This window comes from Bacillus sp. PAMC28748 (genome assembly GCF_014250415.1).
In the GTDB taxonomy this organism is placed as follows: Bacteria; Bacillota; Bacilli; order Bacillales; family Bacillaceae; genus Bacillus; species Bacillus licheniformis.
In genome coordinates this window covers 978,184-1,208,869 of sequence record NZ_CP060192.1, presented here as the reverse complement: position 1 = coordinate 1,208,869, position 230,686 = coordinate 978,184, and the positions used below count along the sequence as shown (strand labels likewise).

Below are 230,686 nucleotides of genomic sequence, written 5' to 3'. Positions count from 1 at the left end.
AATGAAAAATGAATTTTCATCTAGTTTGTATGATTGAAAAGCAAGTTTTGTCAGCTTGTCTTTTATTGTAATCATCCTTATAATTGTTGCAGGTTTAACATTTACGACTACACACGGATGTTCATTATAGAGGAGATGAAACAATGGCTTTAACAGCTGGGATTGTTGGTTTGCCTAACGTTGGGAAATCAACCTTATTTAATGCAATTACTCAGGCCGGGGCAGAATCGGCCAACTACCCGTTTTGTACGATTGATCCAAACGTCGGGATCGTAGAGGTGCCTGATGAGCGTCTGCAAAAGCTGACAGAACTCGTCAATCCGAAGAAAACCGTTCCTACCGCATTTGAATTCACCGATATCGCAGGCATTGTAAAAGGAGCATCAAAAGGAGAAGGGCTCGGAAACAAGTTCCTGTCCCACATCCGCCAAGTAGATGCGATCTGCCATGTTGTCCGCTGTTTTGCCGATGACAATATCACACACGTGTCCGGGAAAGTAGATCCGATTTCGGATATCGAGACGATTAACCTTGAGCTGATACTGGCTGACCTTGAAACCGTGGAAAAGCGGATCGGGCGGGTCGGAAAGATGGCCAAGCAAAAAGATAAAGAAGCCGTGTTTGAATTTGAGATTTTGACAAAGTTAAAAGAGGCGTTTGAACAGGAAAAGCCGGCCCGCTCTGTCGAGTTCTCCGAAGAGCAGCAAAAGGTGTTGAAGCAGCTTCATCTGCTGACGACAAAACCTGTCTTATATGTAGCTAATGTCAGCGAAGATGAAGTGGCTGATCCTTCAGGTAACGAGTACGTTCAGAAGGTCCGGGAATTTGCAGCTGCTGAAAATGCGGAAGTCATCGTCGTCTGCGCAAAGATTGAGTCCGAAATTGCAGAGCTTGAAGGCGAAGAGAAGGCGATGTTCCTTGAAGAACTCGGCATTGAAGAATCCGGTCTCGATCAGCTGATTAAAGCGTCCTACTCCCTCCTCGGACTTGCTACTTATTTTACAGCGGGAGAACAGGAAGTCAGAGCTTGGACATTTAAAAAAGGAATGAAAGCCCCTGAATGTGCGGGCATCATCCATACGGACTTTGAACGCGGATTTATCCGTGCGGAAACGGTCGCCTACGACGATCTGCTTGAAGCGGGAAGCATGACCGCAGCAAAAGAGGCCGGAAAAGTCCGCCTTGAAGGGAAAGAATACATTGTTAAAGACGGCGATGTCATTCATTTCCGTTTCAATGTATAACGCAGTTGAAATAGGACAAGAGCTTTGATATAATATAAAATTGTGAGTAATAGAATTATTGCTCCTTGCCCAATATAATGGGCCGCTTAGTCCAAAAGGAGGTGCAAATACAAATGAGAAAGTACGAAATCATGTACATCATCCGCCCAGACGTTGATGAAGAGTCTAAAAAGGCTGTTGTTGAGCGTTTTAACAACATTTTAACAACTAACGGTGCGGAGATCACTGAAACAAAAGATTGGGGAAAACGCCGTCTTGCATACGAAATCAACGATTTCCGCGACGGATTCTACCAAATCTTAAACGTTCAAGCTGGAGCTGAAGCAGTTCAAGAATTTGACCGTTTAGCTAAAATCAGTGACGACATCATTCGCCACATCGTGGTTAAAGAAGAAGAATAAACAGAATTGAATTATATACTCTAAAGCAAAAGGATGGTCTCTCAATATGCTTAACCGAGTTGTTTTAGTCGGCAGACTGACAAAGGACCCAGAGCTTCGTTATACTCCTAGCGGTGCAGCTGTTGCCACCTTTACGCTTGCTGTCAATCGTACGTTTACGAATCAGCAGGGTGAACGTGAAGCTGATTTCATCAACTGTGTTGTCTGGAGAAGACAAGCCGAAAACGTTGCAAATTTCCTTAAAAAAGGAAGTCTTGCGGGTGTAGATGGACGTTTGCAAACGCGCAGCTATGAAAATCAGCAGGGACAGCGTGTATACGTCACGGAAGTTCAAGCTGAAAGTGTTCAATTTCTGGAGCCTAAAGGCGGCGGTTCTGGTTCCGGCGGTTACAGCGGAGGCCAGGGAGGCCAACACTTTGGCGGCGGACAAAATGAACCGGCTCCATTCGGCGGCAGTCAAAACAATCAGAATCGCAATCAAGGCAACAGCTTCAATGACGATCCATTCGCAAATGATGGAAAGCCGATTGACATCTCTGATGACGACTTGCCATTTTAATGGATGACGGACGAATAAAATAAAACCAGAACAGAAAGGAGGGAAATAACGATGGCAGGAGGACGCAGAGGCGGTCGTGCGAAACGCCGTAAAGTGTGTTATTTCACTTCCAACGGCATTACGCACATCGACTACAAAGATGTAGATCTTCTTAGAAAATTTATCTCTGAGCGCGGTAAAATCTTACCACGCCGTGTAACAGGAACAAGCGCGAAATACCAACGTAAATTGACTGTTGCAATCAAACGCGCTCGTCAAATGGCTTTACTTCCATACGTAGCAGGCGAGTAAGCCGATAAAAGGAACAAGACCCAATGCGGTCTTGTTCTTTTTTTATTTATCAAAAGCCGGGTCGTTTCCTTCAGCATTCAGGTTTTCTGCTTGCCAATACGAATTCGCTTTATATCGCCGAGGACTGCGAGGTAGAACACGAGCCCGAGCAGTAATACAAATCCGGCTACTAAAAAGCTGAGCGTAAATGAACCGGTCACATCGACCAGATAGCCCGTTAATGAAACCGCGATAATCCCTCCGAATAAGTTATTTGCCAAATTGACCATTGAACTGAGCAGAGAGATGGAACCAACCGGTGCAATATCGGCTGATATCGACCAGCCGATAGGCGCGGTCGCAGATATTCCGGCTAAGCCGACGGAAATGCAAATGATCGCAATCGTGATGTTGTGCGTGAAAACAGCTCCCAGAAAGGCAAATCCAAGGCTCATGCCGATTACGATAATGGTCTGGTATACCTTTGTATTCGAATGCCCCTTTTGAATTAAAAAATCGACGAGCCATCCGCCCACAACGATTCCGGAAACCGTCGATATCAGCCAGGGAACCGCTGTAAACAGCCCTGAGGACATAATGTCCATTCCGTATGTTTCTTTAAAGAAGGTCGGCAGCCAGGTTAAGAGCAGGTTGAATGTATAGCCGTAACCCGTAAATCCGATCATCAGCCCCCATACTTTACGGTTTGTCAGCATCGCTTTTAAAGCAATAAGCGTCCGTTCCGAGATATCTTCCTCTGATACGGCATTATGCTTTTGAATATAATGGAGCTCTTCCTTTGAGATTCGTTTGTGCCGATCGGGCTGTTCATAATACAACCAGAAAAATACGGTGAACAGTACATTAATGATTCCGATCGTTAAAAAAGCGGCTCGCCAGTCGAATGTCGTAACTAAAAAGGCTACGAGAGGCGCGCCGATGACATTCGCGAACTTGGCTGCCGAGTCAAACAAGGAATTGGCAAGGCCGCGCTCATTAGGCGGAAACCATAAGGCCGTTGCTTTGGATGCGGCAGGAAAAGCTGAAGCACTCGTCAGCCCGATTAAAAATCTGACAATATAAAGAAGCAGTTTTCCCTGTAAAAAAGCCAATATAATGGTTAGAAAACTCCACAAGGTCATTCCGACCCTTGTCACCCAGGCAACGCCGTACTTATCCAAGAGACTCCCCACCGGAATCTGCATCAGCGTGTATGAGTAGGTATAGATGGAAAAGACGATGCCTAATTGGGTTGCCGTCAATTGAAAGGAATCCTGTATCGCAGGAGCTGCGACTGAAATGGCAACACGGTCAAAGTAATTTAAAATGATCATGCTGCTTAATAAAGAAGAAATATACCATCTTGTATGCCCCGGCCGTTTTTCCAGCTCTTGCGCCATGTTGAAACCCCCTCTAATCCTTAGATTGGACTCTTTTCAAAATTACATTCTTAATTTCTTCGTGTTTATTTCCACGGGAGTGCGGGGAGTAAACGGCCGCGGCAAAAAAAACCATATAGACATTTTGATACAGGTTTGCTAAAGTGAAACATGTTAAAAACAGATGGCTTCTATGAGAGTTAGAAGCAAATGATCACGAACGAGGTGTTGAATCTTTGAATGTTAAACAATTAAATAGCGAATGGTTTTCTAATGTACGGGGGGATATCCTTTCGGGTATCGTCGTAGCGCTTGCTCTCATTCCTGAAGCCATAGCGTTCTCCATCATTGCGGGTGTAGACCCGATGGTAGGTTTGTACGCATCTTTTTGTATCGCCGTTGTCATTTCCTTTACGGGCGGCCGTCCGGCGATGATATCAGCCGCGACCGGGGCGATGGCTCTTTTGATGGGAACTTTGGTCAGAGATCACGGGCTTGATTATTTATTTGCTGCTACGATTTTAACGGGAATCATCCAATTAATATTTGGGGTGCTGAAGATTGCGCGCTTTATGAAATTTATTCCGCGGTCGGTTATGGTAGGTTTCGTAAATGCGCTGGCCATTTTAATCTTTATGGCGCAGGTTCCTCATTTTGTTGGAGTTTCGAATATGACGTATGTTGTGGCCGGTATTACGTTGTTGATTATCTATGTTCTTCCCCGCTTTACAAAAGCCGTTCCATCTGCACTTGTTGCCATTATTGCGATGACTGTATTTGCCATTTTCGGTCATTTTGATCTGCGCACTGTCGGTGATTTGGGAGAAATGAAGCAATCATTGCCTGCCTTTATGATTCCCAATATTCCTTTCAATTTTGAGACATTGGCCATTATTTTTCCAACAGCCTTTGCGCTTTCCATCGTTGGCTTGCTTGAGTCATTATTAACCTCTTCTATTGTTGATGATATGACGGATACGGAAAGCGACAAAAACAGGGAAAGCCGCGGACAGGGCATCGCCAACATTGTCGCCGGTTTTTTCGGAGGCATGGCGGGATGCGCGATGATCGGCCAGTCTGTGATCAATGTAAAATCAGGAGGAAGAGGCCGCTTGTCCACCTTTGTTGCCGGTGTCTTCTTAATGTTTTTAATCATGGTGCTGGGCGACTGGGTCGTACAAATTCCGATGGCAGCTTTGGCTGGCGTGATGATTATGGTATCGATCGGGACGTTTGACTGGTCTTCGTTTAGCATGTTAAGAAAGGTGCCGCTGACGGATTCCATTGTCATGATTGTAACCGTCGTTACCGTTGTGGCCACCCACGATTTATCAAAAGGGGTTTTCGCCGGCGTGATTTTAAGCGCAATCTTCTTCGTAGCGAAAATCTCCAAACTAAAAATTGAAGAAAAGTCAGAAGAAAACGCGGTCAAGTACATCATCAAAGGACAAGTTTTCTTTGCATCGGTTCAAGATTTCGTAAACTCCTTTAAAACGGGAGAGCAAACGAAAAAGGTCATTCTTGATTTTTCTGAGGCCCATATATGGGATGATTCCGCTGTGGCGGCTATCGATAAAGTCGTTTTGAAAATGAAAGAGCAAGGAATAGATGTTGACTTGATTGGATTAAATGAATCCAGCTGGAAGCTGGTCGAAAAATTAGCAACCTATGATCAACCTCATCGTTCAGTGTCAAATCACTAAGAAACGGGTGATGAAGGGTGTATAGACATATACTGCTGGCTGCTGACGGTTCCAAGCATTCTGAAAGAGCTGCCGATCATGCGATTCATCTGGCTTCCATGTCAAACGAAGCGGTCGTCGACATGATTTATGTATTGGATTATGCGAGAGCAAAACATGAAGTCCTGCATAGCGAAAACCGTACAGAACTCGAACGCGAACGGCGCAGCAGGCTGCTGTCGATAGAAAATAAATTAAAACAGGCGGCCGTTCCCTATCAAATGACGATGCAGCACGGGGATCCGGGCCCGGCCATTGTATCGTACGCCAACCATCATGATGTTGATATCGTGATTATCGGAAGCAGGGGGCTGAACACTTTGCAGGAAATGGTGCTCGGAAGTGTCAGCCATAAAGTGGCGAAAAGAGTGAAGTGTCCGGTTTTAATCGTAAAATAGCAAAAAACAGAGCCAGTGAGGATTCTATCCTCGCTGGCTTTTTTATCTCATCGATATCGCTTTTTGCGCATGCATGGCGTCGCCTTTTAGCAGGTCGACGAGGTTATAGGCGGGATATAAGCCTCTTTGGTACATAAAATAAAAAACTTGTTCATGCAACTTAATGGCCGCATTGATTTGTTTAACAAGCACTCTCCTGAGCTCGGGCGTCGCCGTTTCCGTGATCGCAATCGCATAGTTTCGAACGGTCGTTTTCGCCAGCACCAACAGATCACCCGCATCAAAATACAAGTCAGCCCGTTCATCCTCCCGCTGAAATGCCGGAGCTTTTGGCAAAAAGGGAAGAAGCTCTCTTAAATTTTGCTCCAATGCTTTTGCTTTTGCTGACACGCTGTAAAGCTGTCTTAACTGAGGGTCGCTGATTTTCTTCATGCTTTTCTTGATCTTCACCAATCCGACAGACTGTGCCGCGATTAGTTCATGCAACTCCAACGTTTCATGCCAAGCCAATGTTTTTGTTGTCATTCATATTCTCCTTTATTGCTTTTTCTTAGTCAGCATATGCCCATTACCGTCTAAAGGTTAAGAAGAATCTGAGGGACGTTTTAGACCGTTTTGGAAAGGGGAAGTCAAATAATACGGGATTTTTGCATCTAAGTGACAACAGTGAGAGGTGATCAATGTGTTGGATATGTTGAAGGACTTTTTTCTATTTTTGAGCGGAGGGCTTCGCGTGACGCTTCTGGTCGCAGTTTTGATTATATTGTTGCTGATCAGAAAGGCGAGAAAGAAAAATAAAGAAAAATCGGGGTTTCTCGACTGACACTGTTTCACATGGAACATTCACTCGCTTTCTCAAGCCTTATGATCGTTTTACTTGCGATTTGACCTTATGTTAGAATAAAGAAACAATGAGAGAAGGCCGAGACCTGCTCATCTCATCGTCTTTATTTGAAAATGAAATTGCGACGTTAGAAAAGAGCAGTCGTCTATGCTGCTCTTTTTGATTCATGACATTTCAACATACGAGGTGAACAAGTGAAACAAACAAGAGCTTTAGTAGAAGGCGCTATCATGGTCAGTATTTTTGCCGTTTTGCTGATGATCAGCCTCTATATTCCTTTCATCGGAACCATTCTTTTATTGACGCTGCCGCTGCCTGCAATGGTTCAAACGATCAGGCACGGTCTAAAGCCGGGGATTTCGGTGGGGTTGGTCAGTTTACCCGTTTCATTGATTGCCGGTTCCTTAGGCGGACTGATGTTTGCTATTCCAGTAAGTGCCGCGGGCGTGATCATGGGCTTTTACTACAGAAGAAAAGAGCCGGCCCAAGCGATTGCTGCAGCAGCCGTTACATATATGGTTTCGTTCGTCCTGCTGCTTATCATCAGCATTCAGTTTCTTGGATTAAACTTAATAGAGACGGCCAATCAAGCATATAATGAAACATTCAAAACCTTTGAATCGAGTATCAAACAGTTTGGAAATGATAAAGAAGTGGCTAAGCAGATTGAATTGTTAAATGAGCAATTCAAACAGGCGCAATATTTATATCCGACGGCCATTGTGATATTTTCCGGAATCACTGCGTTTTTGAATCATCTGCTCGCAAAGCCGGTGCTTCGGCGCATCATACAAATACCGTCTCTGAAACCGTTCAGGGATATGAGACTTCCGCAAAGCATTATTTGGATCTATTTGTTGACGATTCTTCTGTCGCTGGCTCCCGTTGAAGAGGGCAGTGTATATTACTCTGTTCTGTTAAATGCGAGTCTCATCATGGGCTTTGTCTTGGTCATCCAAGGGTTTTCATTTGTGTTTTACTTTTGCCATGCCAAGAAACTGCCAACTGTCCTGCCGGTTCTTTTTTTAATTATCGGGTTGTTTTCGCCCCTGCTGTACCTTGTTCGCATCTTAGGTATAATTGATATAGGCTTTAACTTGAGAGAAAGAGTGAAAAAATCGTAGCCGCGATGTTCTCCAATGGTGAGGAGTTGATTTGAGTGCCAAGTTTTTATGAAAAACCGTTATTTCGATATCCCATATATTCTTTAATCGTCGTCACAATCATTTCTGTCCTCATCAACATTTATTTTAATTGGGTGGCAGGGGCGGCCGGCGTTCTGATTCTGGGTGTCATTTTGTACTTTTTGAAGCGGGCCGACTCCCAAATCAGAAAAGAGCTGGACGATTATATATCGACGCTGTCTTATCGTCTGAAAAAAGTCGGAGAAGAGGCGCTGCTTGAAATGCCGATCGGGATCATGCTGTTTAACGATCAGTACTATATCGAATGGGCCAATCCTTTTATGGCGTCATGCTTTAATGAAAATACGCTCGTCGGCCGGTCGCTTTATGATACTTGTGAATCTGTCGTCCCTTTGATTAAGCAGGAAGTGGACACAGAAACGATTACGCTGAATGAGCGGAAATTTAATGTGGTCATCAAACGGGAAGAAAAGCTGCTTTATTTCTTTGATGTCACAGAGCAGACGCAGATTGAAAAACAATACGAAAATGAAAGAACGGTTCTTGCCTACATCTTTCTCGATAATTACGACGATGTGACGCAAGGGCTTGATGACCAGACCAGAAGCTCGATAAACAGTGAAGTAACATCGCTTTTGAACCAGTGGGCCCAAGAGTACGGCATTTTCTTAAAACGGGTTTCCTCTGAGCGGTTCATCGGCGTATTAAACGAACATATTTTAAGCGAGCTAGAAGCATCAAAGTTTTCGATTCTTGATGAAGTTCGGGAGAAGACATCCGTTCATACCATTTCCTTGACGTTAAGCATCGGAATCGGTGCATCTGTTGCCTCGTTGAAAGAGCTCGGCGATTTGGCGCAATCCAGCCTTGACTTGGCGCTGGGACGCGGAGGAGATCAGGTGGCAATCAAGCAGCCGAACGGGAAAGTGAAGTTTTACGGCGGTAAGACGAATCCTATGGAAAAACGGACGCGCGTCAGAGCCCGGGTCATTTCACACGCGCTCAAGGAGATTGTCTCTGAAAGCAGCAATGTGATAATCATGGGTCATAAGTTTCCCGATATGGATTCGATCGGATCAGCCATCGGGATTTTGAAGGTCGCACAGGCAAACGGCAAAGACGGCTTTGTCGTGATCGACTCCAATCAGATCGGTTCAAGTGTTCAAAGACTGATCGGGGAGATTAAAAAATACGAAGAACTGTGGTCCAGGTTTATTACGCCGGAAGAGGCGCTTGAGATCGCAAAAGACGACACGCTGCTCGTGATCGTTGATACGCATAAGCCTTCTTTTGTCATTGAAGAAAGGCTGGTCAATAAAATTGAAAATATCGTCGTTATCGATCATCATAGAAGAGGGGAAGAGTTTATTAAAGACCCGCTGCTTGTCTATATGGAGCCGTACGCTTCATCTACAGCGGAGCTTGTGACAGAGCTGCTCGAATACCAGCCGAAGCGCTTAAAAATCAACATGATCGAAGCAACAGCTCTTTTGGCCGGGATTATTGTCGATACGAAGAGCTTCTCGCTGCGCACCGGCTCCCGTACGTTCGATGCGGCGTCTTATCTGCGCGCAAAAGGCGCTGACACTGTATTGGTGCAAAAGTTTTTAAAAGAAACGGCCGATCATTATATTAAAAGGGCGAAGCTTATCCAGCATACCGTTTTTTATCAAAACGGCATCGCCATTGCATCGCTGCCGGACGATGAGGCGGACGAATACTTTGACCAGGTTATCATTGCACAAGCCGCGGATTCTCTTCTGTCTATGAGCGATGTCGAAGCGTCATTTGCTGTGGCGAGAAGAGACGAGAACACGGTATGTATCAGCGCAAGATCGCTCGGCGAAGTAAATGTTCAAATCATTATGGAAGCGCTCGAGGGCGGCGGTCATTTAACCAATGCTGCGACACAGCTGACCGATATCACGGTTGAAGAAACGCTCCGCCGACTGAAAGAAGCGATTGACGAGTATTTCGAAGGAGGCATTCAGAAATGAAGGTAATTTTCTTACAGGATGTTAAAGGCAAAGGGAAAAAAGGCGAAGTGAAAAATGTAGCGGATGGATACGCGCACAACTTTTTGATCAAAAAAGGGCTGGCTGTTGAAGCGACATCCGCCAATATCAGCGCGCTTGAAGGTCAGAAGAAAAAAGAGAAGAAAGAAGCGGCTGAAGAACTAAAATCTGCGAAAGAGCTGAAAAAACAGCTTGAGGAGATTACGGTGGAGCTTTCAGCCAAGTCCGGAGAAGGCGGCCGTTTATTCGGCTCCGTGACAAGCAAACAAATTGCAGATGCGCTGCAAAAAGGCCATCAGTTAAAAGTCGACAAACGCAAAATCGAATTAAACGATGCGATTCGCTCATTGGGATATACGAATGTTCCCGTGAAGCTCCATCCGGAAGTACAAGCAACACTGAAAGTTCACGTGAAAGAGCAATCATAAAGTAACAAAGCCCCTTCCTCAGAAGGGGCTTATCTTTTATTCCGTACGTTTTCTCATTTCATTCGCCAAGAATTCGACGTCTGTACCGATGATCACCTGCACCTCGTGCTGATTGAGCTTGACGAATCCCTTCGCTCCCATGGATTTCATCGCGCTTTCATCCAGCTTGGAAGCATCGCGGACCTTGAGGCGGAGGCGGGTCACGCAGTTGTTCAGCGTCTCGATGTTTTCTTTTCCGCCAAGCGCTTCGATGTATTTGTCCGCAAGGGTTTCGTATTTAGACGATCCTGTGTCAGGGCTGACAGCGGTGTTTTCCTGCTCATCGTCATCTTCTCGTCCAGGCGTTTTCAAATTGAGCTTCGTTATCAAGAAATAAAAGATGATGAAATAAATAATGCCGTAAACAAGACCAAGCGGCAGCAAGAGCAGCGGCTTTGTGGCGATTCCAAAGTTTAAGAGATAGTCGATCGTCCCGGCTGAAAAGGTAAAGCCGTGATGGATGCCGAGCATATTGGTCACGGTCATGGCGCTTGCGGTTAACAAGGCATGAATACCGAAGAGAAGCGGCGACAGGAACATGAATGTGAACTCAATCGGCTCTGTGATTCCGGTTAAAAATGATGTGAACGCCAATCCGATCAGCAACCCGGCCGTTGCTTTGCGGCGATGCTTTTTCGCAGCGGCAATCATCGCCAGACACGCCGCAGGAAGACCGAACATCATGATCGGGAAGAACCCTGTCATAAAGGCGCCGGCGCTTGGATCTCCGGCAAAGAACCGGTTCATGTCACCCGTTTTGCCTGCAAATTCTCCAAAGACCATCCAGACCATGTTGTTTAAGATGTGATGAAGGCCGAGCGGCAAAAGCAGCCTGTTTAAAAGACCGAATATCCCGACCCCTAATGCCCCCGCATGAATGATCCATCCTCCAATGGCGTCAATTGCCTGCTGTGCATAAATCCAGACGAAGCCGAAAATGCCTGCAAGAATGATGGAACAGAAGGCTGTCATAATCGGAACACTGCGTTTTCCGCCGAAGAAACCGAGCCAGTCAGGCAGCTTTGCATCTTTAAAGCGGTTATACATGACGGCGGCGACAACGCCTGCAATAATCCCGCCGAGAACTCCCATGTTCAGGTCCTTATTGATGGCTGCTAAGCCGCCTGTCAGGACAAAATAACCGATGGCTCCGGACAGAGCGGCGGCCCCGTGGCCATCCTTTGACAATCCGATCGCAACGCCTATCGCAAAGATGATCGGAAGTTGGTCAAGAATTGATTGTCCTGAAGCAGCGATAAACGGAATGTTTAACAGGTCTTCCCGTCCCAGTGCGAGCAGGAGGCCCGCAGCAGGAAGAACGGCAATCGGCAGCATGAGCGCGCGGCCGATATTTTGAAGAAATCCCAACATAGTTAAAACCCCTTTCGATGATATTGAATCGCTTTTTTCAAATGTCCATTTTCATGGGATAAACAGCGGCGGGCATCTTCAAGCGTTCCGTTTGTCAACGTCATAAAGATCGCTGCCTTGATGTCATTGCCGCTTTCTTTTAAAGCTTGCAGAGCCTCATCCTCCGATAACCCGGTGGTATTCATCAGAATGGTGACAGCGCGCCCGGCTAATTTTTGATTGAGCAGCCTCATATTCACCATCTCGTTTTGATAGACGCGGCCAAGCCTCACCATTGCCGCTGTTGACAGCATGTTCAAGATCATTTTCTGAGCGGTTCCTGCTTTCAGCCGCGTTGAACCGCGGATAATTTCCGGTCCTGTTTGAACCTCAATCGCGATATCGCTTAATTTGCCCGCTTCTGTATCCGCGTTGCAGCTGATCGAAACAGAAGCGGCTCCGATCTGTTTGGCATAGGATAAAGCGCCGAGGACATAAGGGGTCGAACCGCTCGCAGTGACTCCGATTAAGACGTCATCTTTCGAGAATGATTGCGCTTTCAGGTCAGCGACGATTTTTTCACGGTCATCTTCATTTTCTTCAAGAGGCATCCACATTGCGTCATATCCGCCGGCGATCAGGCCGGTCCAACGGCTCTCGTCAATAGAGAAGGTCGGCGGCAGTTCCGCGGCATCAAGAACTGCGATTCTGCCGCTTGTGCCGGCGCCTGCGGTAAACACTCTTCCGCCTTGCTCAAAACGGCTGACAATCGTCTCCGCCGCTTCAGCGATCAGGGGAAGGCAGGGCGTAATGGCGCGAGGGACTGTGTGATCCTCCTCATTCATCAAGGTGACGATATCTAAAGCATTCATTTCATCAAGTGCTGTGCTTTTGTCGTTCGTATCCTCTGTCTTCCTCATTGGTCTTTCCTCTTCATATCAATGACGAATTTATAGCGGTCGCCTCTGTAAACGGATTTGACCACTTCAAACGGTCTGCCGTCGTCCAAATAGCTCAAGCGTTCAATGAGCAGGACTGGTGCGCCTTCCTCTATGTCGAGAGGCTCGCTCTCTGCCTGAGAGGCAATCGCCGGTTCTAGTGTTTGCGCGGCCCGGTCGATCGTAAGGGAGAGCGTATTTTCGACATAGTCGTACAAAGATGCGCTCATAATGTCTTCGGTCAGGCCGTTAATGAAGTCGGCGGGCAAATAGGAGATTTCATAAGCCATCGGGATGTCATCGGCGAGGCGGATCCGTTTGACTTCATAGACGGAAGCCCCTTCACGTATCTCCAGTTTGCGCGCTGTGCTCTGGTCGCACGGGATGACGCCGAAGCCGAGCATTTTCGTGCCGGGCCTCATGCCCCTTGATTTCATGTCCTCGGAAAAGCTTGTCAATCCTTTGAGAGGCTGCTCAATTTTTGGCTCGGCAATAAATGTCCCTTTTCCCCGCTGCCGGACGAGAATGCCTTCATTGACGAGATTGTTAACCGCCTGTCGAACGGTCATCCTGCTCACCTCATATTTTTCTGCGAACTCTCTTTCAGAAGGAATGAGGTCGCCGGGTTTCAAATCTTTTGTTTCGGCAAGCTTTTTAATTTCGGTCTCAATCTGATAGTAAATCGGAATGTGGGAATCTTTTTTGATCAAAAGGCCATACCCCTTTCTTTCACGATTGATAAAGCATCGCTGTCCGCTATGATGACGACGTCTTGGTGCGTTTTTAAGACGGAAGCGGGGGTGTCTTCATTTGGTTCTTCAGTGAGCAGCTTCGCCAAGATGCCGGCTTTTTTCTCTCCTGAAACGAGCAGCAGGATCTGCTTGCTTTTCATGATCGTGGAAATGCCCATCGTTATTGCTTGCGACGGGACGGCGTCATAGGAATCAAAATAGCGGGCATTGGCTTCTTTCGTTGATTGTGTCAGTTCAACCGTATGCGTTTTCGATGAAAATGGGGTGCCCGGCTCGTTAAATCCGATATGGCCGTTCAAACCGAGGCCGAGCACTTGAAGATCAATGCCTCCAAGCCGCTCGATCAGCGCTTCATAGCGGCTGCATTCGGCATCCAGGTCACAAGCCATCCCGTTCGGAAGATGGGTGTGGCTGAGCGGGATGTCAATGTGATCGAAAAGCTGTTTTTTCATATAGAATGTATAGCTGTTTTCATGATCCGGGGAAACGCCGACATACTCGTCTAAGTTAACAGTATAGACGTGCTTGTAAGTCGTTTTATTACGCGCATGATCTTCCCTTAAAACCTGATATGTGCCGAGAGGCGTTCCTCCGGTTGCAAGGCCGAGAACAGGTGCAGATAAGCGATTCACTTGCTCGATGATGAATCGGGCGGCTGTTTGGCTCATGTCCTGATAATCTTTAGCTTCAATGATCTTCATGGTGAAACCTCCCTTTTGCTGAAAGCAATCACGCCTTTGCAAAGCGTCATCACAACTTCATTTTTTTCATTTAAAATGATCAAATCGGCATCTTTCCCGCTCCGTATGCTGCCTTTCCGGTCATAAATATGAAGCTGTCTGGCAGGATTGACTGCTGTCATGTAGACGATATCTTCGAGTGAACATCCCGTAAAATCCATCATGTTCAGTGCAGCCTGGTTCATCTTCAAGATGCTGCCGGCAAGCGTACCATCCCGTAATACGGCTTTTTCGCCTTTTACGAACACCTCCTGTCCGCCTAATGTATAGGTTCCATTTTTCAAGCATTTTGCGCGCATGGCATCCGTAATTAAAATGATGCCTTCTTTCTGTTTTTGCTGAAATGCCAGCTTGATGACGGCAGGGTGAACATGGATGCCGTCGGCAATGACTTCAGCCTTCAGTTCATCATGCAGAAGAGCGCTACCGGCAGTCCCCGGCTCGCGGTGGTGCAGCCCCCGCATGCCGTTGAACAAATGGGTGACATGGGAGAGGCCGGCCTTAATCGCGGCTTCCATCTCTTTGAGTCCGGCGTCGGAATGGCCTGCGGATGCGATGACCCCTGTTTCCTTCAAAAAGGAAATTAGTTCCAAAGACCCTTCCAGCTCTGGCGCAAGTGTGACTAATTTAATGTTATTCCCTGAGATGCGCTGCCATTCTTTAAATAACGAAAGATCCGGCGCTATAATGTCATCCGGCGGCTGGGCGCCGCACCGCTTTTCTGAAATAAAAGGGCCCTCTAAGTGAACGCCTAATACTTCGGCTGTTCCGGGCCGTCCGCCGGCTTCCCTATACCGGTGAACGTTTGCCAGCGCATGCTCGATCGTGGCTTTATCTTGGGTCATCGTCGTCGCAAGGAAGCTTGTCGTTCCTTCTTTCGGCAGGGCTTCAGCCATTGTTTGCAAAGCCTCGGCTGTTCCGTCCATGACATCTGCGCCGTTTGCCCCGTGAATGTGGACATCGATCATGCCCGGCAGCACTTTGAAGTTCTCCGGAAATGTCAGCTGTTCTGCCGTTTGTGCGGAAGCTGGAATATCAGCCATTGGTCCGTAAGCCTCGATTTTTTCTCCATTCGTCAGAAGAAAACCGTCTTCTATCATTCCATTTTCACTGTAAATATGAAGATGTTTAAAAATATAGCGTTGAGATGGTTTGGTTTTCACAGTCAAAAGTCCTTTCTTGAAAACGTTATCATCAGTATAGAACATTACAACTCTAGTTGTCTAGACCAATAAGTGAATTATTTTTGTCAAATCTGATCATACGGCATCACGGTTTATTTGGCCGCTGGTTTGTCAGGTTATATTCAAAAAAAGCCGGCTTATCTGCCGGCTTCGTTATGCTGCTTTAGCATAGATATATTGATTTCTTCCCGCACCGAGTCCTGCACCGATCAAAGCGACCAGCGCGCCGATGAACAGTAAAATCGGTCCGTTCCATGAGTGCATGTGATCGTAAAGAAAACCGACAAAGCTTGGACCAATCGCTGCCAGCAAATATCCGGCGGATTGCGACATCCCTGATAATGCCGCGGCTTGATCGGCATTTTCGCTTCTCAGCCCGATTAAAGTCAAGGCTAAACTGATGCTGGACCCTTGTCCAATTCCGATTAAAATGACCCATAGCGTCAGCATCGCTGTACTGCCTCCGTACAATAGCCCTGACATCCCCGCCAAGTATAGGATGCCGAGGGCGAGCACGATGCTTTTCTGGTTTTGAAACCGCCCGGCGAGAACCGGAGTCAAAAATGTCGACGGGAGGCTGGCAAACTGCATCAGCGACAGCATCCAGCCGGCAAGCGACATGCTCATCCCGTGCGAGCGGAGAATTTCAGGCAGCCAGGCGATCGTGCAGTAAAACAAAAACGACTGTATGCCCATAAAGAATGTGACCTGCCAGGCAATTTTCGAGCGCCAGACCGTTTGGCCGTCTGCCTTTAAGCTGACCGTGCGGTTTCCCGTATCATGATAGCGGAGCTGGGGAACCCAGATCAAAATCGCAACAAACGCGAGGCCCGCCCAAACCATGAGCGACGCGCTCCATCCCCACGCTAAGCCGTGCGACAACGGAATGCTGATCCCTGATGCGAGCGCCGCAAAAATCGACATGGCTGTTGTATAGAAACTTGTCATAATTCCCGCTTTGTCAGGAAATTTATGTTTGATCAGGCTGGGCAGCAGCACATTGCAGATTGCGATGCCGACTCCGATCAATGCGGTTCCTGCAAATAATGTAATAGATTCTCCGTAAGAGCGCAGCAAAATTCCGATCAATAAGATGACCAATCCGACCCAGAGGGTTCTCTCATTGCCAAGCTTCTGTCCGAGCTTAGGGGCGACCGGGGACAGGACGGCGAACGATAACAGCGGCAGCGTCGTCAAGAAGCCGGCCATGCCGTTCGTCAAATCCATATCCGAGCGGATCGAACTGATCAATGGCCCGACAGCTGTAATAGCCGGTCTTAAATTAAAAGCGATAAATATGATTCCTGCAATCAAAAAGATATTGTTCAAACGGGCGCGTCGAGCGTCAATGTAATGCATGCTGTATTCTCCTTTGCTTCCAGGTGGAAAAGTGACATGAAAAAGAAACCCGGACCATCATCCAAGGTTACTATTGATCTTTCTTCTGAATTTCGGCAATTTTCGCAAGCAGGATATGCTGCGGCAAATGCATGATTTGTTCAAGAGGAAGATTTAAGGTTTCCGAAAGTTTTTGCGCCGTTTCGGCAGAAATTTGTAAAGGTTTCATAAAGTCCTCCATTTTATATTGTACCCCAGCGCGCAGAGTACGCAACAGTGAATATTGACTCCAATATATATTGTAACATCATATGACAAGTGAGTTGGAAGAAAAAGAAAAAAGCGATATAAATAAAGCGGAGGTGATCGTCTTGAAATCGACGATATCGGAGCTGAAAAAGAAATTGTATGAACAGCAGATCAGAGCAAAAGGGCTTTACACATTTGAAGAGTACAAAGATATGCGCAATGTGCTGCAAACGCTGCGGATGAAATTTGCGGCCTATGAAGAATGGGATTTGTACCAACATGCGACCGATTTGATGGTCAGCATTCTCTTGAAAAACAGTTGGAACAGCCGGGTGGATTAATTGTGGAATCTTTAAAAAAACACCTCGGCCGAGGTGTTTAATAAGACCGTTCGTCTTCTTTGTTGTCCTGCCGGTCATAGATGACAAGCTTCGCAGGACGGTTCTCTTTCGCCATCTCTTCTCCTTTTTCCACGGCCTCTGTCCTTGTATCATAAAGCTCAACAGGCGCCGTATCTTCCAGTTTCAAAAACCACCCGTCTGTCTCGGCATTTGGTGATACCGTATAAACCTTCATGAAAAACAACCTCCCGAAACTTGTTTACTGATTTGTTTCCCGTATAGATCAGGGAAGCAAACATTCCGACAGCTGTTCTCCCTTTCTATGAAAATATTTCTACAACATGCGATTCTGCAAGAGTCTATTTTTTTTCTGTAAAAATGGTAAAATAGACGTTGGGTTATTTTTAAATGGGAGGACGGTGCTTAACATGACAGATCTTCTGAATGACAGGCTGCCGCCGCAAAATATCGAAGCCGAACAGGCCGTGTTAGGTGCTGTTTTTTTAGAACCATCAGCTTTAACTTTGGCGTCAGAAGTCTTGATTCCAGATGATTTTTACAGAATGTCGCACCAAAAAATATTTAACGCCATGCTTGTTCTTGGAGACCGCGGCGAGCCTGTAGACCTGGTGACGGTGACATCAGAGCTTGCGAACACGGACCTTTTGGAAGAGGTTGGCGGCATTTCTTATTTGACGGATATTGCAAATTCTGTGCCGACTGCGGCTAATATAGAGTATTATGCAAAAATCGTGGAAGAAAAATCGATTCTCCGCCGCTTGATCCGTACGGCAACGACGATTGCCCAAGACGGATATACAAGGGAGGATGAAGTCGAAGACCTCTTAAGCGAAGCAGAAAAAACGATTATGGAAGTCGCCCAGCGCAAAAACTCCGGGGCCTTTCAAAATATTAAAGATGTTCTCGTTCAAACCTACGATAATATTGAACAGCTCCACAACAGAAAAGGGGACATCACCGGGATTCCGACAGGTTTTACCGAGCTTGACAGGATGACGGCGGGCTTTCAAAGAAACGATTTGATCATCGTAGCCGCCCGTCCGTCAGTCGGCAAAACCGCTTTTGCCTTAAACATCGCCCAAAACGTGGCGACGAAAACCGATGAAAGCGTCGCGATCTTCAGCCTTGAGATGGGCGCCGAGCAGCTGGTCATGCGGATGCTCTGTGCGGAAGGCAACATCAACGCCCAGAATCTCCGGACCGGAAACCTGACGGAAGAGGATTGGGGCAAGCTGACAATGGCGATGGGAAGCTTATCAAACAGCGGAATTTTCATAGATGACACACCGGGAATCCGCGTCAGCGAAATCCGTTCCAAGTGCAGACGTTTAAAGCAGGAGAACGGCCTCGGCATGATTTTGATCGACTACCTGCAGCTGATCCAAGGAAGCGGCAGATCAAGTGACAACCGCCAGCAGGAAGTATCGGAAATATCCCGTGCGCTGAAAGCGCTGGCGAGGGAGCTTGAAGTTCCGGTCATCGCCCTTTCACAGCTTTCCCGGGGCGTCGAACAGCGCCAGGATAAGCGTCCGATGATGTCGGACATCCGGGAATCGGGAAGTATCGAGCAGGACGCCGATATCGTTGCGTTCCTGTACCGTGATGATTACTATGACAAAGAATCTGAGAATAAAAACATCATTGAAATCATTATTGCAAAACAAAGGAACGGCCCGGTCGGGACCGTCTCACTCGCTTTTGTAAAAGAATATAATAAGTTCGTCAACCTGGAACGCCGGTTTGATGACGCGGGTGTTGCGCCTGGTGCATAAATCCCTGAGACATGTTCTCAGGGATTTTTCTTTTTTCTTGCATTGCGGTTTTTACCGATTTCAAATAAACCCGTCGCTGTTAATCCGGCCAGTCCTCCTGACCATAAACGGAGCACCAGTTCAAGGTCTGTAAAAGGATATGCTGCGGCACCGATCAGCAAACCTATCAAGAGTGAAGGAGCGGAATCAAATTTTTCGGCATTTTGACCGTCTTCTTCACCAATTCGACCAAAGCCAAAATGATCGGCGATAAAACTGATGCAAAAATTAATACCGTCTCCATCGGCATCTCCCTCCTTACTTATTGAATATTTGCGTTGTCGGTTTTTTATGTATCTTTGTCCAAGAAAAACGGTTTTTTTAAGATTTGACTTACAGACTGTCTATTAAAAAGAAAATATATGAAATTCGCTTTATAATAACGAACAAAAATGTTCAACGTTAAAATTAATGTTCGGATTTACAATTGACTTTACGGGATGACACTGATAAACTGAATGTGTTTGATATTGATATCGTTTGAAAAGGTTAACGGAGGTGCACGGATATGTCTTCAGTAGTTGTTGTAGGTACGCAGTGGGGTGACGAAGGAAAAGGCAAAATCACCGATTTCCTTTCCGAAAATGCAGAGGTAATCGCACGGTACCAAGGCGGAAATAACGCAGGACATACGATTAAATTCAACGGGGTAACGTACAAACTGCATTTGATTCCATCCGGTATTTTTTATAAGGATAAAACGTGTGTGATCGGCAACGGAATGGTTGTTGATCCGAAAGCATTGGTAACGGAGCTGGCTTATCTTCATGAGCGGAACGTCAGCACGGACAACTTGAGAATCTCCAACAGGGCCCATGTCATTCTGCCGTATCACTTAAAGCTTGATGCGGTCGAAGAAGAGCGGAAAGGGGCCAATAAAATCGGCACGACGAAAAAAGGAATCGGCCCGGCTTATATGGATAAAGCCGCTCGCGTCGGAATCCGGATCGCCGATCTGTTGGACAGGGACGTTTTCGAAGAAAAGCTCGCCCGCAATTTGGAAGAAAAAAACCGTCTGCTAGAAAAAATGTATGATGCGGAAGGATTTAAAATAGAAGACATTTTAGACGAATACTATGAGTACGGCCAGCAGATCAAACAATATGTCTGCGATACGTCCGTCGTCTTAAACGACGCACTTGATGACGGCCGCCGCGTCTTATTCGAAGGGGCGCAAGGAGTTATGCTTGATATCGACCAAGGGACATATCCGTTTGTCACGTCTTCAAACCCTGTCGCCGGCGGCGTGACGATCGGCTCAGGTGTAGGACCGACAAAAATCCAGCACGTCGTTGGTGTGTCGAAAGCTTACACAACGCGTGTCGGAGACGGTCCGTTCCCAACAGAGCTGAACAATGAGATCGGAGACCAAATCCGTGAGGTCGGCCGCGAATACGGAACAACTACAGGTCGGCCGCGCCGCGTCGGCTGGTTTGACAGCGTGGTTGTCCGCCATGCCCGCCGCGTCAGCGGAATTACCGACCTTTCATTAAATTCAATTGACGTATTGACCGGTATTGAAACATTGAAAATCTGTGTCGCTTACAAATACCGCGGCGAGATCCTGGAAGAGTTCCCGGCAAGCTTAAAAGCGCTCGCTGAATGTGAGCCTGTCTATGAAGAAATGCCGGGTTGGACCGAAGATATCACGGGCGCGAAAAGCTTGAGCGACCTGCCTGAAAATGCCCGCCATTACCTTGAGCGAGTTTCTCAGCTGACAGGCATTCCGCTTTCCATTTTCTCAGTCGGTCCTGACCGCTCTCAAACAAATGTGGTGAGAAGCGTTTATCGTCCGAACTAAATTCTAGAAGAGCCTCTGCAGTCCGCAGGGGCTTTGTTTTTCAATGACAAGGAGGGCAAACGGATGGAACGTGTCGATGTTGTATATTCATTCGCGGAAGAGAACAACATTCTGATGGTGAAAAACAAGAAAAATCAATCATGGACATTGCCGGGCGGCAAGGTGGAAGCTGGAGAATCGCTGACGGAAGCCGCGGCGAGAGAAATGGAGGAAGAAACTGGCTATGGAATTCAGCCTCTTGATATTTTAGCCGTAAATGAAGCGGTGATCAGCAGCGAGCATGTATATTTCATCGTCTTTAGAGCACGGATCACCGACCGTCCGGATGCCATCACGTTTGACGAGAACATTGTTGAAGCCAAGTGGGTGCCGCTTCATGAAGCTGACCGGCTGTTGTCTGTATTCCATCCGAATGGAATCATGCACTGGCTGAACCGCGAAGGGGCGGAGTATCATCACGAAGGGAAAAAATAATAGAAAAAAATAAAAAAATATATTGCCACTTCTGTTCGTTCTATGATAATATAAATCTCGTTGTTGCAAAACAACGAGACGAGCCATTAGCTCAGTTGGTAGAGCACGTCCGAATACGCTTCGGAGAATTCGCTTCAGCGTACACATCGAGAGACATCCCGAAAAAGCTTCCTGAGATGTGGACGTCGTTATTTTAAGGGTGTCATTTAATCTTGAGCCATTAGCTCAGTTGGTAGAGCATCTGACTTTTAATCAGAGGGTTGAAGGTTCGAGTCCTTCATGGCTCACCATTTCCCTGGCCCGTTGGTCAAGTGGTTAAGACACCGCCCTTTCACGGCGGTAACACGGGTTCGAATCCCGTACGGGTCATTGATTTACTTTAGCGTTATTGCTAAATCCCCGCTTGCTTCGGAGGAGACCACGATTCTTCTCCGAAGCAGGTACTGTAATCATGCAAGGTCCGGTAGTTCAGTTGGTTAGAATGCCTGCCTGTCACGCAGGAGGTCGCGGGTTCGAGTCCCGTCCGGACCGCCATTTTATAAAAAGTTACATACATACCCGGCTCGGTAGCTCAGTTGGTAGAGCAACGGACTGAAAATCCGTGTGTCGGCGGTTCGATTCCGTCCCGAGCCACTCTAAAAAGCGCGTCTGTTTTTAAGCAGATGCGTTTTCTTTTAGCTGAAATCAATGAAATAAAAATGCTGAAGGAATGAAAAGGAGAAAAAAAGGGAGGCCGGTAACCCGGCCGAAGAAGAAGACGTTACTATATAGACGGCTTTGAAGCATAAAATGTTTCATTTTTCAGTAAAAAAAGTCACAAAAATTTAATTGTTGTGATAAAAGCGGAAAAATAAAGCGTGGATTTAATTTCCAAACGTTTTCCTTTGAACTATTTTTTTAACTTTTGCTTCATAAACGTTATAATGTATAAGAAATCTATTTCGATTTCTAGAAAGTGTTTTTTTAATGATGACATGCAGTGTACTTTGATATAAAACATAGACAGCCATCCGCTGGCTGTATCCAAACTCTGAACCAGGAGGAATGAATAATGGAAAAAAAGATACTAGTTGTAGATGATGAAAAGCCGATTGCTGATATTTTAGAGTTTAATCTGAAAAAAGAGGGCTATGAAGTCCATTGCGCATACGACGGCAATGAAGCGCTTCAGATGGTTGAGGATCTCAACCCTGATATGATTCTGCTCGACATCATGCTTCCGAATAAAGACGGTGTGGAAGTGTGCCGTGAAGTCCGCAAAAAATATGATATGCCCATCATTATGCTGACAGCAAAGGATTCGGAAATCGATAAAGTCATCGGCCTTGAACTGGGCGCTGACGATTATGTGACAAAACCGTTCAGCACCCGCGAACTGCTGGCGCGTGTCAAAGCGAACCTGAGAAGACAGAACACAGCGGCTCCTGCCGAAGAAGAATCGTCTTCAAACGAAATTCAAATCGGATCGCTCGTCATTTTTCCGGATGCCTATGTCGTTTCAAAACGCGACGAGACAATCGAGCTGACACATCGGGAATTCGAACTGCTGCATTACCTTGCAAAACATATCGGGCAAGTCATGACGCGTGAACATCTTCTGCAAACCGTGTGGGGATACGACTACTTTGGGGATGTCCGGACAGTTGACGTTACGGTTAGACGCCTTCGCGAAAAAATCGAGGATAATCCGAGTCACCCAAGCTGGATCGTTACAAGGCGCGGTGTCGGCTACTATTTGAGAAATCCGGAACAGGACTAATACACAAATGAATAAAGTAAGTTTTTTTCGCTCGATTCATTTTAAGTTTACCTTAATATACGTTCTGCTGATTATCGTCGCCATGCAGATTATCGGCGTCTACTTTGTCAATGAGATGGAGAAGTCACTTCTTAAATCATATAATGACTCTCTTGATCAGCGGGTGAACAACCTATCGTATTATCTGGAACAGGAAATGACGAAGGATAGAAGCACATCTTCCTCGTCTACCTTGAAGGAAGATGCAGAGCGGATTCTAAATGATTTCAGCAAAGAAGGCGAAATTCTCGAAGTCAGTCTGATTGATAAAAGCTATGAAGTCATCGCGACCTCCAATCCTTATAACCGGGAGGTGGCGGGGAAAAAGACAACAGAGGGCATTATCAAAAGGACGCTGCTTGTCGGCATTCCATACGAAAATAAATTTTTCGACCCGGAGCGGGACAGCAAAGTGCGGATTTCGGTCACACCGATTAAAAAATCGAATCAAGAGACAATCGGGGCCATTTACGTCGTGGCATCGATGGATAATGTCTACAATCAAATCCGGACGATCAACACCATTTTAGCGTCTGGAACTTTTATTGCGCTTGGAATCACTGCTTTTCTCGGGATTTTTGTCGCGCGAACGATTACACATCCGCTGTCAGATATGAGAAAACAGGCCATTGAACTGGCGAAAGGAAATTTCTCAAGAAAAGTCAGGAAGTACGGAAACGACGAAATCGGCCAGCTGGCCACAACGTTTAATTATTTAACAAGAGAGCTGAAAGAAGCTCAGTCCATGACAGAAGGCGAACGAAAAAAACTATCTTCTGTTATTGCGTATATGACAGACGGAGTTATCGCGACTAACCGAAATGGCGCGATTATTTTGCTTAATACGCCGGCGCTGGAGCTTCTAAATGTTTCACGTGAAACGGCTCTTGAAATGCCGATCACTTCGCTGCTCGGCCTTGAAGACGAATACACGTTTGAAGATTTGGTTGAACAGCAGGATTCCCTGCTTCTTGAAATTGAACAGGAAGAACGGACGTCTGTGCTCCGCGTCAATTTCTCGGTCATCCAAAAAGAACACGGAAAGATCGACGGATTGATTGCGGTCATTTACGATGTCACAGAACAAGAGCAGATCGATCAAGAGCGGAGAGAGTTTGTTGCAAATGTCTCCCACGAGCTCAGAACGCCGCTCACAACGATGCGAAGCTACCTAGAAGCGCTTGCGGAAGGGGCATGGCAGGATCCAAACATTGCGCCGCGCTTCTTGAATGTGACACAGAATGAAACAGAGCGCATGATCAGGCTTGTCAACGACCTGCTGCAGCTTTCAAAGTTTGATAGCAAAGATTATCAATTCAATAAAGAATGGATTCATTTTATCCGTTTCTTCTCATTGATTATTGAACGCTTTGAAATGACGAAAGAGCAGCATGTTGAGTTTATCAGCAATCTGCCGGATAGAGAATTGTATGTTGAAATCGATCCGGACAAGATTACGCAAGTGCTGGATAATATCATTTCAAATGCATTGAAATATTCCCCTGAAGGAGGCCATATCACGTTCTCTGTTGATGTAAATGAAGAAGAAGAGCTTCTTTATGTCAGTGTCAAAGACGAAGGTGTCGGCATTCCGAGAAAAGACGTGGAGAAGATCTTCGAGCGGTTCTACCGTGTAGATAAAGCCAGAACAAGAAGACTCGGCGGTACGGGACTCGGTCTTGCGATCGCAAAAGAAATGGTACAAGCCCATGGCGGCGACATCTGGGCCGACAGCATCGAAGGAAAAGGAACAACGATCACATTTACCCTGCCGTATAAAGAAGAACAAGAGGATGATTGGGATGAAGCGTGAAACAATTAAAACGATAATACTGTCCCTTTTGGTTTTGATCAGTCTTCTTTTTACTTTTAATATTTGGGGATTTCAGGGGAATTACGAAAAAGTTGAAGACTCACAGGCTCAGGTCAGCGACAAACAGCCGATTACAAACCAGACAAAGTTGTTAAATGAAGCCGTCAAACCGCAGCAAATGTTCATTCATGAGAATGGACAGCATTATTTGCTGAATGACACGACGCTCTATTCTCAGCTCTGGGATGACATGGGACGATGGGAAGTCAAATCGTTAAAGGATATCTCGGACAAATTTGACAGGCAGCAGTTCAAAAACTGGCTATACGCTAAAAATAAAGACTCCAAATTGGATCTCGTCTTCAGCGACAACATTCCGATCGATGTGCTGCAGCCGCTTTTCAAATGGTCCGCCAATTCTTATGAATACAACTCTTTTGACAGAATCGTTCTTCCTTTCAATGAAGGACGGGGCATGAAGAAGATCTATTTTGTATCCTTCAGCAAAGAGACGGTTGTTGAAGCGGTGATTGAATCGGCAAATTACCGCAACATCCTTTCAGACATTGAAAAAGAAAAGTCGCAGATGCCTCTTTATGAGGATTTTGCAATCAATTCGCGCAGAGATGTCTTGCTTCCGGTTAATCGGCTGAAGCTGTCTGAAAAAGAGTATTTTACAGAAACGATCAGCCCGACGCGTTTTAAAAAAGCTTTATTTGATGATCCGCAAACCGTGCGGCAGGAAACCAACTTAAACAGACCGGTATATACGGATGGAACAAGCCTTTTGGAGATCTACTCGAACAACAGACAGATTAAGTTCCAGCACCGCAACCTGGAACCGAGTACTTCTTATCAAAATGGAGAGCTGATCAATAAAAGCTTCAAATATTTAAACGACACGGGAAGCTGGACGGATGATTATCAATTTTTCGGTTTGAATGAAAATCAGCAGATCAACTTTAATCTGTTTATGGATCAGCTGCCGGTCGTTAACAGCCAAAACCAGCCTTTCGGAACGACATCGATTGAACTTCGCTGGGCAAACAACGACATATTGGACTATAAACACCCGACATATGTCTTGGGCGCAAACGCAAATCCGGTCAGCAAAAAGGATAAAGAAATCATGAGCGGAGAAGAATTGATTCAGTTCCTGCAAGACAATGAAGAGTATGACTTTGATAAGATTGAGCAAATTTTCCCCGCCTATGAAATGGTCTCAGTATCAGAGGAACAAGACCCTCTTGTCAAACTTGTGCCGACATGGTGCATTAAAATAAACGGTACGGTAAAGCCGGTATCAAAGAAGGATTCAGCGGTGAAGGAGGGCATAGAAAATGGAGTGGAATAGAACAAAAACAATCTTCATTATCGTCTTCCTCATCCTTGATATCTTTTTGGCCTTTCAATACTTTGATAAGCGCAGCAACAATCAGTTTCCGATTTTAGAAAAATCAACGCTGCAGGAGGATATGAAAGCAGACCATATTTCATACGGCAATTTGTCTAAAGAGACGTCAAAAGGCTCCTCAATCTCTGCACAAAAGCGAGTCTTTAAGCAAAGCGAGATTAAATCGTTAAAAGGGCAAAAGCCGAAGGCGTTAATGAATACCGCAAAAGAGAACGCTTTGACAGAAATAGAAATGGAGTTTGAAACACCCATTGCGCTTCCGAAAACGGATATGAAGACAAAAGCAAGGGAAATCGTGAATGAAGAGATTATCGACGGCAATAAGTACAAGCTTTGGAAGGTCGATAAGTCCGGAAAACAGATCGTTTTCTTCCAAACCTATAATGGGAATTACATTTTTCAGGACCGGCAAAATGATGATAACAACGAGATGGGCGAAGTCGTTCTGTACCTGAATAATAAAAACGAAGTCGTGTCTTATAAGCAGTCAATGCTGCAGGATATTAAAGAAGTCAAAACGGAAAATCTGATCTCTGCAGTCGGCGCGGTTGAAGCTTTATACTACCCGGATTATTTGAAGAAGTACAGCAAAATTAAATCAGCCGAGCTTGGCTATTTCACGCAGTATCCGCTGGCAAGCGCTCAAATTTTCGTGCCCGTTTGGCGGATCGAAGTGGAGCGCAAAACGGACGATAAAACCATTCACGAAGAATTTATCGTGGATGCACGGGACGGAGCGCTTCTTCAATCACAAGAGAAAAAGGAAAAATCATAATGGAGTGAGAAACCATGAGCCTGCAATTTAGCGTACTTGCGAGCGGGAGTACCGGTAATGCTTTATATTTGGAAACCGATGACCACGCTTTTTTAGTTGACGCAGGACTTAGCGGGAAGGCGATGGAAGGGCTGATGGCGCAAATTGATCGAAAGCTTGATCAGCTCGACGGCATCTTTGTTACACATGAGCACAGTGACCATATAAAAGGGCTTGGCGTGCTGGCAAGAAAATATGAGCTGCCCGTTTACGCCAATGAAAAAACGTGGAAGGCGATGGAAGGGCATATCGGCAAAATGGATAACGGCCAAAAGTTCGTTTTTCCAATGGAAACCGTCAAGTCATTCGGCTCCCTTGATGTCGAATCGTTCGGGGTATCCCATGATGCCGCAGAGCCGATGTTTTACGTTTTTCATTACAATGGCCGAAAGCTCGCTTTGATTACGGATACGGGCTATGTCAGCGACAGAATGAAAGGCATCATCCGCTCGGCAAACGCTTTTGTTTTTGAAAGCAATCATGATGTCGGCATGCTGCAAATGGGCCGCTATCCGTGGAACATCAAGCGCCGGATTCTAAGCGACGTCGGACACGTATCCAATGAGGACGCGGCACTCGCAATGACCGATGTAATCGGCGATGAGACATCGAGAATTTATTTGGCTCATTTAAGCCAGGACAACAACATGAAAGAGCTGGCGAGAATGTCTGTGCAGCAAACGCTGGCTGCCAAAGGATTTGCGGCAGGAGAAACGTTTGACTTATATGATACCGATCCTAAGAAACCGACGCCTCTCGTAGCGGTGTAAATTTTCCTGATTGAATGATTAATCTGCAGGCAGATGATCCACACTATATACATATATCGTTCCTTGAAAGGATTTGAATATAGTGGAGTTTAATCATGATGAGGAAAAATTCGTTCGGGAAAAGCCGGTGAGAAGTTGGAGAAGCTTTTTGTTTTCAAGCCTGGTCGGCGCCGTCATCGGCGCTCTTTTAACAGTGTTTGCCTTGCCGTATCTCTCGCAGCAGGGATGGCTGCCGTATAATCTGCAAGTCATCGAAGCGCGCGGCGGCCAAGGAGCACAGCAGGGCGGGACGGTCCGCAATGTATCCGTCAACGTGAATAATGAAGTCACGCAAGTGGTCTCTAAGGTTTCTGATTCTGTTGTCGGCGTTATCAACATCCAAAAGACAGGTGTATGGGATGGTGACAGCGAAGCGGGAACAGGCTCGGGCGTTATTTATAAAAAGGACGGCAACACATCCCACATTGTGACAAACCACCATGTCATTGAAGGGGCGTCCCAAATAGAAATCAGCCTGAATGACGGAACACGGATTCCGGCAAAACTGATCGGCAGCGATAAGCTGATGGATCTGGCCGTCCTGCAAGTCAACAGCAACAAAATAAAAGCAGCTGCCGAATTTGGAGATTCTGATAAAGTGAAGACAGGCGAGCCTGTCATCGCGATTGGAAACCCGCTCGGCCTGCAGTTTTCAGGATCTGTTACACAAGGAATCATCTCAGGAACCGAACGCGCTGTTCCGGTCGATTCCAACGGAGACGGACAGCCGGACTGGAACGCCGAAGTACTGCAGACGGATGCTGCCATTAACCCGGGTAACAGCGGAGGCGGGCTGTTTAATATTGATGGAAAAGTCATCGGCATTAATTCGATGAAAATCGCTGAATCAGCCGTCGAAGGCATCGGTCTGAGCATTCCGGCCAACCTTGCCATTCCGGTTATCGAAGATTTGGAAACGTACGGTGAAGTGAGACGGCCGTATCTCGGAATTGAGATGAAATCACTTGGCGATATCGCAAGCTATCACTGGCAGGAAACGCTTAAACTGCCGAAAAACGTAACATCAGGCGTAGTTGTGATGGGTGTTCAGCCGGTATCTCCTGCAGGCAGAGCCGGTCTGAAAGAGCTCGATGTCATCGTCGAATTTAACGGTGACCGTGTTTACGATATCGTTGATCTGCGTAAAAAGCTTTACACCAAAAACGTCGGCGACAAGGTAAAAATCAAATACCTGCGGGGCGGAAAAGAAAAGACAACAGAAGTAAAGCTGACCCGATCCCAATTAGGAAGCTGATAAAGACAGTCTGGCCGGTACGGCCGGGCTGTTTTTTTATTATGAAGCGCCCAACGAATGATCGTCAAAAGGAAAAAATGTGATTTTTGGAGAGTGAAATGAGATTTTTTCTGAGTGAATAATCGAATTTTTGGGTGTGAATTCCAAGTTTTTGCCCTGCAAAAATTATAGTTTGTAAAAAATGGACAAAGCATCATATTGCGTTTCAATTTTGCGTACGATATGATGACTTTAATATTCTGACAAATGGCCGATTTAATGCAGGATTTAAAGATCAGGGCGGAAAGGGAGATAGGATGAGTCAGCATGCACTTGTATTACAATCTGATTTTGGCCTTGATGACGGGGCGGTAAATGCGATGTACGGTGTGGCTTATTCGGTTGACAGTTCAATTCGGATTTTTGATTTGACGCACAACATTCCCGTTTTTCACATTTGGGAAGCTTCCTATCGGCTGCTGCAGTCCGTTTCTTATTGGCCTGAAGGCACTGTCTTCGTGTCGGTCGTCGATCCAGGGGTCGGCTCAGAACGCCGCAGCGTCGCAGTCAGAACCTCTTCCAATCAATATATCATCACACCAGACAACGGAACACTCACCCACATCAGCCGGCAAAATGGAATTGCCGAGGCGCGCTATCTTGATGAAGCGCAAAACAGGCTTCCAAAATCAGGCGAATCACATACATTCCATGGACGCGACATTTACGCCTACACCGGGGCAATACTGGCAGCCGGCGCTCTCAGCTTCGACAGGATCGGTCCGGAAGTTTCTATAGATTCCATCGTCAAACTGCCGGTCATGGAAGCGTACATCGAAAATGATTGGATAACCGGAACGATCGATATTTTAGATGTCCGGTTTGGAAACCTTTGGACGAATATCAGCCGGACGCTCTTCAAGTCACTTGATGTTCAATACGGAGATCCAGTAGAAGTCGTCATCAAGCATGAAGACACAAAAGTCTATCAGCAAACGTTGGCATTTGGCCGGTCGTTTGCCGATATGCCTGTAGGCAAGCCGGTTGTTTATATCAATTCATTAGACCGCTTGGGCATTGCCCTCAACCAAGGATCATTTGCTAAAACATACCATATTGGCACAGGCATCAACTGGCGGATTTCTCTTCGAAAAAGTATATAGCGTTAGACAAAAGAGCCTGATTTTCCAGTCAGGCTCTTGCTTTTGTGTCATTCTTATGACATAAAAACGGTTGTCACACATTTTTCAGCTAATCGTGAAGACAGCAACCTCTTCAAAAATGGTTCTTTTGTCACATTGGTACCTAAGTCATATTGTCTAAAACAAGAGAAAAGAATATATTGAGGGGGTGTGCCGCTGCTATGAAAAAATTCATTCAATTCATTTGTTTGGAAAACGAGTGTCCGGAGGAATGATATGAACGACAATGTGCAGGCTGCGTTGAAAACGCTGTCTAATGTAAAGAGCAGAAGTATCTTGTCCGTTTTTGTGCTATGTCTGATCACACTGGGGGTTTACATACCATACTGGTTTCTATCCAGGAAAAAAAGCTTCGATTTGCTGCCTTATCATGATATTCCCTACACCACGTTAAAAGCTATCATATTTTATCATTTATTTTCTATTCCAATTAGAATATCAGCAAAAATCGCTTTTCCTGACATGCATTACAGCCTTTATATGCTGCTCGACCGCGTGATTTTGATTCTGTCCGCAGGTGTTTTGATATACTGCGCACTGGTGGTGACTGCTTCATTAAACAAGCTTTCAGGCAAAGAACCTGCGAATGGATCGATTTTTGCCTTCCTTTTGAATATCATTTACATTCAGCACAGAATCAATAAACTTTCCGAGCCGAAAAGCGAATGGCTGAGCAAAGCATCATGATCTATAAACAAGGAAGTGAAGTACAATTTGATGTTGAAATCGAAAATTAAAATTGACTTGAACAAACCGAGAAAAAAGCCGGAAATCCGTTTGACGCCAATGACGGAAGAGGACTTTAAGATATACCAGACCTATTCCATCCAGCATTACGCCATGGAGAAAGTAAAAGCGGGCACATGGACAGTGGCGGAAGCGATGGAGAAAGCAGAAGAGCAGTTTGCGGCCCTTTTGCCAAACGGCATTGAAACGATCAACCATTATCTATGGTCAATCATGAACGACAGCGGGAACGCCGCAGGCTGGGTTTGGATCTACGCTGATCCGCACCACCCTCAAAAGGAAGCGTTTATTTACGATTTCGGGCTTTATGAAGCGTACCGCGGCCAGGGAATCGGCCAGCAGGCTTTAGCCGTCTTAGAAGAGGAGGCAAAGCAATTAGGAGTCAAAAAGCTGTCCCTGCATGTATTCGCCCATAATAAAAAAGCGAAGCGACTATATGAAAAAATGAATTTCGAGACGACAGATTTGCATATGAGCAAGAGACTGTAAGATCAAAGCTGTGAAAGCTTTGATCTTTTTTCATATCCAATGTTCCACATGGAACATAGCGTGTCATTATTCCTAGTTGAGAGATACGAAAAATAACGAAAAAAAGACAAAATGATTCGATAGAACCCCTTTATGTTGCGTAATGACAGATTGCATATTACAAAGGTAAAAATATGACGAATAATGTCCTATTGATTGTCGAATTTCTGCAGATGAACACGAAATAAGGAACGGGCAAAAGGATATAGTTTTTTTATTCTAGTCAAAAAAAAGAATCCATATACCTAAGAAAATCCCAATTTAACACTTCAATGGATTTTGATTTATTGGATTCAATATAGTACATTTTGATATGGAAAGTGGAAAAGTATAGATGACAAGGATAAAAAGACCTGGAAGAACAGTTTTAAGGAAAGAAGAGTGTTTCAGCATGAGTAAGGAATTAGAGGAATTTCCGAAAATAAAACCCTTATATGCGGTGTTATTAACGATCATAACGTCCGGCATATACATCCCGTATTGGTTTCTCTCAAGAAGAAAGAATTTAGAACGATGCCAAATTAAGCTCCCGTATGTCGCCATTAAAGTGACGCTGCTGTTAAGCGTCTTTTCAATTTTGGAGCCTTTTTGGACTTTTTATTCAATCACATTTCAAAGTGAAGACCTGCTGCCATACAGCAACAGCATTTTGCTTCTCCCGCTGCGCCCCGGACACAGCTTTCTCCCGCAGCTCTCATTCCTCCTTTTTTGGACGGTAAATTTATATAGTGCATTTAAGGTTAGAAAAGCGTTTATTGGGCTGTCGGAAAAGCAGGTTAACGGGTTTTGGACTTTCATTCTTAACGTTTCATATTTGCAGTATATTACAAATCAGCATTCTTTAGTTGTTCAGGAAAAAAGAGAAGCAGTATAAAAACAAGATTAAAGCATCAGCGAGATTGGCTGGTGTTTTTTATTTGGAGAGAACAGAGTTATCCAGAGGAATATAAAAGCTTGTGGATAACCGCGTGAAGTCATGCTAAAACCTACTAACATGTGCATAAATAGGGTATATTGAATAAGGAGCTTTTTTATAAAAGAGCCCAATGATACAGATATTGGAGGGACTTTTATGAAGTCTTGCGAAGAGCATATTGAAACGGTCATTGACATGTATGTGGATGAGGAAGAATTGGCCCCGGAAATCAGAAAAATCGAACATACACACAGTTTATCCACAACCTGTGAATTGTGTGATAAGCCTGCAGTATATATAGTGGGGAACGAATGATCGGACACTAAATACACAACCTTTATCCACAATTGTGGATAATGCATCTGAATAACTTGTTCTTAAAGTGGGGATGACCTGTGAATATATCAATCGTAGCAATCGGAAAACTAAAAGAAAAATATTTAAAACAAGGAATCGATGAATACATAAAACGGCTTTCGGCATACGCAAAAGTCGACATCATCGAACTTCCGGACGAAAAAGCACCGGAAAACCTAAGCGACCAGGACATGAAAATCGTCAAAGACAAAGAAGGCGAACGAATTCTCTCCAAAATCAGCCCAGACGCCCACGTCATCGCCCTGGCGATCGAAGGAAAAATGAAAAGTTCGGAAGAATTAGCCGATAATATGGATAGACTCGCCACATATGGAAAGAGCAAGGTAACCTTCGTCATCGGCGGCTCGCTCGGCTTAAGCGACGCCGTCCTGAAGCGCGCAGATGAGAAGCTGTCGTTTTCACGGATGACATTTCCGCATCAGCTGATGAGGCTGATTTTGCTCGAGCAGGTTTATCGGGCTTTTAGGATTAATCGAGGGGAGCCTTATCATAAATGATGGAAAATTTTAATTTGAACTTATCCATATTACCTTAAGAATAGGAGAAACACACAATTACTCAGGAGACAAGCAATTAGGCTTGTCTTTTTTTACACCTCTCAAATGCAAATAGAAAATCCCCAACAATTTGCTACATTAAGAATACATTAAAACAGTCTACAATTTTCTGAATCGGTTAAGCATTTAAAGGAAGATGGGAATTTAAGTTTTCATTTTTATATAACAAAAAGGGAAAATAATCTAAATATCCATTCTGATACCCTCTAAGAGTTTTATACATTAGCAAATCTAATACATTTTGACCAAAATTTTTAAAAAATCAGGAAACCTCTTGAATCAGTTTTGTTTTACAATTATTATAAAATTAGTTAATTTGAGTTAAAGAGAGTTGGTGTTAGGGTCCCCGGACCCAAATAAAAACTGCTTTTGTCATATGGATTCTTCGTTTATTTGCTCTCATTTAGGTATCTTGTTTGATTTGTTTCTTTGGCAGGATGTTTTCAGGACTATAGTGTTTGGCATCCGCAGTAGTTGTTTGGCGTTTCACCTGTTTTGTCTCTATATTATCCAGGACACTGTCCCAAATCATCCGGAAGCTTCTGCTGTTATTCTTTTCTAGGCCAAATCATATGCCTTCAACACCGACTTGTGAATTATAGGCTTTTTGAGACAGGATATGGGACGCTAATCATCAGTAAAATTGATTTGATCTTTGTAGCGTTGGCTATTTTTCTTCAGGTGTGCGTTCTTCCAGTTCTTGTAATGCCGCGTTGGCTTTTGCAAGCCGATTTCTACGATATTGAATTTTGCGGCGGATCGTCTTCGGGAAAAGAGAGAGCAGTCCTTCATCTTTGACATCCGCTTCTTTGACTTCTTCCACCATCTGCTTGACCTCTTTTTCGAAACGCTGAGATTACCATTTTATCTGCTTACATAACGATTTATCTGTTTTGCGTGAACAATTTTGGAACACATCCAGATTGCTTTTCCGAAAATCGCTGATAGTGCGAAAACCACGACGCTCCCCTTTTACAACCAGTGAACAGATTTAAGGATAGCCGTCTGAATTTTCCGGAAGCTGAAACACCCGTGATATATATAACCATAAATTAAACAGCATAGGCGGATTGTACGAGTTCCTCCACATTCGGAGTATTTCTGAATGATAGAGCCACACGGTCCACGTTCTCACTGGCTAACCGGATCAAATGATCTTCAGGAGTCAGCATAATACATCCAGTTCAGGTAGATAAGATTTGAATTTGGTGACTTGCTTTTGTTCTTCTTCTTTCATTTTCTGACTAATCCAAACTGGAAAAAGCAGGTCTTTTAACAGATTAGGAGGTTTCTGACATGCACCATTCGGTCACTAACCGAATGCAGTAAAGGACACTGTGGTGCTTGCCAGCCATTAGGGTATTGAGGAGGTGATCAAAATGCTAGGTGACAGTATTTCGTCGAAGTGGACAAGTCGTGACCAAATGACCTCGGATCGAGGGTTGGTCATGGAGGAAAAAATTGATGTCTGGTGACAAAGAGGAGTCATGATCATGGCACCGCCAACGAGGGAAAAAACTCTTCCCGCATCGACACGGTATGTGGGCGGTGACAAACTAACTTATAGAGTAAATTTATTAGTCGAATGAAAGAGGAGGAATGAAATAATGAAAAATCATTTGTATGAGAAAAAAAAGAGGAAACCTTTGACTCGGACAATTAAAGCGACGCTCGCCGTGTTGACAATGTCCATCGCTTTGGTGGGAGGCGCTACGGTGCCTTCATTTGCATGGGTGAATCCGGGTTATCACTACCAGTACCCATCGGAAGGTGGTACATGGAGGTATGGATTCGTAAACGCCGGGCTCCGTTCAGAGTACAACCACCCGACAAAGGTCCACGGCTCGACAGTGCAAAAGCTCATCGATGGAAAAGTGGATAAAACGAATAGAAGTATTGATACGGCTGCGGGCCGCTACTCTAATGCCTATGTCGGAGCCATAAACTCACCTGGTCTTAAGGGTCGTTACTACTATCGCACCAACTAATCAAAGGGAAAACGGTTGCTGTCAACGGGGCTAGCATGGCAAGACCCAGAAAAGTTCTGGGAGATCCCGCTTTGCATAAGCGTATTATAGTGGATGACGCGGGCTTTGTTGTTTACACTTCTTGCACCTGCTGACGGCAATCATCCCTATCTATGAAATCGAGATTTCAGCAGGCCGTTATTTTCGAGAGAGTTAAATCTATATTCATTGTTTTTATTTTGGTAAGGACATACCGGATTTTAGGTTTGGATTACCGGTCGAGTTAGCTTGTCTTTTCGCCCACTACCGTGTCGATGCGGGAGCAATTTACCAGAAGCACTTACCGATTGATAGTTTTTTATTCCGGTGATTGCAAAGTTTCATAAACTCTGAGAATTCAATAGGGGTAATACCCCGCTTTGAGGGGCGCGGCATTTTATGCGCCCCGAGTATTTATTCTTAAAATTTTTAAATTAATGTATCTATATAAAAAGGAGATGCTTTCGGTGTACTGCCAAAGCATCTCCACAAAAGATAGTGCATATCTGCAGGAAAAAACATAAAATGCAACTAACATTTTTTGGAAAGCAATAGGTTTATTTAATTTTGTAGTTTTATCTTGGTAGCCTTAGCAGTAAGTTATTTTATGCGGTGCAATCCTCTACTTTTCCAGGTTTAGTGTTGATGCCGGCCGTTATTCAGCAAATTTGACAAGAAACAAATTCTTTGTGCCCCGGCAGTCAATAGGTTACTTATGGTACAACAAGTGAAATTTGCTAGTTGTAAAAGGAATTAATGTTTGTGACGAAGAAGAGATAGTATGTCACGACACTGTCTACAAGAGAGAAAAAAACGTTCCCCTATTAATGTGGTAGGTGGGTGATGATTAATCGGCTTGAAGAGTAAAAATAGTTAAGTAAATGAGGAGGAATGGAATAAATGAGTGCCGCTTTTTATAGCGTAGAATTTGATGGGAGGTACAGATGTTGATTGAAGCACAGGGCATTTCAGTAGCAATTGGTGGGCGGACCGTGCTTGATGGTGAGACCGTTCAGTGCCCGCCAGGGGTCATGACAGCCCTCGTTGGTCCAAGCGGATGTGGAAAGACTACACTTTTGCACTGCCTCGGGCTATTGCTCCCGGTTAATCAGGGACGCATCTTGATAGACGGACACGATGTCACAAGCTACGGTACTGCGGCGCGGCGGCGGTTTTGGCGTGATCATGCGGCGTTCATTCTTCAGGATTACGGCATTATGGATGAGGAGTCGGTGGCATTCAATGTCACCATGCAGGCGAGCATCCTTGGGCGGCGTGTCACGGGAAACCAAGAGCGGTTGGCGCAGGTGCTCGAGCAGACGGGTCTCCAGGGTCGAGAAGGCGAGTTGGCTAGCCACCTTAGTGGGGGCGAGAAGCAGCGACTCGCACTGGCTCGTGCCATCTACAAGGACGCTGCATTCTTGTTTGTCGATGAGCCGACCGCCTCGCTTGACTCAACCAATCGGCGAAAGGTTATCGATCTGTTTGCGGACTTCGCTGCGCGTGGCCGCACGGTTATTGTGTCTACGCACGACTCTGAGATGATCAACGCGTGTGGTGCTCGGCATAAGGTCGGTTCCAGCAGTTCGTCAAAACCATTGTCGACCAACGATCCCGGCAACTTAGGAGGTAACTCATGAAATCAACCACGAAGATCATTATCGGTGTCGTCATAGGATTATTGCTTGCAGTTGGAACAATTGCATTCCTAAACGGATGGATCACAGTGTCAAGAGACACTCATCCGCCGTGCGATCAGCTGCCGAACGTAACAGAGGCCAATGCAGCGCTTTCCAGACATCAAGACCTCGTCGAGGAGATTAAAGCTTTGGGTGATGACATTACGGTCGAAGTAGGAAAGCCGTGTCCTGATGACGAGAACCGAGGGCTGGTCATGGTTAGCTATGGTTCAAGATCCGAGCATGACGCAATCTCCGACCTGCTCAGCCGCCGTGACGGGTTTGGGGTCCCAGTGCACCTGGTGAAGCGCTAACTCAACTTCTACACAATTCACTCGGTGTAATCGTTTCCTGCTGTTTACGGCAAGACTGGCTCCCCGTTTTTGTCAAGCAGTATGAACCTGATGCAGACCAACTACGCCAAGCAAGAGGCGCTGGCTAGGCTTTACATATGAGCCCTTGGAGGATTGATTGGAGGCAGAGACAAACGAGTTGAGGAGCAGAAATATTGACAAAAATAGTTGAATAAATGAGGAGGAATGAAATGAAGGGGGAACATTATCTGTTAATCCAGGCAATTACGCCAGTCCCCGGCGATACCGGTTGTGTTCGCCGGGGCTTAGCATGGCAATTTTCAAATAGTTCTTGGAGGTCCAGCTTGTGTATAAACGTATTATAGTGGCTGTCGCGGGCGCGTTGTTTGCTCTGCTTGCGCTACTGGCGGCGATTATCACCGACCTATATGATCGAGACTTTCCTCAGGCGATTGGTGCCGAGAGCAGGTTAAACCTTGATTTCAGCGAATCGGGGCTTTCTATTACTGAAGCGTTTGCGAAGCTGGAGAAGCTCGATGCACGCTGGAATCTTGGGCTGGTCAAGGTTGCGCCAGACCTTGCAAGCGACGGCGATGGCCAGGTCTACGTAGCACTTAACGATAGAGATCTGCCCGACGAATTTACTTGGTTTGGCGGCGATGGTGCAGGCAAGATTGTCGGTAAGGACCGGCTTGAAACCTCCTACCCCGATGGGTTCTATCTCGTGACCGGTGAAAAGGCTCACTTGAGCGAGTTTGAGGACACGCTGAAAAGTGAAGGCGTGAAGGTCGGTCGCGGGGATGCGTCCATTTTTAAAAGCCTTGAATTCGTTGTGCGAGAAAGAGGATTTGCTGCCGCTGTTCTTGCAGCATTTGCGCTGATTGCGGCGCTTGCGTTGTTCTGGTTGTCGTTAAGAGCGCGTGGGCGTGCTCTTCGGGTTCTGGGCGGGTGCCCGACCTCGCGGATTCAGGTTCAGGACCTGGCCGGGTTCGGGGGGGCGCTGCTGGTTTCGGCGGTGGCTGTAGCACTGGTTGCGTCTTGCTACGTAGGTTTGTTTCATGGCTGGATATATGTCGGTACCTTCCTCAAGGCGCTGTTCAGTCTGCAGGTCGCTGTTATTACCGTATCCCTGTTGGCTACGCTGATCATGTCAGCTTCCGCATGGCCTAGCGCTACCATGATCGCCACCAGACAACCTGCTGTTAAAAGCTTGCGTTCAGCTGCCATCGTGATCCAGGCGTTAACGTTCCTCCTGGTGGTAGCTGCGGCTGGACCTGCTTGGTCCGCATACAAACATTCCTCAGCTATAGCTGCTGAAATGGCTCAGTGGAAGAAACTCGCAGATCAAGTTGCGATTGTGTTTGCGACAGACGTTGACGAGATGAACCACATGGAGCCGCAGATTGGTAAACTGGTAAAGGATGCGGAATCGCTTGATAAGGTAGCTTTTTCCTACACATATACTCAAGAAATGCCAATGCCAGCCGATTTTGGAGAGTACTCGGCCATCTCTTACGTGAACCAGCGTTGGCTTGATATGGTGACCATGGATGCACCACAGCCTGCTGTTACAAAGGTGCCTTATCATAGCATTCCAAAAGGGCTTGTCAAAATGATTCGAGAAGAGGCCGAGCTTTTGTCGAGGAAAGAGCTTTCCGATGAGCAGTTCGGTAAGTTCAAGTTCTTGCGGCCGATCGACGGATTCCGGTTGCCGGTAGCCCAAGGAGGAGGAGGGGAAAGACTTCACTTTGCGGACGATGTCCTAGTTGTTGTCGTGCCCTCGCTCTACGATACTTATAACGATTCTGCTTTGACTTCCATGGTCTCAGGTAGCAACATCGTATTCACTGGTGTAACTGCTACGCAGGAATTGTTAGGGAAACACGGCCTTGACGTGAAGGCACTGCGTGATCGAGATATCAACGGTGAACTGAAAGTTGTCTATGTTGCCGAAGAGGGGATTCTCCGCGCGCAGTTCGCAGCGTACGTTGTATGGTTGTTGAATCTTGCGCTGATTGCATTAGTTATTGCTTTCACTGTCGCTGCTGCGATTAGTGCATTGATAACCGCGCTGCTGCAGGCGAAGCGTGACTTTCCGCTGCGGGTGGCAGGCCAGTCATGGGTACGGATTCTCCGGAGCCGTGTAGCCAAAGAAATGCTTGTTGGGGTCGGCCTTGTGGGCGTTGTTGTTTTGCTCCAAAGGCCTGATGAGATAGGGGCTGTACTAGTGGCCGCGGTGTATGGGTTGCTTGTTGTGCCGCTGAGTCATCTGTTTGCTGTACGTTGGTGTTTTGATAGAGCCAGCAAACGGCGAATTTGACCGGAGGTAAGATGTCGGATGAAGCCCAGGGCGTTTCAGTACAATTGGCGGTCGGTCCGTGCTTGACGTCACGGACCGTTCGTCTTTCGCCCGGGATCATGACGGCACCCTGGTTGGTCCGAGCGAAATAATTTTCGATTAGTTATACGGTGATTATTACAGATAGGAAAGAGAAATTTCTGAATAGTATTTTTAATCAAAAGCTTATAAATGAAGAAGCTGAATATTGTCAATCGTTTCAAGAAGGACTAATAAAAATAGTTGAAGAAAATGGTTGTATTGATTTCGAAAAGGAGAGGAGAAGACAGAGCTTAATCATATTAAGAGTATGTATAAAGATAAGCCGTTGATATGTCAACACAGGTACGAGATTTTAGTAAGGTAGTTTCTAAATGGATTGAATGGGATACCGAGTATGCATATGAGTATTGGACTCCAATCAAACAAGGTATATCACTGAGTGATACAGAGAAAAGAGCGACATTGAACAACCAAAAGAATATTCTGGTGAATTAATCGACTAAGGAAATACCTCTTAAAACAGGAGTGTGAATGTTAAAAGGAGTTAGTTGATAAGCTATAAAGGCCAATGTCAAAGCTCCTAAAATACCATTGTACCATGATGGCTGCTTATCTCAAGACCCCACTCAAATCCATCCTTTCCCCTCCGCAATCCTTGCCGCTTCCATCCGGTTTTTCGCATCCAGCTTCTGCATAATCTCAGAAATATAATTCCGGACGGTCCCTGACGACAAGAAAAGCTCCTCAGAAATTTCTTTTGTCGTCTTTCCGATATATGCCAGTCGCAAGATGTCCTGTTCGCGTTCGGTGAGCGGGTTTGTTTCGCGGACAGCGTTGAAGGTAAGTTCCGGACTAAAGGTTCTTTTGCCTTCCGTGCATTTTCGGATGGCGTCTGCGAGATCGTCGATTTCCCCGTCCTTGAGCAGGTAGCCGTGGACATTGCTTTTGACGGCGCGTTCGAAGTAGCCGGGACGCGCAAACGTCGTTAGGATGATGATTTTCGTTTTTGCGCCTTGCTTTGCGAGCTCTTCGGCCACTTCCAGTCCGCTTTTGACCGGCATTTCGATATCCATGAGGCAGACGTCCGGTTCTAGCTTCAGAATGGCGGTGAGCGCTTCTTCGCCGTTTGTCGCCTGGCCGATCACTTCCATGTCTTCTTCAAGATCAAGCAAGGATCCCAGCGCGCTTAACAGCATTCTTTGGTCTTCGGCAATAAATAAACGAATCATTGGATTGCTTCCTTTCCTTCAGCTTTCTTTACATTTGGAACGGCGATGCTTAAAACTGTGCCGTCATGGGTTGAAACGTCGAGAGCGCCGTCGATTAATGCAAGTCTTTCCTTCATTCCGCGCAAGCCGTTACCAAATGGTGTTTTTTGCTGATCCATCCCCATTCCGTCGTCTTTGATGGTAATGCTTATTTTATCATCTGTTTGAGAGATGGAAATGGTGCAATGGGTGGCGCGGCTGTGTTTGACGATATTTGTGGCGGCTTCGCGTATACACATGCTGACAATGTTTTGTGTGACAGGAGGGATATTTGAAAAATCGGAACCTCCCATGTATTCGAATGTGATGTCTGCAGCCCGCAGGATTTGCTGGATGTGGATGAGCTCTTCTGCAATAGTTGCCGTTTTCATATCAGACACGAGTTCCCGGACTTGTTTTAAGGCTGCTCTTGATGTGGTTTCCATTTCTCTTGCTTCTTTTCGCGCCCGTTCGGGGGCGCTGGCGATGATGCGCTGGACAAGCTGGCTTTTTAATGTGAGCAGTGAAAGAGTATGGCCAAGTGTATCGTGCAGATCGCGGGCAATTCGTACACGCTCCTCGCGCTTGACCAGTTCCTTAATATGCTGATTTGCTTCATCAAGCTTTTGTTCCAGTTCCATGCGGCGGTTCATGGAGCGGATGCCGTATGGTGAAATGAGCATAATCACAAGAAAGGGCAGAAAATAAAAGAGCCGATTAAGCAGGGATGGATCTTTCAGCAGATGATAGATAAAAGGGGCGACCAATACAACAACCAGGCTGGCAAGGCCGCACCGGAACGTCTTTTTTTCCCGGTAATAGCCGATAAAGTTCGCTGAAAAAAAGCCTAAAAATACTAAGTTGATATCATAAAATACAGTGTAGATTAAAATGATTGAAAGCTGGATGGCCAGCCAATAAGTAAATAATTTTTTTTGCGGCGGAATAAAAAAAAGCTGGCGGTACGTCACCAAGAAAAGCAGCACGAGTCCAAAACCGATCAGCTGTTTGATTCCCGAGGTCTGATTTGTCAAATAAGAAATGGGCAGCAGTAAATAGATTAAAAAGATATAAGGAAAAAAGCCGTACCGTTTCGGAAACATGCTGAAGTTTTTTTTCATTCTTGTTCACACCGCTTCTTGTTTTCTTCTTATATATTTAGATAGTAGCATAATAACGATTGAATAGGCTAATAGGAAGAGAATATTTTTCCAGTTTGGCATTTGACCTCGAGCGATTTCCCAGGCGCCGCTGCCATAATGATAGGACGGCAGCCAATGGCCGATATTCTGCATCATTTTTGGCATAATTTCAAGCGGCATCCACATCCCTCCGCATACGGCGAGCCCCATATACAGCACATTGCTGATTCCGGCTGCTGTATCCACTTTTTTCATCATCCCGATCAATGTCCCGATCGCCAGAAACGGGAGCGAGCCAAGCAGGGCCCACAATCCGCACAGGAACCATTCCAATGGGGATAAAGAAACGCCGTTGATCAAGGCGCCGGCTAAGAAGATTACTGTGATCGAAAGAATATGAATGACGCTTTGCCCCGACATTTGAGCGATAAAATAAATGTGGTCGGGAAGAGGCGTTACGCGTATGAACGTCGACCAGCCTTGGGTGCGTTCTTGAACCATGCGGATGCCGAGTGATCGAAGAGCCCATGACGCTGAATGTTGTCATCGACATTAAATAATGCGCATTCCATGCCGCAGGGTCTGGAGCATTCGTATTGACGACATTTGTAAAAATATAATAAAAAGCAATCGGCATGGCCAATGACCAAAAGACAAAATAGCGGTTTCGAAGCATTCTTTTGATTTCCATTCTGCACTGCATCTGAAATACATTCATTTTACTCGTCTCCTTTGCTTGTCAGCTGGCGAAATGCCTCTTCGAGATTTCCGCGCTCAATTTGAATATCATAAGCGCCGATCTTTTCTGAGAAAATGAGTTCCAGTATTTTGTCCGTATTGGCCGTGTCGATGTAAACCCGGTTGTTTTTACGAAAAATCTGTTCGGTTTCTGGGTGCTGATACAGCTTCTCGAGTGACTGTTCCGGATCAACTATAAATGAAACCGAATGCTTCGATATTCTTGATTTTATTTGGAGCGGCGTTCCATCAGCTACTATCTTGCCGTCTTTAAACAGCAAGATTCGTTGCGCGGCATCATCTGCTTCCTGTAAGTAGTGTGTAGAAAAAATGATCGTTTTTCCTTGCTCTGCGAGCGATTGAACCGTTTGCCAAAAGCGGTTTCTTGAAGTGATATCCATGCCGACCGTGGGTTCGTCAAAGATCATCAGTTCTGGATCGCCGGCAAGCGCCAAGGCAAAGCCTAGACGCCGCTTTTGCCCGCCGGACAACTTTTCTGCCTGTGTTTTTAAATCCTTGTCTGTCAAACCTGTCAACGTTCTAAGCTTTTGAAAGGATAGAGGCTTTGGATAGTAGCTCCGGATGAGTTCGATGATTTCACCTGCACGCAAACCAGGCATGACGCTGACTTCCTGGAGCATCGTGCCGATTTTTTCACGCACCCGTTTTTCATGCGGCATGGAATCGAATAATGTGATGTTGCCTGCCGTCGGTTTTAACAGCCCCAATATCATTGAAATCGTTGTTGTTTTCCCGGCTCCGTTTGGCCCTAGAATGGCTACAATTTCTCCTTTTTTAATTGAAAAATCTATCTGATCAACCGCCGTTTTTTGGCGGAATGTCTTTGTCACATTCGTCAAGCTTACAACATTGCTCATGGCTACAGGCCACCTCCTGATTTACTCATTTCATTGTATAAGTTGAGGGAGGCGGATTTTAGTAAGTGATGTCATGAAAATCGGATGACACATGTCATTTCTTTAAAAATAACAGGAAGCTAGCGAACGCTGTAGAAAGAATCGAAGGGTGTAAAGCAAATGAAGGAGGGGGATTACGGGAAGATAACCGAGCAGAGCGCCATAATAATCAACGCATCATGGAGATAGAGAGAGCGGTCTTCAATTGTGAAAGAAGCTCTCTCTACTTAAAAGGAGAGTCTCAACCATTATGATGAACCGGATACTTCCTCCCATTCTTCACAATCTTCTCTTCCACAATCTCTTTCACATCCAGTCCAAGATCGTTGCACAGCATGAATGAGTAGATCAAAACATCTGCGATTTCTTCACGGATGTTTTCTTTATTGGCTTTGAGTGCTTCTTCACTGCTGATCCATTGGAAGTCTTCGAGCAGCTCGGCTGCTTCGATGGAGATTGAGATGGCGAGGTCTTTTGGGTTATGGTATTGCCTCCAGTTTCGTTCATCTCTGAATTCGTTGATTGCGTTGATCAGGCTTTGGATATCGTTCATGACCATTTTCCCCTTTCTAACTCGAGTAGTCTCTTTTTTAATTTAGGATCTGTCGCATAAATATAGAGGCCTTGTATGCCCCGCTTCATCAGGACATTTATTGAATTTAGGATGATTTGTTCTTTAATTTGTTCATTCTGTTCTGGAGACAAATCTGTACGTAACACGAATGCCCCTGTATCTTTGTATTTGGAAGTATCAATTACCAGTTCGTCTTTTTCTTCATCATAGCTTACGGAAGGGCCGAGAACGACGCCGACGTAATTTAAATCAAACCCTTGAACGGTATAAATGGAGCCGACTTCTTTAATAGAATTCGGATTTTCCGCCCATGTCACTTTATCTTGGGTGCTGTTCCAGGGCATGTTAATCCCTTCTTCATCAACGATGTAAGTCTTTTTATCTTTTTTATGTAAATAATCAAAGGTCGAGACAATCCGGGAGAGACCGTCTTCACTGTTTTTGCGTTCAATAGCTGTTTTAAACGCAGCAGCATCTTCAAATATTTTAAGCTCGAAGGAGGAGTCTTCAGTCGGAAAGGGAAGAACTTTCTTTTCAACAAAGCTGTCAATCCACTTGATTGTTTCTGGATTGGCGTTCATTCTCATTTGGTCTGTCAGTTTTACGGTTTTCGCATCATACTGATTAATGATTTCCTCGAGCAATCTTTCGTTCCAATAACTTTTAATCTTTAAGACTTGTTTTGGGTCAAAGATCACCACAGTGATTTTACTTCGCTTAATGATTTCATCCAGCTGGTTTTGGTAGCGGAAATGGTTATAGGAATCTTCCTTTGTCAGAAGCAGGTGAGCTTCATCTACTAATACGATATCCGCTGTTGCTCCCGTCTTGGTCTTCTCATTAATAAATGGTGTCGGCTTCATGAAACTCTTTTTCTTTAAATTCGGTAAGCTGTTGGCGATGCTCTTATAAGTCTTCAGCATTTCGCTGTGATTTACCAGCAAGTAATTATCTGTTTCTTTCAAAAAAGAGTCTTCACTCTTAGCCAAATCTTGAATCGTATTAAACAGAGAGCTTAACAGGACACTTTTACCTGTGCCGGCATCTCCTTCAATAACAATGACATGATTTCCTTCTTTTTGTATACGTTCTTTACAGAAATCAAGGATCTTATTTTTAATATCAAGCTGCTGAGGCGAGAGCTCTTTATAAGGAGATAACTTATAAATGTCTTTATTCCTAAGGTTTTCAAGAGAATCGTTCACAATTTTCTCTTTTCTCAGCTTCTCCCAAATGACTTGAAAGATATTTTCATTATAAAAGGGTTTCTGATAGTAATTGTGCATTTCCCTAGACCTGGTCTGGCTTACGTTTTGCAGCTGGTAGCGGTTATCGGCGATAAAATAGTTAATTAAATTTGATTCAATATTGTATGTCGCAGACTTATGAAATTTCTCATGGCCGATTAAAATAAAGCGATTCAAACTCTTTCGCTTTTCATCATCTATATGATTTTTCAAACGCCGTGCAGCTTGAACCGTTTGTCCAATATATGCAGTCGGTTTCTTTTTCTCGTTATAAAGGATATAAACAATCGGATAGTTATTTATATGCATTGCTTTTACAACATTCACATGGTCTTGAGTAAATTCTCTCTTTTCAAACACAAGTTCATTCATTGTTTCAGCCTCTGAATCTCTTTTTTAAAATAATAGTACCATATTTATGATAAATTAATCTAAATTTTAACAAACAGGAAGCTTTCTGAGGGCATATTGCATAGAAAGGAGGGGGACATCAATCTTATATTGACGCAATATTCCTTCAAGGATATAATATGGAAATCATTTAAGGGGGGATGGCATGGTGTTTAAAAAACCAAAAGTTTTCATAGCAGCGGTTATCTTAGCTCTCAGCAGCTTTGCGGGGACGGCTGCATATGCGCAATCAGGCTACTTTAATACGTATACCGATTATGTTTCCATGTCTAAGTCGGGGTATTTCACGGCGATGCAGGGGATGTGCGTCGACCGCAATAACAATGTGATCTACGCTGCAAAATTGAATAACACGAATCACACGACGCAGTTATTCTCTGTGAAAATGAGCGGTACGGCAAGCAATAGAACCGTTGCACTTCTTAAAAATTCGGATACCAATACTACGAGCTATGATTTAGGGCACGCCAATGACTTGGCTGTCAAAGCATCTGCGGGCGATAAAAGCGTCAGCGTTTATGTGGCGCCGATGTCTGACGGCACTAAGTATGCCAATAAAATCGTGAAGCTCAGCGTCGATACAACGAAAAATACTTATAAAGTGGCTAAAACATATGTGCTGAATTATCAAGGTTCGAATTTGTCGATTGGCGGTATCACATACTCGGTTGGGACGGATAAATTTATCGTAAGATCGGGAAAAAGGTTCTTTATTGGGACATTCAATGATACAACCGGAAAATTCGACTATGAAGCAACGTTTAAATTAAACTATTCGAAAGCTGTTGTGAATCATCAGACAATGGATGTTTCGCATTTCATTCAGCAAGGAATTTCCTTTTACCAGGGGACATTGTATGTGCCGCTTACAAAACCGGACAGCAATGGCAATGCTTCAAATGTGAGCATTATATTGACGTACCCTTTAAATATCAATGAAATGATTAAAGAGCAAAAAACAAACCCGATTCAGGACTTTTCGAAGGAATTGTTTACTCGCAGCGATTTATCTTTCAGAATTACCAGCAGTGCATACACGCTTTTTGAAATAGAGGCTGTCGATTTTGATGACGGGACGCTTTACTTTAATACGAATCGCGGAAAAAGCGGAACGCAAAACGATATGATCGCGACATTTAATGATTATAATTATTATAAGTAAATGACGTGTTGTTAGGTGCAAGGGGGCGGTCTCTTGCGCCGTTTTTGTTACGCGAAGGGAGGTCAATATGTATTTTTCGGCAAAGAAAAAAATAAGAGGCTGGAAAAGACTGAAACGAAGAATAGAATGGTGGAAATCAGACAATATTCAATTGAATATGGAATATTTAAGAGATCATCATAGAGATTACGTTAAATTATGGATATCCCCTTTTTACGGGCTTCAAACAGTGACTCCTCCATTATGGTATAAACGCTTGCTTTTGGAGGCGATGATCGATGTCTATCATGAATGGCATAAGCAATTGAAAGCTGAAAATGAAGATTTCTACTTGAAAATTTGGTTGTATGAGCCTGATTTTATCCGTTCACAAATTGTGGCTGCTTATAAAGAAGCGATTGATTTTTACAGTGGTTCTTTCGACAAGCAAGAAGAAAAAGAAGCGTTCTCTTTGAAAATATACGAACCTTTAGAACATGAGCTGAATGCATTTGAATGGGAACCTCATATTCATACCGTGTATTACCGGCTATCTGATCTGGAGGAGGACCTCGAACTAGGATTGAGAAGCAGCGGCGATGTGCTGCGCATAAAAGAAATGTCCTATTCAAAAGATAATGACGGAAAAGATGAGTGGTATAAAGTGAGCGCAGGAACTGTATGGGTTGGTTCATTAAAAGAGGGGCCGCAGAAATAAGGCCGGTTGTATTGACGCCGGCCTTTCGCTTATCAAAACTGAGGCTGTTCATCAATTGAAAGAATGCTCGAATGTAATGTTTGGGCGATTAAGTCTCCAATTCAAAGTACTTCGCTTCTTCCACGTTCAACTGCATGAAGGAAAAACCTGATAAGCTGAGATGGCTGATATAAGTTGATATGACATCGTGGACTAATGTCTTCTTATACGTATACTTCTCAGTAATATAGATCTAAAGTTCATGTCACTTCGTTAAAAGAAAAAGTATCCCGCCTAACATACAAATGATGATAAAGAAAGCAGTTGAGTTCATAAAAGACTGTTCTTTTCTCATTTCAAGTAACCTCTATTCATGATGACTAATATTAAAACTACTATATTTATAGTACCAAATTAAAGAAGATGAGAAAATGAATTCTATTATAAGGGGTTATGACTACAAAGAGGGCGCCTCCGTGCCGAGGTGCGCTGCTTGAGGGATGCTTCCATTGCCAAAATCGAATGAGCCGTGGTTGCGGGAATACAGAAAAACGCTATGCTGAAAACTTCAGCATAGCGTTTTTTATAGATTAATTCCGAATCAGGTAGTCAAACGCGCCTAAAGCAGCGTTTGCTCCGGATCCCATGGAAATGATGATTTGGTTGTACGGGCTGTCTGTGCAGTCGCCGGCAGCGAACAATCCAGGGATGGTTGTTTCGCCGCGTTTGTCGACTGCGATTTCGCCGATGCGGTTGCGTTCGACGGTTTCAGGCAGCCATTCCGTGTTCGGCACAAGACCGATTTGGACGAAGACGCCTTGGAGCTCGACGTGTTTTTCTTCTCCTGTTTCACGGTCTACGTAAGTAATGCCGTTTACGTTTTCATCGCCCGTGATTTCTTTTGTTTGGGCGTTTTTCACGACAGTCACGTTGGGGAGGCTGTAGAGACGTTTTTGCAGAACTTTGTCTGCTTTCAGCTCCGGCGCAAACTCAAGAACAGTCACATGGTTGACGATGCCTGCAAGGTCAATCGCCGCTTCGATGCCGGAGTTGCCGCCGCCGATGACGGCGACGTCTTTGCCTTCAAACAATGGTCCGTCACAGTGAGGGCAGTATGCGACACCTTTGTTTTTGAACTCTTGTTCGCCGGGTACGCCGATATTGCGCCAGCGTGCGCCAGTTGAAAGAATGACGGTTTTGCTCTTCAGAACAGCGCCGTTTTCGAGTTCTAGATGGAAAAGGTCTTTTTTCTCGAGGCCTTTTGCTCGTTGCAGGTTCATGACGTCGATATCATAATCCTTCACGTGTTCTTCAAGGCTTGCCGCAAGCTTAGGCCCTTCGGTGCGCTTCACGCTGATGAAGTTCTCGATGCTCATCGTGTCAAGGACTTGGCCGCCGAAGCGTTCGGCAACGATTCCCGTACGGATGCCTTTGCGCGCCGCATAGATTGCTGCGCTGGCGCCGGCAGGCCCGCCTCCGACAACGAGTACATCGAACGGTTCTTTATCAGAAAGCTCAGACGCATCTGTGCCGCTGCCCATCTTCGCAAGAATTTCTTCAAGCGTCATTCGGCCGCTTCCAAAGGATTCGCCGTTCAAGTATACGGTCGGCACAGCCATAATGTTTTTGCTTTCGACTTCTGACTTGTATGCCGCACCGTCGATCATTGTGTGAGAGATGTTCGGGTTGAGCACGCTCATCATGTTCAATGCCTGCACAACATCCGGGCAGTTGTGGCATGTGAGGCTGATATAAGATTCGAAGCGGTACTCGCCGCTGATGTTCTTGATTTGATCGATGATTTTTTGATCGACTTTCGGCGGTCTGCCGCTTACTTGCAAGAGTGCCAGCACCAAAGATGTGAATTCGTGACCGAGCGGAACCCCGGCGAATGTCACGCCTGTATCTTCTTCGGCACGATTGACGCTGAAGCTTGGCGTTCTGTCGAGCTGCGCCTTTTCAACAGTGATTTTTGATGACATGGAAGCCAGCTCTTCTACAAGAGCCAGCATATCCTTAGAGACACTGTCATCGCCTGCACTGACTTTAAGGACGATGTCATTTTCAATCATCTGCATGTATTGGTTTAATTGTGCTTTGATATTTGCTTCAAGTACCAATTGAATGCACTCCTTAGATTTTGCCTACTAGGTCAAGGCTTGGTGTCAGTGTTTCAGAACCTTCTTCCCATTTAGCCGGGCAAACTTCGCCTGGGTTTTGGCGTACGTATTGAGCCGCTTTTACTTTGTTGATCAGGATGCTCGCATCACGGCCGATACCGCCTGCGTTGATTTCAACAGCTTGGATGACGCCGTCCGGATCGATGATGAATGTTCCGCGGTCAGCAAGACCTTCTTCTTCGTTCAGCACTTCAAAATTGCGGGAGATCGTTTGAGATGGGTCGCCGATCATCGCGTAAGTGATTTTGCCGATTTTCTCAGAGCTGTCATGCCATCCTTTATGTACGAAGTGAGTATCTGTAGAAACAGAGTATACTTCGACACCTAGTTCTTTTAGAGCTTCGTAGTGGTTTTGAAGGTCTTCAAGCTCAGTCGGGCAAACAAATGAGAAATCCGCTGGATAGAAGCAGAAAATGCTCCATTGGCCTTTCAGATCTTCGTGTGTAACATCGATAAACTCACCGTTTTTGTAAGCTTTTGCTGCGAATGGTTGTACTTCTTTTCCGATTAGAGACATAATATCGTCCTCCTGAATGTAGTTTAAGAGAAATAAAATTGTAAACTTTATTTCTCTATAATTATTATAATTATATACAAATTATCAAATAATAAATATTTTTTGTCAAGGGGAAAGACCTTTATTTTTTTGTTAAGTATTTCAGCTAAAGAAAAGAGTTGGAGTTTCATTTTCATATAGTATGATTGGCACAAATGATAGAGAAGTGAGAATAAAGAGGCCTAATTGAAAATAAAGAAAAGCCGTCGGAATGACGGCTTCAGCGTGTCGACAAATCCTCGCATTCGTTGTCAGGCCTGCGCGTCGGTGCTCACGAATTCCAACATTCGCTGCGCTCCGATGCTCGGCCTTCCTAGACTGCAAGGGTTTTCAATCACGCTGAAAGGATGACAAAATCCCAAAACTAAAAGTCGTTTTGGGATTTTGTCAACAAACTAAAGCCGTCGGAATGACGGCTTTTTTGGCTAAACTCCTTTATACGCGGAACGGTAAATCTCAGCCAGCTCTGAAACGAGCGGCAGCTTAGGATTGGCTGTCGTGCACTGATCTTCAAAGGCGCGCTCGGCCATGAGATCTACTTTGCTTTCGAATGCGGCGGCATCCACGCCGTTTTGTTTAATGCTCATCGGAATTTTAAGCTCTTTGGCAAGCGAGATGATCTCCTGGATGAGGCTTTCAACGCCTTCTGCAGTTGTTTTTGCAGGCAGGCCGAGCGTTCTGGCAATCTCCGCGTAGCGCTGGTCGGCTATGAAGTGGCTGTATTTAGGAAATGCCGTGAACTTTTTCGGCTTCGCTGCATTATAGCGGATCACGTGCGGCAGAAGGATGGCGTTTGCCCGTCCATGAGCGATCTGAAACTCGGCGCCAAGCTTATGGGCTAAGCTGTGGTTGATGCCGAGGAAGGCATTGGAAAATGCCATTCCGGCAATCGTTGATGCATTATGCACTTTTTCGCGGGCCAGCTCGTCGCTGCCGTTTTTGTATGCTCTTGGCAGATATTCGAAGATCAGCTGGATGGCCTTCATGGCCAAGCCGTCAGTATAGTCGTTGGCCATGCACGATACGTATGATTCAATTGCGTGTGTCAATACGTCCATTCCTGTGTCGGCCGTGATATGTTTCGGCACGGTCATGACAAATTGCGGGTCAATGATCGCGACATCCGGTGTTAATTCATAATCGGCCAGCGGGTACTTTGTATTCGTTTCTTTGTCTGTAATGACAGAGAATGAAGTGACTTCAGAACCTGTGCCTGATGTCGTCGGGATTGCGACGAATTTTGCTTTTCCTCCCAGTTTCGGGTATTTGACGATGCGCTTGCGGATGTCCAGAAATTTTTGCTTTAAGCCAAAGAATTCAGCATCAGGGTGCTCGTAGAACATCCACATTCCTTTTGCGGCATCCATTGCCGAACCTCCGCCGAGGGCGATGATGACATCCGGCTGGAATTTGGCCATCATGTCGACGCCGTTCATCACCGTTTCGATTGAAGGATCAGGCTCGACATCAGAAAAAATTTCGCAATGAACGTAATCCGGGCGCCTTCTTAAGTAGTGAAGGGCGCGGTCTACATATCCGAGTTTCACCATTCCCGGATCGGTCACAATAAACGCTTTTGAGATGTCAGGCATTTTCGCTAAATATTGGGTTGCGTGTTTTTCAAAATAGATTTTTGGAGGCACTTTAAACCACTGCATATTGACATTCCTTTTCGCCACTTTTTTCGTGTTGATTAAATGAACGGCCCCTACGTTTGACGAGACGGAGTTCCCGCCATATGTGCCGCAGCCGAGCGTTAAAGAAGGCATATAGGCGTTGTAAATGTCGCCGATCGCTCCTTGTGACGACGGTGCATTGACAATGATCCGGCCGGCCTTCATCCTTAAGCCGAATTCTTTAACGGCTTCTTGATCGTTCGTATGAATCACCGCCGAGTGGCCGGTTCCCCCGAACGCCAGCATCTCTTCGGCGCGTTTTAATCCTTCTTCAAGCCCGCTGACTTTGTAGCACGCTAAAACAGGGCTCAGTTTTTCTCTGGACAGCGGGTCATCCGGACCTACACCTTCTAATTCGGCGATGAGGATTTTTGTATCTTGCGGCACTTTGATACCGGCCATTTCAGCAATTTTGAATGCCGGCATGCCGACGATATCAGCGTTTACCGCGCAAGTATTTTCATTGATGACCAATTTTTCGACCTTTGATTTTTCGGTTTTATTTAAGAAATAGCAGTTGTTTCTTGTCATTTCGGCTTTGACGTCTGAGTAGATGCCTTTGTCTATGATGACGGCCTGCTCTGATGCGCAAATCATGCCGTTGTCAAATGTTTTGGATAAGATCAGATCATTGACGGCTTGCTTCAGGTTGGCAGACTTCTCGATGTAGCACGGAACGTTTCCAGGTCCGACGCCAAGGGCCGGTTTTCCGGAGCTGTAAGCGGATTTCACCATGCCTGCGCCTCCTGTTGCGAGGATCAGGGAAACGTTCGGGTGGGTCATTAGGGCTTGCGTTGCATCCAGAGAAGGCGTCTCGATCCATTGGATGCAGTTGTCGGGTGCTCCTGCTTTGACGGCTGCGTCCCGAAGGATTCTCGCCGCTTCGCGGCTGCATTTTTGGGCGGATGGATGGAAAGCAAACACGATTGGATTTCTTGTTTTAATTGATATCAGGGACTTGAACATGGTGGTGGAAGTAGGGTTGGTCACCGGCGTCACGCCGGCGATGACACCGACAGGCTCCGCGATTTCAATGACTCCGTCGTGTTCGTTTTCATTGATGATGCCCACTGTTTTATCGTATTTGATATGATGGTAGACATACTCTGTGGCAAACATGTTTTTAATGATTTTATCTTCATAAACGCCGCGCTTCGTTTCTTCGACGGCAAGTTTGGCGAGAGGCATGTGCTGATCAAGGCCGGCAAGCGCCATCTGTTTGACGATCTCATCAATCTGCTCCTGATCAAAGCTGCGGAATTCTTCCAATGCCTTTAGGCCTTTTTCGACTAGCTGATCAATCATGTTTGAGGCATTTTGCTTTTGTTTCATGTTCTTTTCTTCGATTGCCATTGTAAACCCTCCAGTGAATGAATAGGAATTTGATTACAACAGGATGTCCAGGGATGAATGAAGTCGGTAAAGTTTGTGAAACATTTCACAAGTTAGGTTAAAAATTTTTATCCCTGAAGCGGATATCTGGTTTATTTTGGCATCAATCCTCCTTTTCTGTTGTTGAATTTATCATAGCACGAATTTGAAATATAAGTTTGTGAAATGTTGAACAAAGTATGAAAATCCATTTGAGTGAAATAAGAATGCACCCCGAGATCCGGGGTGCAGTTTTTAATACCAGTCCGTATGAAACACGCCTTCCATATCCGTCCGCTCATACGTGTGAGCGCCGAAATAATCGCGCTGGGCCTGCAGGAGGTTTGCGTTTGAGCGGCCTGTGCGGTAGCCGTCGTAATAGGAAAGGGCAGTGCTTAGGCACGGGAATGAGATGCCTGAGCTGATGCCTTCGCAGACGACCTTCCGCAAGCCGGACTGGTATTCTTTTAGTTTTTCAGCGAAGTCAGGTGCGACCAGCAGGTTGGACAGGTCCGGCTGTTTGTCGAACGCCTCGCTGATGAGATTTAAAAATTGTGCGCGGATGATGCAGCCGCCGCGGAAGATGAGGGCGATGTCCTTTAACGGCAGGTTCCATCCGTTCAGGTCAGATGTCATTTTGTATTGAGCGAAGCCTTGTGCATAGGCGCAGATTTTGCCCATATATAATGCCTGTCTGACGCGGTCGATCCACACGTTTTGATCCAGGCGCCGTTCTTCTGTTGCAGGTCCGGCCAATACTTTTTCCGCAGCTGTCCGTTCGTCTTTTAATGATGACAGGTAACGGGCAAACAGGGATTCCGTGATAATCGATGATGGAATGCCGTTGTCGACGGCCTGCAGGCTCGTCCATTTGCCCGTGCCTTTTTGGCCGGTTTTGTCGAGGATGACGTCAATGAGTGGAGCGCCCGTCTTCTCATCCTTTTTCCGCAGGATCTCCGCCGTGATTTCGATTAAATAGCTGTTCAGCTCTCCTTGATTCCACGTGTCGAAAATGTCAGCGATTTCATCTATCGGCAAAAGAAGCTTTTCTCTTAAAAACGTATATGCTTCGGCGATGAGCTGCATGTCTGCGTATTCGATGCCGTTGTGCACCATTTTGACAAAATGACCCGCGCCTTTCGGACCGATGTAGACACAGCATGGATCTCCATCCACTTGGGCGGCGATTTTTGTGAGAATCGGAGCGGCTTTTTCGTAGACGTCCCGGTCTCCGCCTGGCATAATGGATGGGCCTTTTAAAGCGCCGATTTCGCCGCCGGAAATGCCGATTCCCAAGTAGCCGATTCCTTTCGCTTTCAAACTGTCATATCGTCGTTCTGTATCTTCATAGTGGGAGTTGCCGCCGTCCATGATGACGTCCCCTTCTTCAAGCAGAGGGACGAGCGAGTCGATGACAGAATCGACCGGTTTGCCTGCTGTGACCATAAGAAAGATTTTTCGCGGCTTTTCTAAAGACTGTACGAAATCTTCAAGCTCATAGTATGGCTTGACTGTTTGGCCTCCCGTTTTTTGGACGAGTTGATCGGTTAAATCCCTTGTGTAGTTATAGACGGCGACTTGTTCGCCTTTGCTTGCCATGTTCAGGGCGATATTGCTCCCCATGACCCCCAAACCTATGACACCGATTGTATTGCACATGTAGTACCTGCTCCTTCACTAAAACTTTTTTATACAAATAGACTTAACAATAAAGTAAATCCTAATCCGGCCACCGCGATAATTGTTTCAAGCAGTGTCCAGGTGGCGAATGTTTCTTTCATGCTCAGGCCGAAATACTCTTTGAACATCCAGAAGCCCGCGTCGTTGACATGGGAAGCGATTACACTTCCTGCCCCTGTTGCAAGCACAACCAGTGCAAGATTGACATCGCTTTGTCCGAGCATCGGAAGAACGAGTCCGGTCGTGCTTAATGCAGCAACTGTCGCGGAACCTAAAGAGATTCGCAGAATCGCGGCGATGACCCAGGCGAGCAAGATCGGCGACATGGCCGTTCCTTTGAATAATTCAGCTACATAGTCGCCTACTCCGCCGTTGATCAAGACTTGTTTGAATGCGCCGCCGCCCCCGATGATCAAGAGCATCATTCCGATTTGAGTAATGGCGGTTGAACAGGAATCCATCACTTGTTTGATCGGGATCTTTCTGGCGATACCCATCGTATAAATCGCGAACAACAGGGAGATGACCATCGAAGTCGAGGCATTCCCGATTAAACGAATCGCTGCCAGGAAGCTGTTGTCTGCAAGTCCCATTGTTTCTTGAATGAGAGTAATAATAGTCGAAATCGACATGATAATGACTGGAAGCATAGCTGTGAAGACGCTGATGCCAAAGGCTGGCGTCTCTTCAAGCTTGAACGTTTTCTGTTCACCGAGTGAAGCGATGCTGCCCATTTTCTCAAATGATTGCGGTACGATTTTTTTCGCCAGTTTCGTAAATAAAGGTCCGGCCAAAAGAACGGTTGGAATTGCAACAATGATACCGTAGAGCAGCACTTCCCCGATATTGGCGCCGAGTTCTCCCGCGATAGCCGTCGGTCCCGGATGCGGAGGCAGGAAGCCGTGTGTGACGGATAAGGCCGCCGTCATCGGAATTCCGAGGTATAAAATAGAAATCTTCAATTCTCTTGAAATTGCGAATACAATTGGAATCAATAAAACCAATCCGACTTCGAAGAATAAAGCAACCCCGATGATAAAGGAGGCGATGACGACCGCCCATTGGATGTTTTTCTCCCCGAATTTGTTGACGAGGGTCATCGCAATGCGCTGAGCGCCCCCTGAATCCGCGATCAGCTTGCCCAGCATGGCGCCGAGCCCGAAGATCAATGCGATATGGCCGAGCGTTCCGCCAAGGCCTTGTTCAATCGTTTTGACGATGTCGTCAAACGGCATTCCAAGTGCCAATGCAACACCGAACGATACGATAATCAAGGAAACAAACGTATTCAGTTTTAACCCCATAATCAAAAGCAATAATGCGACAATCCCGATTGCTACGATTAATAATGGCATGATAACGCCTCCAATTCTTCCCCTATTTTTTGCTGGTTAAGCTTCTTTGATAATTTGCAATTTGTGTATACTCGTTTTCCAGTGCTCGAGATAAGTTGATAAAGATCGGCATTAATTTTCTGTATTCTTTGGCCGATTCTTCTTTCGGCGCGTGTCTGTGCGTGCTTCCGACCATGTCGGAGACGACATCGAACGAATCGATTTTTCCCGTCGCGTACAGTCCCAAAATGCAGGCTCCGAGACAAGAGCTTTCATAGCTTTCCGGCACGACGACTTCCGATTCGAAAATATCGGCCATCATTTGCCTCCACACATCAGACCTTGCGAAGCCTCCGGTCGCCTGAATTCGGGCAACTGGACCGTCCATGCATTCTGTCAACGCCAGGAAGACGGTGTACAGATTGTAAATAACCCCTTCCAATGCCGCGCGGATCATGTGTTCTTTTTTATGGGACATGGTGAGGCCGAAGAATGAACCGCGCACATCCGGATTCCAGAGCGGCGCCCGTTCGCCAGCGAGGTATGGATGGAACAGCAGTCCGTCGGCACCCGGTCTGACGCGTTCGGCAATTTTGGTCAAGACATCATATGGATCAATGCCGAGGCGTTTTGCGGTTTCGATTTCTGATGAAGCAAATTCATCTCTGATCCAGCGAAGGACGATCCCGCCGTTGTTGACTGGCCCGCCGATGACCCAATGGTTTTCAGTTAAGGCATAGCAAAAGATTCTGCCTTTTTCATCGGTTTGCGGCTCATCGATAATCGTGCGAATCGCGCCGCTTGTCCCGATGGTGACGGCGATTTCGCCTTTTTTAATCGCGTTGACGCCGAGGTTGGACAGCACGCCGTCGCTTGCGCCGATGACAAACGGCGTTTGCGGATCGATTCCCATCATCGCCGCCAGTTCCGGATTGCAATTATGGAAAATTGCTGTTGTCGGAACGAGCTTTGATAAGTGGTCGGGCGTGATGCCGGCAATCGCAAGTGCTTCTTCGTCCCAGGCCAAGGTTTTGAGATTCATCATTCCCATCGCCGAAGCTAATGAGTGATCAACGACATATTGATCAAATAGTTTTTTGAAAATATATTCTTTGATTCCGATATATTTTTTCGCTTTGGCAGCGGTTTCAGGATGTTCGTTCACAATCCACGTGATTTTGCTTAGCGGCGTCATCGGGTGAATCGGCGTTCCCGTCCGTTTGTAGATATTGTGCCCGTTCATTTCTTCTTTGATTTTATGAGCCCAGCCTTCGCTTCTGTTATCTGCCCAAGTGATGCAGGAGGTGAGCGGCTTGTCGTTTTCGTCCATCGCAATCACGCTGTGCATCGCACTGCTGAATGAAATGAATGACGGCTGTTTGTCGGGATGCTGCTGCATGATTTTCGCCGTTGACTGGATGACGGCCTGAAAGATCTCATCCGGGTTTTGTTCAGCGGTCGAGATGTCCGGCGTGTGAAGCGGGTAGCCGATGCTTTCCTTTTGGATCACGTCCCCTTTTTCACTGAATAAAACCGCTTTCGTGCTTGTCGTACCGATATCTATGCCTAACATATAACTAGTCATTTTGTTGTTCGGCTCCTTTCGCCAGCATTTGTTGCGACAGCCATAGATCTTCAACTTTACCTTGTACGTCATCGAAATTTTGATGTAGGGATTTAAGCATCAGATCCCTGTCTTTCGTTTTGATCGCTTGAATATAAAGTTCATGGTTATCGAGAATTCGTTCAAAGTCTTCGTATTTTTCTTTTAAGCGGGCCCGCATGGATAAAAGAATAAAGCTTTCCATCACAGGTTTGAGATTGTTCCATATCATCAAAATGTAAGAATGATTGATGGAGCGGACAATCGTTTCGTGAAATAAGACGTCTTGAAATGAGAACTCGTCGGCATCTTTGTATTTGATGGAGACTTTCATCATCTCCAATATTTTGCTGAGGTCTGTTACCAGTTCGTCGACATTGGCCTGTCCAAGCCGTTCGAATACGAATGTTTCCATCACCAGGCGCACATCATAAATTTCTCCTATTTCTTTTTCGGTTAAACCGATGACAACGGCCCCCATCCGTTCCAAACGGATGATTTTTTCCGATGCCAGTATTTTTAAAGCCTCGCGGATGGGAGACCGGCTCACCGAGAATTCCGCAGCCAATTTATTTTCAGATAAAATGGTACCGCTTTCAATCAAACCGGAAATAATGCGCATTCTCAGCTCGCATGCGACGCGAACACCAGTTGAAGCTCTAGAAAGCCACTTCTCCGGATATAAAAGGCCTTTAGATTCGCTCATACACTCACCTTCCTAGTTATACGAGTATACTTGTATACAAGTATGATAACGCGATTATTTTGATTATGCAAACACTTTCATTTTAAATTTTTCGAAAAATTTTTCCATTTAGAAACCATTTGTTTTGCAGAAGCGCTTTGAAAGCCCCCCTGAAGCAAAAAAGTAAAGGGAGCAGGTGCCCTTTATGTTTTGACCATTTCTGTGGCAATGTTGTACAAAGCCTTCGGAAACACCTATCTTGTTTTCGTTTGTTAATTTAATTAATTAACCATGGTACAATAAAACCTACGATATGGTGTAAATGGAGGATTTCACATGCAGCGTGGTACATTTCAATTAATGAAATCGGTGAACAAATCGATCATTCTTAATAAAATCAGAACTTCAGAGCCGATTTCGAGAGCCGAGATCGCCAAGGAAACAAAGATTACCCCTCCCACGGTCTCAAGCATTGTCAAAGAGCTGATCGAACAAGGGCTCGTGAAAGAAAGCACGCTCGGCCATTCGAGCGGCGGAAGGAAGCCGACAATGCTGCACATCAACACAGGTGCCTATTATGTCATTGGCATTGATGCCGGGCCTGAGACGGTGGAGTGCATCTTAACCGATTTAGCCGGAGGGATACTGCAGCGGACATCCAGCCTGCTGAAAAAACCGCTGACAAACGAGACGTTCATTGATGTTTTAAAAGAAAATGTTTATGCGATTTTGGGACGGGCCGATGTCAATCAGGAAAAGATCATCGGGATCGGCATCGCAATGCACGGGGTCGTCGATGCTGAAACGGGAATGTCACGCATCGCCCCGATTTTAAACCTAACCAATATTCCCATTAAAGATGTGCTGGAACAAGAATTCAACTTAACGGTCAGAGTTGAAAACGATGCCAGGGCGATGGCGCTTGGCGAATCGTGGTTCGGCGGCCGCGATGACGCAGGGAGCATGGCTGCCGTGAATATCGGCCGCGGCGTCGGTGCGGGGATCGTCATCAACGGAAAACTGTACCATGGAGCTGAAGGGATCGCGGGTGAACTGGGCCATATGATCATTGATATCAATGGAGAAAAGTGCGAGTGCGGCAACCGCGGCTGCCTGCAGACGATTGTGAGCGGAAAAGCAATTGCCGAACGGGGGAAAAAGCGGTTGAAAGAAAGCACTGACAGCCTGACAGCCAAAGATTTGTTTGAAATGGCCGAGAACGGCTGCCAAACATGTATCGAACTTTTTCAGGAAACCGGTGTGATCATCGGAATCGGGCTGACCAATTTCATTCATCTTGTCAATCCGGGCAAAATCGTGCTGGGAGGAGGAGTGATGAAGGGCGGGAGGTTCATATTGCCGGCGATACGAGAAACGATACAGCAGAAAGCTTTAACAGCCGAAGCGAGGCAGACAGAAGTGACGATAACGAAGCTCGGCGATGAAGCGACGCTTTACGGAGCCGTTTCATTGCTGCTGGCGGAGCTGTTTAATCCGGTGCTAAAATAAGCTTATTTTTTCGCCTATTTTAACACCGGTGAAGCCTTACCCCTGATGATTGACTGTGCGGATAAAGCGCATGAAAGCTTCGCGGTCTTTGAATACTCCGGCGTCCTCAAGGGCTTTGACAAATTTCTTGCCAAGTTCTTTTCGTACAATTGATTCAGCCTGCTCCGGTTCGGACATCTCTCCGTATTCGGTTTTGAGCTGTTCGGCCCATTCCCGGTGATGCGCTTCAACGGCATCTGACTGACCGAGCAGGAATTCTTTCACTGCCGCCAATTCGGTCTTTAAGCGGGGAGGAAGGACGGCCAGGCCCATCACTTCGATTAAGCCGATATTCTCTTTCTTAATATGGTGAACGTCAGCATGCGGATGGAATATGCCGTATGGGTGCTCGGCAGATGTCCGGTTGTTTCTGAGCACAAGGTCGATTTCATAAACGCCGCTCACGTTTCTTGCGATAGGCGTAATCGTGTTATGTGGCGTGCCATCTGTAAAAGCCGAGATATCCGCTTGTTGATCCGAGTAGTTTTTCCAAGTCTGAAAAATATGGTCCGCCGCTTCAACAAGGCTGTTGATCGCAGTTCCTTTCAAGCGGATGACGGACATCGGCCATTTTAAAACGGAAGCTTCGATGGCCGGATGCTGTTTGATTTGAAAGGAGAACGCGCCTTCCGCGCGCGTCATCGCAAACTCATATCGTCCGGCCTGATAATGGTCATGGCTTAAAATAGACCCGCCGACGATCGGCAAATCGGCATTCGATCCGATAAAATAATGCGGAAACAGCTCAGTAAAAGCAAGCAGCCTGTGAAAGGCAAGCTTATCAATTTTCATCGGCCGATGCTGCTCAGAAAATAAAATGCTGTGTTCGTTATAGTAAGCATATGGAGAATATTGAAAATACCAGTTTTCTCCGGCGAGCGGGACTTTAATAATCCTGTGGTTTGCCCGGGCAGGATACCCGATTCGTCCCGCATACCCCTCGTTTTCTTTGCACAGCAGGCACATCGGATAGCTGCGCGATTGTTTTGCAGCGGCGCGTTCCCGTTTGATTTGTTCAGGGTCTTTTTCCGGCTTTGACAAATTGATCGTAATATCCATTGTGCCGTAAGGCGTATCCATCTGATACGAAATATTTTTTTCAATTCGCTTCGTCTGGATATAGTTGCTGTTTTTGCTGAGCTGATAAAAATATTCGGTGGCTGCCAGCGGCGATTGTTCGTATTTCTGCTGGAACACTGCATTGATGACAGAAGGTCTTGCAACAAAGCAGTTCATCACATTTGCCGCCAGCATGTCTTTCGCGTCTAGATCGTCGGTTATCACGCCGTGTTCGACTGCATAGGCTGCGAGTTTTTCCAAAAGGTCTGGGATGGAGTCGCCGGAAGCAGCAGTGGCTTCCTCAGGAAACGATTCCAAGCCCAGCAGATTCATCACTTGGTTGCGCGCGTAGTTCACGTCAGCCGGTTCGATTAACCCTGCTTCAAGCGCTTTTTGAATGAGTCCGGCTATGTCTTGTTCAATCATGTTGACACTTCCTTCCTGTAACCGTTTGGATGCGAGGAATGCCACTTCCATGCATCTTCAATAATCTTTGCTACAGATGTGCGCGAAGGCCTCCAGCCCAGAACTTGCTTTGCCTTGTGAGAGCCGGCAATCAGGATGCTCGGGTCGCCGGCTCTGCGCTTGCCGATCTCGGCGGTAATGTCTTTCCCGGTTGCCTTTCTGGCCGCATCAATCATTTCTTTCACCGAAAATCCTTCGCTGCTGCCGAGATTGAATATATCGCTTTTGCCGCCTTTTCTTAAATAGTCTAATGCCGACAGATGAGCGTCAATGAGGTCTTCAACATGAACATAGTCGCGGATGCATGTGCCGTCGGGCGTATCATAGTCATCGCCGAAAATCGTTATATGCGGTCTTTGGCCGAGAGCGGTCTGCAGGATGAGGGGGACTAGGTGTGTTTCCGGACGGTGGTCTTCTCCGATTTCTCCCGTCTCCCTTGCCCCTGCAACATTGAAGTACCTGAGAGACACAAAGCTGATCCCATGGGCTTCTTCAGTCCGCTTCATGAGCTTTTCCATGATCAGTTTCGTTTCCCCGTAGGTGCTTGTCGGCATTGTCGGCATGTCTTCTGTAATCGGCACCGATTCAGGCTCTCCGTAGACGGCCGCCGTCGAGGAGAATACGATTTTTTTTACATCGTGCTCGAGCATCGCCTGAAGCAAAACCTGTGTTCCGGATACATTGTTGTCGTAATATTTGAGCGGATCTTTCATCGATTCGCCGACAAGTGAACTGGCGGCAAAATGGATCACTTCTTCAATACGTTCCTTTTCGAAAACCGTGCGGAGGAAATCGCGATCGCGCACATCCCCTTCATAAAAGATCGCATCAGGATGTACTGCCTGTCTTTGGCCGGTCTCGAGGTTGTCAACGACAACGACGTTTTCGCCTCTGTCTATTAATTGGTACACGGCGTGTGAACCGATATAGCCGGCACCGCCCAAAACCAACACGCTCATATCCATTCCCCTTTCTATATTTCTTTGGCGCCGTCGCCTATTGCCGCAGTATAAAAAGCGGCATCATAGCCAACCGTTTCGCGGTAGACGGCATTCACGCGTTCTTTAAAGCTGTCTGTCCGGTCTTTTTCTACAATCGCAATCGCACAGCCGCCGAACCCGGCGCCGGTCATGCGGGCGCCAAGGACACCGTCTTGTTCCCAGGCCGCCTGGACAATGGCATCAAGCTCCAGCCCCGTCACTTCATAATCATCCCTTAATGACAAATGGGATTCATTCATCAGCTTGCCAAATCCGGCGAGGTCGCCTTCGCGAAGTTTTTCAAGCGCCTTCAGCGTCCGGGCATTTTCGTAGACAGCATGTTTGGCGCGTTTTTGATTGATTTCATTTCTGATGAGGTGCTGATGGGCTTCAAATCCTTCCATCGTCAATTCGCCCAGGCTTGCGATCGACAACTCCTGTTGCAGATCGCCGAGCGCCTCTTCACATTGGGCGCGCCTTTCATTATATTTAGACCCGGCCAGCGTCCGCTGTTTGTTTGTATTGATGATGATCACATCGTGTTCTTTCAACACGAAGGGAGCGTATGTGTAATCAAGTGTACGGCAGTCTAGCAAAATCGCGTGATCCTTTTTCCCCATGCCGATCGCGAATTGATCCATAATGCCGCTCCCCACGCCAATGTATTCGTTTTCGACTTTTTGTCCGAGCTTCACCATGGAGATCGTGTCTGTCTGCAAATCATAAAGCCCTTTTAACAAAACGCCTGTCGCAAGCTCAATCGATGCGGAAGAAGAGAGGCCCGCTCCGTGCGGAATATTTCCGTAATACAAAATATCGGCGCCGTGAACGATTTGATGGCCTGCCGCTTTCGTCAAAAGGAACATTCCCTTCGGATAATTGGCCCAGCCGTCGGACTGGTCAAAGGCTAAATCGCTCAAGCTGCATTCAATTATTCCTTCGTCAGGGAAGTTCTTTGAATAGAAGCGGATCATTTGATCATCGCGCTTCACGCCAAGGGCATAGGTGCCAAATGAAATCGAGGCGGGGAAAACATGCCCTCCATTATAATCCGTGTGTTCGCCGATTAAGTTGATCCTTCCCGGAGCAAAAAAGGTTCGCGGTGTCTTTTCTGTCTTAAAAATAGAACGAAAGTCGTTTGATAAAGCGGCTGCAGTATTCATATATCCTCCTATTCGTTTGACGTACCAGACTTAATAAATTAATTTAATTAAGTTCAACCCCAGTTTACTACGGGTTTTCGATTGGTGCAATAAAAAGTGTTTTTTCAAATGAAGCGTTTTCATGTAAAATCCTTATTGGCGGGGATAGGGCAATCAGCACTTGACTTTTACGCAAATCAACGTTAAATTAGTAAAATATTTTACTAAAAAATTTGATATTTAAAATAAAGGTGTTCATATGGAGGTTTTACAATCGTGGCGACGATAAAAGATGTTGCAGAAAAGGCGGGGTATTCCATCTCAACGGTTTCCCGCGTATTGAATAACGACGAAAGCCTTTCCGTACCCGATGAGACGCGGGAGAAAATATTTGAAGTGGCGGAAAGCCTGAACTACCGCAAGAAAACGATCAGGACACTGGTAAAAAACATCGCGTTTCTGTACTGGCTGACGGATAAGGAAGAGCTCGAAGACGTGTATTTTAAAACGATGAGGCTGGAAATCGAGAAGCTCGCAAAGCAATTCAACGTCGAACTGGCAACGTATAAAATTTCGGGAGGCATTGACGCCATTCCCGAAAACATAGAAGGATTCATTGCCGTCGGCTCGTTTTCAGATGATGAATTAATCCGATTAAGACAGATGACGCCTCACGGTGTATTTATCGATTCGACGCCTGATCCGAATCACTTTGATTCAGTGAGGCCGGACTTAAAGCAGATGACGAGGAAAACGGTAGATTTTCTCATTGAGAAAGGGCATGAAAAGATCGGCTTTATCGGAGGTACGTACCACAACCCCAATACAGATGAAGACGAAATGGACGTAAGGGAACGAACGTTTCGCGAATATATGAAGGAAAAAGGGCTCTTGGAGGAAAGCTTTATTTTTTGCCGGAGGGGTTTTTCGGTGGAAAACGGCTACCATCTGATGGACAAAGCAGTTGAAACATTGGGAGAAAAGCTGCCGACGGCCTTTTTTACAGCGGCGGATCCGATTGCCGTAGGCTGCCTTCAGGCCTTAAATGAAAAAGGGATCGCCATCCCGGGCAGAGTCAGCATCATCAGCATCAACAACATCAGTGTAGCGAAATACGTATCTCCCCCGCTGACGACATTCCATATCGATATTAAAGAGCTTTGCAAAAACGCTATTGAATTGCTTTTGGAACAAATACTTCAAAAAAGAAAAGCTGTAAAAACGCTATATATCGGTGCCGAACTGGTGGTCAGGAAAAGCACCAATTAAAAAAGCGCGGGCTGCTGTTCACAAGCCGCGCTTTTTTCGTAAAACATTTTACTGGAATAAGTAAAATAATTGTTTACACTTTTCCTAAGACATGCTATATTGTTTTTGTAAAGCGCTTTCACTCCAATAAAAGGAATGAGACAAATGATGAATATGAAAAAATATGTTGGAATCAGCAGTGTCATTGCTCTCAGTTTGTCTTTAACTGCCTGCGGGCCTAAAGAGAGCAGCAATGGAGCATCAGACTCGAAGCAAAAGGAACTCGTGGTCTGGGAAGATAAAGAGAAAAGCGAAGGCATTAAAGATGCCGTCGCCCAATTTGAAAAAGAGCACGGCGTATCTGTCAAAGTCGTTGAAAAGCCTTACGCAAAGCAGATCGAAGACTTGCGGATGGATGGACCGGCGGGAACGGGTCCGGATGTGTTAACGATGCCCGGAGACCAAATCGGGACAGCGGTAACGGAAGGTTTGATCAAGGAATTAAAGGTGGACAAAGAGATCCAATCGATCTATACGGAACCTGCCATGAGATCGCAGGTGACAAACGGCAAGGTCTACGGCCTGCCGAAAGCGGTCGAAACAACGATGCTCTACTATAATAAAGATTTAATTTCTGAAAAAGAACTGCCGAAAACGCTGGATGAATGGTATGAGTATTCCAAAAAAACGGCTGACGGCAAAAAATTCGGCTTCCTGGCGCTGTTTGACCAGATTTATTATGCACAGAGCGTCATGGGAGGGTACGGCGGCTACATTTTTAAAAGCGATGCCGACGGCACTTATGATCCGGCCGACCTAGGCTTGAACAACAAAGGTGCAGTCGAAGGCGCCGAGTACATTCAGAAGTTTTACCAAGAGGGGCTGTTCCCTGCCGGAATTATTGGGGAGCAGGGCATCAATGTGCTGGAATCGCTGTTTACGGAAGGAAAAGCAGCAGCGATCATTTCAGGCCCGTGGAACCTGGAACCGTTCAAAAAAGCGGGTATCAATTACGGGGTTGCCAAGCTGCCTAAACTGTCCAACGGCAAGCATATGAGTTCTTTTGTCGGCGTGAAGAGCTACAATGTAAGCGCTTATTCGAAGAATGCCGATCTAGCCGAACAATTAGTCGTCTTCCTCGCCAATAAAGAAAACTCAAAGAAGAGATATGAGATCACAAAAGAAGTTCCCGCAGTCAAAGAACTGGCGGATGATCCTGCCGTCACAAAAAGCGAAGCGGCTCAAGCCGTTGCCGAGCAATCTCAGTACTCAGAGTTGACACCGAATATTCCTGAGATGAATGAAGTATGGACGCCGGCGGATGCGGCTCTGCAAACAATTGCAACCGGAAAAGCCGAACCGAAAAAAGCGCTTGATCAAGCCGCGGAAACGATACAAGGACAGATCAAAGCGAAGCACAGCGGCAGCAAATAAGCCGCGGGCGGTGGTGTCAAACTTGTCTTAAGTTTGGCGCCATTTATTATAAGCACGTCCATATAAAGAGGTGAAGGAGAAGGTGCAGCATCGCAAAAAAGCTTTACTATTATCAATTATTCCCGGTCTGGGCCAATTCTACAATAAACAATGGATAAAGGGTCTGTTATTCCTTCTTTTAGGCGTCTCGTTCTTTGCGGTTTTTGGCGATTTGCTGAATATGGGGCTGTGGGGCCTGTTTACGCTTGGAACCGAAGTGCCGCGCGACAACTCGATTTTTCTATTGGCAGAAGGCATTATTGCTGTGATTGTCACCTGTTTTGGGCTGGCTGTCTATTACGCCAATTTGCGGGACGCCTACCAAAACGGAAAGAGGCGCGATGAACAAAAGGAGCTCAGTTCACTCAAGGAACAATATCATAATTTAATAGCTCAGGGATATCCGTATCTCATCAGCGGGCCATCGCTGTTCATCCTGGTTTTTGCCGTTGTTTTTCCGATTTTGTTCAGCTTTGCATTAGCTTTTACAAACTATAACCTCTACCATTCTCCGCCTGCCCGCCTTGTCGATTGGGTAGGAATTAAAACGTTTTCCGAAATTTTCACCGTTGATATTTGGCGGTCGACCTTTTTGGATGTTTTAGCTTGGACCATTGTTTGGACGCTTGTCGCTTCCACGCTCCAAGTCGGGTTGGGAATTTTGTTGGCGGTTGTCGTCAATCAGAAGGAAGTCCGCTTTAAAAAAATTTTCCGGACGATTCTTGTCTTGCCTTGGGCCGTGCCCGGTTTTGTTACCATTCTCGTGTTTGCCGGCCTTTTTAATGACAGCTTCGGTGCTTTCAATCATCAAATCCTCGCCGCATTCGGCATCGATCCGATTCCTTGGATGACGAATGCCAATTGGACGAAGCTGGCGCTTATTCTTATGCAGGGCTGGCTCGGATTTCCGTATGTGTTCATTGTAACAACCGGTGTTCTGCAGTCGATTCCGGATGACCTTTATGAAGCGGCGACGATTGACGGAGCGTCTGCGTTTTCGAAATTCAGGCATATTACACTGCCGCTGATTTTAATCGCGATGGCGCCGATTATCATTACGCAATTCACTTTTAATTTTAATAACTTCAATATTATTTATCTATTCAATGGAGGCGGTCCGGCTGTTCCCGGGTCAACAGCGGGAGGAACCGACATCCTGGTGTCCTGGATTTACAAATTGACGATGCAGTCGAGCCAGTACTCTTTAGCCGCCGCATTGACGATCCTGCTGTCGGTCTTTGTCATCTCAATTGCACTGTGGCAGTTCAGACGGACAAATTCTTTCAAAGAGGGGGCTTAACGTATGAAGAAAAGAAGATTCTTTCGGCTCCTTCTGACCTATTCTCTGTTGGCTTTTATGACAGCCGTTATCATATACCCTCTGCTTTGGACGGTGGGGGCCAGCTTTAATCCCGGCAACAGTTTGGTCAGCACTTCTATCATTCCGGCAAATCCGACATTGGATCACTATAAAGAATTATTCGCCGGCAAAGAGAGCCTCCAATACGGGCAATGGTATATAAACTCGCTGAAAATCAGCATCTTTACGATGATCGGATCGGTCATCAGCGTTTCTTTTACAGCTTATGCTTTTTCACGGTTTCGTTTTAAAGGAAGGAAAAACGCTTTAGTTTTATTCTTGCTGCTGCAAATGATTCCTCAATTTTCGGCTTTGGTTGCGCTCTTCGTTTTAGCGCAGATGCTTGGAATGATGAACAGCCATTGGCTGCTGATTTTGCTGTACATCGGCGGGCTCATACCGATGAACACGTATTTGATGAAAGGGTATATGGACTCCATTCCCATCGATTTGGATGAGAGCGCTAAGATTGACGGCGCAAGCAATACAAGGATTTTCCTGCAGATTATTATGCCGCTATCCAAACCGATGATCGCGGTCGTTGCCATGAACGGATTCACCGGGCCGCTCGGGGATTTCGTTTTGTCTTCGACGATATTGCGGACACCGGAGTCGTATACATTGCCGATCGGTTTATACAATTTAGTCAATGAGGTGATGGGAGCCAGCTATACGACGTTTGCCGCCGGCGCTATTTTGATCAGCATACCGGTAGCCGTCATCTTTATCATGCTGCAAAAGAACTTTGTGTCAGGATTGACGGCAGGCGGAACGAAAGGATAGTCCGAAGGAGAAAATGGTCTAAAAAAGGAGAGTATTATGCCAAAAATTTATACGACCCAAGCAAGATACATGCTTCACGGGGGAGACTACAATCCGGATCAGTGGCTTGACCGTCCGGATATTCTTGCAGATGACATCAAGCTGATGAAGCTTGCCCATACGAATACATTTTCAGTGGGGATTTTTTCATGGAGCGCCCTTGAGCCGGAGGAAGGCGTCTATACGTTTGAATGGCTGGATGATATTTTTGAGAGCATTCACCGGAACGGCGGCCGGATTATATTGGCGACACCGAGCGGCGCCCGTCCTGCTTGGCTGTCGCAAAAGTATCCGGAAGTGCTGCGCGTGAATGCTGAACGCGTCAAACAGCTGCACGGCGGAAGGCACAATCATTGCTTCACTTCATACGTATACCGTGAAAAAACGAAAGAGATCAACCGCATGCTGGCTGAAAGGTACGGCAGCCAGCATGCCCTTTTGATGTGGCATGTTTCCAACGAATACGGAGGAGAATGCCATTGTGATCAATGTCAGCACGCCTTCAGAGACTGGCTGAAAAAGAAGTACAACCATGATATTAAATCTTTGAATGACGCATGGTGGACGCCTTTTTGGAGCCACACCTTCAACGATTGGTCACAGATTGAATCGCCGTCTCCGATCGGGGAAAATGCGGTGCACGGCTTGAATTTAGACTGGCGACGCTTCGTCACTGACCAGACGATCTCTTTTTTTCAAAATGAAATCGTTCCGTTAAAGGAAATCACGCCGAATATTCCGATTACGACCAATTTTATGGCGGACACGCATGATTTAATTCCGTTTCAAGGGCTGGACTACAGCAAGTTTGCCAAGCACCTGGACGTGATCAGCTGGGACGCGTATCCCGCCTGGCACAACGATTGGGAAAGCACAGCAGATTTGGCCATGAAAGTCGGCTTTATCAATGATTTGTACCGCAGCCTGAAACAGCAGCCGTTTCTCTTAATGGAATCGACGCCAAGCGCTGTCAATTGGCACGATTTTAATAAAGCGAAACGGCCGGGCATGCACCTCCTGTCTTCTGTGCAGATGATCGCACACGGATCTGACAGCATCCTCTATTTTCAATGGCGGAAATCCCGCGGCTCATCGGAAAAATTTCATGGTGCGGTTGTCGGCCATGACAATTGTTCCGAGAACCGCGTGTTTAAAGAAGTGGCAAAAGTCGGGCAAACCCTTGAAGCGCTGTCTGAAGTCACCGGAACGATCCGGCCTGCGGATGTCGCGATTCTCTACGATTGGGAAAACCATTGGGCCCTCCAAGATGCACAAGGATTCGGGATGAAAACCAAGCGGTATCCCCAAACCCTGCACGAGCACTACCGCGCGTTTTGGGAGCGTGATATTCCAGTCGACGTGATTACGAAGGAACAGGATTTTTCATCGTACCGGCTGCTGATCGTTCCGATGCTTTACTTAGCAAGCGAAGAAACAATCGCGCGCTTAAAGGCATTTGCTGCCAACGGGGGCACATTGGTGATGACCTATATTAGCGGAATCGTCAACGAATCTGATCTGACCTATTTAGGCGGATGGCCAAAAGATCTGCAAGAGATGTTTGGCATGGAGCCTGTTGAAACCGATACACTCTATCCGGGCGATAAAAATGCGGTCCGTTATCAAAACCGGTCGTATGAGCTGAAAGATTACGCGACCGTGCTGAAGCTCAGTACGGCAGATCCCGAGGGATTCTATGAGGACGACTTTTATGCGGACACGACGGCTGTGACGAGCCATCCATACAAACAGGGGAAAACGTATTATATCGGTGCGCGTTTAAGCAGCCAATTTCATCGGGATTTTTATGGAACATTGATTAAAGAGCTTGCGATTCAACCGGCTCTTGACGTGAAACATCAGCCTGGCGTCTCCGTTCAAGTCAGACAGGATGAGGAAAATGACTATATTTTCATCATGAATTTCACGGAAAAACGTCAGCCCGTCGTGTTGGCGTCGGCAGTTAAAGATATGCTGACCGGAGAAACGCTGGCCGGCGAAGTCACATTGGAAAAATATGAGGCCAGAATAGCGGTAAAAGCAAAAGAATAGGCCTGGGAGGACATCCGCTTTAAGGTGGATGTTTCTCCGGGTGAATAATGAAAGCGTTTTCTTTTTGCTTGTGTGTCTATTATGAAAGGGGAGAAGCGAGATTGATGAAGAACGTGCTGGCTGTTTTTGTGGTGCTGATATTTGTTTTGGGCGCATTTGGAACAAGCGGTCCGGCGGAAGCCGCCAGAGATTCAGGGACGGCAAAAAGCGGCCTTTATGTTGAAAAGGTTTCAGGGCTTCGCAAGGATTTTATAAAAGGGGTTGATGTTTCGAGCATCATCGCTTTGGAAGAGAGCGGCGTCGCCTTTTACAATGAATCCGGAAAGAAACAGGATATATTCAAAACGCTGAAGGAAGCAGGCGTCAATTATGTCCGGGTGCGCATATGGAATGATCCCTATGATGCCAACGGCTACGGAGGGGGCAATAATGATCTGGAAAAAGCGATTCAGATCGGAAAACGGGCCACTGCCAACGGAATGAAGCTGCTGGCGGATTTCCACTATTCCGATTTCTGGGCGGACCCGGCGAAACAGAAAGCGCCGAAAGCATGGGCGAACCTAAACTTTGAAGATAAAAAGACGGCGCTTTATCAATATACAAAACAAAGCCTTAAAGCGATGAAAGCAGCGGGCATCGACATCGGCATGGTGCAGGTCGGTAACGAAACAAACGGGGGCCTTGCCGGTGAAACGGATTGGGCGAAGATGAGCCAATTATTCAACGCCGGGAGTCAAGCGGTGCGAGAGACGGATTCGAATATCCTAGTCGCCTTGCATTTTACCAATCCGGAGACGTCAGGAAGGTACGTTTGGATTGCCGAGACGCTTCATCGGCATCATGTAGACTACGATGTGTTTGCAAGCTCGTATTATCCGTTTTGGCATGGCACGCTGAAGAATTTAACATCCGTCCTGACATCTGTCGCAGATACGTACGGCAAAAAAGTCATGGTTGCTGAGACATCTTATACGTATACGGCTGAAGACGGAGACGGACACGGAAATACAGCTCCGAAAAACGGCCAAACGCTGAATTATCCGGTCACCGTTCAAGGGCAGGCGAACGCGGTCCGTGATGTGATTCAAGCGGTCAGCGACGTAGGTGAAGCCGGAATCGGCGTTTTCTATTGGGAACCGGCATGGATTCCGGTAGGACCGGCTCACCGGCTCGAGAAAAATAAAGCGCTTTGGGAGACATACGGATCAGGCTGGGCTACAAGCTATGCTGCTGAATATGACCCGGAAGACGCAGGAAAGTGGTTTGGCGGCAGCGCCGTAGACAATCAGGCATTGTTTGATTTTAAAGGACGTCCATTGCCGTCGCTTCATGTGTTTCAATATGTTGATACGGGAACACCATTCAAAAATTGACTTGTGGCCGGTTTCTTAGATGAAGGCGACGCCGTTTGCCGGAAAGCGGCCTTGAATGTTTAAAGCAGAATGGAAAAAAGGCCGGATATCATCCAGCCTTTTTTCGTGAAAGGACAGTCAGAAAGAGTTGTTAAAATGTTCTCAAGAGAATCCGCTTAACCAGCGGTTACCGTTTGAAATGCATCTTCTACAGATACATATTCATATCCAAGGTCGCGCGCGACGGCCTTGTAGGTGATGCTTCCGTTTGCAACGTTGACGCCGAGAGCGAGCGCCTGATTTTCGGCGACTGCTTGTTCAACGCCTTTATTTGCGATTTGCAAGGCGTAAGGCATGGTGACGTTTGTTAAGCCGATCGTTGATGTACGGGGAACGGCTCCCGGCATATTGGCGACGGCATAGTGGACAACGCCGTGCTTCGTGTAAGTCGGATCGTCATGCGTAGTGATTTTATCAACCGTTTCGATAATGCCGCCCTGGTCAATCGCCACGTCTACAACAACTGAACCTGGCGACATCGACTTGATCATCTCTTCTGTGACAAGCTTCGGCGCTTTTGCACCAGGAATTAAGACGGCGCCGATGACAAGGTCTGAGTCTTTTACGGCTTCCGCAATGTTGAGCGGATTGGACATAAGCGTTTGAATGTCTTTGCCGAACTGGTCATCGAGCTGACGGAGGCGCTCAGCGCTCAAGTCGATCAAAGTGACGTCAGCGCCAAGTCCGACAGCGATTTTGGCAGCGTTCGTACCAACCACTCCGCCGCCGATGATCGTGACTTTGCCGCGTTTTACACCGGGTACGCCCGATAACAGGATGCCTTTGCCGCCTTTTGATTTCTCAAGAAATTGCGCGCCGATCTGCGAAGCCATGCGTCCGGCGACTTCACTCATTGGAGTCAAGAGCGGAAGCGTCCGGTTCACTTCGACCGTTTCGTAAGCGATGGCTGTGACGCCGCTGTCCACAAGCGCTTTCGCAAGCTTAGGTTCAGCCGCTAAGTGCAGATAAGTAAATAAAACAAGTCCTTTTCGGAAATAGCCGTATTCAGAGCTGATCGGCTCTTTCACTTTCATGACCATATCCGCTTTTCCCCACACATCTTTCGCTTCAGCCAAAATGTCCGCCCCGGCTGCTTTGTAGTCGGCGTCCTCGAATCCGCTTCCAAGCCCGGCTCCCTGTTCAATTAAAACTTGATGACCGCTTTTTTTTAGCGCGACTACTTCGGCCGGAGTAATGGCTACACGGTTCTCGTTGTTTTTAATTTCTTTAGGAATTCCAATGATCATGATGTCGTCCCCCTCAAATGAAATATGATTCTACCGCTAGTATAAATCTCTGAATCGGGAAGAGCATCGTGTGTAAAATTAAAAATGTAAGCGCTTTTTTGTGAAATTTAACAAATTGGTGAACGTTGAATAAGGTGAAAGGCTTGAGGAGATAAGTTATCTATTAAAATTTTTTTCTTTAAAAAATAGCTTTGTTAAAAAAACAAATGTAAGCGATTACATTTTGTGTCGTTTCACAAACATAACCATTTTCCATTGTGATAGAATATCTCATGCAGCTATGAAAGCGTTATCTTTGTCAGGAGTGAGTCATATGGATATCTTAGAAATACTAGGCAAGATTAATAAGGTACTATGGGGGCCGCCCAGTTTAATTTTATTATTTGGGACAGGCTTATTTTTAACGATTGTTTTAAAAGGACTGCAATTTCGCCGCCTGATCTATGCGTTTAAGATCGGGTTTGGCAAAGAAGACAGCAAAGACGCGGCTGCCGAAGGGGATGTGAGCCATTTTAAGGCTTTGATGACAGCGCTCGCCGCTACGATCGGAAACGGAAATATCGCAGGTGTCGCGACGGCATTGACACTCGGCGGACCGGGTTCGATCTTTTGGATGTGGGTTGTCGGGCTGTTGGGGATGGCAACGAAATACGCGGAAGCCTTGCTGGCTGTTAAATTCCGCGTAAAAAATGAAAAAGGGGAATATTCAAGCGGGCCGATGTATTATATCGAACACGGACTCGGCCGCAAATTTAAAGGACTCGCCATCGCCTTTGCGCTGTTTGGAGCTTTTGCCGCTTTGGGGATAGGCAACAGTGTCCAATCCAATACGATCGCTGATATTACGAAGAACAGCTTCGGCATCGAAAACTGGGTGACAGGGCTGATTCTCGTCATTCTCGTCAGCGTCATTATCTTCGGCGGCATCCAGCGGATCAGCACCGTTGCCAGCTTCTTTGTGCCGATCATGGCTTTTCTTTACATGGGCGGGGCGATCTTGATTCTGATTTTGAATTATGACAAGATTATTCCGGCTTTTGAGCTGATTTTTTATTATGCTTTCCACCCTGTAGCGGCAGCCGGCGGCTTCCTTGGAATTGCCGTATCTGAAGCGGTTCGGAACGGGGTATCCCGCGGTATTTTCTCAAACGAAGCAGGCCTTGGGACGGCCGCGCTAATCGCCGGAAATGCGCGCGCAGACCATCCGGTAAAACAGGCGCTCGTCGCAATGACCGGGACATTTATCGTGACGATCGTGGTATGTACAATGACCGGTTTAACCCTTATCATTACCGGTTTCTGGGACCCGTCCGGCGGCTTGATATCAGGCGTGGCCCATAATGCCAGCCTGGAAGGCGGGGCATTGACAAGCGCAGCTTTTGCTTCAGTACTCGGCGCGGCAGGCGAATACATTGTGTCTCTGTCGGTCATTTTCTTTGGCTTCTCTACAATTGTCGGCTGGTATGTTTACGGAGAAAAGTGCTTCGAATATTTGGCAGGCGCCAAAGGAATTGCGGGCTACAGGCTGGTCTACATCCTCGCCTGCGGCATCGGGACGGTTGCCAACCTCGTCACCGTCTGGGCGTTTGCCGATATGGCGAATGCGCTGATGATGATTCCAAACCTGATCGCCATCCTGCTGCTTTGGAAAGTCATCAAAGCAGAGACAAATGATTATTTTCACCACTTCTATGAACATACCAAATCGGCGGGCCCGCCAAGTAAACCAATTCATTAAAAGCTCTGCCTTCCCGGCAGAGCTTTTTCTTCGGACGAAATATGTCGATACTATGGAGGGAAGAAGATGTTTGATTTGAAAACTGTTTTTCATCATTGATGACATAAAGGAGAAAGGATCACCATAATGAAAGTGAAAACAAAACTGCTGGGAATCATATCAATTCTAGTCGTTTCAATCCTCGGAATCGGAATCTCCTCTGTTTTTATGATTTCTTCTACGGTGAAAAAGAATGAAGAACTTAAGGACAAGATGGAATTTCAAAAAGAGATTAAGCATATTCAATACCGTCTGACCGGCTTGTCGAATGACGAGAGAGCCCTTATTATGACCGGAGACGATGAATACAGTGAAGGAATGAAGGACAAGGCCGACGATGTTTTAAAGAGTCTTGACCGGGCCGGAAAACTGATCCGGGAAAAATCATACAAAGCGAACGTCGAAGAAATTAAAGAAAACTTCAAGGCTTATTGGGATTTAAATCAACAAGTCATGCAGACTTACGCTTCAAGCCTTAAAAAAGCGGAATCGATCCATTTCGGAGAGGAAAGAACATTAAGAAAAGATGTCCTCGATCCGTCTGTCAATCAGCTGGTCGAAAGCCTGGAACAAGAGGTGGATGATCTGAAAGCAGAGATCAGAGCCAATGGGACGATGAGCGAATGGGTCATCATCGCTGTCACAGGAGTATCAGCGATATTGGGAATTGTTTTGAGTCTGCTGCTCTTGAAGTCTATTCTGGTACCGTTGAGAAGCCTGAATCAGCAGCTTGAGGACATCGCCCACGGCGAGGCGGATTTAACGAAAAAAGTGATCGTCAAAAATAAAGACGAGTTCGGCCAGCTTGCCAATTCTTTCAATGCTTTTGTCCAGTCGCTGACGCAAATTGTGAAGCAGATCAGCAGCTCGTCTGAGCAAGTCGCCGCATCCTCTGAACAGTTGTCCGCAAGCGCGGAGGAATCGAAATCGACTTCCGAACTGATTTCCGAAGAGATGCAGGCGATCGCCGACAGCAACATGACGCAAAGCGAAATGACAGAAAAGAGTTCAGAAGCAATTCATGAATTGCTGGACCGTTTATCATCTGTTGCCTCCAATACAGGCAGCATAGCGGATCTGTCGTCTTCGATGAGAGACAAAGCCGAAATCGGCTCCGAGTCCGTTCATAAAATGCTCGAACAAATGAACTTCATTGATAAGTCAGTCGACTCGGCCGGCAGCGGCCTGCAGGCGCTCGTGTCCAGCACGGCGGAAATCAGCAACATTTCTTCGCTCATCACCGATATTTCGGAGCAGACGAATTTGCTGGCGCTGAACGCGGCAATTGAAGCAGCAAGAGCGGGAGAGCAAGGAAAAGGGTTTGCCGTCGTGGCGGAAGAGGTCCGGAAATTGGCGGACGAAACGAATAAGTCAGCGAACCACATTCAATCATTGGTCACAACGATCCAAAATGAATCGGTAGAAACGGTAAATAATATTAAAGTCGTTCAAGAAAATGTCAGCTCCGGTATAGCTTTGTCGCAGGAGACGACCGGTAATTTCAACGAAATTTTAAACTTGGTGGAACAGGTTGCTTCTCAAATCCAAGAAGTCGCGGCTTCTACTCAGCAGCTGACATCAGGTGTCGAAATGGTTCAAAACACCATTCAAACATTGGCTTCCGGATCACAGGAAACGTCAGCCAGCACAAAAGCGGTTGCTTCCTCAACCCAGGAGCAGCTGGCTTCAATGGAAGAAATCTCATATGCAGCGGAATCGCTGTCCCAATTGGCTGAAGAACTTCAAACCATTATCAATCGATTTAAATATTAAGCAGAAAACCCCATCCGGCGATGGGGTTTTAATTGGTTTTCATGGCAGCCAAAGCGCCCTCGGGGATTTCTTCTTCGTGTACTTCAGTCAAGCTTTTGGCTTTCGTTCCGTACGCCAATACTTTGATGAAAGCGCCGGGATGCAGTTTTTCGTCTGCCTCTGCCTCAATCTGCTGTTTGTGTCCGCTCGCGTCATAGCCGGTTAATGTGTAGTTGTACTTTCCGTTATCCGGCTTTTCTGCATGATCCTCAGCTTTGAGATAATAAGCCTCAGGCTTTCCCTGGCCTTGTATATAATCATCGGCCAGCGGCACAAGGCCTCCTGTCGCTTTCTGCAGGATAAAAACGCCGGCAACGGCGATCAGAACCGCGGCAATCAGGCCGCCCGCCCGTGTCTTCATATACCGTCTCCTCTTTCATTCAGTTTTGTGGATGGTATTATTTTATAAAAAAGCGCAGAGAGAAGATATTGATTCCTATTACAATACACTTACATGATTGTAAGGTAGGATGGATCGCGGCAGTTTTTGTTTATCAGACCGCTTCGTGTCATAATATATCCAAACCAAAAGGAGAGACCGAGATGCAAAAAGTGATGATTGTAGAAGACGACCCGAAAATTGCAGATTTGTTAAAATTGCATATTGTCAAATACGGATACAACGTTCATGTAGTGAAAGACTTTGACCGTGTCATGGATGAGTTCAGAAGCACGGCGCCTGATCTTGTTCTGCTTGATATTAACCTGCCGAGCTTTGACGGCTACTACTGGTGCCGGCAAATCCGCCAGGAATCGATTTGCCCCGTCTTGTTTATTTCTGCGCGGACAGGTGAAATGGATCAGGTGATGGCATTGGAAAACGGCGGAGATGACTTTATCACCAAGCCGTTTCACGCCGAGATCGTCATGGCAAAAATACGCAGCCAGCTTCGCAGGGCTTACGGCGAATACGCGGCGAAGGCGGAGGAACGGCTGCTGGAAAAAGAAGGGCTGCGGCTGTATCCGGAAAGACTTGAACTGACATTTGCCGGTCAAACGGCTGCTTTGACGAAAAAAGAAGCGGATATTATTGAAAGCTTAATGGAACGCCATCCGAGAATTTCAGGCCGCGAAGATTTGCTGGCCAAGCTGTGGGATGATCAGGCATATGTGGATGAAAACACGCTTAATGTCAACATTACGCGCGTCAGAAAAAAGTTTCAGGAGCTCGGTATTGAAGATGCAGTGGAAACAGTGCGGGGCGCGGGCTATCGCTTGAATGTATCCTGGGTGAAGGCGGGAGAGGAATGAAGCTTTTTTTCAAAGAGCACTATTTGTTGATTGCCGTGCAGGCGCTGCAGTTTATCACAATGCTGTCAGTGTACTGGCTTGATGGGTATCAGCACATCAGACCGGCTTTTTATGCCGTTTTTCTCGGCTTTTTCTTTCTTGGCTTCTATCTTTTCTACCATTACTATACGCGCCGGAAGTTCTACAAACGGATGACGAGCGGGCTGGAGTCATTGGATGACACCTTCAGGCAATCGAATCAGCCCCAATCCCCTTTGTCGGAAGCGCTTGAACAGCTGCTGAAAAGCCAGTACAAGCAATACCGCCAAGAATTAAAGAAGCTGGAGCTTGGCCAAAAAGAGCATTTGACTTTCATGGATCAATGGGTGCACCAAATGAAGACGCCGTTGTCGGTCATCGAACTGACGGCTCAAAATTTGGATGAACCGGAATCATCCAGCATCCGCGAGGAGACCGAGCGGATGAAAACGGGCCTCAATACGATTCTCTATATGGCCAGACTGCGGACGATCGAACAGGATTTCCGTATAAAACCGGTCGCATTGGCGGATATCGTTCACGAGGTCAATCGCGAAAATAAGCGCTTTTACATTCGCAGTCAAGTTTATCCTAAGTTCAAAGAAATCAAAAAAGGCATCACCGTCGAAACAGATGAAAAGTGGCTGTTTTTCATCATTTCCCAGTTTGTCAACAATGCGGTCAAATATTCGGCGGGGAAAAGCAATACAGTCATTATTTCTGTATACGAAAATGATTCGGAAGCGGTATTGGAAGTGGCAGATTTCGGCGCCGGCATCCCGGATACAGATCAAAAGCGGGTTTTCGACCCGTTTTTCACAGGAGAAAACGGACGCCGTTTCAGAGAATCGACCGGAATGGGTCTTTACTTGGCAAAATCGGCGGCTGACCAGCTCGGCCACCGGATCGAACTTGATTCACAAGAAGGGAAAGGCACGACAATTCGGCTGATTTTCACGGCTACGCAAAACCTTACATCGATGTAATGAAAGTGAAAGAAGAATCGATAGTTCATCAACAAGAGATTTAGGTAAACTGGTCACAGATCGAAAGTTAAAGGTGAAAGGAGATCTTGTGATGCTTCAGGTCAAACAAGCCAGTAAGATTTACGAAGGAAAAATTGCGTACCGCGCGTTAACAGATATTAACCTAACAATTGATAAAGGTGAATTCGTCGGGATCATGGGGCCGTCGGGAAGCGGAAAAACGACCCTATTAAATATGATTGCAACGATCGATGAGCCGACGACGGGCGAAATATTGATCAGCGGCCAAAACCCGCATGTTCTCAAAAAAGAAAAATTGGCTAAATTTCGCCGCAGAGAGCTGGGATTTGTGTTTCAGGACTTTAATCTTCTGCCGACATTAACCGTTGAAGAAAATATCGTACTTCCTTTGACGCTTGACGGCGAAAAGGTCAAGGAAATGAAGCGGAGGGCAAACGAATTGGCCGAAAAGCTCGGGATTACCCAGATCATGAAAAAGCGCACATATGAGATATCGGGCGGTCAGGCCCAGCGCGCCGCTGTAGCAAGAGCGATGATTCATTCGCCGAAGCTTCTGCTTGCCGATGAGCCGACAGGCAACCTTGATTCAAAGTCATCCAAAGATGTGATGGAAATGCTTGAGTCGATCAACCGCAATGAAAAAGCGACCATGATGCTTGTCACGCATGACCCTCAGGCGGCAAGCTATTGCAACCGGGTCGTCTTTATTAAGGACGGAAAGCTGTATTCGGAGATCAACCGCGGCGATAACCGCCAAGCGTTTTTCCAAAAGATTCTCGATACACTGTCCTTGTTGGGAGGGGATGCAAATGACCTTTCGTCAGTTCGCGTTTAACAATGTCATTCGCAACAAAAGGCTGTATGCCGCTTATTTTCTCAGCAGCATGTTTACGGTGATGGTTTTTTTCGCATTTGCGATTTTTGCTTTCCACCCGGTGATGACCAGTGATTCTTTGACTTCCGGCATCGGGCAGCATGCATCCTTTGGCCTGCTGGTCGCCGGCGGCATTATTTTTGTCTTCTCTTTTTTCTTTGTGCTGTACTCGATGAGTTCATTTCTTCAATCGAGAAAAAAGGAATTCGGCGTTTTAATGATTCAAGGGATGTCGATGCGCCAAATTCGCATGATGGTATTTCTTGAAAATATGCTGATTGGATTTTTTGCGACAATCGGCGGGATTGTGCTCGGGCTCGTCTTCGCCAAATTGATACTGCTCACTGCGGAAAATGTCCTGATTATTGATAACAAGCTCGATTTTTACTTCCCGTTGATGGCGATGATTGTGACGTTTATTTCTTTTAACGGTCTGTTCTTATTTATCTCTTTTCTTGTGTCGTTTGTGCTCAGGAGCGAGAAGCTGATTGTTCTGTTAAAAGGGAACAAAATCTCCAAAGGGGAGCCGAAAGCATCTGCCTTGCTTACGCTGGTTGCTGCTGTGCTGCTTGCCGGAGGCTATTACACCGCTTTGATTGTCAAAGAAGGAGGCGTTCTTGTGGCGATGGTGCCGGTGACGATTGTTGTCATTATCGGCACATATCTGCTGTTTACGCAGCTGAGTGTTTATGTGATCCGCAGGCTCAAAAAACGGGAAACCCTGTTTTGGCGGAAAACGAATATGATTTTGTTTTCTGATCTGTCTTACAGGATGAAAGACAATGCGCGGACGTTTTTTATGGTGGCCATTATCTCTACTGTCGCATTCAGCGCCATTGGGACGCTGTACGGTTTCCAAACTCTGGTGACAAACGGAATTAAAGAGATGAACCCGCATACGTTCTCATATAAGCCGCCGGAAACAAACAAACACATCGAAAAAGACGTGGCTTTCATCAATGACACACTGGATGAAAGAAATATCAAAACAGACAAAGCTTCAGCTGTCCTTCAATATTTCGATGTCGGCGGCAATGACATGCTGATTGTGAAAGAATCTGACTATAACAAGTTTGCCGATCTCGTCGGAGCCGACCACGTCAAGCTTGAAGACGGAAAAGCGGCGGCTGCCGAGTATGAGGTCAAGATCGGCTTAGAGGGAGATGATGACCAGCAGCTCCCTTCGTCAATCCCTTTTGCAAATGGAAAACAACTGAAGGCTGATCAAACGATCCGTTCAAAAGCGTTATCTGAACCCAGCTATTATATTGTGACAGACAAAGATTTCGCACAGCTGAAAAAACCGAAAAGCGAAAACCGGTTCTATGCATGGCAGGCAAAAGAAGCTGACGGCATGGCTTTAGTGAAAGCCGGGGAGGCTTTGCAAAAGAAACTGGATTACATGTATTTCGGGGCTGTAGATTATGAGGTATATAATATAAGCAAAGGGTATGGCCCGATATTATTTGTCGGACTGTTTATCGGAATCGTCTTCTTCGTTTCAGCAGGAAGCTTCCTCTATTTCCGGTTGTACACTGATTTGGACGATGATAAGCAGAAATTCAAATCGATTGCCAAAATGGGCTTAACAGACCGCGAACTGCATAAAGTGCTGAACAGGCAGATCGGCATCTTGTTCTTCGCGCCTATCGCTGTTGCCCTTGTCCATGGAGCTGTGGCGCTGACCGCTTTATCGCATGCCTTTCAGTACAACCTCTTCAAGGAATCTGCAATGGTGCTCGGCGTGTTCTTCGCCATCCAGGTCATATATTACTTCATCGTCCGCTTCTACTATACAAAACAGATAAAAGCGGCGATTTAAAAAAGATTAGACTACGTGTCTAATCTTTTTTTTATACTTGCAGCCGGCAAATTTGGGATAAACATACCTATGTATTTTGCCTCTTCCTTCATTTGGATGATTATGTTAATTTGATATTATTTCAAATTTGAAAGAGGAGTGATCGATTTGCAAGTAAAAGAAATTTTTGTCATTCGCTGCATCTCCTGTTTAAGCGTTGTTTTGCTTCATGCGATATCAATGGTGCTCATGGTGCGGGCGGACATGCTCGGAGATGCGGTTTTCCGGGTTGTTGAATCTTTCAGAACGCTCCTGATGTTCAGTACGCCGGCGTTTATTTTCATTTCCGAATTTTTGCTCGCGCATGCCTATCCTGGTGGTGTTCCGGAAGGGTTTTTAAAAAAGCGGTTTAAAACAATTTTCATCCCTTTTCTATTTATCGCTGTTTTGGATGCTTTTATGACCGCAGGTCTGATGATGCAGCAATTTCATGCATCGGTCATTATTAAAAAACTGTTGGCGAATATATTCTTGGGGAATTTCATCGGTTACTTCATTCTCGTCATTTTTCAATTTTACTTGCTGCACATGTGCTTCCATTCATTTTTGCAAAAGGCTTCGCCTAAATGGGTGCTTTCGATTTCTTTTGCGGTCACAGCGGCTTATTTGAGCTATTTCACGTTCATTCAACCTCCGGTCGTTCAGGAGGAGGCGCCGTTTCCTTTTTCGTGGGTGCCGTTTCCCGGCTGGCTCTTTTACTTTTGTTTGGCCTATTATTGCGGCAAGAATTACGAGCGCTTTTTGGCATTGCTGGAACGGTACAGGCATGCGGTGTATGCGGCGGCTGCTGTGACCGGATGTTTCATTGTAGCGGTTTCCTACTTCGGCCAAGACATCGCGGTGACGTCAAAGCGTCCGGATATCCTGCTTTATTCGACAAGCATCATTTTCTTATGCTTCCACCTGTTTTCAAAACTGAAGTCGGTACCGAAGCTGATTATGATGATCAGCAACTATTCTTTTTCTATTTATTTACTGCACGCTTTTATCCTGATTTTCGGGTTGGTCATCTTAACCGCCCTTGACAGCATCGGTACGGTATCGGCTGTTTTGCTTTTGTTTTTCATTTCTACAGGCGCTGCGGTTTTCATATCCTGGGCCGTCAATAAATTGAAGTACGGCTATATGTTTGTCGGAAAAATTTATGTGCCGAAAAAGAGGCGAATGGAGCAAAAAGTGCGCCATCATGCAGGTTAACGACATAACTTGATAGAGCGAAAAGCCAGAGCGAAAGATTGTATCGCCGGGGTTTTTCGCTTTTTTATATTCTCATAAAAATGTTCCGGTTTTGACACATCTCCTTTTAAATGGAAGGTGACTTATTGCCTATAATCATATTATGATAACGATTATCATTTTCAGAATACGGAGGCCTCAACGATGGTTTTAGCCGAATTAAAACAAAAAGAGAGAGCAAGAATCATAGATTTTTCAGACGTGAATGAACTTGTTCAGCTCAGACTCATACAGCTCGGAATGAAAGAAGATGATGAAATTTGCGTGAAGCGCAAATTGCCGTTTGGCGGTCCGTTCATGTTCGAGTCAGGCGGGCAGTGTCTCGGCATACGGCTTGGAGAAGCAAAAAAGATCAGGATTGAAAAGCTATGAACAGCCGGCAGATTGCCCTTTTCGGAAACCCGAATACGGGGAAGACGTCATTGTTTAATGCGCTGACAGGCTCCTATGAGTATGTCGGAAACTGGAGCGGGGTGACTGTTGAGAAAAAGGTGGGGCTGCTCCGTCATAAACAAGGAATGATAGTCGATCTCCCCGGTGTTTATACATTGAGTCCGCTGTCCCGCGATGAAGGGGTTGTCACAGACTTCCTGCTCAATGATTCATTTTCAGATATATTGAATATTGTCGATGCATCACAGTTAAAGCGGAACTTGCACTTAACCGTGCAGCTCCTGGAATTTGGGCATCCGCTTACGATCGGTTTAAATATGATCGATGTCGCAGGACAGCGCGGCGTCTTCATTGATCATCAAAAAATGTCTGATGCGCTAGGTGTTCCGGTAATTCCTGTGATTGCCCGCAGCGGCAAAGGATGTGATGAACTGAGCAGGCATTTGCTTTTTGAAAAGGAAAAGAGGGCGGAGCCGCTCGTCATCAATTACGGAAGCGCAGTGGAAGAAGCGATTGGCCGGATCGAATCGATCATACCCGAACTCCCCGGCGTTTTAAAGCGCTGGATGGCCCTTCAATATTTGGAAGGCAACTCGAAAATGAAAGAACAGCTGGAGGACGCGGCCGACAGCGAAAGATTAAAGGAAATTTACGAGGAGACCGAAAAACGCCTTCATCAGGAGCATTCCGTAAGATCGCTGCATCAGCATATTTACAATGAGAGATCGCGATGGATTGACCGCATCTTGTCAACTTCTGTGCAATATCAGTCAGAGCGAAAACTGACGCTGACTGAACGCGTGGATCAGATCGTAACGCATCAGGTGCTTGGCATCCCGATTTTTTTGTTGTTCATGTATCTCATGTTCATGCTGACGTTTGATTGGTTTGGCGTTCCATTGTCTGATGCACTGGACGGTTTCATCGGGGGACCGCTGACGGAATGGACGGCCTCGGCGCTGTCGGCAATGGGAGCCAGCCCGTTTATCGAGGCGCTTATTCTCGATGGGATTATTGCCGGTGTCGGCGGTGTGCTCGTGTTCGTCCTGCAGATCTTTATCCTGTTTTTCTTCATTTCGGTGCTTGAAGATTCAGGATATATGGCGCGTGTGGCCATGGTGATGGACCGCCTGATGGAGGCGATCGGTTTAAACGGCAAAGCCTTTATTCCGCTGATTATCGGCTTCGGCTGCAATGTTCCCGGCGTCATGGCTGCGCGGACTGTAGAGCAGCCTAAGGAAAGACTCTTGACGATTATGCTGACGCCATTTATGTCCTGTTCGGCAAGGCTGCCGGTTTATGCTCTGTTTGCAGGGGCTTTTTTCGCGGCCCACCAGGCTTTCGTCGTCCTTTCCTTGTATGTGCTGGGCATCGCCGCAGCGCTGGTGCTGGCGAAGTTTTTATCCTCATCCAAGCTCAAAGAAGAAAAGTCGTTCTTCGTGATTGAACTGCCGCCGTACCGTTTGCCTCAAGCGCGTACATTGTGGCGGGCAACATGGGAGAAGGGCAAAGGCTTCGTCCGCAAAGCCGGCACTTACATTTTTGGCGGGTCTGTCCTCATTTGGCTTCTGTCGTATACGGGACCCGGCGGAACGGACGTTGCGATGGATGACAGTTTTTTAGCGATGATCGGGGGAGTGCTCGCACCGCTATTGCTGCCGCTGGGATTCGGCACATGGCAGGCAGCGGCATCACTATTAACCGGTTTTCTCGCGAAGGAAGTTGTCGTTGCTTCGATGAGCATCATCTATTTTGTACCCGAAGCCCAGCTGCAAGGCATGATGGCTGAACAATTTACACCGTTGGCCGCTTACGGATTTATGGCTTTCGTGCTTTTATACGTACCATGCCTCGCGACAGTAGCGGTGATTAAAAAAGAAACAAACTCGAAAAAGTGGATGTTCTTGTCCATTGTTTACGGACTGGCCATTGCATATGCGATCGCGTTCCTGATTTATCAGGGCGGACGACTGCTTGGGTTATCATAGGAAGGATGTGACAGCATGCTGTTTAATATTACGATCGGAGCGCTTATCTTTAGTTATGCGGCATGGACGCTTATAAAATTTGTCAAACGAAGCCGGAAAGGAAAATGCGCCGCCTGTGAATTAAATCGCACCTGTCAATCGGCTTGTGATGATGTAAAAACGAAAAACAGCTGAGGGATCAGCTGTTTTTCATTTTTATATGTTCACCTCACTCATCAAAGCTAGGGTATTTCCTTCGGTATCTTCAAAGAAGGCCACCCAGGTTTCCGTTTGCTCGATTTTCGCCACCACATGCGGCTCTATTGGAAAAGAGACGCCTTTTGTTGCAATTTCATCATATACAGCCGGCAAATCTTCAACTTGAAAATAAATGACGGAGCCTGCATGAGCAAATTCGTCTTTTTCCGGAAGGCTGAGAAGAAGCCGCACTTCGCCGCACTCAAAGAAAGCCATGCGATCTGTCTGAAATAAAAGGGACAGGCCCAATACATCCTGATAAAATGCCGCAGCCCGCTCCAAGTCTTGAACCGGCACCCCGATTTGTCCAACCTTTTCAATTCCCATCATCATCTCTCCTTTTTTTGTTATTATTTTCATTTTCACACACTTGATTCCATATATTTTTTCGATGCATTTTTTGTTTCACGTGAAACAGGAGTGATGGGCTGAAGCAGCGGCATGCGTGTCAAATCATTGTTTTTATGGATGATTATTGTTAACATGGCTTCTGTTTGTTTTAATGGAAAACAATAGAAAGGAGGCGAACATAATGAATGAAAATAAAAAGGCTGAACAGGAGAGAAAAATTGGATTTGAAGGGTTTGTGCTCCTTCTTTCACTGATTTTTATTTCCATTTTTATCACGACAGCATACGAAATACCGAGCAATCTGTTGCTGATCATTCTATTTTTCATCGGCAGCGGCTACTATTCTATTAGGCTCGTGAGCAAAGGTCTGTTGAGAAAAAAGAGGGGACTCGGCTTTAAAGCTGCGTTTTCTGCCTTTGTCGTTTGGATGGCATTATCTTTTTTGTTTCATGACATTTCATATCCATTTAGTTTGAAAGGGTTATTATTTCAAATCATGATGTTTTTTCTTTTCTACATTCCTTTCTATTTGATCTTTCAATTTGCTTTTAGGTTTTCAAGCATTCAAGAAAGAAAACAATAAAAAAAGCTGGAAATTCCAGCTTTTTTACTTATTCTCCTTTTCGCGCTTCACCAGCATCTCCGTAATCAAATCAACCTGTTTGCTGACAGAGATCGGATCGTACGGATAGAACGTGTCAAAGTCGTTGATAAAGACACGGTTGTTTTTGACGGCGTCAAGGTTTTTCCAAATGGAAGACTGCTTCAGCTTGTCCAGCGTTTTGCTGTCGCCGTTCGGGTTATAGTCTGTCACGAACATGTAGTCTGCTGCATATTCAGGTACGACTTCCAAGGAAAGTTCTTTGATTTCGCCTTTTTTGAAGATGTCTTTTTGAATCTTTTCAGGCGCCTTTAAGCCGAGCGCGTTGTACACGGCTTGGCCTCCGCGGCCGCCGTTGTCATTGAACACCCAGAATTGGCCTTTTTCTGTGTTTTCATAAATACCGAAAGTAGCATTTTTGTCGACGACTTGAGCGATTTTTTTCCTCGCTGCTTTCGATTTCCGGTCGAAATCGGCAAGGAATTGTTCAGCTTCTTCTTTAGCTCCTGCAATGTCGCCGAACATCTTAACAGTTTCCTGAACATTTTTCGCCGTGTTATAAGGAATCACAACAGTCGGTGCGATTTTGGACAGTTTGTCGTAATTATCATCGTTCATCACGACAATTAAATCAGGCTTCAGCTTCATGACTTTTTCCACATTAATCGGGTCGCCTAAATCCGTTACATCTTTCATACGGTCCTTTAAAAATGGATTGGAGAAAGACCACGAGCCGGAGCCGACGACATTGGCGCCGACCGTGAACAGTTCACCGGCATAAAAGTCTGTCACGATGCGCTTTGGATGTGTTGGAATCTTCACGCTTCCACGCGTTGATTGATATGTTCTTGTCGTTTCTTCAGCCGCTTTTTCTTTGCTACCGTTTGACGCATTGCCGCTTCCGCAGGCGCTGACCACTATACACAACAGCATAACTAAACCGATTATCAATAAGTTCTTTTTCACTTGACCCTCCTGTTGATGTGAAACATATGACATTTCCTAAGTGATAATGATTCGCATTATCAATGTAAATATAGCAGATCAATCCCTCTCTCGTCTATCACTTTTTTTGCTAAGTATGATTAGTGTGGTTTTGGTTAATTTGTTACTATAAACAGAAAAAGGACTGATGAGAGATGGCAGAAACGAACCCGGTGATCAAAAAATTGCAGTTCAAGGATAATGGACAGCCTGTACTGATTGTGAATCCGCCTGAGGCATACAGCGGCGTCATCGCTGAATTTCAAGGCCCTGTTCATCATCACGCCGAATCGGACCAATATGATTTTGTTCAGGTATTCGCAGCGACCAACGCAAAGCTGCAGGCTTTAGCCAAGGAGGCTGAACGTCATTTGGCGGAAGACGGTCTGTTTTGGCTTTGCTACCCGAAAAAATCATCGAAAGTCTACAAAGGATCGGACTGCAGCCGCGATACAGTAGCCGGACTGCTTGCAGACCAGGGCTATGAACCGGTTCGCCAAATTGCAATTGATGAAGACTGGTCTGCGCTCAGATTTCGCAAGGCGGAAAACATCAAAACGATGAAGCGGAAATTTGCCGTAACAGAGAAAGGTAAGCAGCGTACAGATCAAGAATGATTATATACGCCTCCTTTCAGGGGGACGAATATTCAGCTTGTGAACGAAAGTACACAAAAAAGAAATAATATTATGTTCAATGATTCACAAACTTTTTGTATAATGAATCTAATCTTTTAAAATACCATAGAAAAGAGGTATGCAGCATGAAGAAATGGGCATTTGTATCAGACTTTGATGGGACGATTTCCAAACAGGATTTTTACTGGATGGTCATTGATAAATATTTTCCCGAAGGCCGTGAATTGTTCAAGAAGTGGAAGTCCGGAGAATTAAAAGATATCGAATTTTTGGGAACCGTTTTTGCTTCGATTAATCAAAGCGAACAAAAAATCATTGATGACATCCATTCCATACCGATTGATGAATATGTGCCTGACTTCATTCAGCATGTCCAGAAAAGCGGCGGCGACTTCTACATTTTAAGCGCCGGCACGGATTATTACATTCATTATATTTTAAAGAAATACGGGATTACAGACGTTGAGGTCTATTCAAATAAAGGCTTTTTTAAAGAAGACAATGTTCATATGGACATTGATGAGAATCATTGGCATTACTCTGAGCGCTATGGGATTGATAAATCAAAGGTCATTCAAAAGCTGAAAGAAGAGTATGAGACGGTTTATTTTGCAGGCGACAGTGAACCGGATTCGCACCCGGCTAAATTTGCGGATGTTACGTTTGCAAAGGATGCGCTCCAGGATTTGCTGCGTCAGCAGGGGGTGCCATTTGTAGCCGTTGAAACATTTGAAGACATTGAACAATATCTTAAAGAAAAAGGGCGGATCGTCTAATGCCGCGCCAGGTTACCAGCATAGCCATCCCCGCGGTTTTGGACATTAGTGAGGGCGTGCTTGGCCGGTTGGATGAGATATTGAGAAAACATCAGTTTGCCAAGGCGATCATGTTTTTTGACGATTTTTCCTATCAGCAGTATGAGCATTCACTGAAAACCGCATTTCAACATGTTAAAGTTGAAGCCGTTCTGCTGCCGTCCAATCTGGACATACAGGAGCTTTTGAAGCGGGCATTTTCGATCGGGAATTGCGATGTCATTATTGCCATGGGCGGCGGGTATGTTGTGGACTGCGGAAAATACATCGCCTTTTCCAAGCGGACCCCGTTCATCAGCATTCCGACGTCGGCATCCAATGACGGGTTTGCGAGCAGCAATTGCTCGCTTCAGGTCGAAGGAAAAAAAACAACCGTTCCGGCAAGGGTTCCCTACGGAATCATAGCTGATTTGAGCATTATTCAAAAAGCGCCGGATTGCTTTATTTTGGCGGGGATCGGAGATTTGATGTCCAATATTACGGCCCTTTATGATTGGGAGTTTGAGGAGCGGCACGGGGTCGGCGATGTAAATGCGTTTGCGTCGATGCTCAGCAAGAAAGCGGTCAACAGCTTTGTCCGTACGCCGATGCAGGATATTAAACAGCCGATCTTCTTAAAAGAGCTTGTCAGTTCTTTGACAATGGGCGGCATCGCTACGGAAATCAGCGGAAACAGCGCGCCGATCAGCGGTTCTGAGCACCTGATATCCCACGCCTTGGACAAAATTTCGAAAAAACCGCAGATGCACGGCATTCAAGTCGGGGTAGCCACCTACATCATGGCCCATGTACAGGATCACCGGGCTGAGCGGATTGAAAAGGTGTTTACGAGAACGGGCTTTTTCCAATATGTCAAAACGCTGAATCTGAACAAAGATGAGTTTCGCGAGGCGATCAATTTGTCGCACACTGTCAAGCCCAACCGCTATACGTACTTGCATGAAGCCGGCTATCGCGAAAAAGCGCTTCGCATTCTTGATGAAGATCCGATTCTGCAAGAAATATTTTAAGCAGGCCAAGCTTGCCCGAAAAACGCCTTATTTGCTGTAAGGCGTTTTTTCCGTGGGCATCAGATGAAAATGACCGGGAAAAGCTGTGATACAATAAAGAAGGTATGGGTCATAAGTACGATGTTAGGGCTCGATTCTGATCAGGGAGAGTGTAAAATGTACAAACTAATCGCGATAGATATGGATGGAACATTGTTGAATGATCTTCATGAAGTAACAGAGGAAGTACGGAATGCCCTGCATGCCGCGAAAAAACAAGGCGTAAAAATCGTTCTCTGCACGGGCCGTCCCCTCGGCGGTGTAAGCCGCTACCTGGAAGAACTGAATTTAAATGAAGACGGCGATTATGTCATCGCCTATAACGGAGCGCTCGTTCAAAATACGCATACTCAGGAAGTTGTGTCAGAACTGACACTGGGCTATGATGATGTGAAATCGTTATATGAGCTCAGCCAAAAGCTTGATACTCCGATGCACTTTTTTGATTCGGCTTATTTGTATACGCCAAACCGGGAAATCAGCCCGTATACCGTTTACGAATCATACGTCACCAAAGTGCCGCTCCGGTTCCGGACGATCGAAGAAATCCCGCAAGATCTTCTGGCGCCAAAGGCGATGTACATTGATGAGCCGGAAAAGCTGGACCGGACGATCGCCGCAATACCGGAAGACGTCAAGGAACGCTATACAATGGTGAAAAGTTCGCCGTTCTTTTATGAAATTCTTCACCCTGCGGCAAGTAAAGGAAATGCTGTTCAGCAGCTTGCCGACATATTAGGCATCGCGCAGGAAGAAGTGATGTGTATTGGAGACAACGGAAACGACATGTCCATGATCGAATGGGCGGGTTGCGGAGTCGCCATGGGGAATGCGATCCCTGAGGTAAAAGCTTCGGCCGATTACGAAACGCGTACGAATAATGAAAACGGCGTTGCCCACGCCATTCGTGAGCTTGTATTGTCCAAATAAAAAAAGCCGGCCCTTGGAAAGGCCGGCTTTTACTTATTTAACGGCGCCATGCTTCAATCTGCCAGATATGAGTCACCCAGTCTTCATAAAAAGCCGGTTCATGGGATACGAGCAAAATCGTTCCCTTATAGTCGCAGAGCGCTTGCTTTAACGCATGCTTTGCCGATGCGTCAAGATGGTTTGTCGGTTCATCAAGAACAAGCAGGTTGCTGTTTGAAAGCATCAGCTCCGCCAGCCGGACCTTTGCCTGTTCACCGCCGCTGAGCGTAAAAAGGGGCTGGCTGATATGCTTTGGCGTCAAGCCGGATACCGCGAGCGTCTGCCTGATGTCTTTTTCCGGTAGATCAGGATAGAACGCCCGCAATTTTTCAAGCGGTGTATCATGAGAAGCTGGGCTTTCCTGCCTGAAATAGGCCGCCTGTAAATGCTGTCCTGCTGTGACGATGCCGCTCAGAGGCTTGAGGTCGCCGAGCAGCGTTTTGATAAGCGTCGATTTTCCGGCGCCGTTTTCTCCAATAATCGCGATTTTATCGCCCCGTCTTACGGTCAGGGAAAGAGGCTTAAATAATGGAACTGTGTAGCCGGCCTCAAGATTTTCCGTTTTGAGTACAGTCATCGCCGGGTTTCGCCCCGTTTTAAATGCAAAGCTTGGGACATAAGAATCTGTCGGTTTTTCGATTCGCTTGATTTTGCGTAATGCTTTCTCCCTGCTTTTGGCCTGTTTCGCCTTTCGGACTCTGTTCCGGTCGATAAACGCCTCTAACTTTTTGATTTCCCTGTTCTGTTTTGCATATGCGGCTTCAGCCTGTGCCCTGATTTGCGCATACTCCTTCAGAAAATATTGATAGTTGCCGGAATAACGTTTGATCACATGATGCTCCAGATGGAATGTAACCGTCGTGATTTCATTTAAGAAGCGTTCGTCATGAGAGATGACAAGAAATGCGTGCTCATAGTTTTTCAAGTAGCCAGTCAGCCACTCAATGTGAGCGGCATCCAAATAGTTGGTCGGCTCATCCAACAGCAGTACATCAGGCTCTTCAAGCAGCAGTTTGGCAAGCAGCAGCTTTGTACGCTGCCCGCCGCTTAAAGCCGTGACATCCTGGTCAAGCCCGATTTCCGCCAAGCCGAGGCCTTGTGCGGCATCCTCAATTTTCGTTCCGATTTGGTAAAATCCTGAAGCTTCCAGCTCAGCCTGAAGCTCTCCGTATCTTTTCAGGACGGCTTCAAGGTTGTCTCCAGCATCGGCCATTTTTTCGGCAAGCCCATTCATTTCCTTTTCGATTTCAAACAGCCGGCCGTACGCTTTCTCCATGTACTGAAGAATGGTTGTGCCTTCCGTCAGCTTGGCATGCTGTTCAAGAAAGCCGACCCGAATGTTTGGCTGCCATTCAATGTTTCCATGATCGGGCAGAAGGCTGCCCGTCAAAATGCGCAGCAATGTCGACTTTCCGGCTCCGTTTGCACCGACAAGACCGGCATGTTCCCCTTTCAGCAGGCGGAACCCGGCGTCTTGAAAGATCATGCGGTCTCCATATATATGGGTCAAATTCGTTACATGAACAATACTCATGATGATTCTCTCCTTCAGGCTTATTTTTGAAAAAACAAGCCATCTAAAGAGAACAGCGTGAAGCATCGCTATCCTGTCCGGCAAAAAAACGGGTAAGGCAAACTACACCTTACCCGCTACATATTTAAAATACAGCAAGAAAGGATGTCAAATCGTATCAAACTGTTCCCGAGATGGCTTGTCTAAAAAAGGGCAGACTTCTCCCGTCTTTAAGCCAATTCTCTTTTAAGAACAGTTGATAAGATTTTCATTCCTTTCCACCTCATTTTGGTCAAATTTACCTTCACAACACATTATATGAAGCGGAATGCCGCTTGTCAAACCGCTGCCTTATCAATTGACATCGTGTAGGCAGTGTGTTATTTAATTTGTGAACAGAATCGAACGATATATGTATATCATATGAGCAAAAGAGGAGAGGGATAGATGGCTAAGAGAGAATTCAAAGCAGAATCCAAGCGATTGCTGGACATCATGATCAACTCGATTTATTCCCAAAAGGAAGTCTTTTTAAGGGAGCTGATATCCAATGCGAGCGATGCCATCGATAAAATCTACTACAAAGCGCTGACAGATGATTCACTGACATTTAACAAAGACGATTACTACATAAAAATCTCCGCAGATAAAGAAAACAGAACGCTGACCATTGCGGACACCGGAATCGGCATGACGAAAGAAGAGCTTGAAGAGCATCTTGGAACGATTGCCAAGAGCGGCTCGCTTGCGTTTAAACAAGAAAACGAATTAAAAGACGGGCACGATATTATCGGCCAGTTCGGCGTCGGTTTCTACGCCGCTTTTATGGTTGCGGACACCGTCACCGTCATTACAAAAGCCCATGGCAGCGATGAAGCGCATCAATGGGAATCAGCCGGAGCCGACGGCTATACAATCGAACCGGCTGCGAAAGAATCAGCCGGAACCGATGTCATTCTGAAGCTGAAAGAGAATACAGACGATGAAAACTATGATGAATACCTGGATGTTCATCGCTTAAAAGCGATCATCAAAACATACTCTGATTTCATCCGCTACCCGATCAAGATGGATGTCGCGGTCAACAAGCCGAAAGAAGGCGCCGAAAATGAATTTGAAGAAGTCCAGGAAGAACAGACGGTCAACAGCATGGTGCCGATTTGGAGAAAAAACAAAAGCGAACTGAAAGATGAAGATTATGAGGCGTTTTATAAGGAAAAGCATTACGGTTTTGACAAGCCTCTCGCGCACATCCATACAAGCGTAGACGGCGCGGTGAGATACCATGCGATTTTATTCATTCCTGAAAATATTCCGTTCAACTACTACACGAAGGAATTCGAGAAGGGTCTGGAACTGTATTCGAACGGTGTGCTGATCATGGAAAAGTGTCCGGATCTGCTGCCTGACCATTTCAGCTTTGTCAAAGGAATGGTTGATTCAGAAGATTTATCGCTCAACATTTCGAGGGAGATGCTCCAGCATGACAGGCAGCTGAAGCTGATTGCCAAAAACATCAGCAAAAAAATCAAGAATGAGCTGAAGAGCTTGCTGAAAAATGACAGAGAAAAATACGAGTCTTTTTATCAATCGTTTGGCAGACAGCTTAAATTCGGGGTATACAATGATTTTGGAGCCCATAAAGATCTGTTGAAAGACCTGCTGCTTTTCTATTCATCAAAAGAGAAAAAGCTGGTCACCCTTGAGGAATATGTGTCCAGAATGCCTGAAGATCAAAAATACATTTATTATGCATCAGGCGACTCGTATGACCGAATAGAAAAGCTTCCTCAAACCGAGCTGGTTTCGGAAAAAGGATATGAAATCCTTTATTTCACCGAGGATATCGATGAGTTCGCCATCAAAATGCTGGCGAATTATCAAGAGAAAGAATTCAAGTCGGTATCAAGCGGCGACCTCGGAATCGAAAACGATGACGAGCAAAACCAATCTGACGGGGATGACAGCCAATACAAAGACCTGTTTGAAGAGATGAAAAAGACTCTGGATGGAAAAGTGAAAAGCGTGAGGGCGTCAAAACGGCTGAAGACTCACTCCGTATGCCTTGCCGCTGACGGAGAAGTCACCATCGAGATGGAGAAAATCTTAAACGCAATGCCTGACAATCAGCATGTAAAGGCTGATAAAGTATTGGAAATCAATATAAACCACGAAGTCTTCAAAACATTGCAGAATGCTTTTGACAACGACAAGGATAAATTCAAACTGTACACCGGCCTCCTGTACAACCAGGCGCTGCTGATAGAAGGCTTGCCAATTGAAGACCCCGTCGAATTTACGAACGATATATGCAAAGTAATGGCATAAAAATAAAAAAAGATACATCTCAGCTTCTTGCGAGATGTATCTTTTTTTTGATGTTAATGCTTCACAACTTCCTGTCCCCGCACATTCCAAGTCATCGCAAATATGAGTGCTGCGATTGCACATGAAGCGGTTAAAAGCGTAAAGCCCGCATTCCAGCCGGATGCATCGACGATAACACCCATCAGCGCATTCGCCGTCAAGGTTCCGCCCAGGTAACCGAACAGACCGGTCAATCCTGCAGCCGTGCCGGCCGCTTTTTTAGGAACAAAGTCAAGCGCTTGAAGGCCGATCAGCATGACGGGACCGTAAATGAGGAATCCGATCGCGATCAATGATGCCATGTCGATCATCGGATTGCCGGCTGGGTTGAACCAGTACACAAGCACCGCGATCAAAACACCTGCCATAAAGACAAAGCCTGCCGGTCCGCGGCGTCCTTTAAACCATTTGTCAGAGATCCAGCCGCACAGCAATGTCCCCGGAATCCCCGCCCATTCATACAGAAAATAAGCGACGCTTGATTTGCTCATGTCAAAGCCTTTTTCTTCGCTTAAATAGGTTGGAGCCCAATCCAGAACGCCGTAGCGGACGAAGTACACGAAAATGTTGGCAAGTGCGATCGCCCACACCCATTTATTATTTAATACATGTTTGAAAAGGATTTCTTTCGTTGATAATTCCTTTTCAAAGGTTTTCTTCGATTTGCTTGAATAATCGTTGCGGTATTCCTCGATTGGAGGAAGTCCGACAGACTGCGGCGTATCCCGGATCAGCCAGTAAGAAATGACGGCAACGGCGATGGCGACCAAGGCCGGCAAAATAAACACACCTTCATAGCCTGTAGCAGATCCCGTTATGCCTGAGAAGATGGCGACGCCGGCAACGGCAATCGGCGCCATCAGTCCCCCGCCGACATTGTGGGCGACATTCCATATGGCGGTTTTATTTCCCCTTTCGCTGACGCTGAACCAGTGGACAAGGACACGCCCTGACGGCGGCCATCCCATGCCCTGGAACCAGCCGTTTAAGAACAGCATGATAAACATAATGGCGATCGATGAGGTGAAAAAAGGAACAAACCCCATCAAGAGGCTGATGACAGCGGAAAGGATCAAACCGGCGGGCAGGAACATCCTCGGATTGCTCCGGTCCGATATCGTGGCCATCACGAACTTGCTCAGCCCGTAAGAGATGGATAGAGCGGACAAGGCAAAGCCGAGCGCCGACTTTGAAAAGCCCTCTTCGATCAAATAAGGCATGGCAAGCGAGAAATTTTTGCGAATTAAATAGTATGCCGCATAACCGATGAAGATGCCGAGAAAAACTTGCAGTCTGAATTTCTTATATTCCGAATCAATTTGATCTTCCGGCAGCCGCTCAATCGGCGGTGCTGGCTTAAACAGTTTTAACATGGTATTCCCCTTCTTTATTCATTTACTTCTTTTCGCGCAAAACATCGCGCAGCCGGTCCGGAAAGTTGGTGAACATTCCGGTCGCTCCCCAATCGAGCAGCCGCTTCATATCTTCTTTTTTATTCACAGTATAAGGATGGACCAGCATGCCGGTGCGTCGAATCTTTTGCACGTATGCCCGGCCAATGCGGTCAAAGTTCATGCCGAGTCCGACGCTGTAAGATTGATATTGTTTTAATTCGGCGTCAGTAATGGCAGCAGGTTTGTCGTACCATAATAATTGCACTAGCGGAATGTTTGGATTAGCGTTATGAATGATTTTTAAGCTTTCAGGACTAAAAGATTGAATGATGACTTTGCTTGAATGAATGTCTGCTCCGGTCAATTTGTATTGCTTCAGGATGTCCAGGAGCTTTTCTTCCATATGATCATAGTCTTCCGGTGATTTTGTTTCGATATAGTAGCGCGCGCTTCTCCCGAATGTTTGGATGATTTCTTCAAGGGTGGGCACTTTCAGCCCGGCGTACTCCGGTTTTGCCCGCTCAGGATATGCTTCGTTAAACCAGGAGCCTGCATCAAGCTCTTTGATTTCTTTCAGCGTATAGTCTTTGACAAAACCCGTACCATTAGTCGTACGATCCAATGTCTCATCGTGCATGGCGACCAAGTGGCCGTCTTTTGTCATTTGAAGATCGATTTCTATGTAATCGCCTTTCATTTTTTGTCCAAGCTTATAAGCCAAAAGCGTGTGCTCGGGAGCATGCCCCGATGCGCCGCGGTGCGCGACATTTAGTAGCTTGTTCGGATTGAGCTGCGGCTGGGAATGGCTTGCCGCCTCCGCATGCCCGCTGAATCCAAAACTAAAAGCAGCGATTGCGGCCGTTATAAGGAAGATGCTGCGGACTAGTCTTTTCATAACATGATCTCTCCTTTCAAGCTGTTATACAGAATAAAGGTGCCGTCTATTCATTACGATTGCTTTCGCCCCCTCTTAGATGACGAAGAAAAAGAGATCCACAAAAAAACCCCTGGCACAAGAGGGTCTTATTGTGAATCTCCCATTCTCCGTCACTTGTATTAACTTCTTTCCTATCATATCAAAAATGGAAGCGTTGTCAACAGGATTTTAAAAATAAAGAAACCTATCTTTTAAGATAGGTTTCCTGATCATTTAGCGGGCAAACAGCCGGTCGATGAAATCAATGTCCTCTTGAGACAGATTGACTTCTGCCGTTTTGAGGTTGTCAGTCAGCTGATCAGCGCGTTTGGCGCCCGGGATCAACACGTCGATTTCAGGCCGCGCCAAGTACCAGGCCAAGACGATATGGGCGATGTCGACATTATGTTTTTCCGCGATCGGCGCAAGCTGGTTCACTTTTCTAATGTTTTCTTTGAAGCGTTCGCCTTGGAAGTTTTCCATTTCTCTTCTCAGGTCGCCTTCCGGGAACGTTGTATCTTCGCTGTATTTTCCGGCGAGCAATCCGGAGACGAGCGGGAAGTAAGGAACAAATGAGATGTTATGCTCCTGTGTATACGGGAAGAATGTCGTCTCAGCTTCCCTGTTCAGCAGGTTGTATTCGCCTTGGAGCACATCCACCAATCCGTCTTTGTTCGCTTCTTTCAGCTGCTCAAGAGAAAAGTTGGATACACCGATTGCTCTGATTTTGCCTTCCTGCTTCAGTTCATGGAGCGCCTGAACCGCTTCGTCTTTCGGCGTATTTTCATCAGGAAAATGGATATAGAAAAGGTCGATGTAGTCAGTTTGCAGCCGCTTCAGGCTTTCTTCGACGGACTTTTTCAAAAATGCGGGAGAGTTGTCAAAGACAAAATCGTCTCCTTCTTTCTTATGGGCGGCTTTTGTTGCAATCACGACATCTTCGCGGTTGAATTCTTTAAGGACTTCGCCGATTAATTCCTCGGAACGGCCGATGCCGTATATGTAGGCGGTATCTAAAAAAGTGACGCCGTTTCTTATTGCTTCCCGCACCAATTCTTTTCCCGTTTCTTCATTGAGATTCGGATAAAGGTTATGTCCTCCGACAGCATTGGTTCCCAAACCAATCGGAAATACGTGCAAGTCTGATTTGCCAACTTTAACTTTTTTCATTGAATTCCCCTCCTGATATGATGTGTAGATAAATAAACTTGGCCGGCCGCTTGGAAACAGCCGGTCAAGGGCGTCCGCTTCAACTATACATGTTTTGCCAAATGGATTTCAATTTTGCGATCTTTACAGTACACGTGATATTCCTCATCAAGCGCCTGAGATGTGACGATCGCGTGCAATCTGTCAAACGGCGCGTACGTCAGCAGGGTCGACTTCCCGAATTTGGAATGGTCGGCCAGCAAATATACTTGTTTTGCTTTTTCGGATATTTTCTTTTTAATTTCATATTCAAGCAGATCGGAGTTTGTCAGTCCATGGGTAAGTGTTGCGCCGGTTGCCGACATGAAAGCTTTATTAATATTATATTTATCCAGCGTTCCCGGATCATCCATGCCGACGAAGGACTGCGTTTTCCGTTTGTAGTTGCTGCCGATGATGATCAAGTTTATATTTTGCATCGCTGCAGCAGCGTTGATAATGTCGAGGCTGTTCGTTAAAACGGTTACATTTTTATTTGGATCAAGAGTTTCCAATATGGATCGGGTCGTTGTGCCGGAATCAATAAAAATCAGGTCATGGTCTTCAATAAAGCGTGAAGCATAGCGCGCGATTTTTGTCTTGGCATCCTTGTTTTGAATGGTTCTGTTTTCAAAAGGGATCAAGGCCGTTTTTTCGATCGCTGTTACGCCGCCGTAGACTTTTTTTATAACTCCTTTCTCGGTCAGCTTGTTAATGTCGCGTCTGACCGTGTTTTTTGAAACATTAAAGACCTGGCATAGTTCATCAAGCGAAACGGTGCCATTGGTCAAAATATAATCTTCCATTTCTTTAATCCGCATTAACTTCATACTAAGTATCTCCTTCTAGTATATTTGACTAAATATATATGACGAACCCAAAAGTTAACCAATAATTGCTTAAAAAATGATACCATTGGTGATTATTTTTTGCAAGATTTGCCCTGTTTCTTTTTATTATACAATGTTTCCCTAAATCATTTTAACGTTTTCTACAAATCTTACAAAAGAAAAATTTAATGATTTTGATTGACTTATGGGTAAGGCCGGATTAAAATATAACCAAGAAGTGACCAAAACGTGATAATGTTGAGAAATTTCTGATGTGTAAATGTTTTATTGCGTCATGGTTCTTTGGATAAAATCATAGTTCTATTCATTAATTTCTTTTGTAAGCGTTTAATTCCTGTTTTTTGCGAAAATCCGTTGTGCAATGAAGAGCTGTTCGGCATTCATACATAATGGTTGAAACCTGCCCCATCTGTACCAGGAGATGTTTAATATTCAAGGAGGTTATAAGAATGGCAGAAATCAGAAAGTTAAGAAACTATATTAATGGAGAATGGGTTGAAAGCAAAACCGACAAATATGAAGATGTAGTCAATCCAGCGACGAAAGAAGTGCTGTGCCAAGTGCCGATTTCGACGCGAGAGGATATAGAATACGCAGCGCAAACAGCGGCTGAAGCGTTTAAAACATGGTCAAAAGTGGCTGTTCCGCGCCGGGCAAGAATTCTATTTAACTTTCAGCAGCTTTTAACTCAGCATAAAGAGGAGCTTGCCCACCTCATCACGATTGAAAACGGAAAAAACACGAAAGAAGCGTTGGGTGAAGTTGGACGCGGCATCGAGAATGTCGAGTTTGCAGCTGGAGCGCCTTCACTGATGATGGGAGATTCACTTGCTACAATTGCAACCGATGTTGAAGCGGCGAACTACCGGTACCCGATCGGAGTCGTCGGCGGAATTGCACCATTTAACTTCCCGATGATGGTACCATGCTGGATGTTCCCAATGGCCATTGCGTTAGGAAACACATTTATTCTGAAGCCTTCCGAACGGACGCCGCTTTTGACGGAAAAGCTAGTTGAACTGTTTGAAAAAGCCGGACTTCCAAAAGGGGTCTTCAATGTGGTATACGGCGCGCATGATGTAGTAAACGGCATTCTCGAACACCCGGAAATTAAAGCGATTTCATTCGTCGGTTCAAAACCGGTCGGAGAATATGTCTATAAAAAAGGAAGCGAAAATCTGAAACGCGTTCAATCGCTGACAGGCGCTAAAAACCACACCATCGTTCTGAACGATGCCAACCTTGAAGATACGGTAACAAATATTATCGGCGCTGCTTTCGGATCTGCCGGCGAACGCTGCATGGCATGCGCAGTAGTAACGGTTGAAGAAGGAATTGCAGATGAGTTCATGGAAAAATTGGTTCAGAAAGCATCTGAAGTCAAAATCGGAAACGGACTTGACGACGGTGTATTCCTCGGGCCTGTCATTCGCGAAGACAACAAGAAACGCACACTCGGCTATATACAAAAAGGAATTGAAGAGGGTGCGAGACTTGTCTGCGACGGACGCGAAAATGTTACAGATGAAGGCTATTTCGTCGGCCCGACAATCTTTGACAATGTCACAACTGATATGACGATCTGGAAGGACGAAATTTTTGCTCCTGTACTATCGGTCATCCGTGTGAAGAACTTGAAAGAAGCGGTTGAGATCGCCAACCAGTCCGAATTTGCAAACGGCGCATGCTTGTTCACATCGAATTCGAATGCGATCCGCTATTTCCGTGAAAACATTGATGCGGGAATGCTCGGCATCAACCTGGGTGTACCGGCTCCGATGGCATTCTTCCCGTTCTCCGGATGGAAGTCTTCGTTCTTTGGTACATTGCATGCCAACGGAAAAGACAGCGTCGATTTCTATACGCGCAAAAAGGTCGTCACTGCAAGATATCCGGCGCCTGACTTCAATTAATTGTGAAAAAACCGGGCGGTGCGGTTCCCGCGCTGTTCGGATCATGTTTCAAGTTTGAAAAGGAGGCTTTATCCATGAGTCATTTGTTGCGCAAGCCGCAGGCGAATGAGCTGTCACAAGGCGTGAAGCTTGTACACGAAGTGAAAAAATCGAATTCCGATCTAAGTTATGTCGAGTTTAAAGTCCTTGATCTTGCACCGGGATCCAGCTATGAAGAATCGCTGAGCAAACAAGAATGCTGCATCGTCGCGCTTACCGGAAAGATTACCGCAACCGATCATGAACAGACATTTGAAAATATCGGCACGAGAGAAAGCGTTTTCGAAAGAAAGCCGACCGACAGCGTATATGTGTCAAATGACCGCAAGTTCGGCATTACCGCTGTTACAGAGGCAAGAGTTGCCCTGTGCTATTCACCTTCTGAAAACCAGCTTCCGACGAAACTGATCAAAGCTGAAGACAACGGTATTGAGAACCGGGGAAAATTCAGCAATAAACGAACCGTCCATAACATACTTCCGGATTCAGATCCTTCAGCGAACAGTCTTTTAGTCGTCGAAGTCTACACTGAAAGCGGAAACTGGTCCAGCTATCCGCCGCACAAGCATGACCAAGACAACCTGCCTGAAGAGTCCTTTTTAGAAGAAACATACTACCATGAACTTGATCCGCAGCAAGGCTTCGTATTTCAGCGCGTATACACGGATGACGGTTCCATCGACGAGACGATGACTGTTGAAAATGGAAACGTTGTCATCGTGCCGGCCGGATACCATCCTGTCGGGGTGCCTGACGGATACACATCCTATTATTTAAACGTGATGGCAGGGCCGACGCGTAAATGGAAGTTTCATAACGACCCTGACCATGAATGGATTTTGGAACGCTAACAATAAGGCAAGGAGAGGCTGTTGAAGATGAAGTATACGTTTAATGAAGAGAAAGAATTTGACATTGTAGCGATCGGCCGCGCATGCATCGATTTAAACGCAGTCGAATACAACAGGCCGATGGAGCAGACGATGACATTTTCAAAATATGTCGGCGGCTCCCCGGCTAATATTGCAATCGGCAGTTCCAAATTAGGCTTGAAGACCGGATTTATCGGGAAGATTCCGGATGACCAGCACGGCAGATTCATCGAAACCTATATGAGAAATACAGGTGTCGATACGTCACAAATGGCGGTTGATAAAGACGGACATAAAGCTGGGCTTGCTTTCACAGAAATTTTAAGCCCTGAAGAATGCAGCATTTTAATGTACAGGGATGATGTTGCAGATCTTTACCTTGCCCCTTCTGAAGTGAACGAAGACTATATTGCCAAATCGAAGATGCTTCTTGTGTCAGGTACGGCGCTGGCTAAAAGCCCTTCCCGCGAAGCGGTGCTGAAAGCCGTACAGCTGGCGAAAAAGCATCAAGTGAAAGTGGTCTTTGAGCTTGACTATCGTCCATATACGTGGACATCTGCGGAGGAAACGGCCGTCTATTATACGCTTGTTGCCGAACAATCAGACATTGTCATCGGGACGCGTGATGAGTTTGATGTAATGGAAAATAAGAGCGGCGGCAGCAATGAAGAATCTGTTCAGCATTTATTTGCACATTCCGCAGATCTTGTCGTTATCAAGCACGGTGTCGAAGGTTCATATGCATACAGCAAATCCGGGGACGTCTTCCGGGCGAAAGCGTACAAAACGAAGGTCTTGAAAACGTTTGGAGCGGGCGATTCATACGCCTCCGCCTTCCTCTACGGACTCGTTTCAGGCAAAGATATTGAAACCGCGCTGAAATACGGAAGCGCTTCCGCCTCGATTGTTGTTTCAAAGCACAGCTCATCTGAAGCGATGCCGACAGTCGCCGAGATTGAAGAGCTTATTGCGGCTCAGTCTTAAATGAAGAATATGAATAAAGGTGGGATCGTTTGTGGGCAAGAAAATACGTTTAACCACAGCACAAGCGTTAATTAAGTTCTTAAATCAGCAGTACATCCATGTAGATGGAGAAGAAACTCCGTTTGTCGAGGGAATCTTTACGATTTTTGGCCATGGGAACGTCGTTGGAATCGGCCAGGCGCTTGAACAGGATGCCGGCCACTTAAAGGTGTTTCAAGGCAAAAATGAGCAGGGAATGGCGCATGCAGCAATGGCTTACAGCAAGCAAATGCTGAGAAGGAAGATCTATGCCGTGTCGACATCAGTCGGACCGGGAGCAGCTAACCTTGTGGCAGCCGCAGGTACTGCGCTTGCGAACAACATTCCAGTCCTCTTGATTCCAGCCGATACATTTGCCACGAGACAGCCTGATCCTGTTCTTCAGCAAGTAGAGCAGGAATACAGTGCGGCGATTACGACGAACGATGCATTGAAGCCTGTTTCGAGGTATTGGGACCGTATTACGCGCCCTGAACAGTTGATGAGCAGTCTGATTCGCGCTTTTGAAGTAATGACAGACCCTGCAAAAGCTGGTCCTGCAACGATTTGCATTTCTCAAGATGTTGAAGGCGAGGCCTATGATTTCGATGAAAGCTTTTTTGAAAAACGCGTTCACTATATTGATCGCAAAGAGCCGAGCGAGCGTGAACTGAAGGGAGCGGCAGAACTGATCAAGTCGAGCAAAAAACCGCTCATCTTGGTCGGCGGCGGAGCGAAATATTCCGGCGCGCGCGACGAATTGATCGCCATGTCTGAAGCTTACAATATTCCGCTGGTAGAAACCCAGGCCGGTAAATCCACAGTAGAAGCCGATTTTGCCAACAATTTGGGCGGAATGGGAATCACCGGTACGCTGGCGGCAAACAAAGCGGCTCGCGGGGCAGACCTGATCATCGGAATTGGCACGCGCTATACCGATTTTGCGACATCATCAAAAACCGCTTTTGACTTTGACAACGCAAAATTTTTAAACATTAATGTCAGCAGAATGCAGGCTTATAAACTGGATGCTTTCCAAGTCGTTGCCGATGCAAAAGTAACGCTCGGCAAACTGCACGGCTTATTGGAAGGCTATAAGAGCGAGTTCGGTTCAACCATCAAGGAGCTGAAAGACGAATGGCTTGCTGAACGCGACCGCTTAAGCAAGGTAACATTTAAGCGCGAAAACTTCACTCCTGAAATTAAAGATCACTTTTCTCAAGACATACTCAACGAATATGCGGATGTGCTGCAAACCGAACTGCCGCAAACAACGGCATTGCTCGCCATCAATGAAACAGTTGATCCGGACAGCGTCGTCATTTGTTCAGCAGGCTCTTTGCCGGGAGATCTGCAGCGGCTGTGGCATTCAAACGTACCGAATACGTACCACCTGGAATACGGCTATTCCTGCATGGGATATGAAGTATCGGGAACGCTCGGCTTGAAATTGGCGCATCCTGATAGAGAAGTTTATTCACTGGTCGGAGACGGAAGCTTCCTGATGCTCCACTCAGAGCTCATTACAGCAATCCAATATAATAAAAAAATTAACGTGCTGCTCTTTGACAACTCAGGATTCGGCTGCATCAACAATCTGCAAATGGACCACGGAAGCGGCAGCTACTACTGTGAATTCAGAACAGCAGACAATCAGATTCTCAATGTCGATTATGCGAAAGTGGCCGAAGGCTATGGAGCGAAAACCTACAAAGCGAACACGATTGAAGAATTAAAAGCGGCGCTGGAAGATGCCAAAAAACAAGATGTCTCAACATTGATTGAAATGAAGGTGCTGCCGAAAACGATGACGGACGGCTATGACAGCTGGTGGCACGTAGGTGTTGCAGAGGTTTCCGAACAGGAAAGCGTGCAAAAGGCGTATAAAGCAAAAGAAAAAATGCTGGAATCTGCAAAGCAGTATTAAAGGAGGCACCAGGATGGGCAAGACACAAATTCTATGGGGCATCGCCCCCATAGGATGGCGGAACGATGATATTCCGGGAATCGGCGCGGGAAACACACTTCAGCATTTGTTGAGCGACATTGTTGTTGCGGGCTTTCAAGGCACGGAAGTGGGCGGCTTTTTTCCGGAACCGGCCATTCTCAATAAAGAGCTCGAGCTGAGGAATCTAAGGATTGCCGGCAAGTGGTTCAGCAGCTATATCATTCGGGACGGCATTGAAGAAGCAGCCAAGGAATTTGCGGCTCACTGCCAGTACTTAAAAGACGTCCATGCCGATGTTGCGGTCGTATCAGAACAGACGTACAGTGTGCAGGGCTTGGATAAAAACGTGTTTAAAGAAAAGCCTTATTTCACCGATGAAGAATGGCAGCGGCTATTTGAAGGTTTAAATCACCTCGGGGAAATCGCCGGCCGTTACGGACTGAAGCTTGTCTACCATCACCACCTCGGCACAGGCGTGCAGACAGAGGAAGAGGTGGACCGGCTCATGGCGGGAACTGACCCGGCACTTGTGCACCTTCTGTACGATACGGGGCATGCCTACATTTCAGATGGAAATTATATGAACATTTTAGAGAAGCATATTGACCGTATTAGGCACGTTCATTTTAAAGACGCGCGCCTTAAGATCATGGAGAAATGCAAGCGGGAAGGAAATTCGTTCCAACAGGCGTTTCTGCAAGGGATGTTCACAGTTCCAGGCGACGGCTGCATCGACTTTAGAGAAGTATATCAAACGCTTTTAAAGCACGGCTATTCCGGCTGGATCGTAGTGGAAGCCGAGCAGGATCCCGATGTTGCCAACCCGCTTGAATACGCATTGATCGCCAGAAAGTACATCGATCGTCACTTGTTGAATGTCCCAGCAACCAATTAAGGGGGCTCTAAATTGAGCAATGGAAGTACAGCAGTCTCACCATTCAATAAACGAACCGTCGCAGCAGCTTTGGCAAATTACATTGATGCAGGCTCCATTGTCGCAGGATCGGCAGGATTATCTTTATGGGTCAGTTACCTGAAGCTTTCTGATACACAGATCGGACTGCTCGGCGCATTTAGCGCCAACGCCATTTCGGCAGCAATCGGAGCGCTGCTCGGAGGCTTTTTGGCCGACAAAATTGGCCGAAAGGCTGTCTATACGAACAGTATGCTGGTTTATGCACTGGGCATTTGTTTAGTTTTATTCGGCACCAGCTTCCCCTTTTTGTTAAGCGGTTACATTATTATCGGTTTATCGGTAGGAGCTGATATTACGGCTTCCTGGACGATCATCGCAGAGAACGCACCTAAGAAAAACAGGGCGCGTCATTGCGGGGTTGCACAGGTCGCATGGGCTGCGGGAGCGGTTGTGGTTCTGCTGCTGTCGGTCCTGCTCGGTGATTTAGGCTTATTGGGCAATAAAATCGTGTTTGGGCATTTGCTCGTTATCGCACTGATTACTTATGTTCTGCGGAAAAGGCTGCCGGAATCCGATGCCTGGCAGGATCAATCCGAAATGGCTCAAGCCGTCAGGAAGCCGAAGACGCCTTATCTCGATTTGCTTCAGCCTAAGTATTTGAAAAGCATTTTATTCTTAATGGGCGTGTACTTGGTTTGGAATCTGGCTGCAGGTGTCATGGGGTTTTTTATGCCTTACATTTATCAGCAGGTCGGCGATGTATCAGCGACCATGGCAAATATTTTGCAGATGGGGCTGTTTATTTTCACCGGGCTTGGCGTCGCTTTTATCTTCATGCCGTTTGCAGACAAATACAGGAAGACAGTGTTTGGGATCTCCGCATTTGCGGCGGTGATCGGCTGGTCATTGTTTCTGCTTCCGGCAGAGGGCATGCCGATTCTCATCCTCTTTATCGTGATGATCGGCATAAACAACGGGGCGGGGCAACAGGCCAACTATCAATTATGGGCGAGTGAAATTTTCCCGACGGAATATCGCGCATCTGCACAAGGATTGATGTTCTTCCTTGTTCGTATCTCAATCGGGGCTTGGAGCCTTTTCGTTCCAATGATCATCTCGAATTTTGGAATTGCATTTATGGCGGCCATTCTCCTTGGATGTGTAACGGCCAGCATGCTCATCGGGCTCTTTTTTGCACCGAATACATCCGGTAAGTCGCTTGAACAAATTCAGGAAGAGCTGTATGGGACTCCTCCGGCTCAAGCTGGGCAAGTGCAAACAAGAAAAATTATGTAACTACATTTGAAGGAGTGGCTATCAATGAAACTACGCATTGGTGTTATTGGTACAGGAGCAATCGGAAAAGAACACATCAACCGCATCACAAATAAATTAGCCGGCGGCGAAATTGTCGCGGTTACCGATGTGAACCAGGAGGCAGCTCAGCAAGTTGTAACGGACTACAGCCTGAACGCCAAGGTCTATCCGGATGACGACAGTCTAATCGCAGCCGAAAATGTAGACGCAGTCTTAGTAACAAGCTGGGGACCGGCACATGAATCAAGCGTTTTGAAAGCGATTAAAGCAAACAAATTCGTATTTTGCGAAAAGCCTCTGGCGACGACTGCGGAAGGATGCATGCGGATCGTCAATGAAGAAGTCAAAGCGGGCAAACGTCTCGTTCAAGTCGGCTTTATGCGCCGCTATGACAGCGGTTACGTACAGCTGAAAGAAGCGATCGACAATCGGGTTATCGGCGAGCCCCTCATGATCCACTGTGCGCACCGCAACCCGGTTGTAGGCGACAACTATACAACAGATATGGCTGTCGTCGATACGCTTGTCCATGAAATAGACGCCCTGCACTGGCTGATTAATGATGACTACGAATCCGTTCAGGTCATTTATCCGAAAAAATCGAAAAACGCGCTTCCTCATTTGCGTGATCCGCAAATCGTCATCATCGAAACAAAAGGCGGAGTCGTGATCAATGCGGAAATCTATGTCAACTGCAAATACGGCTACGATATCCAGTGTGAAATCGTCGGCGAGGACGGAATCGTGAAGCTTCCTGAACCACCAAGCATCTCTCTCAGAAAAGACGGCAAATTCTCGACGGATATCCTCATGGATTGGCAGCGCCGCTTTGTAGACGCTTACGATGTAGAAATTCAAGATTTCATTGACTCGATCCAACAGAAAGGCGAGGTCAGCGGGCCGACTGCGTGGGACGGCTATATCGCCGCCGTGACGACGGACGCCTGTGTGAAAGCTCAGGAATCCGGACAGAAAGAACCTGTGGCGCTTCAGGAGAAGCCGGAATTCTATCAAACGTTCACAACTGTTAAAAAATAAAAACATTCCGAGGAGTGAAAAGTATGAAATTAGCATTGGATCCATCGATGTATCGTGATGATTTGACTTTGGAAGAAACGGTCTATAAAACGGCGGAGCTTGGCTACGAATATATCGAACTATCGCCGCGCGAAGATTTTTGTCCATTCTATAAATATCCGAAAGTCGATTCAGCTAAAATCAAACAATTAAAGCGGCTTTTAAGAGATACCGGTGTTAAGCTTTCATCGCTCCTTCCGCTTTACCACTGGGCAGGTCCTGATGAAGATCGCCGTCAGGCCGCCGTGCGCAATTGGAAAAGGGCAATCGAAATTGCGGTCGAGCTTGAAGTCGATTTGATGAACAGCGAATTCAGCGGTTCAAAATACGATCCTTTAACAAGTGAAGAAAAATTTATCAAATCCATGGATGAGCTTCTGCCAATCTTTGAAAAAGAAGGCATTAAACTCAATCTTCAAGCCCATCCATACGATTTTATCGAAACGCACAAAGGCGCGTTGGATATGATCCGCGCGCTTGACAAGGATTGGATTAATCTTGTCTACTCGACTGCGCATACATTCTTTTATGATGACGGCAAAGGCGACATCGAGACAATGTTTGACGAAGCCGGCGACCGCCTCACACATGTTTTATTCGCAGATACGTATAATCATAAAGCGGCTCATGGCCTTCGCTACATCGTCAATCCGCCTGACGCAAAAGTAACGGTTCACCAGCATTTGGACATTGGTCAAGGCGAGGTCGATTTTGATACGATCTTCAGAAAGCTGAGAGAGATGAAGTTCGACGGAATTGCGACGAACGCCGTTTTTGCTTGGGTCGATGAAAGAGCGGATGAATCAAGCAGATTCATGCTTGAAAAATTGAAACAAGAATTATTAGGCTAAGCCCCCCCCCCCTGAGTTCGGCGCCCTGCCGAACTTCTCTTCACAAGGATATGAGAGAAGGAGAATCGAATATGAAGCTATGCTTTAATGAAGCAACGACGTTGGAAAATTCAAACCTTGCAAAAGACCTCGAATACTGTGAGAAGCACGGATACGATTATATCGAAATCCGGACGATGGATAAGCTGCCTGAGTACTTAAAAGACCATGCTCTCTCAGAGTTAGCCGAGTATTTTCAAACTCATCATATTAAGCCGCTGGCCTTGAATGCCCTTGTCTTTTTCAACAACCGCGATGAAAAAGGGCACCGTGAAATCATCGAAGAATTTAAAGGCATGATGGAAACGTGCAAAATGCTTGGTGTGAAATACGTGGTCGCGGTACCGCTTGTCACCGAACAAAAAATCTTAAAAGAAGATATTAAAGCAAGCTCCGTCGAAGTGCTGACAGAGCTGTCAGACATCGCTGAGCCGTACGGCGTAAAGATCGCTGTCGAGTTTGTCGGTCACCCGGAGTGTACGGTCAATACGTTCAGCCAGGCCTATGACATCGTCATGACCGTGAACCGCGATAATGTCGGCCTTGTTTTTGACAGCTTCCATTTCCATGCAATGGGCTCAAGTCTTGAGGATTTAAAAAAGGCGGACGGCAAGAAAATCTTCATTTATCATATCGATGACACGGAAGACTTTCCAATCGGATTTTTAAGAGATGAAGACCGTGTTTGGCCGGGACAGGGAGCCATCGACTTGGATGCCCACTTATCAACTTTGAAAGACATCGGTTTTTCGGATGTCGTATCAGTTGAATTGTTCAGACCTGAATACTATAAGCTGAGCGCGGAAGAAACGATTCGAACGGCCAAAGAAACAACAGTTGAAGTTGTTTCAAAATACTTCAAGATTTAATACGGGATAGGAGGGGTGAACGTGGCTTTCGTTTCCATGAAAGAACTTCTTCAAGAAGCAAAGGAACATCATTATGCAATCGGTCAATTTAATATTAATGGCCTTCAATGGACAAAAGCGATTCTAGAGGCAGCGGAAGAAGAACGGTCACCTGTCATCGCAGCCGCTTCAGATCGGCTCATCGATTATTTGGGCGGATTTAAAACGGTTTCCGCAATGGTTGCGGCTTTGATTGAGGAAATGTCGATCTCCGTTCCCGTCGTGCTTCACCTTGACCATGGCAAAAGTCCGGAGCGCTGCAAGCAAGCGATAGACGCGGGTTTTAGCTCAGTCATGATCGACGGCTCGCATTCACCAATCGATGAAAATATCGCCATGACAAAAGAGGTCGTGTCATATGCCGGGGTCCGCAATGTTTCGGTTGAAGCAGAGGTTGGCACCGTAGGGGGCATGGAAGACGGGCTTATCGGCGGAGTGCAGTATGCCGACATCGGTGAATGCGAGCGGATTGTCAAAGAAACCGGTATCGATGCTTTGGCAGCCGCGCTCGGCTCCGTTCATGGAAAATATCAAGGCGAGCCTAATTTGGGATTTAAGGAAATGGAAGAAATCTCACGGGTAACGGACATTCCGCTCGTTCTCCATGGAGCTTCGGGCATCCCGGCTGATCAAATCGCAAGAACGATCCGTCTGGGCCATGCGAAAATCAACATTAATACCGAATGCATGGTGGCCTGGACTGAGAAAACGCGCAGCATATTTAAAGACAATCCCGATTTATATGAACCCCGCGCCTATATGACGCCAGGGATCAGCGCAGTCAAAGAAACGGTTAAACATAAGATGAGAGAATTCGGGTCATCCGGAAAAGCGGTATGCACCCAAAAGATAGAAATATAAGCTAAACCAATATCGCCTCCACTCACTTAATCGAAGTGAGTGTTTTTTTGTTCGCAGTATTTGTAAAGATATTCTAAAGGTTCAAAAGTATGATTGACTGTAATTGATATAATAGTTATAATTTCCCTCATAATCCATTTTGATCAGAAAAGATTTTATTTTCTGAAAATAAATGACAGCAAGACAATAACTAAATCAGGTGAATGCTATATGCTGACAAACGTTTTAAAGTATCGGGTTCATATTTTATTTATCGTGTTATGTTTGATCGGCGGGACGACATGGGCTTTTCAAAAAGCCGGGCTGAGTGACAGCCTTCCATTTTGGTCCGCCGGCATGCGGTTCATGATCGCAAGCATTTTGATCGCGGCGTTTCTGTTGGCACGGAGGCAGTTTGTTCTGTCAAAGGAACTGCTAGTGCTGTCGTTTTTGAACGGCATCATGTATTTTTCCGTTCCATTCGGATCTGTTTATTGGGCCTCTCTTTATTTGCCGAGCGGGTTGGTGTCTATATTAGCGGCAAGCATTTCAGTCTTTGCCCTGATGATCAACCGCCTCGTCAAAGGGACACCGGCGACGAAACTGCAGAAATGGGGGATATGCCTGGCTTTGCTCGGCATTACAATCGTGTTTGGCAACCAACTGCTGATCAAAGTCGATGTTATTGAAATTGTCGCAATGATTGTGATTTTGTGTGCGATGTTTGGCTCGGCTTTTATTCAAATCAAAGTACAGCAGAGAATTCGTTCGCTTCCGATCTTAAGCTTTAACTCCCTTTCAATGCTGAGCGGCGGAGCGGTATTGCTCATCAGCAGCCTCATCTTTGAAAGCGGGACAAGAACGTTTTCCGGTGTGAGTCTTTATGCGCTGCTTTATTTAGCGGTTGTCGGCTCGATTTTGGGTTTTTGGATCAACATTTATCTGCTTAAAAAATGGCACATCTCAAAAGCGACTTCCCACTTGTTCATCTCCCCTGTCATTGCGCTCTATATCGGATTTCTGTTTCTGGATGAAAAACTGAATGCGAATATTTATTTAGGAACGCTGTTTGTCATATTCGGTGTGATGTTCATCAACTTAAAAAAAGAAGAGAGGATCGCGAAAATTGACGAAACGAAACAAAAACTTGGCCATCATTTGTCAAAATAAGCACCTGCCATTTATTTTTGAAGAAGCTGAGCGTTTAGGATTGAAGGTCACGTTCTTTTACAATTCGGCCGAAGATTTCCCGGGCAATCTTCCGGCTGTGGAACGCTGTGTGCCGCTGCCGTTGTTTGAAGATGAAGAAGCGGCGATGGATGTCGTCAGGCAGACATTTGTCGAATTTCCGTTTGACGGCGTGATGACACTGTTTGAACCGGCTTTGCCTTTCACGGCAAAAGCTGCTGAAGCTTTGAATCTGCCGGGGCTTCCTTTCACAACAATGGAAAACTGCCGCAATAAAAATAAAACCCGCAGCATACTTCAGCAAAACGGATTGAATACGCCGGTTTTTCACGAGTTCCATACGCTCGCTGACCTGGAAAACAGGAAACTGTCGTATCCATTAGTCGTCAAGCCGGTCAACGGCTTCTCAAGCCAGGGCGTCGTCCGTGTTGATGATCGGAAGGAGCTTGAGGAGGCCGTCCGGAAAGTCGAGGCCGTCAACCAAAGGGACCTCAATCGATTCGTGCACGGCAAAACGGGCATCGTAGCTGAGCAATTTATCGATGGGCCGGAATTCGCGATTGAAACGCTGTCGATTCAAGGAAACGTACATGTTCTTTCGATTGGATACAAAGGGAACAGCAAAGGGCCGTTTTTTGAAGAAGGGGTCTATATTGCTCCGGCTCAATTGAAAGAAGAGACGCGCCTTGCGATCGTCAAGGAAGTGACGGGCGCCGTTTCAGCGCTGGGCATTCACCAGGGGCCGGCTCATACAGAGCTGAGGCTGGACAAGGATGGAACACCTTATGTTATCGAGGTGGGCGCCAGAATCGGCGGTTCAGGGGTTTCCCATTACATCGTCAAAGAGAGCACAGGCATCAACTTTATGCAGCTTGTCTTGCAAAATGCATTAAAGCCGCTGGAGAGCAGCGAGTTTGAAGGCGAGATCAGGCCTGTAAGGACAGCCGGCAATTATATCATTCCTGTACAGGGCTCCGGCACTTTTGAAAAAATCGACGGACTGGAAGAAGTCAAACAGAGGCAGGAGGTTAAGCGGGTGTTTCAATTTATGAGAAGAGGCGCAAAGATCCTCCCGTACCCGCACTTTTCCGGTTATCCGGGGTTTATATTAACAAGCCATCATTCTTATGAAGAATGTGAAGCTTTCTACCGGGAGCTGGATGATGAGCTTCATATCATTTATCAAAATAATTTGACGGGTACAATAGGAGGTTAAGATGATCTCGACTAAAGTGCACAAAGAGCAAGCCGTGATGATTGTCCATACGCTCGGTCCCAAAGGCACGAACTGTGAAAAAGCCGGCCTGCTATGGCTCAAAAATAAAGGGGTCCGCGGGGAAGTCAGGCTTTATGAAACGTTGGAAGAAGCGCTGCTCCATGTTAAATCGACAGAAAATTCAGTCCTCTTAGGCTGCGCCGTTTACCCGTTTTTGCATCAAATCGTATTTGAGAATCTAGCGGACTTAAAGATTATAGACAGTTTTGTGATGCCTACATACAACATGGTGTTTGCCGCAAAACAGCACACGATGGCATCGGATATTCAAATCGTCGCTTCACACCCTGCTCCGGCTCATCTGGCAAAGCTGTTCAGCAGTCAAGTCCAATTTGTCACCAGCAATGCTCAAGCGGCCCTGGCCTGCGCTTCAAACGCGGCTGACGGCTGCATCACGACGATTAAAGCAGCCGATGAACACCGTTTGAAAGTCATTAAAGATTTTGGGGAAGTACCGATGTGCTTTACAATCCACGGGCTTAAATCAATCGAAGGAGGAAGCCGATGACGACTTTGACAGGGGACATTGTAAACATGGTCAACGGGCAGATTGTACCGAACATACATGAATTGCAGACGTACCAAAATGATAAAGGACAGATTACAGAGCATCACGAAAGGGCGGAACAGCTTCTGCTGCAATTGATTGAAGACGCAGGAGCCATTTATGAAGCGGTTCACTTAACGGCTGCAAAAGAGGCGTTTAAAGAGGACGTTTTGGATTGGATCAGCCGCGGATTAGGGGAGACGCCGTATTTTGACCGGTTATTGACGGCTTACCGGGCTCCGCATGATCAGGAGACGACCTTTTTTGCGGTGCCGATCGTGACGCCGAATGGGCCTCATGCGAAAGGCTGCTATTTTGAAGCCTTTTTAGCCGTTCGTGAAGAACCTGCCATGATGAGGCCGATAGAAGAGGATCTGCCTCATCCTGAAAACGGCTGCCAATCCCTTAAGCTGCTCGCCGGAACAAAGGGGTTCACGGAAGAAAAATGCATCGTATTCTTCCCTGAAAATGTGAAAACAAAAGAGAAAATCACATCACAGACATTCGCGATTTTCTACTTTAATAAGTTTTATCACATTTACCATGAGGACACGCTCAAAAGAGCGAGGGCCATTTTTGAACATGCGCCTTTCAAGTCGGCTCAGCTTTCCCCCGACCGCACATATGAAGCAAGGGTGTTGTGGGGCTACCTTCACGACTATTTTCATCATTGCGGAAAAAAACCTTTTCATCTCCATATTCAGGCGAAAATGAATTTTTTCGCAGGCATTTTAGAAGAAGTCAAGGTCGATTGCCAAGCAATCCTGACCTTGTGGGAGCGGCAATATGACGGCTGGGAGGAAATTATCGAATTTGTTTTGTATGAGCGGCTGCTGCGCTATCCGAGCCAGCATAATGCAACGCGGAATTTTGATTCCGGGACAGGCTATTTTCTGTTCAGCTGGATGATTGAAAACGGCCGTTCCATTCAAAAAGGAGAAGAGAAGCGCGTGTCGCTTGACCTTCCACGCTGCATGGACGATTTAAGAAAGCTTGTGGCCGAAATTGAACAGCTGGAAGAAATCGAGGATGACACGGCATACAAAGAGGCCGCGGAGCGCTATGTCAGACAATACCTGCCTCCGGGACGGGAAGGCGAGCGATTCAGCGTCCCGGAACAGTATTTCATTGACGAGATCAATAAGAAAATCGAAACCGCCCGTCTTCGATTTGAACGGGAGAGACTGGAAGCGTGAAGCCGCCATTAAGCAAAATCGGAGAGAAAATGATTGAGAAAACAGGGGTCAGGGCTGTGATGAGCGATATTCAGGAAGTCCTGGCCGGCGGTGAACGGTCATACATTAATTTAAGTGCGGGCAATCCGATGATTTTGCCCGGCGTGTCAGCCATGTGGAAGTCGGCTCTTGCCGATCTCCTTGACGATGACAGGTTTTCTTCGGTGATCGGCCAATACGGATCGAGCTATGGAACCGATGAACTGATTGCAAGTGTTGTCCGCTTCTTTTCAGAGCGGTATAGCGCCGGCATTCGAAAAGAGAACGTGTTGATTACAGCCGGAAGCCAGCAGCTGTTTTTTCTGGCGATCAATTCGTTTTGCGGAATGGGAAGCGGATCTGTGATGAAAAAAGCCTTGATCCCGATGCTGCCTGACTATTCGGGATACAGCGGGGCGGCACTGGAGCGGGAGATGATTGAGGGGATCCCTCCGCTCATATCGAAATTGGATGATCATACGTTTCGATATGAGCTCGACCGTAAGGGGTTTTTAGAGAGGATGCGGACCGATCCGTGCATCGGTGCTGTCTTGCTATCGCGCCCGAACAATCCTTGCGGAAACATCTTGCCTAAAGAAGATGTAGCATTCATTTCAGACGCATGCCGAGAAGCGAATGTTCCGCTGTTCATTGATTCCGCATATGCTCCGCCTTTTCCGGCGATTCACTTTATCGACATGGAACCGATTTTCAACGAGCAGATCATTCACTGTATGAGCCTTTCAAAAGCCGGCCTGCCTGGCGAAAGGATCGGAATCGCCATCGGGCCGTCCCGGTATATTCAGGCAATGGAAGCTTTTCAGTCGAATGCGGCGATCCATTCTTCAAGGCTGGGGCAGTATATGGCTGCATCAGTATTGAATGACGGGCGCCTCGCCGACGTGTCGCTGAATGAAGTCAGGCCATATTACCGCAATAAATTCATGCTGCTCAAGGAAACGCTTTTATGCAAGATGCCTGAAGACATCAAATGGTATCTGCATCAAGGGGAAGGATCGCTTTTCGGATGGCTGTGGTTTGAAGACCTGCCGGTGACCGATGCAGCGCTGTATGAGTATATGAAAGCGGATGGAGTCATTATCGTTCCCGGATCATCTTTCTTTCACCGTCAATCCCGGCGCCTGGCGCATTCACACCAGTGTATACGAATCAGCCTAACCGCGGCGGATGAAGATATTATAAGGGGAATCGATGTTTTAGCTAAAATTGCGAAGGGTGTATATGAGAAACAGGTTGAATACTTATAAAAAAACAGGGGCTAAAAGCAAGCCCCTGTTTTATTCGTCAATCCCTCCGCCGGCATTGGCCTTTCTTTTTCTGCGCCTTGCCGTTGTCAAGATCAAAATAACCGCTGCCGCTATGATTACGATCAGGATGGCAATGTACAGCACATGCTGCTGATTGCTTTCCTGTTTATCATCCGTCTTGGTTTCGGCGGATTTTGCTGTCAGCTGTTGATGGTTTGTAAATAGCTGATGGCTGTCCGTTTCATTCACAACGGTTGCTGCGAAATCATTGCTGTTCAAAAAGTTGATCATTTCTTTTGTGACTGCTGTGCCTTGCCCTTTAAACGGCGCGAAAACAGCCATCGAGTAATTTGAATCCCACAGCGACGTTTGAGTAAACGCGACTTGTTTTGTCGTTTCATTCAGCATTTGAAAAGATGACACATCAAATGTTCCGTTTTTCGCCGTCGGAACAGCCAATTCGGCTGTTTTTTCCTTCAGCAGAGAGAATTGATCGACGCTTCCGATGAAGATTACGTTTCTTCCTTTCACGTCATCCGGTTTGACTTCCGAGGATGTTTTTACTGTGAATGCCTGCCGGGCTTCGCTGCCGAAGGAGCCGACTACAAGCGAAAGCTCATCAATCTTCGACTGATCCGCATTGTCGGGCAGGATCATCAGCGTTTTATTGTTATGATCACCCGCGTAGGGAAGCGGCCACGCTTGAAAATCTGCTGAAGCTGACGTGTCGCTGACATGGTAAGACAATGCACTTTGTTTATCGATAAAAATCCATTTGTCCTCGTTCACCGCGTAGCAAGGGTTGTTCTCTTTCAAGCCTGAAGCGGCAAATTGAATATCAATGTAACGGCTTTTTTGCAAAAGTTTCGGATCGACTTTTAAAGAAACATGGTAAAAGCCGTTTTTGTCTTCTTTTCCTATATCGTCAAGTCCGACGGAATGAGGCTGGCCATTGATCATGACCTTCAGCTCCGCCTGTTCCGCAGCTAAGTCGCTTTGGCCGGCCTGCTTTTGAATCGTTTTCGATTTTTTCATCGCAAGCGAAAGCTTTGCAGGCTGATTCTTGTCTAATAGAGCTGGCGCGGGATAATAAAAATGCTCGGAAGATGTCTGTCCCGAACCGATTGTCAAATCCCCCGCCCCGAAATCCTCAAGTGTCAGCTTGCTGCCGCCCCGTTTGCTATGCTGCTGAAGTTTGCCGATTGCCAGCGTGTCGCCGCTGAGCTGGGCGGCATACGTTTTGTCGGTGATGACGCTGATTTTTTCAGAAAGCACATCATCAGATGCTGCGGCCGCAAACAATACAGGCTGCTGCTTATCCTTTGCTTTGAGCATCCGTTTCGCAAGCAAAAGCTTGTCTTCTTTTGCTTCGAGTTTCGCTTGTTTCAACAGCTTTTTCACTTTGCCGCTCCAGTGATGGTGAACGCCGATCACAATCGTCGGCCTGTCGATCTTCGCCAGGTCAGATTCACCCAAGATCTTCGTGCTGATGCTGTTGTCAACCGTTTTGAGGTATGCTTCTGTTTTAACTGCCGCTTCGATTTCAGCCGAACTTGGATGGTCCGGAATGACGATTGCCGTTTTTTCCACGGAGCTGCCGGACTGGGCGAACGGATAAGGATAATGTTCGAGCGCCGCTCCTTTAGATTCGTTCTTTTCCCCGATATTCAGACGACTGTCCGGATAAATTTTGATCCAGTTCCCGGAGGAGTCCTGTCTGACGCAGACGCCTTCATGAACCACTCCGTAGAACTTCAGTGATAAGCTGTGAAACCCTGGAGACGACTGGCTTTTGTTCAGCGAGAGCTTCAGCGTTTTCTTCCCGTTATTCCCTTCAAGCTTAACCGTTTTGACCGGTTCGCCATCAATCTCGGCTGTTAAAGAAGACGGTGAGATTAAAAGGTCTGAGGCCTCGTATTTAAGTGTAAGCTGCTGATGGGTAGAGGAGGCGCCCGCCGGTATTTGATACGTCAGCTCGGCGCTGTCTTTTGCCCCGTACAAGGTCAAGAGATCGTTTGTGAGCACTTGCTGCTTGGCTTGTTCCCGGCTGTTTTCCCCCAGGATCGAGCCGTCTACTGTAACGTCTTTGGCTGCAGCCGCTTGTCCCGTCGCCGTGATCAGCAAGAAGCTTGCCAGACATATGATGATATATTTCAAAAAAGTCACCCGCTTTTCTTTTGATTGTATCGTTCTGTTTTGTACCATGTAACCTTTTGCTTGAACAGGCGGTGCTTGATTTCTACGAATAAAGAATAAATCACGAGCACAATCCAAGCCTGCGAGTATGTAAAGTACATCAGAAAAACGATGAAAAAGTTTTGCCTGTTCATTTCTGTTTTTTCGATGCTCAGTGTAATCATGACCTCCGTCATAAATAGAAAGAAAGCCAAAACCCATAAAATGATAGACAAAAAACCGAATGAAAGATGCAGATTATAAAATAAATTGATGACAAAAATCGCATTTGACATGATGACGCCAAAGAAAAACAAAAAATACGTAAAAAAGAAATAAAACAAATCAAAAATAATCCGTTTTCTCTTCAGCTTGAAAAACTGAGCCAAAAATTTCAGGACGACATACTGGTTGCCGCGAGCCCACCTTGTCCGCTGACGCCACCAGACTTTCCACGTTTCCGGCTCCTGTTCCCAAGTGACGGCCGCCGGAAAGAAGCGGATGTGGTAGCCGAGGTTGTAGACCCGGATCGTAAGCTCGGTATCTTCGGCCAGCGCCTTATCATCCCAGCCGCCCAGCTGTTCGATAATGCTTCTTCTGATGGCGAAATTGGTGCCGGGGATCGTGGCGATTTTGAACCATTTCCATCTCCCGCCCTGTGCCATCCATTGAAAACAAATCGTTTCGATGTTAATAAATTTTGTGAGCAATGTTTTCGCCGCATTGATGACGCGGAATTTTCCCACCACCGCTCCGGCTTTCTGATCATTCATGAGCCCGAGGACAAGGTAATAAACAGCCATTTTTTCCGGCGTGTTGTCGGCGTCATATACACAAATGACGTCCCCGTTTGACTCGGCAAAACCGCAGTTGAGCGCCGACGATTTTCCCTTTCCGGCATGCGGCGGTTTGGTCACGACCATTTTAATAAAGCCGTATTGCGTGGAAAATTCATCCACAATGTCACCCGTCCGGTCGGATGAATTGTCGTTGACGACAATAATCTCCAGCCGGTCCTTCGGATAATAGAGGTTGACCATCGCCTTCAGCGTCTGCCGAATGACGACCTCTTCGTTATGCGCCGGAATCAGAACGCTGACCTTCGGGAGATCCTTCACGTTCTCTTTCCACTTCGGAATGTTCCGTTCGAAGGTCATATAGTGGCGGAATCCGCCCTGCATCAAAAACATGTGATACAGAAGCATGACCCATATTAAGCTTAACGAGACTAGGAACAGAACATTACCCACGGCTTTTTCTCTCCTTAAAGATTCGTTTTTTTAATGTGGCTCTCAAGTAAAGGGTATAGCTCACAAACATGACAACAAACAAGAGCACAATAAGAGAGAGAATCCAAAGCGCCTTTTCCAGCGGGCTTTGCTGGTGATGATCGAAAAACGTCTCAATGGGGCTGACTTTGCTTTTGACTTGAATCGTTCCATCTCCGCTTGTGTGAATTTCTACTTTATCTGTGTTAACAGTTTGCTTTGTCTTTTTAATATCGAGCCATTCGCTGTTTGGAATGCGTTCCATTTGATCAACCAGTTCAGGAAGATATTTCATTCCAAGATAAGGATGATAAAATGCGCCGGCTACTCCGCCTTCAAAATCGATCATTTGAGAGATGCGCTCCTCGACTTTGCCGAGCGGATTTTGCTCCGATTGATCGACATAGCCGATTGTCTCGGGATAGAGCGTCATCCCATGGAGCATGGCCGGATTCGTAACAAATGGACCGGCGCCTGACGTTTTCCATGTTGTATCGCTAAGCTGAACCTGGCCGAACAAGCTTGTGAAATATTGTGAGGCGATTTGATAGCCGTGCTCTGACATCGTATAGTGCGGCGCTTCAAACGCGAGCGGATACAGCCCTTCCGCGGTGAGATCCTCAATAGCGTTCGTCAGCTTCTGCCGCGTGTAAGTTTCTTCATTCTTTCTGAACGGCTTCAAATAGTTTTGATATGCCTCTTCATTCGGAAAGCTCTGTTCCTTTTGCAAAAGGGTCGCGGGTTCTTCCGCATTTTCCGATGTGATCGGCTGATCGGCTTTGGCATCCCAAAACTCGAATCCTTCACCGGTTTCGCTGTAGCGGTATGTATGGGTATACCCGTGGACAATTACGCTTCCGCCCATATCCTGAAGCTTCCTCAGTACTTTGACCAGCTTCGGCTTTTCAGACATATAGACTTTGTCGCCTGTTTCAGGATTGACATATACCGGAATCACAGAAAGGATAAAAGGAATATTCCGTTTATGCAGATAAGATCCGGCTTGGAGCAGCAGTTTTTCATCCGACATCGGGCTGATATCCTCAAGCCGCAAATATAACAGCGTGCTGCCGGCCGTTTCACCAAATGCCTGTCTGAGCTGTTTAGCGGCGAGGAGGCTGTTGTTTAGCAAATCGGTTAACCCGATGTACACGTTTCCTTTGCCGGTTTTCCATCCAAAAGGACGAGCTTTTCCTTCGTCAGCTTTGTATGTGTACAATGCTTTTCCCTTCAATCCTGATACGTCGAGGACACGGACTCCGCTTTCTAAAGAGGAATCGATTTCCTCATTTGTGCTGCGAATCTGATACACATTGTCTTTGCTTTTGAGCGTAAGACCTGCAAATTGGCTGAACTGCCCGGCGTTAAAGCCGATCGCTATCACAGGTTTTTTGGAGGAGCTGATCAGCTGCGCGAGCTTTTTGCTCAGCTTTCTTTTCGTTTGTCCGTAATAGATGACGCGGTCTTTTGTTGCGAGATCCGATGCTTTGACATCCGCGTCTTTTATGACGGCCACACGGGATGAAAAATGGCCGGCGATAAGGTCGAGAATTTTCACATCGGCTGACTCTTTTCCATCCAATGTTGAATAGACGATGAGAATGCCGTGCTCCTGCTGCTTTGCCTCGGCGCTGTCCGGAACATAAAAAGCCGCAGACAGGATAAGCACAGCCGCGTATAGAAGTAATAGCCGCTTACAGTTCATTCATCATCATCTCGTTTTCTAGTTCTTCTAAAAATTGATCGGCAGTCTTTAAATCGTTCTGATATGATAAGTGGCACACGTGGAAGGTCAAGGTGACATACTTGCCGTTTTTCAGCTGGTACGTATCCAGCTGTTTCTTCAGTTTTTCAAGGACGGCGGGCATATGTTCGGCAGGCGTGTGTGTCAGCAGGATGCCGAACCGCTCCTCGGCAGGCCGGAACTTTTTATCGGTTTCCCGGACACATGATCTGATTTGACTGCTGACAAATTGAAAGAGACGATCGGTTTCTTTTTCTCCGTACAGGGATTTGAACTCTTTGAAATAATGCATATGAAGCAGTAAAAAAACAAACGAGTTGCCATACCGCTCCGCCCGCTTGATTTCTTCTGACAGCTCCAGCTTCATCCTCTGTTTATTATCAAAGCCTGTCACCCTGTCAATCGCAACAAAGCTTTTGATTTCGTCTTGAAGGTGTTTGACGGAGCGGTGAAGTCCGATCGCGATGTCGTGTATTCTCCCTGACATAAAGGAAAACAGCAACAGCGCCACTCCCCAGATGACGAGCATTTGCAGTCCGGTTTCAGACGAAGCAGCTTCTCCTTGGCCTGTGTGAAAAAACATCATCAAAGTGCCGAGAACAAACAGGACGATGATGGTCCCAGCCAGTGCGTAAATCGATCCGAGCCATATTCCTGCTGCGATGATGGCAAGTGTGATGCAAATGATGAGAACGGGTTCGAACCGCTGGACTGAGATATAATGGATGAACAACGCAAGCGCTGCTGCAAGTCCTGTCATATAAGCGAACATTTTATGCGATTCATTGAATGAGATTTTCATTTAAAAGCTTCCTTTCGGCTAATAGGGGCAGCAGATTATCAAAAGAATGCGTATCATTTCCGCTCATATATCCCCCATAATACGTCTCGGACGAATCAAGAATTTCAAAATCATTCATTCGATCATACAGCGCTTTAATGACGGTTTTATCTTCGTTTTGGTTGATGAAGAATAAAATCGCCAACGCGTAGACGGATGGAGACTCGTATTGGACCGCCGGCTTTTTTGTATCGAGCGAATACCGGCCATACAGTTTTCCGCCGGTTTGAAACGTCTGTTTGAGCCAATCCGCTAATACAGCGGCTTTTTGATCCTTCGGAGGTAAATGCCAAGCTGCGTAAAGCTGATCAATGAGATTGACTTCATGGTCATAGGTGTATGCTTTCGTTTCTGTACTGTATGCTTTTGGGAGAAAACCGTTTTTCAAAGGGGCGAGATAAAGAATGCTGGCATTCCGACTTTCGAGTTCTTTATTTATCACTCCATTCTTTTTCAAGATGGATAGCGCATCTGGCATGATATAGGAAAGCGTGATATCTTTTGCCGCGGATTGAGAGGCGGAGTCGTAAAAGTCCGTCAATATCCCGTTGTTCATGTTGTATTTTCTTAATGCGGCACCGATGTTCCGAGCGGTTTGTTTATACTCGCTGTTTCCCCATAGAGCTGCCGCTTGATCGAGGCTCACCATGATTCTGAGATCATCGATCAGGGCGTTCACCCCGCTTGCCTGGCCGTTTTGGATTTGCCATGACACCAGGTTGTTGTTCATAAGGAAGGATTCGTTCAGGTGCTGATATTGCTCATGGAAATGCTCGCCGTCTTTTTTGCTGATCAAAAACTCCATCCACAAGCCAAGCGATTCCGACAAGTAAACAGGCTGGTCGGAAAAGCCGGTTTTGATCAGCCCCTGATCGCTCATTAAATGACGGTAAACGAAGTGTTCGGCAGGCTGAAGCGCTTCATCATTTTTCTCATCATCTGACTGATCTTCAGCTTTGATACAGCCGACGGCCAGACTGACGGATAAAAAGCACAGGATCATACCAATCCATATATACCTCACGGGTGCTTTCACGATAGATCACCCCGAATGTTTTTTTGAGTAATGATTTTGACTTATTTATTATAAATGAAAAAATGGAGATTGCTAGATTTATTTGATCTTTTTGGGCTATCCAAAAACAGGACGTAAGTCCAATAATAAAATGTTTTTCCATCAATAGCAGGATTTTCGTATTGATTTTTAAAAGGGGAAATGTAGAAGAGAACTAGCGGGTGTGCTAGCGCTTGGAAAAATAAAATAAACGGAGGGCCTGAATGTACATCATCAGCAAGCTTGAAAGACAAAATGTGAAAGTGACAGAAATACCGAAGTGGGGCTCTTACTTGAGAAAAACGTGGGAAAACCGTTTTGCCGCAAGCATGGAGCTTCCGGAAAGGGACGCGATCTTGGTGAGCCATTTTTTGTGGCATTTATTCAGCTATGGGATGAAGCCGTGTTTTACCGGCGGACAGGCCGATCAAGCCTTTAGCGAACAGCCGAAGCGCGATTGCTTTTTATTCTACCAGCACACGTATGACGCCTATATTCTTGAACATGCTGAACAACTGATAGCCGCAGATCTGAAAGGAGAAGAAGATGCATATATAACGGATAAACATATGACATGGACATATGCGGTGACGCATGAGTCTGCATACGGACCGTATTTTGCAATTCAGCTGGATGAGAAGGAGCATGAACCTATATAATATGGGTTAAAGCGTTACTAAAGGGGAGGAACGTGATGGACAAGGAAAAACAGCAATTGAGCATTGAAGCAGCGAGGCTCTACTATCAGTCTGACTACAGCCAGCAGCAAATCGCCGAACAGCTGCAGATTTCAAGACCGACGGTATCAAGGCTGCTGCAGTTCGCCAAGGAAAAGGGGTATGTCCAAATCCGCGTTATGGACCCGTTTGAAGATATGGATGCGCTCGGTGCGATGCTTGAGGAAAAATACGGGCTTCTAGAAGCGCATGTTGTCTTTTCGCCGACCGCGGATTATACGACCATCACGCATTATCTCAGCCGCTTCGGGGCCGAATATATGCACGGCGCAGTCAAGGACGGCGACATTGTCGGCGTCAGCTGGGGGACGACGATGTACCAAATCGCCCAAAATATGCAGCCTAAACAGGTGAAGGGCGCAGAGGTCGTTCAACTGAAAGGCGGAATCAGCCATTCCAGCGTCAACACTTATTCGTCTGAAACGATTCAGCTGTTTGCCGAAGCTTTTCAAACGATGCCGAGGTATTTGCCGCTTCCGGTCGTGTTTGACAATCCGGAAGTCAAACAGATGGTGGAACAGGACAGGCACATCAAGCGGATCATAGAAATGGGAAAACAGGCAAACATTGCGTTATTTACAGTCGGCACGGTACGCGATGAAGCCTTGCTGTTCAGGCTGGGGTATTTTCATGAAGAGGAAAAAGCCCTCCTGAAAGAACGTGGAGTCGGCGATATTTGTTCGCGCTTTTTTGATGCGGAAGGAAACATTTGCAGCGATGCTATCGATTCGCGGACGATCGGCATTGAATTGGCTGACTTGAGGGAAAAAGAACGGTCGATTCTCGTAGCGGGCGGCAGCCGGAAAAAAGCCGCTATTCATGGTGCGCTCAAAGGCAAGTATGCCAATGTGCTGATTATTGATCAGCACACGGCGAAAGAACTGCTTGATGACTGAAGTGTCCAGGAAGAACAGCCTGGATTTTACTTTATTTTCTATTGAACAAAATTTCATATGATAATTTACATTTGTTCAAAAATCGGTTATGCTGAAACTATCTTATACAAAGGAAGTGCTAGTAAATGACGATTGCAAATCTCATTGATCATACAGCATTGAAACCGCAAACACAAAAATCCGAGATTAAGAAATTAATAGAAGAAGCGAAAGCATACCAATTCGCTTCAGTCTGCGTCAACCCGACATGGGTCGAATTTGCCGCCGAAGAGCTGAAGGGAACGGAAATCGACGTTTGCACGGTCATCGGTTTTCCGCTGGGCGCCAACACGACAGAGACAAAAGCGTTTGAAACAAAAGACGCTATCGCAAAAGGCGCGACAGAGGTGGACATGGTCATCAACATCGCCGCTTTAAAAGACGGAAACGATGACTTTGTCGAGGCCGACATCCGCGCGGTCGTTGAAGCCGCAAAAGATAAAGCGCTTGTTAAAGTCATCATTGAAACGTGTCTGTTGACAGACGAAGAAAAAGAGCGCGCCTGCCGCCTGGCTGTTGCTGCCGGTGCCGACTTTGTCAAAACCTCAACCGGGTTCTCAACCGGCGGAGCGACAGCGGAAGATATCGCCCTGATGCGGAAAACCGTCGGACCAGACATCGGTGTCAAAGCATCCGGAGGGATTCGAACAAAAGAGGACGTTGAAACCATGATCTCAGCAGGAGCGACACGGATCGGTGCAAGCGCAGGCGTTTCCATCGTCAGCGGAGCAGAAGGAAAAAATGAAGATAACTACTAAGATCCAGTGCGGCGGGAAGCGGAAGCTTCCTGCGCGCAGATACAAAAATGTAAGCGAATACATCACCAGGAGGATCAAAACATGAAATATCTCATCGGGCTCATTGGTTTATTTGTCGTCTTAGGGCTTGCATGGCTGGTCAGCAGCGGAAAGAAAAGAGTGAAATACCGCCCGGTTATCGTCATGATCGTGCTGCAATTCGCATTGGGATATATATTGCTGAACACGGGTGTCGGAAACTATCTCGTCGGCGGTTTTGCCAAGGGCTTCGGCTATTTGCTTGAATATGCGGCAGAAGGTGTGAATTTTGTCTTTGGCGGACTGGTGAATGTGAATGAATCCACATTCTTCATCAGCGTACTTCTACCGATTGTTTTTATATCTGCTTTAATCGGTATTCTGCAATATTGGAGAATCCTTCCGTTTATTATAAAATATATTGGTCTTGCGCTCAGCAAAATCAACGGGATGGGCAAACTGGAGTCATACAATGCCGTGGCTTCGGCGATACTGGGGCAATCTGAAGTATTCATTTCGTTAAAAAAGCAGCTTGGCCTGCTGCCTAAACACAGACTTTATACGCTGTGCGCTTCGGCGATGTCGACCGTCTCGATGTCTATCGTCGGCGCCTATATGACGATGCTGAAGCCCGAATACGTTGTCACCGCGCTCGTATTGAACTTATTCGGCGGATTTATTATCGCTTCGATTATCAATCCTTATGAAGTCGATCGAGAACATGATATGGTAGAGGTACAGGAAGAGGAAAAACAATCCTTCTTTGAAATGCTGGGCGAATATATTATGGACGGCTTTAAAGTCGCCGTCGTCGTGGCCGCCATGCTGATCGGATTTGTCGCGATCATCGCAATGATTAACGGCATTTTCAGCGCCGCACTAGGTATATCATTCCAGGAACTGCTCGGATTTATTTTTGCACCGTTTGCCTTCCTGATGGGTATTCCATGGCATGAAGCGGTGAATGCTGGAAGTATCATGGCAACCAAAATGGTCTCAAATGAATTTGTCGCGATGCAGTCTCTCGCACAAGGCAGCTTCCATTTCAGCGGCCGCACCGAAGCGATTGTTTCCGTCTTCCTCGTCTCATTTGCCAATTTCTCATCGATCGGTATTATCGCCGGTGCGGTTAAAGGACTGAATGAGAAACAAGGAAACGTCGTCGCGCGCTTCGGGTTGAAATTGCTGTACGGCGCAACGCTCGTCAGTTTCTTGACAGCGACCGTTGTAGGATTGATCTATTGATAAACATTGAAAAAAGGACTGGTGATCACAATGAGAATGGTTGATATCATCACAAAAAAACAAAATGGAGAAGAATTGACAACAGAAGAAATTCAATTTTTCATTAAAGGCTACACCGACGGCAGCATTCCTGACTATCAAGCGAGCGCTCTGGCGATGGCCATCTATTTTCAGGACATGACGGACAGAGAGCGGGCCGATCTCACGATGGCGATGGTCAACTCAGGCGAAACGATCGACCTTTCCGCGATTGAAGGTATCAAGGTCGACAAACACTCAACAGGAGGCGTCGGCGACACGACGACGCTCGTACTTGCACCGCTTGTCGCGGCTCTCGACGTACCCGTCGCCAAAATGTCGGGACGCGGCCTCGGACACACAGGGGGAACAATTGACAAGCTCGAAGCGATCAAAGGGTTTCACGTGGAACTTTCCAAAGATGAATTCATCGAGCTCGTCAACCGCGACAAGGTCGCCGTTATCGGCCAAAGCGGAAACTTGACGCCTGCTGACAAAAAACTGTACGCCCTTCGCGATGTGACAGGCACGGTCAATTCGATCCCGCTGATTGCCAGCTCGATCATGAGCAAGAAAATCGCCGCAGGGGCGGATGCGATTGTCCTTGACGTCAAAACGGGCGCCGGCGCATTTATGAAAACCGATGAAGATGCAGTCAACCTTGCAAAAGCAATGGTCCGCATCGGAAACAATGTCGGCCGCCAAACGATGGCCGTCATCTCCGACATGTCCCAGCCGCTGGGGTTTGCCATCGGAAATGCGCTTGAAGTGAAAGAGGCGATTGATACATTAAAAGGCGAAGGTCCTGAAGACTTGACTGAGCTTGTCTTAACATTGGGCAGCCAAATGGTCGTTCTCGCCAAAAAAGCGGAGACCCTTGACGAAGCAAGAGAGAAACTGATCGACGTGATGAAAAACGGAAAAGCGCTGCAAAAATTCAAAGACTTCCTGCAGAATCAAGGCGGCGACAGCTCTGTCGCGGATAACCCAGAAAAGCTGCCTCAGGCTGCCTATAAAATCGACGTTCCTGCCAAAGAAGCGGGTGTCGTGTCTGAAATCGTCGCCGATCAAATCGGCGTTGCGGCCATGCTGCTGGGCGCCGGCCGCGCAACAAAAGAAGACAAAATCGACCTCGCCGTCGGCATCATGCTCCGCAAAAAAGTCGGCGACGCAGTCGAAAAAGGCGAACCATTGGTTACCCTATACGCAAACCGCGAAAATGTCGATGACGTCATCGCAAAAGTCTACGACAACATCCAAATCGCGGAAACAGCCGAAGCACCGAAGCTTGTGCATACGGTGATTACGGAATAGAGGAACATGCAAAACAGCACATACCTTTGGGTGTGTGCTGTTTTTTTGATGTCACGGAATTTGAGAAAAGGTCATTTGAACTAAGTCCAGGACGCTATTTTAAATAACATCGTTTGTATCTTGAATTGATCGATTCAAGAAAATCCAAGAAAACCAAGTCCATTATCCTATTTACCTATTTTGGATGATATTGTAATATGAAAAAGGTCTGATTTACAAGAACGTTAGATTCTCCCGTAAAGCAACAATATACCTAACCGAAATACAGTGGAATAAGCGAATAGTAACGTGCGGATTTTTATTTTCTGAAAAATGAGGTGAACCCGATATGTCTAACCATGCTGCTAAAATCTCTTCTTTGGAAAAAGATATTTCTTCTTTATCTCACAATATAAAGGATACCCAAAGCAAAATCGCTGAACTGAAAAAAGCAAAAACAGCTATTACCGGTGAACTTCACACCCTTTCAAACAATGCCACTCTCATCAATCAGCCAGATATTACATCACATATATGGAATGGCAGACATACAAAGCAATTTATCAATATTAGATCAAACATTGCACACAGCTATCAAAATATACAGAGAGAAACAGATGGTCTGATTTCGCATATTGAGCAAGAGATTGAAAATCTTGAAATGCAAATTTCTAATATGGAGATGTTTCTAAGTATACAAAAACAACAGCTTACAGATATAAAAAAACAAGTCAATCATTGAGGTGAAATAATGGCAGAAATAAAGGTAAAAGCAGAAGAAGTCAAAACGGTGTTTTCAAGCCTTCAGACAAAAATCAGCGCACTTTCGATATCAGGTTCAAAAGCCGATATCTCTAATTCTTCAATGGATGTAGTGAACAAAATAAAAAAAATCGAAAAGGAATACGAGCAACTACTAAAAAAATACAAGGAGGCGCTATCATCAGTTGAAAAGGACGCATGGTCAAACATTAAAGTCTTGATTGATACTGATAAAAACATCTCTCAAAAAATGAAATAAGGAGGGCTGGTTTTCTCTTGAAAGTTTTAGATGTTTCTGAAGTCATTGACGCGATTGACCAATTGATTAAGGAAAAAAAGCAGGAGGAAAAAGAGATCAACGCCATAAGGGAAAGTGTACAAAAAATTGCAGAGCTTGATGATGCATTAAAAGGAGAAGGCGGAAATGCGATCAAAGAACACTTTTCTGTTCTTCATCTTCCCGTGCTGCTTTATTTTCAGCACTTTATAGATCAATACATACAGAATTTAAAAGACATTAAAGCAAAAATCAGAACTTATGAATCAACAGAGGGTTTTGTAAAAGAAGAATTTCTGACGCATGACGTCAAAAAGGGCTTAACAGAACTGAAACGTCAAACGAATGATACGGTTGATTCGATTAATGACGAAGTTGATAAAATCAGCCACTTAATTGGGGGCGGATCTATCTCTTTGGCATCATTTAATGAGCATATTTCCGAAGCCAAAAAACATGTGAACAACACGGTGTCTGATTTAAAAGAGCTTGATCGCGATGCTAATTCTATATTAAAACAATCGTCAAATTCGATCGCTCAGCTATCCAAGCTCACTGAAAAGGTGAACACTTGGTCAAAGGGAGGCGCGATCTTATCTAAAAAAACGATTAAAGAGGTTGAAAACTACTTTTCTGAAACAGATGTCGTTAAACAAATGATTGACGAAGCCGTTGATTTAGCAGAAAAACAAGACGATCCGACAATGATGGGCAGAATCGCTGAATGGCTTGATTTAATCGGAACAGGAAACGGCGCGTTGGCCGTAACAAAAGGCGTCATAGCCGTGAATGTACTGGCGACGAAAATGCTTGAGCTTGAAAAAGACGGAAAAGGAAACTTCCGTGTGAAAGCCTCTCCGAAATGGACGCAAGGAGCTAACGGAAAATACGATTCCAAGGTGGCTCAGTTTGTTTACAACATCCTGAAAAAAGGCGATCCAAACTCAAGCAAACCAATAAAAAAATGGCTCGGCAAATTTCAAAATAAACCAAGCGGCCTTTTGAGAAAGATTGTTGGATTGGGGCCTAACACAACAAGGATCTCCTACAAGAAAATTTTGGAGAGCCAAAGTTTCCTAAAGCATAAGCCAGAGGAACTGAAGAGTTATAAGACTAAGGTTGATGTGAAAGGGACTGTTGGGAAGTTTAAGGATGAAGCTAGTATTACAAAACTCGCCAAAAAAATACCTTATGCTGGAACAATATTCTCCTTGACTACAAATGGAGCTGAGTTTTTTAGTGATGATAATAAAGATAAATCTTGGTTCGAAAAATTTGGCCGATTTTCAGCAGGGATTGGAATGGATGCTGGAGTTGGAGCGTTGACCGCTAGCGGAGCTGGACTGGGTTCATTAGTATGTCCAGGTCCTGGCACCCTTATTGGAGGAGCAATTGGAGCTGGTATTGGTATAACAGGATCCATAATTGCGGGAGATCAAGTAAAAGAATGGGGAGAAGATGCTGCAGGTTGGATAGAAGATAAAGGTAAGGAAGCTGGTGAATGGTTAAGTCAAAAGGCCTCTGAAACTACAGATACAATTTCAGACGGACTCTCAGGTGCAAAGGAATTTGTCACTAGCTGGTTCAGGTAATAAGGAGGAGTATAATGTTAGACTCTAAAATTATATTAACAACAAATGAACTCGTTGCCGCATTTTTATTGTGTAGGTATGAAAAAGCTGCTGAAGATATTATCAATGATCAGCAGTTGATTCAAGATGAAAAAGATATTGAGCCATTTTCAATTCAAGCCGAAAATCTTTTAAAACAAAGAGGATATTGGGCTGATGGCACAGAATCTAATTTACAAAAAGGGTTAGAAAACCTGATTCACTTACTCATTCAATCAAAGCGAAAAGTTCGTTGTATCCATCGGAAAAGGGTGCTGATTGTACACCATGTTCAAAAAGATGAACTCATTGTGCAGGAGATCGAAAATCAAAATCATAGTTTTTCGATTTTAAGAAGCAGAGAGTCGTTTTTAGAAATGTTGAAAACATTTTATCATTCATATACAGATAAAAAACCAGAACATGAAATTTTTGAAATGGATGAAGATTCATTTGATGAGTTTCACGAGGTTGAAGCTGACGTTATTAAAAGAATGGCGGAAGACCCGAAAACGCATCCGACTATAAGTCAATTTTCCTTTGACTTTTTAGCAAACAACCAAGAGCTCGATAATATTTCTTTTGTAGAAAGTGACTATATTCAAAATCAAACAAGATTAGATCAAGTTGCTTTTTTATTAAGAAGTGATAATTTCATTTGGCATTTAGATTATGAAAATATTAAAAAAACTGGCTCGCTATATCTTCTACCAGTGGCAGTCGACGAATATTTTGGGAAAATAGTGGATACAATGAATGAATTTTATGATTTATAGTAGAAAGGATTTCTATTTATGTTCTCTTTTAAAAAAAGCCGATTCTTTTGGCTGAGAAGCAATGTTATTCTAATATTGTTAACTGCTCTATTGTTGTTGAATAAACCTTATTGGGAAAAAAACGCCAATGTTATGTTTTTTATGTTTGTTTGCATTGCTGAGCTGTTTATCATTTTACTTGCATTGGTATATGGTTTTCAAACAAAAAAGACAATTGCGCGCCCTCCTTCAAGAGCTATAAGAAAGACCAATATCCCAATAGGTATATTTGTTTTTTCTATTTTTAGTTTATTTTTTGGATTTGCGATGTCAGGGGATATACCGTATCCCAATTCTGCGCTTATCATATATTTAACAATTAACATGGTGTTTGCATTTGTTTCTTTGTTTGTACCAACATTAATCATTAAGCTATATGAAGTCAACGTATATGACGAATCAAATGGGCTGATCACCGACTTTTTTCGATATGTAGCCATTCTGGTTTCCTCTTTAAATTACGAAGTCCAAATCGTTTTAGCCCGCCTCCCTTTTGTATTACAGCGTCTACTGGGCGTCATTTTCATCGCTGTTTTGCTGTGGGAGCTTACTATGATCGGATTAATTTTTGAAAACAATTGATACTGTAGGGTGTTTCTTAGGGTTGCACTGATTGCAGCCTCTTTTTCATGTCTTTTTGAAATCAGTCATGATTCGCGTATAATCACATTCATAACACCATCATTCACTGGAAATCATATGACCAAAAGGAGTCCATACATGAGCAAAGCCAGTTTTAAAGAATATGCATTAAGCGGCGATATTACGAAAGCGCTCGATCATTTAGGGTATAAGCACCCGACTGCGGTGCAGAGCGAGGTGATTCCCGCGGCGCTTAAAAAGCGGGATGTTGTTGTGAAATCGCGGACGGGGAGCGGGAAGACGGCCGCGTTCGGAATTCCGCTTTGCGAGTTGACCGAATGGGAAGAGAACAAACCGCAAGCCTTGATTTTGACACCGACGCGCGAGCTTGCCGCTCAGGTAAAGGAGGATTTGACGAACATCGGCCGCTATAAAAGAATAAAAGCAGCGGCTGTTTACGGGAAGTCGTCCTTTGAACGGCAAAAAACGGAGCTCAAGCAAAAATGCCATATCGTTGTCGGGACGCCGGGCCGCGTATTGGATCACATTGAAAAAGGAACCTTTCCATTAGAAAAACTGAAATACCTTGTCATCGATGAGGCCGATAAAATGCTGAATATGGGATTTATCGATCAAGTGGGAGCGATCATCCGCCATTTGCCTGAAGAACGGCTGACAATGCTGTTTTCTGCAACTTTTCCGGAGGATGTGGAGCAGCTATCCCTTCAATATATGAAAGACCCTTTAAAAATCGAGATGAAAGCAGGCGGTACGACAACCGCAGACATCGAGCATCAACTGATCATTGTAGATGAAAATGATCCATTTTCGCTTTTAGTGGATCTGATCATTGTTGAAAACCCGGACAGCTGCATCGTCTTTTGCCGCACACAGGAGCAAGTGAATGAGTTGCAGCGGCGCTTAGCCGGTTTGGGTTATCCGTGCGCGAAAATTCACGGAGGTATGCCGCAGGAGGACCGTTTTGCCGTGATGAATCGCTTCAGACGGGGAGCGTTCCGCTATTTAATCGCGACAGATGTGGCGGCAAGAGGTATCGACATTGAGAACATCACACATGTCATCAACTATGAGCTGCCATTAGATCAAGAAAGCTATGTGCATCGTACCGGCAGAACAGGCCGAGCCGGCAGCCGGGGAAAAGCGATTACTCTTGCCAGTCCGCGTGAAAAGGGGATGATCGCTGATATTGAAGACTATATCGGCTTTCCCATTCCTATTATTGAGACGCCGTCAAAAGAAGAAATTGCACGAGCAAAAGCGGCTTTTCTAAAGAAAATCAATACGAAACCGGAGCTTAAACAGGACAAGAGCGAACCGTTAAATAAAGAAATCATGAGGCTCTACTTTAACGGGGGAAAAAAGAAGAAACTGAGAGCCGTTGATTTCGTCGGAACGATTGCTAAAATTGACGGCGTCTCGGCTGAGGATATCGGGATTATCACGATCCAGGAGCAAGGTTCATTCGTTGAAATTTTAAACGGCAAAGGTCCGCTCGTCTTAGATGCGATGAAAAACACGACAGTGAAAGGGAAATTGCTGAAAGTGCATAAAGCGAGGAAATAATCTTAGGCTGCCGATTTTGTCGGGAGCTTTTTTGCTCGTAATAAACCTTGGATAAGCAGCATATGATGGATTGTCAAAAAATGAAAGCGTTTTAAAAGAGAGGAGAACAAATGAATATGAGAAAGTGTTTCATCCAAGTCCTTGCATTGCTTTTCATCATTGCTGCATGTTTCGCGCCAAACCAAGCCTCTGCACAAACTCAAAAACCTGTTTTTTCAGAAGTGACGGTACATGATCCATCGATTATTAAAGCGAATGGCACGTACTATGTCTTCGGCTCCCATTTAGCTTCGGCCAAATCGACGGACCTGATGAATTGGACGCAAATTTCCTCGAGTGTCCACGACGGCAATCCTCTGATTCCGAACGTCTATGAAGAATTAAAAGAAACCTTTGAATGGGCTGAATCTGATACGTTGTGGGCGCCTGATGTCACCCAGCTTGAGGACGGCAAGTTTTATATGTATTACAACGCCTGCCGCGGGGATTCTCCGAGATCCGCCCTCGGGCTTGCTGTCGCAGACGACATTGAAGGCCCATACAAAAATAAAGGCATTTTTCTGAAGTCGGGAATGGATGGGATCAGCAATGACGGGACGCCTTATGACGCGACAAAGCACCCAAATGTCGTCGATCCCCACACATTCTTTGATCAAAACGGAAAGCTGTGGATGGTGTACGGCTCCTATTCCGGCGGAATTTTTATTTTAGAAATGGACAAGAAAACCGGATTTCCGCTTCCGGGACAGGGATACGGCAAAAAGCTGATCGGCGGCAACCACAGCCGTATTGAAGGCGCATATATTCTCTACCATCCTGAAACACAGTATTACTACCTGTACATGTCCTTCGGGGGGCTTGCCGCTGACGGCGGGTACAACATTCGCGTCGCCCGCTCCAAAAACCCTGACGGCCCTTATTATGATGCAGAAGGCCACGCGATGATTGACGTCCGCGGCAAAGAAGGAACGCTTTTTGACGATCGTTCAATCGAACCGTACGGCGTCAAACTGATGGGAAATTTCTCATTTAACAATAAAAACGGCTATGTGTCGCCGGGCCATAACTCTGCCTTTTACGATGAAAAAAGCGGTAAATCATATTTAATCTTCCACACCCGCTTCCCGGGACGGGGCGAGGAGCACGAAGTCCGCGTCCACCAATTGCTGATGAACAAACAAGGCTGGCCGGTTGTCGCCCCTCACCGCTATGCCGGAGAGAAGCTTGAAAAGGTTAAAAAGTCAGATGTGATTGGCGATTACGAATTGGTGAGGCACGGCAAAGACATCTCCGCAGATATTAAAGAATCGAAAGAAATCCGCTTGAATCAAAACGGCAAAATAACAGGCGCAGTAGCCGGAACGTGGAAGAACACGGGGCATAACAAAATAGAACTCAAGATCGACGGAAAAACCTACGATGGCGTGTTTTTGCGCCAGTGGGATGCGGCTTCTGAGCGTAAGGTGATGACGTTTAGTGCGTTGTCTCGTGAGGGGGATGCAGTTTGGGGGAGTAGTGACATGCAAAATTAATATAAATCGAGCGAAACAATTTTAAAAGTTAATCTAGAGAACTTTATCGACAGGACAGTATATAAAAAGAAGGAGTGGTTTAACACCACCCTTTTTTTATTGGCAGGCCTATAATTACATACAGCTGTAAAAATTATTTAAAACAAAACTAAAGTTGAAATATAAAGAAAAACAACCGATAATATAGATGTACTTGGCTTTAATGGAAGAAGTGTGATTTTTTGGGTAGTCACTGAAAATAGTTCGTATTGTTTTTAGGAAAATCGATAAGTTGATAGAATTTGATATTTGAAAACAAAAACACAATATATTTTTGAAGGGATCGATTAAGTTCTATGTTAATATCATCTTTTATAAATGGTTACAAATCATATAATAAGGCTTATTTTGTTCCCATTACTATAGGGTTACATGATAAATATACAGTATACATAGGCAATAATGGAGTTGGGAAAAGTGGAATTTTAGAAGCAATAGACGTTTTCTTCAATAATAGAGAGTGGAATGTTTATAAAGGAGCAAAAAAGGATGATGTCTATATTTCTCCGGTTTTCTTGATTAATAAAAAAGAGTTTAATGCAAGGTTTGAGAATCATAATAGATTTAATAGGGCAGAAATAAATGAATTTCAAAAAACAATAGCTGATTTAACTAAAATAAGCGACTATATATGGGGTAATTTAGATGGTATTGTACGAGGTAGTTCTCGTAGAGAGCATATAGATAAATTTTTTGAAATGAAAAGAAAATTAGAGGATAGATATAAAGAAGATTACTATCTATTAGTTATAGGTGTTAAGAGTAATGGAAAAACTACCTTAAATCCCTTTCAAGGGTACTTGGGGAAATTAATTGAAGAATCGGAAAAGAGGATGGATAAAATCAGGAAAATGATTTTGTTACACTACTCTTATGTTTATATTTCAGTAGAACAAAGAGCAAATGATATACTTAAAATTGAAGCGGAACAAATGCAAAAGTTGATGAGTAGGGATGTACTAGAGTTAGTAGATAAAATTATTGAACAACCATTAAATATTGAAGGTAGAAATATTAATTTTTTAAGTTATATTAATCAAAATCTTGATAAATTTATGGATGAAATAAATGAGAAAATAAAATGTATTGATACAAGGTATGATTATGGGGTTAGTGCAAATTATAAAAAACGATTAACAAGGACTGATTTAAGAGATAAAATACTTGAAGCATATTTTTTAAAGAAGTCATTAAGACATAATCAACGGGAAATTTCAAAATTAAGTTCGGGAGAACAGAGAAAGGCTTTAGTAGACATAGCATATGCTTTTCTTTCTAACTTTAATCAAAAGGAAAAAGAAATCGTGTTAGCTATCGATGAACCAGAAGTTTCATTAAATGTTGCAAACTGCTTTGCTCAATTTACTAGAATAGAGGATTTAGCTAATAAATTTAATAGTCAGATAATAATTACAACACATTGGTATGGTTTTTTACCTATAACTACTAAGGGACAGTTAATACATTTAGAAAAAAGTATTGATAATTTAAAAATAAACCAATATAGCTTTTTTAATTACTTGGATAATCAAAGAAGCTTTCCAGAAGATGTAGAATTGAAGAGTATGTTTGATTTGGCTACTAGTATCTTAAGCTATATAAAAACAAATGAAACTCATAGTAATTGGATAATATGTGAGGGTGGAGACGATAAAATTTATCTAGACACAATATTGCCAGAAAATAAAGAATACAGAATTCTACCAGTTGGCGGCTGTGGAAATGTTGTGAAGTTATTCAATCTTTTACTTAATCCACTTCTTATAGATAAGAAAGAGAGAAAAGAGTTTAAAGGAAAGATTCTTTGTATTATCGATACAGATGAGACAAAAATGAATTATAAATTTGAAAATTTAAAAGATATGCCTATATCCTTAAGACGATTGCAGGTGTTTAAATCTAATAATGAAGAAGTTATAAAATTATTAGACGTTGCAAAACAAGGAACCATTTATGAAAAAACAGAGATAGAAGACTGTCTTGATCCACAAATTTATTATAATTCAATAAAAACAGTAATTTTGTCAAGCCAAGACAGTAATATTATAGACTTATTTAATAATTTTGAACTCAATAGGGAAAAGAAATTTTCAAAAATAAGCGGAGACGATTCATTGTTGTTACCCAATGGAAATGAAGCATATAGAAGAAAGAATGAGTTAGTTTCTTTCCTAGAGAAGCCCGAAATTAAAATGCTTGTAGCAAAAGAATACAGTCAGGAGTCTCAATCTACAAATATAACACATGCATTAGCCATTGAAATTATAGATTATTTTGAAGAATCGATGATAACAGTCAGTTAGAAAATGTCTTAAATTCCTTTAAGTTCAAATTATCTGTTGAAATAAAAAAGATATTAAACTCATTTAATTCCTTTATTGCCATTATTTTGGAAATCGAGGTTTTTTTGTGGTTATTTCATCTAGTTAAAGCAACATTTTGACGAATCTTTTCCAATTCGTTAACATAAAAATAGTTCACGAAGTGTAATATCAAACAAAAAGGATGAAGCGCAATGTGTACAAGTATCACGTTGACGACTGCGGGCCGGGAGCATTTATTGGCGAGGACGATGGATTTTGATTTTGAGCTTAACGGGGAGGTGCTGTTGCATCCGCGTCGCTACAAATGGAAAAGTGAAGCGGACGGCAGCGAGCATGCCGGCCGGTATGCGTTTATCGGGATGGGCAGAAGGCTCAAGAATGCTCTGTTTGCCGATGGTGTGAATGAAAAAGGATTGTCTTGCGCGGCGCTTTATTTCCCGGGCTATGCTGTGTATGAAAACGAAGCAAAAGAGCAAAGCCGCAATCTTGCGCCGCACGAATTCGTGACATGGGTGCTGTCGGAATGCGGCGATTTGGAGGATGTGAAAAAAGCGGCTGTTTCCTTAAACATTGTTGAGAGAGAGGTCAGCTTGCTGAGTACGGTGACGCCGCTGCATTGGCTATTAACGGACCGCTCCGGGGCAAGCGTCGTTGTTGAACCGACGGCAGACGGCATTCAAATTCATGATAATCCGGTCGGCGTGCTGACGAACAGTCCGGATTTCCCTTGGCATTTGACCAATTTGCGCAACTTTATCGGTCTTCAGCCGGGACAGTTTGCCGCGAAAAAAATGGGAGGCCTGACGCTGTCGGCTTTTGGTCAAGGTTCCGGGCTGTCCGGATTGCCAGGAGATTTTACGCCGCCATCCCGCTTTGTCAGGGCTGCATTTTTGAAAGAGCACATGAAGCCTGTGTCCGATGAAACAGAAGGCGTCTCTGCCGCGTTTCATGTCCTCTCCAATATGAATATTCCTAAAGGGGTTGTTATGACTGATCAAGGCGAAGACGATTACACCCAATATACGGCGGTAATGTGCAGCGAGACGTGCAGCTACTATTTTCACCATTATCAAAACAGGCAGATTCAAAAGGTTTGCTTATTACAGGAAGACCTGGACAGCAACGAATTAAAGGCGTTTCAGCCAAAGCAGGAAGAGACGGTTCATTCTCTTCAATCATAAACGAAAGAAGGAGCAACATTGCAAAACAAAGCAGCAGACAGACTCATTTTATTAGGCATCAGTTTACATAGCATATATTGGTTGTTCATTTTATTTTTGTTTTTTCATTTCAAACATCAGCTTGACGCTTATGCTGTTTGGAATCCAAATGTCACGGACGGATATATGGAGGCTGGAACTTTCGTAGCTGCGCTGAAATTGATGCTCTACTCAGGCACATTATTTAATTTGGGCCTCTTGTTCATTTTGGGCTTGCTGATAGTGATATTAGCACAGTCGATCATTTTTATTGCCTTGGAAATCGCCGCTTACGTAAAAATCAAAAAAGATCCGTTTTCTCCATGGGGATCTTTTATTTTAGCGATGGGCATTAAAAACATTTTCACGAACTTATCAGGGATTCCGTTTATGGCTGCCGGATTCATTCTTCATAAGCAGCAGGAACCGAAAGAAGCAGTTGTAGAGCCGGCGGCGCGAAGGAAAGCAAGGCGAAACCCTGCATTGCTTATGAAAAAGGCGGCGAAAGCTAGAAAACGAAGAAATGAAGGTATAAAGTCTTAGTTTTTAGTTTTCATGTATTCTATTTTTTATGAGACATTTGTAATGAAAGCGTTGACATGAACAAAAACGGGTGCTAAAGTATAGTTACAAACTAATATCAGCAAGTTTCTTAAGGATTGTTACTGCTTTTGCAGGCAAAACCTAAGTTGCGTACAGCTTTCTGGGGCATTGTCCCGTTTAAGCCGGCGTAATTTAGGTTTTTTTTATACCCAAAATAAGGAGGTGATGTGAGATTTCGAGGATTCTTTCGGCAGCAGGCCAATAAAAAAAGCCGGGTGAAGGCGGCCACCTTCAGTCCGGCAGATTCCCCCAAAGAGGAGGTACTCATATGGATTATAATAAAGTATCGAAGGACATTTTACAACTCGTGGGCGGTGAAGAGAACGTACAGAGCGTGATTCACTGCATGACAAGACTGCGTTTCAATCTTTATGACAATGCGAAGGCAGACCGCGCGAAACTGGAAAGTCTTCCGGCTGTAATGGGCACCAACATCAGCGGCCAGCAGTTTCAAATCATCATTGGAAATGATGTCCCTAAGGTGTATAAAGCGATCATTGCCAACAGCGGGCTCAGCGATGAAAAAGCGGGCGAGCAGCAAGCTGGCAAAAAGAAAAACGTGCTGTCCGCCATTTTTGATGTGATATCAGGCGTATTTACGCCGATTCTCCCGGCGATCGCCGGAGCGGGTATGATCAAGGGGATCATTGCAATCGCCGTCACGTTCGGCTGGATGAGCGAAACTAGCCAGGTCCACACCATTTTATCCGCCATCGGCGACGGAGCATTTTACTTCCTGCCGATTTTGCTGGCGGTCAGTGCCGCGAGAAAATTCGGCAGTAATCCTTATGTTGCGGCGGCGATCGGAGCGGCGATTCTGCATCCCGATCTGACAGCGCTTCTCGGTTCAGGGAAAAGCATTTCCTTTGTCGGATTGCCTGTAACCGCTGCCACTTATTCGTCGACCGTCATTCCGATCCTGCTCGCGATTTGGATTGCATCTTACGTTGAGAAATGGATTGACAAAGTCACCCCGACTTCGTTGAAGATGATTTTTGTACCGACGCTGACGCTGCTGGTTGTCGTGCCTGTCACATTAATTACGGTCGGTCCGCTCGGTGCGATTGCAGGGAACTATCTGTCAATCGGTGTGAACGGTTTATTTGAAAATGCCGGTTTAATCACGATGATCCTTTTAGCAGGAACGTTCTCGCTGATCGTCATGACAGGAATGCACTATGCTTTCATTCCGGTTATGTTCAACAACATTACGCAAAACGGCTACGATTACTTGATACCTGCGATGTTCTTGGCGAATATGGGGCAGGCTGGCGCGTCATTTGCCGTCTTCCTGCGATCCAGAAATAAGAAATTCAAATCATTGTCGCTGACGACAAGCATCACGGCTTTGATGGGGATTACAGAGCCGGCGATGTACGGTGTCAACATGAGGCTGAAAAAGCCGTTTGTATCCGCGCTTCTCGGCGCCGCTGTCGGAGGAGCATTTTACGGCATCACCGGCGTAGCAGCATATATTATTGGCGGAAACGTCGGTTTGCCGGGAATTACGACGTTTATCGGCCCGACTTTTATACAGGCAATGATCGGTATCGTCATCGCGTTCTTTGCCGCAACGGCGTTTGCTTTTGTATTGGGGTTTGAAGACATTCCTTCAGATGAAGCCGCTGAACAAGGAGCCGCTCCATCTGAAGCGGGCGCGGGAGAGATCATTCAAAGCCCGCTGAAAGGCGAAGTCAAAGCATTGAGTGAAGTGGATGATGCGACATTTTCTGGAGAAGTCATGGGAAAAGGCGTCGCCATTGAGCCTGAAGAAGGCAAAGTGGTGTCGCCGGTATCAGGCACGATCACAACCGTTTTTCAAACGAAGCACGCCCTCGGCATTACAAGCGACAATGGGGCGGAAATTATTATCCATATCGGAATCGACACGGTGAAATTGAACGGCGAGCACTTTACCGTGCATGTCAATAAAGGCGACGCTGTAAAACCGGGAGACGAGCTTGTCTCATTTGATATGGATGCGATTAAGGATGCAGGCTATCAGTTGATCACGCCGGTTATCATCACAAATACGGACCGGTACCAGTCGATCAAACCTTTGAAATCAGATGAAAGCGTTGACATTGAGGAAGCGCTGATCGCGCTGGCGTAGAAAGAGGAAAGCCTGACAAATTTGGATGAGGTGAAATGATATGACTGAACAAACGAAAAAGTTTCCTGAAGGTTTTTTATGGGGCGGAGCGGTTGCCGCAAACCAAGTGGAAGGCGCCTATAATGTCGGCGGGAAAGGACTCTCGACAGCCGATGTGTCGCCGAACGGCGTCATGTATCCATTCGATGAGTCGATGGAGTCATTGAACCTGTATCATGAAGGCATCGATTTTTACCACCGCTACAAAGAAGATATCGCTCTTTTCGCCGAAATGGGATTTAAAGCATTCCGGACATCGATTGCCTGGACGCGGATTTTTCCTAACGGCGATGAAACTGAACCGAATGAAGAGGGACTCGAATTTTATGATCGCCTCTTTGACGAGCTATTAAAATACAATATTGAGCCAGTGGTGACGATTTCCCACTACGAAATGCCGCTCGGTCTGATTAAAAAATACGGCGGCTGGAAAAACCGGAAAGTGATCGATTGCTATGAGCATTATGCGAAAACGGTTTTCACCCGCTATAAAGAAAAAGTAAAATACTGGATGACATTCAATGAAATCAACATGGTTCTGCATGCGCCGTTTACAGGCGGAGGCCTTGTGTTTGAAGAAGGCGAAAACAAGTTAAATGCGATGTACCAAGCGGCGCATCATCTATTTGTCGCAAGCGCTCTTGCCGTTAAAGCGGGGCACGACATCATTCCGGACGCTAAAATCGGCTGCATGATCGCCGCAACGACGACATACCCGATGACGCCAAAGCCGGAAGACGTGCTCGCTGCGATGGAGAATGAGAGAAGAACGCTGTTTTTCTCGGATGTACAGGCGCGCGGGGCTTATCCGGGCTATATGAAGCGCTTCTTTAAGGAAAACGGAATTACGATTGAAATGGCTGAAGGTGATGAAGACATCTTAAAGGAAAACACCGTCGACTATATCGGTTTCAGCTACTACATGTCAATGGTCGCAAGCACGAGTCCGGAAGACTTGGCAAAAACAGAAGGCAACCTGCTCGGCGGCGTCAAAAATCCGTACCTTGAATCGTCCGAATGGGGCTGGCAGATCGATCCTAAAGGGATCCGCATTACGCTGAATACATTGTACGACCGCTATCAAAAGCCGCTTTTCATTGTTGAAAACGGGCTCGGCGCCGTCGATGTCGTCGAAGAAGACGGCTCCATCCAGGATGACTACAGAATCAACTATTTACGCGATCATTTAAAAGAAGTAAGAGAAGCCATTGCAGACGGCGTCGACTTAATCGGCTACACATCATGGGGCCCGATCGACCTGGTCAGCGCATCCACCGCCGAAATGAAAAAGCGCTACGGCTATATTTACGTCGATCGTGACAATGAAGGAAAAGGCACGCTTTCAAGAACGAGAAAGAAAAGCTTTTACTGGTATAAGAAAGTAATCGAAACGAATGGCGAGAGTTTGTGATATACAGAATGGCTGTCCTTTACAGGACGGCCCTTTTTTTTCTCTGTAGCGCGTGAAAACAATTTGCTATACACTTGATTTAGAAAATAGAAAAAAGCGCGGTGAGGCAAATGTTTAAACTGCTGTTGATAGAAGATGATGAATCGCTGTTTCAAGAAATAAAAGAGCGGTTAACCGGGTGGTCATACGAGGTATACGGCATCAACGATTTCAGCGAAGTGATGCAGGAGTTTGCGGCGATTAAGCCAGACTGCGTCATCATCGATATTCAGCTGCCTAAATATGACGGGTTTCATTGGTGCCGGCAGATCCGCTCCCGTTCCAACGTTCCGATTCTCTTTTTATCTTCGCGCGATCATCCTGCTGATATGGTCATGTCCATGCAGTTCGGAGCGGATGATTATATTCAGAAGCCGTTTCATTTTGACGTGCTGATTGCCAAGATCCAGGCGATTTTCCGTCGCGTCTACGACTATAATACAGAGCCTGAGATTCTTAAAAAAACGTGGTGCGGTGCAACCGTTGATCCCGAACAAAACCGCGTCAGCAATAAGGCGGGGGCGATCGAACTGACAAGGAATGAAATGTTCATTTTAAAACAATTGATCGACCAAAAAAACAAAATTGTCAGCAGGGAAGAATTGATGAGAAGCCTATGGAACGATGAACGCTTTGTCAGCGATAACACGCTGACAGTCAACGTAAACCGCTTAAGAAAAAAACTCGATGCCTTGAACTTGGGGCAATATATCGAGACGAAGGTCGGCCAGGGCTATATGGCGAAAGAAGAAGGATGATGAGAATGCTGAAAGCGTTTTTGACCGAGAGGCGAAGCTGGATCGCCATATTTGTTTTGCAGCAGATCCTCTTTCTGTTTATCGCTTATGTCGATGCATCCATTCCTTTTACGTCGATTTTGTATATGACCTATTTGTCCTCGTTTATTTTTATCGTTTTTGTAATTGTCCGCTTTCGGAAGGAAACGAAGTTTTATAAAAGTCTTGAAGAATGGGACCACAATCTCGATGTGACAAACATTCGAGAGGCGGAAACCCCTTTTGAAACGATGATTGAAAAAAGCATAGCCGAACAAACGAAACAGTTAAAGCAAGAGGCGGCACAGCATCGCCTGGCATTGGAGAATGAAAAAGATGAGCTCATGGCCTGGATACATGAAGTCAAAACGCCGCTTACCGCCATGCATTTGATCATGGAGACGATTGAGGATCAATCTTTAAAAGCGAGGCTTGCGTACGAATGGCTGCGCATCCACCTGCTGCTCGACCGCCAGCTCCATCAAAAGCGGATGTCATTTATCGAAAATGACTTGTCCCTTGAAGTCCTAGAGCTTAAACCTATGATCTTTAAAGAAATAAAAGATTTGCAATCATGGTGCATTCCAAAAGGGATCGGGTTTGATATACAGCTGGAGGCGGGGGAAGTGCTCAGCGATGCGAAGTGGCTGTCTTTTATCATTAGGCAGCTGCTGACAAACGCGGTGAAATACAGCGAAGCATCCGATGTTTTGATTAAAAGCTATGAGCAGGATGGCAAAGTGCATCTCGCTGTTCAAGACTTTGGACGGGGCATCGATCCAAAAGATATGCCGCGCGTGTTTGACAAAGGCTTTACATCAACAACGGAGCATCATGATCAGGCCGCCACGGGAATGGGGCTGTACTTGGCAAAAAAAGCGGCAAAGCCGCTCCTGATTCATATCGAGGTTGATTCTAAACCGGGAACGGGTACAACCTTTACGCTGATTTTTCCAATGCGGAATGAATTTTCCCGTGTGCTGGGCGTGTGACAAAAATGTCACACGCTTTTCTTTTTTGTTCGCTTAATCGAAGGAAAACGGCTGCCTTCCTTTCTATAATAAAAATATCCAGTAAAAAGGAGATTTTAAAATGATGATTTTAGAAGCGAAAAAAATACGAAAAAGCTATGGAAATAAGCACAATAAACACGAAGTGTTAAAGGGAATCGACCTTCAGATTCAAAAGGGGGAATTTGTCAGTATTATGGGCCCGTCTGGTTCAGGCAAAACAACATTGCTCAATGTTCTGTCCTCTATTGACCAGGTGAGCGGCGGAACGATTAACATCAACCAAGCTGAGATGACGAATATGAAGGAAAAACAGCTTGCCGAGTTCAGGAAGCAGCATTTAGGATTTATCTTCCAAGAATACAATTTGCTCGATACGCTGACAGTGAAAGAAAATATCCTTCTGCCGCTGTCGATTACGAAAATATCAAAAAAAGAAGCCGGTCAAAAGTTTGAGGAAGTCGCGAAAGAATTAGGCATCTTCGAGCTGAAGGATAAATATCCGAATGAAATTTCCGGGGGGCAAAAACAGCGCACATCAGCAGCCAGGGCGTTTATTCATGAGCCGAGCATTATTTTCGCTGACGAACCGACCGGTGCGCTTGATTCGAAATCCGCATCAGACTTGTTAAACAAGCTGAGCCAATTAAATCAAAAGCGCCGGGCCACAATCGTTATGGTTACCCATGATCCCGTCGCCGCGAGCTTCTGCAGCAGAGTGGTTTTCATTAAAGACGGACAAATTTATACGCAGCTGAATAAAGGCGGACAGGACAGGCAGATGTTCTTCCAGGACATCATGAAGACGCAAGGCGTGTTAGGCGGGGTTCAGCATGAGCATTAATCAGCTGATCATCCGCAACCTGAAAAAAAATATACGGAACTATTACCTTTATGTGTTTGCGTTGATCTTCAGCGCAGCGCTTTATTTTGCGTTTGTTACGCTCCAGTATGATCCAGCGATCAATGAAGTGAAGGCATCGATAAAAGGCGCAGCGGCTTTGAAGGCAGCTTCCATTCTCCTTGTGGCAGTAGTAGCGGTGTTTGTTTTGTATGCCAATACGATATTTATCAAAAGACGAAGCAAAGAAATCGGTTTATTCCAATTAATCGGCATGAGGAAGCAAAAAATCTTCCGCATCTTAAGCTTGGAAAATGTCATGCTGTATTTCGGCTCTTTGGTCATTGGGGTGTTTGCCGGGTTTTCGATCTCAAAGCTCGTGCTCATGATTTTGTTTAAAATTGTAGATGTTCAAGCCGAAGCCAAATTGAATTTTTCCGTCGAAGCGCTTGTGCAAACCGTCATTGTATTCTGCGGCATCTACCTTCTCGTAATGGTGATGAATTATGCGTTTATCAAAAAGCAGAGCATTTTATCTTTATTTAAAGTGACATCAGCTACGGAGGATAAGGTAAAGAGAATATCCGTTTTCCAAATGATCATCGGCTTATTGGGCATCTTGTTTATTTTATCCGGATACTATGTATCCACTGAGCTTTTCAGCGGAAAATTCAAGACCGTAGATGAGCTGTTTTATGCGATGAGCTTTATTCTCGGAACCGTCATCATCGGAACGTACCTCTTCTATAAAGGATCGGTCAGCTTTGTCTCCAACATCATCCGCAAAAGCAAAGGAGGCTACTTGAATATTTATGAAGTGCTGTCCCTTTCATCGATCATGTTCCGGATGAAATCAAACGCCCTATTATTAACAATCATTACCACCGTTTCGGCGCTGGCGATCGGATTGTTATCCTTGAGCTATATTTCGTACTATTCTGCAGAGAAAACCGCCGAACAAAACGTGGCGGCTGATTTCGCCATGACAAATCAAAAGGATGCAAAGCGTTTTGAACAACTTTTGGACGAAAATAACATTTCCTACAGCAAAAAAGAAATTCATGTCATTCAAGCGGTTTTTAATCTGGAACAAATTGTCGATGGAGATCCTGAAAATATGGCTGGAGACCCGGGGAAATTGCCCCTCGCCGTGGTCAGCGATGCAGAGATTGCCGGGATGGACGTGCCAAAAGGAGACGTCATTTTTTCAGGATATACCGACCTTCTCCAGAAATTTATGGCTTTAAAAGAGACCGGTGCCGTTAAGGTAAAGAGCAGGCATGAGACAATCCCATTAAACTATTTAGGCTTGAAAAAAGAGTCTCTTTTATCCTTCAACTTTACCAGCGGCGGATTGCCTGTTGCCGTTGTAGATGATGCGCTGTTTAAACGTCTTAGCCAAGACAAAGATCCAAAGCTGCAGCAGAAGCCGAGCCTTTTTTACGGAATCAATTTAAAACATGAAGATCAGCTTCAGCAGGCAAATGAGCTGTTTGCAACAGTGAATCAAAACGATCAGCATTTATCGCTCCTTGATGCAAGCACAGCTCAAAAATCGCTTTTCGGCCTTGCCATGTTTATTGTAGGCTTTTTAGGACTAACGTTTCTGATCACTTCAGGATGCATCCTATATTTTAAACAAATGGACGAAAGCGAAGATGAGAAACCGAATTACACGATTTTGAGAAAACTCGGTTTCACACGGAACGATCTGTTGAAGGGGATACGAATCAAACAAATCTACAACTTCGGCATTCCATTAGTTATCGGCCTGTCTCACAGCTACTTCGCCGTCCAGTCCGGCTGGTTCCTATTCGGGGCAGAGCTGTGGACGCCGATGATCATCGTGATGGTGCTGTACACCGTCCTGTACTCTATTTTCGGCTTGCTTTCCGTTCTTTACGGCAAGAAAGTGATCAAGTCGGCGCTGTAGCTGAGTCATGTGGAATCTCGCGTCGCTTGAAGGAAAACGATGACCCTATATGGAGAAAAACTCCTTTACCATATTGAACATCATCCGCCGGTTATTTTCAGAAAAGCATAATCAAAAGCCCATCGGACTCATCCGATGGGCTTCCTCATTTTCTACAGCTCAACCTTGTAGAGCGTTTGCCGCTGTCCGCCGCCTGGGCCGCCTCTTGCACCCTGCTGTGCGAAGCTGTCTGTACTGCTGTATTGGTCAGACGAAATTTCGGTTCCGTTTTCTTTGATCCAGGAGACGAGCTCGCTGTTGCCTGAGTTTTCACTAATCAGGAAGTATTTTACTCTTCCTTTTTTGATGAGGTTTTTCAGTTCACTGACCGACAGGATCGGGTCTGTGCCGTTGAAGCCTCCGAGCGCCATGACATTTTCGTCGGCATTGATGATATACGTGGCTGCGGTTACCGTTGTCAATGTCGCGAAAAGGTACTCTTCGCCGGTATTATTTTCCCGGAGGTATGTGAGCAGTCCTGTGTCCACGTCCGAGCTGAACATTCCGCCTCCGTTGGAGCTTTGCAGCTGAGGCCCTGATTCAGGAAGAACGCTGTTCCCTCCGTAAAGGATCGGTGTTGCCGACCAATAGACCGGTGTCAAAAGAAGCACGCACAAGCTGATGATGGTGAGCTGCTTTCCGAATGGATGGCGTCGCTTCAGCATCAGTAAGGCGATGGTGACACCCAGCCCCAGGATTCCCATGACATACATCCAAGCGCTGCCGATTTGGTTTGTATAAGCGCTTAAAATGTACACTTGGAATGCTGCTGTCGTGAGAACGGCTGCCGGCAGCAGATAGCTTGCCCAGTCTTTATGATTGTTGTAAAGGCCGTACATCGCGTACCATCCGATTCCTGACAGAGCGGCGATCGGCGGCGCCATCATAATCAAGTAGTAGTGGTGGAAGAATCCGGCGATGCTGAAGAACCCGGCGACAGGAACGAGCCATGCAGACCAAAAGATCGTTTCTTTCATTTCGCCTGCTTTTTCGCGGCGGCCGCGAAACCAGGTGATGATCGTGCCGAGCAGTCCTAATAATGCAAATGGGAGCATCCAGCTGATTTGGCCCGATAAAGCCGATTGGAAGAGCCTCAGCGGTCCTGCGTCACCGGTGCCGAACATGTTCATGCTTTGTCCGCCGCCTTGACCTCCGCCTGGGCCGCCATTGCCTCCGGGACCGCCGTTGCCTCCGCCCGGTCCGCCTCCGGCTGGCGGCTGGCTGCCGCCGTTTGCCCCTTGAGAACTGCCGTCTGCCGAACCGCTCGCACCCGGCGGCTGCATCGCGCCGTTTTGTCCATTGGAGCCGCCGGACGAACGGTTTCCGTTCTGAGCTTGCGCATTGCCGTTCGGCTGCTGCATGTCTCCTCCAAAGCCGTTCATATCGCCGCGGGCGTTGCCCGTCGTCTGGCCGAGAAGCCGCTCAGTGCCGTTGTAGCCGAAAGCCAGTTCAAGCACAGAGTTGGTTTGGCTGCTTCCGACATATGGGCGGCTGTCGGCTGATGTATAGTCGACAGCAAGCGCCCAAGAAAGCGAAATGCCGGTGAGGACAATAAGCGATAAAACCGCTGAAACGATTTTTTTCTTCCAATTCGCATGGGCCGCAATGAGATAAAACAGCAAGAACGCGGGAAGCACCATGAATGCCTGAAACATCTTCATATTGAATCCGAGGCCGATGAGACCGAATGCAGCGAGAAGCCAGATCAGCCTGCCTTGTTTGACCGCCTTCATCAGGCACCATGTACCAAGTAGGAGCGTGAAGACGAGCATGCTGTCGATATTATTCGTTCGGCTTACGGCGACTGCGATCGGCGTCAGCGCCATCACCAGCGCTGAAATGCGGGCGGCGCCTTTTCCGAATTTCGGCTTTATCAGTGCGTAAAGCAGATAGATGGAACCCGCCCCTGCAAGCGCCTGCGGCAAAATCACACTCCACGTATGCACGCCGAAGATTTTCGCAAATATAGTCTGAATCCATAAAACGACAGGCGGTTTATCTACTGATACGAATCCGGAAGAGTCGAATGACGCGAAGAAGAAATTGTGGAAGCTTTGCGTCATGCTTTTGACTGCTGCCAAGTAATACTGGTTGGCGGCATCGTCCAGCCAAATGTTATATGTATTCAGAATAAGAGCTGCCAACAAAATTAGAACCAGAATGACATCAAGTTGTTTGTTTTTTATTTTCATCATCACTTTCACCTCTTTATGTTCCCTATTCTAGAAGAAAAATATGAACAAGCTATGAATAAAAAGAGAACAATCTATTTTTGTTTGAATGGAAAAAAATAAATATTTTTTGGAAAAAGGTGTGTACATTTTCATTTTTGCGCTGTATACTGTACTACAACAGAAATATAAAACATAAAACTGTTCTATAAAAAGGAGGTTATACAAATGAGCTTGAAAAGTCCGATGGAATTTTTCAGAACGCTTCCGAAAAAAACGTGCCCTGAATGCGGCGAAAAGATGGAGGAGCAGGCTGAATCTTACTTCATGGAATGCGAGCGCTGTCTTGCCAAAAAAGGCGAGTAGGCAAACTGTTTTATAACAAAGCATGTAAAGGGGTAGGGAGACATGAAAACAGAGGAGAAGAGAATTCATATAACCGGATCGATAAATCCGCATTATGAAGAGATTTTGACAAAAGAAGCGATGGAGTTTATCGGACGTCTTGAACGCCATTTCGGGGGAAGAAGACGGGAATTGCTGCATTTGCGGACGATCAGGCAGGCTGAAATTGATCAAGGGAAGAACCCTTGTTTTTTGGCGGAAACGAAGCACATCCGCGAGGCGGACTGGACAGTCGCGCCGCTCCCCCGGGATTTGGAGGACCGCAGGGTTGAAATCACTGGCCCGGTCGACAGAAAAATGGTCATCAACGCTTTAAATTCAGGAGCGAAAGTCTTTATGGCCGACTTTGAAGATGCGAACTCGCCGACGTGGAAAAACTGCATTGAAGGCCAGGTTAATTTGCGGGATGCGGTCCGCGGGACGATTTCTTTTACGAATGAACAGGGCAAACGCTATGAGCTGAAAGAGAACCCCGCCGTTATCATGGTCAGGCCGAGGGGATGGCACTTGGAAGAAAAGCATGTGCTGATCGGCGGCAGGCCCGTGTCAGCAAGCCTGTTCGATTTTGGTCTTTATTTTTTCCATAACGCAAAAGAGCTGATCAAAAAAGGAAGCGGCCCTTATTTCTACCTTCCAAAAATCGAAAACCACCTGGAAGCAAGGCTGTGGAACGACGTATTTGTTTATGCGCAAAACGACTTGCGCATTCCGCAGGGCACGATTAAAGCGACGGTTCTCGTTGAAACGATCCTGGCGGCCTTTGAAATGGATGAAATCCTCTACGAATTGAAGGAACATTCAGCCGGGCTTAACTGCGGCAGGTGGGATTATATTTTCAGCTTTATTAAGAAATTCAGGAACAGGGATGAAGTCATTCTTCCAGATCGCTCAGCCGTGACGATGACAGTTCCCAACATGAGAGCCTACTCCCTCTTGGCGATTCAAACGTGTCATAAACGCAACGTCCATGCGATTGGGGGAATGGCGGCGCAAATTCCCGCTAAAGACAAACCTGAGATCAATGAAGCCGCATTTGCCAAAATCCGCGAAGATAAGGAACGTGAAGTAAAAGACGGCCATGACGGAACATGGATCGCGCATCCCGGCATGATTCAAACGGCGCTCGATGTATTCAATCAGCATATGCCGTCGGCGAACCAGATTCATAGAAAGCGGAAAGACGTAAAGGTCGAGGAAAAAGACTTGCTGGAAGTACCGAAAGGCAGAATTACAGAAGCAGGCGTCCGTACCAATATCAGCGCCGGCATCCGCTATTTAGCTTCATGGCTGTCGGGCAGAGGCGCCGCTCCGATCGACCACTTAATGGAGGACGCTGCAACGGCGGAGATTTCCAGAGCCCAGCTGTGGCAATGGATTCGCCATCCGAAAGGAGTTCTTGACGATGGCCGGAAAGTCACCGCGGAAATGGTCAAGATGATGAAAGAGAAAGAAATGCAGAAAATCATCGATGAAGCAGGCGTGGAACATTTTCGGAGCGGCCGGTTTGAAGAGGCCGGACAGTTATTTGAACAGCTGATTTTGGATGATGAATTCGCGGAGTTTCTAACGATACCGGCTTATGAAAATATATAATGGGGGAATGTGCGATGCTGAAAGAAAAACAACTCGCAGAAAGCTGGGAGCATGATGAACGCTGGAAAGGGATCACAAGGCCGTATGAGGCGGCAGACGTCATTCGGCTGAGGGGCACGCTCGAGATTGAATACACGATTGCAAGGCGCGGCGCCGAAAAGCTGTGGAAGCTTCTCCATACAGAGGATTTCGTCCCGGCGCTGGGCGCTTTGACCGGAAACCAAGCCATGCAGCAAGTAAAGGCCGGATTGAAAGCGATTTATTTAAGCGGCTGGCAGGTGGCTGCCGATGCAAATATGTCAGGGAGCATGTATCCTGACCAAAGCCTTTATCCGGCAAACAGCGTCCCGGAAGTCGTCAAAAAAATCAACCGCACGCTGCAGCGCGCCGATCAAATCCACCATATGGAAGGAAAGGAAGACATCGATTGGTTTGCTCCGATTGTGGCCGACGCTGAAGCGGGCTTCGGCGGGCAGCTGAATGTGTTCGAGCTGATGAAAAGTATGATTGAAGCCGGCGCCGCGGGAGTTCACTTTGAAGACCAGCTGTCGTCTGAGAAAAAGTGCGGGCATTTGGGCGGAAAAGTGCTGCTTCCGACGCAAACGGCGGTACGTAATTTGATTGCCGCGCGCCTCGCCGCAGACGTGATGGGAGTCCCGACCATTCTTATTGCCCGCACGGACGCGAATGCGGCAGACCTGATCACAAGCGACGTCGATTCATATGATGCACCGTTTTTGACGGGAGAGCGAACAGCGGAAGGGTTCTTCAAAACAAAGCCTGGCCTTGATCAGGCGATTGCCAGAGGTTTGGCGTATGCGCCGTATGCCGATTTGATCTGGTGTGAAACGTCTGAGCCGAATATTGAAGAAGCCCGCCGGTTTGCACAGGCGATCCATGAAAAATTCCCGGGCAAACTGCTCGCCTACAACTGCTCCCCTTCGTTCAACTGGAAGGCCAAACTGGATGACAACACCATCTTGAACTTTCAGAAACAGCTCAGTGAAATGGGCTATAAATTTCAATTTGTGACATTGGCGGGCTTCCACGCCTTAAATCACGGCATGTTTGAATTGGCCCGCCAATATAAGCACCGCGGAATGGCGGCGTACTCTGATCTGCAGCAGGCCGAGTTTGCCAGCGAAGTCCACGGCTATACGGCGACAAGGCATCAGCGCGAAGTCGGAACGAGCTACTTTGATGAAGTCGCCCAGGTTGTGACAGGCGGGACTTCATCAACCACTGCACTGAAGGGATCGACTGAAGCGGAACAGTTTCAATCATAAAAACGTGAAAAAGCCGCCCGTCATTGGGCGGCTTGCTTGTTGTCTATCAAGTTAGCAATTGACATCATTGGAAGGGGCGGTAAAAGAGTTTTCCCTAATAACAGTCAGTGTCTGATGATTCCTGTTGTTTGTTTTGGCCGGCCGGTTGTCTTTGCTGAAAGAATAGAACAAATACACGGCCATTGTCAAAATCAAGATAAACATCATCATAAATATCCCCTCCAAATTTTTTGTCTTCACTATATAAGACGAACAAGCCCGGAAAAGGTTTCAGAAAATTTATATTTTTCTATAAATATTTCCGATTGCCGACTTTCTGTATGAAACCCGGCGGTTCTATACAAGAATAAAACTGAAAAACTCAGGTTGACATCATAACCATTGATGTGTAGAGTAAAAGTTAATGTAATAGGAAGTCCACTAGGGGAGCCGTAAGCCGGCTGAGACAAGAAGCGATCTTGGACCCTTTGAACCTGATCTAGTTCATACTAGCGTAGGGAAGTGGAGCCGGTGTCTTAATGATTTCATCATACTAAGGCCGCTCCATTTTGGGGCGGCTTTTTTGCGTATAAAGCCGCTTGCCCCCCTGTGCCTTCCTATAAAACCGATTGCTAAGGAGGCTATCTACATGAGTTTTTCCGCAGAACTTCGCCGCGAGGCAGACCCTATTTTTGAAGCCATTTTTGAGCATCCGTTTGTACTGGGGCTGGCGTCCGGGAGGCTGGAAAAGGAGCAGCTTATTCATTATGTAAAGCAAGATTACGAGTATTTGAATGCCTTTATTCAAATCTACGGAATTGCGATTTCCAAGTGTCAAAATCGAAAAGATATGGAAATGTTTCATGAGCAGATTTCATTTGTGCTAGACAGCGAAGTGCACCCGCACAAAAACCTGTGCCGGGCCGCTGGGGTGGAGTACGAAACTCTGCAGGGCTATCCGCTTGCGCCTTCCGCCCATCATTATGTCCGCCATATGCTGACGGCGGCGCACGAAGGTACGCTGGGAGAGATATTAGCCGTCTTGCTGCCTTGTCCATGGACATATTGGGAGATCGGAAAAAAACTGATGAAGGACGTTCAGCCTGATCCATCGCATCCATTTTATGACTGGATCTGTTTTTACGGAAACAGAACGGATTCAATCACGACAAAGTTTTGCGCCCGCCTGGATGAATGGGCCGAAACAGCGGGCAAGGCTGAAAAAGAAAAAATGAAGGAGCTCTTTTTGCAAAGCTGTCAGCTTGAATACGGCTTTTGGGAGATGGCTTATACGGTTGAAGATTGGCCTGTGGAAATGGGGGCGGTGAGACGATGAATTGGAACATGAAAGAAGTCGTCATGACAGTCATCTTGTCTGTGGCATGCGGCGTCATTTATTTAGGGTGGTCTACCTTGTGGATCCCTGTTTCAGCTATCGTCGGGCCCGTCGGAGCGAACTTTATGTTCGGCATATGGGTGATCGCCAGCCCGATTGTCGCTTATATCATCCGTAAACCGGGTGCGGCGCTGATTGCCGAGACGGCAGCTGCGGCGGTCGAACTGCTGACCGGAAGCCATTTTGGGCTTTCAGCATTATTAATCGGTGTGTTCCAGGGAGCCGGTGCGGAAATCGCGTTTGCGATCTTTCGCTATAAGCGCTATAACTTGTTTACCCTTATGCTTTCCGGTGCGCTAGCCGCGGTGGGGAGCGCGACATACAGCCTGATGGCAAACGGTTTTGCCTACTATACGACGCAAACGCTGATATTGACGCTTATCATCCAAATCATCAGCGGCATTGTACTCGGCGGCTGGCTGGCAAAAGCCGTTGTCGAAGCGCTTGCGAAAACGGGAGTCCTGAACCAGTATGAGATCATGAAAGAACACCGGAAGAAGGATGATGCCGATGCGTTCATTTCTCGGATGCAGTAACCTTTCCGTCCGTTTTTATCATCGTCCTGAAACAGTCTTGGACCGGGTCTCGCTGTCGATTGAGCAGGGAGAAAAAGTGCTGATACTCGGGCCGAGCGGAAGCGGAAAATCGACGCTGTTGTCCGTGCTTTCCGGCATCATTCCTGAACATATCGAAGCTGAAGTCACAGGCGAGGTCAACCGCAGAAAGAGCGCCGGCGTTATGTTTCAGGATCCGGATTCGCAGTTTTGCATGCTTCATGTTGATGAGGAAATCGCGTTTAGCCTTGAAAATCGATCCGTTCCGCCAAAAGATATGGACCGCATCATCTCGGAGCTGATGGAGCTGGTCGGTTTAAAGATAGATAAGAAAACGCCGATCGAAACCTTGTCAGGCGGTATGAAGCAGAGGCTGGCATTAGCGTGCCTGCTCGCTTTGGAGCCTGAAGTGCTGTTTTTTGATGAGCCGACGGCGCAGCTGGACCCGGCCAGCCGGCAAGACATCTTTGCCTTGCTCCGCGACGTTTCCCGAAAAAGCGGACAGACGATGGTGTTCGTCGAACACGTGCTGGACGGCTGTATCGAGTGGATGGACCGAGTCATCCTTTTCAATGAAAAGGGACAGATCATCGCTGATGGAAAGCCGGAAGAAATCGTCAAACATTTTCAGCCGGAAATGAAAGCGGCAGGCATCTGGCAGCCCAAACTGTACCCCGCAGTATGGGAAGATGTTACCACACAAGATGATCATCCGCTCGCCGTCAAGCTCTCTTCTACATTGAAAATGAAAGAGGAGGAAGCGAAAAACAGGCCGTCAGCAGACAGGGACATATTGATCCGCACAGAGGACGCGGCGATCGGCTATCGGAAAAAGATCGTTGCCGACGGCATCAACCTGGAGATTCCAAGAGGGGAATGGATTTCCGTCATCGGCGGGAACGGCAGCGGAAAGAGTACGTTTTTAAAAAGTCTGATCAGGCTTGAAGCGGTCAAAAAAGGGCGCATTTATCTGGAGGGCCGGGAGCTGAAGAAATGGTCCGATCGTACGCTTTACGAGAAGGCCGGCTTTGTCTTTCAAAACCCCGAGCTTCAATTTATTCGGGACACGGTGTTTGACGAGATCGCGTTCGGAGCGAGACAGCGGAGCTGGCCGGAGGAGCAGGTCGAAAGGAAAACGGCTGAATTGCTGCAGGAATTCGGACTTGATGGTCATCAAAAAGCGCATCCCTTTACATTAAGCCTTGGGCAGAAACGGCGTTTAAGCGTTGCGACGATGCTTTTGTTTGACCAGGATTTGCTGCTGCTTGACGAGCCGACATTCGGTCAGGACGAAAAGACGGCAAAAGAATTGATCAAGCGCTTAAAGGAGCGGCAGGAACGGGGAACGACGATTGTGATGGTGACGCATGACATGGACATCGTAGACGAGCACTCCGACCGGGTCATCGTATTTCATCAAGGGAAAGCGGCATATCAAGGAACGCCGTATCAATTGTTCTCTGACCAAGACCTGGTCCGCCGCTTTTCATTGATACCGCCGCTTCACTACCGGTTCATGCACGAAAGAAAGGAGAGGGTTCCCGTATGAAAAGCAATGGTTCACTTCTTTCGGCATTGAACCCGAGCGCCAAGCTCTTTTCCCACCTCCTGGTCATGTGCATTCTCATGTTTGTTTCAAATCCGAAACCGACTTTTTTCATTTGGCTGTTTGCGGTTGTCATCGGGATTTTTTTCGGGGGATGGACTTTGTCTTATTTAAGTAAACGGCTGCTGCCTTATCTTATTTTTTTTATTCTCGTATTTTGGATGATGGCCGCTTTTGGGAAAGGCGAGGAAACGATTTGGGAATGGGCCTGGTTCCGCGTTACCGAGGAAAGCGTCGGCAATGGGCTGACAATCGCGCTGCGGATGCTCGGCTTTGTCACATACGGTCTCTTGTTTACGTCAACAACCGATTTGACGCAGTTTATTATGAGCCTGATTCATCAATGCAGATTGTCGCCTAAATGGGCTTATGGCTTGCTGGCCGGCTTCCGTTTTGTCCCGCTTTTTCAGTCGGAGCTTTCGCAAATGAAGGCGGCGCACAAAATCAGGGGCTATAAGCAAAAAAACAGCTGGAAGGCGTTTATTCGCTATGCGCTGCCGTTGTTTTCGCAAGGCATCCGCAAATCGGAAAGAATCGCCGTTGCCATGGAAGCGAGAGGGTTTACCGGTACAAAAGACCGCACCTACTATCAAACAGCGGGGCTTTCCGGAAAAGACTTCGTATATTTTGCGGGTCTGGCATCAGTCGCAGCGGGGATTTTGCTCACTTTTTAAGAAGGTTTTTTACAGGGCCGCCTTGCGGCTCTTTTTTTATAAACCCGGGTACAGGCGGGCATTCTGTAAAATGCAAACATTTCGGACGTTGACTGAAATATATTGACCTAGGCCAAAAAGGTTGTACAATCAATGTGTACCATTTGAAAAAAGAAGTATAAAAAAATCCCCTTAAAAGATGGGAGTGGCGCGATGTGAAAATTGCCAAAGTGATCAACAACAATGTGATCAGTGTTTTAAATGAACAGGGTCAGGAATTAGTGGTCATGGGCAGGGGAATCGCTTTTCAAAAAAAGCCTGGCGAAGCGGTGGATGAATCGAGAATCGAGAAGATTTTCAGGCTTGATAATAAAGATGTATCAGAAAGGTTTAAGACGCTGTTGGACGAAATTCCAATTGAATTTATGGAAATGTCTGAAGAAATTATCTCCTATGCGAAATTAAAGCTCGGCAAAAAGCTGAATGACAGCATTTATGTCTCGCTGACCGACCATATTCATTTCGCCGTCGAACGGCATAAAAAGGGACTGGATATTAAAAATGCCCTGCTTTGGGAGACGAAACGGCTGTATAAAGATGAGTTCGCCATCGGCAAAGAGGCGCTGGCCATCATTGAAAAGAAGACGGGGACAGCTCTTCCGGAGGATGAAGCCGCCTTTATCGCGCTCCATATCGTAAACGCCGAGCTGAATGAAGAAATGCCGAACATCGTCAATATTACGAAAGTCATGCAGGAGATTTTAAGCATCGTCAAGTATCACTTTCATATCGAATTTGACGAAGAATCGCTTCACTATTACCGCTTCATTACCCATTTGAAATTTTTCGCCCAGCGGCTGTTCAGCGGAACCTATATGGAAAGCCGGGACGACTTTTTATTTGAAACCGTCAAAAATAAGTACCGGGACGCTTATGTTTGTACAAATAAAATCAGGCAGTATATCGAAAAAGAATACGGTCATCAGCTGACAAACGAAGAGCTTCTGTATTTGACGATTCATATCGAGCGAGTCGTTCATCAAAAATAGAGGATGATATCAAATGAAAGCGTTGACAATTGGATAAATGTATGCTACTTTTTACTTACATCAACTTATACAGGTTGTTAGGATTGTTACTGATGATGCAGGCAAAACCTAAATGACTGTGAAGCGGGACTCTTATGCCCTTGTTTTTCATAGTGATTTAGGTTTTTTTATTTTCATATTGTCTTAAGCGGGATTGTTACTGTTCGGCAGGCAAAACCTAAACTAAGCCTTCTTTGTACAGGCTTTAGTTTAGGTTTTTTATTTTTTAACAGCTTGATAGGGCTTTACGAGAGACAGGAGATGATCAACGATGAATGTTCAATCAATGGCAAAAGAAATTCTGGCGCGCGTCGGCGGGGAGAAGAACGTTGTATCGCTAGTCCATTGCGCGACAAGGCTCCGCTTCAAACTGAAAGACCGTTCCAAAGCAGACAGAGAAGCGCTTGAAAATACGGATGGCGTGGTAACCGTGGTGGAGAGCGGCGGGCAATTTCAAGTCGTTATCGGCAATAACGTTCCTGAAGTATATAAAGAAATCGGCCGGATCTCTCAACTGTTGGAAAGTTCTGCGGCCGATCACAGTCAAAAAGAGAAAGGAAGCCTCGCCGGTAGATTAGTAGATGTCGTATCCAGCATTTTCACTCCGCTGCTCGGCGTCATGGCGGGAGCGGGGATTTTAAAAGGCCTGCTTTTGATTTGCACAAACGCCGGCTGGCTCTCGCCGGAAGAGACGACATATACGATTCTATACGCGGCAGCCGACAGCCTGTTTTATTTCCTGCCTTTGCTGCTCGCCGTTACGGCCGCCAAAAAATTCGGAGCGAACCCGTTCATAGCGCTGACGATTGCCGGAGCGCTGATCTATCCGACGATACTCGAACTGAAAAACAGCGGCGCCCATACGGAGTTTTTCGGCATTCCGGTCGTCTTGATGAATTATACGTCGACCGTTATCCCGATTATCCTTGCGGTATTTGTGATGAGCTATCTTGAAAGATTATGTATGCGCTTTATTCATGAAAGCGTCAAAAACTTTATTACCCCTATAATCTGCCTGACGGTGATGGTGCCGTTAACCTTGATCGTATTCGGACCGCTCGGCGTTTACACAGGAAACGGGATCGCGGCGGCGATTCTGTCCGTTTTTGATCTCAGCCCGATTTTGGCAGGAGCGATTATCGCGGCCTTATGGCAAATCCTTGTCATCTTCGGGATTCACTGGGGGATCGTCCCTGTCATTTTGAACAACATTGCCGTCCACGGCAAGGACTACATTAAGCCGGCGACGGCAGCCGCCGTGTTTGCCCAAACAGGAGCCGCATTTGGCGTCATGCTGAAGACGAAAAACAAGAAGCTGAAAGCATTGGCAGGATCAGCTGCCGTTACCGGGATATTCGGGATTACTGAGCCGGCCGTCTACGGGGTGACGCTCAGGCTGAAAAAGCCGTTTGTATGCGGTGTCATCAGCGCGGCGGCAGGCGGAGCCATCATCGGATACTCCGGCAGCGTCGCCCTCGCTTCCGGCGCTCCGGGCTTGTTGACGATTCCGATTTTTTACGGACCGGGTTTTCTCGGCTTTATCATCGGCATTTCAGTTTCGTTTGTTTTATCGATTTTGCTCACTTACATTGTCGGCTTTGATGACCCTGTGGAGGTGACAAAAGAGGAGCCTGTTGAAAAAAGCGCCGGTGAACCGATTTACAGCCCTTTGCAAGGAGAAGTCCTGCCGTTAACAGAAGTATCAGATAAAGTGTTCGCATCGGGGGCGCTTGGAGAGGGAATCGCGGTGGTTCCGTCAAAAGGCGTTGTCACCGCCCCTGCGGACGGCATCGTGACAACGGCATTTCCGACGGGTCACGCATACGGCATAACGACCGAAAGCGGAGCCGAGATTTTGATTCATATTGGAATGGACACAGTCAGGCTCGAAGGAAAGCACTTCAATCCTAAAGCCGTGCAGGGGCAAAATGTGAAACGGGGTGATATACTCGCAGAATTCGATCTGGACGCTTTGAAAGAAGAAGGGTTTGACGTGAAAACGCCGATCATCGTTACAAATTCCGGTCAATACACGGATGTCATTCCAACGGATCAAAAAAAGGTGAAAACTGAAGAACGGATCATCACTTTAATTTCATCACCAAGGGAGGAAAATAATCATGAAATATAAAACATTAGCTCAATTTCCGAAAGATTTTTTGTGGGGCGCGTCTACTTCCGCTTATCAAGTGGAAGGCGCTTGGGACGAAGATGGAAAAGGGCCTTCTGTCATCGATGCGCGCGAAAGCTACCCGGAAGGGACAACCGATTTTAAAGTCGCAAGCGACCATTACCACCGCTATAAAGAAGATATCGCTTTGTTTGCAGAAATGGGCTTCAAAGCATACCGTTTTTCGATTGCCTGGACGCGCATCATACCGGATGGGGACGGCGATATTAATCCAAAGGGCATCGAATTTTACAGCCGTTTGATCGATGAACTCCTGAAATATGGAATCGAACCGATTGTTACGATGTACCACTTTGATCTGCCGAATGCTTTGCAGAAAAAAGGCGGCTGGTCGGACAGGGCCACGATTGATGCTTTTGAAAAGTATGCGAAGGTCCTTTTTGAAAGCTACGGTGACCGCGTCAAATACTGGCTGACCAGCAATGAGCAAAATATGATGATCCTCCACGGATCTGCACTCGGTACACTCGATCCGAACTTGGAAAATCCGAAAAAAGAGCTTTATCAGCAAAACCATCACATGCTCGTCGCACAGGCGAAAGCGATCAAGCTTTGCCATGAGATGCTGCCGGAAGCAAAAATCGGTCCTGCGCCGAATATTGCGCTCATCTATCCCGCTTCTTCGAAACCGGAGGACGTGCTGGCGGCTTTTAACTATAATGCGATCCGAAACTGGCTTTACTTGGATATGGCCGTATTCGGACGGTACAATACAACAGCGTGGGCATATATGAAAGAAAAAGGCTGCACACCGGTCATCGCTGAAGGGGATATGGACATTCTGCGGTCGGCCAAGCCGGATTTTATCGCGTTTAACTACTATACATCGCAAACGGCTGAAGCAAGCAGGGGTGATGGCAGCGACACGGCTGCTCGAGGCGGAGACCAGCATTTGCAGACGGGAGAAGAAGGCGTATATAGGGGAAGCAGCAATCCGCACCTAAAGAAAAACGCATTTGGCTGGGAGATCGACCCTGTCGGTTTCCGTTCGACGCTGCGCGAAATTTACGACCGCTACCAGCTGCCGCTGATCGTCACTGAGAACGGCCTCGGCGCGTTTGATCAGCTTGAAGACGGAGATGTCGTAAATGACGATTACCGCATCGATTATTTAAAAGAGCATATCAAGCAAATTCAGCTGGCAATCACGGATGGAGTCGATGTTTTCGGCTACTCCCCATGGTCTGCCATCGACTTAATTTCGACCCATCAAGGCTGTTCAAAACGCTACGGATTTATTTATGTGAACCGCGATGAATTTGATTTGAAAGACTTGCGCCGCATTCGCAAAAAAAGCTTTTACTGGTATAAAAACCTGATTGCTACAAACGGCGAAACACTCGATTAAACAAAGAAAGAGGATGTTCAGATGATCTCTGAATATCCTCTTTTTTGGTTTGAAAATGCTCATTTTAAAATTTGCAGAAAATTTTAAAAATATGAATGTAAATATCTTTAAAGCGTGTTACATTCGAAACGGAACGAACAACAATGATGGAAAGGAAGAAAGAACCTATGAAATTCAAAATCGAAACACTTCCAAACTACCGCATTGCATATATGCGCCGAGTTGGTCCATACGGCCCCGCCAACATTGAGGTAATGGAAAGATTAAAAAAATGGGCTAAGAAAAAAGATCTTCTTGAATCCGCCATTCTGTTTGCGATTCCACAAGATAACCCGAAAACAACGCCTCCTGATCATTGTCGATTTGATGCTTGTATTGTGATACCGCATGATTATCAAGTCGATGATACCGTTTTTGAAGGCGAAATTTCCGGCGGACAATACCTTATTTACGAGGTTGAACATACAGCAGAAGCTATTCAAAAAGCATATTCAGATATTTTCTCATCTCTGCAAAACAATGAATACCAATTGGACAATAGGCCAATCATGGAAAAATACGTTGGTGATATGGTGAACAGTCCGTATTGCGAAATATGTGTGCCCTTAAAATCGGTTTAATTCGTTTTTTTGTGTAGTTGTCACACAAAACTTTGAATCTATAAAAAGAGTTTAACCCGCCGACAGAAAGGGTAAATCATAAAATAGCATTCCAGATCAGCTACATAGGGAATAAAAATGAGGAGGGATGACAAGTGAATAACAATGATGGCCGCCGCAAAGTCAATGGGCACAGCAAGGATCAACAACTCGAACAGTACCGGTCTGACAACAGGGGCAAAAAAATGACGACGAACCAAGGTTTGCGCGTATCTGAAGACGAGCACTCCTTAAAAGCAGGCGTGCGCGGTCCGACGCTGATGGAGGACTTTCATTTCCGTGAAAAAATGACCCATTTTGACCATGAACGGATTCCGGAGCGAGTCGTTCATGCGAGGGGGTTTGGCGCGCATGGCTATTTTCAGGTTTACGAGCCGATGACGGAGTATACGAAAGCAAAGTTTCTTCAAGATCCGTCAGTGAAAACACCGGTGTTTGTCAGGTTCTCGACTGTCGCCGGTTCCAGGGGCTCGGGTGACACTGTACGCGATGTCAGAGGATTTGCGACAAAGTTTTATACAGAAGAAGGGAACTATGATCTTGTCGGCAACAACATCCCCGTTTTCTTCATTCAGGATGCCATCAAGTTCCCTGACCTGGTGCACGCCTTTAAACCGGAACCGAACAACGAAATGCCGCAGGCTTCTACGGCGCACGATACGTTTTGGGACTTTGTCGCCAACAATGAAGAAACGGCCCACATGATCATGTGAGCAATGTCTGACAGGGCGATTCCGCGAAGCTACAGGATGATGGAAGGCTTCGGCGTTCATACGTTCAGGTTTGTAAACGAAGAAGGCAAGGCGCACTTTGTTAAATTTCACTGGAAGCCCGTCCTCGGCGTCCATTCGCTCGTCTGGGACGAAGCGCAGACAATCGCCGGAAAAGATCCCGACTATCACCGCCGCGATCTGTGGGAAGCGATCGAAAGAGGCGATGAAGTGGAGTATGAGCTCGGCGTGCAAATGATTGACGAAGAAGACGAGTTCAAGTTTGACTTCGATATCCTTGACCCGACAAAGCTTTGGCCGGAAGAAATCGTCCCTGTCAAAATCATCGGCAAAATGACGCTGAATCGAAACCAGGATAACGTTTTTGCGGAAACCGAACAGGCCGCTTTCCATCCGGGCCATGTTGTGCCGGGGATCGATTTCACAAACGATCCGCTATTGCAAGGCCGGCTCTTTTCTTATACGGACACACAGCTGATCCGATTGGGAGGTCCGAACTTTCACGAAATTCCAATCAACCGCCCGGTCTGTCCGTTCCATAACAACCAGTATGACGGCTATCACAGGATGACGATTAACAAAGGGCCTGTCGCTTATCATAAAAATTCGCTTCAAAACAACGATCCGGCGCCTGCTTCAGAAGAAGAAGGCGGATATGTGCACTACGAGGAAAAAGTCGAGGGCAAAAAAATCCGCCAGCGCAGCGAAAGCTTTAACGACCACTATTCGCAAGCGAAGCTGTTTTGGAACAGCATGTCCCCCGTTGAAAAAGAACATATCATTTCGGCGTTCCGCTTTGAAGTCGGAAAGGTCAAAAGCAAGGACGTCCGCCGCCAAGTCGTTCATATGTTTAACCGGGTTGACGGGGAGCTTGCCAAGCAAATCGCTGCGGGTGTAGGCGTAGAGCCCCCTGAAAAAGACGAAGGCTCCAACGTGACGTTCAAATCCCCTGCGCTCAGCCAGGAGAATACGGTGAAACTGCCGCAGACAAGGACAGTCGCCATTTTAGCAGAACAAGGTTTTGATGATGAAGACTTGAGCCGTGTGTTGAAAGAATTCAAAAAAGCCGGCATCATTCCGGACATCGTCAGCTCGGCACTCGGAGTAATCGAAGGGGCCGGCGGCACAGAAATTGAAGTCGGAAACACTTTGCAGACGGTCGATTCTGTGCTGTACGATGCCGTTTATATTCCGGGCGGCCAAGAAAGCATAGAACGCCTGAAATTGCATAAAGCCGCATCGGATTTTGTCAATGAAGCATTCGGACATTATAAAGCGGTCGGAGCCGCAGGCGAAGGGGTCGATCTCCTGCTGTCCGCCGCCGGGGCCCACGCGGCTTCACAGCCGGGCATTATCACCTCTCGTGGTGATAAGAACAAAGACGACTTCGGCAAAAAGCTGGTCGAAGCGATCAGCGGGCACCGCCATTGGGATAGGCAAGTTTAATAATAAAGCAGGCAGGCTAGATGCCTGCCCTTTTAATCTATTTTTCTACCAAACAAACAGCCCGACAATCCCCGCGCTCAACAGCGACACTGCTATTCCGCTGACGAGGAGCTTCCACACATTTCTTCCGATAATCGCCGATTTTTCTCCGTTAAATAAGGAATTGTACGTTCCATAGATCATCCCGATCGTACTGAAGTTGGCAAACGACGTCAAAAATGTTGTGGCCACGGCGGCTGTATGGGGTGAAATCGCGTCTAGCTGCGTTTTTAAATCCATCATCGCGACGAATTCGTTTGTGGCGAGTTTCATGCCCATCAGCTGTGCAACATACATCGCGTCGCCCGGCGCCAGTCCAAGCAGGAATGCGAACGGACTGAAGATATAAGAAAAGATCTTTTGAATCGTCAAACCGTCTACGATCAAGCCCAAAATACCGTTCAAACATGAGGTTAAAGCGACATATCCGATGACCATGGCGAGAATGACGATGACCATATTCATTCCGACCATCATGCTGTTTGAAATCGTTGAGAAAAAGTCCTTTTTCTCTTCTTTTGGCGGTACGTAAATAATGTCTTCATCCTTAGTGACTTCCACCGGGTTTAAAATGCTGGCCAAGATCAACGCATTTAAGCAGTTTAGCGGGATGGCGGTAAATACGTATGTCGCAGGAACCATCGTTAAATAAGAACCGAGAATCGATCCGCTGATGCTGCTCATGCTCATAATGCCGAACGTCAGCAGGCGGTTATCCTTTAATACAGCCAATTGCCCGCGAATGACGGCGAGCGCTTCAGTATTGCCCAGAAACATCATTTGAATCGAAAAGAAACTTTCTAATTTAGGAAGGCGTGAGACTTTCGAAATTACCCAGCCGATCTTATCAATCATCCATGTTAAAATTCCGAAATAAGCCAGTATATCAAAAAATGTCACAACAAAAATAATCGGCAGCAAGGCGCTGAAGAAAAAGTCAACGGTTTCATTGCCCATCACGGACGGAAAGGCAAAAGCGATGCCGTCGCTTGCACAAGCGATCAGCCACGAAAAGAAAGAGGCGATCAGGTTGATGGCCCATCCGCCGATTTTTGTCCCAAGCATAAACCACGTCACCAAAAGCTCAACGATGAAAAGGGAGAGAATCGGCCTCCATTTTACGCTTTTCTTTCGCGGGGAACAAAAATAAATTACAGACATGACAATGAAAATGCCTAAAATATTAATGAGAAAATACATGATGCCAACTCCCGAATGTTTTTTGAAAATAAAAAAGCTCTTATTTTTCATGGGTTCCGATAAAGAAAGCATGAAAAATAAGAGCAAATGAAAAATAGATATATTGTTTGCGCAATACACTTTTTACATGATCAAATCTATTCAAACTTCCTTGTAGTCTGGCGATTTACGGTTGCCAGGTAGAAACAATCAGACCCTATTACTGATTATATACAAGAAGTGGGCTTCTATTATTTTGACTGTATTTTATCTCGAGATTGTGTAAAATTCAAGCTAAAAATATATTTTCACAATAATTTTTCAAATGAAGTCATGTCTAGGAGAGGGTCAGGGCGCTTGTTGCTTAGTCTTTGAAAGCCGGATTTTCAAGCGGGAAAAATGATTGAAGTGACGATGCACAGAACAACAGACGAAAAATTGAAAGTGATAAAATTCTTTTTATTAGAGGAGAATCGTAAGCGATCGCGCTTTATATCTTCATGATGCCGCCTATTATGGCGGTTTTTTTGTGAAACTTTATCTGGAAGTTCCCGTAAGTATGATGAATCGTTTCAGTGCTAAGGCCTCACTGTAACATACTAATGACACCGACAAACCTTGCGTAATGAGCGAACATTAAATCAAAAGTCTCTGATTTAAATAGGTAAAATTTCGCGGTGCTTTAGTTCGTTGAATGAAATGATACCTTTTTGCTATGATTTCCCTATGTTTTTACAACTTGTATGTATGTCCAATTTCAGAGAAAAAGAGGGATAATGAATTATGCTGTTAAAAAAGAACTATCTTCCTGTCGGCAGTGTTGTCGGCTTACATAATGATTCAAGGCGTCTGCTCGTCATCGGGCGGCAAATGTTTTCTGAAACAAATCACGTGATCAGAGATTATGCAGCTGTCGACTATCCAAATGGATTTACCGATCCAAAAGAGCAGCTTGTTCTATTTAATAAACAGGACATAGAAGTGGTATACCATTACGGGTATGTTGATCAAAAAGAATTGCAGCTTGATGAACTGCTAACAGAAGCTGAAGCAGGAAAAAAAGAAAATAAGGAGCAATGACGATGGGACATTTTCGCTTCAACAAAGAACTTTCACACAAGGCAGCGGGAACCATTAGTCAGCTGGAAAACGCCTTTAGCCATGTATTTGAGAACATGGTGTTTTTTCGTGAAGAATTAGACCGGCACAGCGGAAAAGCCGCAGCAGCGCTGCAGAAAAAAATGAGCGACAACATCAACTTTTTCAGTAAAGCAAGCAGCTGTTTATTATATTTTGCAGACAGTGTACGCTGTTTTGCAAAAGCGGTCGAACTGACGGACGAATCCGACAAGCCGGCCAATGTTCAGCCGCAGTCGAGATCAGAAAGAAACCATACGTTTTCGGCTGAAAGAGTTCAAAGTGAAATTAAAGTAAACGGTGAATCGTTACACCAGGCAACCGGAAAGTTTGAATCAAATCTATCTACACTTGATGAAGTTTTGCACCATTTTGACACAATGCTCAGAGAAATGATGTATGAAACAGAATTTCCGTGGGAAAAATTCGATGACGTCTGGTCTGATGCAAAGTCGCACATCAACTCAATCATGACGGAGCTTAAAAAAAGAGTCAAAGAACTTTCGGCAAATGCTAAAAACATCGTTAAGGAATTAAAGCGCGTCGATAACATAATCTCACAGCAACTGCAAAGAGTGAAATGATGGAAGGGAAACAGAGTTATGGCTTATCATAATAGAGAAAAAGAAATCACGAACATTCTCAAAAACCATGAAAGAAAAGCGAACCAGCTGCTGCGGTTAGCCCAATCCAGCCGTCTGCTTGATACTTTTAATAAAATATGGGTTTCGATAGAAAATAAAGAACTTCCGAATTTTGTATCAAAAAACGTAATGGATTTTAATGTGGCGGATATCAAATCGGAAATCAACGATTGGATAAAGGATTTAAAAGAGTGCCAGGAGAATGCCAGGCGCAAATTTGAGTCTATGGAAGACCCCACACCGGAAGACTTAAGAAAACGCAACAATATTTCGAGTGACGCCGTTCTTTTAATTAGCCAATACGAGAATCTAAAAAATGGCATTGATCAGGTGGAACAAGATTTCAGCAATGTCGCCCGCACCCACCGCGCCCCGATGCGCGAAGCTTTGACAGACCTCTCAATCTTGTATAATTCAGTTAACCATGTAAAAGGCGATTTTTCGGATTATAAGAATGTTTCTGTTTATGTGCATGGGATTGAGGATAGTGGGAATGGTTTCTATAAAAGTGTAAAGGATGCTGCGAAAAAGGGCGACCTTATCGTTCGTATTACAACAAATGAAAAAAACGAATATGTTTATGAATACTATTATATTGACAAATATGGAAAAATGTATATAAAGGAAACTTATGAAGAAATAAAAGGTCTTGAATACTTCGACACTAACGGCCGTCTCCATATTGTTTATGACACAAATGAACCCAATGAGCATCGGCAAGCAACAAGTGACGATTTAGCAGAAAAGTTAAATGAGATGGGGCTGATGAATGAGGAGACAAAGATCGATATGTTCGGGCACAGCTATGGAGGAAGAAGATCGCTGCAATTTGCGATGGATTACCCTGACCATGTGCGAAGCATCACAACAATCGGAACTCCATATGATAAAAATCTCTTAGCTGCCGGGGCAAATAGAGCGCGCTGGCTTGCAGATAATGCTGCTGGAAGAGATACTATGAATACAAGTGATTATTTAGATTTTAATGAAGAAAACAAAAACAATGATAATGGAAAAGATTACAGTAATGCCTACACTGATATGGACTGTGAGGCGATGACTGAAGATATTAATCATTTGAAATCTGCCAATCCTGAGGTGTATCAAAAGCTGCAGAAGATGGACATTACCGCTGCGGCGGGATACAGAACAGAGGATACTGTAAGTTTTTCCCCTTACTATACCGCAAGCGGAAAACATAAAATAAACAGTGATGATATCGTTTCGGTCGAAAGTCAACACGGTGACATATTAGGCGATCTCATTGATAAAAAGCCAGAAATTGAAGTAAGAGGTTCCGGTGTAACCAATCCTGGACATATTTATGAAATTGAAGACTCTGAATTTGTTGACTTGATTCGAGAGGTCAACAAAAAAGAAGCAGAATAGGAGAAGGTCGATGAAAAAGAAAGGGTTTATAAGTATATTTTTTTTAATAGTGTTTCTACTGCTCGCCACCACCGGCTGCGGCAAAGATGATGTTCAGGAAGCCATCTATAAAAAAGGCTTGCCCAAAGAAGACAGTCCAGCATTTAGAGAATTTATGAGACATGAACTTGATTTAGCGACAGACGCAACTCTTAGTTATCAAAATAGTACATATACGATTATGCGCAGTGATAAAAAGGGGCTACGGTACTATCAATATACAGATCAAGAAGTAGACGATTTTTACAGTCCCTTTCTTTCGGCTAATAAATATCCTGCGACAAAATTATATGATTTGAAAACAACTGAATTTTTAACTAAAGAAAAACTTATCCACAATAAACTTGAATATAATCTGCCGGAAATGACATTAGATAAAAAGAATGTTCTAAAAGTGAAAACAAAAAGCGGAGAAAAAAAAATAGAGTTTCCATCAGCCAAGGATAAAAAAGTACATCTGGCGTTAGCAGCTGTTAGCAAAGACAGCATGCTTATACAAGTGGACGTATATGAAAAATTTAAAAATGGTGACCTTGGAGACAGACAAATATATTATCTTTTTTTAAAAAGTGATCTTTCAAAATACCGGATTGTTAAAGAAGAGGAATTAAATTCAACAATTGAGTCTGGGAAACTGAAGGAATACTTATCCGTATTTCCAAATGTAGCGAAGGATGGAGCATATCGTAAGTTATTTGATAAATACATTTTTGATGAAAAGAAAAACAAAGTTAGGAAAATCAAAAACACTGATATTCTGAGCAAAGACGGTAAGTATGTTTATATTAACGGAGCAAAAGAAAAAGAAACAAATGTAATGCCTGATGGTATCCAACAGATACAAACAATGGATAATTATCTAAAAGGAAATGAAAAATATGAAGCTCAATTTAAGATTGATTTCAAACAAATTGCAAAAGAGATGGATTTAAACGCGGGTGATGCGAGGATAGCTAATATTCATTATTTTAATAAAGATTATGTAGTTTTGTATATTTCTTATCATGGGAAGACAATTGGTACAGCAGGTTCTGTTAATGTACTTATTGATTTACAAAAAAACAAACAACAGCCAACGGCTTATTTAGTTGATTTAGGAATTGAATCATAGAGGGACTGAAGAGTTTTTATGCAGTCCTTTTCTTATTTGACAAAGGTAGGCCACAAAATTGGGACAAGCCTTCTGTAATTTTTGGAACTCAAATAAAAACATTTCAATGGCCTGCCGATGATCACCAACTACCGCAAAGCCGATGGAGAAAAAAACGCACCTCCATAGTTAGACGCTATCCAACTATAGGGGTGCAGTTCATTTTCACCCTTGCTTCACCTTCTCCGACGCATATCCATTCGGATTCGCAGAGTGCCAGTTCCAGGCGTCGCGGATGATCGCGATCAGGCTGTTGTGCTGTGGGGTCCAGCCTAATTCTTTTCTGGCTCTGGAGGAAGAAGCGGCAAATGTTGCTTGTGAATCGATGTCCGTTTCTGTCAGCTTTGCGGCGATGAGGGGAATGCCTGTGACATATTGGGCGGCAAGGATGATTTGTTCAGCGGAGTAGCTTTCGCCATAGCTGAGATTGTAGATTCGGCTATCCTTGCCTTTCCGCAAGTGACTGATGGCGAGCACGTGTGCTTCTGCCAAATCTTGAACATGAACATAATCGCGGACGCCAGTTCCGTCTTCAGATTGATCTATGTGAACAAAAGGAAGGTGTCCGAGAGCGGTTCGCAGAACATTTGAAATGAGATGTGTTTCGCTCCCCCGGTCTTCGCCGATGATGGCGGATGGGTGAGCGCCGCACGCATTGAAGGAGCGGAGGATCACATATTTCAGCCCGTACGCTTTTTCCGCTTCCATCAGCATTTTCTCCATCATCCATTTGACTTTGCCGTGCGCGTGAACGGGCTCAGGTTCGGTTTCTTCCGTGACAGGGAGGTCTTCTGGACTGCCGTAGACGGCCGCGCTTGACGCGAAAACGATCCGGCCGACATCGTATTCTTTCATCACGTCAAGCAGTGTTTCCATTCCTGTGATGTTTTCGTTAAAGGAAGTAAACACGTTTTTGGATTTCGAGGAAATCGGAGATGCTGCGAAATGCATGACGGCTTCAATGTCCTCGTTTTCAAATACTTGCTTGAGAAAATGCCGGTCGCGAATGTCCCCTTTATAAAACGCAGCTTCGGAGTGAACGGCTTCTGCGTGTCCTGTTGCCAGGGAATCCACAACAACGACTCTTTCTTTTTTCTCAATTAACGTGTAAACGGCGTGGGAACCGATATAACGGGCTCCCCCGACAACTAGTACGCTCATCGGAATCCCTCCTTTTGGATCTTTCTACATAATATGGCGCTGGGGAGCTCGCGCCCGCCGCTGTTCTTCAAACCCGTATTTTCCGTCAATGATATAAAGCGGCCTGTCTTTCACTTCGTCATAAATGCGGCCGATGTATTCGCCGATTGCCCCGAGGATGATCAGGATAAATCCGCTGAACAAGCATTGCAGAATGATCATCGACGACCATCCTGTAATGGTGCTTGTCGTAAACAGCTTCATGCAGACGACGATGAAGGCGTATATAAAGCCGATCGCTGACAGCACGATTCCTGAGTAGCTTGCCAGTTTCAGCGGCTGAAAGGAAAATGAAGTGATGCCGTCGAGCGAGAGCTTCAGCATTTTTTTCAGCGGGTACTTCGTTTCCCCTGCAAGCCGTTCGTGGCGCTCGTAATAGACGGCTGTCTGCTTGAACCCGAGCCAGCTGACAAGACCGCGGACGAACGGGTTTTTTTCTTTCAGCTTGTTCATTTCATTGACCACCTTCCGGTCCATGAGCCGGAAGTCTCCTGTATCCACCGGGATATCAACGTCTGTGAGTTTTCTTAAAATCCGGTAGAACATGGCGGCCGTTTGCTTTTTGAAAAATGTTTCTCCTTCTCGCTTTGTGCGGACGGCGTATACAACGTCAAAGCCTTGGCGCCATTTTTCCGCCATTTCCAAAATCAATTCAGGAGGATCCTGCAAATCGGCGTCGATCACAACGATCGCCTCGCCGGCAGCATAGTCTGTGCCGGCCGTAATCGCGATCTGATGACCGAAGTTTCTTGAGAAATTGATGCATTTTACTGCCTGGTCTGACTGAGCAAGCGACTTCAGCGTGTGAATGCTGTCATCGCTTGAACCATCGTTTACAAAAATCAGTTCATAGGGATCGCCTGTCGAGTCCATGACGGTTTTTAATCGGTCATAGGTGCTTTGAAGCACTTCCGCTTCGTTGTAGACAGGGACTACGATTGAAAATGTGACTTGTTTCTGCATATTCATCACCTTTCCTTTCATCAATCCAGCTCCACTTTATAAAGCGTTTGATTTCCGCCAGGTCCGCCTGACTGTGAATCATCAGAAGAAGAGCTGCTGTATTCGCTTTTTGAAATTTCTGTGCCGTTTTCTTTAATCCAGTTGGTGATTTCTGAATTGTCCCGGCCTCGGCCGTCGCCGATCATGAAGTACTTGACTTCGCCGTTTTTGACGAGCTTCTCAAGTTTTTCAACCGTCAAAATCGGGTCGCTTCCTGAGAATCCGCCCATCGCCATCACAGCTTTGCCCGTTTTGATGATGTAAGATTGAGCAGAAGTTGCACTTGAGACTGCAAATAAATATTTTTCACCGGTGTTGTTCTTTTCAAGGTAGCTCAACAGTTCTTCATCGACCGACTCGCCGCTTCCAGGGCTGCCGCCGCCGCTTGGTCTGCCTTGTTGACGGCCGCTTGCGCCTTCGTCATTCTGATTTTGGCTGTTTTGGCCGGAACCGGTATCAGCTGAAGAATCGTTGCTGTTTTGGCTGTTTGAACCTGGACCGAAGCCAGGGCCATTATTGTTGTTTTGATTACTGTCTGTTTGGCCGTCTTGGCTGCCAAATCCGGGAGGTCCGCTGCCGTCGTTATTCTGCATCTTACCTCCTCCGCCACCGCCGGCAAATGATTGTGCGGATTTAGGTCCGGCCTGTGGAATCATGCCGTTTACACCGTCAGCAAGCGTCGCCGTTGTCCAATAGAAAGGCCCGATCAGCATGCCAAGCAGCGCTGCAAGTGATACATAGTAGCTGAATGACTTTCCTTTCTTGAGAAAGATGAGAAGACAGCTTGTGACAATGCCGAAAGCGCCGATCAATATGCTCCAGATGAAGCCGATTTCGCTGAGATAAGGACTCAAAATATACAATTCAAATGCGGTTGTCAGCAAAATGCCGATTGGCAGCAGCCGTTTTTTCCAGCCGCTTTCTTCCTGATAGAGGCGAACGAGCGCCGTCCAGCCTGCACCTGACAAAGCGGCGATTGGAGCTGCCAGCATAATCAGATAGTAATGATGGAAGAATCCTGCGATGCTGAAGAATGCAGCGACCGGCAGAAGCCACATCATCCAGAAAATTGTTTCAGTCGTTGTTTCATTGAATTTTCTTTGTCTGCGAAGACCCGCGATCAGCAAACCGATGATGCCGAAGAGGACAAACGGGATCAGCCAGCTAGCCTGTCCTGAAAGCTCAGATTGGAATAGTCTGAGAGGACCCGGGGTTCCAGTGCCAAACATGCCGCCTGTGCCGCCACCGGGACCTCCGCCGCCGCTTTGGACATCACCCTGCCGGCCATCCGGTCCGCCCGAAGGCATTTCGCCTCCGCTCGGCGGAGCCATTTGTCCATTTGCCGAGTCTGAGTTGTTTTCAATATCGCCGCTTTGCTGCTGATTCTTTTGATCATGATCAGATGAGGAGGTTCCGCCCCCGCCTGCACCGTTTTGACCTGTGAGACGCTGGATGCCGTTATAGCCAAACGCCAGCTCAAGGACAGAGTTGGTCTGGCTGCTTCCGATATAAGGGCGCGAACTCTCGGGCTGGCTGTCGACGACAACCGCCCAGGAAACGGAAACACCTGCCAGAACGATCACGGCTGTGATAAGAGACACAACTTTTTTGCGAATCGTCGTTTTGGCTCCAATCATGTAAAACAGCAGGAATGCCGGTAATACCATGTAAGCTTGCAGCATTTTGACGTTAAAACCGACACCGATCATACAGAATGCGCCGAGCAGCCAGCCGATTTTTCCTTTCCGGACTGCTTTAAACAACAGCCACGTTGCAATCATCAAGCAAAGGACGAGAATGCTGTCGACGTTGTTTGTATGGCTGACCGCAACGGCAATCGGCGTACACGCCATAATAAGAGCTGAAATTCTGGCCGCCGTTTTGCCAAAAGTAGGTTTTACAATAAAGTACAAGAGTGCTACGGAAATCACTTCCGCAATGGCTTCAGGGAGAACGACGCTCCAGCCGTGCACGCCGAATACAAGTGCAAAAAGTGTCTGAATCCAGAGTGCGACAGGCGGTTTATCAACTGTTACAAAGCCTGCCGGATCAAATGATGCGTAAAAGAAGTTATGAAAGCTTTGGGTCATACTTTCAACGGCCGCCGTATAGTAGGCGTTGTCTGTGTCACTATTCCAGATGCCGTACAAGTTTAATGCTGCAGATAATACAAGAATGAAGACCAGGAATATATCGATTTTCCTTTTCTTAATCATTGTTCGATCACCTCACTAAAGAGCATTATAGAAGCCAAATATGATCAAACTATGAACAAATCAAGAAGGAATTTTAAATTGTATAGAGGGGCAAAAAAAGAGACATGCCGTCAGGAGGCATGTCTCAAATATGAGGTGTTATTTCCATACGTCTTCAGCGATCTCGACGACATGGCGCAGTTTTTCCCACTGCTGTTCTTCGGTAAGCAGGTTGCCCTCTTCCGTTGAAGCAAAGCCGCACTGCGGGCTCAAGCACAGCTGGTTCAGATCGGCATATCGGGACGCCTCTTCAATGCGCCGCTTAATATCATCCGGGTTTTCAAGCTCGCCGAATTTAGATGTAATTAAACCGAGGACGATTTGCAAGTCTTTCCGTTGGACGTAGCGAAGCGGTTCGAAGCCGCCGGAGCGCTCGTCATCAAATTCAAGGAAAAGTCCGTCTAAATTGAGTCCGTCGAAAATCGTTTCAGCAGCCGCATCGTAGCCGCCTTCCGCCACCCATGTCGACTGGAAGTTGCCGCGGCAGATGTGCATGGTGACCGTCAAATCGTCCGGGCGCCCTTCAACTGCTTCATTAATCGTGTTGGCGAAAGACTGGCGCAGTTCATCAGGCTGGCGGCCGAAAGCTTTGATCTGCTCATGTCCTTTGTCTGAGAAAAATACGGACCAGGCCGTGTCATCCAGCTGCAAATAGCGGCAGCCGGCATCGTAAAATGCGCGGATCGCTTTTTTGTAAGCCTGAGCTACATCGTGATGAAATTCATCAAGATCCTCATACGGGCTTTCTCCAAGCTTTCCTCTGAAAAACAGCATATTCGGGCTCGGAATCGTCATTTTCGGCGTATGTGTGCCCGCAATATCATGAAGAAATTTATAATCTTCCAGCATCGGATGGTTTGTAAAGTCGACTTTGCTTGTTACTTTGATGCCGCGCGGCTTCGTTTCAACATTATGAAATTGAATGCCCTTGTCCGCTGTATATCCTTCTACGCCGTCAAGTCCTTCAAGAAAATCGAAATGCCACCATGACCTGCGGAATTCCCCGTCTGTCACGGCTTTAAGACCGATTTCTTTTTGCTTTTCGACAATGCGCTTGATCTCTTCGTTTTCGACTTCGCGCAATTGTTCAGCGCTAATTTCGCCGTTCGCTTTTTGGAGGCGCGCTTTTTTTACGGGCTCAGACCTTAAAAGACTGCCCACCTGATCAGCTCTGTACGGTCCGATTTTTCTTCCAGGCGTTTGCTTCAGTACATCGGTTGATTGTGTCATGCTTCATCCCTCTTTCTTTATAGACATAAAAAAGCTCTTCCCGATAAGGAAGAGCTTGATATATTCAATCTCCTCCTTATCTTCAAGAGCACGAACATGCTCTTAAGGATTTAGCACCATTCTGTCATAGACAGCGGTTGCCGGGTTTCACAGGGCCAGTCCCTCCACCACTCTTGATAAGGAAAACCTTTTTATGCGATTTTTTAATAGTTTTAATATTAATACTTTTTATAAAAATGTCAATGGGTTTAAAAAAACTCTTCGTTTTTTTCATTTTCTTCTTCTGCGGTTAAACTGGAGGGCGTATCGAATCAATGTGTGAATTTTTCGTCAGGACAGCCGTTCAAACAGTCAACAAGATGCTGAACAAACAGAATAAATTAGAATTTTTTTCAATTTTTATTTCCAAAAACAGAAACTTTTTATTGAGTTCACCGGTCTATAATGTGTACCTGATTTCAAAATGGGTATTATAAAAAATGACAGATTAAGGAGGGTTTTTATGAACAAAAAAACAGTGTTTAAAGCGTTCGGAATGTTGATGACAGGGGTATTGTTTTTTGCGCTGTACAGTGCGGCCGCACTTCCTTCTGCACACGCGGCAAACGAAAAAAAACCGACGGTCACGAGCCATACGTACAAAAACATTAAGGCTTTGAAATACCCGCAAGTTTCAAATGTAAGCCCCAAATCTCTCCAAAACAAGATCAACAAAGATTTTAAACATTATATTGAGCAGTCCTACAAAGATTATGTAAAAAACAAGAAAGACGGCCAACAGCACGGATACCAAACGGATTATCAAACGTCCTTTGAAGTGAAATACCGGACCGGCCAAAAGCTGAGCATCCTGACAAGCAATTACGTCTATTCCGGCGGAGCGCACGGAAATACGGCAGTCCGCTCTTTCAACTATGACCTTGTCTCTAAAAAACGGGTGTATTTATCCGACATCCTAAATACAAAATCGAAAATGGATAAGACAAAAACATACATTTACAACTATATTCAAAAACACAGCGACATTTTCTTTCCGGATGTGAAGAAGAAAGACATCGTCCTCGGTAAAAACACGGCCTTCTATTACACTAACGACGGCATTGCGATCGTCTTCCAACAATACGATGTCGCCCCTTATGCCGCCGGAAATCCGGTCGTTGCAGTTCCGAAAACGGTGTATCAATAAATAACAGCCCCTGTTTCTCAGGGGTTTTTATTATGAGGGAAGAAGGAAGGAGGAGGTTTTGGAAGCTCTTTCATAAAGCGGCAGCTGACGGGCATGATTCAGCCCGCAGTCAGTTTGCAGATTTTTTCTAAATCAAACAGTTCGCAGACATAGAACATGCACTGTCGGCCGCTGATGATCTGGTATTTTTTAAAAGCATATGTCCGGTCTGCTGAAACAGGTACAAGTTGTGTGAAATGTTTTCCCAGGCAGTCGCCCGTGCTGAAAATTTCACGCCTTGACTCCAGTTCTGCAATGATTTTCCCGATGGGAAGCCTTTCTTCCTGCAAATCTTGTTTGATGGCGGGCGGCAGTAAGTTTGTTTTGACATAGACATAATTATAAGATAAATAATCATCGCCTGTTTTCAAAGACGAGGTTCTAAACAAGATGTCATCATCGCGTTGAAACAGCCTTGCTTCCTCAGGTGAAAGCTTGTCATAATCAATATTATTTTGCTGAAAAACTTCGATTTCGGCTTTGCCGCCGATCAGCGTTTCAATCGCTTTGGTTGTTGAACCATCCGTTTTGGTCAGCATGTCTTTCACAAGGGAAGTCAGCGGTTCAGGAAGAACTTTGCTCATTTCCAATTATGGCACCCCACTTAATGATAGAATATTTTGAAAACTTGTACTATACATTATCACACAGAGGGTGGCTTGTCTAGAAAAATAAGTTAAAATTTATCTTATTTTTACAAAAGTCATAGAAAGCAAAAGAAGTGTATAGGAGAGATAAAAGCTGGAGATCTCTCCATAACATGATGTGAATATTAAGTTGTTTTACCCTCCAGAACTTGAACTGGCAAATAGGTTTCACGCGGCAAATCGTTAAAATCACCATCGACCGCTTTTAGCAAGATTTCGATTGCCTTTTTCGAGATTAATTCAATAGGCTGCTGGATCGTTGTCAAATCAGGGAGCAGCGACTGAACCGTTTCCGTTCCATCGTAACCGATTACTTTTAAGTGGTTGGGAATATCTATGCCTCGTTTTTTGGCTTGATTCAAGACTGCGGCAGCTATGAGGTCGTCACTAGCAAAAATGCCGTCAGCATTAGGTTGTTCATCAAAGAGCCTTGAGATATATTCTTGATAATTTTGATGAAAAGGAACTTCATATGTAACAGGCTTTCTTCCGTGTTCTTTCATGACATCTTCATATGCTTTTCTCCTAAGATTTGCAGGTGTTTCAAGCTCGAGCGGCCCATTAATATGAACAATGTGCTTGCACCCTTTTTCGAGCAGTAATTCTGTCGCCTTTTTTCCGCCGGCATAGTTGTCTGATCCCACTACGGGGATATGATTGGATAAATAGTGATCGATTGCGACAATCGGAAGATTTTGTTTGTGATAATCTAAAATGCCCCTATTAAACGTTACGGCGATAACGCCGTCAACCTGATTTCGTATCAGCATTTCCAAATACTTCTCTTCTTTATCCTTGCGGTTTAAACTGTTGCAAAGAAGAAGTTTATACCCTTTTAGCGTGCAAATGCTTTCGATATGAAAGGCCAGTTCCCCGAAGAAAGGATTGCTGGAGTTCGGGATGATGAGGCCTATTAAATTTGTGCGTTTTCGGAATAAAGAGCGGGCAAGGTCGTTTGGAAAATAGTTGATTTCTTCCATCGCCTTGTACACTCTTTCTTTTGTTTTTTCGCTGATATAACCGCGGTTATTCAGCACCCGTGAAACGGTGGTTGGTGAAACACCTGCTATTTTTGCAACATCGTGAATGTTAGGCTTCATGCCCTTGCCCCCTGTGTTATCGAAATGGCTTACAATTCTCATCACGCACTTATTTTAGAGAATTGAACCGCTATGTGCAAGGATTTTCCATGAATCACCACGAGGCCTTATTTTTCGCTTTTGTAAAAAAGTATGTCAACCGGTTGACATATGAAACTGGTTGACATAAAATTCATTTGAAAGCGCTTTTAAATTTTGTTGGAACGATAGATTGAGGAGAAAAAGTGGCTGGCGTGGAAACGTCCATGTAAAAAACGGCATTTCAAGAAAGCGTTTTTTCAGGATGGATTGTCCAAGACGATTCAAAGCTGGCGGAAGCGAATGCAACATGTTAAACATCCGTCTTTTCGTGTAAAGAGAGGCGCCCGGAATGCGGAATGGCGGCACAAATGCAAATGCAGTTAAGCAGTTCAAATAATGGTCAAGGGAGCAGTGAAAATGAAGGGCTCAAAAACTCTGTATTGGAAACTAAGCGCTTATTTTTTCTTTTTCTTTTTTACTTGGTCTTCCAGCTATTCTTTATTTGCGATTTGGTTAGGGCAAGAAATCAATTTGAACGGGTCCGCAACGGGCATTATCTTTTCTGTAAACGCTATCTTTACTTTGTGCATGCAGCCTTTGTACGGTTTTATCTCCGATAAGCTCGGGCTGAAGAAAAACATATTATTTATGATCAGTTTGCTGCTCGTATTTACGGGTCCCTTTTATATTTTCGTCTACGGACCGCTTTTGCAATACAACGTCTTTCTTGGGGCTATCGTCGGGGGAATTTATTTGGGAACTGCTTTTCTCGCCGGAATCGGTGCGATTGAAACCTTTATTGAAAAGGTCAGCCGCAAATATCAATTTGAATATGGAAGAACAAGGATGTGGGGGTCCCTCGGCTGGGCTGCGGCGACATTTTTTGCAGGTCAGCTGTTCAATATCGATCCGAATATCAACTTCTGGGTTGCGTCCGCCTCAGCAATCATATTGGTGGCCATTATTGTTTCCGTAAAAATTGAGATGACAGATGATGAAAAGGAAAGAGCAGACTCGGTCGGATTAAAAGACGTAGGAGGGCTTTTTCTCTTAAAAGATTTCTGGTTTTTGATGCTGTACGTGATCGGCGTAACATGCGTGTACGGCGTCTATGACCAGCAGTTCCCGCTTTACTACGCTTCCTTATTTCCGACTGCGGCCTTGGGGAACCAAATATTTGGATACCTTAATTCATTCCAAGTATTTATTGAAGCGGGCATGATGTTTCTTGCGCCTTTCATCGTCAATAAGCTCGGTCCTAAAAAAAGCTTGATTTTAGCGGGGCTGTTAATGGCTTTCCGGATTATCGGTTCCGGACTTGTCAGCGGACCGGTCGGAATTTCATCGATGAAACTCATTCATGCTTTAGAATTGCCGATTATGCTGATTGCGATGTTTAAATATTTGGCAACTAATTTTGATAATCGTCTTTCATCCGTACTTTATCTTGTCGGCTTTCAATTCGCATCCCAGGTAGGCACGTCGATTTTTTCGCCGCTTGCAGGAGGTTTATACGACAGCATCGGATTTCGAGAGACTTATCTCATCATGGGAGCAATGGTCCTTTGTTTTACCATTATTTCGATTTTTACCTTGCTAGACTCAAAGAAAGATGTTGAATTTGCTCAAAATCTACAAAGCAATCATATATAGAGAGGATGTCACAGATGAACAGAATTCAGCAGGCAGAAGAAGCATTAAAGAAAGCCGGGAAAAAAGTGAATCGCCGTTACCGAATGGGCTATCACATGATGCCCCGGGCAAACTGGATAAATGATCCAAACGGACTTATTCAATATAAAGGGGAGTATCATGTCTTTTATCAACATCATCCGTATGATGAGAATTGGGGGCCGATGCATTGGGGCCATTTGAAGAGCAAGGATCTTATTCACTGGGAGCACTTGCCGGTTGCTTTAGCGCCGGGAGACGAATTTGATGAGAGCGGCTGTTTCTCAGGAAGCGCAGTCGAATATAACGGCGACCTCGCTTTAATCTATACTGGGCATAATATGATAGATGAAGAGAAAGACGATTTCTACCAAACTCAGAATATAGCAGTCAGCAAAGACGGTATCGTCTTTGAAAAACTGAAAGAAAACCCTGTTATTGCAGAACCGCCGGAAGACAGCGCACGTCACTTTCGCGATCCAAAAGTATGGAAGCATCGTGAGAACTGGTATATGGTGGTCGGAAACTCCTCAAAAGAGACCGTCGGGCGGGTCATCTTATACCGCTCGCCTAACTTTGTAGATTGGGAGTACGTAGGCGTTCTCGCCCAAAGCGACGGAAATCTCGGCTTTATGTGGGAATGTCCGGATTTCTTTGAACTGGACGGCAAACACATTTTGCTGATTTCCCCTCAGGGTATAGAGGCTGATGGTGAATCATATCAAAATCTGTATCAAACAGGCTATTTGATTGGAGACTATGATGAAGAAACGAATAAGTTTGTACATGGCTCCTTTAAAGAGTTGGATCACGGCCACGACTTTTATGCCGTGCAAACTTTATTGGATGACAAAGGCCGCAGAATTGCGATTGGCTGGATGGATATGTGGGAGTCAGAGATGCCGACGAAAGCAGACGGATGGTGCGGGGCATTAACTTTGCCGCGTGAATTGACGTTGAAGGATGGTCACAAAATTTTAATGAATCCCGTCGAGGAGACTAAATTACTTCGTGGATCGGAACATCATGAGTGTGACAATCAATCGATTTCCGGCAGCTATTTTATAAAGACAGCCGAAAAGCTTCTTGAAGTGGTGGCCGTTTTTGATTTGACAATTTGCAGTGCCGAAACGGTTGGCTTAAAGATCCGGGGAATTGAACAGGAAGAAACAACCATCAAGTACAGCTTGATTGATCAAAAGCTGACGCTCGACTGTTCAAAGTCCGGCAAAGCGAGGGACGGTGTGAGAAACGTACGGCTTGAAGCGGATGAGAAGCTCACTTTGCATCTGTTTCTCGACAGATCGTCTATTGAAGTATTTGCAAATCATGGTGAAGCTACAATGACAAGCCGCATATATCCGAAGGAAGGAAGAGCGGGGATTGAGCTGTTTTCTGAGAAAGGCAACGTACGGGTTGAAGAATTCACTTACTGGACGTTGAAAGATATTTGGAAAGGTGATGAAGCCAAATGAACAGAATTTTTTGCATCGGTGAGATGTTAATTGGCTTTATCCCGCTCCAAAAAGAAACCGCCTTGCAACATGTTCTAATTTCAGCAAAGCGCAGATAAAGATTGATCTGGAAAAAAAAGCGGCTGCTTTGTCTTGCAGCCGCTTTCCGCTTTTTTCGTTTAAGCTCTTTCTTCAAACAGCTTCACAATTTCCACGATGACATTCGCGGCTTTTACCATATTGTCGGCGGAAATATACTCGTATTTTCCGTGAAAGTTTTCCCCGCCTGTGAAAATGTTCGGACAAGGAAGCCCCATATATGAGAGCTGAGAGCCGTCTGTACCGCCGCGGATCGGTTTAACGACCGGTTCAATATCAAGGTTTTTCATCGCTTTATAGGCAATGTCGACAATCTCTTTGACCGGTTCGATCTTTTCCCTCATGTTGTAATATTGATCATTCATGTCCACTGTGACGCTGTTTTCGCCGTATTTCGCTTTAAGGTTGTTTGCGATTTTTTGGACGGTGTCTTTTCTCTCGTTAAATCGGTCTCTGTCAAAATCTCTAATGATATAAGAGAGGCTCGTTTCAGAAACATCGCCCTTGATTGAAAGCAGATGATAAAAGCCTTCATAACCTTCTGTAAATTCAGGAGCTTCGTTTTCCGGCAATGCGGCGTGGAACTGCATCGCGATTTTGGCGGCATTGACCATTTTTCCTTTTGCTGTGCCGGGGTGGACGTTCGTTCCTTTACAAGTGATTTTCGCGGCTGCGGCATTGAAGCTTTCGTACTGCAGTTCGCCAAGCGGTCCGCCGTCAACCGTATACGCGAATTTGGCATTGAACGCCTCGACGTCAAACTTGTGCGGCCCTCTGCCGATCTCTTCATCAGGTGTAAAAGCGACTCTGATCTTCCCGTGTTTGATTTCGGGGTGCGCAATTAAATATTCCATTGCCGTCATGATTTCAGAGATCCCAGCTTTATTGTCGGCGCCGAGCAAAGTCGTTCCGTCGGTTGTAATCAACGTATGTCCCGCATAATCTGCTAGCTCGGGGAATTCCTTGGGCGATAAGACGACATTGAGGGATTCATTCAGCACAATATCCTTTCCGTCGTATTGTTCGATAACCTGCGGATTGACGTTCTTTCCGGTAAAATCTGTTGCTGTATCCACATGAGCCAAGAAACCGATCGTCGGCACCTCTTTTTCTGTATTCGAAGGAAGCGTCGCCATCACATAGCCGTTTTCATCGATTGTGACGTCCTTCATGCCGCTCTCTTTCAGCTCTTCGACAAGCATATTGGCAAGCGCCAGCTGCCCGGGAGTGGAAGGCGTCGTCTGACTGTTTTCATTTGACTGCGTATCCACTTTCGCATAAGAAATGAGGCGTTCAATCAATTTGTTCTTCATGTTTCCTTCATCTCCAATTGTTGGTTTTATTTTAATCTTATCATTTAGAGAAGGCGAATGGGAGGATTGAAATCTTTTATTCCTGTTGTAGAAAAATTTAGTATAATAATAAAAAATAGGTCAATAGAAAGGGAGAAAAATGGAAGGATATCATCACTTTAGAAAAGAAGTAGCGAATTATTTCAGGGCCCGCTTTCCGTTCCTGTATATTTCTACATGGGAAGAAGAACGTGTCATAGATCAACTGAGTCATATTGTTTCGGATACAGAATTGATTAAAACACCAAGAACCTTATTTGTTTGGAGTTTAACCAAAGGGTTTGAAAGCAATGGAATGCCTCCATCAGCCGAAACAAAAGACCCGTTAAAGGCTTTGGCGTTCATTGAAAAATATGATCAGCCAGCAGTCTTTATATTGAAGGATTTTTATGTTTATTTGGGTGCAAATAATCGCCCCCCTGAATACCGTTTGATTCGTAAAATGAAAGATCTTGTCTCTGTATTGGAAAAGAGTCTTGTTTCCAAAAATGTTGTGCTTGTGGCGCCAACATTAACGCTTCCTCCTGAATTGGAAAAGGACATCACAATTGTAGAGTTTCAATTGCCCAGCTTTGCAGAAATTAAAGAAACGCTCAAGAAAATGATCGAAATGAATCAAGGGCAAAATCGGGCAATCGTTAGCTTGACTGAGGACGAAGAAGAACGCCTAGTAAAAGCAGCACTGGGATTAACTTTAAAAGAAGCAGAAAATGCGTTTGCACTGGCGCTAGTAAGCAAAGGGCGTCTAGATTCGGATAGCGTTGATCAAATTCTTTTTGAAAAGCAGCAAATCATTAAAAAAACCGGCGTATTAGAGTTTATTAAAAGTGAACCAAATATCCAGGATGTAGGTGGATTGGAAAATATCAAACGTTGGTTGAATAAAAGAAACAAGTCATGGATGGACTCCGCTCAGGACTATGGGCTGCCATCCCCTAAGGGGCTTCTATTAACGGGGGTTCCCGGCTGCGGAAAAAGCTTAATTGCTAAAGCTGTCAGCTCTATGTGGAAGCTTCCTCTTTTAAAATTGGACATGGGAAAAATATTCAGCGGCATTGTCGGAAGCAGTGAAGAAAATATGAGAAACGCTTTATCTACGGCAGAGGCCATTTCTCCGTCTATTTTGTGGGTCGATGAGATTGAAAAAGGATTGGGGAATAGCGGAACAGCTGGAGACGGGGGGACTTCGAAGAGAGTGCTTGGGAATTTCTTAACCTGGATGCAGGAAAAATCAAAGCCTGTATTTGTGATAGCAACTGCAAATAATATAGACGCTCTTCCGCCCGAATTATTAAGGAAAGGACGTTTTGATGAGATATTTTTTGTTGATCTGCCAACGAAAAAAGAAAGAAAAGAAATCTTTCGCATCCATCTTGAAAAGAGGCTAACAAACCCGAAAGCTGCCGGGAATTTTTCAATAGAACCACCTGTCTTGGACAAGCTTGCAGAACTGACGGAATCATTTATTGGTGCTGAAATCGAACAAGTCGTAATTTCTGCATTATTTGAAGCCTTTTCTGAAAATCGAAGCTTAACGGTTGAGGATCTTGAGAAAGTGATTAAGCAGACTGTTCCTTTGGCTGTTACGCAATCAGAGCAAATTCTTGCAATTCGGGAATGGGCAAGTCTTCGGGCTGTATCGGCTGCCCGTCAGGAAGATCTGAAGGAATACCAATCTATTCAGCTAAAGAAAGATGACGAAAATCCGCGTGATAAAGATGCCGATTTACATACAAGCCGGGGTGGCAGAGCTGTAGAGTTTTAGGAAGAGGTGTCAAAGCATGAGTATTGAAATTGTTTTATTACCAGTTGCGATTGCAGCGACCCAAGCGATTGCATCCTATTTGGCAGAAAACGAATCAGGCCGTCTTTATACAATGCCTACCGTTATGAAGGATGAAGACCTTCTCAAAAAAGCGCTTGACCAAAATGGATGTAAGACGATCGAGCTTGGAACAACAAACGTCGAAGCAATCATGGAAGATTCAGCTGTAACTTTCCATTTGACAGAAGAAGGCACCTTTAAAGCTGCATTTGATCGTTCAGTTGATAAAAACCAGGCGCGGGAATTTATTGATCAAATTGAAGAGGAGTACAAACGGATATTGCAGCAGGAAACATATTTGAAACTTATAGAAAAGGCCGAACATGAAGGATTGGTTTTAGAAAATGAAACGGTGACAAATGAGAATTCGGTGGTATTGACGTTCAAGGTGAATGGATAAGGAGGCATTTCATGAGTCAGCGAATTATTGTTGAAATTCAGCAGGATGGTCAAATTAATGTGGAAACAAAAGGGATTAAAGGACCGAAATGCCGAGATTATATTCGAGTTCTGGAACAGCTGCTTGAGGCTGAAACGATTGATTCATCATATACGGCGGAATACTTTGAGACGGAACAGGTTGATGTTTTGAGGCATCAGCAAATTATAAGGGGGCACCGTAATGGCTAATGGATATACCAATAAGGGAGTGAAATGGGAGCTGTTTCAATCCATATGGGTCCTATTTGTATTTACTCCTTTTGGCTTTTTAAATTGGGTTTCTTTTTTCTATATTTTCGCTCGGGCAAAACAAAAAAAATGGTTAATTGCCGGATGGATCTATTTTGCTATTTTTTTATTCACTATTCTTTCTAATGGAACACCTTTATTCAATGCGGCCATGGTTCTTTTGATCATCGGCTGGGGTGTCTCAATTGTTCACGCTTTAAAAGTGCGGCCGGAGTTTTTAATTCGGTTAGAGTCCATTCAACAGTTGAAACGCGCTGAAATAGATCAGCTGCGTAAATCTCTGAAAAATGAGTATCCAGAGACCGCCGCGGCTCGAACGAGCCAAACCGATAAACAATCGGAACGGAAAATAGACATTAATCAAGCGAGTGTGGAAGACATCGCTTCGATTCCGCAGTTGGGAATTATCCTCGCCAAAAAAGCGGTCGCCATGCGTGAAGAAATCGGTGGCTTTTCATCTATTGATCATTTCGGCGAACAGTTAGGATTGAAGCCGCATGTGCTTTTGAAGGTAGAGCCGTATCTCTCATTCTCTAAACCAGTTGACCGAAGGGATAGAAAAGATGAGAATGCTGAAGGAAGGGTTTTGGATATTTAATGAAAATACGAATCCATCGTTTTTTGCCGCTTACTGAAGCAGAAGGACCCGGTAAACGGGCGTGTTTATGGGTGCAGGGATGTTCGGTACGCTGCGAAGGCTGCGGAGTACCGTGGACATGGTCTGACAAGGGTGGAAAAGACATCAGTGTAGACGACCTCTTTAAAAAGATTGTTGATTCAAAAAAAGAAAACAATATTGAAGGTGTAACATTTCTTGGTGGTGAGCCAATGGATCAAGCGGAAGCCCTTGCAGAACTTGCGGATAAAATAAAAATTGCTGGACTTTCTATTTTGACCTTTAGCGGCAGATACTTGGAAGATATAAAGTCGAATCCACGAAAGGGCCAGCTAGAGTTACTTGAATTGACTGATTTGTTCATTGATGGTCCTTTCGAAAAAGAAAATATAGATTTAAGCCGGCCATGGACAGGTTCCTCTAATCAACGATATCATTTTTTGACTGAGAGATATCGTTATCTTGAAGGTCAGCTTCAATCAATTTCAAATAAAATAGAAGTTCGGTTAGAACCCGATGGCACAGTTTCAATCAACGGAATGATTCGTCAAGAACAATTGCAAAGTTTATACGAAGAATTATCTAAACATAAAGTTTCCAACAGAAACTAACATTTGAACCCGCTATATTACCTAAAGCGGGTTTTTTATGTGAAAAAAACCATCTTTCTGAAACTTTTCTCTTCATTTCTCCTCTCTAATGTTTGAAGGAGGCGCAGCAGTGAAGCAAATCAGATTAGTTAAGAAAGCTGTCGCAGGCAACGCCAAAGCTTTTGAAATGCTGTTTCAAAAGCACAGCGAACAGCTTTACAGAACAGCTTACATATATGTGCGAAATAAGGAGGACGCGTTAGATATCGTACAGGAAACGGCGTACAAGGCATTTTTATCGATTGCCCAGTTGAGGAATCCCGAATACTTTTTGACATGGCTGACGAAAATCCTCATTCATCATGCATATGCCATATTGGACAAGAAAAAGAAAGTGGTTTTAATGGACAGGCCGCTGCAGGACGAAGGCCGGGAGCAGGAGATGCATGCGGACGACAGAATAGGGATGCTTGAAGCTGTTCAGCAGTTGCGAAAAGAATATCAAACCGCCATCATTTTATTTTATTATCACGACCTGCCGATTCATGATATCGCCGAGGTGATGAATGCTCCTGAAGGAACCGTTAAGACCTATCTGAAAAGAGCGAAGCTTGAATTAAAACAACTACTGACTGGGGGAGAAGACGCATGGACAAACAACGGTTCAAAAACGAAGTAAACAAGATCGATGTCCCTACAAAAGAAATCCGCGAATCGATTGATAAAGGCATCAAGCGGGCCAAGCGGGAAAAAACGTTTCGGCCGAAGCGCGCCGTGAAAAGGACTGTTTTTGTTTCGAGCGCGGCCGCCGTGCTCCTTCTCGGTAGCGGCTTCGTTTCCCCAGCGATGCAAAGCGTGTTGGCTGACGTCCCGCTGATTGGAAAAGCGTATCAACAATTCCATGACTATGTCGGCCAAAACTTGGTGGCGGGCCAGCTTGTCACTGAACTGAACGAGAAAGCGTCCAGCAACAACATAGACGTGACAGCTACAAGCGTTTATTTTGACGGCGGAATCATCGGTATGACGTTTAAGGTGAAAAGCGATACAAGAAAAGATTTAGATGATGGAGCGAGAATGATTCATTTCACATTATTTAATGGCGAGCGCAAATGGGCTATCGCTTCTCAAGGAGACTTGAAGAAAACAGAGGACGGCTATACCGGCTACATTCAAGTAGGCTATCCAGACAAACATATTCCCGATAAACTGACACTCCCGGTTACGATCACAAATATTAACGGAATCAGAGGGAAATGGAAGTTCGACATTCCGGTTGATAAACTGCCGTATAAAACGCTCCACATAACCAAAAACAATACACAATCGGCTGATGGCCATAAGCTCGCCGTAAAAACGGTAATTCTCGGAAAAGAATCGACTGTCATCGACTATGAAGTATCCAATTCAGAGGAACATCCGAACGATCGTACATCGGTTATAAAAGTGACCGATGATAAAGGAAATGAAATTCCTTATTTGAGTGGCGGGCAGTGGACGACGGACAGTACAAAGAACGGAAACAAGGTTCGTCACGAAGAAAGGCTGATCCTTGGAAAAGTGAATAAAGGAACAAAACACCTCAAGATTGAGGCGAGCAGCAGTATGGGCGATTCCGAAAAGACGCTGCCTCTCACAAAAACGCCCGCCGCGCTGAGCGCTGACCGTCATGACTTCCAGATTGCCGTTGATCAGGTGAAACAAAACGGAAGTAAATTGTCTGTCGACTATCATCTGAAACATGTCGATCAATCTAAGATTGATATTGACAGCATGCAAAACTTTTTAGAAACGATGTCACTGGTTGATTCTGCTTATAAAAGCATTGACGAAGCGCCGATGGGACACAGCGTAAAAGGTAATTTTACAAAAGTGCTTGATCCTAAAAAGCTCCGATTCCGATCAGACTTTACGTTAGATGGTGAATTTGGAGCGAAAAACTTCAGCCTTGACCGATATTCGCTTGATGTCGAATTTGGTTATTTAAGCGCATTTTATTCTACACCGTTTAAGCCGATCAAAGTGCAGTTGCCACAGTAAAATATATGACCCGCTGTTTCAGTGAAACGGCGGGTTGTCTGCTTTGCTGGCCGTCCAACCTGAAAAATTTCCTCTCCCAAAGGAAAAAATATGCACCGAAAAGAAAGCGTTTTCATTGTAAAGTAAAAGCAAACCACCAAAAAAAGGGGGAGAGTAAATGAGCAGGATGGCGAAGGTGACTGAGATGTTTGAGCGGGTCGCTTTTAAAATTACAAGTTTCAAATATATCATGGTCATTAAGTCGGCGTTTGTCACACTGATGCCGGTCATCATTGCCGGGGCGTTTGCGGTTTTGATGCAGAATATGGTGATGAGCCCCGAGACGGGACTTGCGGTTTTCAGGCCTTTTCGGTTCTTGTCTGCGCTTGAGCCGATTATGGCGTCAATCAATTATGCGACGCTGAACTTTATTACGATCGGCGCGGTGTTTTTGATCGGGATTGAGCTCGGGAAGCTGAATGGGCATGAATCGTTTTTTCCCGGCTTGATGGCGCTCATGTCCTATATCTCTGTCATTCCATCGGCGGTGCTGTTGGAAGTGAACGGTTCGATGCAGGAAGTAGTTAACGTGCTGGCCAAGGAATTTACGGATCCGAAGTCGCTGTTTTTGGGGATGTTTATTTCGATTGTGTCTGTTGAAATCTTCAGCAAGCTGTCAAGCATGGACCGGCTCAAGATTAAAATGCCGGACAGCGTGCCGGCAAATGTCTCTGTATCATTCGGCACTTTATTTCCTTCGATTATTACCGTCACGATCATCGCCAGCTTCGGATTTGCGTTTCATCGGCTGACGGGGGTATATCTTCATGAAGCCGTGTACAATGTCGTGCAAAAGCCGCTTGAGGGCGCGATTCAAGGTCTTCCCGGCATTCTCTTGCTGGTGTTTGTCGCACAGTTTTTCTGGGTGATCGGCATACATGGAAACCAGATGGTGAAGCCGATCAGGGAGCCTTTGCTGCTCGCTTCGATTACCGTCAATATGAATGCATACGCAGCCGGCGAATCGATTCCGAATATCATTACGATGCCGTTTTGGGATGTGTACATGAGCATCGGCGGATCCGGCGTCACAATCGGTCTGTTGATCGCGATGTTTATCGCGGGGAAACGGGAGGATTTGCGCAGCATTACAAAGATTTCGTTTGGTCCCGGCATCTTCAATATCAATGAACCGGTCATCTTTGGGGTTCCCGTCATGCTGAATCCGTTAATGGCGATTCCATTTATTGTGACGCCGCTTGTGACGGGTGCGATCGGTTACATCGCGACAGCGGCGGGCTTTGCCGGAAAAGCCGTTGTCATGGTGCCGTGGACGACACCGCCGATTATCAATGCCTGGCTGTCAACAGGAGGAAGCCTCGGTGCCGTCGTCACACAAATCGTATGCATCATCGTCTCCGTCCTTATTTATCTTCCGTTTGTTATTTTATTGAATCGGACCTTTACGATTAGTTCTGAAAAAAATGTGTCTATGTAAAGCAAAGAAAGGTGTGAATGAGATGGCCAGACAAACGTGGAAGATTCCCGACGATTTTATTCTCGGCGCAGCAGCGTCGGCGTGGCAGACAGAGGGGTGGGACGGGAAGCGGCCCGACACAGGATTCCTATTTGGATATGTGGTACAAAAATGATCCTGATGTATGGCATGACGGATACGGACCGGCTGTGGCAACCGATTTTTATAACCGCTACAAAGAAGATATTCAATATATGAAAGACATCGGGCTAACCCACTACCGGACATCCATTAACTGGTCGCGGTTTCTTTTGGATTATGAAACCGCCGAAGTTGACGAGGTGTATGCAGGCTACATTGATGACGTCATCGATGAGCTGAAGAGATGCGGAGTAGAACCGATGCTTTGTCTTGAGCACTACGAAATCCCGGCTGTCCTGCTGGAACAGTATGGCGGATGGGGATCAAAACACGTGGTTGGCTTATTTGCGGCTTATGCAGAAAAAGCGTTTGAACGGTATGGGGACAGGGTGAAATACTGGTTTACCTTTAATGAACCGATCGTGCCGCAAACACGGATCTACCTTGACGCACTTCGCTATCCGTACGAGCAGAACACGAAAAAATGGATGCAGTGGAACTACCATAAAGCACTGGCGACAGCAAAGGCCGTGGCAATTTTCCGGAAAAGGAAGCCCAGTTTTAGAGAAGGCGCAAAAATCGGCGTCATCTTAAATCCTGAGGTCGCGTATGCGAGGTCAAGCGCGCCCCATGATCAGAAAGCGGCCCAAGTTTATGATTTGTTTTTTAACAGGGTTTTTTTAGATCCGAGCATAAAAGGCGTCTATCCCGATGAATTGATGGAGCTCATGGCCAAACACGACATCCTTTTTGACCATGATGAAGAAGAGCTTTCCGTCATCAAGCGGAATACGGTCGATTTTGTCGGTGTGAACCTGTATTATCCGAAGAGAGTTCAAGCGCCTTCAAGGCAATGGAATGAATCGACGCCTTTTCATCCTGCTTATTACTATGAGCCCTTTGAGCTGCCAGGCAGAAAGATGAATCCGTTCAGAGGCTGGGAGATCTGCCCGCGCATTGTGTACGATATGGCTATGAGACTTAAATATGAGTATGGAAATATCGAATGGCTGATTGCTGAAAACGGCATGGGCGTCGAACATGAAGAGCGTTTTAAAAATGAAGAGGGGGTCATTCAGGACGACTACAGAATCGATTTTATTTCAGCCCATTTGCGAGAGGCGATGAAAGGGATCGCCGACGGCGCAAACTGCAAAGGATATATGCTTTGGGCATTCACGGACAACGTCTCTCCGATGAACGCCTTTAAAAACCGCTACGGCCTTGTCGAGATTCGATTGGAGAACAACCGCAGCAGGGCGCTGAAAAAATCGGCTTGCTTTTATCGGGATATCATCAAAAACAGACGGTTTGAAACAGAGGAATTCCGGTATAAATAAAAACGGCGGGGAATCATCCCGCTTGTCGCCGGGATGATTTCTCATATATGCCTACATAAAATATTCCGGCCGATTGATCATGATCTGCTTGTTCATTTGACTGATAACGCCTTCGCAGCGGAGCTTTTTCAGGACGGCGCTGACGGTTTCGCGGGATGTCCCCGAGATTTTGGCGATTTCGGCAGCGGTGATCGGACAGTTGATGACGGTTGAGTTGCTTTCTTTTTGACCGAGGCTTTCGGTTAAATAATAAATGGCTTGTGTAACCCTGTCGTGGGCATGGGAGAGTGTGATGCGCTTCAGCCTTTCCTCGTGAAGGGCAAGGATGTCTGATAAATGATTGAGAATATCGTAAAGCAGGTTTTTGTTGTCCCGGACGAGATCTTCGAAGATGTTCATGGGTATATAGTAGAGTTCAATATCTGTTAAGGCTTCGGCGGCATAGTGATAATGCTCATCCCGAAACAAGCCTCCAAATGGAAAGAGGGTATGAGGACGTACATAGTCGGTATAAAACATGGATCCGGCTTCGTTTGATTTTTCGAGTTTGATAAAGCCGTCGAGAAGAAGGTACATTCGTTCCCGGGGGTCGTCTTCCATAAATAATATCTGGCCTTTATGGTAAGAGCGCCAATAGATAAACTGTTTCATATCTTCCAGATCTCTTTTATTCAGGGAAGCGAGAAGAGGAAACTTTTTCAGCTGATGTACGATGTCTTTGTTCTTCATATGGACCACCCTTATCGATTTTCTTATGTTGCGGCTATATACTTTAAATTTTACTTGTTTTTGACGATTGGCAAAAGGAAGAACCCTCCCTGAGCCCTTCCTTTTGCATTTAGGCTTGGACGACAATCGTGCCGGCATTTCCTTGGAGAGCGTCTTTGGCTAATTTCAGGGATGTGATGACCGTTTTGTTGCCTTTTTTAGCTTCAGCAAACTGAATGGCTGCTTTGACTTTTGGCAGCATGCTTCCTTCTGCAAATTGCTTTTCTTTTATATAACCTTTCAGTTCTTCGGTGGTGACGCGTTTCAGCGCACGTTCTGTCGGCTTTAAATAATCGACGGCAACATAGTCGACACCTGTTAGAATGACCAGTTCGTCAGCCTGCACAAGCTCCGCCAGTTTGCAGGCTGCAAAGTCTTTGTCGATGACGGCGTCAATACCGGAGACGGCATCGCCGTTTTCGATGACGGGAACGCCTCCGCCGCCGGCTGCAATGACGATATGTCCGTGTTCGACAAGATCATTGATAACATCGTGTTCAAGAATCGATACCGGGGCCGGAGACGGTACGACGCGGCGCCAGCCTCTTCCGGCATCTTCTTTAAAAACGAGGCCGCCGTTTCGGCTGTTCATCAGTTCTTTCGATTCTTCTTCGCTGTAAAATGGACCGATCGGCTTTGTCGGGTTGCGGAACGCTTCATCATCGCTTCGAACGGCGACGCGGGTGATGACGGTTGCCGCATGTCCGCCTTTCCCTTTTGCGTGAAGCGCCCGGTCAAGGGCATTTTGCAGCCAATAGCCGATCATTCCCTGGGTCATCGAAACACAGGTTTCAAGCGGCATGGCCGGCGTTTTCGGAGAATCCGCCTCCTTTTGCTGGATCATCAGGTTTCCGACCTGCGGGCCGTTTCCGTGCGTGATGATTAATTCAGCGCCGCTGTCGATCATATCCGCCAAATACATGGCCGTTTCTTCAAGCGCGCGCTTTTGCGCTTCTGCGCTGGCATCTCCGGTTTGAATGGCATTACCGCCAAGTGCGACGACAATTTTTCTTTTTTTCATTTAATAATCACCTCTGTTTTGTTAAATTGAAATGCTTCCCGAAGCCAGTCTGATCACGGCGATCACGGCCAATACAAGAATCAGGGCGGCAATCAAAAGCTCGGCTTTATTGAAGACTGGGCCTTCTTTTCCTTTGCGCACAGCCCGGAATACGAGAATGCCGGGAGCGTATAAAATCATGGTCAAAAGCAGGTAATCAAGTCCCGCGGCATATACGAGCCAGACGCCGTATATGCTTGCGATGATGCCGATGATGAGATTTTTGCCCCGGTTAGGCTCTTTGTGCAGCCAGCTGTATTTAAGCTGATAAAGCCCGGAAAACAGATACGGGATCAAGATGGCCGAGGAAGCCAAGGAAAATGCAAACTGGTAGGCCGCATCTGAAATGAGAAACGTCAGCAAAAACAGCTGGATAATGGCGTTTGTCAAAGTCAGCGCATTTGTCGGCGCACCGTTTTTATTTTCTTTGCCGAACCATTTCGGGAAGACCCCTTCGCGTGCCGCGATCAGCGGGAGTTCGCCCGCGAATAATGTCCAGGCCAGCCAGGCGCCCAATACGGAAATGATCAATCCCAGGTTGATGAGCACGGTTCCCCATTTGCCGACGATATGCTCCATGATCGCGGCCATTGAAGGATTCGGAAGCTCGGCCAAGTTTTGCTGATTCATGACGCCGAGCGACAGCATCGTAATCATGACGTAAATCACGAGTACGCTGATCAAGCCGATGACAGTCGCTTTGCCAACATCGCTTGATTTCTTGGCCCGGCTTGAAAATAAGACGGCCCCTTCAATTCCGGTAAACACCCAGACGGTCACCAGCATCGTGCTCTTGACCTGTGTTCCGATGGAACCGAGCGACAGCCCTTTTCCCCAGAAATCGTTCGTAAATAAATCAAGATGAAACACAAAGATAATGGCGATAATGAAAGCGAAAATCGGTACAAGTTTTGAAATGGTCGTAATTAAGTTGATCATGGCAGCGGACTGAACACCGCGGAGGATCAAAAAGTGCACGCACCAGAGGATCACGCTTGCACCGATAATTGATGCGATGTTTTGTCCGTCTCCAAACGCAGGGATGAAATATCCGATTGCGCTGAACAGCAGCGTTCCATATGCGACATTGCCGAGAAGGGCTGCGAACCAGTACCCCCAGCCGCTGTTAAAGCCCATGAAATGGCCGAATCCTTCCCGGGCATAAGTGAAAATACCGCCGTCTAAATCAGGCCTTTTCGTCGTCAAGTTTTGGAAAGAGAATGCCAGGGCAATCATGCCGACTCCGGTGATGATCCAGCCGATTAAAATGGCTCCCGCCCCCGCCCCTGAAGCCATGTCGCTTGCAAGGTTGAAGGCGCCCCCGCCGATCATCGATCCGATGACAAGCGCGATGAGCGCAAACAGCCCAAGTTTTTTTTCTTCCGCCATTTTTGTCACCTCATTCGGTTTAGAATGGAAAAGGGAATGAGTCCCTTTTCCTGTCAGTCAAGATCGCCGAGCGTCGCTGCCATGACAGCTTTAATCGTGTGCATGCGGTTTTCAGCTTCATCGAACACTTTAGAGTGTTTGCTGCGGAACACTTCGTCCGTCACTTCCATTTCTTTAAGGCCGTGCTGTTCGTAAACATTTTGTCCGTAGGTTGTATGAAGGTCGTGGAAGGCAGGCAGACAGTGCAGGAAGATGACGTTGTCGTTGCCTGTTTTCTTGACGAGATCCATATTCACTTGATAAGGCTTGAGCAGTTTGATTCTTTCTGCAAACTTGTCTTCTTCCCCCATGGATACCCAGACGTCCGTATACAGAACGTCGGCTCCGGACACGGCTTTATCTGTATTGCTTGTAACGGTGATTTTTCCGCCGGATTCTTCAGCGAACGCTTCCGCCATTTTAACGATGTCCTGATCAGGGAAAAGCTCTTGAGGCGAACAGATTCTTACGTCCATGCCGACTTTTGCGCCGCCGATGAGCAGGCTGTTGGCGACATTGTTCCGGCCGTCGCCGATATAGGTGAGCTTGACGCCTTTTACGCGTCCCGTATGTTCTTTCACAGTCATAAAGTCCGCAAGCATCTGCGTCGGATGCCATAAATCGGTCAGCCCGTTCCATACCGGCACACCGGAATGCTCTGCCAGTGAGATCACTTTTTCGTGTTCAAATCCGCGGAATTCAATTCCGTCGAACATGCGGCCGAGAACTTTGGCCGTGTCTTCGATCGACTCTTTTTTGCCGAGCTGAATGTCGTCTTTGCCCAAATATTCGGGATGCGCACCGAGGTCGATACAGGCTGTCGTAAAAGCGCAGCGCGTTCTTGTAGAAGGCTTTTCAAACAGCAAAGCGATGTTTTTGCCTTCCAAATAGCGATGCCTGATGCCTTGTGCTTTTTTTTCTTTTAGTTTCTGGGCCAGATCGAGCAAATAGAGGATTTCTTCTTCTGAAAAATCTTTTTCAGCTAAGTAGCTTCTGCCTTTTAAATTAATCGTTTGGTTCATGGATCTCTCTCCTTTTTCTTTAGGTTGGTTATTTCACATCTTCTCGGTAGAGCGGCATGCTCATGCAGCGCGGGCCGCCGCGTCCTCTTGAAAGCTCCCCGCTCGGGATTTCGATTACCTTAATGCCCTGTTCTCTCAAACATTCGTTAGAAATGTAATTCCGGTCATAGGTGACGACAACCCCCGGAGCGATCGCGAGTGTATTGGAGCCGTCATTCCATTGCTCCCTGGCTGAAGCAATTTCGTCTCCGCCGCCGCAGAAGATCAAGTTGACATCTGAAAGGCCGAGCGTTCTCTTCAGCACTTCCGGCAAATTGTGTTCTTCAGTTGTATGAATCTCGTCTGCCGTTTTTCCTCTTTCAAGAACGAAGATCCGCATGTCTCCTTCAGGCCCCTGGATGGCGGGATGGATCGTGAATTGATCTCGGTCAACCATCGTGAAGACGGTATCTAAATGCATAAAGGCTCTGCTCTTTGGTATTTCGACGGCCAGTACACGGCGAATCCGGCTCTGCCGCTGAAACAAGTTCCGGACAAGACGCTCGATCGCCTGAGCCGTTGTCCGTTCCGATACCCCGATCGCAACGGTTTCTTCATTTAAGACAAGCTCATCTCCGCCTTCGATATTGAATTTGAAATCACGGTCGAGCCAAACCGGAATCTCGTGTCCTTTAAAACGCGGGTGGTGATTGATAATGTAGCGCATAAACAGCGATTCCCTTCGGCGGGCAGGCTCCTTCATTTTGTTGATGGTCAGTCCGCTGCCGATGGCGGCCGCCGGATCTCTTGTGAAATAAAGGTTCGGCATCGGATCGAGATAAAATGGATAATGGTCTTCCATCAGCTCATGAAGATGCGATTTTTTTTCGCGTTCAAGCTCATTTTTTCGAATGCCGCTCATCACCTGTTCAACCATTGAATCGGCGTCAAAGGTAAGCAAAAACTCTTTCAGCCTGTCGTATGCGCCGTTGATATCCGCTTTGCTTTCCGTTAAAAGCTCATCGATAAACTGCTCGCGGACTAATGCGTCATCCAAAGCTTCGGCCGTCAGCTTTTCTAAATAAAGAACTTCAGCCCCCTGTTGCTTTAATGTTTCTGCAAATTGGTCATGCTCTTTTTGCACCGCTGGCAAAAAGGGAATATCGTCAAAGAGAAGCCTTTCCAGATATTCGGGTGTGAGGTTTTCCAGTTCCCGACCGGGCCGCTTCAGCATAACGGTTTTTAAAGGGCCGATTTCTGAGTAAACGTGTATCGGTGTTGTCATGATCATCCCGCCTCCTAAGCTCTTTTTGTTACATGTACAGCTTAAAACAGGAAGGAGAAGCGCGATGTGAAAGCGATAACAACAAAAACGTGATATATTTCACATGTTTTTTGATGAAGCAAAAACAAAAATGAATAATTATGATAAATGGAAAATAAGTTCCTGTCGGAGCGGAGAATAGAACGTATAAAACGTGTATATTTTTAACGGGGATTTCTCGAAAAAAATTTTTTTGAAGGGCAAAAAAAGCTGATCCGGACGGCCGGATCAGCATAAATGGTCATAAAATGATTGGGCTGCCTCAGGTGACTGGGAAATCACAAGGCATGTATCGTTCCCGCATATACAGCCCAGCATTTCCGGGCTTCCGAGCTTATCAAGAAGAACGCCGATGGCATGGGCGTTGCCGGGCATTGTTTTAATAATGATCAAGTTGTCCGTTCGATGCACATGCAGGACAACGTCAGAGATTTTATCTTTTAATATTTTGGAAGGATTGATGGATAAAGAAGCATTTGTCGTGTAGACAAGTTTTCCGTTTTCACCGGGCTGTTTCACAAGATACATTTCTTTAATATCGCGGGAAATGGTAGACTGCGAAACGGTGATGCCGCGTTTTTCCAGCAGGGATGCCAGCTGTTCCTGATTTTCTACCGGATGTTCGAGAATGGTCTGCTTGATGAGCCATTGCCGTTTTTGTTTGTTCATAAGAGCGCCTCCCAGGCAAAACACGTATATCTATTATTATAGAATGGTTTTATCGCTGACAGATGGAAGCTATTTTACAAAAAAACAAATCTTTCAGGCTGATATAGGGGTTGATAGACCCCAGAATTTCACTTATAATGCTTGAAGATGACAAATTGATAGCAGAGAAAAGGTGGTTTTCTAGGGTTCCGCAGTGCCCTCCCGCGCTGGTCTGGTCCGAGAGAAAACACATAGCGAAGTATCGTTATGACACGGTGGGATAAAAGCCCAGGAGTTTTTGCTCTTAATCAAAGAGCTTCTCTCCTAGGCTTTTTTACTTTTTACAGGAAATCGATTAAGGATAAAGAAAGGGGATGTATTTATGAAAAAGAAAGCAATGGACATAATATTGATCATTATAGGCGCATTTTTCTTTGCGTTAGCCGTGAATCTGTTCGCCATCCCGAATGACTTGGGAGAAGGCGGCGTCACGGGGATCACGCTGATTTTATACTACGTTTTTGAATGGTCTCCGGGCATCACAAACTTTGTACTGAACGGCATTCTTCTGATTATCGGCTATCGCTTTTTGGATAAAAAGACGACGATTTACACTATTATTGCGGTGGCGGCCAATTCGTTCTTTCTGCACGTCACCGAAGATTGGACGGTGCCGGCCGATGAAGTGATCATCAGCACCATCTTTGCCGGGGTATTTGCCGGCGTCGGAATCGGCATGATCATCCGTGTCGGCGGAACCACCGCCGGGTCTGCGATTCTCGCGAGAATCGCCAATAAATATTTTGACTGGAACATCAGCTATGCCTTGCTGATGATCGATTTAGTTGTCGTCTTCAGTTCCTACTTTATCATTGGAGCTGAAAAGCTGATGTTTACGATTGTCATGCTGTACATCGCCACGAAGGTCATGGACTTCATTATCGAAGGGCTCAACACGAAAAAGGCGATCACGATTATTTCCGAGCATAAAAACGAGATCGCGGCGCAGGTCAATACCCTGATGGACCGCGGCGTCACGATATTATCGGGACGCGGGCACTATACGGGCGACTCCAAAGAAATTTTATACATTGTCATTAATAAACAAGAGCTGTCCATGCTGAAGAAAATTATTAGAAGCACAGATAAAAAAGCATTTGTCATCATCCACGATGTCAGGGATGTATTCGGCGAGGGATTTGTTGATATTTCAAAATAGGGGAAGGCTGCCGGCAGATGGCCGGGAGCCTTTTCTGTATTCATTCTGATTAGGGACAGACAAATACATGAAGTTTTATGCAGGAACTGGTTTCTGTGGTAAGGTAGGTCTTGGCATGAATATTATTTGTAGCGGAATCCGCTTGCTGAAGTAGAGGAGGGCCTAATTATTTTTGGAACAGGAAAAAAAGCAGACATTTGATGTGAAAAGCAGAATGTCCTTTAGAGTATGGGTTTTTGCAGGGACTGCAGGTTTCGGATTGATTGGAGCATGGCTCTTTTATGAAGCAATAAAACTCGAATCAAAATATTCCTTGCTGTACGTGGGCGTTGGAACTTTCGGGATCATCTACGGTTTGATGACCTTTCTAATGGTTTTTCCGGCCTTCACGAAAAAAGGAAACATCATCTTCACCATTATCGAGGGAGAAGACGGGCGGATATTCTCAGGGAAGAAATCTGTGTTGTTCAAGGACATCAAAAGCCTTAAAATGGCGGAGCACCGCTACAGCCCGAAAGGCATTTTCTTGATGGATATACTGATAGAGACACGGGGGAACGGCAGGGTGCGGATTCCGACGTACAACATTCTGCCTGAGCCGGAATTTTATAAAGCGGTCGAGCTGTACATCCTGCCGTATATGACGGAGGAAGCGCGTGCGGAATGGATCGGTCAGTTTACAGAAGCGCAAAGAAAGGCTTATTTAAATGAATTTCATAAAGATATTTAATCGTCCGGGAAACTGCAATTTTCTAGATGAAAGAAAATAACTGAAACCTTTGGGGAAATTCATTCGTCTTAATTAAAGGCCGTTGTCTTACATGCGGAAAATTTTTTTCGCAGGCGTAGACTGTTTGAGTGAGGGAAGCCGGGGGATTTCACCAGGACGTGCTTGTAAAACCGCCGAGACTTTTAGTAGAATGATATATTATCGTTTCCTCACGCTTCATTGACTGAAACAGAAAGCGGTCTGAAAAAAGTTTAAAAAGGTAGAGGTTATCATGAAAAAAATATTCTCTCATAAGCTAAGCTTTTTTGTATTAGCTGTTGTTTTTGTATGGGCTAAAACCTATGCTTCCTACTTTTTAGAGTTTAATTTAGGTGTGAAAGGGTCTACGCAGCACATGCTGCTGTTCATCAACCCATTGAGCTTCACGATTGCTGCACTCGGTTTGGCTTTGTTTGCAAAAGGCCGCCGGTCGGCGATATGGATCATCATCATTGATGCTGTGATGACGTTTGCTTTATATGCAAATGTCCTGTTTTACCGTTTCTTTGATGACTTTTTGACGTTTGCAAACTTAAAACAAGCCGGAAACCTCGGCAATATGTCTGACGGCGTTTTTGACATCATGGCATTTCATGACATCGTCTATTTCGCAGATTTGATCATTTTGATTGCTCTATGTGTGAAGCTGCCTGAACTGAAGGCGTCACAACTGAAAAAAAGATGGGCTGCTGCCGTTGTTCTCGGCGGAGTGGCTCTGTTTTTCATCAACCTTGCAGTTGCCGAGACAGACCGTCCGGAGCTTTTGACAAGAACATTTGACCGAAATTACATCGTCAAGTATTTGGGGCCTTACAATTACATGATCTATGATGGTGTTCAGGCCGCTCAAAACGCGAGCCAAAAGGCATACGCGAGCAGCGACGACCTGACGAGCGTCATCAACTATACAAATTCGCATTATGCGAAACCGAATGACGAGTATTTCGGCGCAGCAAAAGGTAAGAACATCATCAAGATTCATTTGGAAAGCTTCCAGACGTTTTTGATCGATTATAAGCTGAACGGAAAAGAAGTCACGCCGTTCTTGAACAAGCTGGCGCACGGCCAGGATGACATGATGTATTTCGATAACTTTTTCCATCAGACCGGCCAAGGTAAAACAGCGGATGCCGAATTGATGATGGACAACAGCCTTTACGGACTTCCTGAAGGCAGTGCGTTTGTAACAAAAGGGCAAAATACGTACCAGTCCCTGCCGGCGATTCTGAACCAAAAAGAAGGCTACACAAGCGCCGTGCTGCACGGGGACTACAAGTCATTCTGGAACCGCGACCAGGTGTATAAACAAATTGGCTATGACAAATTCTTTGACGCCAGCACATATGATATGTCAGAGGATAATCTCGTCAACCTTGGCTTGAAAGACAAGCCGTTCTTTGAAGAATCAATTCCGAAGCTGAAATCGCTCAAGCAGCCGTTCTATGCGCATTTAATCTCGTTGACAAACCACTATCCGTTCATTTTGGATGAAGAGGATGCCACCCTTGAAAAGGGAACAACGGGAGACAAAACGGTAGACGGTTACTTCCAGACGGCGCGCTATCTTGACGAAGCGCTTGAAGATTTCTTTAAAGAGCTGAAAAAAGCGGGATTATTTGATGATTCTGTTATAGTGATCTATGGTGACCACAACGGAATCTCAGAGAATCACAACCGTGCGATGAAAGAAGTATTAGGTAAAGAGATTACACCGTATCAAAACGCGATGAATCAGCGCGTACCGCTTATGATCCGCATTCCGGGCAAAAAAGGCGGAGTCAACCATACGTATGGCGGTGAAATGGATGTCATGCCGACACTTCTTCACCTGCAAGGTATTGACAGCAAAAAATACATCAACTTTGGTACAGACCTCTTTTCTAAAGACCACGACCAAACCGTGGCTTTCAGAAATGGAAACTATGTAACGCCGAAGTACACGATGATTGATACGACCGTATATGATACAAAGACAGGAAAAGAGATCAAGGGCAACCAAGAGACGGAAAACCTGAAATCGCAGGTGTCCGAACAGCTGGATCTGTCCGACCAAGTACTCTATAAAGATCTGTTGAGATTCCACGAGATTTCAGACTTCAAGCCTGTTGATCCATCAAAATATCATTACGGAAAAGAAAAAACCGGAGAATAAAAGACAAAAAACCGCCTGACTGCTTTAACAAGCGTCAGGCGGTTTTTTTGTGGGGCCGCTCCGCCGTTGTTCTAAGAAGCCTGTCCGGCACATAGATTGATAGGAAAGAAGACAGAACAATGAAAGAGGATGTGAGAGCGTTGACCAAATCTCAGTATTTCTTTAAATTGCATCCTTTGATGGTGCTGGCCGGCTGGAAGGTGAAGGAAAATCATTTGTATCAAAAGCCGATTCGCGACCCCCGCCATACGCTATTGATCTTGGAGAATGAAAGCTGCGGTAAAATGGTACAAGTTGAATATGCTGGAGAACTGAAGTACGTCATCAGGATGCAAAATGCTGATCAATCGAAGGTCAGCGAAGATTCTGACGCGCCGTATGAACAGCTGATCGAACGGTTGGAAGACTTGATGCGTGCCTCTGATGGCGCCCGCAATTTGCTAAGGCTTAGAATCCCGGCCGGCTGGACAGTTGCGCATCACTCTTTAACTGATACAAACCCCGATGAACTAGCGCCTGACAGCAAGGCTTGGCTGTTTGACTTCAAACGGGACCTTTTGAAGCTGCGGCATGATGAAGAACGCCTTCTGCTCGATGTAGAGTGGTATCCCGAGTGCAGTCCGGCAGGCCATTATGCGCTGAAATTGATAAAGAACGGGAACTGGGACAGCCCTTTGGAAGACATGCTGTGCATCCATCCGAAGGAATTAGCGTATGAGATTAACGCTGTTTTGAAAAAGACTTGCGAACATCAATATGTGGATGAAACCGGCGCATAACGGCCGGTTTTTGTGCGAAGAGACGCTTTTTCGATTCATACTTTTCATTCAATAAAATTCCATATTTTTCTTGATCGAATAAGAAAAATATTTTATCATGGTAAAAGATACATAACAAATAGACGAAAGGGGTCAAATGGGATGAAAAAAATAGCAGCGGGTCTTTTGTCTGCCGGTCTGATCATCGGTTTTTCCTGGGGCGCCGGCGATGTGGCAGAAGCAAAAACGAAGGTAAAGACGTACAAAAACTGCAAAGCTTTAAACAAAGACTATAAAGGCGGCGTCGCCCGTACGAAATCGGTGAAAAACAAAGGCGGAAAAACGAAGTACAAGCCGTATGTTTCAAAAGCGCTTTATGATGCCAATAAGAAGCTGGACCGCGATAAAGACAAAATTGCCTGTGAGCGCTGATATATCCAAAAAAAGATCTCTGCCAAGGGATCTTTTTTTGTTTATCAGGAAATTTATGAAAATTAAAGACTGCTGAAACATAATCTTAACAGTGCGAACCTATACTTTGGCAAGAGAAGAGCAAAAGGGGAGTGGATGATGTGTCAGCTTTATTCAAAAAATTGATGTTATCTTCATTGATCGGGGTTTCCATCGGGTCAGCGCTGTTTGCACCGAATGCGGGTGCACAAGAGCCGGCGGTGAAGCCTAAAAAAGTGGATGTCATTGCACACAGAGGCGCTTCGGGATATGCGCCGGAAAACACGATGGCTGCTTTTGATAAAGCGCTTCAGATGAAAGCAGATTATATCGAGCTGGATGTTCAAATGTCCAAAGACGGGGAGCTTGTCATCATTCACGATACGACCGTAAACCGTACGACAGATATTGACTTAGTGCTGCCGGTTGCCGTAAAGGATTTGACGCTTGCCGAGCTGCGCAAGCTTGATGCCGGCAGCTTCTTCGGTCCGCAGTTCGCAGGAGAGCGCATTCCGACATTTGAAGAAGTGCTTGACCGGTATAAAGGGAAGATCGGAATGCTGATCGAATTGAAAGAGCCTGCACGCTATCCGGGAATCGAAGGAAAAGTGTCAGCAGCATTGAAAGAGCGGAGAATGGATAAGCCTAAAAACGGAAAAATCATTGTACAATCGTTTGATTTTAACTCTGTCTATAAAATTCATCAGCTGCTTCCATCGATGCCGACAGGTGTCTTGACGTCAAAAGCGGCGGACTTAACAGATGCAAAGCTTAAGGAATTTTCCGGCTATGCCAAATACGTGAACGCCAACTTGAAAAATGTGGCCGCTGATCCTACGCTTGTGCCGAGAATTCATGCGCTCGGCATGAAGATTACGCCTTGGACCGTCCGCTCCCGCGATGAAGTGCCTCCGCTATTAAAGGCCGGCGTGGACGGGATTGTGACAGACTTTCCCGACTATGTTCCGAAAAAAGTACGGTAGCCACAATAAGAAAGCCTGCAGCTCGCTCTGCAGGCTTTTTCATTCATCAATAAAACTGGGCTAGCAGCAGCAGCGTCAGCGTAACGGTTATCGCTCCGCCGATTCTTGTGGACACCTGGGCAAACGGCATAAGCTCGAGGCGCTCTGCGGCGCTGAGAATTGCGATGTCGCCGGTGCCTCCCTGGCCGGAATGGCAAGCATTGATGATCGCGGTTTCGATCGGGTACATATTCAGCCACTTCCCTGCAAAAAAGCCGACGGCTATCATCGTGACCACGACGGATACGATCGTAATAATATTGGCGATATTAAAAGCTGCGATCAGCTTGTCCCACGGTGTCATGGAGACGCCAATGGCAAAAAGCAGCGGATATGTCACAGCAGTTGAAAAGAAGCGCGACACGCCGTAGGCGCCGTTTTCCAAATTCGCCGGAGCCAGACGAAACAGTTTCACGGCAACAGCCAGCAGAAGCATCATGACGGGTGCTGGAAATCCGAACAAGTCATGTGAAAGCATACCGACCAAATATAATGAGACGGCGAGAATGCCTCCTGACGCAAAGTGGGAAAGATTAAAAACGCTTTCTTTGTCTTTGTCGCGGCTTTCGAGCGGCTGTGCGTCCCCGCTATCAAAACGGTCAACTTTTCCGTTGCCTGTCAATTCAGGCTTTTTCTTCCCGATTACATTTAAAATTCCGGACAAAATGACGGCGCTTAAGCTTCCGAACATTATGGAAGGAATGACAAGTGCAAAAGCTTCCCCTTGTGACATGTGCATGATTTCCGAATAGCCGATGGACAGCGGAATAGCTCCCTCGCCAACCCCTCCGGCCATGATCGGAATTACAATGTACAGCAGCGTATGCTGAAATCCGAGGCCGAGCATTGTACCGACCGCCAGACCGACTGCCGCTGCAGCAATGGTCCCTGCAATCAGAGGAATAAAAATTTTAATGAACGCCCTGACCAGCGTTTCTCTTTTCATTCCTAAAATGCTTCCGACTACAATGGCAGAGATGAACAAATAAAGAAAGTTTGAGTTTTCTGTAAATTCAGTTGTTGATTTGATAATGTCATCGGGAATGAGATGGTAATAGACGATAGCTGAAGGAATAAACGTCGCAAGTATAGCGGCACCGCCGACAGAACGAAGAAGCGGCAGCGACTTTCCGATTTGGGCGAAGGTGAATCCGAAAAAGCCCGTAACCGCAATGGCTGTTAAAATGTCGCTTTTCAGATCGTGCATATAGACAAACGTCACAATCAAAGCGAAGAGCAGCAAATATACGGGCAGCGGAATGATGCCGATTTTAACATTCATTGCTCTTGCAAAAAAATTTTCATCCTGTTCTTTTGTTGTTTGAATCGGTATATGTTGTACCTTTGTTTTTGCTTCCATATTCTTTCCCCCATCCTTTATGTGATCCCCTTGCTGAGTTATTTAACTAAATTAAGTATACTAAAAAAATCAAAATTCAGACAACCGTGCAGGAAGACCTAACTGTTTTCCCATAATGATCAAAATTTGGCTAAAGACGTGTCTGGATATAGGTAATGGCCCTTGTGCAGGCCGTTTTTGATGCAATTATTCCTGGATTCCCTTTTTGTGGAATAAAAATCGACACAAAATAGCTGTTAATCCGTCAAAAATAAATCAAACATTTAGGAGCAGAGACCTTTTTTCTTTTGTAAAGCGTTGATACATTCAGCTCCTTTCTCTGAAAAGACACAGGACGTCTGAGACAAAAGATTCAATCTTGATACGGGGTACATGTGAAGGGTTATCAATGTGAGCCTTATGATTTTTTGAACAAGAGACTATAGTCGTATAATTTCAGTTTTTAATAGATAAAAAGATATAATTTTTATAATTTTTTAAAGAAAATTAGGACAAATAGTGGTAATATATTTGAGTGCAAAAGAAAGAAATAAAGGAATATTTTAGAGAAACCCTGTAAAAAGGTTTTTTTATGTATCACATAAGGAGAAGAAAATGGAATTTATTTTACACTACTATCCCGCGGCAATGATTGCTCTGATTCTCATCGGTTTTTGGGGATCGCGGGTGAATTCGCGTTTTAAGAAGTTTTTAATCATACTGTGTCTTATGACGAACGGTGTGTATATTGTATGGCGGTTCGGCTTTACGCTGCCCGTCTCTCGCCCCGCCGATATCGTGATGGGCGTCATCCTGATTGCAACTGAATGTATCGGCTTTTTACAGCTCTTGGTCTTTTATACGCTAGTATGGAAGGAAAAGAAGCGGGAGCCGGAAAAGCTGGGCGATCAAGACCATCGGCCGAGCGTTGATATTCTCATTGCAACTTATAACGAGGAGCGCCATGTGCTGAAAAAGTCGGTGGCAGGCTGTCTGAACCTCGACTATCCAAAAGAGCTTGTCAACATTTATTTGTGTGATGACGGAAGGCGGACGGCTATTCAAAAGCTGGCTGAGGAACTTGGCGTTCATTACGTTACAAGGCAAAACAATGAGCATGCAAAAGCGGGGAATTTAAACCATGCGATGAGCTGCTCAAACGGGGAACTGATTGTGACGATGGATGCCGATATGGTTCCGCTCCCTTCATTTTTGCAGAAAACCGTCGGCTATTTTAAGAAGGAAAAAGTGGCTTTTGTTCAAACGCCGCAGGCTTTCTATAATGAAGATCCTTAGTACAACTTATTTTCCGGAGCGAACATTCCGAATGAGCAGGACTTTTTCATGCGCAGGCTCCAGGCTGGGAAAGACCGTTTTAATGCTGTCATGTACGTCGGCAGCAATACGGTTTTCAGAAGAACGGCTTTGGAGGAAATCGGCGGTTTTGCGACAGGTGTGATTACGGAGGATATGGCAACAGGGATGCTTTTGCAAACAAAATTTAAATCTGTTTTCGTCAAAGAAGTGCTTGCGGTCGGTCTCTCGCCGGAAACGTGGATGGATCTTTTGAAACAGCGCGACCGCTGGTGCAGGGGAAACATTCAGTGCGGAAAGAAGTGGAATCCGCTTTTCTTAAAAGGCTTGACGCCCATGCAGCGAATCCTTTATTTTGACGGCATTCTCTTTTGGTTTTTCGGCGTTTTTAAGATGGTATACATCCTCGCGCCGCTCATGTTTTTGCTGTTTGGCATACATAGCTTAAAGACTGATCTGTGGTCGATCACTTCGTTTTGGCTGCCTGCGTTTTTAGGTTCTTACCTTTCATTTAAAGCCGTTTCGGACCGGCAGCGCAGTATGAACTGGAGCCATATTTACGATACATCGATGGCGCCGCACATGGCGATATCGGCCTTGTCGGAATTCATTTTCAAAAAGCGGTTTGATTTTAAAGTCACACCGAAAGGCGTCAACACAGATCGGCGAAAATTCAAATATACAACGGCGCTGCCGTGTGCGATTTTGCTCGCAATGACGCTGCTTGCACTCGGAAAAACCCTTTATGAATTGTTGTTTCTTCATACGTTTGATATAAACGTCACTTCGTATAATTTATTTTGGGTTCTCTATAACATGACAGGGCTCATACTTGCGCTGCTCGTTGCCTTTGACAGGCCGAGGTTCCGAAGCTCTGAGCGTTTCACAGTCAACAAGCCGGCGGCTTTTTCCACCGTTTCAGTAGATGAGCACAAATGTGAACTGATCGATGTGAGCGACACGGGCGCGCGTATCAGACTGCCTTATACGGCTGATTCGGATATGTACTATCATGTAGACGGTCTGATCATAGATGCGGTCGGAAAAGTCCCGGCCCGGGTGATGTGGACGACGAAGGACGAGGCCGACATTGAAATCGGGCTGCACTTCAAAGAGATGGACAAGGAACTGTATGTGAAACTGATCGGTTTTATGTTTAATGAAGAAAATGCAAAAAAGGCCGACCGGGAAAAGCGGGCTGATACGTTGTCAACAGTGATACGCTTTTTAACGAAAACTGAAAAAAGCCCTGATGCATTCAAGAGAAAATACGTGCGCGAGGCCTTTCAAGGTCTGGGAACACTGCTGTTTCCCCGTGATTCAGAGAAAGGGGCTCACGAGGTTATGATTAAGGATATCAGCTTGTCAGGCTGTCAGATTGAATCCGGCTTCCCGCTTGAAATCAATGAACATGTGCTGGTTTCTATCAATGAGAAGGACCCGGATCAGCGGCTGGCGCTCGTCTGCTGGATAAAGAAGCGGAGAAAGCGATACACAGCGGGATTGAAATTTTTAGATGAACATGCATCAAAATCAATGGGAGACCCGGTAGCATAAGCTGCGGGTCTTTTTTTGTCAATGGTCTTCCTGTACGGTCCGCCCGTATTCGAATTTCATGCTTTGGTTCAGCATGTTTTCTTTAGCTGTGATCTCTCGGGGCTGAACAAAGAGGTGTCCGCTGTGCACCTGAGCAAATTGTGATCTGTTCCGGTACGCAGTATGCAGTCGGACTTCTTTGCCAGCTGCTCTCAATGAACGGCCGATTGGTTGCGTTGGAAAATCCGGGATATGATGGTGTGCGTTCTGTTTTCCTTAACCATGGATGTGATATTCAGCCAATTGGTCTGGAGACGGATGGGATCAATTTGACACAGCTTGCTGCAACACGGGCGAAACTCGTTTATATTACGCCATCGCATCAGTTTCCGTATGGAATGGTTCTGCCGATACAGAAGAGGCTGAAATTGCTTGAATGGGCAAGCCGTGAGAAGGCCTATATTATCGAAGACGACTATGACAGCGAATTCCGCTATCAGGGCAGGCCTATTCCATCTTTAAAAGCGCTTGATAAAAAAGAAAATGTCATTTATTTAGGGACTTTTTCAAAGTCATTTCTTCCGGGAGCGAGATTGAGTTATATCGTTCTGCCTTCAAAACTGGCGGATGAATTTCAAGAGAAGCTTGGCCGCTACAGCCAGTCTGCTTCACCCATCATTCAAAAAGCGATGTTTTTATTTATGAAAGAAGGGTTTTTCGAAAGGCACATCCGTAAAATGAAAAAAGTATATCAAGAAAAGCACAAAACATTAATATCGGCCATTAAAACGCATTTCGGAAATGACGTGGAAATCATCGGCGAAAAAGCGGGGCTCCATATTTTGATGAAGACAGACCGACATGCACAAGACCTCATACATAAAGCGGAAAAACTCGGTGTGAAAGTTTATCCGGTATCCGATTTCTGGATTAAGCCTCATGAAAGCAGCTCTTCAATCGTCATGGCGGGATTTGGGGGTCTTACTGCAGCGGAAATTGAAGAAGGGATCAGCAGACTGCGTAAAGCTTGGCTCTCCTCCTCAAAGCAGGAACAGTGAAAAATGCCCGTTCCGCACCGATATTAAAAAGGATTCAGTAGATAGAAAGCGGGAATAATTGTGAAAAAAACGAAAATGTTACTTGTGCTGTCTATGTTGATGGGGGTGCTGTACGGGTGTTCCGGTCATGAAACAAAAGGAGAGGAAAAAACAGAACCAAATACGGCTCAAAAAGCGGCAAAACAATCAAAACAGCAGGCGGAACATGATCCATCATCCAAGTGGGTCAAAGTGAAAAGCCCGGCCCGCATTCCGATTCTCATGTATCACAGCATTTCCTCAGGAAACAGCCTGCGCGTACCGGAAGGGGAATTCCGCGGGCATATGAAATGGCTGAAGGATAACGGCTATTACACGTTGACACCTGAGGAAGCCTATATTGTCTTAACGCAAGATAAAATGCCGAGTGATAAATGCGTGCTGATTACGTTTGATGACGGTTATACAGATAACTTTGAAAAAGCGTACCCGATTTTGAAAGGCTATGGGATGAAGGCGACAATTTTTATGATCGGCAAATCGGTTGGCGGGAAGAACCATTTGACGGAGAAACAAATGAATGAAATGAGGCGAAACGGCATTTCGATTCAAAGCCATACCATTCATCACGTTGAATTGAACGGACTGGCACCGGGACAGCAGCTCGATGAAATGACGCGTTCCAAAGCGCTGTTTGATCGCATGTTCAGCCAAAATACGGTGATGCTGAGCTATCCGGTCGGGCGCTACAACGAAGATACGCTGAAACTCGCAAAGCAGGCAGGCTATCAAATGGCCGTCACAACAGAACCGGGAGCGGCATCTAGGGATCAGGGGATGTATGCGCTCCACCGCGTCCGAATCTCGCCGGGGATGTCGCCGGACGCCTTTGGGAAAATGGTGGAACACAGCAGACAATAGGAAAGACGGCATTTATCATGATGCCGCTTTCCTTATTTTTTTTCGTTTTGGTGCGTCGGGCTCATGACAAGCCGCAGATTCGGGCGCATACCTTCGGAGGTTCGGCGGTTTGCCGTCTGTCCGGGAGCGGTTTCGATTACCCTCAAAACTCCGGTCGGCGCAGCTGCCTGGCGGATCAATATTCTGCTTTTCGGTGCCGCTTTTTTATAAGAACTTTTGTTGTTCTTGTCAAAAAAGAATGAATACAAAATAAACAGAGCCAATAAAACCAGTAAAAAAATCATCTGGAAAAAACCCTCCTTATCATGAATGTCTTCTTTTAATATCGAACAAGTAGGTGCAAAGTTTTATATGTTTTGTATCAGAATCGCTTTATTGTGACTTTTAAATCGTTTGAAGAGCGGGAATCTGCTGTCTTTACATCATTCCCAATCGGAAGTCAGGTTAAACAACTGAATGAATAATGACGTATTTGGAGTTGATGTTGAATGAATGATGAAGGGAGATAGCTGGAATATACCCGGCTCACTGCAGCAAGAACTGCATACAGCCTAGGGATCCGAGCAGGAGCAGAAGTTAGGTTAACGCAGCCGCAGGTCTTAACAGCCGCCATCGCCGCCGCCGCAATCACCCCCGCTGTCTCCGGATGAGTCAGGACCTCCAATAAAAAAAGTCGAAGAGCTGCTGCCGCTGTTTTTTTCTCCGGACGGCAACATGGAGGCGTAGAGAAGGAAAACCACCAGTATAAAACCAATTATTCCAACAATCATATGAAAACCTCCTAAACAATATGACTTCTGTTTTTATACGAGCAACGGGCCAAAAAGTTTCGGAATTTTGTTAAAATATAGTGATTCATAGAAAAAACGGCTTAGACGCCGTTTTTTATTGCTTGATCAATTTTTTCTGAACGGCACTCGGCATGCCGCCGGGCTGTACTTCTTCCCATGTCTCAACATATTTTCCCTTCGCGTGTACCTTTAGATAGGCGTTTCTTCGAAGGGAATCGCTGGCGGAGAATGTAATTTCTTTTTCCTTACCGGTGTCATTATATCCTTCCAGCGTGTACTCATAGCGGCCCGGGCTCAGGTGCTTACCGTCTTTGTTGATCTGGACATATACGCTTTCTTTCTTCACAAGTGGATTGAACCTGTCTGTCACTTCATTATGAATCAACAGAAATGCGCCGATACATACAGCTAAAGCAGCTGTAATGAGAGAAATTGTTTTTTTCATATTTTATCACCTTAAAAATCCTTTTAATTTTTTCAGATAGCTTTTTCGAATCATCATAAAGAATAATAGTTGGAAGATCAGAAATCCGCCTATTGTCATGATCACCGGAGATGCGAAATGACCAAGGCTCTGTGCCTCGAGCGTCTTCATCGCAAAATACGTATGAATTGAGGCGAGTACGAACGGAAAGAAGAACAGGATGGCCAATTGAATCGTTACGCTCTGCGACATTTCCTTTTCGCTCAGGCCGATTTTTGAGAGTGACCGGTAGCGCTCTTGATCTTCTTCAAGATCGGTAAACAGGCGGAAGTACAGAAAGCTCCCGGATGCCGTAAAAAAGAGAACCGCAATAAAGAATCCGATAAACAGACTCAGGCTTGGAAGCTGAACAGTTTCAAAATAATTGATGGCCTTTGCTTCAAATTGAAATTGGATATTGTGAGATTTTTCTCTGAGATCTTTTTCCAATGATTGGCTCATGTCGAGGCTCTCTTTCCAGCGGTTGTACTGATAGCCGTACAATGTGAGGGATTCGCCTTGTTTTTTCAGCTTTTCGAAGGTTTTGCCGTTTACGACAACGATGCTTTCTAACGAAATGAGCGGTTTTTTAATACCTTTTACCTTTAGCCGTTCATTTGCCGGCTTCAAATCTTTGTTCAACATGTCCAAGGTCTCAGGAATTTCCCGCTTTTCTTTTGCCTCAAAGGCGTTTGGATAATACAGCGCCTCACCGTCTTTCAGTTCACCGGAATTTAACTTGAAGTGCTTTTGGAATTCGCCTTCAGAGACCAGGAGCACCGGAGGAAGGAGATCTCCCTGGCTATAGCTCATATAAATTCCTTTTGTCACTTCCTTTGCATACGAAAAATGTCCGTCCTTCAATTTTTGTTCGATCACCTTAACGTGTGTTTGTTCCTTTTGGCTCCCGCTGTATAATAAGTACTCTATCTCATATCGGGAATCCAATTTTCCGATAGAAGTCTTGGAAATTACCAATGCACCCATGGCGGTAAAGGCGACCGCGGAAATGATGCAAACGAGAAAGAACAGGCGGGCATTATCCTTCAGCCGATAGACAAGATCGGATATCCAAAGCACGTTTTTTCCTCGTAAATAAAATGACCTCCGCTTTTTTAACAGCCGCAGCAGCCAAATGCTGCTTTGGCTGAAGAAGAAATAAGTCCCGATGATCGTCAAAATTAAGATCGTGACGGCTTGGGGAAAATGGATGTCGGCGAACAATACAAGCCAGTAGCCGGAGCCGAGGCAGCCGATGCCGACGACCGAAAAAATAATGGACGGTTTTGGCTCCGGTTTAATTTTCCCGGTGCCTTTGATCAGCTTGACAACGGTTTTTGATTTAATAAATAACACCGTAAATTGCGACAGCAGAATAAACAGCGCAAGAAAGCAGGCGGATGTAAGGGCCATCGCTTTCCAAGGCAGATACAATGGCAAAGCGTCCATTTCCAGAATATAAGCGCCGATCGTAAAGAATGTTTTTGCAAAAACAAGACCGCCGATGATGCCTGTAACGATCGAAAGCACGCCGATGATGATGTTTTCTGCGGTAATCAGCTTCCTCAATTGACCCGGAGCGATTCCCTGGATGGTGAGGATCCCGAATTCCTTGCTTCTCGACTTGAGAAAGGCGTTGACGGAATAAAGCACAAACAGAATGGAAAAGGCGAAAATCATCCATTCAGCCACCGACAACCCCCGTTTTGCAATGGTGTTTAAGTAGCCTTCCTCTAAAGCGGGGTGGAACAAAAACATCGCAAATGTGAAAAAAATCATCACTGAAAATGAGCTGCTTAAAAAGAAGGCGAGATAGGCTCTTTTATTCCGGACGACGTTTTTATAAGCGAACTGAAGAAAGGTCATTGGTATTTCCTCCCAGCATAGACAGCACATTCAGAATCTCTTCATAAAATACTTGGCGGTTGGCGCCGCGGTAAATTTCATTGAATAATGTTCCGTCTTTAATAAAAATGACGCGACGGCAATAGCTTGCGGCAACTGGGTCGTGCGTGACCATTAATATCGTGGCATTGTCGTTTTCATTAAGATGCTGCATCGTCTCCATCACGTCTTTTGATGCCTGCGAATCGAGGTTTCCTGTCGGTTCGTCGGCGAGGATGAGGGCGGGCTGATGAATGACGGCTCTTGCGATGGCCGCCCGCTGCTTTTGTCCGCCGGATACTTCAAACGTCCGTTTGTTCAAAAGTTGTTCAATGCCGAGTTTTTCAGCAATCGCCTGAAGTTTATCTTCCATGACGGAAAGCGGTTGATTTTCAAGCGTTAACGGTAGCATGATGTTTTCGCCGATCGTCAGTGTATCCAGCAAATTAAAATCCTGGAATACGAACCCGAGCTGCCTGCGGCGAAAGTGGGCAAGCTTCGCCCTTTTTAAATGATGCGGGTCTTCTCCGCGAATTAAAATGTCGCCGGAATCCGGGCGGTCAATCGTCGAAATGATATTGAGAAGCGTCGTTTTTCCAGAACCGGACGGCCCCATGATCGCCGTGAACTCACTTTCCTCGACATTGAATGAAATATCTTTTAAAGCCTGATGGGAAACTTGTCCTTTATATGTTTTATTGATGTTTTTAACGACCAGCATATTTGTTGTCATGATATCCTCCTTTTGCTGCGCTTTTTAAGGATGACCGTTTCCGGTATGTTATCCATTCCAGCGGGCTCCTCCGGAATGCTTTCAGCCAAAATGCGTTTATGAAAGGCTTGAATGGCCATTGTCCAGAAACTAAGAACGGCGGCCTCGTTTATATAACAGAATGTGCCGACTCTTTTCATAGACTCGGATTGCTTATAAAAAATCCTCCTTGCCACGTTTGTTTTGTAAACAAATCATATCAAGGAGGATGGGGATGAGCTATGCGGTTTTATTAAAGAAGACTTACATTTTTGTAAGAAATGAAAATTGCACAGTCGTTTCTTTTCCTTCTTCTGAATCGATGCTCACATCATGATTGAGCTTTTCGGCAATCTCTTTTACAAGGTAGAGGCCGATGCCTGTTGATTCCTGAAAGCGCCGTCCGTTTTCCCCGGTGTAATAAGGCTCAAATACGCGTTTCACATCTTGTGAAGGGATTCCGATTCCGTAATCTTTGATTTCCAGAATGATGCGTTCGCCTTTACGGAATATCGTCAAATCGATGCGTTCGCTTCTTCCTGACGAGTACTTCACAGCGTTAGTGATGACTTGGCCAATGGAAAATCTGAGCCATTTGCGATCGGAGTAAATAACGGCGTCTTCAGCGGGAACCTGTTTATTTGGATAGACACGATGCTGTATAAAATAGCGTTTATAGCGCTGAATCAGCGAATTAAGCAGCTCGTCTAGTGACACGGCCTCAATTTTAAAATCTCTTTCAAACAGGTCAAGCCTTGATGAATAGAGGAGCGTCTCCAGTCCGTATTCAATCTGCTGGACTTCTTTTTTGATTTGTTTAAAAACGGGTTCGTCCTCTTCCTGGATGATCAGATTGATGACGGAAAGCGGTGTTTTCACCTGATGCACCCATTGATTCATGTAGGTTACCCTATCTTCCAGCTTGGACTCCATATCATGTATTTTGCGGTGGTGGAGCCGGCTCAGCTCCATATGTTTTTCATAGAGCTCTGAGCAAAATTCAGACGTCCCCAAAAAAGGAATTTCTGTATCTTTTTGATCTGAGCCGATCCATTGGTAGACTCTGTGTTCTTCATACCATTTGTATGAAAGATAAAGCGCAAGCGCCAGAAGCTGAACGCCGAGAATGTAAAAAAGGTGGGTGAAAGTCTGCATGCCGGCAAACCAATAGTAAAAAAATACGAATCCGCCCTGAAAGAGAAACAGAAAAATGAGAACGGCATGGTTTTTTAGGAACAGCTTCATGATTTCGTCCTCAGCTGATACCCTTCGCCCCGCACAGATTCAATTGAGAAGGGCACGTCCATGCTTCGCAGTTTTTTGCGAATCCTTGTAATATAGACATTTAGCGTGTTTTCATCTACAAATGTATCGGTTTCCCATGTCTTCTCCATTAACCGGTCTCTGCTTGTCACCTTTTCTCCTCTTTCAAGCAGCACTTCCAAGAGCTTGCTTTCCTTTTTTGAAAGCTCGAGCTTCTCATTTCGGCAGTGCAGCTCAAAACGTTCGACAAACAGCTGGACGCCTTCAAATTCAATCACTTTTTCACCTTGTTTTACTGCGTATTCTCCAAATGCCCTGCGAATTTGGCCTTTAATTTTAGCGAGCACCACCTCATAGGAAAAAGGCTTCTCTATATAATCATCGCCGCCGTTTTCGATCGCCATGACCTGATCCATTTCTCCGCTTCTCGCCGAAATGAAAATGATCGGACAAGTCGAATGCTGGCGGATTTGCCTGCACCAGTAGTAACCGTCGTATGCCGGCAGATTGATGTCAAGCAATGCCAGGTCGGGCTTCTCTTGGAGAAATATTTCAAGGATAGAGGTGAAATCAGTCGCTGCAACAGTTTCGTATCCGTATTTTTCTAAATGATCGCGTAAAAGCTTCCGAATGTCTTCGCTGTCCTCGACAATCATGATTTTCGTCATTTTGAACACTCCTATGAACAAGTCTCCGCTGCCGATTTCATTATAAAAGCGGCAGTGAAGGGCCTCTAATGTTAAGTATATCATAAAAAGTTTTTTTTCATGTGAGCGCTTAAGGTTTTTGCATACCAGATCATGATAATTCAGTTTCTCTGAGTTAAAATAGGAATGGACGACTGTCAAAAAAGGAGAGGATCAAATGGCGAAATACAGAGGTTATATCGGAACATATACAAAAGCAGACAGCGTAGGGATTTATACATTTGAGCTTGATACGGAAAAAAAGGCGTTAAGCACGCCGAAGCCGGCAGCAAAGCTGGGCAGTCCGACATATTTGAATATCGCCAAAGACAATGACATGCTTTATGCAGTGGTCAAAGACGGCGATAAGGGCGGGGTTGCCGCATATCGTATTGACGGTTCCACAGGAGAGCTGACTATCCTCAACCAGCAGACCGGGGAAGGACCGTCGCCTTGCCACGTCAGTGTGGATCAAGATAACCGTTATGTTCTGTCCGCCAATTACCACAACGGGACGATCTTGGCATATCCTTTAAATGAAAGCCGCGGCCTGCTTGAGCCTTCATCAAAAGTACAGCATGAGGGATCAGGACCGCATGAGAGGCAGGAAAAAGCGCATACTCATTATTCAGGATTCTCACCTGATGAGAAATATGCAGTGGCCGTCGATCTCGGAACGGATCATATCATCACGTATCAATTGAAAGAGGGCCGGCTTGAAGAAGTGAAAAAACACGCTGCTGCACCGGGCTCAGGGCCGAGACATATCGAGTTCCATCCACAGGAAAAGTATGCGTATGTATTAACAGAGCTGAGTAATGAAGTCATCGTGCTGGAATACAACCCCGATCTGGGTGAATTCAGAGAGATTCAAGTGATTTCGGCATTGCCGGAAGGCTTTGACGGCCATAGCCAAGGCGGCGCCATCCACATCACGAAAGACGGCAAATTTGTATACGCTTCAAACCGCGGCCACGACAGCATCGCCGTCTTCAGCGTCAACGAGTATTCGGGCGAACTTTCCCTGGTTGAACACGTATCAACTGAAGGGGAATGGCCGCGCGACTTTGAGATTGATCCTTCAGAGCAATTCTTAGTTGCTTCCAACCAGGAAACAGGGACTTTGACATTGTTTGAAAGAGACCGGACAACGGGCCGGCTGACGCTTTTAGAGTCCGGAGTTCCTGCTCCTGAAGCGGTTTGTGTGAAATTTTTACATCAATAAAAGCAAAAAAAACTTGATTGGCCTTTTTAGCCAGTCAAGTTTTTTCTTTTTATAGCATGCGGCGGTTAACCGCTGTCATTTTACTCCGCATCCAGCTCTTTTTTGACCTTGATAAACGCAACCATCTGCTTGATTTCTTCTTCGGAAAGAAGCGTTCCGTCGACTGCCAGCTTGAGCTTAGCCCAATCCGTCAGTTCAATGGCTTCGTTTTTAGCCTTTTCATCCCGGGGATCGTCAACTCTTCCGAGCAAAAAATCGGTGGAGGTATTGAATAAATCAGCGATTTCGATAAGCGCCTCTAAAGAAGGGCGGCGGTATCCCGATTCATAGCCCGCGTAAGTGCTTTTCGCAATACCGAGGCGGTCGGCAGTATATTGCAATGACCATTTTTTGTTTTTTCTCAGTGTTGTTAATCGATCTAAATTCATATCTTACGCTCCTTTTGATACACAGTGATTATAGCACATTATCAGTAAAAGTGTACGCGAAATGAATAAAGTTTCTTGATTATTTCACATTTGAGGACTATAATTGCATTGAAGGTACGCATAAAGCGTATACATTCCTGATGTATCAAGCCTTCTTTGCTAAAATAAATCATGATTTATACTGTATAAAACTACTTCTTAAAGAGGTGTAGCACATGAAAAAGTTACTGCTGTTGACCACCGGCGGGACCATCGCTTCAGTAGAAGGCGAAAACGGACTGGCTCCGGGGGTTAAAGCGGAAGAGCTTCTCAGCTATTTATCTGATGATCATTCAAATTATACGATAGATTGCCAATCTTTAATGGATATAGACAGCACCAACATGCAGCCTGAACACTGGGTGATGATGGCTGAGGCTGTATATGAAAATTACAGCCGCTACGACGGCTTTGTGATCACGCACGGAACCGATACGATGGCCTACACCTCAGCGGCGCTTTCATACATGCTGCAGAATATTGATAAGCCCGTCGCGATTACGGGTTCCCAAGTTCCGATTACGTTTAAGAAAACGGATGCGAAAAAAAATATAAAAGATGCGGTCCGCTTTGCGTGCGACGGCATCGGCGGAGTATATGTCGTCTTTGACGGCCGCGTCATTTTAGGCACGAGAGCGATCAAATTAAGAACAAAAAGCTACGATGCATTTGAAAGCATCAATTATCCTTACATCGCTTTCATTCACGATAAGGAAATCGAGTACAACAAACGGGTTCCCGAAGTAAAGCCAGGCGCTTTGAAACTCGATACCTCTTTAAATACCGACGTTTGTCTGGTGAAGCTTCATCCGGGTTTAAAACCAGAGTTTTTCGATTGTCTGAAAGGTTCATATAAAGGCATTGTGATTGAGAGCTACGGAAGCGGCGGCATTCCTTTTGAGAAAAGAAACATTTTAGAAAAAGTGAACGAGCTGATCGATTCCGGTATGGTCGTAGCGATCACGACGCAATGCCTTGAAGAAGGAGAGGATATGAGCATTTACGAGGTCGGCCGCAAGGTAAACCAGGATGCCATTATCCGCTCGAGAAATATGAACACTGAAGCGATCGTTCCGAAGCTGATGTGGGCTTTAGGGAAAAACGGACAACAAGCTGAAGTCAAAAAGATCATGGAAACGCCGATTGCAGACGATATTATCATATAAAAAGAAAGCAGGGTTAAAAAATGAAAGCTGAAATGACATACCGGACGGAAAAGGATTTTCTCGGAGAGAAGAAGATTCCGGCCGATGTCTACTACGGGATTCAGACATTGCGGGCAGCGGAGAACTTCCCGATTACAGGATATAAAATCCACGAAGAAATGATCAAGGCGCTGGCAGTGGTGAAAAAAGCGGCGGCGCTTGCCAACATGGAGACAAAACGTCTTTATAAAGGCCTTGGAGATGCCATCGTCCAAGCCGCTGATGAGATCCTTGAAGGAAAGCTGCACGATCAGTTCATCGTTGATCCGATCCAAGGCGGCGCAGGCACTTCAATGAATATGAACGCGAACGAAGTCATCGGAAACCGCGCACTTGAACTGCTCGGCCACAACAAAGGCGAATATATTCACCTGAGTCCGAATACGCACGTCAACATGTCTCAATCGACAAACGACGTATTCCCGACGGCGATTCATATTTCAACGCTTAAGCTGCTGGAAAAGCTGCTGGACACAATGGAATACATGCTTGATGCCTTTAAGAAAAAAGCACGCGACTTTGACCACGTCATTAAAATGGGGCGCACCCATCTTCAAGACGCCGTGCCGATCCGCCTTGGACAGGAGTTTGAAGCCTACAGCCGCGTGATCGAACGCGACATCAAACGGATTAAACAATCGCGCCAGCATTTGTATGAAGTCAATATGGGCGCTACCGCGGTTGGAACGGGATTAAACGCGGATCCGCGCTATATCGAAAATGTCGTCAAGCACTTGGCTGAGATCAGCGGTCTTCCGCTTGTCGGCGCTGACCATCTGGTAGATGCGACGCAAAATACGGACGCTTACACAGAAGTTTCAGCTGCATTAAAAGTATGCATGATGAACATGTCGAAAATCGCCAACGACCTTCGGTTGATGGCATCAGGTCCGCGCGCAGGACTTGCGGAGATTTCCCTTCCGGCAAGACAGCCGGGTTCATCCATTATGCCGGGGAAAGTCAATCCGGTTATGGCCGAGCTGATCAACCAAATCGCCTTCCAGGTCATCGGAAACGATCATACGATCTGCCTTGCTTCTGAAGCCGGACAGCTCGAACTGAATGTGATGGAGCCAGTGCTCGTCTTTAATCTCCTGCAATCCATCAGCATCATGAACAACGGATTCCGTTCGTTCACTGATCACTGTGTAGCAGGTATTGAAGCGAATGAAAAACGCTTAAAAGCATATGTTGAAAAGAGCGCCGGCGTCATCACTGCGGTCAATCCGCATCTTGGCTACGAAGCAGCTGCAAGGATTGCGAGAGAAGCCATTTTAACAGGCCAATCCGTCCGCGATCTCTGTCTTCAAAACGATGTGTTGACAGAAGAAGAGCTTGATCTGATTTTGAATCCTTATGAAATGACAAAACCGGGGATTGCCGGGGCTGAACTTTTAAATCGGGATTGATCTGGAAAAAACAGTATGCGAAAACACTCTGACATTTTACCGGGATAGAAACACAGAGTGTTTTCGCTTTCCTTCAATAACTTTATGAAGAGAAAGGACAACAGCGGTGAAGTGGTACCGCATCAGCCTTTTTCATGGTATACTGTTCGTTGTTAGTTAAATTTTTAAGAAAAAATTGAAGCAGATTGCTATTTTTATGTAGTTTATTTTGAAAGCGTTTCAATAATTAAGGGGGATTTAGGTTGAAAACAGCACGGTTGCCATCAATGTTGGAAATCATTTGTGTATTAGGTGCATTTTTAGCGATAGTTTGTTCATTTACAGTCAAATTCGAGCTGCCGATTCAGCTGGCATTGTTTATTTCATGGTTCTTGGTGATTTTGCTCGGACTGCGCCTGGGGCACCGGTATGAAGATTTGCAAAAATCGATTACAAACGGAATTTCAAATGGACTTGAAGCGATATTGATCCTGATTGCCGTCGGCGCTCTTATCGGCACATGGATAGCCGGCGGTGTTGTGCCGACTTTGATTTATTACGGGCTTGAGTTTATCCACCCGAGCATATTCCTGCTTGCCACGCTCATTATTTGTTCGATCACATCTGTTGCCACAGGTACGTCTTGGGGGACTGTAGGAACGGCCGGGATCGCCATGATGGCAATCGGGGAAGGGCTGGGGCTTCCGCTTCCGCTTGTAGCCGGAGCCGTGCTGTCCGGAGCCTACTTTGGAGATAAATTATCGCCGCTTTCCGATAGTACGGTGCTTGCGTCATCCCTTTCAAAGGTCGAAGTGATTACCCATGTCAGAGCGATGCTGTACTTGTCGATTCCCGCCTATTTAATCACGGCGGTCCTGTTCACCATCACCGGCTTTATGTATGGAAGCCGAAATGTTGATTTGGAAAAAGTTGAATTTTTGAAAGCTTCTTTGCAGAACACGTTTGATATTCACATTTGGATGCTTGTTCCGGCTGTTGTCGTCATCGTTCTATTGGCGATGAGAAAGCCATCTGTGCCGACGATCGCGATCGGCGCACTTTTGGGCGCGATCTGGGCTGCGGTCTTCCAAGGCATGGACTTTGCGGATGCGATCGGCACAGCATACAACGGCTTTTCCATTGACACCGGGATCAAATTTATGGACGAGCTCTTAAATCGCGGAGGAATAGAGGGCATGCTCGGTTCGGTCGTCGTCATCATTCTCGGTCTGGGCTTTGGCGGCCTCTTGGAGCACTTAGGCGTTCTAAAAGTGATCGTCTCCAAGTTCCAGCAAAAGCTGACTTCTGCCGGCAACGTCACATTCTCGACGATTATCGTCGCCTTCTTGGCAAATGTGTTCGGCTGCGCGATGTATGTCTCGCTCATTTTAACACCGAAAATTATGGAAAAAAGCTATGACAAGCTCGGAATTGACCGGAGGGTGCTGTCCAGAAACGCGGAAGTCGGCGGTACGATGACGTCGGGCATGGTGCCGTGGTCGGACAACGGCATATATATGGCGGGGATTCTCGGCGTCTCGACCTTCTCTTATGTGCCGTTCATGTGGCTGAGCTTTGTTTCAATCGGCCTTGCGATTTTGTACGGATACACAGGTAAATTTATTTGGTACACCGATAAAAAAGACTCGCCGGTTCAGTAGCCGATTTTAAAACAATTGATGGAGGTATTCTGTTATGAATGGCAACAATATTATTCGGAATTTGATGCTGGAAATCCCTTCAGCACCCGGAAACCTTGGAAAGGTGACAACGGCGATCGGCCTTGCCGGCGGTGATATCGGAGAGATTGAAACGATCAAGGTAGGGCCGAATTATACGATGCGGAACATTACGGTTCAAGTTGAGCATGAAGAACAGCTCACCGAGATTCTTGAAGTGATCCGCAACTTAAAAGAAGGCATCCATCTTCATACCGTTTCAGATGACGTGCTGGCTGCACATGAAGGCGGCAAAATCCGCATGAAAAGCAAGATGCCGATTCGCTCGCTTGCTGATCTGCGTCGGGTGTATACGCCGGGTGTCGCGAACGTGTGCGAGCTCATTAAAGAAGAGCCGCAAAAAGCGAATATTTATACCGGAATCGGCAATTCGGTTGCAATTGTAACGGACGGCACGGCCATCCTTGGCTTGGGAGACATAGGGCCAGTTGCTGGAATGCCTGTTATGGAAGGGAAAGCCGCTCTTTTCGACCAGCTTGCGGATATCAGCGGGGTTCCGATTCTGCTCGACACGAATGATCCTGATGAAATCGTAAGGACGGTTAAAAACATCGCGCCCGGCTTTAGCGGCATTTTGCTTGAAGACATCGGTTCACCGCATTGTTTTGAAATTGAAGAGCGCCTGAAAAACGACCTGAATATTCCGGTCATGCATGACGACCAGCACGGTACGGCGGTTGTGACGCTGGCGGCCGCCATTTCAGCAGCCAAGAGTGCAGGGGTGGATCTGAAGCAGGCCCATGTCGGCCAAATCGGCCTGGGCGCGGCGGGTGTCGCGATCTGCAGGATGTTTATGGCATATGGAGTAAAACGTGTTGTCGGAACGGATAAATCGCTTGAGGCGATGGCGCGTTTAGAGAACTATGGCGGCCATGCGGCTGAAAGCATCGAAGAATTGATGGAAAGCTGCGATATCGTCGTTGCGACAACCGGTGTTCCGGGATTGATCAATAAGAAATGGGTTCGGGAAGGCCAGGTGATTTTGGCTCTGTCCAATCCGAAGCCGGAGATTGAGCCTGAGGATGCGCTCGAGGCCGGGGCAGCCTACGCTGCAGACGGACGGTCTGTCAACAATGTGCTGGGGTTCCCAGGTATTTTCAGGGGCGTGTTAAATGCCGGAGCCGATTCGATCAGCCACCCGATGCTGGTTGCGGCCGCTGAAGCGATCGCATCCTGCACAAGACAAGGCGATCTTGTGCCTCATCCGCTGAACCCTGAAGTTCACGAGATTGTGGCCAAAGCAGTCGAAAGGGTCGCACTTTCAGAAATGGGAAAAATCAACGGATAAAGAAAACAGCTGCTGCTTCATCGCAATACGGATAAAGCGGCAGCTGTTTTTTTCGCGAATGTTAACGGCGGTTCTACAGATTGAAAATGAATATATAAAATATTCGGTTCTGTAAAAATCCAATGATTGTGGAGAGCACTGATAATGATGCCCTGATCGACAAGCTTTTTTGTAAACAGCGGAACTTCTTCAGGCAAAATTGCGACTTCGGCCATATTCAAGGCGATTCCGTTTTGATCGAGCGATTCGAACATGATTTCTTCCATGCCGACTCCCCGGCTCGGTCTTCCTTGAATCGCGACACGCAAATTCCGTTTGATGCTGACAGAACAGACACCGTGGTTCAATGTGCGGCTCCCCATTTAAAATATGTCCAAATTGCCGGCAAAGCGAATGAAAACTTTGCATCGCTGAACCTCCATTTTTAAAGTTACCACGATTTTATGAAGGGAGCCCGCATATTTAGAATCCATTAAAAATGGACGATCTTTTTATTTGATGATTTCTTCACCGCCCGGCTTGTTGGCATAGTGGTACATGAAGCCCATCATAAACGCGCCTCCGACCAGGTTCCCGAGTGTTACCGGAATTAGGTTATGGATTGCGCCTGCAATCGAAATGGTCTCCGGATGCTCGGTGACCAGAGAGACGGCAAAAGTGGCCATGTTCGCGATGCTGTGTTCATAACCGGAAATAAAGAAAGTAAAGACAAACAGCATCATAGAGAACATTTTCGCTCCGTCCCCTTTTTGCGCCATCGGAACGAAAAACGCAAGGCAGACAAGCCAGTTACACAGAATCGCTTTAAAGAACAATTCGGTCACCGGCGTATTCATTTTATGCTCCGCCACGCTGAGAATAAAGCCGGTGGAAGAAGGATCTTTAAATAAGCCGGTCGCAAAGATGAGGCCTGCGAAAAAAACGGCGCCCATTAAATTTCCTGCATAGCTGAACATCCACAGCTTGATCACAGTGGGCCAGCGCATTTTTTTACGAAGCGCAGCCAATGTATAATAAAATGTATTTCCCGTAAATAAATCTCCTCCGCCATAGACGATCAGAATAATGGCGCCCCCAAAGGTGATTGCTGCAATTGGATATGTGAACGGAGAATGTTCAACATAAAAGAGATTCCCCGTTTTAAACGCTACAATGACTCCGAACCCGATAAACATACTGGCCAGCATAGCCCGTAAAAGATAGCGAAGCGGGCTTTGCACAAAGATGCTTTGCTTTTTTAAAGCAAGCTCTTCGACTAGAACAAGTGATTTAGATTCCATGTTTTCCACCACCATCAAGTGTTTACTTAAGAAGTATCTATCATAAATACAACCTAAGTATAGCAGGATATTGTGAAACATTTCACAAATTTTGTGTATTTTGTTTGAACAAATGTATGGTTCGATTTTCATAGAATAAACGGGGTATCGTTATTGTTTATTTCAAAGCAATAAATATTCCTTCCCTTCCTCCGTTAATAGTCAGCGGGAGCTGGATGGCTGTGCAGGGGGAAAAACGTGCGGTGCAGTCAGCTCGTGCTGCGTGAAGGCTTCAGTGGAGATAAATCAGCAAATGGATGAAGGGAATGCGCAGAAGGCGGAAGGAAGATTTCACAGATTGGACAAAACAGCAGAACTTTCCGTAAGGCGCGCTCACACTGAAGGAAAACCCCGAATTTGTTTCACTGCATATAACGGTTTTCTTTTGATGCGACAGGCTTTCGCGAAGAATCACAGATGTTGAATGACGAAATGTTCCACGTGAATTTCGGGGCATTTTTCTCATGTTGTTTTAGTGCTTGTTAACCAGCGTGTCACAAAATATCTATAATTCCTTCGTATAATTGTCACAATGACATCCATAAATTAGGGAAAATGTACTTTATTTAAGAAGGAATTCGCGGTAAAGTACAGGTATAAATAACCATCCTGATAATAACGGAACATCAATGCGGGCCGAGGTCACCCTTTTGTCTGTAATCATAATCACATTAATAAGATGCATGTGAAAGTCTGAGCAAGTGTGATGCCCATTTGGCAAACGGGCCCGGCTAGAACAAAGAGGAGGAGACAGGAACAGTGGACGAACTCATTTTGGCAAGATTTCAATTTGCTTCAACAACGATCTTTCACTTTATTTTTGTACCGATGTCAATCGGGCTTGTCTTTATGGTTGCTTTAATGGAAACCCTTTATGTCGCAAAGAAAAAAGACATTTACAGAACGATGGCTAAATTTTGGGGGCACTTATTTTTAATTAATTTTGCAGTCGGTGTTGTCACCGGGATTTTACAAGAATTTCAGTTCGGAATGAACTGGTCGGAGTACTCCCGCTTTGTCGGTGATGTATTCGGCGCTCCGCTCGCGGTGGAAGCGCTGCTCGCTTTCTTTATGGAATCGACGTTTATCGGTTTGTGGATCTTCGGCTGGGACCGCCTTCCGAAGAAGATTCATTTGCTGTCCATTTGGCTTGTTTCGCTTGGCACGATCATGTCGGCTTTTTGGATTCTAGCGGCCAACTCGTTTATGCAGGAGCCTGTCGGATTTGCGATCAAAAACGGACGCGCGGAAATGACCGATTTTTTTGCGATTATTAAAAACCCGCAGCTATGGGTTGAATTTCCGCACGTCATTTTCGGTGCGCTTGCCACTGGGGCGTTTTTCATTGCCGGTGTCAGCGCGTATAAAATGCTGAAAAAACAGGAATTGCTCTTTTTTAAAAAATCCTTTCAAATCGCGATGATTGTGGCGCTTGTTTCCGGGGGCGGCGTTGCGTTCAGCGGACATGAGCAGGCACAGCATCTGATGAAGAGCCAGCCGATGAAAATGGCTGCTAGCGAAGCGCTTTGGGATGACAGCGGCGATCCGGCTGCATGGACGGTGCTTGCGAACATTGACACGGACAAGCAGGAAAACAAATCCGAGCTCAGCATCCCGTATGCGCTCAGCTATTTGGCTTATAAACAATTCAGCGGCGATGTGCCCGGAATGAAGACACTGCAAAAGCAATATGAAGAAAAATACGGAGAAGGAAATTATATTCCGCCGGTGAAAACGACATTCTGGAGTTTCAGAATCATGGCCGGATCAGGACTTTTAATGATCGTTGCCGCTTTGACCGGTCTTTATCTCAGCTTCCGCAAAAGACTCGAAACAAGCAAATGGTTCTTGCGGACAATGGTGGCTTTGATCGCCTTTCCATTCATTGCAAATACGGCGGGGTGGATCATGACTGAAATCGGACGCCAGCCGTGGACGGTGTTCGGTATTTTGACAACGGCGCAGTCCGTGTCGCCGAACGTATCAGCGGGAATGCTGCTGTTCTCTGTCATCGCGTTTACAGCGATTTATCTTGTGCTGGCGCTCGTTCTTGTCTACTTGTTTGTGCGGGAGATTAAAAAAGGGGCTGCACACCATGACCACCATCATGATGATTCCGTATCGACAGACCCGTTTGATCAGGAGGTTTACCATGGTATCTCTTAATGAATTTTGGTTTATATTAGTCGCTGTGCTGTTCATCGGTTTTTTCTTTCTTGAGGGCTTTGATTTCGGCGTCGGAATGGCGACGCGGTTTCTCGGGCGCAACGATCTTGAACGGAGGGTGATGATCAATACGATCGGTCCTTTCTGGGATGCAAATGAAGTCTGGCTGCTGACCGGGGGAGGCGCGATTTTCGCCGCTTTTCCGAACTGGTATGCCACGATGTTCAGCGGATATTACATTCCGTTTGTCTTTGTTCTTCTTGCATTGATCGGCCGCGGGGTCGCGTTTGAATTTAGAGGAAAAGTCGAAACCGCAAAATGGAAGAATACATGGGATTGGGTCGTATTTTTCGGCAGCATTCTGCCGCCGTTTTTGTTCGGTGTATTGTTTGCGAGCATCCTGCGCGGCATGCCGATCGATGCCGATATGAATCTGCACGCCGGTTTTACCGATTATGTGAACGTCTATTCCGTGACAGGGGGAGTCGCCGTTACGCTTCTCTGCCTGCTGCACGGCCTGATCTTTATTACATTGAGAACGGAAGCCGATTTGCGCGACCGGGCAAGACAGCTGGCCAAAAAAGTCGTATTCGCCGTTTTGGCGGCGCTTGTTGCCTTTGTTGCATTATCCATTTTTGAAACGGACTTGTTCACGGGCAGGGGGCATGTGACGATACCGCTTGCGGCTCTGATTGTCGTTTGCTATGTGCTGTCGATCGTGTTTATGAAACAAAAACGCGACGGCTGGACATTTGCCATGACGGGCGCAGGGATCGCTCTTACAGTGGCGACGATTTTCACTGCGCTGTTCCCGCGCGTCATGATCAGCTCGGTGAAAAGCGCATATGACTTAACCGTTTATAATGCTTCATCAGGCGACTATTCTTTAAAGGTTATGACGATCGTCGCGCTGGCACTGCTTCCGTTCGTGCTGGGCTATCAGATCTGGAGCTACTATGTTTTTAGAAAACGGGTCAGCAGCAAGGAGCCAATGATTTATTAATGGGAAAAGATCTTTTGCAATATAAAGGGATGAAACGAATACTTGCAGTACTCACTGTCCTGACATGCATGCAGGGCGCCGCCATTATCATGCAGGCCGAATGGCTTGCTGAAGCGGTTACCCGCCTTTTTAACGGAGAACGCGTCGGTTCGCTCTTTCCGCTGCTCATCTTATTTACCGCCGCTTTTTTATTTCGACATGCTGTTACCCTTGTCAGGCAAAAGCTGATATTTGACTATGCCGCCGAGACGGGGGCCGGCATGCGGAAAAAGTTTTTGGAGAAGCTTTTCCAATCCGGCCCCAGGCTGGCGAGGAAAGAAGGAACCGGTCATGTCGTCACGCTCGCGATGGAAGGAATTGCACAGTTCCGCCGCTATTTGGAGCTGTTTTTGCCGAAAATGGTCAGCATGGCCGTTATACCGCCGGCGGTTGTCTGTTATGTCTTTTTTAAAGACACATCTTCCGCTGCAGTCTTAATGATTACGATGCCGATTTTAATCACTTTTATGATCCTTCTTGGGTATGCGGCTAAAAGAAAAGCGGACAGCCAATGGAAAACGTATGAGATGCTTTCAAACCATTTTACAGATTCCTTGCGCGGCCTGGAAACATTGAAAGTGCTGGGCATCAGCCGTTCACATACTAAGAATATATTTCATGTGAGCGAACGGTACAGGAAGGCGACGATGAGTACGCTTAAGATCGCCTTTCTGTCATCGTTTGCAC

General features: G+C 45.8%; 200 protein-coding genes, 4 tRNA genes, 5 pseudogenes and 4 riboswitches (1 of these 213 cut by a window edge). Of the genes and pseudogenes, 140 read left to right on the top strand and 69 right to left on the bottom strand.

Going from position 1 to position 230,686, the window contains the following annotated elements:
• Positions 1 to 143: 143 nt before the first annotated feature.
• From ychF to rpsR, 4 genes are all read left to right on the top strand, one after another.
• The gene (gene ychF / locus H7F26_RS06105; protein ID WP_003178027.1) at positions 144 to 1,244 is read left to right on the top strand and encodes a redox-regulated ATPase YchF; all 1,101 of its coding nucleotides are present in this window, start codon (positions 144 to 146) and stop codon (positions 1,242 to 1,244) included.
• 113 nt (positions 1,245 to 1,357) lie between these two features.
• Complete coding sequence (rpsF, locus tag H7F26_RS06100; protein ID WP_003178026.1) at positions 1,358 to 1,645, top strand: 30S ribosomal protein S6; 288 nt, start codon at positions 1,358 to 1,360, stop codon at positions 1,643 to 1,645.
• A gap of 46 nt (positions 1,646 to 1,691) precedes the next feature.
• The gene (gene ssbA, locus H7F26_RS06095) at positions 1,692 to 2,204 is read left to right on the top strand and encodes a single-stranded DNA-binding protein SsbA (RefSeq protein ID WP_003178024.1); all 513 of its coding nucleotides are present in this window, start codon (positions 1,692 to 1,694) and stop codon (positions 2,202 to 2,204) included.
• A gap of 51 nt (positions 2,205 to 2,255) precedes the next feature.
• Positions 2,256 to 2,495 carry a 30S ribosomal protein S18 gene (rpsR, locus tag H7F26_RS06090; protein ID WP_003178022.1) on the top strand — a complete coding sequence of 80 codons (240 nt, stop codon included), beginning with the start codon at positions 2,256 to 2,258 and terminating at the stop codon, positions 2,493 to 2,495.
• A gap of 77 nt (positions 2,496 to 2,572) precedes the next feature.
• Here rpsR and H7F26_RS06085 read toward each other — a convergent pair whose 3' ends face one another.
• The gene (locus H7F26_RS06085; protein ID WP_009330030.1) at positions 2,573 to 3,874 is read right to left on the bottom strand and encodes an MFS transporter; all 1,302 of its coding nucleotides are present in this window, start codon (positions 3,872 to 3,874) and stop codon (positions 2,573 to 2,575) included.
• Between the two features lie 215 nt (positions 3,875 to 4,089).
• Between H7F26_RS06085 and H7F26_RS06080 the strand changes: the two genes are divergently transcribed.
• Together H7F26_RS06080 and H7F26_RS06075 are read left to right on the top strand one after the other, a co-directional pair.
• Positions 4,090 to 5,556: a SulP family inorganic anion transporter gene (locus H7F26_RS06080; RefSeq protein WP_003178015.1), complete on the top strand. Its 1,467-nt coding sequence runs from the start codon at positions 4,090 to 4,092 to the stop codon at positions 5,554 to 5,556.
• A 17-nt stretch (positions 5,557 to 5,573) separates the two neighbouring features.
• Positions 5,574 to 5,993: a universal stress protein gene (locus tag H7F26_RS06075; protein WP_003178013.1), complete on the top strand. Its 420-nt coding sequence runs from the start codon at positions 5,574 to 5,576 to the stop codon at positions 5,991 to 5,993.
• Between the two features lie 42 nt (positions 5,994 to 6,035).
• On the opposite strand, the gene H7F26_RS06070 is transcribed toward H7F26_RS06075, so the two are convergent.
• A complete protein-coding gene (locus H7F26_RS06070; protein WP_003178010.1) occupies positions 6,036 to 6,518 on the bottom strand; it encodes a spore coat protein in 483 nt (160 codons plus the stop codon).
• A gap of 166 nt (positions 6,519 to 6,684) precedes the next feature.
• On the opposite strand from H7F26_RS06070, the gene H7F26_RS06065 reads away from it, so the two are divergent.
• The 4 genes from H7F26_RS06065 (at position 6,685) to rplI (ending at position 10,425) form a co-directional block, all read left to right on the top strand.
• Positions 6,685 to 6,816, top strand: coding sequence for a hypothetical protein (locus H7F26_RS06065; protein ID WP_229098623.1), 132 nt, complete (start codon positions 6,685 to 6,687; stop codon positions 6,814 to 6,816).
• Between the two features lie 215 nt (positions 6,817 to 7,031).
• On the top strand, positions 7,032 to 7,961 hold the full coding sequence (locus H7F26_RS06060) for a YybS family protein (protein WP_003178006.1): 930 nt from the start codon (positions 7,032 to 7,034) through the stop codon (positions 7,959 to 7,961).
• 35 nt (positions 7,962 to 7,996) lie between these two features.
• Positions 7,997 to 9,979 carry a DHH family phosphoesterase gene (locus tag H7F26_RS06055; RefSeq protein WP_009330027.1) on the top strand — a complete coding sequence of 661 codons (1,983 nt, stop codon included), beginning with the start codon at positions 7,997 to 7,999 and terminating at the stop codon, positions 9,977 to 9,979.
• Entirely contained in the window at positions 9,976 to 10,425 is a 450-nt protein-coding gene (gene rplI / locus H7F26_RS06050) for a 50S ribosomal protein L9 (protein ID WP_003178003.1), read from the top strand. The genes H7F26_RS06055 and rplI overlap by 4 nt, the downstream gene beginning before the upstream one ends.
• Positions 10,426 to 10,461: 36 nt before the next feature.
• Here the strand turns inward: rplI and nagE are convergent, their stop codons facing one another.
• From nagE to H7F26_RS06015, 7 genes are all read right to left on the bottom strand, one after another.
• The gene (nagE, locus tag H7F26_RS06045) at positions 10,462 to 11,835 is read right to left on the bottom strand and encodes an N-acetylglucosamine-specific PTS transporter subunit IIBC (protein ID WP_003178000.1); all 1,374 of its coding nucleotides are present in this window, start codon (positions 11,833 to 11,835) and stop codon (positions 10,462 to 10,464) included.
• Positions 11,836 to 11,837: 2 nt separating this feature from the next.
• Complete coding sequence (gene murQ / locus H7F26_RS06040) at positions 11,838 to 12,734, bottom strand: N-acetylmuramic acid 6-phosphate etherase (RefSeq protein ID WP_016885626.1); 897 nt, start codon at positions 12,732 to 12,734, stop codon at positions 11,838 to 11,840.
• Positions 12,731 to 13,462, bottom strand: a complete 732-nt coding sequence (locus H7F26_RS06035; protein ID WP_003177996.1) for a GntR family transcriptional regulator — start codon at positions 13,460 to 13,462, stop codon at positions 12,731 to 12,733. The genes murQ and H7F26_RS06035 overlap by 4 nt, the downstream gene beginning before the upstream one ends.
• On the bottom strand, positions 13,459 to 14,205 hold the full coding sequence (gene nagB, locus H7F26_RS06030; protein ID WP_003177993.1) for a glucosamine-6-phosphate deaminase: 747 nt from the start codon (positions 14,203 to 14,205) through the stop codon (positions 13,459 to 13,461). Before nagB ends, H7F26_RS06035 begins: the two co-directional genes overlap by 4 nt.
• A complete protein-coding gene (nagA, locus tag H7F26_RS06025; protein ID WP_016885627.1) occupies positions 14,202 to 15,452 on the bottom strand; it encodes an N-acetylglucosamine-6-phosphate deacetylase in 1,251 nt (416 codons plus the stop codon). The genes nagB and nagA overlap by 4 nt, the downstream gene beginning before the upstream one ends.
• Before the next feature lie 129 nt (positions 15,453 to 15,581).
• Complete coding sequence (locus tag H7F26_RS06020; RefSeq protein WP_003177989.1) at positions 15,582 to 16,787, bottom strand: CynX/NimT family MFS transporter; 1,206 nt, start codon at positions 16,785 to 16,787, stop codon at positions 15,582 to 15,584.
• A 70-nt stretch (positions 16,788 to 16,857) separates the two neighbouring features.
• Positions 16,858 to 16,995 carry a YycC family protein gene (locus tag H7F26_RS06015; protein WP_009330022.1) on the bottom strand — a complete coding sequence of 46 codons (138 nt, stop codon included), beginning with the start codon at positions 16,993 to 16,995 and terminating at the stop codon, positions 16,858 to 16,860.
• A 133-nt stretch (positions 16,996 to 17,128) separates the two neighbouring features.
• Between H7F26_RS06015 and H7F26_RS06010 the strand changes: the two genes are divergently transcribed.
• Positions 17,129 to 17,356, top strand: a complete 228-nt coding sequence (locus tag H7F26_RS06010; RefSeq protein ID WP_369878904.1) for a hypothetical protein — start codon at positions 17,129 to 17,131, stop codon at positions 17,354 to 17,356.
• Positions 17,357 to 17,393: 37 nt separating this feature from the next.
• Here the strand turns inward: H7F26_RS06010 and H7F26_RS06005 are convergent, their stop codons facing one another.
• Positions 17,394 to 17,591: a DUF2188 domain-containing protein gene (locus H7F26_RS06005; RefSeq protein WP_003177982.1), complete on the bottom strand. Its 198-nt coding sequence runs from the start codon at positions 17,589 to 17,591 to the stop codon at positions 17,394 to 17,396.
• A gap of 193 nt (positions 17,592 to 17,784) precedes the next feature.
• Here H7F26_RS06005 and dnaB point away from each other — a divergent pair, with 193 nt between their 5' ends.
• Positions 17,785 to 19,149 (top strand): replicative DNA helicase, encoded by a 1,365-nt coding sequence (gene dnaB, locus H7F26_RS06000; protein WP_003177980.1) that lies wholly within the window; start codon positions 17,785 to 17,787, stop codon positions 19,147 to 19,149.
• Between the two features lie 17 nt (positions 19,150 to 19,166).
• Here the strand turns inward: dnaB and H7F26_RS05995 are convergent.
• Positions 19,167 to 19,432, bottom strand: a pseudogene (locus H7F26_RS05995) (holin).
• A 264-nt stretch (positions 19,433 to 19,696) separates the two neighbouring features.
• Between H7F26_RS05995 and H7F26_RS05990 the strand changes: the two are divergent.
• The 18 genes from H7F26_RS05990 (at position 19,697) to rlmH (ending at position 33,613) form a co-directional block, all read left to right on the top strand.
• Positions 19,697 to 20,989 (top strand): adenylosuccinate synthase, encoded by a 1,293-nt coding sequence (locus H7F26_RS05990; RefSeq protein ID WP_003177974.1) that lies wholly within the window; start codon positions 19,697 to 19,699, stop codon positions 20,987 to 20,989.
• Positions 20,990 to 21,052: 63 nt separating this feature from the next.
• Entirely contained in the window at positions 21,053 to 21,463 is a 411-nt protein-coding gene (locus H7F26_RS05985; RefSeq protein ID WP_061565931.1) for an NUDIX domain-containing protein, read from the top strand.
• Positions 21,464 to 21,677: 214 nt separating this feature from the next.
• Positions 21,678 to 21,753: transfer RNA gene (locus tag H7F26_RS05980), tRNA-Lys, on the top strand.
• Positions 21,754 to 21,760: 7 nt separating this feature from the next.
• Positions 21,761 to 21,832: transfer RNA gene (locus H7F26_RS05975), tRNA-Glu, on the top strand.
• 88 nt (positions 21,833 to 21,920) lie between these two features.
• Positions 21,921 to 21,997: transfer RNA gene (locus tag H7F26_RS05970), tRNA-Asp, on the top strand.
• 26 nt (positions 21,998 to 22,023) lie between these two features.
• Positions 22,024 to 22,096 (top strand) — tRNA-Phe (locus H7F26_RS05965).
• Positions 22,097 to 22,514: 418 nt separating this feature from the next.
• Positions 22,515 to 23,222, top strand: a complete 708-nt coding sequence (gene walR / locus H7F26_RS05960; protein WP_003177967.1) for a cell wall metabolism DNA-binding response regulator WalR — start codon at positions 22,515 to 22,517, stop codon at positions 23,220 to 23,222.
• 7 nt (positions 23,223 to 23,229) lie between these two features.
• Entirely contained in the window at positions 23,230 to 25,074 is a 1,845-nt protein-coding gene (gene walK, locus H7F26_RS05955) for a cell wall metabolism sensor histidine kinase WalK (protein ID WP_003177965.1), read from the top strand.
• The gene (locus H7F26_RS05950; protein WP_003177963.1) at positions 25,064 to 26,428 is read left to right on the top strand and encodes a YycH family regulatory protein; all 1,365 of its coding nucleotides are present in this window, start codon (positions 25,064 to 25,066) and stop codon (positions 26,426 to 26,428) included. The genes walK and H7F26_RS05950 overlap by 11 nt, the downstream gene beginning before the upstream one ends.
• Entirely contained in the window at positions 26,415 to 27,263 is an 849-nt protein-coding gene (locus H7F26_RS05945; protein ID WP_003177962.1) for a two-component system regulatory protein YycI, read from the top strand. The genes H7F26_RS05950 and H7F26_RS05945 overlap by 14 nt, the downstream gene beginning before the upstream one ends.
• Before the next feature lie 14 nt (positions 27,264 to 27,277).
• Positions 27,278 to 28,072: an MBL fold metallo-hydrolase gene (locus tag H7F26_RS05940; RefSeq protein WP_003177960.1), complete on the top strand. Its 795-nt coding sequence runs from the start codon at positions 27,278 to 27,280 to the stop codon at positions 28,070 to 28,072.
• Positions 28,073 to 28,154: 82 nt separating this feature from the next.
• Entirely contained in the window at positions 28,155 to 29,366 is a 1,212-nt protein-coding gene (locus H7F26_RS05935; RefSeq protein WP_003177958.1) for a S1C family serine protease, read from the top strand.
• A 296-nt stretch (positions 29,367 to 29,662) separates the two neighbouring features.
• Positions 29,663 to 30,508 carry an SAM hydrolase/SAM-dependent halogenase family protein gene (locus H7F26_RS05930; protein WP_016886319.1) on the top strand — a complete coding sequence of 282 codons (846 nt, stop codon included), beginning with the start codon at positions 29,663 to 29,665 and terminating at the stop codon, positions 30,506 to 30,508.
• Positions 30,509 to 30,763: 255 nt separating this feature from the next.
• Positions 30,764 to 31,234 (top strand): membrane protein, encoded by a 471-nt coding sequence (locus tag H7F26_RS05925; protein WP_003177954.1) that lies wholly within the window; start codon positions 30,764 to 30,766, stop codon positions 31,232 to 31,234.
• Between the two features lie 30 nt (positions 31,235 to 31,264).
• Entirely contained in the window at positions 31,265 to 31,783 is a 519-nt protein-coding gene (locus H7F26_RS05920) for a GNAT family N-acetyltransferase (protein ID WP_011201784.1), read from the top strand.
• A 430-nt stretch (positions 31,784 to 32,213) separates the two neighbouring features.
• A complete protein-coding gene (locus H7F26_RS05915) occupies positions 32,214 to 32,696 on the top strand; it encodes a DUF4234 domain-containing protein (RefSeq protein WP_009330015.1) in 483 nt (160 codons plus the stop codon).
• Positions 32,697 to 32,894: 198 nt separating this feature from the next.
• Entirely contained in the window at positions 32,895 to 33,053 is a 159-nt protein-coding gene (locus tag H7F26_RS05910) for a CxxH/CxxC protein (RefSeq protein ID WP_003177948.1), read from the top strand.
• Between the two features lie 80 nt (positions 33,054 to 33,133).
• Positions 33,134 to 33,613, top strand: coding sequence for a 23S rRNA (pseudouridine(1915)-N(3))-methyltransferase RlmH (gene rlmH, locus H7F26_RS05905; RefSeq protein WP_003177946.1), 480 nt, complete (start codon positions 33,134 to 33,136; stop codon positions 33,611 to 33,613).
• Positions 33,614 to 34,340: 727 nt separating this feature from the next.
• On the opposite strand, the gene H7F26_RS05900 is transcribed toward rlmH, so the two are convergent.
• Positions 34,341 to 34,499, bottom strand: a complete 159-nt coding sequence (locus tag H7F26_RS05900; protein ID WP_009330014.1) for a hypothetical protein — start codon at positions 34,497 to 34,499, stop codon at positions 34,341 to 34,343.
• A 781-nt stretch (positions 34,500 to 35,280) separates the two neighbouring features.
• Here H7F26_RS05900 and H7F26_RS05895 point away from each other — a divergent pair.
• The 4 genes from H7F26_RS05895 (at position 35,281) to H7F26_RS05880 (ending at position 39,992) form a co-directional block, all read left to right on the top strand.
• Complete coding sequence (locus H7F26_RS05895) at positions 35,281 to 35,661, top strand: lactococcin 972 family bacteriocin (protein ID WP_003177941.1); 381 nt, start codon at positions 35,281 to 35,283, stop codon at positions 35,659 to 35,661.
• A gap of 962 nt (positions 35,662 to 36,623) precedes the next feature.
• Positions 36,624 to 37,319 (top strand): ABC transporter ATP-binding protein, encoded by a 696-nt coding sequence (locus H7F26_RS05890; RefSeq protein ID WP_003177927.1) that lies wholly within the window; start codon positions 36,624 to 36,626, stop codon positions 37,317 to 37,319.
• Positions 37,316 to 37,672: a hypothetical protein gene (locus H7F26_RS05885; protein ID WP_009330012.1), complete on the top strand. Its 357-nt coding sequence runs from the start codon at positions 37,316 to 37,318 to the stop codon at positions 37,670 to 37,672. Before H7F26_RS05890 ends, H7F26_RS05885 begins: the two co-directional genes overlap by 4 nt.
• Before the next feature lie 346 nt (positions 37,673 to 38,018).
• Positions 38,019 to 39,992: a hypothetical protein gene (locus H7F26_RS05880; protein ID WP_003177923.1), complete on the top strand. Its 1,974-nt coding sequence runs from the start codon at positions 38,019 to 38,021 to the stop codon at positions 39,990 to 39,992.
• A gap of 647 nt (positions 39,993 to 40,639) precedes the next feature.
• On the opposite strand, the gene H7F26_RS05875 is transcribed toward H7F26_RS05880, so the two are convergent.
• From H7F26_RS05875 to H7F26_RS05850, 6 genes and pseudogenes are all read right to left on the bottom strand, one after another.
• Positions 40,640 to 41,242: a response regulator transcription factor gene (locus H7F26_RS05875; RefSeq protein WP_011198470.1), complete on the bottom strand. Its 603-nt coding sequence runs from the start codon at positions 41,240 to 41,242 to the stop codon at positions 40,640 to 40,642.
• Complete coding sequence (locus H7F26_RS05870) at positions 41,239 to 42,381, bottom strand: sensor histidine kinase (RefSeq protein WP_021837840.1); 1,143 nt, start codon at positions 42,379 to 42,381, stop codon at positions 41,239 to 41,241. The genes H7F26_RS05875 and H7F26_RS05870 overlap by 4 nt, the downstream gene beginning before the upstream one ends.
• 6 nt (positions 42,382 to 42,387) lie before the next feature.
• Positions 42,388 to 43,120, bottom strand: a pseudogene (locus H7F26_RS05865) (ABC transporter permease).
• A gap of 1 nt (position 43,121) precedes the next feature.
• Complete coding sequence (locus tag H7F26_RS05860) at positions 43,122 to 44,018, bottom strand: ABC transporter ATP-binding protein (protein WP_009330007.1); 897 nt, start codon at positions 44,016 to 44,018, stop codon at positions 43,122 to 43,124.
• A 280-nt stretch (positions 44,019 to 44,298) separates the two neighbouring features.
• Positions 44,299 to 44,610 (bottom strand): nucleotide pyrophosphohydrolase, encoded by a 312-nt coding sequence (locus tag H7F26_RS05855; RefSeq protein ID WP_021837839.1) that lies wholly within the window; start codon positions 44,608 to 44,610, stop codon positions 44,299 to 44,301.
• A complete protein-coding gene (locus H7F26_RS05850) occupies positions 44,607 to 46,250 on the bottom strand; it encodes a DUF2075 domain-containing protein (RefSeq protein WP_003177919.1) in 1,644 nt (547 codons plus the stop codon). The genes H7F26_RS05855 and H7F26_RS05850 overlap by 4 nt, the downstream gene beginning before the upstream one ends.
• 184 nt (positions 46,251 to 46,434) lie before the next feature.
• On the opposite strand from H7F26_RS05850, the gene H7F26_RS05845 reads away from it, so the two are divergent.
• The gene (locus H7F26_RS05845) at positions 46,435 to 47,451 is read left to right on the top strand and encodes a hypothetical protein (protein WP_009330005.1); all 1,017 of its coding nucleotides are present in this window, start codon (positions 46,435 to 46,437) and stop codon (positions 47,449 to 47,451) included.
• A 157-nt stretch (positions 47,452 to 47,608) separates the two neighbouring features.
• A complete protein-coding gene (locus H7F26_RS05840) occupies positions 47,609 to 48,148 on the top strand; it encodes a hypothetical protein (RefSeq protein WP_227592752.1) in 540 nt (179 codons plus the stop codon).
• Between the two features lie 569 nt (positions 48,149 to 48,717).
• Here H7F26_RS05840 and ahpF read toward each other — a convergent pair.
• From ahpF to H7F26_RS05805, 7 genes are all read right to left on the bottom strand, one after another.
• Positions 48,718 to 50,247: an alkyl hydroperoxide reductase subunit F gene (gene ahpF / locus H7F26_RS05835; protein ID WP_011198467.1), complete on the bottom strand. Its 1,530-nt coding sequence runs from the start codon at positions 50,245 to 50,247 to the stop codon at positions 48,718 to 48,720.
• Positions 50,248 to 50,260: 13 nt separating this feature from the next.
• Entirely contained in the window at positions 50,261 to 50,824 is a 564-nt protein-coding gene (gene ahpC / locus H7F26_RS05830; protein WP_003177913.1) for an alkyl hydroperoxide reductase subunit C, read from the bottom strand.
• A gap of 464 nt (positions 50,825 to 51,288) precedes the next feature.
• A complete protein-coding gene (gene adhE, locus H7F26_RS05825) occupies positions 51,289 to 53,892 on the bottom strand; it encodes a bifunctional acetaldehyde-CoA/alcohol dehydrogenase (protein WP_011198466.1) in 2,604 nt (867 codons plus the stop codon).
• A gap of 273 nt (positions 53,893 to 54,165) precedes the next feature.
• A complete protein-coding gene (gene gnd, locus H7F26_RS05820; protein ID WP_009330000.1) occupies positions 54,166 to 55,569 on the bottom strand; it encodes a decarboxylating NADP(+)-dependent phosphogluconate dehydrogenase in 1,404 nt (467 codons plus the stop codon).
• Between the two features lie 29 nt (positions 55,570 to 55,598).
• On the bottom strand, positions 55,599 to 56,945 hold the full coding sequence (locus tag H7F26_RS05815; protein WP_003177906.1) for a GntP family permease: 1,347 nt from the start codon (positions 56,943 to 56,945) through the stop codon (positions 55,599 to 55,601).
• A gap of 22 nt (positions 56,946 to 56,967) precedes the next feature.
• A complete protein-coding gene (gene gntK, locus H7F26_RS05810) occupies positions 56,968 to 58,509 on the bottom strand; it encodes a gluconokinase (protein WP_009329998.1) in 1,542 nt (513 codons plus the stop codon).
• Complete coding sequence (locus H7F26_RS05805; protein ID WP_003177902.1) at positions 58,502 to 59,233, bottom strand: GntR family transcriptional regulator; 732 nt, start codon at positions 59,231 to 59,233, stop codon at positions 58,502 to 58,504. The genes gntK and H7F26_RS05805 overlap by 8 nt, the downstream gene beginning before the upstream one ends.
• A gap of 315 nt (positions 59,234 to 59,548) precedes the next feature.
• Here H7F26_RS05805 and H7F26_RS05800 point away from each other — a divergent pair, with 315 nt between their 5' ends.
• Positions 59,549 to 60,721, top strand: a complete 1,173-nt coding sequence (locus H7F26_RS05800) for an ROK family transcriptional regulator (protein WP_016885632.1) — start codon at positions 59,549 to 59,551, stop codon at positions 60,719 to 60,721.
• A 36-nt stretch (positions 60,722 to 60,757) separates the two neighbouring features.
• On the opposite strand, the gene galT is transcribed toward H7F26_RS05800, so the two are convergent.
• Genes galT through H7F26_RS05785 form a run of 3 tightly spaced genes read right to left on the bottom strand, consistent with a single transcriptional unit; the run spans position 60,758 to position 64,427 of the window.
• The gene (gene galT, locus H7F26_RS05795; RefSeq protein ID WP_003177897.1) at positions 60,758 to 62,245 is read right to left on the bottom strand and encodes a UDP-glucose--hexose-1-phosphate uridylyltransferase; all 1,488 of its coding nucleotides are present in this window, start codon (positions 62,243 to 62,245) and stop codon (positions 60,758 to 60,760) included.
• Positions 62,242 to 63,243 (bottom strand): UDP-glucose 4-epimerase GalE, encoded by a 1,002-nt coding sequence (gene galE, locus H7F26_RS05790; RefSeq protein WP_003177895.1) that lies wholly within the window; start codon positions 63,241 to 63,243, stop codon positions 62,242 to 62,244. The genes galT and galE (H7F26_RS05790) overlap by 4 nt, the downstream gene beginning before the upstream one ends.
• Before the next feature lie 14 nt (positions 63,244 to 63,257).
• Positions 63,258 to 64,427, bottom strand: coding sequence for a galactokinase (locus H7F26_RS05785; RefSeq protein WP_003177893.1), 1,170 nt, complete (start codon positions 64,425 to 64,427; stop codon positions 63,258 to 63,260).
• Between the two features lie 255 nt (positions 64,428 to 64,682).
• Between H7F26_RS05785 and H7F26_RS05780 the strand changes: the two genes are divergently transcribed.
• The 6 genes from H7F26_RS05780 to H7F26_RS05755 all read left to right on the top strand — a co-directional run bounded on the left by H7F26_RS05780 (position 64,683) and on the right by H7F26_RS05755 (position 72,734).
• On the top strand, positions 64,683 to 65,675 hold the full coding sequence (locus H7F26_RS05780; protein WP_003177891.1) for a galactan degradation operon transcriptional regulator GanR: 993 nt from the start codon (positions 64,683 to 64,685) through the stop codon (positions 65,673 to 65,675).
• A 144-nt stretch (positions 65,676 to 65,819) separates the two neighbouring features.
• Positions 65,820 to 67,088: an arabinogalactan oligomer ABC transporter substrate-binding protein GanS gene (locus H7F26_RS05775; RefSeq protein WP_003177889.1), complete on the top strand. Its 1,269-nt coding sequence runs from the start codon at positions 65,820 to 65,822 to the stop codon at positions 67,086 to 67,088.
• Positions 67,089 to 67,170: 82 nt separating this feature from the next.
• Positions 67,171 to 68,427 carry a galactooligosaccharide ABC transporter permease GanP gene (locus H7F26_RS05770; RefSeq protein WP_003177887.1) on the top strand — a complete coding sequence of 419 codons (1,257 nt, stop codon included), beginning with the start codon at positions 67,171 to 67,173 and terminating at the stop codon, positions 68,425 to 68,427.
• Positions 68,428 to 68,430: 3 nt separating this feature from the next.
• The gene (locus H7F26_RS05765; RefSeq protein ID WP_003177884.1) at positions 68,431 to 69,270 is read left to right on the top strand and encodes a galactooligosaccharide ABC transporter permease GanQ; all 840 of its coding nucleotides are present in this window, start codon (positions 68,431 to 68,433) and stop codon (positions 69,268 to 69,270) included.
• 36 nt (positions 69,271 to 69,306) lie between these two features.
• On the top strand, positions 69,307 to 71,361 hold the full coding sequence (locus H7F26_RS05760; RefSeq protein ID WP_003177882.1) for a beta-galactosidase GanA: 2,055 nt from the start codon (positions 69,307 to 69,309) through the stop codon (positions 71,359 to 71,361).
• Between the two features lie 104 nt (positions 71,362 to 71,465).
• Positions 71,466 to 72,734, top strand: coding sequence for an arabinogalactan endo-beta-1,4-galactanase (locus H7F26_RS05755; RefSeq protein WP_035336689.1), 1,269 nt, complete (start codon positions 71,466 to 71,468; stop codon positions 72,732 to 72,734).
• A 155-nt stretch (positions 72,735 to 72,889) separates the two neighbouring features.
• On the opposite strand, the gene ald is transcribed toward H7F26_RS05755, so the two are convergent.
• Positions 72,890 to 74,020 (bottom strand): alanine dehydrogenase, encoded by a 1,131-nt coding sequence (gene ald / locus H7F26_RS05750; RefSeq protein ID WP_021837836.1) that lies wholly within the window; start codon positions 74,018 to 74,020, stop codon positions 72,890 to 72,892.
• 313 nt (positions 74,021 to 74,333) lie between these two features.
• Here ald and H7F26_RS05745 point away from each other — a divergent pair, with 313 nt between their 5' ends.
• Entirely contained in the window at positions 74,334 to 75,758 is a 1,425-nt protein-coding gene (locus tag H7F26_RS05745) for an alanine/glycine:cation symporter family protein (RefSeq protein WP_021837835.1), read from the top strand.
• Positions 75,759 to 75,884: 126 nt separating this feature from the next.
• Positions 75,885 to 77,570 carry a methyl-accepting chemotaxis protein gene (locus H7F26_RS05740; protein WP_009329990.1) on the top strand — a complete coding sequence of 562 codons (1,686 nt, stop codon included), beginning with the start codon at positions 75,885 to 75,887 and terminating at the stop codon, positions 77,568 to 77,570.
• A 28-nt stretch (positions 77,571 to 77,598) separates the two neighbouring features.
• On the opposite strand, the gene H7F26_RS05735 is transcribed toward H7F26_RS05740, so the two are convergent.
• Positions 77,599 to 77,970: a YxeA family protein gene (locus H7F26_RS05735; RefSeq protein ID WP_003177872.1), complete on the bottom strand. Its 372-nt coding sequence runs from the start codon at positions 77,968 to 77,970 to the stop codon at positions 77,599 to 77,601.
• A gap of 182 nt (positions 77,971 to 78,152) precedes the next feature.
• Here H7F26_RS05735 and H7F26_RS05730 point away from each other — a divergent pair, with 182 nt between their 5' ends.
• From H7F26_RS05730 to H7F26_RS05695, 8 genes are all read left to right on the top strand, one after another.
• Entirely contained in the window at positions 78,153 to 78,860 is a 708-nt protein-coding gene (locus tag H7F26_RS05730; protein WP_009329989.1) for a response regulator transcription factor, read from the top strand.
• Complete coding sequence (locus tag H7F26_RS05725; RefSeq protein WP_003177867.1) at positions 78,857 to 79,864, top strand: sensor histidine kinase; 1,008 nt, start codon at positions 78,857 to 78,859, stop codon at positions 79,862 to 79,864. The genes H7F26_RS05730 and H7F26_RS05725 overlap by 4 nt, the downstream gene beginning before the upstream one ends.
• A 91-nt stretch (positions 79,865 to 79,955) precedes the next feature.
• Positions 79,956 to 80,720 carry an ABC transporter ATP-binding protein gene (locus H7F26_RS05720; RefSeq protein ID WP_003177865.1) on the top strand — a complete coding sequence of 255 codons (765 nt, stop codon included), beginning with the start codon at positions 79,956 to 79,958 and terminating at the stop codon, positions 80,718 to 80,720.
• Complete coding sequence (locus H7F26_RS05715) at positions 80,695 to 82,581, top strand: FtsX-like permease family protein (RefSeq protein WP_017474424.1); 1,887 nt, start codon at positions 80,695 to 80,697, stop codon at positions 82,579 to 82,581. The genes H7F26_RS05720 and H7F26_RS05715 overlap by 26 nt, the downstream gene beginning before the upstream one ends.
• A 147-nt stretch (positions 82,582 to 82,728) precedes the next feature.
• Complete coding sequence (locus H7F26_RS05710) at positions 82,729 to 83,817, top strand: acyltransferase family protein (protein ID WP_003177863.1); 1,089 nt, start codon at positions 82,729 to 82,731, stop codon at positions 83,815 to 83,817.
• Positions 83,818 to 84,000: 183 nt separating this feature from the next.
• Positions 84,001 to 84,228 carry a FeoA family protein gene (locus H7F26_RS05705; protein ID WP_017474425.1) on the top strand — a complete coding sequence of 76 codons (228 nt, stop codon included), beginning with the start codon at positions 84,001 to 84,003 and terminating at the stop codon, positions 84,226 to 84,228.
• Positions 84,225 to 86,237 carry a ferrous iron transport protein B gene (gene feoB / locus H7F26_RS05700; RefSeq protein ID WP_016885633.1) on the top strand — a complete coding sequence of 671 codons (2,013 nt, stop codon included), beginning with the start codon at positions 84,225 to 84,227 and terminating at the stop codon, positions 86,235 to 86,237. The genes H7F26_RS05705 and feoB overlap by 4 nt, the downstream gene beginning before the upstream one ends.
• 15 nt (positions 86,238 to 86,252) lie before the next feature.
• Positions 86,253 to 86,411, top strand: a complete 159-nt coding sequence (locus H7F26_RS05695) for a FeoB-associated Cys-rich membrane protein (protein ID WP_003177856.1) — start codon at positions 86,253 to 86,255, stop codon at positions 86,409 to 86,411.
• A gap of 21 nt (positions 86,412 to 86,432) precedes the next feature.
• On the opposite strand, the gene H7F26_RS05690 is transcribed toward H7F26_RS05695, so the two are convergent.
• On the bottom strand, positions 86,433 to 86,801 hold the full coding sequence (locus H7F26_RS05690; RefSeq protein ID WP_003177854.1) for a VOC family protein: 369 nt from the start codon (positions 86,799 to 86,801) through the stop codon (positions 86,433 to 86,435).
• A gap of 205 nt (positions 86,802 to 87,006) precedes the next feature.
• Between H7F26_RS05690 and H7F26_RS05685 the strand changes: the two genes are divergently transcribed.
• The gene (locus tag H7F26_RS05685) at positions 87,007 to 87,408 is read left to right on the top strand and encodes a hypothetical protein (protein ID WP_003177850.1); all 402 of its coding nucleotides are present in this window, start codon (positions 87,007 to 87,009) and stop codon (positions 87,406 to 87,408) included.
• 24 nt (positions 87,409 to 87,432) lie between these two features.
• On the opposite strand, the gene H7F26_RS05680 is transcribed toward H7F26_RS05685, so the two are convergent.
• On the bottom strand, positions 87,433 to 88,392 hold the full coding sequence (locus tag H7F26_RS05680; protein WP_003177847.1) for an iron-hydroxamate ABC transporter substrate-binding protein: 960 nt from the start codon (positions 88,390 to 88,392) through the stop codon (positions 87,433 to 87,435).
• 173 nt (positions 88,393 to 88,565) lie between these two features.
• Between H7F26_RS05680 and H7F26_RS05675 the strand changes: the two genes are divergently transcribed.
• From H7F26_RS05675 to yidA, 4 genes are all read left to right on the top strand, one after another.
• On the top strand, positions 88,566 to 89,027 hold the full coding sequence (locus H7F26_RS05675) for a hypothetical protein (protein WP_003177845.1): 462 nt from the start codon (positions 88,566 to 88,568) through the stop codon (positions 89,025 to 89,027).
• Positions 89,028 to 89,173: 146 nt separating this feature from the next.
• Entirely contained in the window at positions 89,174 to 89,824 is a 651-nt protein-coding gene (locus H7F26_RS05670) for an MtnX-like HAD-IB family phosphatase (RefSeq protein WP_003177843.1), read from the top strand.
• A complete protein-coding gene (locus H7F26_RS05665) occupies positions 89,824 to 90,873 on the top strand; it encodes an iron-containing alcohol dehydrogenase family protein (protein WP_003177842.1) in 1,050 nt (349 codons plus the stop codon). The genes H7F26_RS05670 and H7F26_RS05665 overlap by 1 nt, the downstream gene beginning before the upstream one ends.
• A 156-nt stretch (positions 90,874 to 91,029) precedes the next feature.
• Positions 91,030 to 91,842 (top strand): sugar-phosphatase, encoded by an 813-nt coding sequence (gene yidA / locus H7F26_RS05660; RefSeq protein ID WP_009329985.1) that lies wholly within the window; start codon positions 91,030 to 91,032, stop codon positions 91,840 to 91,842.
• Positions 91,843 to 91,879: 37 nt separating this feature from the next.
• Here the strand turns inward: yidA and H7F26_RS05655 are convergent, their stop codons facing one another.
• Positions 91,880 to 93,415 carry an ABC-F family ATP-binding cassette domain-containing protein gene (locus H7F26_RS05655; RefSeq protein WP_003177837.1) on the bottom strand — a complete coding sequence of 512 codons (1,536 nt, stop codon included), beginning with the start codon at positions 93,413 to 93,415 and terminating at the stop codon, positions 91,880 to 91,882.
• Positions 93,416 to 93,841: 426 nt separating this feature from the next.
• Between H7F26_RS05655 and htpG the strand changes: the two genes are divergently transcribed.
• Positions 93,842 to 95,722 (top strand): molecular chaperone HtpG, encoded by a 1,881-nt coding sequence (htpG, locus tag H7F26_RS05650; protein WP_009329984.1) that lies wholly within the window; start codon positions 93,842 to 93,844, stop codon positions 95,720 to 95,722.
• A gap of 53 nt (positions 95,723 to 95,775) precedes the next feature.
• On the opposite strand, the gene glpT is transcribed toward htpG, so the two are convergent.
• The 4 genes from glpT to H7F26_RS05630 all read right to left on the bottom strand — a co-directional run bounded on the left by glpT (position 95,776) and on the right by H7F26_RS05630 (position 100,089).
• Positions 95,776 to 97,134: a glycerol-3-phosphate transporter gene (gene glpT / locus H7F26_RS05645; RefSeq protein ID WP_003177833.1), complete on the bottom strand. Its 1,359-nt coding sequence runs from the start codon at positions 97,132 to 97,134 to the stop codon at positions 95,776 to 95,778.
• Between the two features lie 22 nt (positions 97,135 to 97,156).
• Positions 97,157 to 98,050 carry a glycerophosphodiester phosphodiesterase gene (locus H7F26_RS05640; RefSeq protein WP_071583764.1) on the bottom strand — a complete coding sequence of 298 codons (894 nt, stop codon included), beginning with the start codon at positions 98,048 to 98,050 and terminating at the stop codon, positions 97,157 to 97,159.
• A 255-nt stretch (positions 98,051 to 98,305) separates the two neighbouring features.
• Complete coding sequence (locus H7F26_RS05635; RefSeq protein ID WP_003177829.1) at positions 98,306 to 99,241, bottom strand: aldo/keto reductase; 936 nt, start codon at positions 99,239 to 99,241, stop codon at positions 98,306 to 98,308.
• A gap of 83 nt (positions 99,242 to 99,324) precedes the next feature.
• Positions 99,325 to 100,089, bottom strand: a complete 765-nt coding sequence (locus H7F26_RS05630) for a DeoR/GlpR family DNA-binding transcription regulator (protein ID WP_003177827.1) — start codon at positions 100,087 to 100,089, stop codon at positions 99,325 to 99,327.
• A gap of 470 nt (positions 100,090 to 100,559) precedes the next feature.
• Here H7F26_RS05630 and iolA point away from each other — a divergent pair, with 470 nt between their 5' ends.
• The 15 genes from iolA to H7F26_RS05555 all read left to right on the top strand — a co-directional run bounded on the left by iolA (position 100,560) and on the right by H7F26_RS05555 (position 117,325).
• Positions 100,560 to 102,023, top strand: coding sequence for a methylmalonate-semialdehyde dehydrogenase (gene iolA, locus H7F26_RS05625; RefSeq protein WP_003177824.1), 1,464 nt, complete (start codon positions 100,560 to 100,562; stop codon positions 102,021 to 102,023).
• Positions 102,024 to 102,097: 74 nt separating this feature from the next.
• Positions 102,098 to 102,913 carry a 5-deoxy-glucuronate isomerase gene (iolB, locus tag H7F26_RS05620; RefSeq protein WP_009329982.1) on the top strand — a complete coding sequence of 272 codons (816 nt, stop codon included), beginning with the start codon at positions 102,098 to 102,100 and terminating at the stop codon, positions 102,911 to 102,913.
• A gap of 27 nt (positions 102,914 to 102,940) precedes the next feature.
• Positions 102,941 to 103,918 (top strand): 5-dehydro-2-deoxygluconokinase, encoded by a 978-nt coding sequence (gene iolC, locus H7F26_RS05615; RefSeq protein WP_009329981.1) that lies wholly within the window; start codon positions 102,941 to 102,943, stop codon positions 103,916 to 103,918.
• A gap of 31 nt (positions 103,919 to 103,949) precedes the next feature.
• Complete coding sequence (gene iolD / locus H7F26_RS05610; RefSeq protein ID WP_009329980.1) at positions 103,950 to 105,863, top strand: 3D-(3,5/4)-trihydroxycyclohexane-1,2-dione acylhydrolase (decyclizing); 1,914 nt, start codon at positions 103,950 to 103,952, stop codon at positions 105,861 to 105,863.
• A gap of 13 nt (positions 105,864 to 105,876) precedes the next feature.
• Positions 105,877 to 106,779, top strand: coding sequence for a myo-inosose-2 dehydratase (gene iolE / locus H7F26_RS05605; RefSeq protein WP_009329979.1), 903 nt, complete (start codon positions 105,877 to 105,879; stop codon positions 106,777 to 106,779).
• 12 nt (positions 106,780 to 106,791) lie between these two features.
• Positions 106,792 to 108,096, top strand: a complete 1,305-nt coding sequence (locus H7F26_RS05600; protein ID WP_016885637.1) for an MFS transporter — start codon at positions 106,792 to 106,794, stop codon at positions 108,094 to 108,096.
• 24 nt (positions 108,097 to 108,120) lie between these two features.
• Positions 108,121 to 109,155, top strand: a complete 1,035-nt coding sequence (locus tag H7F26_RS05595) for a bifunctional inositol 2-dehydrogenase/D-chiro-inositol 1-dehydrogenase (protein WP_009329976.1) — start codon at positions 108,121 to 108,123, stop codon at positions 109,153 to 109,155.
• A gap of 23 nt (positions 109,156 to 109,178) precedes the next feature.
• Complete coding sequence (locus H7F26_RS05590; RefSeq protein WP_003177808.1) at positions 109,179 to 110,045, top strand: sugar phosphate isomerase/epimerase family protein; 867 nt, start codon at positions 109,179 to 109,181, stop codon at positions 110,043 to 110,045.
• A 71-nt stretch (positions 110,046 to 110,116) separates the two neighbouring features.
• Positions 110,117 to 110,953: a 2-keto-myo-inositol isomerase gene (gene iolI, locus H7F26_RS05585; protein ID WP_003177805.1), complete on the top strand. Its 837-nt coding sequence runs from the start codon at positions 110,117 to 110,119 to the stop codon at positions 110,951 to 110,953.
• 21 nt (positions 110,954 to 110,974) lie between these two features.
• Complete coding sequence (fba, locus tag H7F26_RS05580; RefSeq protein WP_003177802.1) at positions 110,975 to 111,853, top strand: class II fructose-1,6-bisphosphate aldolase; 879 nt, start codon at positions 110,975 to 110,977, stop codon at positions 111,851 to 111,853.
• A 210-nt stretch (positions 111,854 to 112,063) separates the two neighbouring features.
• Positions 112,064 to 113,002, top strand: coding sequence for a DMT family transporter (locus H7F26_RS05575; protein WP_003177801.1), 939 nt, complete (start codon positions 112,064 to 112,066; stop codon positions 113,000 to 113,002).
• The gene (locus H7F26_RS05570; RefSeq protein ID WP_011198458.1) at positions 112,959 to 114,236 is read left to right on the top strand and encodes an ATP-grasp domain-containing protein; all 1,278 of its coding nucleotides are present in this window, start codon (positions 112,959 to 112,961) and stop codon (positions 114,234 to 114,236) included. The genes H7F26_RS05575 and H7F26_RS05570 overlap by 44 nt, the downstream gene beginning before the upstream one ends.
• A 1-nt stretch (position 114,237) precedes the next feature.
• On the top strand, positions 114,238 to 114,804 hold the full coding sequence (locus H7F26_RS05565) for a prephenate dehydratase domain-containing protein (RefSeq protein ID WP_003177795.1): 567 nt from the start codon (positions 114,238 to 114,240) through the stop codon (positions 114,802 to 114,804).
• The gene (locus H7F26_RS05560; protein WP_017474428.1) at positions 114,801 to 116,039 is read left to right on the top strand and encodes a DUF6421 family protein; all 1,239 of its coding nucleotides are present in this window, start codon (positions 114,801 to 114,803) and stop codon (positions 116,037 to 116,039) included. Before H7F26_RS05565 ends, H7F26_RS05560 begins: the two co-directional genes overlap by 4 nt.
• The gene (locus H7F26_RS05555; RefSeq protein WP_009329973.1) at positions 116,036 to 117,325 is read left to right on the top strand and encodes a valine--pyruvate transaminase; all 1,290 of its coding nucleotides are present in this window, start codon (positions 116,036 to 116,038) and stop codon (positions 117,323 to 117,325) included. Before H7F26_RS05560 ends, H7F26_RS05555 begins: the two co-directional genes overlap by 4 nt.
• Positions 117,326 to 117,355: 30 nt before the next feature.
• Here the strand turns inward: H7F26_RS05555 and H7F26_RS05550 are convergent, their stop codons facing one another.
• From H7F26_RS05550 to H7F26_RS05530, 5 genes are read right to left on the bottom strand one after another with little or no spacing between them, the layout of a single operon-like run.
• Positions 117,356 to 119,482, bottom strand: a complete 2,127-nt coding sequence (locus tag H7F26_RS05550) for a cellulose biosynthesis cyclic di-GMP-binding regulatory protein BcsB (protein ID WP_011198455.1) — start codon at positions 119,480 to 119,482, stop codon at positions 117,356 to 117,358.
• 5 nt (positions 119,483 to 119,487) lie between these two features.
• The gene (locus H7F26_RS05545; RefSeq protein WP_003177788.1) at positions 119,488 to 120,750 is read right to left on the bottom strand and encodes a glycosyltransferase family 2 protein; all 1,263 of its coding nucleotides are present in this window, start codon (positions 120,748 to 120,750) and stop codon (positions 119,488 to 119,490) included.
• Entirely contained in the window at positions 120,743 to 122,473 is a 1,731-nt protein-coding gene (locus H7F26_RS05540) for a DUF2334 domain-containing protein (RefSeq protein WP_016885639.1), read from the bottom strand. The genes H7F26_RS05545 and H7F26_RS05540 overlap by 8 nt, the downstream gene beginning before the upstream one ends.
• On the bottom strand, positions 122,463 to 123,314 hold the full coding sequence (locus tag H7F26_RS05535) for a diguanylate cyclase domain-containing protein (protein WP_003177783.1): 852 nt from the start codon (positions 123,312 to 123,314) through the stop codon (positions 122,463 to 122,465). The genes H7F26_RS05540 and H7F26_RS05535 overlap by 11 nt, the downstream gene beginning before the upstream one ends.
• A complete protein-coding gene (locus tag H7F26_RS05530; protein ID WP_025807337.1) occupies positions 123,295 to 124,377 on the bottom strand; it encodes a hypothetical protein in 1,083 nt (360 codons plus the stop codon). Before H7F26_RS05530 ends, H7F26_RS05535 begins: the two co-directional genes overlap by 20 nt.
• Before the next feature lie 254 nt (positions 124,378 to 124,631).
• Between H7F26_RS05530 and H7F26_RS05525 the strand changes: the two genes are divergently transcribed.
• The 21 genes from H7F26_RS05525 (at position 124,632) to H7F26_RS05425 (ending at position 148,900) form a co-directional block, all read left to right on the top strand.
• Positions 124,632 to 125,066 carry a DUF4275 family protein gene (locus H7F26_RS05525; RefSeq protein WP_003177777.1) on the top strand — a complete coding sequence of 145 codons (435 nt, stop codon included), beginning with the start codon at positions 124,632 to 124,634 and terminating at the stop codon, positions 125,064 to 125,066.
• A gap of 35 nt (positions 125,067 to 125,101) precedes the next feature.
• Positions 125,102 to 126,040, top strand: coding sequence for a DNA-binding transcriptional repressor DeoR (locus H7F26_RS05520; protein WP_003177775.1), 939 nt, complete (start codon positions 125,102 to 125,104; stop codon positions 126,038 to 126,040).
• Positions 126,041 to 126,165: 125 nt separating this feature from the next.
• Positions 126,166 to 126,837, top strand: coding sequence for a deoxyribose-phosphate aldolase (gene deoC, locus H7F26_RS05515; protein ID WP_185855241.1), 672 nt, complete (start codon positions 126,166 to 126,168; stop codon positions 126,835 to 126,837).
• Between the two features lie 81 nt (positions 126,838 to 126,918).
• A complete protein-coding gene (locus H7F26_RS05510) occupies positions 126,919 to 128,100 on the top strand; it encodes a NupC/NupG family nucleoside CNT transporter (protein ID WP_003177771.1) in 1,182 nt (393 codons plus the stop codon).
• A 30-nt stretch (positions 128,101 to 128,130) separates the two neighbouring features.
• Positions 128,131 to 129,432, top strand: a complete 1,302-nt coding sequence (locus H7F26_RS05505) for a pyrimidine-nucleoside phosphorylase (RefSeq protein ID WP_003177769.1) — start codon at positions 128,131 to 128,133, stop codon at positions 129,430 to 129,432.
• A 328-nt stretch (positions 129,433 to 129,760) separates the two neighbouring features.
• Positions 129,761 to 130,153 carry a DUF5082 domain-containing protein gene (locus H7F26_RS05500; protein WP_003177767.1) on the top strand — a complete coding sequence of 131 codons (393 nt, stop codon included), beginning with the start codon at positions 129,761 to 129,763 and terminating at the stop codon, positions 130,151 to 130,153.
• A gap of 9 nt (positions 130,154 to 130,162) precedes the next feature.
• The gene (locus H7F26_RS05495) at positions 130,163 to 130,432 is read left to right on the top strand and encodes a YwqI/YxiC family protein (protein ID WP_009329967.1); all 270 of its coding nucleotides are present in this window, start codon (positions 130,163 to 130,165) and stop codon (positions 130,430 to 130,432) included.
• A 17-nt stretch (positions 130,433 to 130,449) separates the two neighbouring features.
• On the top strand, positions 130,450 to 132,042 hold the full coding sequence (locus H7F26_RS05490; RefSeq protein ID WP_003177763.1) for a ribonuclease YeeF family protein: 1,593 nt from the start codon (positions 130,450 to 130,452) through the stop codon (positions 132,040 to 132,042).
• Between the two features lie 14 nt (positions 132,043 to 132,056).
• A complete protein-coding gene (locus H7F26_RS05485) occupies positions 132,057 to 132,836 on the top strand; it encodes a hypothetical protein (protein WP_003177761.1) in 780 nt (259 codons plus the stop codon).
• A gap of 18 nt (positions 132,837 to 132,854) precedes the next feature.
• A complete protein-coding gene (locus H7F26_RS05480; protein WP_003177759.1) occupies positions 132,855 to 133,457 on the top strand; it encodes a hypothetical protein in 603 nt (200 codons plus the stop codon).
• Between the two features lie 138 nt (positions 133,458 to 133,595).
• Positions 133,596 to 135,041: a DEAD/DEAH box helicase gene (locus H7F26_RS05475; protein ID WP_009329965.1), complete on the top strand. Its 1,446-nt coding sequence runs from the start codon at positions 133,596 to 133,598 to the stop codon at positions 135,039 to 135,041.
• Between the two features lie 110 nt (positions 135,042 to 135,151).
• On the top strand, positions 135,152 to 136,573 hold the full coding sequence (locus H7F26_RS05470; protein ID WP_009329963.1) for an arabinan endo-1,5-alpha-L-arabinosidase AbnB: 1,422 nt from the start codon (positions 135,152 to 135,154) through the stop codon (positions 136,571 to 136,573).
• 335 nt (positions 136,574 to 136,908) lie between these two features.
• Entirely contained in the window at positions 136,909 to 138,915 is a 2,007-nt protein-coding gene (locus H7F26_RS05465; protein WP_003177753.1) for an AAA family ATPase, read from the top strand.
• Between the two features lie 212 nt (positions 138,916 to 139,127).
• Positions 139,128 to 140,117 (top strand): choloylglycine hydrolase family protein, encoded by a 990-nt coding sequence (locus H7F26_RS05460; protein WP_009329961.1) that lies wholly within the window; start codon positions 139,128 to 139,130, stop codon positions 140,115 to 140,117.
• A gap of 18 nt (positions 140,118 to 140,135) precedes the next feature.
• Positions 140,136 to 140,678, top strand: a complete 543-nt coding sequence (locus H7F26_RS05455; RefSeq protein WP_009329959.1) for a hypothetical protein — start codon at positions 140,136 to 140,138, stop codon at positions 140,676 to 140,678.
• 328 nt (positions 140,679 to 141,006) lie between these two features.
• Positions 141,007 to 142,851: a beta-glucoside-specific PTS transporter subunit IIABC gene (locus tag H7F26_RS05450; protein WP_003177744.1), complete on the top strand. Its 1,845-nt coding sequence runs from the start codon at positions 141,007 to 141,009 to the stop codon at positions 142,849 to 142,851.
• A 40-nt stretch (positions 142,852 to 142,891) separates the two neighbouring features.
• Positions 142,892 to 144,301, top strand: coding sequence for an aryl-phospho-beta-d-glucosidase (locus H7F26_RS05445; RefSeq protein ID WP_009329956.1), 1,410 nt, complete (start codon positions 142,892 to 142,894; stop codon positions 144,299 to 144,301).
• Positions 144,302 to 144,411: 110 nt separating this feature from the next.
• Positions 144,412 to 145,098 (top strand): response regulator transcription factor, encoded by a 687-nt coding sequence (locus H7F26_RS05440; protein ID WP_003177739.1) that lies wholly within the window; start codon positions 144,412 to 144,414, stop codon positions 145,096 to 145,098.
• Between the two features lie 5 nt (positions 145,099 to 145,103).
• Complete coding sequence (locus H7F26_RS05435; RefSeq protein WP_003177737.1) at positions 145,104 to 146,108, top strand: sensor histidine kinase; 1,005 nt, start codon at positions 145,104 to 145,106, stop codon at positions 146,106 to 146,108.
• 100 nt (positions 146,109 to 146,208) lie between these two features.
• On the top strand, positions 146,209 to 146,970 hold the full coding sequence (locus H7F26_RS05430) for an ABC transporter ATP-binding protein (protein WP_003177734.1): 762 nt from the start codon (positions 146,209 to 146,211) through the stop codon (positions 146,968 to 146,970).
• Positions 146,960 to 148,900 carry an FtsX-like permease family protein gene (locus tag H7F26_RS05425; protein WP_003177730.1) on the top strand — a complete coding sequence of 647 codons (1,941 nt, stop codon included), beginning with the start codon at positions 146,960 to 146,962 and terminating at the stop codon, positions 148,898 to 148,900. Before H7F26_RS05430 ends, H7F26_RS05425 begins: the two co-directional genes overlap by 11 nt.
• Positions 148,901 to 149,052: 152 nt before the next feature.
• Here H7F26_RS05425 and H7F26_RS05420 read toward each other — a convergent pair whose 3' ends face one another.
• Positions 149,053 to 151,134 carry a glycosyltransferase family 39 protein gene (locus H7F26_RS05420; protein WP_009329949.1) on the bottom strand — a complete coding sequence of 694 codons (2,082 nt, stop codon included), beginning with the start codon at positions 151,132 to 151,134 and terminating at the stop codon, positions 149,053 to 149,055.
• Positions 151,135 to 151,338: 204 nt separating this feature from the next.
• On the opposite strand from H7F26_RS05420, the gene yhfH reads away from it, so the two are divergent.
• From yhfH to aceA, 3 genes are read left to right on the top strand one after another with little or no spacing between them, the layout of a single operon-like run.
• Positions 151,339 to 151,476: a protein YhfH gene (gene yhfH / locus H7F26_RS05415; protein ID WP_003186519.1), complete on the top strand. Its 138-nt coding sequence runs from the start codon at positions 151,339 to 151,341 to the stop codon at positions 151,474 to 151,476.
• 42 nt (positions 151,477 to 151,518) lie between these two features.
• Entirely contained in the window at positions 151,519 to 153,108 is a 1,590-nt protein-coding gene (aceB, locus tag H7F26_RS05410; protein WP_003186517.1) for a malate synthase A, read from the top strand.
• 14 nt (positions 153,109 to 153,122) lie between these two features.
• Positions 153,123 to 154,394, top strand: coding sequence for an isocitrate lyase (gene aceA, locus H7F26_RS05405; RefSeq protein WP_003186515.1), 1,272 nt, complete (start codon positions 153,123 to 153,125; stop codon positions 154,392 to 154,394).
• Between the two features lie 51 nt (positions 154,395 to 154,445).
• On the opposite strand, the gene H7F26_RS05400 is transcribed toward aceA, so the two are convergent.
• Positions 154,446 to 154,604 (bottom strand): hypothetical protein, encoded by a 159-nt coding sequence (locus H7F26_RS05400; protein ID WP_003186513.1) that lies wholly within the window; start codon positions 154,602 to 154,604, stop codon positions 154,446 to 154,448.
• 202 nt (positions 154,605 to 154,806) lie between these two features.
• Positions 154,807 to 154,911, top strand: a riboswitch (TPP riboswitch).
• A 111-nt stretch (positions 154,912 to 155,022) separates the two neighbouring features.
• Here H7F26_RS05400 and tenA point away from each other — a divergent pair.
• The 9 genes and pseudogenes from tenA (at position 155,023) to H7F26_RS05355 (ending at position 166,045) form a co-directional block, all read left to right on the top strand.
• The gene (tenA, locus tag H7F26_RS05395; RefSeq protein WP_009329941.1) at positions 155,023 to 155,709 is read left to right on the top strand and encodes a thiaminase II; all 687 of its coding nucleotides are present in this window, start codon (positions 155,023 to 155,025) and stop codon (positions 155,707 to 155,709) included.
• Positions 155,706 to 156,305 carry an ECF transporter S component gene (locus H7F26_RS05390; RefSeq protein WP_003186510.1) on the top strand — a complete coding sequence of 200 codons (600 nt, stop codon included), beginning with the start codon at positions 155,706 to 155,708 and terminating at the stop codon, positions 156,303 to 156,305. Before tenA ends, H7F26_RS05390 begins: the two co-directional genes overlap by 4 nt.
• Entirely contained in the window at positions 156,280 to 157,872 is a 1,593-nt protein-coding gene (locus H7F26_RS05385) for an ABC transporter ATP-binding protein (protein WP_003186508.1), read from the top strand. Before H7F26_RS05390 ends, H7F26_RS05385 begins: the two co-directional genes overlap by 26 nt.
• Complete coding sequence (locus tag H7F26_RS05380; RefSeq protein WP_003186507.1) at positions 157,869 to 158,603, top strand: energy-coupling factor transporter transmembrane component T family protein; 735 nt, start codon at positions 157,869 to 157,871, stop codon at positions 158,601 to 158,603. The genes H7F26_RS05385 and H7F26_RS05380 overlap by 4 nt, the downstream gene beginning before the upstream one ends.
• A gap of 194 nt (positions 158,604 to 158,797) precedes the next feature.
• Complete coding sequence (licT, locus tag H7F26_RS05375) at positions 158,798 to 159,631, top strand: BglG family transcription antiterminator LicT (protein WP_003186505.1); 834 nt, start codon at positions 158,798 to 158,800, stop codon at positions 159,629 to 159,631.
• A gap of 310 nt (positions 159,632 to 159,941) precedes the next feature.
• Positions 159,942 to 161,801 (top strand): PTS beta-glucoside transporter subunit IIBCA, encoded by a 1,860-nt coding sequence (locus H7F26_RS05370; RefSeq protein ID WP_017474105.1) that lies wholly within the window; start codon positions 159,942 to 159,944, stop codon positions 161,799 to 161,801.
• Positions 161,791 to 163,209 (top strand): glycoside hydrolase family 1 protein, encoded by a 1,419-nt coding sequence (locus H7F26_RS05365; RefSeq protein WP_017474104.1) that lies wholly within the window; start codon positions 161,791 to 161,793, stop codon positions 163,207 to 163,209. Before H7F26_RS05370 ends, H7F26_RS05365 begins: the two co-directional genes overlap by 11 nt.
• 167 nt (positions 163,210 to 163,376) lie before the next feature.
• Positions 163,377 to 163,829, top strand: coding sequence for an AraC family transcriptional regulator (locus H7F26_RS05360; protein WP_003186499.1), 453 nt, complete (start codon positions 163,377 to 163,379; stop codon positions 163,827 to 163,829).
• Positions 163,830 to 163,963: 134 nt separating this feature from the next.
• Positions 163,964 to 166,045 (top strand): annotated as a pseudogene (locus H7F26_RS05355) (catalase).
• A 45-nt stretch (positions 166,046 to 166,090) separates the two neighbouring features.
• Here the strand turns inward: H7F26_RS05355 and H7F26_RS05350 are convergent.
• The gene (locus H7F26_RS05350; RefSeq protein ID WP_003186496.1) at positions 166,091 to 167,284 is read right to left on the bottom strand and encodes a nucleoside transporter C-terminal domain-containing protein; all 1,194 of its coding nucleotides are present in this window, start codon (positions 167,282 to 167,284) and stop codon (positions 166,091 to 166,093) included.
• 134 nt (positions 167,285 to 167,418) lie between these two features.
• A riboswitch (purine riboswitch) is annotated at positions 167,419 to 167,520 on the bottom strand.
• Positions 167,521 to 168,046: 526 nt separating this feature from the next.
• Between H7F26_RS05350 and H7F26_RS05345 the strand changes: the two genes are divergently transcribed.
• The 4 genes from H7F26_RS05345 to H7F26_RS05330 are packed head-to-tail and all read left to right on the top strand — an operon-like array spanning position 168,047 to position 171,583.
• The gene (locus tag H7F26_RS05345; RefSeq protein ID WP_003186494.1) at positions 168,047 to 168,343 is read left to right on the top strand and encodes a DUF4176 domain-containing protein; all 297 of its coding nucleotides are present in this window, start codon (positions 168,047 to 168,049) and stop codon (positions 168,341 to 168,343) included.
• Between the two features lie 2 nt (positions 168,344 to 168,345).
• Positions 168,346 to 168,984: a hypothetical protein gene (locus tag H7F26_RS05340; RefSeq protein ID WP_003186492.1), complete on the top strand. Its 639-nt coding sequence runs from the start codon at positions 168,346 to 168,348 to the stop codon at positions 168,982 to 168,984.
• A gap of 18 nt (positions 168,985 to 169,002) precedes the next feature.
• Positions 169,003 to 170,433, top strand: a complete 1,431-nt coding sequence (locus H7F26_RS05335) for an alpha/beta fold hydrolase (protein WP_003186489.1) — start codon at positions 169,003 to 169,005, stop codon at positions 170,431 to 170,433.
• Positions 170,434 to 170,443: 10 nt separating this feature from the next.
• Complete coding sequence (locus tag H7F26_RS05330; RefSeq protein ID WP_003186487.1) at positions 170,444 to 171,583, top strand: hypothetical protein; 1,140 nt, start codon at positions 170,444 to 170,446, stop codon at positions 171,581 to 171,583.
• Positions 171,584 to 171,787: 204 nt separating this feature from the next.
• Here H7F26_RS05330 and galE (H7F26_RS05325) read toward each other — a convergent pair whose 3' ends face one another.
• From galE (H7F26_RS05325) to H7F26_RS05310, 4 genes are all read right to left on the bottom strand, one after another.
• Positions 171,788 to 172,783, bottom strand: coding sequence for a UDP-glucose 4-epimerase GalE (galE, locus tag H7F26_RS05325; protein ID WP_003186484.1), 996 nt, complete (start codon positions 172,781 to 172,783; stop codon positions 171,788 to 171,790).
• Between the two features lie 24 nt (positions 172,784 to 172,807).
• Positions 172,808 to 173,806 carry a glycosyltransferase family 2 protein gene (locus tag H7F26_RS05320; RefSeq protein ID WP_003186481.1) on the bottom strand — a complete coding sequence of 333 codons (999 nt, stop codon included), beginning with the start codon at positions 173,804 to 173,806 and terminating at the stop codon, positions 172,808 to 172,810.
• Entirely contained in the window at positions 173,806 to 176,040 is a 2,235-nt protein-coding gene (locus H7F26_RS05315; protein WP_003186480.1) for a glycosyltransferase family 39 protein, read from the bottom strand. Before H7F26_RS05315 ends, H7F26_RS05320 begins: the two co-directional genes overlap by 1 nt.
• Before the next feature lie 138 nt (positions 176,041 to 176,178).
• On the bottom strand, positions 176,179 to 177,309 hold the full coding sequence (locus tag H7F26_RS05310; RefSeq protein ID WP_003186479.1) for a 5-methyltetrahydropteroyltriglutamate--homocysteine S-methyltransferase: 1,131 nt from the start codon (positions 177,307 to 177,309) through the stop codon (positions 176,179 to 176,181).
• A gap of 73 nt (positions 177,310 to 177,382) precedes the next feature.
• Positions 177,383 to 177,492: riboswitch (SAM riboswitch) on the bottom strand.
• 319 nt (positions 177,493 to 177,811) lie between these two features.
• Here H7F26_RS05310 and H7F26_RS05305 point away from each other — a divergent pair.
• Positions 177,812 to 178,495 carry a DUF3298 and DUF4163 domain-containing protein gene (locus H7F26_RS05305; protein ID WP_003186478.1) on the top strand — a complete coding sequence of 228 codons (684 nt, stop codon included), beginning with the start codon at positions 177,812 to 177,814 and terminating at the stop codon, positions 178,493 to 178,495.
• A 98-nt stretch (positions 178,496 to 178,593) separates the two neighbouring features.
• Here H7F26_RS05305 and H7F26_RS05300 read toward each other — a convergent pair whose 3' ends face one another.
• Positions 178,594 to 179,118, bottom strand: a complete 525-nt coding sequence (locus tag H7F26_RS05300; RefSeq protein WP_085959886.1) for a chorismate--pyruvate lyase family protein — start codon at positions 179,116 to 179,118, stop codon at positions 178,594 to 178,596.
• 188 nt (positions 179,119 to 179,306) lie between these two features.
• Positions 179,307 to 180,281, bottom strand: coding sequence for a LacI family DNA-binding transcriptional regulator (locus H7F26_RS05295; RefSeq protein ID WP_003186474.1), 975 nt, complete (start codon positions 180,279 to 180,281; stop codon positions 179,307 to 179,309).
• Between the two features lie 438 nt (positions 180,282 to 180,719).
• Here H7F26_RS05295 and H7F26_RS05290 point away from each other — a divergent pair, with 438 nt between their 5' ends.
• Together H7F26_RS05290 and H7F26_RS05285 are read left to right on the top strand one after the other, a co-directional pair.
• Entirely contained in the window at positions 180,720 to 181,955 is a 1,236-nt protein-coding gene (locus H7F26_RS05290) for an MFS transporter (protein ID WP_025807348.1), read from the top strand.
• Positions 181,956 to 181,969: 14 nt separating this feature from the next.
• The gene (locus H7F26_RS05285; RefSeq protein ID WP_017474100.1) at positions 181,970 to 183,448 is read left to right on the top strand and encodes a glycoside hydrolase family 32 protein; all 1,479 of its coding nucleotides are present in this window, start codon (positions 181,970 to 181,972) and stop codon (positions 183,446 to 183,448) included.
• 158 nt (positions 183,449 to 183,606) lie between these two features.
• Here H7F26_RS05285 and pepT read toward each other — a convergent pair whose 3' ends face one another.
• Positions 183,607 to 184,839 carry a peptidase T gene (pepT, locus tag H7F26_RS05280; protein WP_017474099.1) on the bottom strand — a complete coding sequence of 411 codons (1,233 nt, stop codon included), beginning with the start codon at positions 184,837 to 184,839 and terminating at the stop codon, positions 183,607 to 183,609.
• A gap of 139 nt (positions 184,840 to 184,978) precedes the next feature.
• On the opposite strand from pepT, the gene H7F26_RS05275 reads away from it, so the two are divergent.
• The 9 genes and pseudogenes from H7F26_RS05275 (at position 184,979) to H7F26_RS05235 (ending at position 193,576) form a co-directional block, all read left to right on the top strand.
• Positions 184,979 to 186,643, top strand: a complete 1,665-nt coding sequence (locus H7F26_RS05275) for an AAA family ATPase (RefSeq protein ID WP_017474098.1) — start codon at positions 184,979 to 184,981, stop codon at positions 186,641 to 186,643.
• A gap of 16 nt (positions 186,644 to 186,659) precedes the next feature.
• Positions 186,660 to 187,103: a hypothetical protein gene (locus tag H7F26_RS05270; protein WP_009329892.1), complete on the top strand. Its 444-nt coding sequence runs from the start codon at positions 186,660 to 186,662 to the stop codon at positions 187,101 to 187,103.
• A gap of 11 nt (positions 187,104 to 187,114) precedes the next feature.
• Entirely contained in the window at positions 187,115 to 187,333 is a 219-nt protein-coding gene (locus tag H7F26_RS05265; RefSeq protein WP_009329890.1) for a DUF2997 domain-containing protein, read from the top strand.
• Positions 187,326 to 187,991 (top strand): helix-hairpin-helix domain-containing protein, encoded by a 666-nt coding sequence (locus H7F26_RS05260; protein ID WP_011198440.1) that lies wholly within the window; start codon positions 187,326 to 187,328, stop codon positions 187,989 to 187,991. Before H7F26_RS05265 ends, H7F26_RS05260 begins: the two co-directional genes overlap by 8 nt.
• Complete coding sequence (locus H7F26_RS05255) at positions 187,991 to 188,620, top strand: 4Fe-4S single cluster domain-containing protein (protein ID WP_009329887.1); 630 nt, start codon at positions 187,991 to 187,993, stop codon at positions 188,618 to 188,620. Before H7F26_RS05260 ends, H7F26_RS05255 begins: the two co-directional genes overlap by 1 nt.
• An 88-nt stretch (positions 188,621 to 188,708) precedes the next feature.
• The gene (locus H7F26_RS05250; protein ID WP_011201770.1) at positions 188,709 to 189,278 is read left to right on the top strand and encodes a sigma-70 family RNA polymerase sigma factor; all 570 of its coding nucleotides are present in this window, start codon (positions 188,709 to 188,711) and stop codon (positions 189,276 to 189,278) included.
• The gene (locus H7F26_RS05245; protein WP_009329885.1) at positions 189,248 to 190,639 is read left to right on the top strand and encodes a DUF4179 domain-containing protein; all 1,392 of its coding nucleotides are present in this window, start codon (positions 189,248 to 189,250) and stop codon (positions 190,637 to 190,639) included. The genes H7F26_RS05250 and H7F26_RS05245 overlap by 31 nt, the downstream gene beginning before the upstream one ends.
• Positions 190,640 to 190,796: 157 nt before the next feature.
• Entirely contained in the window at positions 190,797 to 192,116 is a 1,320-nt protein-coding gene (locus tag H7F26_RS05240) for a PTS sugar transporter subunit IIC (protein WP_003186460.1), read from the top strand.
• A gap of 22 nt (positions 192,117 to 192,138) precedes the next feature.
• Positions 192,139 to 193,576 (top strand): annotated as a pseudogene (locus tag H7F26_RS05235) (glycoside hydrolase family 1 protein).
• Positions 193,577 to 193,627: 51 nt separating this feature from the next.
• Here H7F26_RS05235 and H7F26_RS05230 read toward each other — a convergent pair.
• The 6 genes from H7F26_RS05230 to argR form a co-directional block, all read right to left on the bottom strand.
• Positions 193,628 to 194,305, bottom strand: coding sequence for a Crp/Fnr family transcriptional regulator (locus tag H7F26_RS05230; protein WP_003186457.1), 678 nt, complete (start codon positions 194,303 to 194,305; stop codon positions 193,628 to 193,630).
• A gap of 109 nt (positions 194,306 to 194,414) precedes the next feature.
• Entirely contained in the window at positions 194,415 to 195,365 is a 951-nt protein-coding gene (gene arcC / locus H7F26_RS05225; protein WP_185855240.1) for a carbamate kinase, read from the bottom strand.
• A 21-nt stretch (positions 195,366 to 195,386) separates the two neighbouring features.
• The gene (gene arcD, locus H7F26_RS05220; RefSeq protein WP_003186450.1) at positions 195,387 to 196,793 is read right to left on the bottom strand and encodes an arginine-ornithine antiporter; all 1,407 of its coding nucleotides are present in this window, start codon (positions 196,791 to 196,793) and stop codon (positions 195,387 to 195,389) included.
• Positions 196,794 to 196,846: 53 nt separating this feature from the next.
• The gene (gene argF / locus H7F26_RS05215; protein ID WP_003186448.1) at positions 196,847 to 197,854 is read right to left on the bottom strand and encodes an ornithine carbamoyltransferase; all 1,008 of its coding nucleotides are present in this window, start codon (positions 197,852 to 197,854) and stop codon (positions 196,847 to 196,849) included.
• Between the two features lie 28 nt (positions 197,855 to 197,882).
• Complete coding sequence (gene arcA / locus H7F26_RS05210) at positions 197,883 to 199,118, bottom strand: arginine deiminase (RefSeq protein ID WP_011198439.1); 1,236 nt, start codon at positions 199,116 to 199,118, stop codon at positions 197,883 to 197,885.
• Positions 199,119 to 199,385: 267 nt separating this feature from the next.
• Positions 199,386 to 199,826 (bottom strand): arginine repressor, encoded by a 441-nt coding sequence (gene argR, locus H7F26_RS05205; protein WP_003186445.1) that lies wholly within the window; start codon positions 199,824 to 199,826, stop codon positions 199,386 to 199,388.
• A gap of 169 nt (positions 199,827 to 199,995) precedes the next feature.
• Positions 199,996 to 200,102: riboswitch (guanidine-I (ykkC/yxkD leader) on the top strand.
• Between the two features lie 85 nt (positions 200,103 to 200,187).
• Between argR and H7F26_RS05200 the strand changes: the two genes are divergently transcribed.
• The 6 genes from H7F26_RS05200 to H7F26_RS05175 all read left to right on the top strand — a co-directional run bounded on the left by H7F26_RS05200 (position 200,188) and on the right by H7F26_RS05175 (position 206,136).
• On the top strand, positions 200,188 to 201,024 hold the full coding sequence (locus H7F26_RS05200) for a YitT family protein (RefSeq protein ID WP_003186443.1): 837 nt from the start codon (positions 200,188 to 200,190) through the stop codon (positions 201,022 to 201,024).
• Between the two features lie 172 nt (positions 201,025 to 201,196).
• A complete protein-coding gene (locus H7F26_RS05195) occupies positions 201,197 to 201,754 on the top strand; it encodes a YfjD family protein (RefSeq protein WP_003186441.1) in 558 nt (185 codons plus the stop codon).
• Between the two features lie 271 nt (positions 201,755 to 202,025).
• On the top strand, positions 202,026 to 203,945 hold the full coding sequence (locus tag H7F26_RS05190) for a lipoteichoic acid synthase (RefSeq protein ID WP_003186439.1): 1,920 nt from the start codon (positions 202,026 to 202,028) through the stop codon (positions 203,943 to 203,945).
• Between the two features lie 131 nt (positions 203,946 to 204,076).
• The gene (locus H7F26_RS05185) at positions 204,077 to 204,724 is read left to right on the top strand and encodes a hypothetical protein (protein ID WP_225853024.1); all 648 of its coding nucleotides are present in this window, start codon (positions 204,077 to 204,079) and stop codon (positions 204,722 to 204,724) included.
• A gap of 141 nt (positions 204,725 to 204,865) precedes the next feature.
• Entirely contained in the window at positions 204,866 to 205,135 is a 270-nt protein-coding gene (locus H7F26_RS05180; protein WP_003186434.1) for an excalibur calcium-binding domain-containing protein, read from the top strand.
• Positions 205,136 to 205,275: 140 nt separating this feature from the next.
• Complete coding sequence (locus H7F26_RS05175; RefSeq protein WP_003186432.1) at positions 205,276 to 206,136, top strand: glycerophosphodiester phosphodiesterase; 861 nt, start codon at positions 205,276 to 205,278, stop codon at positions 206,134 to 206,136.
• A 46-nt stretch (positions 206,137 to 206,182) separates the two neighbouring features.
• Here the strand turns inward: H7F26_RS05175 and H7F26_RS05170 are convergent, their stop codons facing one another.
• A complete protein-coding gene (locus H7F26_RS05170) occupies positions 206,183 to 207,535 on the bottom strand; it encodes a citrate/malate transporter CimH (RefSeq protein ID WP_003186429.1) in 1,353 nt (450 codons plus the stop codon).
• Between the two features lie 594 nt (positions 207,536 to 208,129).
• On the opposite strand from H7F26_RS05170, the pseudogene H7F26_RS22195 reads away from it, so the two are divergent.
• The 3 genes and pseudogenes from H7F26_RS22195 (at position 208,130) to H7F26_RS05155 (ending at position 212,322) form a co-directional block, all read left to right on the top strand.
• Positions 208,130 to 210,385: pseudogene (locus H7F26_RS22195) on the top strand (glycosyltransferase).
• Between the two features lie 140 nt (positions 210,386 to 210,525).
• Positions 210,526 to 211,422: a MocR-like pyridoxine biosynthesis transcription factor PdxR gene (locus tag H7F26_RS05160; RefSeq protein ID WP_003186425.1), complete on the top strand. Its 897-nt coding sequence runs from the start codon at positions 210,526 to 210,528 to the stop codon at positions 211,420 to 211,422.
• Positions 211,423 to 211,482: 60 nt separating this feature from the next.
• A complete protein-coding gene (locus H7F26_RS05155; RefSeq protein ID WP_003186423.1) occupies positions 211,483 to 212,322 on the top strand; it encodes a polysaccharide deacetylase family protein in 840 nt (279 codons plus the stop codon).
• A gap of 32 nt (positions 212,323 to 212,354) precedes the next feature.
• On the opposite strand, the gene H7F26_RS05150 is transcribed toward H7F26_RS05155, so the two are convergent.
• The 7 genes from H7F26_RS05150 to H7F26_RS05120 all read right to left on the bottom strand — a co-directional run bounded on the left by H7F26_RS05150 (position 212,355) and on the right by H7F26_RS05120 (position 218,142).
• Positions 212,355 to 212,606, bottom strand: a complete 252-nt coding sequence (locus H7F26_RS05150) for a hypothetical protein (RefSeq protein ID WP_003186421.1) — start codon at positions 212,604 to 212,606, stop codon at positions 212,355 to 212,357.
• 315 nt (positions 212,607 to 212,921) lie between these two features.
• Positions 212,922 to 213,092: a hypothetical protein gene (locus tag H7F26_RS05145; RefSeq protein ID WP_017474096.1), complete on the bottom strand. Its 171-nt coding sequence runs from the start codon at positions 213,090 to 213,092 to the stop codon at positions 212,922 to 212,924.
• 115 nt (positions 213,093 to 213,207) lie between these two features.
• Entirely contained in the window at positions 213,208 to 213,558 is a 351-nt protein-coding gene (locus H7F26_RS05140) for a YxeA family protein (RefSeq protein ID WP_017474095.1), read from the bottom strand.
• Positions 213,559 to 213,564: 6 nt separating this feature from the next.
• Positions 213,565 to 215,442, bottom strand: coding sequence for an FtsX-like permease family protein (locus H7F26_RS05135; protein WP_003186416.1), 1,878 nt, complete (start codon positions 215,440 to 215,442; stop codon positions 213,565 to 213,567).
• On the bottom strand, positions 215,417 to 216,193 hold the full coding sequence (locus H7F26_RS05130; protein ID WP_003186414.1) for an ABC transporter ATP-binding protein: 777 nt from the start codon (positions 216,191 to 216,193) through the stop codon (positions 215,417 to 215,419). The genes H7F26_RS05135 and H7F26_RS05130 overlap by 26 nt, the downstream gene beginning before the upstream one ends.
• A gap of 282 nt (positions 216,194 to 216,475) precedes the next feature.
• Entirely contained in the window at positions 216,476 to 217,456 is a 981-nt protein-coding gene (locus H7F26_RS05125; protein ID WP_003186412.1) for a sensor histidine kinase, read from the bottom strand.
• Complete coding sequence (locus H7F26_RS05120) at positions 217,453 to 218,142, bottom strand: response regulator transcription factor (protein WP_003186410.1); 690 nt, start codon at positions 218,140 to 218,142, stop codon at positions 217,453 to 217,455. Before H7F26_RS05120 ends, H7F26_RS05125 begins: the two co-directional genes overlap by 4 nt.
• A gap of 196 nt (positions 218,143 to 218,338) precedes the next feature.
• Between H7F26_RS05120 and H7F26_RS05115 the strand changes: the two genes are divergently transcribed.
• Positions 218,339 to 219,385 (top strand): lactonase family protein, encoded by a 1,047-nt coding sequence (locus H7F26_RS05115; RefSeq protein ID WP_003186408.1) that lies wholly within the window; start codon positions 218,339 to 218,341, stop codon positions 219,383 to 219,385.
• Between the two features lie 80 nt (positions 219,386 to 219,465).
• Here H7F26_RS05115 and H7F26_RS05110 read toward each other — a convergent pair whose 3' ends face one another.
• Positions 219,466 to 219,813: a helix-turn-helix domain-containing protein gene (locus H7F26_RS05110; protein ID WP_003186406.1), complete on the bottom strand. Its 348-nt coding sequence runs from the start codon at positions 219,811 to 219,813 to the stop codon at positions 219,466 to 219,468.
• Positions 219,814 to 220,028: 215 nt separating this feature from the next.
• Here H7F26_RS05110 and H7F26_RS05105 point away from each other — a divergent pair, with 215 nt between their 5' ends.
• From H7F26_RS05105 to H7F26_RS05090, 4 genes are all read left to right on the top strand, one after another.
• On the top strand, positions 220,029 to 221,018 hold the full coding sequence (locus H7F26_RS05105; RefSeq protein ID WP_003186405.1) for an asparaginase: 990 nt from the start codon (positions 220,029 to 220,031) through the stop codon (positions 221,016 to 221,018).
• Positions 221,019 to 221,038: 20 nt separating this feature from the next.
• Positions 221,039 to 222,466 (top strand): aspartate ammonia-lyase, encoded by a 1,428-nt coding sequence (aspA, locus tag H7F26_RS05100; protein WP_003186403.1) that lies wholly within the window; start codon positions 221,039 to 221,041, stop codon positions 222,464 to 222,466.
• A 242-nt stretch (positions 222,467 to 222,708) separates the two neighbouring features.
• Positions 222,709 to 224,106: a Na+/H+ antiporter NhaC gene (gene nhaC / locus H7F26_RS05095; protein WP_003186400.1), complete on the top strand. Its 1,398-nt coding sequence runs from the start codon at positions 222,709 to 222,711 to the stop codon at positions 224,104 to 224,106.
• Between the two features lie 34 nt (positions 224,107 to 224,140).
• Positions 224,141 to 225,472: an NAD-dependent malic enzyme gene (locus H7F26_RS05090; protein ID WP_003186398.1), complete on the top strand. Its 1,332-nt coding sequence runs from the start codon at positions 224,141 to 224,143 to the stop codon at positions 225,470 to 225,472.
• Positions 225,473 to 225,489: 17 nt separating this feature from the next.
• On the opposite strand, the gene H7F26_RS05085 is transcribed toward H7F26_RS05090, so the two are convergent.
• Positions 225,490 to 225,819, bottom strand: coding sequence for a DUF1259 domain-containing protein (locus tag H7F26_RS05085; RefSeq protein ID WP_003186396.1), 330 nt, complete (start codon positions 225,817 to 225,819; stop codon positions 225,490 to 225,492).
• Between the two features lie 144 nt (positions 225,820 to 225,963).
• Complete coding sequence (locus tag H7F26_RS05080; RefSeq protein ID WP_003186394.1) at positions 225,964 to 226,752, bottom strand: formate/nitrite transporter family protein; 789 nt, start codon at positions 226,750 to 226,752, stop codon at positions 225,964 to 225,966.
• 798 nt (positions 226,753 to 227,550) lie between these two features.
• On the opposite strand from H7F26_RS05080, the gene H7F26_RS05075 reads away from it, so the two are divergent.
• The 3 genes in view from H7F26_RS05075 to cydD are tightly spaced (each overlapping or abutting the next) and all read left to right on the top strand, a layout consistent with a single transcriptional unit that may run on beyond the window.
• Positions 227,551 to 228,957 (top strand): cytochrome ubiquinol oxidase subunit I, encoded by a 1,407-nt coding sequence (locus H7F26_RS05075; RefSeq protein WP_009329863.1) that lies wholly within the window; start codon positions 227,551 to 227,553, stop codon positions 228,955 to 228,957.
• Positions 228,944 to 229,960: a cytochrome d ubiquinol oxidase subunit II gene (cydB, locus tag H7F26_RS05070; RefSeq protein WP_003186392.1), complete on the top strand. Its 1,017-nt coding sequence runs from the start codon at positions 228,944 to 228,946 to the stop codon at positions 229,958 to 229,960. Before H7F26_RS05075 ends, cydB begins: the two co-directional genes overlap by 14 nt.
• Positions 229,960 to 230,686 carry the 5' end (the start) of a thiol reductant ABC exporter subunit CydD gene (gene cydD, locus H7F26_RS05065; protein WP_009329862.1) on the top strand. 998 nt of this gene lie beyond the right edge of the window, so the window shows 727 of its 1,725 coding nt (coding positions 1-727); it begins with the start codon at positions 229,960 to 229,962; its stop codon lies beyond the right edge, outside the window. The genes cydB and cydD overlap by 1 nt, the downstream gene beginning before the upstream one ends.

What these genes read in the sequence shown, in the direction of transcription:
- ychF (WP_003178027.1), top strand. Translation starts at nt 144, where the DNA reads ATGGCTTTAACAGCTGGGATTGTTGGTTTGCCTAACGTTGGGAAATCA.
- rpsF (WP_003178026.1), top strand. Translation starts at nt 1,358, where the DNA reads ATGAGAAAGTACGAAATCATGTACATCATCCGCCCAGACGTTGATGAA.
- ssbA (WP_003178024.1), top strand. Translation starts at nt 1,692, where the DNA reads ATGCTTAACCGAGTTGTTTTAGTCGGCAGACTGACAAAGGACCCAGAG.
- rpsR (WP_003178022.1), top strand. Translation starts at nt 2,256, where the DNA reads ATGGCAGGAGGACGCAGAGGCGGTCGTGCGAAACGCCGTAAAGTGTGT.
- H7F26_RS06085 (WP_009330030.1), bottom strand. Translation starts at nt 3,874, where the DNA reads ATGGCGCAAGAGCTGGAAAAACGGCCGGGGCATACAAGATGGTATATT.
- H7F26_RS06070 (WP_003178010.1), bottom strand. Translation starts at nt 6,518, where the DNA reads ATGACAACAAAAACATTGGCTTGGCATGAAACGTTGGAGTTGCATGAA.
- H7F26_RS06065 (WP_229098623.1), top strand. Translation starts at nt 6,685, where the DNA reads ATGTTGAAGGACTTTTTTCTATTTTTGAGCGGAGGGCTTCGCGTGACG.
- rplI (WP_003178003.1), top strand. Translation starts at nt 9,976, where the DNA reads ATGAAGGTAATTTTCTTACAGGATGTTAAAGGCAAAGGGAAAAAAGGC.
- nagE (WP_003178000.1), bottom strand. Translation starts at nt 11,835, where the DNA reads ATGTTGGGATTTCTTCAAAATATCGGCCGCGCGCTCATGCTGCCGATT.
- murQ (WP_016885626.1), bottom strand. Translation starts at nt 12,734, where the DNA reads ATGAGGAAGACAGAGGATACGAACGACAAAAGCACAGCACTTGATGAA.
- nagB (WP_003177993.1), bottom strand. Translation starts at nt 14,205, where the DNA reads ATGAAGATCATTGAAGCTAAAGATTATCAGGACATGAGCCAAACAGCC.
- nagA (WP_016885627.1), bottom strand. Translation starts at nt 15,452, where the DNA reads ATGTTCTATACTGATGATAACGTTTTCAAGAAAGGACTTTTGACTGTG.
- H7F26_RS06020 (WP_003177989.1), bottom strand. Translation starts at nt 16,787, where the DNA reads ATGCATTACATTGACGCTCGACGCGCCCGTTTGAACAATATCTTTTTG.
- H7F26_RS06015 (WP_009330022.1), bottom strand. Translation starts at nt 16,995, where the DNA reads ATGAAACCTTTACAAATTTCTGCCGAAACGGCGCAAAAACTTTCGGAA.
- H7F26_RS06005 (WP_003177982.1), bottom strand. Translation starts at nt 17,591, where the DNA reads ATGAAGGTTTATACGGTATCACCAAATGCCGAGACAGACGGGTGGTTT.
- dnaB (WP_003177980.1), top strand. Translation starts at nt 17,785, where the DNA reads ATGACAGATCTTCTGAATGACAGGCTGCCGCCGCAAAATATCGAAGCC.
- H7F26_RS05990 (WP_003177974.1), top strand. Translation starts at nt 19,697, where the DNA reads ATGTCTTCAGTAGTTGTTGTAGGTACGCAGTGGGGTGACGAAGGAAAA.
- H7F26_RS05985 (WP_061565931.1), top strand. Translation starts at nt 21,053, where the DNA reads ATGGAACGTGTCGATGTTGTATATTCATTCGCGGAAGAGAACAACATT.
- walR (WP_003177967.1), top strand. Translation starts at nt 22,515, where the DNA reads ATGGAAAAAAAGATACTAGTTGTAGATGATGAAAAGCCGATTGCTGAT.
- walK (WP_003177965.1), top strand. Translation starts at nt 23,230, where the DNA reads ATGAATAAAGTAAGTTTTTTTCGCTCGATTCATTTTAAGTTTACCTTA.
- H7F26_RS05950 (WP_003177963.1), top strand. Translation starts at nt 25,064, where the DNA reads ATGAAGCGTGAAACAATTAAAACGATAATACTGTCCCTTTTGGTTTTG.
- H7F26_RS05945 (WP_003177962.1), top strand. Translation starts at nt 26,415, where the DNA reads ATGGAGTGGAATAGAACAAAAACAATCTTCATTATCGTCTTCCTCATC.
- H7F26_RS05940 (WP_003177960.1), top strand. Translation starts at nt 27,278, where the DNA reads ATGAGCCTGCAATTTAGCGTACTTGCGAGCGGGAGTACCGGTAATGCT.
- H7F26_RS05930 (WP_016886319.1), top strand. Translation starts at nt 29,663, where the DNA reads ATGAGTCAGCATGCACTTGTATTACAATCTGATTTTGGCCTTGATGAC.
- H7F26_RS05925 (WP_003177954.1), top strand. Translation starts at nt 30,764, where the DNA reads ATGAACGACAATGTGCAGGCTGCGTTGAAAACGCTGTCTAATGTAAAG.
- H7F26_RS05920 (WP_011201784.1), top strand. Translation starts at nt 31,265, where the DNA reads ATGTTGAAATCGAAAATTAAAATTGACTTGAACAAACCGAGAAAAAAG.
- H7F26_RS05915 (WP_009330015.1), top strand. Translation starts at nt 32,214, where the DNA reads ATGAGTAAGGAATTAGAGGAATTTCCGAAAATAAAACCCTTATATGCG.
- H7F26_RS05910 (WP_003177948.1), top strand. Translation starts at nt 32,895, where the DNA reads ATGAAGTCTTGCGAAGAGCATATTGAAACGGTCATTGACATGTATGTG.
- H7F26_RS05900 (WP_009330014.1), bottom strand. Translation starts at nt 34,499, where the DNA reads ATGGTGGAAGAAGTCAAAGAAGCGGATGTCAAAGATGAAGGACTGCTC.
- H7F26_RS05895 (WP_003177941.1), top strand. Translation starts at nt 35,281, where the DNA reads ATGAAAAATCATTTGTATGAGAAAAAAAAGAGGAAACCTTTGACTCGG.
- H7F26_RS05890 (WP_003177927.1), top strand. Translation starts at nt 36,624, where the DNA reads ATGTTGATTGAAGCACAGGGCATTTCAGTAGCAATTGGTGGGCGGACC.
- H7F26_RS05885 (WP_009330012.1), top strand. Translation starts at nt 37,316, where the DNA reads ATGAAATCAACCACGAAGATCATTATCGGTGTCGTCATAGGATTATTG.
- H7F26_RS05875 (WP_011198470.1), bottom strand. Translation starts at nt 41,242, where the DNA reads ATGATTCGTTTATTTATTGCCGAAGACCAAAGAATGCTGTTAAGCGCG.
- H7F26_RS05870 (WP_021837840.1), bottom strand. Translation starts at nt 42,381, where the DNA reads ATGAAAAAAAACTTCAGCATGTTTCCGAAACGGTACGGCTTTTTTCCT.
- H7F26_RS05860 (WP_009330007.1), bottom strand. Translation starts at nt 44,018, where the DNA reads ATGAGCAATGTTGTAAGCTTGACGAATGTGACAAAGACATTCCGCCAA.
- H7F26_RS05855 (WP_021837839.1), bottom strand. Translation starts at nt 44,610, where the DNA reads ATGAACGATATCCAAAGCCTGATCAACGCAATCAACGAATTCAGAGAT.
- H7F26_RS05850 (WP_003177919.1), bottom strand. Translation starts at nt 46,250, where the DNA reads ATGAATGAACTTGTGTTTGAAAAGAGAGAATTTACTCAAGACCATGTG.
- H7F26_RS05845 (WP_009330005.1), top strand. Translation starts at nt 46,435, where the DNA reads ATGGTGTTTAAAAAACCAAAAGTTTTCATAGCAGCGGTTATCTTAGCT.
- H7F26_RS05840 (WP_227592752.1), top strand. Translation starts at nt 47,609, where the DNA reads ATGGAATATTTAAGAGATCATCATAGAGATTACGTTAAATTATGGATA.
- ahpC (WP_003177913.1), bottom strand. Translation starts at nt 50,824, where the DNA reads ATGTCTCTAATCGGAAAAGAAGTACAACCATTCGCAGCAAAAGCTTAC.
- adhE (WP_011198466.1), bottom strand. Translation starts at nt 53,892, where the DNA reads ATGGCAATCGAAGAAAAGAACATGAAACAAAAGCAAAATGCCTCAAAC.
- gnd (WP_009330000.1), bottom strand. Translation starts at nt 55,569, where the DNA reads ATGTGCAATACAATCGGTGTCATAGGTTTGGGGGTCATGGGGAGCAAT.
- H7F26_RS05815 (WP_003177906.1), bottom strand. Translation starts at nt 56,945, where the DNA reads ATGCCATTATTAATCGTAGCAATCGGGATTGTCGCATTATTGCTTTTG.
- gntK (WP_009329998.1), bottom strand. Translation starts at nt 58,509, where the DNA reads ATGACTAGTTATATGTTAGGCATAGATATCGGTACGACAAGCACGAAA.
- H7F26_RS05805 (WP_003177902.1), bottom strand. Translation starts at nt 59,233, where the DNA reads ATGAGCGAATCTAAAGGCCTTTTATATCCGGAGAAGTGGCTTTCTAGA.
- H7F26_RS05800 (WP_016885632.1), top strand. Translation starts at nt 59,549, where the DNA reads ATGCAGCGTGGTACATTTCAATTAATGAAATCGGTGAACAAATCGATC.
- galT (WP_003177897.1), bottom strand. Translation starts at nt 62,245, where the DNA reads ATGATTGAACAAGACATAGCCGGACTCATTCAAAAAGCGCTTGAAGCA.
- galE (WP_003177895.1), bottom strand. Translation starts at nt 63,243, where the DNA reads ATGAGCGTGTTGGTTTTGGGCGGTGCCGGCTATATCGGTTCACACGCC.
- H7F26_RS05785 (WP_003177893.1), bottom strand. Translation starts at nt 64,427, where the DNA reads ATGAATACTGCAGCCGCTTTATCAAACGACTTTCGTTCTATTTTTAAG.
- H7F26_RS05775 (WP_003177889.1), top strand. Translation starts at nt 65,820, where the DNA reads ATGATGAATATGAAAAAATATGTTGGAATCAGCAGTGTCATTGCTCTC.
- H7F26_RS05765 (WP_003177884.1), top strand. Translation starts at nt 68,431, where the DNA reads ATGAAGAAAAGAAGATTCTTTCGGCTCCTTCTGACCTATTCTCTGTTG.
- H7F26_RS05760 (WP_003177882.1), top strand. Translation starts at nt 69,307, where the DNA reads ATGCCAAAAATTTATACGACCCAAGCAAGATACATGCTTCACGGGGGA.
- H7F26_RS05755 (WP_035336689.1), top strand. Translation starts at nt 71,466, where the DNA reads ATGAAGAACGTGCTGGCTGTTTTTGTGGTGCTGATATTTGTTTTGGGC.
- ald (WP_021837836.1), bottom strand. Translation starts at nt 74,020, where the DNA reads ATGATCATTGGAATTCCTAAAGAAATTAAAAACAACGAGAACCGTGTA.
- H7F26_RS05745 (WP_021837835.1), top strand. Translation starts at nt 74,334, where the DNA reads ATGGATATCTTAGAAATACTAGGCAAGATTAATAAGGTACTATGGGGG.
- H7F26_RS05740 (WP_009329990.1), top strand. Translation starts at nt 75,885, where the DNA reads ATGAAAGTGAAAACAAAACTGCTGGGAATCATATCAATTCTAGTCGTT.
- H7F26_RS05735 (WP_003177872.1), bottom strand. Translation starts at nt 77,970, where the DNA reads ATGAAGACACGGGCGGGCGGCCTGATTGCCGCGGTTCTGATCGCCGTT.
- H7F26_RS05730 (WP_009329989.1), top strand. Translation starts at nt 78,153, where the DNA reads ATGCAAAAAGTGATGATTGTAGAAGACGACCCGAAAATTGCAGATTTG.
- H7F26_RS05725 (WP_003177867.1), top strand. Translation starts at nt 78,857, where the DNA reads ATGAAGCTTTTTTTCAAAGAGCACTATTTGTTGATTGCCGTGCAGGCG.
- H7F26_RS05720 (WP_003177865.1), top strand. Translation starts at nt 79,956, where the DNA reads ATGCTTCAGGTCAAACAAGCCAGTAAGATTTACGAAGGAAAAATTGCG.
- H7F26_RS05715 (WP_017474424.1), top strand. Translation starts at nt 80,695, where the DNA reads ATGACCTTTCGTCAGTTCGCGTTTAACAATGTCATTCGCAACAAAAGG.
- H7F26_RS05705 (WP_017474425.1), top strand. Translation starts at nt 84,001, where the DNA reads ATGGTTTTAGCCGAATTAAAACAAAAAGAGAGAGCAAGAATCATAGAT.
- feoB (WP_016885633.1), top strand. Translation starts at nt 84,225, where the DNA reads ATGAACAGCCGGCAGATTGCCCTTTTCGGAAACCCGAATACGGGGAAG.
- H7F26_RS05695 (WP_003177856.1), top strand. Translation starts at nt 86,253, where the DNA reads ATGCTGTTTAATATTACGATCGGAGCGCTTATCTTTAGTTATGCGGCA.
- H7F26_RS05690 (WP_003177854.1), bottom strand. Translation starts at nt 86,801, where the DNA reads ATGGGAATTGAAAAGGTTGGACAAATCGGGGTGCCGGTTCAAGACTTG.
- H7F26_RS05685 (WP_003177850.1), top strand. Translation starts at nt 87,007, where the DNA reads ATGAATGAAAATAAAAAGGCTGAACAGGAGAGAAAAATTGGATTTGAA.
- H7F26_RS05675 (WP_003177845.1), top strand. Translation starts at nt 88,566, where the DNA reads ATGGCAGAAACGAACCCGGTGATCAAAAAATTGCAGTTCAAGGATAAT.
- H7F26_RS05670 (WP_003177843.1), top strand. Translation starts at nt 89,174, where the DNA reads ATGAAGAAATGGGCATTTGTATCAGACTTTGATGGGACGATTTCCAAA.
- H7F26_RS05665 (WP_003177842.1), top strand. Translation starts at nt 89,824, where the DNA reads ATGCCGCGCCAGGTTACCAGCATAGCCATCCCCGCGGTTTTGGACATT.
- yidA (WP_009329985.1), top strand. Translation starts at nt 91,030, where the DNA reads ATGTACAAACTAATCGCGATAGATATGGATGGAACATTGTTGAATGAT.
- H7F26_RS05655 (WP_003177837.1), bottom strand. Translation starts at nt 93,415, where the DNA reads ATGAGTATTGTTCATGTAACGAATTTGACCCATATATATGGAGACCGC.
- htpG (WP_009329984.1), top strand. Translation starts at nt 93,842, where the DNA reads ATGGCTAAGAGAGAATTCAAAGCAGAATCCAAGCGATTGCTGGACATC.
- glpT (WP_003177833.1), bottom strand. Translation starts at nt 97,134, where the DNA reads ATGTTAAAACTGTTTAAGCCAGCACCGCCGATTGAGCGGCTGCCGGAA.
- H7F26_RS05640 (WP_071583764.1), bottom strand. Translation starts at nt 98,050, where the DNA reads ATGAAAAGACTAGTCCGCAGCATCTTCCTTATAACGGCCGCAATCGCT.
- H7F26_RS05635 (WP_003177829.1), bottom strand. Translation starts at nt 99,241, where the DNA reads ATGAAAAAAGTTAAAGTTGGCAAATCAGACTTGCACGTATTTCCGATT.
- H7F26_RS05630 (WP_003177827.1), bottom strand. Translation starts at nt 100,089, where the DNA reads ATGAAGTTAATGCGGATTAAAGAAATGGAAGATTATATTTTGACCAAT.
- iolA (WP_003177824.1), top strand. Translation starts at nt 100,560, where the DNA reads ATGGCAGAAATCAGAAAGTTAAGAAACTATATTAATGGAGAATGGGTT.
- iolB (WP_009329982.1), top strand. Translation starts at nt 102,098, where the DNA reads ATGAGTCATTTGTTGCGCAAGCCGCAGGCGAATGAGCTGTCACAAGGC.
- iolC (WP_009329981.1), top strand. Translation starts at nt 102,941, where the DNA reads ATGAAGTATACGTTTAATGAAGAGAAAGAATTTGACATTGTAGCGATC.
- iolE (WP_009329979.1), top strand. Translation starts at nt 105,877, where the DNA reads ATGGGCAAGACACAAATTCTATGGGGCATCGCCCCCATAGGATGGCGG.
- H7F26_RS05595 (WP_009329976.1), top strand. Translation starts at nt 108,121, where the DNA reads ATGAAACTACGCATTGGTGTTATTGGTACAGGAGCAATCGGAAAAGAA.
- H7F26_RS05590 (WP_003177808.1), top strand. Translation starts at nt 109,179, where the DNA reads ATGAAATTAGCATTGGATCCATCGATGTATCGTGATGATTTGACTTTG.
- iolI (WP_003177805.1), top strand. Translation starts at nt 110,117, where the DNA reads ATGAAGCTATGCTTTAATGAAGCAACGACGTTGGAAAATTCAAACCTT.
- H7F26_RS05575 (WP_003177801.1), top strand. Translation starts at nt 112,064, where the DNA reads ATGCTGACAAACGTTTTAAAGTATCGGGTTCATATTTTATTTATCGTG.
- H7F26_RS05565 (WP_003177795.1), top strand. Translation starts at nt 114,238, where the DNA reads ATGATCTCGACTAAAGTGCACAAAGAGCAAGCCGTGATGATTGTCCAT.
- H7F26_RS05560 (WP_017474428.1), top strand. Translation starts at nt 114,801, where the DNA reads ATGACGACTTTGACAGGGGACATTGTAAACATGGTCAACGGGCAGATT.
- H7F26_RS05540 (WP_016885639.1), bottom strand. Translation starts at nt 122,473, where the DNA reads ATGAACTGTAAGCGGCTATTACTTCTATACGCGGCTGTGCTTATCCTG.
- H7F26_RS05535 (WP_003177783.1), bottom strand. Translation starts at nt 123,314, where the DNA reads ATGAAAATCTCATTCAATGAATCGCATAAAATGTTCGCTTATATGACA.
- H7F26_RS05525 (WP_003177777.1), top strand. Translation starts at nt 124,632, where the DNA reads ATGTACATCATCAGCAAGCTTGAAAGACAAAATGTGAAAGTGACAGAA.
- H7F26_RS05520 (WP_003177775.1), top strand. Translation starts at nt 125,102, where the DNA reads ATGGACAAGGAAAAACAGCAATTGAGCATTGAAGCAGCGAGGCTCTAC.
- deoC (WP_185855241.1), top strand. Translation starts at nt 126,166, where the DNA reads ATGACGATTGCAAATCTCATTGATCATACAGCATTGAAACCGCAAACA.
- H7F26_RS05510 (WP_003177771.1), top strand. Translation starts at nt 126,919, where the DNA reads ATGAAATATCTCATCGGGCTCATTGGTTTATTTGTCGTCTTAGGGCTT.
- H7F26_RS05505 (WP_003177769.1), top strand. Translation starts at nt 128,131, where the DNA reads ATGAGAATGGTTGATATCATCACAAAAAAACAAAATGGAGAAGAATTG.
- H7F26_RS05500 (WP_003177767.1), top strand. Translation starts at nt 129,761, where the DNA reads ATGTCTAACCATGCTGCTAAAATCTCTTCTTTGGAAAAAGATATTTCT.
- H7F26_RS05495 (WP_009329967.1), top strand. Translation starts at nt 130,163, where the DNA reads ATGGCAGAAATAAAGGTAAAAGCAGAAGAAGTCAAAACGGTGTTTTCA.
- H7F26_RS05485 (WP_003177761.1), top strand. Translation starts at nt 132,057, where the DNA reads ATGTTAGACTCTAAAATTATATTAACAACAAATGAACTCGTTGCCGCA.
- H7F26_RS05480 (WP_003177759.1), top strand. Translation starts at nt 132,855, where the DNA reads ATGTTCTCTTTTAAAAAAAGCCGATTCTTTTGGCTGAGAAGCAATGTT.
- H7F26_RS05475 (WP_009329965.1), top strand. Translation starts at nt 133,596, where the DNA reads ATGAGCAAAGCCAGTTTTAAAGAATATGCATTAAGCGGCGATATTACG.
- H7F26_RS05470 (WP_009329963.1), top strand. Translation starts at nt 135,152, where the DNA reads ATGAATATGAGAAAGTGTTTCATCCAAGTCCTTGCATTGCTTTTCATC.
- H7F26_RS05465 (WP_003177753.1), top strand. Translation starts at nt 136,909, where the DNA reads ATGTTAATATCATCTTTTATAAATGGTTACAAATCATATAATAAGGCT.
- H7F26_RS05460 (WP_009329961.1), top strand. Translation starts at nt 139,128, where the DNA reads ATGTGTACAAGTATCACGTTGACGACTGCGGGCCGGGAGCATTTATTG.
- H7F26_RS05450 (WP_003177744.1), top strand. Translation starts at nt 141,007, where the DNA reads ATGGATTATAATAAAGTATCGAAGGACATTTTACAACTCGTGGGCGGT.
- H7F26_RS05445 (WP_009329956.1), top strand. Translation starts at nt 142,892, where the DNA reads ATGACTGAACAAACGAAAAAGTTTCCTGAAGGTTTTTTATGGGGCGGA.
- H7F26_RS05440 (WP_003177739.1), top strand. Translation starts at nt 144,412, where the DNA reads ATGTTTAAACTGCTGTTGATAGAAGATGATGAATCGCTGTTTCAAGAA.
- H7F26_RS05435 (WP_003177737.1), top strand. Translation starts at nt 145,104, where the DNA reads ATGCTGAAAGCGTTTTTGACCGAGAGGCGAAGCTGGATCGCCATATTT.
- H7F26_RS05430 (WP_003177734.1), top strand. Translation starts at nt 146,209, where the DNA reads ATGATGATTTTAGAAGCGAAAAAAATACGAAAAAGCTATGGAAATAAG.
- H7F26_RS05425 (WP_003177730.1), top strand. Translation starts at nt 146,960, where the DNA reads ATGAGCATTAATCAGCTGATCATCCGCAACCTGAAAAAAAATATACGG.
- H7F26_RS05420 (WP_009329949.1), bottom strand. Translation starts at nt 151,134, where the DNA reads ATGATGAAAATAAAAAACAAACAACTTGATGTCATTCTGGTTCTAATT.
- yhfH (WP_003186519.1), top strand. Translation starts at nt 151,339, where the DNA reads ATGAGCTTGAAAAGTCCGATGGAATTTTTCAGAACGCTTCCGAAAAAA.
- aceB (WP_003186517.1), top strand. Translation starts at nt 151,519, where the DNA reads ATGAAAACAGAGGAGAAGAGAATTCATATAACCGGATCGATAAATCCG.
- aceA (WP_003186515.1), top strand. Translation starts at nt 153,123, where the DNA reads ATGCTGAAAGAAAAACAACTCGCAGAAAGCTGGGAGCATGATGAACGC.
- H7F26_RS05400 (WP_003186513.1), bottom strand. Translation starts at nt 154,604, where the DNA reads ATGATGATGTTTATCTTGATTTTGACAATGGCCGTGTATTTGTTCTAT.
- tenA (WP_009329941.1), top strand. Translation starts at nt 155,023, where the DNA reads ATGAGTTTTTCCGCAGAACTTCGCCGCGAGGCAGACCCTATTTTTGAA.
- H7F26_RS05390 (WP_003186510.1), top strand. Translation starts at nt 155,706, where the DNA reads ATGAATTGGAACATGAAAGAAGTCGTCATGACAGTCATCTTGTCTGTG.
- H7F26_RS05385 (WP_003186508.1), top strand. Translation starts at nt 156,280, where the DNA reads ATGCGTTCATTTCTCGGATGCAGTAACCTTTCCGTCCGTTTTTATCAT.
- H7F26_RS05380 (WP_003186507.1), top strand. Translation starts at nt 157,869, where the DNA reads ATGAAAAGCAATGGTTCACTTCTTTCGGCATTGAACCCGAGCGCCAAG.
- H7F26_RS05370 (WP_017474105.1), top strand. Translation starts at nt 159,942, where the DNA reads ATGAATGTTCAATCAATGGCAAAAGAAATTCTGGCGCGCGTCGGCGGG.
- H7F26_RS05365 (WP_017474104.1), top strand. Translation starts at nt 161,791, where the DNA reads ATGAAATATAAAACATTAGCTCAATTTCCGAAAGATTTTTTGTGGGGC.
- H7F26_RS05360 (WP_003186499.1), top strand. Translation starts at nt 163,377, where the DNA reads ATGAAATTCAAAATCGAAACACTTCCAAACTACCGCATTGCATATATG.
- H7F26_RS05350 (WP_003186496.1), bottom strand. Translation starts at nt 167,284, where the DNA reads ATGTATTTTCTCATTAATATTTTAGGCATTTTCATTGTCATGTCTGTA.
- H7F26_RS05345 (WP_003186494.1), top strand. Translation starts at nt 168,047, where the DNA reads ATGCTGTTAAAAAAGAACTATCTTCCTGTCGGCAGTGTTGTCGGCTTA.
- H7F26_RS05340 (WP_003186492.1), top strand. Translation starts at nt 168,346, where the DNA reads ATGGGACATTTTCGCTTCAACAAAGAACTTTCACACAAGGCAGCGGGA.
- H7F26_RS05335 (WP_003186489.1), top strand. Translation starts at nt 169,003, where the DNA reads ATGGCTTATCATAATAGAGAAAAAGAAATCACGAACATTCTCAAAAAC.
- H7F26_RS05330 (WP_003186487.1), top strand. Translation starts at nt 170,444, where the DNA reads ATGAAAAAGAAAGGGTTTATAAGTATATTTTTTTTAATAGTGTTTCTA.
- galE (WP_003186484.1), bottom strand. Translation starts at nt 172,783, where the DNA reads ATGAGCGTACTAGTTGTCGGGGGAGCCCGTTATATCGGTTCCCACGCC.
- H7F26_RS05320 (WP_003186481.1), bottom strand. Translation starts at nt 173,806, where the DNA reads ATGAAAGGAAAGGTGATGAATATGCAGAAACAAGTCACATTTTCAATC.
- H7F26_RS05315 (WP_003186480.1), bottom strand. Translation starts at nt 176,040, where the DNA reads ATGATTAAGAAAAGGAAAATCGATATATTCCTGGTCTTCATTCTTGTA.
- H7F26_RS05310 (WP_003186479.1), bottom strand. Translation starts at nt 177,309, where the DNA reads ATGACACAATCAACCGATGTACTGAAGCAAACGCCTGGAAGAAAAATC.
- H7F26_RS05305 (WP_003186478.1), top strand. Translation starts at nt 177,812, where the DNA reads ATGAACAAAAAAACAGTGTTTAAAGCGTTCGGAATGTTGATGACAGGG.
- H7F26_RS05300 (WP_085959886.1), bottom strand. Translation starts at nt 179,118, where the DNA reads ATGAGCAAAGTTCTTCCTGAACCGCTGACTTCCCTTGTGAAAGACATG.
- H7F26_RS05295 (WP_003186474.1), bottom strand. Translation starts at nt 180,281, where the DNA reads ATGAAGCCTAACATTCACGATGTTGCAAAAATAGCAGGTGTTTCACCA.
- H7F26_RS05290 (WP_025807348.1), top strand. Translation starts at nt 180,720, where the DNA reads ATGAAGGGCTCAAAAACTCTGTATTGGAAACTAAGCGCTTATTTTTTC.
- H7F26_RS05285 (WP_017474100.1), top strand. Translation starts at nt 181,970, where the DNA reads ATGAACAGAATTCAGCAGGCAGAAGAAGCATTAAAGAAAGCCGGGAAA.
- pepT (WP_017474099.1), bottom strand. Translation starts at nt 184,839, where the DNA reads ATGAAGAACAAATTGATTGAACGCCTCATTTCTTATGCGAAAGTGGAT.
- H7F26_RS05275 (WP_017474098.1), top strand. Translation starts at nt 184,979, where the DNA reads ATGGAAGGATATCATCACTTTAGAAAAGAAGTAGCGAATTATTTCAGG.
- H7F26_RS05270 (WP_009329892.1), top strand. Translation starts at nt 186,660, where the DNA reads ATGAGTATTGAAATTGTTTTATTACCAGTTGCGATTGCAGCGACCCAA.
- H7F26_RS05265 (WP_009329890.1), top strand. Translation starts at nt 187,115, where the DNA reads ATGAGTCAGCGAATTATTGTTGAAATTCAGCAGGATGGTCAAATTAAT.
- H7F26_RS05260 (WP_011198440.1), top strand. Translation starts at nt 187,326, where the DNA reads ATGGCTAATGGATATACCAATAAGGGAGTGAAATGGGAGCTGTTTCAA.
- H7F26_RS05255 (WP_009329887.1), top strand. Translation starts at nt 187,991, where the DNA reads ATGAAAATACGAATCCATCGTTTTTTGCCGCTTACTGAAGCAGAAGGA.
- H7F26_RS05250 (WP_011201770.1), top strand. Translation starts at nt 188,709, where the DNA reads ATGTTTGAAGGAGGCGCAGCAGTGAAGCAAATCAGATTAGTTAAGAAA.
- H7F26_RS05245 (WP_009329885.1), top strand. Translation starts at nt 189,248, where the DNA reads ATGGACAAACAACGGTTCAAAAACGAAGTAAACAAGATCGATGTCCCT.
- H7F26_RS05240 (WP_003186460.1), top strand. Translation starts at nt 190,797, where the DNA reads ATGAGCAGGATGGCGAAGGTGACTGAGATGTTTGAGCGGGTCGCTTTT.
- H7F26_RS05230 (WP_003186457.1), bottom strand. Translation starts at nt 194,305, where the DNA reads ATGAAGAACAAAGACATCGTACATCAGCTGAAAAAGTTTCCTCTTCTC.
- arcC (WP_185855240.1), bottom strand. Translation starts at nt 195,365, where the DNA reads ATGAAAAAAAGAAAAATTGTCGTCGCACTTGGCGGTAATGCCATTCAA.
- arcD (WP_003186450.1), bottom strand. Translation starts at nt 196,793, where the DNA reads ATGGCGGAAGAAAAAAAACTTGGGCTGTTTGCGCTCATCGCGCTTGTC.
- argF (WP_003186448.1), bottom strand. Translation starts at nt 197,854, where the DNA reads ATGAACCAAACGATTAATTTAAAAGGCAGAAGCTACTTAGCTGAAAAA.
- arcA (WP_011198439.1), bottom strand. Translation starts at nt 199,118, where the DNA reads ATGACAACACCGATACACGTTTACTCAGAAATCGGCCCTTTAAAAACC.
- argR (WP_003186445.1), bottom strand. Translation starts at nt 199,826, where the DNA reads ATGAACAAACAAAAACGGCAATGGCTCATCAAGCAGACCATTCTCGAA.
- H7F26_RS05200 (WP_003186443.1), top strand. Translation starts at nt 200,188, where the DNA reads ATGAAAAAGAAAGCAATGGACATAATATTGATCATTATAGGCGCATTT.
- H7F26_RS05190 (WP_003186439.1), top strand. Translation starts at nt 202,026, where the DNA reads ATGAAAAAAATATTCTCTCATAAGCTAAGCTTTTTTGTATTAGCTGTT.
- H7F26_RS05180 (WP_003186434.1), top strand. Translation starts at nt 204,866, where the DNA reads ATGAAAAAAATAGCAGCGGGTCTTTTGTCTGCCGGTCTGATCATCGGT.
- H7F26_RS05170 (WP_003186429.1), bottom strand. Translation starts at nt 207,535, where the DNA reads ATGGAAGCAAAAACAAAGGTACAACATATACCGATTCAAACAACAAAA.
- H7F26_RS05150 (WP_003186421.1), bottom strand. Translation starts at nt 212,606, where the DNA reads ATGATTTTTTTACTGGTTTTATTGGCTCTGTTTATTTTGTATTCATTC.
- H7F26_RS05145 (WP_017474096.1), bottom strand. Translation starts at nt 213,092, where the DNA reads ATGATTGTTGGAATAATTGGTTTTATACTGGTGGTTTTCCTTCTCTAC.
- H7F26_RS05140 (WP_017474095.1), bottom strand. Translation starts at nt 213,558, where the DNA reads ATGAAAAAAACAATTTCTCTCATTACAGCTGCTTTAGCTGTATGTATC.
- H7F26_RS05135 (WP_003186416.1), bottom strand. Translation starts at nt 215,442, where the DNA reads ATGACCTTTCTTCAGTTCGCTTATAAAAACGTCGTCCGGAATAAAAGA.
- H7F26_RS05130 (WP_003186414.1), bottom strand. Translation starts at nt 216,193, where the DNA reads ATGACAACAAATATGCTGGTCGTTAAAAACATCAATAAAACATATAAA.
- H7F26_RS05125 (WP_003186412.1), bottom strand. Translation starts at nt 217,456, where the DNA reads ATGAAGCTGTTCCTAAAAAACCATGCCGTTCTCATTTTTCTGTTTCTC.
- H7F26_RS05120 (WP_003186410.1), bottom strand. Translation starts at nt 218,142, where the DNA reads ATGACGAAAATCATGATTGTCGAGGACAGCGAAGACATTCGGAAGCTT.
- H7F26_RS05115 (WP_003186408.1), top strand. Translation starts at nt 218,339, where the DNA reads ATGGCGAAATACAGAGGTTATATCGGAACATATACAAAAGCAGACAGC.
- H7F26_RS05110 (WP_003186406.1), bottom strand. Translation starts at nt 219,813, where the DNA reads ATGAATTTAGATCGATTAACAACACTGAGAAAAAACAAAAAATGGTCA.
- H7F26_RS05105 (WP_003186405.1), top strand. Translation starts at nt 220,029, where the DNA reads ATGAAAAAGTTACTGCTGTTGACCACCGGCGGGACCATCGCTTCAGTA.
- aspA (WP_003186403.1), top strand. Translation starts at nt 221,039, where the DNA reads ATGAAAGCTGAAATGACATACCGGACGGAAAAGGATTTTCTCGGAGAG.
- H7F26_RS05090 (WP_003186398.1), top strand. Translation starts at nt 224,141, where the DNA reads ATGAATGGCAACAATATTATTCGGAATTTGATGCTGGAAATCCCTTCA.
- H7F26_RS05080 (WP_003186394.1), bottom strand. Translation starts at nt 226,752, where the DNA reads ATGGAATCTAAATCACTTGTTCTAGTCGAAGAGCTTGCTTTAAAAAAG.
- cydB (WP_003186392.1), top strand. Translation starts at nt 228,944, where the DNA reads ATGGTATCTCTTAATGAATTTTGGTTTATATTAGTCGCTGTGCTGTTC.